This is a genomic window from Burkholderia metallica, from assembly GCF_001718555.1.
Taxonomy (GTDB): domain Bacteria; phylum Pseudomonadota; class Gammaproteobacteria; order Burkholderiales; family Burkholderiaceae; genus Burkholderia; species Burkholderia metallica.
In genome coordinates this window covers 2,621,680-2,845,738 of the sequence record NZ_CP013401.1, presented here as the reverse complement: position 1 = coordinate 2,845,738, position 224,059 = coordinate 2,621,680, and the positions used below count along the sequence as shown (strand labels likewise).

The 224,059-nt window shown below is 68.0% G+C and carries 213 protein-coding genes, 3 tRNA genes, 1 other RNA gene and 1 riboswitch (2 of these 218 running past the window's edge); of the genes, 104 read left to right on the top strand and 113 right to left on the bottom strand.

Annotated features, from left to right (window positions below):
* The 6 genes from WJ16_RS12850 to WJ16_RS12825 form a co-directional block, all read left to right on the top strand.
* Positions 1-74, top strand: the 3' end of a protein-coding gene (locus tag WJ16_RS12850; protein ID WP_208606986.1) for an amino acid-binding protein. 670 nt of this gene lie to the left of the window's left edge; only the last 74 of its 744 coding nucleotides appear in the window; its start codon lies off the left edge, out of view; its stop codon occupies positions 72-74.
* Positions 75-285: 211 nt separating this feature from the next.
* Positions 286-1,236: a branched-chain amino acid ABC transporter permease gene (locus WJ16_RS12845; protein ID WP_006488946.1), complete on the top strand. Its 951-nt coding sequence runs from the start codon at positions 286-288 to the stop codon at positions 1,234-1,236.
* 18 nt (positions 1,237-1,254) lie between these two features.
* Positions 1,255-2,424, top strand: a complete 1,170-nt coding sequence (locus WJ16_RS12840; RefSeq protein ID WP_069257375.1) for an ABC transporter permease subunit — start codon at positions 1,255-1,257, stop codon at positions 2,422-2,424.
* Between the two features lie 23 nt (positions 2,425-2,447).
* The gene (locus tag WJ16_RS12835; RefSeq protein ID WP_069257374.1) at positions 2,448-3,224 is read left to right on the top strand and encodes an ABC transporter ATP-binding protein; all 777 of its coding nucleotides are present in this window, start codon (positions 2,448-2,450) and stop codon (positions 3,222-3,224) included.
* A complete protein-coding gene (locus tag WJ16_RS12830; RefSeq protein ID WP_069257373.1) occupies positions 3,224-3,940 on the top strand; it encodes an ABC transporter ATP-binding protein in 717 nt (238 codons plus the stop codon). The genes WJ16_RS12835 and WJ16_RS12830 overlap by 1 nt, the downstream gene beginning before the upstream one ends.
* A gap of 273 nt (positions 3,941-4,213) precedes the next feature.
* The gene (locus WJ16_RS12825) at positions 4,214-4,885 is read left to right on the top strand and encodes a DUF2278 family protein (protein WP_069257372.1); all 672 of its coding nucleotides are present in this window, start codon (positions 4,214-4,216) and stop codon (positions 4,883-4,885) included.
* A gap of 24 nt (positions 4,886-4,909) precedes the next feature.
* On the opposite strand, the gene WJ16_RS12820 is transcribed toward WJ16_RS12825, so the two are convergent.
* From WJ16_RS12820 to WJ16_RS12810, 3 genes are all read right to left on the bottom strand, one after another.
* Positions 4,910-5,365 (bottom strand): GNAT family acetyltransferase, encoded by a 456-nt coding sequence (locus tag WJ16_RS12820; RefSeq protein ID WP_069257371.1) that lies wholly within the window; start codon positions 5,363-5,365, stop codon positions 4,910-4,912.
* A 13-nt stretch (positions 5,366-5,378) separates the two neighbouring features.
* Positions 5,379-6,563: an acetylornithine transaminase gene (locus WJ16_RS12815; protein ID WP_069257370.1), complete on the bottom strand. Its 1,185-nt coding sequence runs from the start codon at positions 6,561-6,563 to the stop codon at positions 5,379-5,381.
* 294 nt (positions 6,564-6,857) lie between these two features.
* Positions 6,858-7,889 carry a CDP-6-deoxy-delta-3,4-glucoseen reductase gene (locus WJ16_RS12810; RefSeq protein ID WP_069257369.1) on the bottom strand — a complete coding sequence of 344 codons (1,032 nt, stop codon included), beginning with the start codon at positions 7,887-7,889 and terminating at the stop codon, positions 6,858-6,860.
* 108 nt (positions 7,890-7,997) lie between these two features.
* Between WJ16_RS12810 and WJ16_RS12805 the strand changes: the two genes are divergently transcribed.
* Positions 7,998-9,035 (top strand): NAD-dependent epimerase/dehydratase family protein, encoded by a 1,038-nt coding sequence (locus WJ16_RS12805; RefSeq protein ID WP_069257368.1) that lies wholly within the window; start codon positions 7,998-8,000, stop codon positions 9,033-9,035.
* On the opposite strand, the gene WJ16_RS12800 is transcribed toward WJ16_RS12805, so the two are convergent.
* Positions 9,018-9,206 (bottom strand): hypothetical protein, encoded by a 189-nt coding sequence (locus tag WJ16_RS12800; protein WP_069257367.1) that lies wholly within the window; start codon positions 9,204-9,206, stop codon positions 9,018-9,020. The two genes, WJ16_RS12805 and WJ16_RS12800, sit on opposite strands and share 18 nt — an antisense overlap.
* Before the next feature lie 105 nt (positions 9,207-9,311).
* Positions 9,312-10,013, bottom strand: coding sequence for a pseudouridine synthase (locus WJ16_RS12795; RefSeq protein WP_069257366.1), 702 nt, complete (start codon positions 10,011-10,013; stop codon positions 9,312-9,314).
* 115 nt (positions 10,014-10,128) lie between these two features.
* On the opposite strand from WJ16_RS12795, the gene copC reads away from it, so the two are divergent.
* The 4 genes from copC to WJ16_RS12775 all read left to right on the top strand — a co-directional run bounded on the left by copC (position 10,129) and on the right by WJ16_RS12775 (position 13,113).
* Positions 10,129-10,503, top strand: coding sequence for a copper homeostasis periplasmic binding protein CopC (gene copC / locus WJ16_RS12790; protein WP_069257365.1), 375 nt, complete (start codon positions 10,129-10,131; stop codon positions 10,501-10,503).
* Positions 10,504-10,566: 63 nt separating this feature from the next.
* On the top strand, positions 10,567-11,067 hold the full coding sequence (locus WJ16_RS12785) for a DinB family protein (protein WP_069257364.1): 501 nt from the start codon (positions 10,567-10,569) through the stop codon (positions 11,065-11,067).
* Between the two features lie 183 nt (positions 11,068-11,250).
* Complete coding sequence (locus WJ16_RS12780) at positions 11,251-12,024, top strand: SDR family oxidoreductase (protein ID WP_069257363.1); 774 nt, start codon at positions 11,251-11,253, stop codon at positions 12,022-12,024.
* 168 nt (positions 12,025-12,192) lie between these two features.
* On the top strand, positions 12,193-13,113 hold the full coding sequence (locus tag WJ16_RS12775) for a LysR family transcriptional regulator (RefSeq protein ID WP_069257362.1): 921 nt from the start codon (positions 12,193-12,195) through the stop codon (positions 13,111-13,113).
* A 40-nt stretch (positions 13,114-13,153) separates the two neighbouring features.
* On the opposite strand, the gene WJ16_RS12770 is transcribed toward WJ16_RS12775, so the two are convergent.
* Positions 13,154-14,050: a LysR family transcriptional regulator gene (locus WJ16_RS12770; RefSeq protein WP_069257361.1), complete on the bottom strand. Its 897-nt coding sequence runs from the start codon at positions 14,048-14,050 to the stop codon at positions 13,154-13,156.
* Positions 14,051-14,155: 105 nt separating this feature from the next.
* Between WJ16_RS12770 and WJ16_RS12765 the strand changes: the two genes are divergently transcribed.
* Entirely contained in the window at positions 14,156-15,046 is an 891-nt protein-coding gene (locus WJ16_RS12765) for an alpha/beta fold hydrolase (protein WP_069258052.1), read from the top strand.
* 118 nt (positions 15,047-15,164) lie between these two features.
* On the opposite strand, the gene WJ16_RS12760 is transcribed toward WJ16_RS12765, so the two are convergent.
* Positions 15,165-15,902, bottom strand: a complete 738-nt coding sequence (locus WJ16_RS12760) for an SDR family oxidoreductase (RefSeq protein ID WP_069257360.1) — start codon at positions 15,900-15,902, stop codon at positions 15,165-15,167.
* Positions 15,903-16,019: 117 nt separating this feature from the next.
* Here WJ16_RS12760 and WJ16_RS12755 point away from each other — a divergent pair, with 117 nt between their 5' ends.
* Entirely contained in the window at positions 16,020-16,922 is a 903-nt protein-coding gene (locus WJ16_RS12755; RefSeq protein ID WP_069257359.1) for a LysR family transcriptional regulator, read from the top strand.
* Positions 16,923-16,949: 27 nt separating this feature from the next.
* Here WJ16_RS12755 and WJ16_RS35280 read toward each other — a convergent pair whose 3' ends face one another.
* The 4 genes from WJ16_RS35280 to WJ16_RS12740 form a co-directional block, all read right to left on the bottom strand.
* On the bottom strand, positions 16,950-17,120 hold the full coding sequence (locus WJ16_RS35280; RefSeq protein ID WP_167375371.1) for a hypothetical protein: 171 nt from the start codon (positions 17,118-17,120) through the stop codon (positions 16,950-16,952).
* Positions 17,121-17,265: 145 nt separating this feature from the next.
* Positions 17,266-17,350, bottom strand: a tRNA-Leu gene (locus WJ16_RS12750).
* Between the two features lie 95 nt (positions 17,351-17,445).
* Positions 17,446-18,603: an ABC transporter substrate-binding protein gene (locus WJ16_RS12745; protein WP_069257358.1), complete on the bottom strand. Its 1,158-nt coding sequence runs from the start codon at positions 18,601-18,603 to the stop codon at positions 17,446-17,448.
* A gap of 64 nt (positions 18,604-18,667) precedes the next feature.
* Entirely contained in the window at positions 18,668-19,609 is a 942-nt protein-coding gene (locus tag WJ16_RS12740; RefSeq protein ID WP_014896306.1) for a CysB family HTH-type transcriptional regulator, read from the bottom strand.
* Positions 19,610-19,825: 216 nt separating this feature from the next.
* Here WJ16_RS12740 and WJ16_RS12735 point away from each other — a divergent pair, with 216 nt between their 5' ends.
* The 6 genes from WJ16_RS12735 to cobA all read left to right on the top strand — a co-directional run bounded on the left by WJ16_RS12735 (position 19,826) and on the right by cobA (position 26,041).
* Positions 19,826-21,505, top strand: a complete 1,680-nt coding sequence (locus tag WJ16_RS12735) for a nitrite/sulfite reductase (RefSeq protein ID WP_069257357.1) — start codon at positions 19,826-19,828, stop codon at positions 21,503-21,505.
* Positions 21,506-21,530: 25 nt separating this feature from the next.
* Positions 21,531-22,088: a DUF934 domain-containing protein gene (locus WJ16_RS12730; protein WP_069257356.1), complete on the top strand. Its 558-nt coding sequence runs from the start codon at positions 21,531-21,533 to the stop codon at positions 22,086-22,088.
* On the top strand, positions 22,085-22,837 hold the full coding sequence (locus WJ16_RS12725) for a phosphoadenylyl-sulfate reductase (protein ID WP_069257355.1): 753 nt from the start codon (positions 22,085-22,087) through the stop codon (positions 22,835-22,837). The genes WJ16_RS12730 and WJ16_RS12725 overlap by 4 nt, the downstream gene beginning before the upstream one ends.
* Positions 22,838-22,912: 75 nt before the next feature.
* Positions 22,913-23,875 carry a sulfate adenylyltransferase subunit CysD gene (cysD, locus tag WJ16_RS12720; RefSeq protein ID WP_069257354.1) on the top strand — a complete coding sequence of 321 codons (963 nt, stop codon included), beginning with the start codon at positions 22,913-22,915 and terminating at the stop codon, positions 23,873-23,875.
* Between the two features lie 29 nt (positions 23,876-23,904).
* Complete coding sequence (locus WJ16_RS12715) at positions 23,905-25,221, top strand: sulfate adenylyltransferase subunit 1 (protein WP_069257353.1); 1,317 nt, start codon at positions 23,905-23,907, stop codon at positions 25,219-25,221.
* Between the two features lie 70 nt (positions 25,222-25,291).
* Positions 25,292-26,041 carry a uroporphyrinogen-III C-methyltransferase gene (gene cobA / locus WJ16_RS12710; protein ID WP_069257352.1) on the top strand — a complete coding sequence of 250 codons (750 nt, stop codon included), beginning with the start codon at positions 25,292-25,294 and terminating at the stop codon, positions 26,039-26,041.
* Between the two features lie 81 nt (positions 26,042-26,122).
* Here the strand turns inward: cobA and WJ16_RS12705 are convergent, their stop codons facing one another.
* The 3 genes from WJ16_RS12705 to lptF are packed head-to-tail and all read right to left on the bottom strand — an operon-like array spanning position 26,123 to position 28,777.
* A complete protein-coding gene (locus tag WJ16_RS12705; RefSeq protein ID WP_069257351.1) occupies positions 26,123-26,506 on the bottom strand; it encodes a sirohydrochlorin chelatase in 384 nt (127 codons plus the stop codon).
* 27 nt (positions 26,507-26,533) lie between these two features.
* Positions 26,534-27,682, bottom strand: a complete 1,149-nt coding sequence (gene lptG / locus WJ16_RS12700) for an LPS export ABC transporter permease LptG (protein WP_069257350.1) — start codon at positions 27,680-27,682, stop codon at positions 26,534-26,536.
* A 3-nt stretch (positions 27,683-27,685) separates the two neighbouring features.
* Positions 27,686-28,777: an LPS export ABC transporter permease LptF gene (gene lptF, locus WJ16_RS12695; RefSeq protein ID WP_069257349.1), complete on the bottom strand. Its 1,092-nt coding sequence runs from the start codon at positions 28,775-28,777 to the stop codon at positions 27,686-27,688.
* A 122-nt stretch (positions 28,778-28,899) separates the two neighbouring features.
* On the opposite strand from lptF, the gene WJ16_RS12690 reads away from it, so the two are divergent.
* The 3 genes from WJ16_RS12690 to WJ16_RS12680 are packed head-to-tail and all read left to right on the top strand — an operon-like array spanning position 28,900 to position 31,660.
* Complete coding sequence (locus WJ16_RS12690; protein ID WP_069257348.1) at positions 28,900-30,411, top strand: leucyl aminopeptidase; 1,512 nt, start codon at positions 28,900-28,902, stop codon at positions 30,409-30,411.
* Positions 30,412-30,445: 34 nt separating this feature from the next.
* Complete coding sequence (locus WJ16_RS12685) at positions 30,446-30,862, top strand: DNA polymerase III subunit chi (RefSeq protein WP_069257347.1); 417 nt, start codon at positions 30,446-30,448, stop codon at positions 30,860-30,862.
* Between the two features lie 30 nt (positions 30,863-30,892).
* On the top strand, positions 30,893-31,660 hold the full coding sequence (locus WJ16_RS12680) for a DUF2486 family protein (RefSeq protein WP_069257346.1): 768 nt from the start codon (positions 30,893-30,895) through the stop codon (positions 31,658-31,660).
* A gap of 141 nt (positions 31,661-31,801) precedes the next feature.
* Here the strand turns inward: WJ16_RS12680 and WJ16_RS12675 are convergent, their stop codons facing one another.
* Together WJ16_RS12675 and ilvD are read right to left on the bottom strand one after the other, a co-directional pair.
* Positions 31,802-32,128 carry a c-type cytochrome gene (locus WJ16_RS12675; protein WP_069257345.1) on the bottom strand — a complete coding sequence of 109 codons (327 nt, stop codon included), beginning with the start codon at positions 32,126-32,128 and terminating at the stop codon, positions 31,802-31,804.
* Positions 32,129-32,255: 127 nt separating this feature from the next.
* Positions 32,256-33,929: a dihydroxy-acid dehydratase gene (gene ilvD / locus WJ16_RS12670; protein ID WP_069257344.1), complete on the bottom strand. Its 1,674-nt coding sequence runs from the start codon at positions 33,927-33,929 to the stop codon at positions 32,256-32,258.
* Positions 33,930-34,063: 134 nt separating this feature from the next.
* Between ilvD and WJ16_RS12665 the strand changes: the two genes are divergently transcribed.
* Together WJ16_RS12665 and lgt are read left to right on the top strand one after the other, a co-directional pair.
* Positions 34,064-34,978, top strand: a complete 915-nt coding sequence (locus tag WJ16_RS12665; RefSeq protein WP_069257343.1) for a LysR family transcriptional regulator — start codon at positions 34,064-34,066, stop codon at positions 34,976-34,978.
* A gap of 89 nt (positions 34,979-35,067) precedes the next feature.
* Complete coding sequence (gene lgt, locus WJ16_RS12660; RefSeq protein WP_069257342.1) at positions 35,068-35,958, top strand: prolipoprotein diacylglyceryl transferase; 891 nt, start codon at positions 35,068-35,070, stop codon at positions 35,956-35,958.
* 110 nt (positions 35,959-36,068) lie between these two features.
* On the opposite strand, the gene WJ16_RS12655 is transcribed toward lgt, so the two are convergent.
* The 5 genes from WJ16_RS12655 to WJ16_RS12635 form a co-directional block, all read right to left on the bottom strand.
* Positions 36,069-36,809, bottom strand: a complete 741-nt coding sequence (locus WJ16_RS12655) for an SIMPL domain-containing protein (RefSeq protein ID WP_069257341.1) — start codon at positions 36,807-36,809, stop codon at positions 36,069-36,071.
* Between the two features lie 181 nt (positions 36,810-36,990).
* Positions 36,991-37,452 carry an EVE domain-containing protein gene (locus WJ16_RS12650; RefSeq protein WP_069257340.1) on the bottom strand — a complete coding sequence of 154 codons (462 nt, stop codon included), beginning with the start codon at positions 37,450-37,452 and terminating at the stop codon, positions 36,991-36,993.
* A gap of 70 nt (positions 37,453-37,522) precedes the next feature.
* A non-coding RNA gene (gene ssrS / locus WJ16_RS12645) (6S RNA) lies at positions 37,523-37,704 on the bottom strand.
* An 81-nt stretch (positions 37,705-37,785) separates the two neighbouring features.
* Positions 37,786-38,100, bottom strand: coding sequence for a cell division protein ZapA (locus WJ16_RS12640; RefSeq protein WP_011352906.1), 315 nt, complete (start codon positions 38,098-38,100; stop codon positions 37,786-37,788).
* On the bottom strand, positions 38,097-38,447 hold the full coding sequence (locus WJ16_RS12635) for an ATPase (RefSeq protein ID WP_069257339.1): 351 nt from the start codon (positions 38,445-38,447) through the stop codon (positions 38,097-38,099). The genes WJ16_RS12640 and WJ16_RS12635 overlap by 4 nt, the downstream gene beginning before the upstream one ends.
* A 154-nt stretch (positions 38,448-38,601) precedes the next feature.
* Positions 38,602-38,853, top strand: a riboswitch (cobalamin riboswitch).
* Positions 38,854-39,012: 159 nt separating this feature from the next.
* Between WJ16_RS12635 and WJ16_RS12630 the strand changes: the two genes are divergently transcribed.
* Genes WJ16_RS12630 through cobC form a run of 5 tightly spaced genes read left to right on the top strand, consistent with a single transcriptional unit; the run spans position 39,013 to position 43,269 of the window.
* Positions 39,013-40,011 (top strand): FecCD family ABC transporter permease, encoded by a 999-nt coding sequence (locus WJ16_RS12630; protein WP_069258051.1) that lies wholly within the window; start codon positions 39,013-39,015, stop codon positions 40,009-40,011.
* Positions 40,008-40,826 (top strand): ABC transporter ATP-binding protein, encoded by an 819-nt coding sequence (locus tag WJ16_RS12625; RefSeq protein WP_069257338.1) that lies wholly within the window; start codon positions 40,008-40,010, stop codon positions 40,824-40,826. Before WJ16_RS12630 ends, WJ16_RS12625 begins: the two co-directional genes overlap by 4 nt.
* 52 nt (positions 40,827-40,878) lie before the next feature.
* A complete protein-coding gene (cobT, locus tag WJ16_RS12620) occupies positions 40,879-41,934 on the top strand; it encodes a nicotinate-nucleotide--dimethylbenzimidazole phosphoribosyltransferase (protein WP_069258050.1) in 1,056 nt (351 codons plus the stop codon).
* The gene (locus WJ16_RS12615; RefSeq protein WP_069257337.1) at positions 41,924-42,700 is read left to right on the top strand and encodes an adenosylcobinamide-GDP ribazoletransferase; all 777 of its coding nucleotides are present in this window, start codon (positions 41,924-41,926) and stop codon (positions 42,698-42,700) included. The genes cobT and WJ16_RS12615 overlap by 11 nt, the downstream gene beginning before the upstream one ends.
* Entirely contained in the window at positions 42,685-43,269 is a 585-nt protein-coding gene (gene cobC / locus WJ16_RS12610; RefSeq protein ID WP_069257336.1) for an alpha-ribazole phosphatase, read from the top strand. Before WJ16_RS12615 ends, cobC begins: the two co-directional genes overlap by 16 nt.
* 105 nt (positions 43,270-43,374) lie before the next feature.
* On the opposite strand, the gene WJ16_RS12605 is transcribed toward cobC, so the two are convergent.
* From WJ16_RS12605 to cobU, 4 genes are read right to left on the bottom strand one after another with little or no spacing between them, the layout of a single operon-like run.
* A complete protein-coding gene (locus tag WJ16_RS12605) occupies positions 43,375-44,292 on the bottom strand; it encodes a cobalamin-binding protein (RefSeq protein WP_069257335.1) in 918 nt (305 codons plus the stop codon).
* A complete protein-coding gene (cobD, locus tag WJ16_RS12600) occupies positions 44,289-45,308 on the bottom strand; it encodes a threonine-phosphate decarboxylase CobD (protein WP_069257334.1) in 1,020 nt (339 codons plus the stop codon). The genes WJ16_RS12605 and cobD overlap by 4 nt, the downstream gene beginning before the upstream one ends.
* On the bottom strand, positions 45,301-46,245 hold the full coding sequence (gene cbiB, locus WJ16_RS12595; protein ID WP_069257333.1) for an adenosylcobinamide-phosphate synthase CbiB: 945 nt from the start codon (positions 46,243-46,245) through the stop codon (positions 45,301-45,303). Before cbiB ends, cobD begins: the two co-directional genes overlap by 8 nt.
* Positions 46,239-46,793: a bifunctional adenosylcobinamide kinase/adenosylcobinamide-phosphate guanylyltransferase gene (cobU, locus tag WJ16_RS12590; protein WP_069257332.1), complete on the bottom strand. Its 555-nt coding sequence runs from the start codon at positions 46,791-46,793 to the stop codon at positions 46,239-46,241. The genes cbiB and cobU overlap by 7 nt, the downstream gene beginning before the upstream one ends.
* Positions 46,794-46,867: 74 nt before the next feature.
* Here cobU and WJ16_RS12585 point away from each other — a divergent pair, with 74 nt between their 5' ends.
* From WJ16_RS12585 to WJ16_RS12575, 4 genes are all read left to right on the top strand, one after another.
* Positions 46,868-48,370 (top strand): cobyric acid synthase, encoded by a 1,503-nt coding sequence (locus WJ16_RS12585; protein WP_069257331.1) that lies wholly within the window; start codon positions 46,868-46,870, stop codon positions 48,368-48,370.
* An 82-nt stretch (positions 48,371-48,452) separates the two neighbouring features.
* Positions 48,453-48,593 carry a hypothetical protein gene (locus tag WJ16_RS35275; RefSeq protein WP_167375370.1) on the top strand — a complete coding sequence of 47 codons (141 nt, stop codon included), beginning with the start codon at positions 48,453-48,455 and terminating at the stop codon, positions 48,591-48,593.
* A gap of 148 nt (positions 48,594-48,741) precedes the next feature.
* Entirely contained in the window at positions 48,742-49,155 is a 414-nt protein-coding gene (locus WJ16_RS12580; protein WP_069257330.1) for a DoxX family protein, read from the top strand.
* Between the two features lie 135 nt (positions 49,156-49,290).
* Positions 49,291-49,959, top strand: a complete 669-nt coding sequence (locus WJ16_RS12575; RefSeq protein WP_069257329.1) for a ParA family protein — start codon at positions 49,291-49,293, stop codon at positions 49,957-49,959.
* Positions 49,960-50,086: 127 nt separating this feature from the next.
* Here WJ16_RS12575 and panD read toward each other — a convergent pair whose 3' ends face one another.
* The 4 genes from panD to WJ16_RS12555 all read right to left on the bottom strand — a co-directional run bounded on the left by panD (position 50,087) and on the right by WJ16_RS12555 (position 52,700).
* Positions 50,087-50,473 (bottom strand): aspartate 1-decarboxylase, encoded by a 387-nt coding sequence (panD, locus tag WJ16_RS12570; RefSeq protein WP_069257328.1) that lies wholly within the window; start codon positions 50,471-50,473, stop codon positions 50,087-50,089.
* Positions 50,474-50,517: 44 nt separating this feature from the next.
* Positions 50,518-51,357, bottom strand: coding sequence for a pantoate--beta-alanine ligase (gene panC, locus WJ16_RS12565; RefSeq protein ID WP_069257327.1), 840 nt, complete (start codon positions 51,355-51,357; stop codon positions 50,518-50,520).
* Between the two features lie 277 nt (positions 51,358-51,634).
* Entirely contained in the window at positions 51,635-52,507 is an 873-nt protein-coding gene (locus tag WJ16_RS12560; RefSeq protein ID WP_069257326.1) for a segregation and condensation protein A, read from the bottom strand.
* Positions 52,508-52,511: 4 nt separating this feature from the next.
* Complete coding sequence (locus tag WJ16_RS12555) at positions 52,512-52,700, bottom strand: DUF3460 family protein (protein WP_006478107.1); 189 nt, start codon at positions 52,698-52,700, stop codon at positions 52,512-52,514.
* A gap of 218 nt (positions 52,701-52,918) precedes the next feature.
* Between WJ16_RS12555 and WJ16_RS12550 the strand changes: the two genes are divergently transcribed.
* Positions 52,919-54,730 carry an autotransporter assembly complex protein TamA gene (locus WJ16_RS12550; protein ID WP_069257325.1) on the top strand — a complete coding sequence of 604 codons (1,812 nt, stop codon included), beginning with the start codon at positions 52,919-52,921 and terminating at the stop codon, positions 54,728-54,730.
* A 28-nt stretch (positions 54,731-54,758) separates the two neighbouring features.
* A complete protein-coding gene (locus WJ16_RS12545; protein WP_069257324.1) occupies positions 54,759-58,850 on the top strand; it encodes a translocation/assembly module TamB domain-containing protein in 4,092 nt (1,363 codons plus the stop codon).
* Between the two features lie 58 nt (positions 58,851-58,908).
* On the opposite strand, the gene metG is transcribed toward WJ16_RS12545, so the two are convergent.
* Entirely contained in the window at positions 58,909-61,065 is a 2,157-nt protein-coding gene (gene metG / locus WJ16_RS12540; RefSeq protein WP_069257323.1) for a methionine--tRNA ligase, read from the bottom strand.
* Between the two features lie 376 nt (positions 61,066-61,441).
* Positions 61,442-62,086 carry a YiaD family glycine zipper/OmpA-like lipoprotein gene (locus WJ16_RS12535; protein ID WP_069257322.1) on the bottom strand — a complete coding sequence of 215 codons (645 nt, stop codon included), beginning with the start codon at positions 62,084-62,086 and terminating at the stop codon, positions 61,442-61,444.
* Positions 62,087-62,437: 351 nt separating this feature from the next.
* Between WJ16_RS12535 and apbC the strand changes: the two genes are divergently transcribed.
* The 5 genes from apbC (at position 62,438) to WJ16_RS12510 (ending at position 68,148) form a co-directional block, all read left to right on the top strand.
* Positions 62,438-63,529, top strand: coding sequence for an iron-sulfur cluster carrier protein ApbC (apbC, locus tag WJ16_RS12530; protein WP_069257321.1), 1,092 nt, complete (start codon positions 62,438-62,440; stop codon positions 63,527-63,529).
* Positions 63,530-63,663: 134 nt separating this feature from the next.
* Complete coding sequence (gene sodC / locus WJ16_RS12525; RefSeq protein WP_069257320.1) at positions 63,664-64,200, top strand: superoxide dismutase [Cu-Zn]; 537 nt, start codon at positions 63,664-63,666, stop codon at positions 64,198-64,200.
* A 196-nt stretch (positions 64,201-64,396) separates the two neighbouring features.
* Positions 64,397-64,966, top strand: a complete 570-nt coding sequence (gene dcd / locus WJ16_RS12520; protein WP_006398615.1) for a dCTP deaminase — start codon at positions 64,397-64,399, stop codon at positions 64,964-64,966.
* A gap of 81 nt (positions 64,967-65,047) precedes the next feature.
* A complete protein-coding gene (locus WJ16_RS12515) occupies positions 65,048-67,327 on the top strand; it encodes an arginine/lysine/ornithine decarboxylase (RefSeq protein WP_069257319.1) in 2,280 nt (759 codons plus the stop codon).
* Positions 67,327-68,148 (top strand): lysozyme inhibitor LprI family protein, encoded by an 822-nt coding sequence (locus WJ16_RS12510; RefSeq protein ID WP_069257318.1) that lies wholly within the window; start codon positions 67,327-67,329, stop codon positions 68,146-68,148. Before WJ16_RS12515 ends, WJ16_RS12510 begins: the two co-directional genes overlap by 1 nt.
* A gap of 90 nt (positions 68,149-68,238) precedes the next feature.
* Here WJ16_RS12510 and WJ16_RS12505 read toward each other — a convergent pair whose 3' ends face one another.
* The 3 genes from WJ16_RS12505 to WJ16_RS12495 all read right to left on the bottom strand — a co-directional run bounded on the left by WJ16_RS12505 (position 68,239) and on the right by WJ16_RS12495 (position 71,355).
* On the bottom strand, positions 68,239-68,922 hold the full coding sequence (locus WJ16_RS12505; RefSeq protein WP_069258049.1) for an HAD family hydrolase: 684 nt from the start codon (positions 68,920-68,922) through the stop codon (positions 68,239-68,241).
* Positions 68,923-69,016: 94 nt separating this feature from the next.
* Entirely contained in the window at positions 69,017-70,426 is a 1,410-nt protein-coding gene (gene argH / locus WJ16_RS12500; protein WP_069257317.1) for an argininosuccinate lyase, read from the bottom strand.
* Positions 70,427-70,545: 119 nt separating this feature from the next.
* Entirely contained in the window at positions 70,546-71,355 is an 810-nt protein-coding gene (locus tag WJ16_RS12495; protein WP_069257316.1) for a helix-turn-helix transcriptional regulator, read from the bottom strand.
* Positions 71,356-71,584: 229 nt separating this feature from the next.
* Here WJ16_RS12495 and WJ16_RS12490 point away from each other — a divergent pair, with 229 nt between their 5' ends.
* Positions 71,585-72,337, top strand: a complete 753-nt coding sequence (locus tag WJ16_RS12490; protein WP_069257315.1) for a class I SAM-dependent methyltransferase — start codon at positions 71,585-71,587, stop codon at positions 72,335-72,337.
* Between the two features lie 127 nt (positions 72,338-72,464).
* On the opposite strand, the gene ppc is transcribed toward WJ16_RS12490, so the two are convergent.
* The gene (gene ppc / locus WJ16_RS12485; protein ID WP_069257314.1) at positions 72,465-75,470 is read right to left on the bottom strand and encodes a phosphoenolpyruvate carboxylase; all 3,006 of its coding nucleotides are present in this window, start codon (positions 75,468-75,470) and stop codon (positions 72,465-72,467) included.
* Between the two features lie 207 nt (positions 75,471-75,677).
* Between ppc and hemC the strand changes: the two genes are divergently transcribed.
* From hemC to WJ16_RS12470, 3 genes are read left to right on the top strand one after another with little or no spacing between them, the layout of a single operon-like run.
* Positions 75,678-76,682: a hydroxymethylbilane synthase gene (hemC, locus tag WJ16_RS12480; protein WP_069257313.1), complete on the top strand. Its 1,005-nt coding sequence runs from the start codon at positions 75,678-75,680 to the stop codon at positions 76,680-76,682.
* Complete coding sequence (hemDX, locus tag WJ16_RS12475) at positions 76,682-78,652, top strand: fused uroporphyrinogen-III synthase HemD/membrane protein HemX (RefSeq protein ID WP_069257312.1); 1,971 nt, start codon at positions 76,682-76,684, stop codon at positions 78,650-78,652. The genes hemC and hemDX overlap by 1 nt, the downstream gene beginning before the upstream one ends.
* A gap of 2 nt (positions 78,653-78,654) precedes the next feature.
* A complete protein-coding gene (locus WJ16_RS12470; protein WP_069257311.1) occupies positions 78,655-79,842 on the top strand; it encodes a heme biosynthesis protein HemY in 1,188 nt (395 codons plus the stop codon).
* A 260-nt stretch (positions 79,843-80,102) separates the two neighbouring features.
* Here WJ16_RS12470 and WJ16_RS12465 read toward each other — a convergent pair whose 3' ends face one another.
* From WJ16_RS12465 to WJ16_RS12455, 3 genes are all read right to left on the bottom strand, one after another.
* Positions 80,103-81,407, bottom strand: coding sequence for an MFS transporter (locus tag WJ16_RS12465; RefSeq protein WP_069257310.1), 1,305 nt, complete (start codon positions 81,405-81,407; stop codon positions 80,103-80,105).
* Positions 81,408-81,555: 148 nt separating this feature from the next.
* Positions 81,556-82,314 carry an SDR family oxidoreductase gene (locus WJ16_RS12460; protein ID WP_069257309.1) on the bottom strand — a complete coding sequence of 253 codons (759 nt, stop codon included), beginning with the start codon at positions 82,312-82,314 and terminating at the stop codon, positions 81,556-81,558.
* A gap of 92 nt (positions 82,315-82,406) precedes the next feature.
* Positions 82,407-83,846: an aldehyde dehydrogenase family protein gene (locus WJ16_RS12455; RefSeq protein ID WP_069257308.1), complete on the bottom strand. Its 1,440-nt coding sequence runs from the start codon at positions 83,844-83,846 to the stop codon at positions 82,407-82,409.
* A 226-nt stretch (positions 83,847-84,072) separates the two neighbouring features.
* Here WJ16_RS12455 and ppa point away from each other — a divergent pair, with 226 nt between their 5' ends.
* The gene (gene ppa, locus WJ16_RS12450; RefSeq protein WP_027786751.1) at positions 84,073-84,600 is read left to right on the top strand and encodes an inorganic diphosphatase; all 528 of its coding nucleotides are present in this window, start codon (positions 84,073-84,075) and stop codon (positions 84,598-84,600) included.
* Positions 84,601-84,654: 54 nt separating this feature from the next.
* Here ppa and WJ16_RS12445 read toward each other — a convergent pair whose 3' ends face one another.
* From WJ16_RS12445 to WJ16_RS12435, 3 genes are all read right to left on the bottom strand, one after another.
* Positions 84,655-85,488, bottom strand: a complete 834-nt coding sequence (locus tag WJ16_RS12445; protein ID WP_069257307.1) for a GIY-YIG nuclease family protein — start codon at positions 85,486-85,488, stop codon at positions 84,655-84,657.
* Between the two features lie 49 nt (positions 85,489-85,537).
* Positions 85,538-86,572: a helix-turn-helix transcriptional regulator gene (locus WJ16_RS12440; RefSeq protein WP_069257306.1), complete on the bottom strand. Its 1,035-nt coding sequence runs from the start codon at positions 86,570-86,572 to the stop codon at positions 85,538-85,540.
* A 166-nt stretch (positions 86,573-86,738) separates the two neighbouring features.
* The gene (locus tag WJ16_RS12435; protein ID WP_069257305.1) at positions 86,739-87,917 is read right to left on the bottom strand and encodes a GNAT family N-acetyltransferase; all 1,179 of its coding nucleotides are present in this window, start codon (positions 87,915-87,917) and stop codon (positions 86,739-86,741) included.
* Positions 87,918-88,026: 109 nt separating this feature from the next.
* Here WJ16_RS12435 and WJ16_RS12430 point away from each other — a divergent pair, with 109 nt between their 5' ends.
* Both WJ16_RS12430 and WJ16_RS12425 read left to right on the top strand, forming a co-directional pair.
* On the top strand, positions 88,027-89,727 hold the full coding sequence (locus WJ16_RS12430; protein WP_069257304.1) for an NAD+ synthase: 1,701 nt from the start codon (positions 88,027-88,029) through the stop codon (positions 89,725-89,727).
* An 83-nt stretch (positions 89,728-89,810) separates the two neighbouring features.
* Positions 89,811-90,149, top strand: coding sequence for a P-II family nitrogen regulator (locus WJ16_RS12425; protein ID WP_006398637.1), 339 nt, complete (start codon positions 89,811-89,813; stop codon positions 90,147-90,149).
* Positions 90,150-90,294: 145 nt separating this feature from the next.
* Here the strand turns inward: WJ16_RS12425 and WJ16_RS12420 are convergent, their stop codons facing one another.
* Complete coding sequence (locus WJ16_RS12420; protein ID WP_069258048.1) at positions 90,295-91,374, bottom strand: porin; 1,080 nt, start codon at positions 91,372-91,374, stop codon at positions 90,295-90,297.
* Between the two features lie 563 nt (positions 91,375-91,937).
* On the bottom strand, positions 91,938-92,864 hold the full coding sequence (locus WJ16_RS12415) for a LysR family transcriptional regulator (protein WP_069258047.1): 927 nt from the start codon (positions 92,862-92,864) through the stop codon (positions 91,938-91,940).
* Positions 92,865-92,997: 133 nt separating this feature from the next.
* On the opposite strand from WJ16_RS12415, the gene WJ16_RS12410 reads away from it, so the two are divergent.
* Entirely contained in the window at positions 92,998-93,495 is a 498-nt protein-coding gene (locus WJ16_RS12410; protein ID WP_069257303.1) for a GNAT family N-acetyltransferase, read from the top strand.
* Positions 93,496-93,549: 54 nt separating this feature from the next.
* On the opposite strand, the gene WJ16_RS12405 is transcribed toward WJ16_RS12410, so the two are convergent.
* From WJ16_RS12405 to WJ16_RS12390, 4 genes are all read right to left on the bottom strand, one after another.
* Positions 93,550-94,329 carry an ABC transporter ATP-binding protein gene (locus WJ16_RS12405; RefSeq protein ID WP_069257302.1) on the bottom strand — a complete coding sequence of 260 codons (780 nt, stop codon included), beginning with the start codon at positions 94,327-94,329 and terminating at the stop codon, positions 93,550-93,552.
* Between the two features lie 18 nt (positions 94,330-94,347).
* Positions 94,348-95,061 carry an ABC transporter permease gene (locus tag WJ16_RS12400; RefSeq protein ID WP_069257301.1) on the bottom strand — a complete coding sequence of 238 codons (714 nt, stop codon included), beginning with the start codon at positions 95,059-95,061 and terminating at the stop codon, positions 94,348-94,350.
* A complete protein-coding gene (locus WJ16_RS12395; protein WP_021158491.1) occupies positions 95,058-95,747 on the bottom strand; it encodes an ABC transporter permease in 690 nt (229 codons plus the stop codon). Before WJ16_RS12395 ends, WJ16_RS12400 begins: the two co-directional genes overlap by 4 nt.
* A 229-nt stretch (positions 95,748-95,976) precedes the next feature.
* The gene (locus tag WJ16_RS12390; protein WP_069258046.1) at positions 95,977-96,759 is read right to left on the bottom strand and encodes an ABC transporter substrate-binding protein; all 783 of its coding nucleotides are present in this window, start codon (positions 96,757-96,759) and stop codon (positions 95,977-95,979) included.
* Between the two features lie 369 nt (positions 96,760-97,128).
* Between WJ16_RS12390 and WJ16_RS12385 the strand changes: the two genes are divergently transcribed.
* A complete protein-coding gene (locus WJ16_RS12385) occupies positions 97,129-97,824 on the top strand; it encodes a pirin family protein (RefSeq protein WP_069257300.1) in 696 nt (231 codons plus the stop codon).
* 68 nt (positions 97,825-97,892) lie between these two features.
* On the opposite strand, the gene WJ16_RS12380 is transcribed toward WJ16_RS12385, so the two are convergent.
* A complete protein-coding gene (locus WJ16_RS12380) occupies positions 97,893-98,447 on the bottom strand; it encodes a Spy/CpxP family protein refolding chaperone (RefSeq protein WP_069257299.1) in 555 nt (184 codons plus the stop codon).
* A gap of 224 nt (positions 98,448-98,671) precedes the next feature.
* On the opposite strand from WJ16_RS12380, the gene WJ16_RS12375 reads away from it, so the two are divergent.
* Positions 98,672-99,397: a response regulator gene (locus WJ16_RS12375; RefSeq protein WP_009693256.1), complete on the top strand. Its 726-nt coding sequence runs from the start codon at positions 98,672-98,674 to the stop codon at positions 99,395-99,397.
* Positions 99,381-100,697, top strand: a complete 1,317-nt coding sequence (locus WJ16_RS12370; RefSeq protein WP_069257298.1) for an ATP-binding protein — start codon at positions 99,381-99,383, stop codon at positions 100,695-100,697. Before WJ16_RS12375 ends, WJ16_RS12370 begins: the two co-directional genes overlap by 17 nt.
* Positions 100,698-100,739: 42 nt before the next feature.
* Here WJ16_RS12370 and WJ16_RS12365 read toward each other — a convergent pair whose 3' ends face one another.
* On the bottom strand, positions 100,740-101,006 hold the full coding sequence (locus tag WJ16_RS12365; RefSeq protein ID WP_011545926.1) for a double-stranded DNA-specific endonuclease: 267 nt from the start codon (positions 101,004-101,006) through the stop codon (positions 100,740-100,742).
* Between the two features lie 485 nt (positions 101,007-101,491).
* Here WJ16_RS12365 and WJ16_RS12360 point away from each other — a divergent pair, with 485 nt between their 5' ends.
* On the top strand, positions 101,492-103,249 hold the full coding sequence (locus WJ16_RS12360) for an ABC transporter permease (RefSeq protein ID WP_069257297.1): 1,758 nt from the start codon (positions 101,492-101,494) through the stop codon (positions 103,247-103,249).
* A 22-nt stretch (positions 103,250-103,271) separates the two neighbouring features.
* Positions 103,272-104,609, top strand: a complete 1,338-nt coding sequence (locus WJ16_RS12355) for an ABC transporter ATP-binding protein (protein WP_069257296.1) — start codon at positions 103,272-103,274, stop codon at positions 104,607-104,609.
* A 170-nt stretch (positions 104,610-104,779) separates the two neighbouring features.
* Here the strand turns inward: WJ16_RS12355 and WJ16_RS12350 are convergent, their stop codons facing one another.
* Together WJ16_RS12350 and WJ16_RS12345 are read right to left on the bottom strand one after the other, a co-directional pair.
* Entirely contained in the window at positions 104,780-105,274 is a 495-nt protein-coding gene (locus WJ16_RS12350) for a hypothetical protein (protein ID WP_069258045.1), read from the bottom strand.
* Complete coding sequence (locus tag WJ16_RS12345) at positions 105,271-105,822, bottom strand: hypothetical protein (protein WP_069257295.1); 552 nt, start codon at positions 105,820-105,822, stop codon at positions 105,271-105,273. Before WJ16_RS12345 ends, WJ16_RS12350 begins: the two co-directional genes overlap by 4 nt.
* Positions 105,823-106,108: 286 nt before the next feature.
* Here WJ16_RS12345 and WJ16_RS12340 point away from each other — a divergent pair, with 286 nt between their 5' ends.
* The 3 genes from WJ16_RS12340 (at position 106,109) to WJ16_RS12330 (ending at position 108,443) form a co-directional block, all read left to right on the top strand.
* The gene (locus tag WJ16_RS12340) at positions 106,109-106,306 is read left to right on the top strand and encodes a hypothetical protein (RefSeq protein WP_069257294.1); all 198 of its coding nucleotides are present in this window, start codon (positions 106,109-106,111) and stop codon (positions 106,304-106,306) included.
* 141 nt (positions 106,307-106,447) lie between these two features.
* A complete protein-coding gene (gene otsA, locus WJ16_RS12335) occupies positions 106,448-107,869 on the top strand; it encodes an alpha,alpha-trehalose-phosphate synthase (UDP-forming) (RefSeq protein WP_069257293.1) in 1,422 nt (473 codons plus the stop codon).
* A complete protein-coding gene (locus WJ16_RS12330; protein ID WP_069257292.1) occupies positions 107,862-108,443 on the top strand; it encodes an AAA family ATPase in 582 nt (193 codons plus the stop codon). The genes otsA and WJ16_RS12330 overlap by 8 nt, the downstream gene beginning before the upstream one ends.
* 40 nt (positions 108,444-108,483) lie before the next feature.
* On the opposite strand, the gene WJ16_RS12325 is transcribed toward WJ16_RS12330, so the two are convergent.
* The gene (locus tag WJ16_RS12325; protein ID WP_069257291.1) at positions 108,484-109,851 is read right to left on the bottom strand and encodes an MFS transporter; all 1,368 of its coding nucleotides are present in this window, start codon (positions 109,849-109,851) and stop codon (positions 108,484-108,486) included.
* Positions 109,852-110,010: 159 nt separating this feature from the next.
* Positions 110,011-110,391, bottom strand: coding sequence for a DUF5594 family protein (locus WJ16_RS12320; RefSeq protein ID WP_069257290.1), 381 nt, complete (start codon positions 110,389-110,391; stop codon positions 110,011-110,013).
* Between the two features lie 117 nt (positions 110,392-110,508).
* Between WJ16_RS12320 and WJ16_RS12315 the strand changes: the two genes are divergently transcribed.
* Positions 110,509-110,910, top strand: coding sequence for a hypothetical protein (locus WJ16_RS12315; protein WP_069257289.1), 402 nt, complete (start codon positions 110,509-110,511; stop codon positions 110,908-110,910).
* Between the two features lie 184 nt (positions 110,911-111,094).
* Here the strand turns inward: WJ16_RS12315 and WJ16_RS12310 are convergent, their stop codons facing one another.
* Complete coding sequence (locus WJ16_RS12310) at positions 111,095-111,406, bottom strand: hypothetical protein (protein WP_069257288.1); 312 nt, start codon at positions 111,404-111,406, stop codon at positions 111,095-111,097.
* Between the two features lie 143 nt (positions 111,407-111,549).
* Between WJ16_RS12310 and eco the strand changes: the two genes are divergently transcribed.
* Positions 111,550-112,050 carry a serine protease inhibitor ecotin gene (gene eco, locus WJ16_RS12305; RefSeq protein ID WP_069257287.1) on the top strand — a complete coding sequence of 167 codons (501 nt, stop codon included), beginning with the start codon at positions 111,550-111,552 and terminating at the stop codon, positions 112,048-112,050.
* A gap of 64 nt (positions 112,051-112,114) precedes the next feature.
* Here eco and WJ16_RS12300 read toward each other — a convergent pair whose 3' ends face one another.
* Positions 112,115-112,729 carry a TetR/AcrR family transcriptional regulator gene (locus tag WJ16_RS12300; protein ID WP_069257286.1) on the bottom strand — a complete coding sequence of 205 codons (615 nt, stop codon included), beginning with the start codon at positions 112,727-112,729 and terminating at the stop codon, positions 112,115-112,117.
* A gap of 115 nt (positions 112,730-112,844) precedes the next feature.
* Here WJ16_RS12300 and WJ16_RS12295 point away from each other — a divergent pair, with 115 nt between their 5' ends.
* The gene (locus WJ16_RS12295) at positions 112,845-113,585 is read left to right on the top strand and encodes an SDR family NAD(P)-dependent oxidoreductase (protein WP_069257285.1); all 741 of its coding nucleotides are present in this window, start codon (positions 112,845-112,847) and stop codon (positions 113,583-113,585) included.
* Positions 113,586-113,630: 45 nt separating this feature from the next.
* Here WJ16_RS12295 and WJ16_RS12290 read toward each other — a convergent pair whose 3' ends face one another.
* From WJ16_RS12290 to WJ16_RS12275, 4 genes are all read right to left on the bottom strand, one after another.
* Positions 113,631-113,963 (bottom strand): hypothetical protein, encoded by a 333-nt coding sequence (locus tag WJ16_RS12290; protein ID WP_069257284.1) that lies wholly within the window; start codon positions 113,961-113,963, stop codon positions 113,631-113,633.
* Positions 113,964-114,179: 216 nt separating this feature from the next.
* Positions 114,180-114,256, bottom strand: a tRNA-Met gene (locus tag WJ16_RS12285).
* Between the two features lie 316 nt (positions 114,257-114,572).
* Positions 114,573-114,890 (bottom strand): hypothetical protein, encoded by a 318-nt coding sequence (locus tag WJ16_RS12280; protein WP_069257283.1) that lies wholly within the window; start codon positions 114,888-114,890, stop codon positions 114,573-114,575.
* A gap of 86 nt (positions 114,891-114,976) precedes the next feature.
* Positions 114,977-115,213, bottom strand: a complete 237-nt coding sequence (locus tag WJ16_RS12275; RefSeq protein WP_069257282.1) for a hypothetical protein — start codon at positions 115,211-115,213, stop codon at positions 114,977-114,979.
* A gap of 548 nt (positions 115,214-115,761) precedes the next feature.
* Here WJ16_RS12275 and WJ16_RS12270 point away from each other — a divergent pair.
* Entirely contained in the window at positions 115,762-116,109 is a 348-nt protein-coding gene (locus WJ16_RS12270; RefSeq protein WP_069257281.1) for a hypothetical protein, read from the top strand.
* 378 nt (positions 116,110-116,487) lie between these two features.
* Here the strand turns inward: WJ16_RS12270 and WJ16_RS12265 are convergent.
* Positions 116,488-116,562: transfer RNA gene (locus WJ16_RS12265), tRNA-Arg, on the bottom strand.
* A 165-nt stretch (positions 116,563-116,727) separates the two neighbouring features.
* Positions 116,728-116,910 carry a rubredoxin gene (locus WJ16_RS12260; RefSeq protein ID WP_006398668.1) on the bottom strand — a complete coding sequence of 61 codons (183 nt, stop codon included), beginning with the start codon at positions 116,908-116,910 and terminating at the stop codon, positions 116,728-116,730.
* Between the two features lie 208 nt (positions 116,911-117,118).
* Here WJ16_RS12260 and WJ16_RS12255 point away from each other — a divergent pair, with 208 nt between their 5' ends.
* From WJ16_RS12255 to WJ16_RS12235, 5 genes are all read left to right on the top strand, one after another.
* A complete protein-coding gene (locus WJ16_RS12255; protein WP_069258044.1) occupies positions 117,119-117,523 on the top strand; it encodes a DUF4399 domain-containing protein in 405 nt (134 codons plus the stop codon).
* Between the two features lie 312 nt (positions 117,524-117,835).
* Positions 117,836-119,785 (top strand): ATP-binding cassette domain-containing protein, encoded by a 1,950-nt coding sequence (locus WJ16_RS12250; protein ID WP_069257280.1) that lies wholly within the window; start codon positions 117,836-117,838, stop codon positions 119,783-119,785.
* 235 nt (positions 119,786-120,020) lie between these two features.
* The gene (locus WJ16_RS12245) at positions 120,021-122,003 is read left to right on the top strand and encodes a DNA topoisomerase IV subunit B (protein WP_069257279.1); all 1,983 of its coding nucleotides are present in this window, start codon (positions 120,021-120,023) and stop codon (positions 122,001-122,003) included.
* 69 nt (positions 122,004-122,072) lie between these two features.
* A complete protein-coding gene (parC, locus tag WJ16_RS12240; RefSeq protein WP_069257278.1) occupies positions 122,073-124,394 on the top strand; it encodes a DNA topoisomerase IV subunit A in 2,322 nt (773 codons plus the stop codon).
* 250 nt (positions 124,395-124,644) lie between these two features.
* Complete coding sequence (locus WJ16_RS12235; RefSeq protein WP_069257277.1) at positions 124,645-125,103, top strand: CopD family protein; 459 nt, start codon at positions 124,645-124,647, stop codon at positions 125,101-125,103.
* A gap of 49 nt (positions 125,104-125,152) precedes the next feature.
* On the opposite strand, the gene WJ16_RS12230 is transcribed toward WJ16_RS12235, so the two are convergent.
* A complete protein-coding gene (locus tag WJ16_RS12230; RefSeq protein ID WP_069257276.1) occupies positions 125,153-126,037 on the bottom strand; it encodes a LysR family transcriptional regulator in 885 nt (294 codons plus the stop codon).
* Between the two features lie 113 nt (positions 126,038-126,150).
* Between WJ16_RS12230 and WJ16_RS12225 the strand changes: the two genes are divergently transcribed.
* Positions 126,151-126,597 (top strand): multidrug/biocide efflux PACE transporter, encoded by a 447-nt coding sequence (locus WJ16_RS12225; protein ID WP_069258043.1) that lies wholly within the window; start codon positions 126,151-126,153, stop codon positions 126,595-126,597.
* A 66-nt stretch (positions 126,598-126,663) separates the two neighbouring features.
* Here WJ16_RS12225 and WJ16_RS12220 read toward each other — a convergent pair whose 3' ends face one another.
* The 7 genes from WJ16_RS12220 to WJ16_RS12190 form a co-directional block, all read right to left on the bottom strand.
* Positions 126,664-127,872: a chromate transporter gene (locus WJ16_RS12220; RefSeq protein WP_069257275.1), complete on the bottom strand. Its 1,209-nt coding sequence runs from the start codon at positions 127,870-127,872 to the stop codon at positions 126,664-126,666.
* Between the two features lie 190 nt (positions 127,873-128,062).
* A complete protein-coding gene (locus WJ16_RS12215) occupies positions 128,063-130,402 on the bottom strand; it encodes a bifunctional diguanylate cyclase/phosphodiesterase (protein WP_069257274.1) in 2,340 nt (779 codons plus the stop codon).
* A 219-nt stretch (positions 130,403-130,621) separates the two neighbouring features.
* Entirely contained in the window at positions 130,622-131,503 is an 882-nt protein-coding gene (locus WJ16_RS12210) for a PhzF family phenazine biosynthesis protein (protein ID WP_069257273.1), read from the bottom strand.
* Positions 131,504-131,516: 13 nt separating this feature from the next.
* Positions 131,517-131,975 carry a RidA family protein gene (locus WJ16_RS12205; protein WP_034208050.1) on the bottom strand — a complete coding sequence of 153 codons (459 nt, stop codon included), beginning with the start codon at positions 131,973-131,975 and terminating at the stop codon, positions 131,517-131,519.
* Between the two features lie 42 nt (positions 131,976-132,017).
* Positions 132,018-133,199, bottom strand: coding sequence for an aminotransferase-like domain-containing protein (locus tag WJ16_RS12200; protein WP_069257272.1), 1,182 nt, complete (start codon positions 133,197-133,199; stop codon positions 132,018-132,020).
* A 152-nt stretch (positions 133,200-133,351) separates the two neighbouring features.
* Positions 133,352-134,260 (bottom strand): DMT family transporter, encoded by a 909-nt coding sequence (locus WJ16_RS12195; RefSeq protein ID WP_069257271.1) that lies wholly within the window; start codon positions 134,258-134,260, stop codon positions 133,352-133,354.
* Between the two features lie 55 nt (positions 134,261-134,315).
* Positions 134,316-135,008, bottom strand: a complete 693-nt coding sequence (locus WJ16_RS12190; protein WP_069257270.1) for a VOC family protein — start codon at positions 135,006-135,008, stop codon at positions 134,316-134,318.
* Between the two features lie 241 nt (positions 135,009-135,249).
* Between WJ16_RS12190 and WJ16_RS12185 the strand changes: the two genes are divergently transcribed.
* The 4 genes from WJ16_RS12185 to WJ16_RS12170 all read left to right on the top strand — a co-directional run bounded on the left by WJ16_RS12185 (position 135,250) and on the right by WJ16_RS12170 (position 139,844).
* Positions 135,250-136,710, top strand: coding sequence for an aminotransferase-like domain-containing protein (locus tag WJ16_RS12185; protein ID WP_069257269.1), 1,461 nt, complete (start codon positions 135,250-135,252; stop codon positions 136,708-136,710).
* 154 nt (positions 136,711-136,864) lie between these two features.
* Positions 136,865-138,763 (top strand): molecular chaperone HtpG, encoded by a 1,899-nt coding sequence (gene htpG / locus WJ16_RS12180; protein ID WP_069257268.1) that lies wholly within the window; start codon positions 136,865-136,867, stop codon positions 138,761-138,763.
* A gap of 8 nt (positions 138,764-138,771) precedes the next feature.
* Complete coding sequence (locus WJ16_RS12175) at positions 138,772-139,368, top strand: chorismate--pyruvate lyase family protein (protein WP_069258042.1); 597 nt, start codon at positions 138,772-138,774, stop codon at positions 139,366-139,368.
* Positions 139,368-139,844 carry a DNA-deoxyinosine glycosylase gene (locus tag WJ16_RS12170; protein ID WP_069257267.1) on the top strand — a complete coding sequence of 159 codons (477 nt, stop codon included), beginning with the start codon at positions 139,368-139,370 and terminating at the stop codon, positions 139,842-139,844. The genes WJ16_RS12175 and WJ16_RS12170 overlap by 1 nt, the downstream gene beginning before the upstream one ends.
* A gap of 64 nt (positions 139,845-139,908) precedes the next feature.
* Here WJ16_RS12170 and WJ16_RS12165 read toward each other — a convergent pair whose 3' ends face one another.
* Complete coding sequence (locus tag WJ16_RS12165) at positions 139,909-140,232, bottom strand: helix-turn-helix domain-containing protein (protein ID WP_069257266.1); 324 nt, start codon at positions 140,230-140,232, stop codon at positions 139,909-139,911.
* Positions 140,229-140,609, bottom strand: a complete 381-nt coding sequence (locus tag WJ16_RS12160; RefSeq protein WP_069257265.1) for a type II toxin-antitoxin system RelE/ParE family toxin — start codon at positions 140,607-140,609, stop codon at positions 140,229-140,231. The genes WJ16_RS12165 and WJ16_RS12160 overlap by 4 nt, the downstream gene beginning before the upstream one ends.
* A 509-nt stretch (positions 140,610-141,118) precedes the next feature.
* Here WJ16_RS12160 and WJ16_RS12155 point away from each other — a divergent pair.
* From WJ16_RS12155 to mctP, 3 genes are all read left to right on the top strand, one after another.
* A complete protein-coding gene (locus tag WJ16_RS12155; RefSeq protein ID WP_069257264.1) occupies positions 141,119-142,036 on the top strand; it encodes a class I SAM-dependent methyltransferase in 918 nt (305 codons plus the stop codon).
* Positions 142,037-142,234: 198 nt separating this feature from the next.
* Positions 142,235-142,477: a DUF3311 domain-containing protein gene (locus WJ16_RS12150; protein ID WP_069257263.1), complete on the top strand. Its 243-nt coding sequence runs from the start codon at positions 142,235-142,237 to the stop codon at positions 142,475-142,477.
* A complete protein-coding gene (gene mctP / locus WJ16_RS12145) occupies positions 142,474-144,024 on the top strand; it encodes a monocarboxylate uptake permease MctP (RefSeq protein ID WP_069257262.1) in 1,551 nt (516 codons plus the stop codon). Before WJ16_RS12150 ends, mctP begins: the two co-directional genes overlap by 4 nt.
* 60 nt (positions 144,025-144,084) lie before the next feature.
* Here mctP and WJ16_RS12140 read toward each other — a convergent pair whose 3' ends face one another.
* The 5 genes from WJ16_RS12140 to WJ16_RS12120 all read right to left on the bottom strand — a co-directional run bounded on the left by WJ16_RS12140 (position 144,085) and on the right by WJ16_RS12120 (position 149,216).
* Positions 144,085-144,540 carry a VOC family protein gene (locus WJ16_RS12140; RefSeq protein WP_069257261.1) on the bottom strand — a complete coding sequence of 152 codons (456 nt, stop codon included), beginning with the start codon at positions 144,538-144,540 and terminating at the stop codon, positions 144,085-144,087.
* 241 nt (positions 144,541-144,781) lie between these two features.
* Positions 144,782-145,735 carry a transaldolase gene (gene tal / locus WJ16_RS12135; protein ID WP_069257260.1) on the bottom strand — a complete coding sequence of 318 codons (954 nt, stop codon included), beginning with the start codon at positions 145,733-145,735 and terminating at the stop codon, positions 144,782-144,784.
* 168 nt (positions 145,736-145,903) lie between these two features.
* On the bottom strand, positions 145,904-147,115 hold the full coding sequence (locus WJ16_RS12130; protein WP_069257259.1) for a benzoate/H(+) symporter BenE family transporter: 1,212 nt from the start codon (positions 147,113-147,115) through the stop codon (positions 145,904-145,906).
* Between the two features lie 55 nt (positions 147,116-147,170).
* Positions 147,171-148,346, bottom strand: coding sequence for a vWA domain-containing protein (locus WJ16_RS12125; protein ID WP_069257258.1), 1,176 nt, complete (start codon positions 148,344-148,346; stop codon positions 147,171-147,173).
* Between the two features lie 27 nt (positions 148,347-148,373).
* On the bottom strand, positions 148,374-149,216 hold the full coding sequence (locus WJ16_RS12120) for an AAA family ATPase (protein WP_069257257.1): 843 nt from the start codon (positions 149,214-149,216) through the stop codon (positions 148,374-148,376).
* Between the two features lie 236 nt (positions 149,217-149,452).
* Between WJ16_RS12120 and WJ16_RS12115 the strand changes: the two genes are divergently transcribed.
* Positions 149,453-149,812, top strand: a complete 360-nt coding sequence (locus tag WJ16_RS12115) for a c-type cytochrome (RefSeq protein ID WP_069257256.1) — start codon at positions 149,453-149,455, stop codon at positions 149,810-149,812.
* Between the two features lie 40 nt (positions 149,813-149,852).
* Positions 149,853-150,212, top strand: coding sequence for a c-type cytochrome (locus tag WJ16_RS12110; RefSeq protein ID WP_069257255.1), 360 nt, complete (start codon positions 149,853-149,855; stop codon positions 150,210-150,212).
* A 104-nt stretch (positions 150,213-150,316) separates the two neighbouring features.
* Here the strand turns inward: WJ16_RS12110 and WJ16_RS12105 are convergent, their stop codons facing one another.
* Positions 150,317-150,751, bottom strand: a complete 435-nt coding sequence (locus WJ16_RS12105; protein ID WP_069257254.1) for a DUF1841 family protein — start codon at positions 150,749-150,751, stop codon at positions 150,317-150,319.
* 262 nt (positions 150,752-151,013) lie between these two features.
* Between WJ16_RS12105 and WJ16_RS12100 the strand changes: the two genes are divergently transcribed.
* Positions 151,014-151,943: a DMT family transporter gene (locus tag WJ16_RS12100; RefSeq protein WP_069257253.1), complete on the top strand. Its 930-nt coding sequence runs from the start codon at positions 151,014-151,016 to the stop codon at positions 151,941-151,943.
* Positions 151,944-152,099: 156 nt separating this feature from the next.
* Here WJ16_RS12100 and nth read toward each other — a convergent pair whose 3' ends face one another.
* Positions 152,100-152,744 (bottom strand): endonuclease III, encoded by a 645-nt coding sequence (nth, locus tag WJ16_RS12095; protein ID WP_069257252.1) that lies wholly within the window; start codon positions 152,742-152,744, stop codon positions 152,100-152,102.
* A complete protein-coding gene (gene rsxB / locus WJ16_RS12090; protein WP_069257251.1) occupies positions 152,741-153,733 on the bottom strand; it encodes an electron transport complex subunit RsxB in 993 nt (330 codons plus the stop codon). The genes nth and rsxB overlap by 4 nt, the downstream gene beginning before the upstream one ends.
* Positions 153,734-153,889: 156 nt before the next feature.
* On the opposite strand from rsxB, the gene WJ16_RS12085 reads away from it, so the two are divergent.
* The gene (locus WJ16_RS12085) at positions 153,890-154,522 is read left to right on the top strand and encodes a TetR/AcrR family transcriptional regulator (RefSeq protein ID WP_069257250.1); all 633 of its coding nucleotides are present in this window, start codon (positions 153,890-153,892) and stop codon (positions 154,520-154,522) included.
* Positions 154,523-154,612: 90 nt separating this feature from the next.
* Here WJ16_RS12085 and WJ16_RS12080 read toward each other — a convergent pair whose 3' ends face one another.
* Both WJ16_RS12080 and WJ16_RS12075 read right to left on the bottom strand, forming a co-directional pair.
* Positions 154,613-156,091, bottom strand: a complete 1,479-nt coding sequence (locus WJ16_RS12080; protein ID WP_069257249.1) for a polyhydroxyalkanoate depolymerase — start codon at positions 156,089-156,091, stop codon at positions 154,613-154,615.
* Positions 156,092-156,302: 211 nt separating this feature from the next.
* Complete coding sequence (locus WJ16_RS12075; RefSeq protein ID WP_069257248.1) at positions 156,303-158,132, bottom strand: glycoside hydrolase family 15 protein; 1,830 nt, start codon at positions 158,130-158,132, stop codon at positions 156,303-156,305.
* A 165-nt stretch (positions 158,133-158,297) separates the two neighbouring features.
* On the opposite strand from WJ16_RS12075, the gene WJ16_RS12070 reads away from it, so the two are divergent.
* On the top strand, positions 158,298-159,542 hold the full coding sequence (locus WJ16_RS12070) for a lactonase family protein (protein ID WP_157126760.1): 1,245 nt from the start codon (positions 158,298-158,300) through the stop codon (positions 159,540-159,542).
* 102 nt (positions 159,543-159,644) lie between these two features.
* Here the strand turns inward: WJ16_RS12070 and WJ16_RS35530 are convergent, their stop codons facing one another.
* Together WJ16_RS35530 and WJ16_RS12060 are read right to left on the bottom strand one after the other, a co-directional pair.
* Positions 159,645-164,273: a DNA translocase FtsK gene (locus WJ16_RS35530; protein ID WP_069257246.1), complete on the bottom strand. Its 4,629-nt coding sequence runs from the start codon at positions 164,271-164,273 to the stop codon at positions 159,645-159,647.
* Positions 164,274-164,450: 177 nt separating this feature from the next.
* On the bottom strand, positions 164,451-164,996 hold the full coding sequence (locus tag WJ16_RS12060; protein WP_069257245.1) for an META domain-containing protein: 546 nt from the start codon (positions 164,994-164,996) through the stop codon (positions 164,451-164,453).
* A gap of 213 nt (positions 164,997-165,209) precedes the next feature.
* On the opposite strand from WJ16_RS12060, the gene purT reads away from it, so the two are divergent.
* The 4 genes from purT (at position 165,210) to WJ16_RS12040 (ending at position 169,091) form a co-directional block, all read left to right on the top strand.
* Positions 165,210-166,424: a formate-dependent phosphoribosylglycinamide formyltransferase gene (gene purT / locus WJ16_RS12055; RefSeq protein ID WP_069257244.1), complete on the top strand. Its 1,215-nt coding sequence runs from the start codon at positions 165,210-165,212 to the stop codon at positions 166,422-166,424.
* A gap of 24 nt (positions 166,425-166,448) precedes the next feature.
* Complete coding sequence (locus WJ16_RS12050) at positions 166,449-166,634, top strand: DUF6726 family protein (protein ID WP_069257243.1); 186 nt, start codon at positions 166,449-166,451, stop codon at positions 166,632-166,634.
* Positions 166,635-166,718: 84 nt separating this feature from the next.
* Positions 166,719-167,099, top strand: coding sequence for an MliC family protein (locus tag WJ16_RS12045; protein ID WP_069257242.1), 381 nt, complete (start codon positions 166,719-166,721; stop codon positions 167,097-167,099).
* Between the two features lie 501 nt (positions 167,100-167,600).
* Complete coding sequence (locus WJ16_RS12040; RefSeq protein ID WP_069257241.1) at positions 167,601-169,091, top strand: DEAD/DEAH box helicase; 1,491 nt, start codon at positions 167,601-167,603, stop codon at positions 169,089-169,091.
* Between the two features lie 184 nt (positions 169,092-169,275).
* Here WJ16_RS12040 and gluQRS read toward each other — a convergent pair whose 3' ends face one another.
* Both gluQRS and WJ16_RS12030 read right to left on the bottom strand, forming a co-directional pair.
* Positions 169,276-170,169, bottom strand: coding sequence for a tRNA glutamyl-Q(34) synthetase GluQRS (gene gluQRS, locus WJ16_RS12035; RefSeq protein ID WP_069257240.1), 894 nt, complete (start codon positions 170,167-170,169; stop codon positions 169,276-169,278).
* A 22-nt stretch (positions 170,170-170,191) separates the two neighbouring features.
* Positions 170,192-171,046, bottom strand: a complete 855-nt coding sequence (locus WJ16_RS12030) for a sulfurtransferase (RefSeq protein WP_069257239.1) — start codon at positions 171,044-171,046, stop codon at positions 170,192-170,194.
* A gap of 216 nt (positions 171,047-171,262) precedes the next feature.
* On the opposite strand from WJ16_RS12030, the gene dnaE reads away from it, so the two are divergent.
* From dnaE to WJ16_RS12015, 3 genes are all read left to right on the top strand, one after another.
* Positions 171,263-174,796, top strand: coding sequence for a DNA polymerase III subunit alpha (dnaE, locus tag WJ16_RS12025; RefSeq protein WP_069257238.1), 3,534 nt, complete (start codon positions 171,263-171,265; stop codon positions 174,794-174,796).
* Between the two features lie 307 nt (positions 174,797-175,103).
* Positions 175,104-176,189, top strand: coding sequence for a glycosyltransferase family 9 protein (locus WJ16_RS12020; RefSeq protein WP_069257237.1), 1,086 nt, complete (start codon positions 175,104-175,106; stop codon positions 176,187-176,189).
* A gap of 279 nt (positions 176,190-176,468) precedes the next feature.
* Positions 176,469-177,647, top strand: a complete 1,179-nt coding sequence (locus tag WJ16_RS12015; protein ID WP_069258041.1) for a glycosyltransferase family 9 protein — start codon at positions 176,469-176,471, stop codon at positions 177,645-177,647.
* 130 nt (positions 177,648-177,777) lie between these two features.
* Here the strand turns inward: WJ16_RS12015 and WJ16_RS12010 are convergent, their stop codons facing one another.
* The 3 genes from WJ16_RS12010 to WJ16_RS12000 form a co-directional block, all read right to left on the bottom strand.
* Positions 177,778-179,058 (bottom strand): O-antigen ligase family protein, encoded by a 1,281-nt coding sequence (locus WJ16_RS12010; protein ID WP_069257236.1) that lies wholly within the window; start codon positions 179,056-179,058, stop codon positions 177,778-177,780.
* A 135-nt stretch (positions 179,059-179,193) separates the two neighbouring features.
* Complete coding sequence (locus WJ16_RS12005; protein WP_069257235.1) at positions 179,194-180,036, bottom strand: glycosyltransferase family 2 protein; 843 nt, start codon at positions 180,034-180,036, stop codon at positions 179,194-179,196.
* Between the two features lie 93 nt (positions 180,037-180,129).
* The gene (locus WJ16_RS12000) at positions 180,130-180,882 is read right to left on the bottom strand and encodes a glycosyltransferase family 2 protein (RefSeq protein ID WP_069257234.1); all 753 of its coding nucleotides are present in this window, start codon (positions 180,880-180,882) and stop codon (positions 180,130-180,132) included.
* 224 nt (positions 180,883-181,106) lie between these two features.
* Here WJ16_RS12000 and msbA point away from each other — a divergent pair, with 224 nt between their 5' ends.
* Both msbA and WJ16_RS11990 read left to right on the top strand, forming a co-directional pair.
* Complete coding sequence (msbA, locus tag WJ16_RS11995) at positions 181,107-182,858, top strand: lipid A export permease/ATP-binding protein MsbA (RefSeq protein WP_069257233.1); 1,752 nt, start codon at positions 181,107-181,109, stop codon at positions 182,856-182,858.
* Positions 182,859-182,964: 106 nt separating this feature from the next.
* Entirely contained in the window at positions 182,965-183,345 is a 381-nt protein-coding gene (locus WJ16_RS11990) for an RcnB family protein (protein WP_069257232.1), read from the top strand.
* Positions 183,346-183,409: 64 nt separating this feature from the next.
* Here the strand turns inward: WJ16_RS11990 and WJ16_RS11985 are convergent, their stop codons facing one another.
* The 13 genes from WJ16_RS11985 to upp form a co-directional block, all read right to left on the bottom strand.
* Positions 183,410-183,976 (bottom strand): FUSC family protein, encoded by a 567-nt coding sequence (locus tag WJ16_RS11985; RefSeq protein ID WP_069257231.1) that lies wholly within the window; start codon positions 183,974-183,976, stop codon positions 183,410-183,412.
* A gap of 41 nt (positions 183,977-184,017) precedes the next feature.
* The gene (locus WJ16_RS11980) at positions 184,018-185,280 is read right to left on the bottom strand and encodes an MFS transporter (protein ID WP_069257230.1); all 1,263 of its coding nucleotides are present in this window, start codon (positions 185,278-185,280) and stop codon (positions 184,018-184,020) included.
* Positions 185,277-186,239 carry a PRC-barrel domain-containing protein gene (locus WJ16_RS11975; protein ID WP_069257229.1) on the bottom strand — a complete coding sequence of 321 codons (963 nt, stop codon included), beginning with the start codon at positions 186,237-186,239 and terminating at the stop codon, positions 185,277-185,279. Before WJ16_RS11975 ends, WJ16_RS11980 begins: the two co-directional genes overlap by 4 nt.
* Before the next feature lie 266 nt (positions 186,240-186,505).
* Positions 186,506-186,841 (bottom strand): YggL 50S ribosome-binding family protein, encoded by a 336-nt coding sequence (locus WJ16_RS11970; protein ID WP_069257228.1) that lies wholly within the window; start codon positions 186,839-186,841, stop codon positions 186,506-186,508.
* Positions 186,842-186,967: 126 nt separating this feature from the next.
* Positions 186,968-188,437 carry a ribonuclease G gene (gene rng, locus WJ16_RS11965; protein WP_069257227.1) on the bottom strand — a complete coding sequence of 490 codons (1,470 nt, stop codon included), beginning with the start codon at positions 188,435-188,437 and terminating at the stop codon, positions 186,968-186,970.
* Positions 188,438-188,444: 7 nt separating this feature from the next.
* Positions 188,445-189,077 (bottom strand): Maf family protein, encoded by a 633-nt coding sequence (locus WJ16_RS11960; RefSeq protein ID WP_069257226.1) that lies wholly within the window; start codon positions 189,075-189,077, stop codon positions 188,445-188,447.
* 51 nt (positions 189,078-189,128) lie between these two features.
* A complete protein-coding gene (rlmH, locus tag WJ16_RS11955) occupies positions 189,129-189,599 on the bottom strand; it encodes a 23S rRNA (pseudouridine(1915)-N(3))-methyltransferase RlmH (RefSeq protein WP_069257225.1) in 471 nt (156 codons plus the stop codon).
* Positions 189,600-189,624: 25 nt separating this feature from the next.
* The gene (gene rsfS / locus WJ16_RS11950; RefSeq protein ID WP_069257224.1) at positions 189,625-190,077 is read right to left on the bottom strand and encodes a ribosome silencing factor; all 453 of its coding nucleotides are present in this window, start codon (positions 190,075-190,077) and stop codon (positions 189,625-189,627) included.
* A 4-nt stretch (positions 190,078-190,081) separates the two neighbouring features.
* Entirely contained in the window at positions 190,082-190,807 is a 726-nt protein-coding gene (locus WJ16_RS11945) for a nicotinate-nucleotide adenylyltransferase (protein ID WP_404822516.1), read from the bottom strand.
* A gap of 2 nt (positions 190,808-190,809) precedes the next feature.
* Entirely contained in the window at positions 190,810-191,733 is a 924-nt protein-coding gene (gene hemF / locus WJ16_RS11940) for an oxygen-dependent coproporphyrinogen oxidase (protein ID WP_069257222.1), read from the bottom strand.
* Positions 191,734-191,851: 118 nt separating this feature from the next.
* A complete protein-coding gene (gene purD, locus WJ16_RS11935; protein ID WP_069257221.1) occupies positions 191,852-193,129 on the bottom strand; it encodes a phosphoribosylamine--glycine ligase in 1,278 nt (425 codons plus the stop codon).
* Between the two features lie 104 nt (positions 193,130-193,233).
* Positions 193,234-193,962, bottom strand: coding sequence for a YebC/PmpR family DNA-binding transcriptional regulator (locus WJ16_RS11930; protein ID WP_069257220.1), 729 nt, complete (start codon positions 193,960-193,962; stop codon positions 193,234-193,236).
* Positions 193,963-194,160: 198 nt separating this feature from the next.
* The gene (gene upp / locus WJ16_RS11925) at positions 194,161-194,811 is read right to left on the bottom strand and encodes a uracil phosphoribosyltransferase (RefSeq protein ID WP_006481871.1); all 651 of its coding nucleotides are present in this window, start codon (positions 194,809-194,811) and stop codon (positions 194,161-194,163) included.
* Positions 194,812-195,020: 209 nt separating this feature from the next.
* Between upp and WJ16_RS11920 the strand changes: the two genes are divergently transcribed.
* The 16 genes from WJ16_RS11920 (at position 195,021) to WJ16_RS11845 (ending at position 212,525) form a co-directional block, all read left to right on the top strand.
* Positions 195,021-195,800 carry an SDR family oxidoreductase gene (locus WJ16_RS11920; protein WP_069257219.1) on the top strand — a complete coding sequence of 260 codons (780 nt, stop codon included), beginning with the start codon at positions 195,021-195,023 and terminating at the stop codon, positions 195,798-195,800.
* Positions 195,801-195,863: 63 nt separating this feature from the next.
* Complete coding sequence (locus tag WJ16_RS11915; RefSeq protein WP_006478230.1) at positions 195,864-196,256, top strand: methylglyoxal synthase; 393 nt, start codon at positions 195,864-195,866, stop codon at positions 196,254-196,256.
* A 500-nt stretch (positions 196,257-196,756) separates the two neighbouring features.
* Entirely contained in the window at positions 196,757-197,731 is a 975-nt protein-coding gene (locus WJ16_RS11910) for a quinone oxidoreductase family protein (protein ID WP_069257218.1), read from the top strand.
* A 332-nt stretch (positions 197,732-198,063) separates the two neighbouring features.
* Positions 198,064-198,156: a K(+)-transporting ATPase subunit F gene (kdpF, locus tag WJ16_RS11905; RefSeq protein ID WP_006752209.1), complete on the top strand. Its 93-nt coding sequence runs from the start codon at positions 198,064-198,066 to the stop codon at positions 198,154-198,156.
* Positions 198,153-199,958, top strand: coding sequence for a potassium-transporting ATPase subunit KdpA (kdpA, locus tag WJ16_RS11900; RefSeq protein WP_069257217.1), 1,806 nt, complete (start codon positions 198,153-198,155; stop codon positions 199,956-199,958). Before kdpF ends, kdpA begins: the two co-directional genes overlap by 4 nt.
* A gap of 54 nt (positions 199,959-200,012) precedes the next feature.
* Positions 200,013-202,097: a potassium-transporting ATPase subunit KdpB gene (kdpB, locus tag WJ16_RS11895; protein ID WP_069257216.1), complete on the top strand. Its 2,085-nt coding sequence runs from the start codon at positions 200,013-200,015 to the stop codon at positions 202,095-202,097.
* Positions 202,098-202,122: 25 nt separating this feature from the next.
* Positions 202,123-202,704, top strand: coding sequence for a potassium-transporting ATPase subunit KdpC (kdpC, locus tag WJ16_RS11890; protein ID WP_069257215.1), 582 nt, complete (start codon positions 202,123-202,125; stop codon positions 202,702-202,704).
* Positions 202,705-202,855: 151 nt separating this feature from the next.
* Positions 202,856-205,699 (top strand): DUF4118 domain-containing protein, encoded by a 2,844-nt coding sequence (locus WJ16_RS11885; protein ID WP_069257214.1) that lies wholly within the window; start codon positions 202,856-202,858, stop codon positions 205,697-205,699.
* Positions 205,692-206,390 carry a two-component system response regulator KdpE gene (gene kdpE / locus WJ16_RS11880; RefSeq protein ID WP_011352732.1) on the top strand — a complete coding sequence of 233 codons (699 nt, stop codon included), beginning with the start codon at positions 205,692-205,694 and terminating at the stop codon, positions 206,388-206,390. The genes WJ16_RS11885 and kdpE overlap by 8 nt, the downstream gene beginning before the upstream one ends.
* Before the next feature lie 30 nt (positions 206,391-206,420).
* Entirely contained in the window at positions 206,421-206,684 is a 264-nt protein-coding gene (locus WJ16_RS11875; RefSeq protein WP_069257213.1) for a putative hemolysin, read from the top strand.
* 172 nt (positions 206,685-206,856) lie between these two features.
* On the top strand, positions 206,857-207,177 hold the full coding sequence (sugE, locus tag WJ16_RS11870; RefSeq protein ID WP_069257212.1) for a quaternary ammonium compound efflux SMR transporter SugE: 321 nt from the start codon (positions 206,857-206,859) through the stop codon (positions 207,175-207,177).
* A gap of 212 nt (positions 207,178-207,389) precedes the next feature.
* Complete coding sequence (locus WJ16_RS11865; protein ID WP_069257211.1) at positions 207,390-208,007, top strand: DUF4126 domain-containing protein; 618 nt, start codon at positions 207,390-207,392, stop codon at positions 208,005-208,007.
* Complete coding sequence (locus WJ16_RS11860) at positions 208,004-210,619, top strand: ABC transporter permease (protein ID WP_069257210.1); 2,616 nt, start codon at positions 208,004-208,006, stop codon at positions 210,617-210,619. The genes WJ16_RS11865 and WJ16_RS11860 overlap by 4 nt, the downstream gene beginning before the upstream one ends.
* A 43-nt stretch (positions 210,620-210,662) precedes the next feature.
* Positions 210,663-211,073 (top strand): group II truncated hemoglobin, encoded by a 411-nt coding sequence (locus WJ16_RS11855; protein ID WP_069257209.1) that lies wholly within the window; start codon positions 210,663-210,665, stop codon positions 211,071-211,073.
* Between the two features lie 106 nt (positions 211,074-211,179).
* Positions 211,180-211,911: an alanyl-tRNA editing protein gene (locus WJ16_RS11850; protein WP_069257208.1), complete on the top strand. Its 732-nt coding sequence runs from the start codon at positions 211,180-211,182 to the stop codon at positions 211,909-211,911.
* Positions 211,908-212,525 (top strand): DUF924 family protein, encoded by a 618-nt coding sequence (locus WJ16_RS11845; RefSeq protein ID WP_069257207.1) that lies wholly within the window; start codon positions 211,908-211,910, stop codon positions 212,523-212,525. The genes WJ16_RS11850 and WJ16_RS11845 overlap by 4 nt, the downstream gene beginning before the upstream one ends.
* 172 nt (positions 212,526-212,697) lie before the next feature.
* Here WJ16_RS11845 and WJ16_RS11840 read toward each other — a convergent pair whose 3' ends face one another.
* The 12 genes from WJ16_RS11840 to WJ16_RS34800 all read right to left on the bottom strand — a co-directional run bounded on the left by WJ16_RS11840 (position 212,698) and on the right by WJ16_RS34800 (position 222,631).
* Entirely contained in the window at positions 212,698-214,590 is a 1,893-nt protein-coding gene (locus WJ16_RS11840; RefSeq protein WP_069257206.1) for an ArnT family glycosyltransferase, read from the bottom strand.
* 229 nt (positions 214,591-214,819) lie between these two features.
* Complete coding sequence (locus WJ16_RS11835) at positions 214,820-215,581, bottom strand: SDR family oxidoreductase (protein WP_069257205.1); 762 nt, start codon at positions 215,579-215,581, stop codon at positions 214,820-214,822.
* A gap of 22 nt (positions 215,582-215,603) precedes the next feature.
* Complete coding sequence (locus WJ16_RS11830) at positions 215,604-216,185, bottom strand: LOG family protein (protein WP_069257204.1); 582 nt, start codon at positions 216,183-216,185, stop codon at positions 215,604-215,606.
* Positions 216,182-216,940: a TetR/AcrR family transcriptional regulator gene (locus WJ16_RS11825; RefSeq protein ID WP_069257203.1), complete on the bottom strand. Its 759-nt coding sequence runs from the start codon at positions 216,938-216,940 to the stop codon at positions 216,182-216,184. The genes WJ16_RS11830 and WJ16_RS11825 overlap by 4 nt, the downstream gene beginning before the upstream one ends.
* A 203-nt stretch (positions 216,941-217,143) precedes the next feature.
* Entirely contained in the window at positions 217,144-217,683 is a 540-nt protein-coding gene (locus tag WJ16_RS11820; protein WP_069257202.1) for a diacylglycerol kinase, read from the bottom strand.
* Positions 217,680-218,714 (bottom strand): glycosyltransferase family 4 protein, encoded by a 1,035-nt coding sequence (locus WJ16_RS11815; protein ID WP_069257201.1) that lies wholly within the window; start codon positions 218,712-218,714, stop codon positions 217,680-217,682. Before WJ16_RS11815 ends, WJ16_RS11820 begins: the two co-directional genes overlap by 4 nt.
* Positions 218,715-218,743: 29 nt before the next feature.
* A complete protein-coding gene (locus WJ16_RS11810) occupies positions 218,744-219,682 on the bottom strand; it encodes a UDP-2,3-diacylglucosamine diphosphatase (protein WP_069257200.1) in 939 nt (312 codons plus the stop codon).
* 225 nt (positions 219,683-219,907) lie between these two features.
* A complete protein-coding gene (locus tag WJ16_RS11805; protein ID WP_069257199.1) occupies positions 219,908-220,414 on the bottom strand; it encodes an RDD family protein in 507 nt (168 codons plus the stop codon).
* Positions 220,415-220,420: 6 nt separating this feature from the next.
* On the bottom strand, positions 220,421-221,182 hold the full coding sequence (locus WJ16_RS11800) for a DUF3106 domain-containing protein (RefSeq protein ID WP_069257198.1): 762 nt from the start codon (positions 221,180-221,182) through the stop codon (positions 220,421-220,423).
* Between the two features lie 26 nt (positions 221,183-221,208).
* Positions 221,209-221,634: a DUF3619 family protein gene (locus WJ16_RS11795; RefSeq protein ID WP_069257197.1), complete on the bottom strand. Its 426-nt coding sequence runs from the start codon at positions 221,632-221,634 to the stop codon at positions 221,209-221,211.
* A complete protein-coding gene (locus WJ16_RS11790; RefSeq protein ID WP_069257196.1) occupies positions 221,631-222,194 on the bottom strand; it encodes an RNA polymerase sigma factor in 564 nt (187 codons plus the stop codon). Before WJ16_RS11790 ends, WJ16_RS11795 begins: the two co-directional genes overlap by 4 nt.
* A 74-nt stretch (positions 222,195-222,268) precedes the next feature.
* Positions 222,269-222,631: a hypothetical protein gene (locus WJ16_RS34800; RefSeq protein WP_167375359.1), complete on the bottom strand. Its 363-nt coding sequence runs from the start codon at positions 222,629-222,631 to the stop codon at positions 222,269-222,271.
* On the opposite strand from WJ16_RS34800, the gene WJ16_RS11785 reads away from it, so the two are divergent.
* A protein-coding gene (locus WJ16_RS11785) for an acetolactate synthase 3 catalytic subunit (protein WP_069257195.1) crosses the window boundary here: on the top strand, positions 222,549-224,059 show its 5' portion. The gene runs 253 nt beyond the window's last position; 1,511 of the gene's 1,764 nt are visible here — the first part of the coding sequence; it begins with the start codon at positions 222,549-222,551; its stop codon lies beyond the right edge, outside the window. The genes WJ16_RS34800 and WJ16_RS11785 overlap by 83 nt on opposite strands.

The window sequence follows — 224,059 nt, the reverse complement described above, 5'->3', positions numbered from 1 at the left end:
ATGGCCGTCTCGGCATGCTGCTTCACGACTTCAAGGAGGCCACGAACACCGTCCTCGATGTCGTGACGATTTAGCGACGGGACTCATGACGGCACCGGAACAGTGCGGTGCCGTTTTTGTATCCGCTCCGGCGGCAGGTCCGGCCGTACAGGCCGGGCGGCGCGCGCCGGGACGATCCACCCTTACCGGTATCGACTAGTACCCGCAGTGTCGCCGAGAAGGCGCGATTCCTCGCTTACCCGCGGGGCGCAACGTCCTCCGGCAGCACGGGCCAAGGAGCTTTAAATGGATATTTTCGTCCAGCAGGTTCTCAACGGGCTGGTGCTCGGCAGTGTCTACGCCATCATCGCGTTGGGCTACACGATGGTGTACGGCATTCTCGGCATCATCAACTTCGCGCACGGCGACGTGCTGATGATCGGCGCGATGGTCGCGCTGTCGGCCATCACCGTGCTGCAGAACCATTTCCCCGGACTCGGCAACGTCGCGACGCTGACGATCGGCCTGGGCATCGCCGCGGTCGTCTGCGCGTTCGTCGGATTCACGATCGAACGGGTCGCGTACCGGCCGCTGCGTCGCGCCCCGCGCCTCGCGCCGCTGATCACCGCGATCGGCGTGTCCATCCTGCTGCAGACCGCTGCGATGATCATCTGGTCGCGCAACCCGCTGCCGTTCCCGCAACTGCTGCCGACCGATCCGATCAACGTGATCAAGGCGACCGACACGACGCCCGGCGCCGTGATCTCGGTCACTGAAATCGTCATCATCGCGGTGGCGTTCATCGTGATGGGCGGCCTGCTCCTGCTCGTGCACAAGACCAAGCTCGGCCGTGCGATGCGCGCGATCGCCGAAAGCCCGAACACCGCGAGCCTGATGGGCGTGAACCCGAACTTCGTGATCTCGGCGACGTTCATGATCGGCTCCGCGCTCGCCGCGCTGGCCGGCGTGATGATCGCATCCGAATACGGCAACGTGCACTTCTACATGGGCTTCATCCCCGGCATGAAGGCATTCACGGCCGCGGTGCTGGGCGGGATCGGCAACCTCGGCGGTGCGATGGTCGGCGGCGTGCTGCTCGGCCTGATCGAGCAGCTCGGGGCCGGCTACATCGGCAACCTCACGGGCGGCGTATTCGGCAGCAACTATCAGGACGTGTTCGCCTTCATCGTGCTGATCATCGTGCTGGTGTTCCGTCCGTCCGGCCTGCTGGGCGAACGTGTCGCGGATCGCGCGTAACGGAAGGGAGCAAACAACATGACATCCATTCAACCGATCGAATCCTCGACGTCGCTCGTCGAAGAGCGCAATACCGCCAAGACCGTCATCATCGGCATCCTGACCGCCGCCTTCGTGATCGCCGCGCCGATCATCATCGGCTCGGCCGGCGGCAACTACTGGGTCCGCGTGCTCGACTTCGCGATGCTGTACGTGATGCTCGCGCTGGGCCTGAACGTGGTGGTCGGCTTCGCCGGCCTGCTCGACCTCGGCTATATCGCGTTCTACGCGGTGGGCGCCTACACGGCGGCATTGCTGAGCTCGCCGCACCTGACGTCGCAGTTCGAGTGGATCGCGGCGCTCGCGCCGAACGGGCTGCACATCCCGTTCCTGATCATCGTGCCGATCGCGATGGCGCTGGCGGCGACCTTCGGGATCCTGCTCGGCGCGCCGACGCTGCGCCTGCGCGGCGACTACCTGGCGATCGTGACGCTCGGCTTCGGTGAAATCGTCCGGATCTTCATGAACAACCTCGACCGTCCGGTGAACATCACCAACGGCCCGAAGGGGATCACGGGCATCGATCCGGTGCACGTCGGCGGCTTCAACCTGTCGCAGACGCATTCGATCTTCGGCTTCCAGCTGCCGTCGGTCTACATGTACTACTACCTGTTCGTGCTGTGCGCGCTGCTGGTGATCTGGGTGTGTACACGCCTGCAGCACTCGCGTATCGGTCGCGCATGGGCGGCGATTCGCGAAGACGAAATCGCGGCGAAGGCGATGGGCATCAATACCCGCAACGTGAAGCTGCTCGCATTCGCGATGGGCGCGTCGTTCGGCGGCCTGTCGGGCGCGATGTTCGGTGCGTTCCAGGGCTTCGTGTCGCCCGAGTCGTTCACGTTCTGGGAATCGATCGTCGTGCTCGCGTGCGTGGTGCTCGGCGGGATGGGCCACATCCCGGGCGTGATCCTGGGCGCGGTGCTGCTCGCGGTCTTCCCGGAATTCCTGCGCTCGACGATGAGCCCGCTGCAGCACGCGCTGTTCGGTCATGACGTCGTCGATACGGAAGTGATCCGTCAGGCGCTGTACGGCCTCGCGATGGTGGTCATCATGCTGTACCGCTCGGAAGGCCTGTGGCCCGCGCCGAAGCATGAGGACAGGATCGCGAAGCTGGCGAAGCGCAACAGCAAGAAGCCGGTGCGCGCCTAACCGACGGACAAGGGGATATACACATGAGCGACAAGCAAATCCGACTGTCCGTGCAGGGCGTGAACAAGCGCTTCGGCGGGCTGCAGGCACTGTCCGACGTTGGTCTGCAGATCCGCGAAGGCGAGATCTACGGGCTGATCGGCCCGAACGGCGCCGGCAAGACGACGTTCTTCAACGTGATCACGGGCCTCTACACGCCGGACTCCGGCGACTTCAAGCTGGACGGCGAGAACTACACGCCGACGGCCGTGCACCAGGTGGCCAAGGCCGGCATCGCGCGCACGTTCCAGAACATCCGCCTGTTCGGCGGGATGACGGCGCTCGAGAACGTGATGGTGGGCCGCCACGTGCGCACCAAGCACGGGCTGCTCGGCGCGGTGTTCCAGACGCCGGCCGAACGCCAGGAAGAGCGCGAGATCAAGGAACGCGCGATCGAGCTGCTCGAGTACGTCGGCGTGTTGCAGTACGCCGATTACACGTCGCGCAACCTGTCGTACGGCCACCAGCGCCGGCTGGAAATCGCGCGGGCCCTCGCGACCGACCCGAAGCTGCTCGCGCTCGACGAGCCGGCGGCCGGGATGAACGCGACCGAGAAGGTCGAACTCACGCGCCTGCTCGACAAGATCCGCTCGGACGGCCGCACGATTCTCCTGATCGAGCACGACGTGAAGCTCGTGATGGGGCTGTGCAACCGGATGACGGTGCTCGATTACGGCAAGGTGATCGCCGAGGGTCTGCCGCAGGACGTGCAGAAGAATCCGAAGGTGATTGAGGCATATCTCGGCGCAGGGGTGCACTGATGGCAGCGGCAATGTTGAAAATCAAGGGCTTGCAGGTCAACTACGGCGGCATCCAGGCCGTCAAGGGCGTTGACATGGAAGTCCGTCAGGGCGAGCTCGTGACGCTGATCGGCGCGAACGGCGCAGGCAAGACCACGACGATGAAGGCGATCACGGGTCTCAAGGCTTATTCGGCGGGCGACATCGAGTACGACGGCAAGTCGATCAAGGGCGTGCCGTCGCACGAGCTGCTCAAGCGCGGCCTCGCGATGGTGCCGGAAGGCCGCGGGATCTTCGCGCGGATGTCGATCGTCGAGAACATGCAGATGGGCGCGTACCTGCGCAACGACAAAGAGCAGATCAAGAAGGACGTCGATCGCATGTTCGGCTTCTTCCCGCGCCTGAAGGAGCGGGCGACGCAGCTCGCGGGCACGCTGTCGGGCGGCGAGCAGCAGATGCTCGCGATGTCGCGCGCGATCCTGTCGAAGCCGAAGCTGCTGCTGCTCGACGAGCCGTCGATGGGCCTGTCGCCGATCATGGTCGAGAAGATCTTTGAAGTGGTGCGTGAAATCTCGAAGGAGGGCATCACGGTGCTGCTCGTCGAGCAGAACGCGCGCCTCGCGCTGCAGGCGGCCGACCGCGGCTACGTGATGGATTCGGGCATGGTCACGATGGAAGGCGATGCGAAGCAGATGCTCGACGATCCGAAGGTGCGTGCCGCGTATCTGGGCGAGTAATCGGGTGAACGATCAGGCCCGGTGACGCGTGGCGGCATGTGCCGCGCGCGTCGCACCGGGGCTTTCGAAAAGCTGTCACGGGATGCCGTGACAGCTTTTTTTTCGTGCCGTGCAATTCGGTGCGAACTTGTTCGGGTGGGTGCGACTCCATTGGACTGTTGCGGCGCGTACGCGGCGCGGGAATGCCGGGGGCGGTCGCCCGACGCCCGTCCCCCGCAAACCGACACACGGGCCGTGTAGCATCGACGGCCGATCGGCACACGGAGAGCACGCATGAGTCTGGACTACGGTTTCGTGAAGGCGAAGGTGACATCGGTGGCGAAGCTGAAGGGCTCGCAGCACGGCAGCGAGACCCAGTATCACGTCCATCTGACGCTCGCGTTGCCGGGCGGCGACTGGGACGTCGCGATCAACGTCGGCACCAACGACGCGGACGACCTGCTGAACTACAAGCTCGTCTACGATTTCCACCACCCGATCACGCAGACGCTCGCGGCCGCGGCCGAAGGCTATACGGACCTGACGGGGCAGACTGCATTGCCCGCGCTCGATTACCTGCGCAGCGACATCCTGAACGAAACCGGCGCGTGGCGCGCGAGCGCCGTGATGGACGGCACCGAGCACGCGGAGCCGATCCCGTCGCTATTGCGGCTCGTGAACGATGCGCAGTCGCAGGGGCTCGACGTCGTCGTGTTCGGCCGCTCGTATGCGGAAGGCAACGGCATCCACGATACGCACATGAACCAGGGTTCGATCGGCCCCAACTACCTGCACCGCGCGGGCGACGACCACAACGATCACAACGACATCTGGCAGGACGGCGCGTTGATCGTACGCGTGAGCGACACGCAGTGGGCCGCGTATTTCGCCGCATTCGAGCAGCAGGCCGTGCCGACCGACGCGCTCGGCAATCCGCTGCCGGGCGCGGGGCCGATCACGCGCTGAGGTGTGCGGCTGCCGGCCTTTGCTTCAAGCGGCCGGCAGCGTCTTGCCGAACGAGATGCGTTCCTCGACGCGGTAGCCGAGCGCCGCGTAGAAGCGGCACGCATCGTCGTTGCCGGGCAGCACCTGCAGGTTGATCTTCAGGCAGCCGCGCGCGGCGAGCGCGCGTTCCGCATGCGCGATCAGCGCGCGGCCGATGCCGAGCCGACGCGCGTCGTTCGATACGCCGAACGAGTAGAGCCAGCCGCGATGCCCGTCGAAACCTGCCATCAGCGTGCCGACCACGCGTGCGCCGCTGGTCGCGACGAAGAACAGTTCCGGCTGCGTCGCGAGCTTCAGCTCGATCGATCGCAGCGGATCGCGGTGCGGCGGCGCGTCCGCGTCTTCGTACTGCGGGAACGCGTCGCGCCAGACCGCGAGCACGGCCTCGGTGTCGGCGCGCTCGAACGGGCGGATTGCGGCGGCATCGGCGGCGGCATCCATCGGCGGGGTCTCCTTAGAGCGTATCGAGAATCGACCGCAGCATCGCCATCATCTGGTCGATTTCTTCGGTCGTCACGTTCAGTGCGGGCATGAAGCGCAGCAGGTTCGGCCGCGCGGCGTTCAGCAGCAGGCCGTCGGGCTGCATGTCGCGCGCCTTCTCGACGATCTGCGGGCCGATGTCCTTGCCGAGCAGCAGCGCGCGCAGCAGGCCCTCGCCGCGTTCGCCTTCGAAGCCGCGCTCCTCCGACAGCTCGAGCAGCTTGCGCTTCAGGTATTCGCTGCGCTCGCGCACGCTTTCGAGGAACCCGGGTGCGACGAGCTGCGAGATCACCGAATAACCGACCGCCGTCATCAGCGGGTTGCCGTTGTACGTGCCGCCCTGGTCGCCGGCCTCGAACACCGCGACGTCGGCCTTCGACAGCAGCGCGCCGAGCGGGGCGCCGCCGCCGATGCCTTTCGCGAGCGTCATCACGTCCGGCTCGATGCCGGACAGCTCGTACGCGAACAGCGTGCCCGCGCGGCCGCAGCCGCTTTGCACTTCGTCGACGATCAGCAGCAGGTTGTGCTGCTTCGTCAGCGCGCGCAGCGCCTGCATGAATTCACGCGTGGCCGGAATCACGCCGCCTTCGCCCTGGATCGGCTCGAGCATCACCGCGACGGTCTTGTCGGTGATCAGCTTCTCGACCGAGTTGATGTCGTTCAGCTCGGCCTTCGGGAAGCCCGGCACCTGCGGCGCGTAGATCGTGTCCCAGCCCGGCTTGCCGCTCGCCGACATCGTCGCGAGCGTGCGGCCGTGGAAGCTATGGTCGAACGTGATGATCTCGTACGCGCCGTTCTTGAACTTGCGGCCCCACTTGCGCGCGAGCTTGATCGCGCCTTCGTTCGCCTCCGCGCCGCTGTTCGTGAAGAACACCTTGTCGAACACGCTGTGCTGCGTGAGCAGGCCCGCGAGCTTCGCCATCGGCTCGTTGTAGAACGCCGGCGACGGGTTCAGCAGCTTTTCCGCCTGCGTCTTCAGCGCTTCGACGATGCCGTCGTTGCAGTGGCCGAGGCTGTTGACGGCCCAGCCCTGGATGAAGTCCAGATAGCGCTTGCCGGTGTGATCGTAGAGCCACGAGCCCTTGCCGTGCGTAAACACGATGTCGGGGCGGTTCGTGATGTACATCAGCGAGTCGATCGGATAATCGTTTAGGGGCATGGCAGCAGACTCCAGCGGACGTTGAAAGGGAAACGGGCAATAAAAAAGCCACGGAAGGCCGTGGCTGATGGGTTCGAACAGCTTGTGCGTAACCGGTGAAGCAGTGTGGAGGTTACGCGCGAGTCCGTGACGAGCCTGCGGCATCCGGGCGGAGCGGCGAGCGGCGACGTCGAAGGGCGGACAGGAAGCAGTTCATGTGCGCAAGCATAAGGCATCCCGCGCCCCACTGTAAACCGCCGCGATGCCACGGATGTGACACGGCGGCGCGCAGCGGGGCGCGCTCGCACCCGGCGCTCAGACCGGATGCGCGAGATCGGCGGCGCTCGTGAACGAGTCCGCGTAGAACTCGTCGGCCGGCAGCGCGTGGTGCTGCGTGAAGTCGCGCTGCGCGGACTCGACCATCACCGGCGCGCCGCACGCATACACCTGGTGGCCCGACAGGTCGGGCAGATCCTCGATCACCGCGCGATGGACGAAGCCCGTGCGGCCCGTCCACTGGTCGCCGGCGTCCGGCTCGGAGAGCACCGGCACGTACTTGAAATTCGGGATTTCGCGCGCCCACTGCTCGGCCAGCTCGCCGAGGTAGATGTCCTTCTTGCGGCGCGCGCCCCAGTAGAGCGTCATCGGGCGCGTGATGCCCATGTGCTTCACGTGCTCGATGATCGCCTTGATCGGCGCGAAGCCCGTGCCCGACGCGAGCAGCACGATCGGCTTGTCGGAATCTTCGCGCAGGAAGAATGTGCCGAGCGGGCCTTCGAAGCGCAGGATGTCGCGCTCCTTCATCGCGCCGAACACGTGGTCGGTGAACTTGCCGCCCGGCATGTGGCGGATGTGCAGCTCGATCGGGCCTTCCTCGTGCGGCGCGTTCGCCATCGAGTAGCTGCGGCGCGAGCCGTCCTTCAGGATGAACTCGACGTACTGGCCCGCGAGATACTGCAGGCGTTCGTTGGCGGGCAGTTGCAGCCGCACGACCATCACGTCGTCGGCCTTGCGCTCGAGCGCGGCGATCCGGCACGGCAGTTTCTTGACCTGCACGCCGTCGACGCCGGCGATTTCACGCACGTCGATCTCGAGGTCGCATTGCGCCTTCGAGCAGCACAGCAGCGCGAGGCCGCGCGTGCGCTCGTCGTTGGACAGCGCCGATGCGGCGTGCGGCCCCTGTTCGATCTGGCCCGACACGATCTGGCCCTTGCAGGAGCCGCACGCGCCGTTCTTGCAGCCGTACGGCAAGTGGACGTTCTGGCGCAGCGCGGCGGCCAGCACGGTTTCGTCCGACTCGACCTGGAATTGCCGGCCGCTTTGCTTGAGAGTGACGTTGAATGCCATAGAACCAAACTAGAACAAGATGTGGGGGACCGTGCATGTCGAGCACGGCAGCTACAATGCAAGCCCGTTGCGCGTCGCGCAACGGCGGCTACTGATTTCGCAACCAACATGATCGCGACTCGAATCCTGCGCCGGCCGCGCGCACTGATCGTCGGCTGCGGCGACGTCGGCATGCGCTGCGTCGCGCAATGGCGCGACACGCGCCGCAACCTGCGGATCTTCGCGCTGACGAGCCACCCGGCCCGCCGCGACGAACTGCGCGCCGCGGGCGCGACACCGATCGTCGGCGACCTCGATCGCCGGGCGACGCTCGACCGCGTCGCGGGCCTCGCCCGCACGATCCTGCATCTCGCGCCGCCGCAGGCCGACGGGCGCGACGACCGCCGGACGCGTGCGCTGATCGCCGCAACGTGCATGCCCGCGCGACGGCCGGCGGCACCGCCGGCGCCGGCGATCGGCCGGCTTCGAACGCTGCGCGTCGCGACCCGACAGGCCGGTGCGCCCGTTCGGGGAGCGCGTATTGTACCCGACGGCCTTCGCGCGCCGACGCTCGTCTACGCCAGTACGACGGGCGTATACGGCGATTGCGGCGGGGCCCGCATCGACGAAACGCACCCGCTGCGCCCCGCGAATCCGCGTGCGTTCCGGCGCGTGTCGGCCGAGCGGCAACTGCGGGCGGCGACGGTGCGCGGCGTGCTGTCCGCGCGCATCGTGCGCATTCCGGGCATCTACGCGGCGAACCGTCTGCCGGTCGCGCGGCTCGAGCGCGGCACGCCGGCGCTCGAGCCGGCCGACGACGTCTACACGAACCACATCCACGCGGACGATCTCGCGGCGATCCTGCGCCGTGCGGCCGAACGCGGCAGGCCGGCGCGTGCCGTGCACGCGTCGGACGACAGCGAACTGCGGATGGGGGAGTATTTCGACCGGGTCGCGCAGGCGCTCGGCCTGCCGAAGCCGCCGCGCATCAGCCGTGCGGACGCCGAGCGTCAGCTCGAACCGACGCTGCTGTCGTTCATGCGCGAGTCGCGACGCCTGTCCAACACACGGCTCAAGGCCGAATTGTGCGTGACGTTGCGCTATCCGACCGTAGACGATTTCCTTCAAACGCTCGCGCCGGGCAGCGCGTCAGGTGAGCGCCGGTAACGCCTCGATCAGCAGGAAGCACAGCAGCGCACCGATCAGCGCGCCAATCAGGTTCGGATGATATTTGTGCTTCATGTGCATCGCGGCCAGCAGCCCGCCGATCACGATCACACCGATGACCGCGAACGCGATCATCACCGACGACAGCTCGAAAGTATGGTTGGCGTTCATGATGTCTCCCCTGCATCGCTGCTCGTACAGCTTGTGATTTCAGTATAGCGGGGGAACCTGCGGTCGAGATGCGGTCGAACCTCGAACGGTCGTGCGGATTTTCCCTTACTTGCGCAGGGCAGCAAGGTCGGCGTCGTCGAGCCACCGCCAGGCGCCGGGTGCGAGGTCGTCAGGCAGCGCGAAGCCGCCGATGCTTTCGCGATGCAGCGCTTCGACGCGGTTGCTCGCCGCCGCGACCATGCGCTTGACCTGGTGGTACTTGCCTTCGAGAACGGTCAGCGCGAGCGTGTGCGTGTCGCGCGCGTCGGCGGCGAGCGCCGCGATCGGTTTCGGCTCGCCGTGGAGCTGCACGCCGGTGCGCAGCGCGGCGAGCTGCGTGTCGTCGAGCGGGTGGCGCACGGTCGCGACGTAGGTCTTCGGCACCTTGCGCTTCGGCGACGTGTACGCGTGCACGAACTGGCCGTCGTCGGACAGCAGCAGCAGGCCCGTGGTGTCCTGGTCGAGCCGGCCGACGCACTGCACGCCGCGCGCGACGAGCGGCGCGGGCAGCAGGCTGAACACGCTCGCGTGGTGTTGCGGATCGCGCGAACACTCGTAGCCGGCCGGCTTGTTGAGCGCGAGATACGCGCGCGCGTGGAACGGCCACGCGGTATCGTCGACCGAGAACACGAGGCCGTCGGTGTCGAACGCGGCGTCGGGGTCGGTCGCGCCGGCGCCCGCCACGGCGACGCGGCCCGCTTCGATCAGGCCGCGGCACTGGCGGCGCGAGCCGAAGCCCTGGGTGTAGAGAATGCTTTCGAGATCCATAGCGCGCGCATTCTATCAAGCGGCGGCGGAGGGTCGGCATGAACCCGCCTGCACTGGTAAGCTGCCGGTACGCCGCGCGGGGGCGCGGCGCCCGTTCATTTTTCACGGAAAGTCCATGCCTTTCGCTTCGTTCCCGTTCGGCCGCCAGGCCGCCGCCGTCATCGCCGCCGCGACCCTCTCGTCGGCCGCGTTCGCACACGCGCACCTCGCGAAGAGCGACCCGGCCGCGGGTGCGGTGGCGGCCGCCGCACCGGCCGCCGTCACGATCGACTTCACCGAGCCGCTGGAGCCGGCGTTCAGCTCGATCGTCGTCGTCGACGGCGGCGGCAAGACGGTGTCCGACGGCCGGGCACGCGTCGACGCGTCGAATCGCAAGCGGATGACGGTGCCGCTCACCGCGCTCGGCGCGGGCGCCTACACGGTGAAATGGGTGGCCGTCGCGACCGACGGGCATCGCACGCAGGGCGCGTACGGCTTCACCGTGAAGTGACGCAACGGCGCCGGCAGGCCCGTGCCAGGGCTGCCGCCGCCCCTATCCGACAGGGAGTCCCGCATGAATCCGACGACGCTCGACGCACTCGCCGATTTCCCCCGTCAGCTCGAAGCCCATTTCGCGGCCGTCCCCGACGGCTACGCGCGCTGGACGCCCGACGACTGGGCCGGGATCCCGAGCGAACACTTCTCGCCGCTCGGGCAGTTGTGCCACGTGCGCGACATCGAGATCGACGGCTATCACGTGCGGCTGCGGCGGATGCTCGACGAAGACGATCCGCTGCTCGTGTCGATCGACGGCGACGCGCTCGCGATCGAGCGCCGCTACAACGACGCGTATGCGTCCGACGTACTCGCGGCGATCCGCGACGCGCGGCGCGAGACGCTGGATCTCGTGTCGCGCCTCACGCCCGAACAGCTCGCGCGCACCGGCAGGTTCGACGGCTACGGTTCGCTGACCGTGCGCGGGCTCCTTCACTACCTGTGCAGCCACGACCAGCAGCATCTGGCCGGCATGCAGTGGCTGCTCGGCAAGATCGACGCTGCGCTGTACGCGCGCTGAGCCGGCCGGCATTCGCGCAGGCGACTCATCGCAGATTCGGGCGCGGTTGTCGGTGCGGCACGCTACTTTGCGCGGCTTCGATTGGGTCGTTTTTCTGGATAATCCATCCAGCCGCGACTGGCTGACCGGTGCGTCGCGCGTGCCTACACTCCTAGCTTCGTTCAACGAAAAAAGGAGTCAACCGTGGCCACTCATACGCTGGCAGACAAGGTCGTCCTGATCGCAGGCGGCGCAAAGAATCTCGGCGGCCTGATCGCCCGGGACCTGGCGAGCCACGGCGCGAAGGCGGTGGCGATCCACTACAACAGCGCCGCATCGCACGCGCAGGCCGAGGAGACGGCCGCCGCGGTGCGCGCGGCCGGCGCGGAAGCCGCGACGTTCCAGGGCGACCTGACGACGGCCGCCGCAGTCGAAAAGCTGTTCGACGATGCGAAGCAGCGCTTCGGCAAGATCGACATCGCGATCAACACGGTCGGCAAGGTGCTGAAGAAGCCGTTCACCGAGATCAGCGAGGCCGAGTACGACGAGATGTTCGCGGTCAACAGCAAGTCGGCGTTCTTCTTCATCAAGGAAGCGGGGCGGCACCTCGAGGATCACGGCAAGCTCGTCACGCTCGTGACGTCGCTGCTCGGCGCGTTCACGCCGTTCTATGCGGCCTACGAAGGATCGAAGGCGCCGGTCGAGCATTTCACGCGCGCGGCGTCGAAGGAATACGGTGCGCGCGGGATCTCGGTGACGGCCGTCGGCCCGGGCCCGATGGACACGCCGTTCTTCTATCCGGCCGAAGGCGCCGATGCGGTCGCGTATCACAAGACGGCCGCCGCGCTGTCGCCGTTCAGCAAGACGGGCCTGACCGACATCGAGGACGTCGTGCCGTTCATCCGCCATCTCGTCACCGACGGCTGGTGGATCACCGGCCAGACGATCCTGATCAACGGCGGCTACACGACCAAGTAACCGCCACACAACGGGCCGCGCGGCGTACCGTAATGGCGCGTTTGCGTGGACAATGGACGGGCGCCCGGCCTCGCGGCTGCGCGCCCGTTTTTCCTGTGCCGTCAGGCACCGCCGCGACGCGCGACGGCCGGCGGCGACGACGATCGTCCGAACCCCCGCTCCCCGCCGATGGACAAGCTGGATCAGGTCAGAATCTTCCTGCAGGTTGCCGAGATGGGCAGCTTCATCAAGGCCGCGCACGCGCTCGACGTGCCGCGCGCAACCGTGTCGGCGGCCGTCCAGCAGCTCGAGACGGCGCTTGGCACGCGGCTCCTGCATCGCACGACTCGCCAGGTGCAACTCACCGCCGACGGCGCGCTGCTGGTCGAACGCGGCCGGCGTCTGCTCGCGGAAGCCGACGACCTCGATCGCCTGTTCCGCCGCCGCGAGCGCGACGTGATCGGCCGGCTGAACGTCGACGTGCCGAGCCGGATTGCACGCCGCGTGGTGGCGCCCGCGCTGCCGTCGCTGTTTCGCCGCTACCCGAAGCTGCAACTGTCGCTCGGCTCGACCGACCGTTCGATCGATCTGGTGCAGGAGGGCGTCGACTGCGCGATCCGCGTCGGGCGGCTCGCGGACAGCAGCCTCGTCGTGCGGCCGCTCGGGCAGTTCACGCTGATCAACTGCGCGAGCCCCGACTACCTGCGCGAATGCGGCGTGCCCGACCATCCGGATGCGCTCGCGCACGGACACTGGGCGATCGGCTATGCGTCGCCGACGACGGGGCGCGAACTCGACTGGGAATACTGCACGGACGGCCAGCGGCAGACGCTCGCGCTGCCGAGCCGCGTGATCGTCAACAACGCCGAAACCTATATCGCCGCCTGTATCGCCGGGATGGGGTTGATCCAGATTCCGCGCTTCGACGTCGCGCATCTGCTCGACAGCGGCGTACTCGTCGACGTGATGCCCGGCCACCGCGCCGCGCCGATGGACGTGTCGGCCGTGTATCCGCACCGGCGCCATCGTTCGCGCCGGCTCAATGCGTTCGTCGAGTGGTTCGGGGAGCTGATGGCGAGCGCGTTGACGAAGGGCGGCGAGGGCGCCTGACCGGCACGGCCGGTTTGCGCCGCGTGTCGTCGCGCAAGGTTCAGCCGGGCAGCGTGCCGAACCGCCGGCTGCGCCCGGTTTCCCGCACCGCGTCGATCAATGCCGCGCCGGCGCCGTCCGGCTTTGCCGCGAATGCATAGAAGCGCGCGGCCGGCAGCGCCGGCAGACCGTCCTGCGGCCCGCATTCGCGCAGGCCGTCGCGCAGCTGGCTGCGCGCCAGCGCGGTGACCGCGAAGCCCGCGAGCGCGGCCGACACGCAGCCGGCCATGCTGCCGCTCTCGAACAGCACGCGAAACGGCCGCAGCGCGGCGGCGAGGGCCGCGACGGCGGCTTCGCGATAGACGCACGGTTGCGGAAACAGCGCGAGCGGCACGTCGCCGCCCGCATCGAGCGTGCGGTCCGATGCGAATGCCCACACGAGCGGCTCTTCCCACAGCAGTTCGCCCGGCGTATCGACCTGCCGGCACTGCTTGCCGAACACGACGTCGAGCCGGCCGAGCGTCTGCTCGCGCAGCAGCGACGCGGTGATCCCGACCTTCAGCTCGATCGACGTGCGCGGGTGGCGATCGCGAAACGTGCGCAGCACGTGCGGCAGCCACGCGCCGGCGAAATCCTCGGATGCGCCGACCCGCAGCGGCCCGTGCGCCGGCGCGCCGCGCAGCTTCGCGCGCACTTCGCGCTCCATGTCGACGATGTTGCGTGCGTATGCGTACAGCGTGTCGCCGGCCGGCGTCAGCGCGAGGCGGCGTGTCGTGCGCGCGAGCAGCACCGCGCCGGCCGCCTGTTCGAGCCGCTTGATGTGGCCGCTGACGGCGGACGGCGTCAGTGCGAGCCGCTCCGCGGCCGGCGCGAATCCGCGGCTGTCGACGACTTCGATAAAGGTGCGCAGCAGCGTGATGTCGAGCGCGGTCGACGCGGGATCGGTCAGCGGTTCCATGGATCAATTCAACGCAATACTCGAAGAATGAACCATAATACTCCGTGAATCGTGATGATAGGTCGGCCTACCATCGTGCACTCGGACGACCCGACGGAGTGCACGATGACGACCTATGCGCATGCGACGACTGCGTCGCTCGACATTGCCTATCTCGAATGGAACCCGCGCGGCGAGCGCGTGGCCGTGCTGCTGCACGGCTGGCCGGACAGCCCGATTGGCTGGAGCGCGGTGGCGGGGGCGCTCGCCGCGCGCGGCTACCGCGTGCTGGCGCCCGCGCTGCGCGGCTTTGCGCCGACCCGCTTTCGCGACGCATCGATCCCGCGCAGCGGTCAGCTTGCGGCGCTCGGACGCGACCTGCTCGACTTCGTCGCCGCGCTCGGCATCGAGCGGCCCGTGCTGGTCGGGCACGACTGGGGCGCGCGGGCGGCCGCGAACGCGTGCGGGTTGAGCGACGGCGCCGCGTCGCATCTCGTGATGCTGTCGGTCGGGTACGGCACCAACGATCCCGGGCAGCCGCTGTCGCTGCTGCAGGCGCGCAACTACTGGTATCACTGGTTCATGGCGACGCCGCGCGGCGAGCAGGCGTTGCGCGACGATCGCCGCGCGTTCGCCCGTCTGATGTGGGATACGTGGTCGCCGCCGGGCTGGTATCGCGACGGCGATTTCGACGCGGCCGCCGCGGCATTCGACGGGCCCGACTGGATCGACGTCGTGCTGCATTCGTACCGGCATCGGTGGGGATTCGCACCGGGCGCGCCGGCCTATGCCGACGACGATGCGCGGCTGAATCCCGCGCCGGTGCTCGCGCTGCCGACGCTCGTGCTGCACGGTGGCGCGGACACCTGCAATCATCCGGACGGTTCGGCCGGGCGCGAGCGGTTCTTTGCGGGGCGCTACGAGCGGCAGGTGCTGGACGGCGTCGGCCACTTTCCGCAGCGCGAGGCGCCGGCGGCGGTCGCCGACGCGATCCTCGGGTTCTGCGAGCACGGCTGATGCGCGCCGACGCGGCCGGCGCATCGCGGATCGGCCGCCGACGCGGGCCGCGAGCAGGTTGGCGAGGCCGATGCTCCTGCCCATCTCGCGGCGGAAGAGGGTCGTCGCAGGCGGTGGCTCAGCACATGCCGCCGTTGGCGCGCAGGATCTGGCCGTTGACCCATGCACCGTCGGGGCCGGCGAGGAACGCGACGACGCTGGCGATGTCCGCGGGCTGGCCGAGGCGCTCGAGCGGGTTCAGCTTCGCCATCCGGTCGACGAGTTCGGCGCTCTTGCCCTGCAGGAACAGCTCGGTGGCCACCGGCCCCGGTGCGACCGCGTTCACGCTGATGCCGCGGCCGCGCATTTCCTGCGCGAGCACCTGCGTCATGCCCTCGACCGCGGCCTTGGTCGCGATGTACACGCCGTAGGTCGGTAGCCGCATGCCGATCACGCTCGATGTCAGGTTGACGATGCGGCCGCCTTCGCGCACGCGCTTCGCCGCCTCGCGGCTGACGTTGAAGGCGCCCTTCAGGTTGATCGCGACGGTCTGGTCGAAGGCGGCGTCGTCGAATTCGGCGAGGGGCGCGAGCTTCATCACGCCCGCGCTGTTGACGACCACGTCGATACGGCCGAACGCCTGCTCGGCCGCATCGAACAGGGCGGCCACGGCCGCCGGCTCGGCGACGTCCGCCTGGATCGCGACGGCCGTGCCGCCGTCGGCGGCGATCGCGTCGACCACGGCCTTCGCCGGGCCGGCGCCGCCGGCATAGTTCACGACGACCTTGAATCCGTCGCGCGCCAGACGGCGGGCGATTTCCGCGCCGATGCCGCGCGACGAACCCGTGACGACGGCGACCCGTTCCGATGTGCTCATGTCCTGCTCCTTGATTCGTGAGTGCCGGGCGATCCGGCGACAGGACAAATGTAGGCTGTCTCGATCAATAAAAATAATGAATAATGATCAGATCAAGAATGACGAAAAGTATGTCTCATGGCATTCGACAGCAGGCTTTTGAGCGGTATCGGCGTGCTCTCCGCGGTGATCGAGGCCGGCACCTTCGCGCGTGCCGGCGAGGCGATGGGGTTGACGCAGCCGGCGGTGAGTCGGGCCGTCGCCCGGCTGGAGGAGCGCGTCGGCATCCGGATCTTCAACCGGACGGCGCGCGCGATCACGCTGACCGATGAAGGCCGGCGCTTCTATGAAGCGGTCGCGCCGCTGCTGGCCGGCATCGAGGACGCGGCGATCGATGCCGGCCAGTCGAAGGCGCGTGTCAGGGGGCGGCTGCGCGTCAACGTCGACGCGACCTTCGGCCACTACGTGCTGGCGCCGAGGATGGCGGAGTTTCTCGACCGCTTTCCCGAGCTGTCCGTCGAGGTGAGCGTGCGCGACCGGATGGGCGACCTCGTCGCCGACGGCTTCGACGTGGCCGTGCGGTTCGGCGTTCCGGAACCGTCGTCGTATCGTGCGCGGCTGCTGCTGCAAACGCGCGTGCTCACCTGCGCGTCGGCGGCCTATGTCGCGCGTCACGGCGAGCCGAGGCATCCGCGGGATCTCGCGGACGGGCATCGCTGCGTGCTGATCCGCGACCCGGTGACGGGGCGCCCGTTCGAATGGGAATTCCATCGCGGCAACGAGGTGGTGCCGTTCGACGCCGCCGGCCGGCTGATGGTCAACGATACGGGCATGCTGCTCGGTGCGTGCGTTGCCGGCGCGGGGATCGCGCAGCTGCTGGAACTCTATGCGCGCGACATCCTCGCCGACGGGCGGCTGGTGCTGCTGTTGCCGGAATGGACGGACGAGACGTTTCCGCTCTACGCGTATCACCACGCGTCCCAACTTGTTTCCGCGAAGGTGCGCGTGTTTCTCGATTTCGTGCGGGAGCTGACGGGCTGAGCCGGGGCGGCCGGCCGTGTCGGCGATTCACTCGGTGCGATGCGGGATGTTGTCCGGGAACGGATAGGGTGCGTGCGGGCCCGGCCAGTCGGGGACGGGCGGCGCGGTCAGGACGTCGCATCCGCCCAGCAAGAGCAGCGCCAGCGCCACGGCGAGTCCGCGGCGCCAGAGCCGGAATGAACGCATGCGGATGGACATCGCGTGCCTCCGAGCCGTGCCTTCTCATGACGGTTGGACTGCTGCGCCAGGGCACGCGTTGCAGTGCGGGCGGAAAAACAAAAACCCGCGAAGCGGCGAGCTTGCGCGGGTTTCGGAGGCGCAGCGCTTTACGCTGCGAGCATGCTGGTGCCCAGGGCCGGAATCGAACCGGCACGCCTTGCGGCGGGGGATTTTGAGTCCCCTGCGTCTACCAATTTCACCACCTGGGCTTGTTCGTGGCCGCGCATGCGACCGTGCGCGGCGAAACGCGGATTATGTCCGAAATCGCGGCGCCGGGCAAGCTGCCGGATGCCGGCCGCGCGCGTTACTGGCTCAGGTAGACGAACCGGCCCTGCTTGACGGCCCCCATTACGCTCGCGCGCTGGTCGAGCCCGACGTGATCCTTGTCGCTCGTATTGACGACGCCGTTCGGCACGACGAGTTCGTGCGCGCGTTCGAGCTCGCGGCGCAGCGCCGCACGGAACGCCGGCGTGCCGGGCTGCGCGGTCTTCAGCGCACGGCCGACCGCGTCGGCGAGGCGGGGGTAGACGCCCGCCGCATCGCCCGCGAACTGCGTGACCGTGCCGGCGCCGTACTTCGCCTCGTACGCGTCGACGAACGCGAGCGCCGCCTTGCGGGCCGGATGGTCGGCCGGCAGCGTGCGCGCCACGACCACCGGCTGCGTCGGGAACAGCGTCCCGTCGACGTCCTTGCCGCCGAGCTTGATGAATTCCGGCGTCGCGATCCCGTGCGTCTGGTAGACCGGGCCCTTGTAGCCGCGTTCGATCAGCGTGCGCTGCGGCAGCACGGCCGGCGTGCCCGAGCCGGCAATCAGGATCGCGTCGGGTTTCGCGGCGATCAGCTTCAGCGCCTGGCCCGTGACGCTCGCATCGGTGCGGTTGAAGCGCTCGGTCGCGACGACGCGGATCTTGCGCAGCTCCGCGAAGCGCGTGAACTCGTTCAGCCAGCTGTCGCCGTAGCTGTCCGCGAAACCGATGAAGCCGACCGTCTTCACGCCGTGGTTGGCCATGTAGCGCGTCATCACGTCGGCCATCGCGCGGTCGCTCTGCGCCATCTTGAACGCCCAGGTCCGCGCGCCTTCCTGCGGCTCGACGATCGCGCCGGAGCCGACCAGCGTGATCATCGGCGTTTGCCCGGCGGCCACCGCGTCGAGCGCCGCGAGCGCGGCCGGCGTGATGTTCGGCCCGACCACGACGTCGACGTGATCCTCGTCCACCAGCTTGCGGATGTTGCGCACCGCGGTGCCCGGGTCGGACGCATCGTCGAGCACCGTCACCTGCACGGGCTGCCCGGCGATCGTCTTCGGCCACATCAGGATCGCGTTCTTGCTCGTGATGCCGATCGCGGCGGCGGGGCCGGTCGACGACAGGTCGACGCCGACTTTCAGGTCGGCGTGCGCGGCCGCGCAGGCCAGCACGAGGGCGGCGCCGGCGGCGCGGCGCAACAGGGCGGGAAGCGTCATGCGGGAATCTCCGTCGGGCAGCAAAAAGGGGCGCGATATGCGCCCCTGTGTTTATACCTGCAGGTCAAAGCTCGTACGATTCGGATTCGCCCTTGAGCGCCTGTTCGATCAGCTTGCGGTTCAGCGTCGGCGACAGCAGTTCGACCAGCGTATACACATAGCTGCGCAGATAGGCGCCCTGCTTGAGCGCGACCCGCGTCACGTTGCTGCCGAACAGGTGGCCGACCGGGATCAGCCGCAGGTTGCGGTCGCGCTCCGGGTTGAACGCGATGTCGGCCATGATCCCGACGCCGAGGCCGAGTTCGACGTAGGTCTTGATCACGTCGGCGTCGATCGCCTCGAGCACGATGTCCGGCGACAGCCCGCGCAGCGCGAACGCGTGGTTGATCTTCTTGCGGCCTGCGAACGCGTCGTCGTACGTGATCAGCGGGTACTGCGCGAGATCGTCGAGCGTGACCGGCTTGCGTTCGAGCAGCGGGTGATCGGCCGGCACGACGGCTGCGTGGTGCCACTGGAAGCAGGGCAGCGACACGAGTTCCTTGTAGTCGGAGATCGCCTCGGTCGCGATCGCGAGATCGGCCTGGTCGTGGATCACCATCTCGGCCACCTGCGTCGGGCTGCCCTGCAGGATCGACAGATGCACCTTCGGGAAGCGCTTCTTGAATTCGGCGATCGCGGCGGGCAGCGAGTAGCGGGCCTGGGTGTGGGTCGCCGCGATGGTCAGGTTGCCCTGATCCTGCGCCGCGTAATCTTTCCCGACCCTTTTAAGGCTTTCAACCTCCTGAAGAATCCGCTCGACCGACGCGAGGATGATCCTGCCCGGCTCGGTGAGCGAGCGCACGCGCTTGCCGTGCCGCGTGAAGATCTCGACGCCCAGCTCGTCCTCGAGCTCGATGATCGCCTTCGACACCCCCGGTTGCGACGTGTAGAGCGCCTTGGCGGCTTCGGTGAGATTGAAATTCTGCCGGACGGCCTCGCGCACGAAGCGAAATTGGTGCAGGTTCATTTATAACCCTTCCGCATATCAACAGAATTTTTTAGTCGTTTGAAATATAAGGCGAGTTTATTACGATTCACCGGAGTTTTTCAAATATGGATATCTGTTTTCGTCATTAGCAATCCACCCGGCCGCGGATGGCGGGTGTGACGCGGCGGAACGGAGATTCGGGCGCGACGTGGCTAGGACGTCGCGCGGTCACCACGAAAACCCTGGGGTCCCCGAATGTATCAGTACGACCAATACGACCAGACGATCGTCGACGAGCGTGTCGCGCAGTACCGCGATCAGGTGCGCCGCCGGCTGTCGGGCGAGTTGAGCGAAGACGAGTTCCGCCCGCTGCGCCTGCAGAACGGCCTGTACATGCAGCGCCACGCGTACATGCACCGCATCGCGATTCCGTACGGCAACCTGCGCAGCGACCAGCTCCGGATGCTGGCGCGCATCGCCCGCGAACACGACCGCGGCTACGGCCACTTCTCGACCCGCTCGAACATCCAGTTCAACTGGATCAAGCTCGAAGAGACGCCCGAGATCCTCGCGAAGCTCGCGTCGGTGCAGATGCACGGCATCCAGACGTCGGGCAACTGCATCCGCAACATCACGGCCGACCAGTTCGCCGGCGTGGCCCAGGACGAAGAGATCGATCCGCGTCCGTGGTCGGAAATCCTGCGCCAGTGGTCGACGTTCCATCCCGAATTCGCATGGCTGCCGCGCAAGTTCAAGATCGCGGTGTCGGGCTCGAAGGACGACCGTGCGGCCGTGCAGATCCACGACCTCGGCGTGTACCTGAAGAAGAACGCGCAGGGCGAGGTGGTCGCGAGCATCCTCGCGGGCGGCGGCCTCGGCCGTACGCCGATCATCGGCGCGGTGATCAAGGAAGACCTGCCGTGGCAGCACCTGCTCACCTACTGCGAAGCCGTGCTGCGCGTGTACAACCGGTACGGCCGCCGCGACAACCTGTACAAGGCGCGCATCAAGATTCTCGTGAAGGCGCTGTCGCCCGCGAAGTTCGCGCAGCAGGTCGAGGAAGAGTGGCAGCACCTGAAGGACGGCCCGTCGACGCTCACGCAGGCGGAAGTCGATCGCGTGTCGCAGTACTTCCAGCCGCCCGTCTACGAAAAGCTGGCCGACACCGACGCATCGTTCGAACAGCACCTGCTCGAGAACAAGGCGTTCGCGCGCTGGGTCGAGCGCAACGTCGCGCCTCACAAGGTGGCCGGCTACGCGGCCGTCACGCTGTCGCTGAAGGATCACCGCGTCGCCCCGGGCGACGCGACCGACCAGCAGATGGACCTGGTGGCCGACTGGGCCGACGCGTATTCGTTCGGCGAGCTGCGCGTGTCGCACGAGCAGAACCTGATTCTCGCGAACGTGAAGAAGCGCGACCTGTACGCGTTGTGGGAAAAGGCGAAGGCGGCCGGTTTCGCGACGCCGAACATCGGCCTGCTGACCGACATCATCGCGTGCCCGGGCGGCGACTTCTGCTCGCTCGCGAACGCGAAGTCGATCCCGATCGCGCTGGCGATCCAGCAGCGTTTCGACGATCTCGACTATGTGTACGATCTCGGCGACCTGTCGCTGAACATTTCCGGTTGCATGAACTCGTGCGGTCACCACCACGTCGGCAACATCGGCATCCTCGGCGTCGACAAGGACGGCGCCGAGTGGTACCAGGTGTCGCTCGGCGGCGAGCAGGGCACGGGCCGCAACGGCGCGCGCCTCGGCCGCGTGATCGGGCCGTCGTTCTCGGCGGAAGAGGTGCCCGACGTGATCGCGAAGCTGATCGACACGTTCGTCGAATCGCGCGTCGACGGCGAGCGCTTCGTCGACACGTACGATCGCATCGGCATCGCGCCGTTCAAGGAGCGCGTGTATGCGGCGCGCCAGACGGTGAACGCGTAACCAACCGGGTAGAAGGAACTAGCAGATGGCTTCGATTATCAAGAACCGTGCAGTGATCGACGATGCATGGCAGGTCGTGCGCGCGGCGGAAGACGGCGCGCTGCCCGCGGTCGACGCGTTGCCGGCCGGCAAGGTGCTGGTGCCGTTCGCGTTGTGGCAGGCCGAGCGCGCGGCGCTCGTCGCCGCGAAGACGAAGGACGAGCTCGGCGTGTGGCTCGCGCCGGACAGCGAACCGGCCGATCTCGTGGCCGACTTCGGCGCGATCGCGCTGATCGCGGTCGACTTCCCGCGCTTCGCGGACGGCCGCGGCTACAGCATCGCGCGCCTGCTGCGCGAGCGCCACGGCTGGACGGGCGAGCTGCGCGCGATCGGCGACGTGCTGCGCGACCAGTTGCTGTACATGTCGCGTTGCGGTTTCGACGCGTTCGCGGTGCGCGCCGACAAGGACATCCACGACGCGCTGAACGCGTTCACGGAATTCACGCAGCGTTATCAGGGCGCGTTCGACCAGCCGGAACCGCTGTTCCGCCGCCGTGCCGCGTCGGCCGACGTAGCGACGTCCGAAGCAAAGGTGGGCGCATGAGCACCGCGACCGCCACCACGCTGACGCCGGAGCTCGCCGCGAAGGTCGAGCGCCTCGACGCGCTGCTCGCGCAGATCGGCGCCCGTCACGACAAGGTGAAGTTCGCAAGCAGCCTCGCGGCCGAAGACATGCTGCTGACGCACGCGATTCTGTCGAAGGGCGTGCGGATCGGCATCTTCTCGCTGAACACGGGCCGCCTGCACGCGGAAACGCTCGGCATGATCGACCGCGTGCGCGAACGCTACGGCTACGAGATCGAGCAGTTTCATCCGCAGCAGGACGCGGTCGACCGGTACGTCGCCGAGCACGGCCTGAACGCGTTCTACGAGAGCGTCGAGCTGCGCAAGTCGTGCTGCCACATCCGCAAGGTCGAGCCGCTGAACCGCGCGCTCGCCGACGTCGGCGCGTGGGTCACGGGCCAGCGCCGCGAGCAGTCGGTCACGCGTGCCGAGCTGCACGAGGAAGAGCAGGACGAAGCGCGTGGGATCGCGAAGTACAACCCGCTCGCCGACTGGACGGAAAGCGACGTGTGGGAGTACCTTGACGCGTTTGACGTGCCGGTGAATCCGCTGCATGCGCGCGGCTACCCGAGCATCGGCTGCGAGCCGTGCACGCGAGCGATCCGCCCCGGCGAGGACAGCCGCGCGGGCCGCTGGTGGTGGGAGTCGCGCGACACGAAGGAATGCGGGCTGCACATCACGACGATCACGCCGATTCCCGCGAATGCCGAAGCCGGCGCCGCGCACTGAAAGCCGACAAGAAACTGAATATTGCGCCGCCTGCGACAGCGGGCGGCACGAACCCAGAAGAGAAGGACTGAAATCATGAGCACGACGCTCGAGCAATCCGCCTTTGCCCCGCCCACCGGCGCCGACAGCCGCATGGGCCACCTCGACTGGCTCGAAGCCGAGTCGATCCACATCCTGCGTGAACTGGTCGCCGAATGCAGCAAGCCGGCGCTGTTGTTCTCGGGCGGCAAGGATTCGGTCGTCGTGCTGCATCTGGCGCTGAAGGCGTTCGGCCTCGGCGCGAACCGCAAGACGACGCTGCCGTTCCCGCTCGTGCACATCGACACGGGCCACAACTACGAAGAAGTGATCGACTTCCGCGATCGCCGTGCGAAAGAACTCGGCGCCGAGCTGGTGGTCGGCCACGTCGAGGATTCGATCAAGCGCGGCACGGTCGTGCTGCGCCGCGAAACCGATTCGCGCAATGCCGCGCAGGCCGTCACGCTGCTCGAGACGATCGAGCAGCACGGCTACACGGCGCTGATCGGCGGCGCGCGCCGCGACGAAGAGAAGGCGCGTGCGAAGGAGCGGATCTTCTCGTTCCGCGACGAATTCGGCCAGTGGGACCCGAAGGCGCAGCGCCCGGAACTGTGGAGCCTGTACAACGCGCGCCTGCACAAGGGCGAGCACCTGCGCGTGTTCCCGATCTCGAACTGGACCGAGCTCGACGTGTGGCAGTACATCGCGCGCGAGAACCTCGAACTGCCGTCGATCTACTACGCGCACCAGCGCGAGATCGTGCGCCGCAACGGGCTGCTGGTGCCCGTCACGCCGCTCACGCCGATGCGTGACGGCGAGACGAGCGAACTCGCGCAGGTGCGCTTCCGCACGGTCGGCGACATTTCCTGCACGTGCCCGGTCGAGAGCGACGCGGACGACGTCGAGAAGATCATCGCCGAGACGGCGGTGACCGAGATCACCGAGCGCGGCGCGACCCGGATGGACGACCAGGCATCCGAAGCCGCGATGGAACAGCGCAAGAAGCAAGGTTATTTCTGAAGCACACGAGTCACGAGGACATTCACATCATGAGCATCATCGAGAACACCGAAGACCTCGGCGTGTTGCGCTTCATCACCGCGGGCAGCGTCGACGACGGCAAGAGCACGCTGATCGGCCGCCTGCTGTACGACAGCAAGGCCGTGCTGTCCGACCAGCTGTCCGCGCTGTCGCGCGCGAAGAACAAGCGCACGGTCGGCGACGAGCTCGACCTCGCGCTGCTGACCGACGGCCTCGAAGCCGAGCGCGAGCAGGGCATCACGATCGACGTCGCGTACCGCTACTTCGCGACCGCGAAGCGCAAGTTCATCATCGCCGACACGCCGGGCCACGAGCAGTACACGCGCAACATGGTGACGGGCGCATCGACCGCGCACGCGGCGATCATCCTGATCGACGCGACGCGCGTGACGGTCGAGAACGGCATCGCCGACCTGCTGCCGCAGACCAAGCGCCACAGCGCGATCGTCAAGCTGCTCGCGCTGCAGCACGTGATCGTCGCGATCAACAAGATGGACCTCGTCGACTACAGCGAAGCGCGCTTCAACGAGATCCGCGATGCGTACGTCACGCTCGCGAAGCAGCTCGGCCTGACCGACGTGCGTTTCGTGCCGGTGTCGGCGCTGAAGGGCGACAACATCGTCGGCGCGAGCGAGCGCATGCCGTGGTATGCGGGCGAGCCGCTGCTCGACGTGCTCGAATCGCTGCCGGTCGAGACGCAGGCGCACGACGCGCTGCGCTTCCCGGTGCAGTGGGTCGCGCGCCAGGACGGCAGCTCGGCCGACGATTTCCGCGGCTACATGGGCCGGATCGAGTCGGGCGAAGTGAAGGTCGGCGACGCAATCGTCGTGCTGCCGTCGAACCGCACGGCGACGGTCGCCGAGATCATCGCGCCGGTACCGGGCGGCACCGCGTCGGTCGAGCACGCGTTCGCGGGCCAGACCGTGACGGTCCGTCTCGCGGAAGACGTCGACGTGTCGCGCGGCGACATGTTCGTCACGTCCGGCGAGCCGGTCGAGCCGGCGAAGAAGCTCGAAGCCGATCTGTGCTGGTTCGACGAGACGCCGCTGTCGCCGCAGCGCAAGTACCTGCTGAAGCAGACCACGAGCACGGTGTTCGCGAAGATCGGCGGCGTGAAGCAGGTGCTCGACGTGCACACGCTGTCGCACGCGACCGACCGCCAGGAACTGAAGATGAACGACATCGGCCGCGTCGCGCTGACGCTGCAGAAGCCGATCGTGTGCGACACGTACGACGCGCACCCGGGTACCGGTGCGTTCGTGCTGATCGACGAGGCGACGCATCATACGGTCGCCGCAGGGATGATCCGGGCGTTCTCGGCGTAACCGGGCAACCGCGCCGCTTCGCGGCGGCGCGGGCCGGAGCCGACGCCCGCTGGAAGGCGAAGCGACAAACATGGGCAAGGTGTATCTGATCGGAGCAGGGCCGGGCGCGGCCGACCTCATCACGGTGCGCGGCGCGCGGCTGCTCGAGCAGGCGGACGTCGTGCTGCACGACGCGCTCGTCGAGCCCGCGATGCTCGACTACGCGCCGAATGCGCGCCGGATCGCGGTCGGCAAGCGCTGCGGGCAGCGCTCGACCGCGCAGCACTTCATCAACAAGCAGATCGTCGATGCGGCGCGCGAGTACGCGTGCGTGGTGCGGTTGAAGGGCGGCGACCCGATGCTGTTCGGTCGCGCCGAAGAGGAAATGCGCGCGCTCGAAGCGGCCGGCATCGACTACGAGGTCGTGCCGGGCATCACCGCGGCGCTGGCCGGCGCCGCGACGCTGAAGCGTTCGCTGACGTTGCGCGGCGTGTCGCGCAGCGTCGCGTTCGCGACGCACAGCCGCGCACCCGGCAGCGACGAGATCCGCGAGGCCGCGCGCGCTGACTCGATCGTCTACTACATGGGCCGCGACAGCGCGCCCGGCATCGCGCAGGAACTGATCGACGCAGGCCGCGCGCCGGCCACCGCCGTGGCGATCGTCGAGGCGTGCAGCACCGCGCGCGAGCGCACGCTGACGCTGACGCTCGCGCAGATGGCGGCAGGCGATGCACAGGCGTGGCTCGATCCCGCGGAGCCGAGCCTGCTGATGATCGGCGACGCGTTCGCCGAGCGCGCCGGGCAGGCGAAAGCGGGCGATACGCTGCGGAATGCGGCCTGAGCGGGCGCCTGCCGGCGTCCGAAACGAAAAAAGCGCTGGCGGAAGCCGGCGCTTTTTCTTTGTGGGCCGCGATCGCGTGGCTTACGCGTCGTCGCCGAGCTGGTCGATGCAGTAGCGTGCAATCGCGTCGAGCACGCCGTCGTCTTCGCCGACGGCCGTCGCGCAGCGGATCTCGACGCCCGGATGCGCGGCGCGGCATGCGTCGACGAGTTGCGGCAGGTCGCGGCGGACATGGCCGCCCTGGCCGAAGAACACGGGCACCACGGTGATGCGCGCGCAGCCGGCCGCGACCTGCGCTGCGACGGCGTCAGCGAGCGACGGCGTCATCAGTTCGAGGAACGCGAGCGACACGTGGGCCGCAGGGGAGCCGGCGCCGCGCAGCCGCGCGGCGAGCCGCTCGAACGGCTCGGCCCAGCGCGGGTCGCGGGCGCCGTGGCCGAACAGGACGATGCCGTGCGAATGCATGTCGAAGCCTCCGTCGTGACGCGGCGCTCAGTGCCGGTCGACCCACTTGAGTGCAAACAGGCCGAGCGCGAGATAGATCAGGCCCGGGGTCGCCGCGGTGAGCGGCGCGGGCCACGTGTTCAGCGTACCGATGTGCGAGAACAGCGTATTGAGGAGCTGGAAGCTCATGCCGAGCATGATGCCGCCGAACACCTTCACGCCGACCACGCCCGCACGCGTATGCAGGTACGCGAACGGCAGCGACAGCACGAGCATCACGAACACCGCGAACGGATACAGCAGCTTGCGCCACAGCGCGATGTCGTAGCGCTGCGTGTCCTGCTGGTTCTCGCGCAAGTGCTGGATGTAGCGGAACAGGTTGATGATCGACATGCGTTCCGGCGACACGAGCAGCACCGACAGGATCTGCGGCGTCAGGTCCGAACGCAGCCGGTATTCGGGCAGCGACACCTGCTGCGACCGGTAGACGGGGTTCAGCGCGTCGGCCGGCTGGCCGCTGATCGGCTTGATCGGCGTCAGTTCGGTCTCGGTGACGCCCTTCAGCAGCCAGTGGCCGGGCGGCTCGTAGCGGCCCGTCTGCGCGATGCGCACGTTGCGCAGCTGGAATTTCGAATCGAATTCGTAGATGCGCACGTTGCTGATCGTCGAGTCGGGCGACAGGCTGCCGACGTTCACGAAACGCGTGACCTGCTCGCCGTTTTCGCGCGCCGCGAGCGTGTCCTTCACCCACACGCCCGACTGGAAGTTCGACGACACCGACGCGCCGAGCGCCTGCAGCCGCACGCGTTCGGACAGCTGGTCGGCGTACGGGCCGACAAATTCGCCGATCAGATAGGTGACGATCACGAGCGGCACGCCGATCTTCAGCAGCGAGCGCAGCGCCTGGTTGGTCGCGAGGCCCGATACGCGAAAGATCGTGAACTCCGAGTTCGCGGCCATTTGCGCGAACACGTAGATCGCGCTGATCAGCGCGGCGACCGGGATGATTTCGTAGAAGCGCGACGGCGTCTGCAGCGCCACGCGCAGTACCGCATAGCCGAACTTGTAGTTGCCGTGCCCGACCGAGTTCAGTTCGCTGATCAGGTCGAAGAAGAAGAACAGGCCCGAGAACGCGAACAGGATGAAGACGAACGTGACGTAGATCTGCCGCGCGAAGTATTTTTCATAGAGCCGCATCGATCATGCTCCCGAGCGGCCGAACAGCGCGCGTGTAAACAGCGGACGATTGCGCACGCGCAACCAGAAGATGAACGCGACGATCGCCGCGACGATCAGGTGCAGGCCCACGAGCCCGACGCCGAACGACATCTTGCCCTGCTCGATCTGCGACTGCACGACGTTCAGCAGGTTCGAGTACGTGAGGTAGATCAGCACGGCCATCACGAGGTTGATCGTGCGGCTGCGGCGCGGGTTCTGGTACGACAGCGGAATGCCGAGCACCATCAGGTTGATCGCGATCAGCGGCAGCCCCGCGCGCCACGCGAATTCCGCGAGGTTGTCCTTCGTCGGGTTGCGCAGCAGGTCGGGTGTCGGCGTGCTGTTGGTGGTCTGCACGTTGGTGACCGGCGTGCTCGTGATCTTCACGCCGTAGCGCTCGAACTCCATGATCTTGAAGTTCGGCTGGCCGGGCGTGCCGTCGTAGCGGCGGCCGTCCTCGAGCACGACAAAGCGGCTGCCGTCGCGCGTTTCGGTGTGCCCCGTCTGCGACACGACCACGTTGACCTTGCCGTTCTCGGTCGAGGTCACGAACACGTTCTGCACCTTGCTCTGGTCCGGCGTCATCTTCTCGATGAAGAACACGCGGTGGTTCGACGCCGACTCGCGGAACTGGCCCGGCGCGAGCAGCGAGATTTCGTCGCGCTGCTGGAAGCGCGCCTTGATCATCTTGCTTTGCTGGTTCGACCACGGCCAGCCGACGAACGCGAAGAACGCGATCAGCAGCACGATCGGCGTGGCGAACACGCCGATCGGCTTGATGAGGCGCGTGAGGCTCACGCCCGACGCGAGCCACACGACCATTTCGGAATCCCGGTACCACCGGGTCAGCACGAACAGGATCGACACGAACAGCGTGACGACGAGCATCACGGCGAGGTAGCCGATCACGGTGAGGCCGATCAGCACGAGGACGTCCCGCGGATCGATTTCACCGGACGCGGCATAGCCGACGATGCGGATCATCATCGTCGTGAGCATGATCGTGAGCAGCACCATGAACACGGCGCCAGCCGTATACGCAAGCTCGCGCTGGAGGGAGCGTTCGAAGATCATTCTTGATGAGAAGAGGGCGGGAGGCGGCGCACGCGTGGTGGAGCGCTCGCGCCGCCACGGGAAAAATAGCGGATAATTGCGGCTTTCATCCTTAGCCCAGATTTTATCCGAGGACAAGCGCGATGGACTTTAGCATAAAAGGCTGTGATTGGAGCAAAGGCGAGGCCAAGGGGTTCCTGACCGGGAAGTCCGACTGCATCGTGCTCGGCATTTTCGAGGCGCAAACCCTCTCGGGCGCGGCGCTCGACATCGACACGGCCACCAAGGGGCTGATTTCGCGCGTGGTGAAGGCCGGCGACATGGACGGCAAGCGCGGCAAGACGCTGTTCCTGCACGAAGTATCGGGCATCGGCGCGTCGCGCGTGCTGCTCGTCGGCCTCGGCAAGCAGGATGCTTTCAATCAGAAAGCCTACAACGATGCGGTGACGGCCGCCTGGCGCGCGCTGCTGGCGACCAAGGTCGTCCAGGTCACGTTCACGCTCGCGCAGCTGCCGGTCGACGAGCGCAGCTCCGACTGGGGCGTGCGCGCGGCGATTCTCGCGCTGCGCAACGAGACCTACCGCTTCACGCAGATGAAGAGCAAGCCGGAACCGGCGTCGCACACGCTCAAGCGCGTCGTGTTCAGCGTCGATCCGTCCGACGACAAGGCCGCGAAGGTCGCGGTCAAGCAGGCCGTCGCGCTTGCGAACGGGATGGATCTCACCCGCGACCTCGGCAACCTGCCGGGCAACGTCTGCACGCCGACCTACCTCGGCAACACCGCGAAGAAGATCGCGAAGGATTGGGGCCTGAAGGCGGAAGTGCTCGGGCTCAAGCAGATCCAGGCGCTGAAGATGGGCTCGTTCCTGTCGGTCGCGCGCGCGTCGGTCGAGCCGCCGCAGTTCATCGTGCTGCACTACCAGGGCGCCGCCGCGAAGGCCGCGCCGGTCGTGCTGGTCGGCAAGGGCATCACGTTCGACACCGGCGGCATCTCGCTGAAGCCGGGTGAAGGCATGGACGAGATGAAGTACGACATGTGCGGCGCCGGTTCCGTGCTCGGCACGATCCGGGCGGTCGCCGAAATGGGCCTGAAGATCAACGTCGTCGCGATCGTGCCGACCTGCGAGAACATGCCGGGCGGCAATGCGACGAAGCCGGGCGACATCGTCACCAGCATGAAGGGCCTGACGATCGAGGTGCTGAACACCGACGCCGAAGGCCGTCTGATCCTGTGCGACGCGCTCACGTACGCCGAGCGCTTCAAGCCGGCCGCGGTGATCGACGTGGCGACGCTGACGGGCGCGTGCGTGATCGCGCTGGGCGGCCACAACAGCGGCCTGTTCTCGACGAACGACGCGCTCGCGGGCGAACTGCTCGACGCGTCGCGCGAGGCGAACGACCCGGCCTGGCGCATGCCGCTCGACGACGAGTACCAGGATCAGCTGAAGTCGAATTTCGCGGATCTCGCGAACATCGGCGGGCGCCCGGCCGGCGCCGTGACGGCCGCGTGCTTCCTGTCGCGCTTCACCGACAGCTATCCGTGGGCCCACCTCGACATCGCGGGCACCGCATGGAAGGGTGGTGCCGCGAAGGGCGCGACGGGCCGTCCGGTGCCGCTGCTCGCGCAGTTCCTGATCGACCGCGCCGGCCAGTGATGGCGGTGTCGACGACGCTGCGGGTGCGCGGGCAATGACGCGGATCGATTTCCACTCGAACGTCGGCGATTCGCTCGCGTACGCGTGCCGGCTGCTGCGCAAGGCCTACCAGGCCGGGCAGCCGGTCGTCGTGCTCGCCGAGCCCGCGCGCCTGCGCGCGCTCGACGAGCGGCTCTGGACGTTCTCGCCGCTCGATTTCATCCCGCATTGCGGTGTCGACAGCGAGCATGCCGCCGACACGCCGATCGTGCTGGCCGCGGATCTCGATCGTGCACCGCATCATCACGTGCTGCTGAACCTCGGCGCGGCCGTGCCCGCGCAGTTCGCCCGCTTCGAGCGCCTGCTCGAAGTGGTCGGCAATGCGCCGGACGAGCTGGCCGCGGGCCGCGACCGCTACCGGTTCTACCGCGACCGCGGCTACGCGCTGAACAACTACAAGCAGGGCAGCTAGCCGCAACCGCCGGCGCAGTGGAGTGTTCCCGTGACAGAAGCCGATTCATCCTCGATCCCGACACTGACCGACGTGCTGGTGCCGGGCAAGCCGGTGCCGGCGCGCGCGCCTGCGCCCCACACGCCGCAGTCGCCGGCCGGCGCGGCGATTCCAGTGCTCACCGACGTGATCGCACCGCCGCATGCCGCGACCGCGGCGCCGGGCGATTCGATGCAAAGCGGGTTCGAACCCGATTCCGTCGTGGTCGAGCCCGTGCCGACGCCGTACGTGCCGGCCGTCGAAGTGCCGGGCGACGTCGCAACGGCTGCCGCGGCGTCGACGGGCGAGACCGATGCGCCGGCAGAACCGGGTGCAGCGGAGCATGTGGTCGCCGAAGATTCGGCGGCGATGCGTGCGCCGCTGCGCTCGTCGCTGGCCGGCGACGATGGGCGGCAGCACGCGTTCGCCGAGATCGCGCACGAGGCGGCCGCGCATCCGCATGAAGCGCACGTGTCGGCGGCCCTCGTTCCGGCAGCCGTGCCGCCGCAGCCGGACGCACCGGCGGCAGCCGGGCTGACGCCGGAAGATGCGCAGCACGTCGCCGAGCGTCTGCGCAATCGACTGACGAATTATCTGACCGGGGAAGGGCGCGACGCGATCGAGGCTCGCTGCCGCGACGCGCTGCACGAGCATTCGGCCTGGCTGGTCGGCCAGATCACGCGTGAGGTGGCGCTGGCGCTCGAAACCGAGGTCATGGATTGGGTTCGCGACGCGGTCGACGAAGAGATTGCACGCCGCCGAGCCGGTCATTCCGGTTGAGCGCGCGGTCGTTCCGATGAAAAACGGGGCGCGGTTCTAACAAGGACCGGCGAAGTGCCGGTTGGCCAGGGTCAAGGTTGCCTGTCGGCGGAAACCGGCACGGCGGTAGCGACTCTTTCCGTCCGCCCGGGGGCACTCGCCTCAGCGCACCGACAGCACCCATTGCGCGAGCGTGTGCGCTTCGGCGTTCGTCAATTGCGTATTGGCGGGCATCGGCACGCTGCCCCATACGCCGACGCTGCCTTTCACGATCGATTGGGCAAGGTAGTCGACGGCGTCGACGCGCGCCGCATACTTGCCGGCGATGTCGTGGAACGACGGGCCCATCAGCGGCTTGCCGATCGCGTGGCAGGCCATGCAGTTCTTGTGCTGCGCGAGCGCGAGCCCGTCGGCGTGGTCGGCGCGCGCCGCCGCCGCGCTGCCGATCAGCAGCGCGGCGAGCAGGACGCGCAATATCGTGTGTTTCATGCGGTTCTCCGCCGGCGGGGACGGCCGGCTTCATGGTCCGCGCATTATAAAAGCAAAGGGAACGCACGTTTTGCGCGTTCCCCCGGCGGCCATGTTTGCCGGTGGCGCATGATGCGGCGCGCCCGCGTCAACCCGTGACGGCGCCCTGGTTCGCGGGCCGCGCGAGCGCCGCGAATTTCGCGAGCACGCCGCGCGTGTAGCGCGGCGCCGGCGGTTGCCAGGCGGCGCGACGGCGCGCGAGTTCCGCGTCGTCGACGTTCAACTGCAGCAGCAGCCGGTGCGCGTCGATCGTGATCGAGTCGCCTTCCTGCACGAGTGCGATCGTGCCGCCGACGAACGCTTCGGGCGCGACGTGGCCGACCACCATGCCCCAGGTGCCGCCCGAGAAGCGGCCGTCCGTGATGAAGCCGACCGATTCGCCGAGTCCCTTGCCGATGATCGCGGACGTCGGCGCGAGCATTTCCGGCATGCCGGGGCCGCCCTTCGGGCCGAGATAGCGCAGCACGAGGATGTCGCCTGCGCGGATCCGGTCGCCGAGAATCGCGTCCATCGCGCTCTGCTCGTCGTCGAACACGCGTGCGGGGCCCGTGATCACCGGGTTCTTCAGGCCGGTGATCTTCGCGACCGCGCCGTCTTCCGCGAGATTGCCCTTCAGAATGGCCAGGTGGCCCTCCTTGTACAGCGCGCGGTCGATCGGGAAGATCACGTCCTGGTCCGCGCGCGGCACACCCGGCACGTCCTTCAGCTCGTCGGCGATCTTGCGGCCGGTGATCGTCATGCAGTCGCCGTGCAGCAGCCCGGCGTCGAGCAGGATCTTCATCACCTGCGGAATCCCGCCGGCCCGATGCAGGTCGGTCGCGACGTACTTCCCCGACGGCTTCAGGTCGCAGATCACCGGCACACGCCGGCGGATGCGCTCGAAATCGTCGATCGTCCAGTCGACCTCGGCCGCGTGCGCGATCGCGAGATAGTGCAGCACCGCGTTCGTGGAGCCGCCGGTCGCCATGATCACCGACACCGCGTTCTCGATCGATTCCTTCGTGATGATGTCGCGCGGCTTCAGGTCGCGTTTCACGGCTTCGACCAGCACGCGCGCCGATTCGGCGGCCGAATCGACCTTCTCCTGGTCGGGGTTCGCCATCGTCGACGAATACAGCAGCGACATGCCGAGCGCCTCGAACGACGAACTCATCGTGTTCGCGGTATACATCCCGCCGCACGAGCCCGACGTCGGGCAGGCGTTCTGCTCGATCCCTTCGAAATCCTCCTGCGACATCCGCCCCGCGGTGAATTCGCCGACCGCCTCGAACGACGACACGATCGTCAGATCCCGGCCTTTCCAGTTGCCGGGGCGGATCGTGCCGCCGTACACGTAGATGCCCGGCACGTTCAGGCGCGCGAGCGCGATCATGCCGCCGGGCATGTTCTTGTCGCAGCCGCCGACCACCACCACGCCGTCCATCCACTGCCCCTGCACGCAGGTCTCGATGCAGTCGGCGATCACTTCGCGCGACACCAGCGAATACTTCATCCCTTCCGTGCCCATCGACATGCCGTCCGAAATCGTCGGCGTGCCGAAGATCTGCGGGTTCGCACCGGCCGCCTTCACGGCCGCCACCGCCGCGTCGGACAGGCGCTGCAGGCCGGAATTGCACGGCGTGATCGTCGAATGGCCGTTCGCGATGCCGATCATCGGATTGTCGAAATCGTCCTTCCGGTAGCCCAGTGCGTAATACATCGAGCGGTTCGGCGAACGGGCCACGCCTTGCGTGATGTGCTGCGAGCGGCGGTTGTAAGCCATGGGGGACTCCATCGTTGTCTGGGCGACGCCGGGAACGGCGCGCCGGTTCGGATCGTTCAAGAATGGCGTTTCCGGATTGGGATGTCCAATATATTATTTGTCGCTTATTAAGTCGTTTTCCGAATGAGAACTGCATGGCCGATCCGACGCCCGACCTGCGTCAATGGCGCTATTTCACGACCGTCGCCGACGAGCGCCATTTCGGCCGCGCGGCCGAGCGCCTGTCGATGACGCAGCCGCCGCTGTCGCAGGCGATCCGCGCGCTCGAGGACACGCTCGGCGTCGCGCTGTTCGTGCGCACCAAGCGTTCGGTGGCGCTGACGGCGGTCGGCGCGGCGCTGTTGCCCGACGTGCGCCGGCTGCTCGAGCTGGCCGATGCGTTGCCGCCGCTCGCGGGACGGCTCGCGCGCGGCGAGGCCGGCTCGCTGTCGCTGTCGTTCGTGTCGACCGCCGATTACGGGCTGCTGCCTGCGCTGCTGCGGGCGTTTGGCGCGCGCTATCCGCAGGTGCGGCTGCGGCTCACCGAGGCGACTAGCGACGTGCAGATCGACGATATCGTCGCCGGCCGCAGCGACGCGGGGCTCGTCATTCCGCCGGTGCCGCCGCGCCACGCGGCCGCGCTGTCGTACCTGCCCGTCGTGCGCGAACCGCTGGTGGTGGCGATGCCGGCGGCGGCGAGCGACGCGCCCGACGACGAGCCCGTTCATCTCGCCGAGGTCGCCGCGTTGCCGCTCGTGATCTTTCCGCGTCGTTTGGCGCCCGGCTTTTATGACATCATTACGGGCTGCTACGGCGCGGCGGGGGAAACTCCGCGCATCGGCCAGGAGGCGATCCAGATGCAGACGATCGTCAGCCTCGTGTCGGCCGGCATGGGCGTCGCACTGGTGCCGCAATCGCTGCGTAACCTGCGGCGCACCGGCGTGGTCTACCGGCCGCTCGCGGGTCATGCGCCGGTCGTCGAGACGGGCCTCGTGTGGCGCACCGGCGACGTGAGCCCCGTGCTGGCCGGCTTCATCGACATCGTGCGCGAGCAGGCGCTCGGCACGTGACGTGAACGATGCCGCGCCGGTGCCGTCCAACGCGCGGTGCGGCGCGTGTGCGACGGCCGTACCGCATTCGAAAACTTCTTCGCTAACCCATGATCATTCACCCGAATTTCGACCCCGTTGCGATCCATCTCGGGCCGCTGGCCGTGCGCTGGTACGGGCTCATGTATCTCGTCGGCTTCATCGCGGCGATCGTCGTCGGCCGGATCCGCCTGAAGCTGCCGCATGTGGCCGCGCAGGGCTGGACCGCGAAGGACATCGACGACATGATGTTCTACGGCGTGCTCGGCACCGTGCTCGGCGGCCGGCTCGGCTACGTGCTGTTCTACAAGGCCGATTTCTACTTCTCGCATCCGCTCGACGTGTTCAAGGTGTGGGAAGGCGGCATGTCGTTCCACGGCGGCTTTCTCGGCGTGACGCTCGCGATGGTGCTGTTCGCATGGCAGCGCAAGCGCCACTGGCTGCAGGTCACCGATTTCGTCGCGCCAATGGTGCCGACGGGCCTCGCAGCCGGCCGACTCGGCAACTTCATCAACGGCGAGCTGTGGGGCCGCGTGACCGACCCGACGGCACCGTGGGCGATGCTGTTCCCGGGCGCGATGCGCGACGATGCGGCGTGGCTGCCGAAGCATCCGGAACTCGTCGAGAAGTGGCATCTCGCCGACGTGTTCATGCAATACCAGATGCTGCCGCGCCATCCTTCGCAGCTCTATGAAATCGCGCTCGAGGGCATCGTGCTGTTCTTCGCGCTGTTCTTCTTCGCGCGCAAGTCGCGGCCGATGGGCGCCGTGTCCGCGCTGTTCCTGATCGGCTACGGTCTCGCGCGCTTCACGGTCGAATTCGCGCGCGAGCCCGACGACTTCCTCGGCCTGCTCGCGCTCGGTCTGTCGATGGGGCAGTGGCTGTCGCTGCCGATGATCCTCGCGGGTGTCGCGCTGATGGTCTGGGCGTATCGCCGCCGCACGGCGAACGCCGCTGCATGATGCGATGCCGATGCACGCGCGATCGGCGCGTGCATCGGCAACCTGCAGTCGATAAAAAAACGCCGGCCCTCGGGCCGGCGTTTTCATTTCGGACTGCTGCGGGACGTGCGTTACTTCATCTGCACGGAGCCGTTGACGGTGACCGACACGGTGGCCTTGCCGCCTTCGACCGCGATCGGTGCGCTCATCTTGGCGCTGTCCATCGGCGCCGCGGCCATCGCCATCATGCGCGTGTACGGCTGCACGTTGCGGCCGCTGCCGACGTTCACGTCGCGGATCGTGTAGCTGCTGTAACCGAATGCCTTCGCGGCTTCGTCGGCGCGGGCGCGGAACGACTTGATCGCTTCGGTCGTGAGCTTCTGTTCGGCCGCACGCTGGGCTTCGGGCGACAGCGAGAACTCGACGTTCGCGACCTGCATCAGATTCGACAGCTGGCCTGCGAGCTTCGACGCCGCGGCGAAATCGCGCGATTCGAGCGCAACTTCGGTGCGGCCGCGCCATGCGGAGATCTTGCCGTCGCGATCGGTGCTCGGATAGACGGAGAACGCGCCCGTGTGCGCGGTGACGCCCGATACGCCCTTCGCCTGCGACAGCGCGGCATCGGCGCGCTGGTTCAGCTGTGCGGTGAGGCTGCCCGGATCCTTGGCTTGCTGTTCGTAGAACAGCGTGATGTGGATGATGTCCTGCGGCACGTCGGCGCTGGCTTGCGACGACAGCGACAGCACGCCCGCCGGCTCCGGAAAGTGCGGATTCGCGGCCTGCGCGTGCGCGGCGGGCGACGCGAGCGTCAGCGCGACGGGCACGGCGGCGGCAAGGGCGAGCGACAGCGCGAGTGCGGATTTCTTGGTCATTGTTGGACTCCTTGTGCGAGGGCGTGCACGCGGATCGCGCGTACACGACGCGGGCGACCCGCGCGACGAAAAGAACGACAGCCGGCCCGATCGGCCGACAGCGGTTGCTTAGGCCGCGCGAATGGGCCGCGAGTTCCACGGCGATGGGGCGTACTGACCAGATTTGACCTTTGGCGCGCGCCTACTTCATCAGCTTTTCGGTGATGAATCGCCATTCGGCGCGCGTGACCGGCGTGATCGACAGCCGGTTGCCGCGTGCGAGCACGCGCATGTCGGCGAGTTCGTCGTGTTCGCGCAGCGCGGCGAGCGGCACGAGCGGCGATTTTTTCACGTAGCGCACGTCGACGAGCAGCCAGCGCGGCGCTTCGTGGGTCGACTTCGGATCGTAATAGGGGCTTTTCGGATCGAACTGCGTGGGATCGGGGTAGGGCGTCGACGACACTTCGGCGAGGCCCGCGATGCCCGGCTCGGCGCAACTCGAGTGATAGAACAGCACGCCGTCGCCGATCTTCATCGTGTCGCGCATGAAATTGCGCGCCTGATAGTTGCGCACGCCGGTCCACGGCAGCGAGCGCTGCGGTGCGTTGGCGAGATCATCGATGCTTGCTTCGTCCGGTTCGGACTTCATCAGCCAGTATTGCATGGATCGTGATCGACGCAGAAAGGGCTGCTACAAAAGAAAACGGCACCGGGCTCCGCCCGATGCCGTTGGATAGGCCCCCGCCTTGGCCGCTAGGCCGGCATCCTGAACCTGAGGTTCAGAATTGGTCGCAGTTAGCAGCACTTCGGGTACATCAGACAGAGTGACGCGCGCGCCCGTGCTACAAATTTCCGCAACCGTGCACATGGCATTGGTTCAAGGAATATATGACCTTGGCGAACCAGGCAGGGAAGCTGACTGAACTGTGATTCGATGCGCCAATTTGACCACCGTTGATCGCCGAGATCAAGGGGAATCGACGCATCGACTGAAACGTTACTGGGTTTCGTGCTGTGCGAGCACCGCGCCGAGCTGTTCGTTCATCTGGTGCATTGTACGACGGATTTCCTCCGCCGGAAATGCTTCACCGTGCCGCACGCTCGTTTGCAGGCGCAGCAATTCGGACGCGAGCGACAGCGCCGCCATCACGGCGATGCGATCGGTGCCGCGCACCGAGCTGTTCGAGCGGATTTTCGACATTTCGGCGTCGACACGCGCGACCGCTTCGAGCAGCGCCGCTTCGGTCTCGGCCGAGCAGGCGAGCCGATAGGCCTGACCGAGAATCGAGACTTCGATCTGCTTGGTGCTCATGCATGTTCTCCGTGGCTGGCCGCGTCATCGCCATCCGCACCCGCCTGCGCATCCAGCAGGTCGAGCTGGTTGTCGGCCTGCTCCGCGCTTTTCGAGCGCGGCAGTTTTTCGAGGATCGCGTTCAGTTTCACCTGGGCGTCGTCGATCTTCGCCGACAGCGTGTCGCGCTCGGCCGCGAGCGCATTGCGCTCGTCGCGCAGTTGCTCGAGTTCCGCGCGGACGGCGTCCGCTTCCGCGCGCATTTGCGCGACCTGCTCCTCGAGCGCGAGCCGTTCCGAGTGATAGCGCTTGTTCAGCGAAATCAGACGGCCAATATTTTGAGATAGGGTTTCGAGTTCGTTGAGCATTTGCTGCGTCCTCTAAAGACCCAGCATTTTAGCGCGGAATAACGCGCAATCCGACATCTGTAACGTTTCCAGTCGTAACACCCCGGCTTCTTGCCGCGAATCGGCGCTTGCCGTGCGTGTCCGGACGCTTCCTTGACGCTCGCGCGACCCGCTCCTAAACTGGCGCCGCCTCGGTGCTCGCGCGTGCAACGCGCGGTTAAACGGGAAGCAGGGTGTGGGCGCCGGACGCCCGCCAACCTGCGCTGCCCCCGCAACGGTAAGCGGCCGCGTCCGGTGACGCAGGCCGGCTCGGGCGCGTTTCGCGTACAGGTGTCGTACGCGCGACGCGGGCCACTGCGCGTCATCGCGCGGGAAGGCGAGCCGGACCGCCGCCAGCCCGGATACCGGCCGAGACGGGGAGCCCGCACGGGCTTCATGACGCGCGGCCCGCGGGGAGGCGGGGCGCGCCACGCTTCACGGAATCTTCTTCGATGCTGACCCCAATCGTCCGCGCGACGTTCACGTCACGACCGGCCGCCCGTCGCAAGCGCGCGCGCCGCACGTCGTGGGCGGCGGCGTGCGCGGCATGAGCGCCGCACGCGCCGCCGCGATCTGGGGCGCGCTGGCCGCCGCGGTCGCGCTGCTGTTCGTCGCGTCGCTGTCGATCGGCAGCGTACCGATGTCGCCGTGGCAGGCGCTCGCGTCGCTCGTGCCGCATGGCGGCGACGCGCTGTTCGCCGACATCGTCCGCACGCTGCGCCTGCCGCGCGCGCTCGCGGGCTTTGCATGCGGCGCGTTGCTCGCGCTGGCCGGCGCGCTGCTGCAGGTGCTGTTGCGCAATCCGCTCGCGGAGCCGTACGTGCTCGGCGTGTCGGGCGGCGCGGCGGGCTTCGCGCTCGTCGCGATGATCGCGGGCGGCGCATGGTGGCTCGTCGACGCATCGGCGTTCGCCGGCTCGCTCGTGTCGGTCGCGCTCGTGCTCGGCCTCGCGCGCCGCGAGCTGGGGCGCGGCGACGCGCGCGACGCATCGCCGCGGCTGCTGCTCACGGGCGTCGTGATCGCGGCAGGGTGGGGCGCGCTCGTCACGCTGCTGCTGTCGCTCGCGCCCGATGCACGGCTGCGCGGAATCATCTTCTGGCTGACGGGCGACCTGAACGGCGTGAGCGCGCCGTGGTTCGCGTGGGGCGCGCTGTTGCTGGCCGCTTGCGTCGCGCTGCCGGCCGCGCCGCAACTGAACGTGCTGCTGCGCGGCGACGCGACCGCGCTCGCGCTCGGCGTGCCCGTTGCGCGGCTGCGCGTGCGGATCTATCTCGTCGCGTCGCTGGCCGCCGCGGCCGCGGTGACGACGGCCGGCACGATCGGCTTCGTCGGCCTCGTCGTGCCGCACGCGCTGCGGCTCGCGTTCGGCAACGACCAGCGGATGCTGCTGCCGGCTGCGATGCTCGCGGGCGGCGGCGGCGTGATGGCGGCCGACCTGCTCGCCCGCACCGCGATCGCGCCCGCGCAACTGCCGGTCGGCGTGATGACCGCGTTGATCGGCGTGCCGGTGTTCCTGTGGATGTTGTTGAGGAGACCGATGCGATGACGCGCGCCGCACTGCCTGCCGCTGCCGGCGGCCCGACGAGTTACGCGGCCGTCGACCTGACGCTGAAGGCCGGCGCGCGCACGCTGCTCGACGGCTTCAACGGGGCGTTTCGTCCCGGCGAGATCTGGTGCGTCGCGGGGCCGAACGGCGCGGGCAAGACGACGCTGCTTGCGACCCTGGCGGGGCTGCAGCCGCCGGCCGGCGGACAGGTCGAGATCGACGGCCGGCCGCTGGCCGCATGGCCGCCCGCGCAGCTTGCGCAGCGCCGCGCGCTGATGCCGCAGCAACTGCACGACGCCTTCAGCGCGACCGTGTTCGACACGGTGCTGCTCAACCGCTTTCCGTATCTCGGCGGCTGGGGCTGGGAGCGCGACGGCGACCGCGCGGCCGCCCGCGACGCGCTGGCGGCGTTCGACCTGAGCGCGCTCGCGTCGCGCGACGTGCTGTCGCTGTCCGGCGGCGAGCGGCAGCGCGTCGCGCTGGCTGCGACGCTGTGCCAGGACGCGCCGTTGATGCTGCTCGACGAGCCGCTCGCGCATCTCGACCTGCATCACCAGATCGGTTGCCTGAGCGCGCTGGCCGCGTGGCTCGACACGGGCCCGCGCACGGTGCTGTTCTCATGCCATGATCTGAATCTCGCGCGGCGCTTCGCGACGCATGCGTTGTTGCTCGACGGCCGCGGCCACGCGTGGGCCGGCCCGGTGCACGACGTGCTGACGCCCGAGCGCGCGAGCGATGCGTTCGGCTATCCGCTCGTGCTGATCCGCGAGAACGGCCGCGATGCGCTGCTGCCGGCGTGGCCCGAGCGACAATGACGTTTCCTTTTTCGATGCGCGGCGCCTGCCGCGCCAACGACCCGGCTTCTCGATGACGACCCCGACCCCTTTCCCGCCCGCGATCGCGCCGCTCGACGACGCGTTGCGCAAGCGCCTGCAGCACGTGATCGACCACAAGACCAAGCCGCCCGGCAGCCTCGGCCACCTCGAGGCGATCGCGCTGCAGATCGGCCTGATCCAGCACACCGAGCGGCCGGTCGTGCAGCGTCCGGTGATGATCGTGTTCGCGGGCGATCACGGGATTGCCGCCGAGGGCGTGAGTCCCTATCCGCAAGCGGTGACCGCGCAGATGGTCGCGAACTTCCTCGCGGGCGGCGCGGCGATCAACGCGTTCTCGGGTGTCGCGCAGTGCACGCTCGAGATCGTCGATGCGGGCGTTGCGTCGCCGTTGCCGCTGTCCGACCGGCTGGTGTCGCTGCCGGTCGCGCGCGGCACGCGCAACTTCGCGATGGAGCCGGCGATGACGCGCGACGACGCGATGACGGCGCTCGCCGCCGGCGCGGCGCGCGTGCGCCTGCATGCGTCGCTCGGCACGAACGTGATCGGCTTCGGCGAGATGGGGATCGCGAACACGTCGTCGGCCGCGTGCCTGATGAGCCGCCTGCTGAGCGTGCCGATCGACGCCTGCGTCGGGCGCGGCACGGGCCTCGACGATCAGGGCCTCGCGCACAAGCGCGCGGTGCTCGGCCGCGCGCTCGTCAAGCACTCGCACGCGATCGCGCCGCTCGACGTGCTCGCGACGTTCGGCGGCTTCGAGATCGCGATGATGACGGGCGCGTATCTCGCGGCCGCGAGCGCGCGGATGACGATCCTCGTCGACGGCTTCATCGCGACCGCCGCGCTGCTCGTCGCCGAGCGCATCGCGCCCGGCGTGCGCGATTACTGCGTGTTCTCGCATACGTCGCACGAGGCCGGCCACCGGCGCATGCTCGAACATTTCGGCGCGAAGCCGCTGCTCGCGCTCGACCTGCGGCTCGGCGAAGGCACCGGCGCAGCACTCGCGCTGCCGCTCGTGCGCGCGGCGGCCGCGTTCCTCACGGAAATGGCGAGCTTCGAATCCGCCGGCGTCGACAATCGTGACGCCTGATCGCGCGCGCGGTGTGAAGGCCGAACTGCGCTACTTCTTCGTCGCGCTCGGCTACTTCACGCGCGTGCCCGTGCCGCGCTCGATCGGCTATGCGGCAGGCGATCTCGACCAGGCCGCACGCTATTTCCCGCTCGTCGGCGCATGGGTCGGCGCATGGGGCGCGCTCGTCTATCTCGTCGCGCTGCGCGCGCTGCCGTCGTCGATCGCGGTCGGCTTGTCGATGGCCGCCACGCTGCTCGCAACGGGCGCCTTTCACGAGGACGGCCTGGCCGACAGTTGCGATGCGTTCGGCGGCGGCTATACGCGCGACGACGTGCTGCGCATCATGCACGACTCGCGGATCGGCACGTTCGGCGCGGTCGCGCTCGTGATCTCGCTTGGACTGAAGTGGCAGGCGCTTGCGTCGATGCTGCCGCTGCGCGCCGCATGGACGATGATCGCCGCGCACGCGGCGAGCCGCGCGGCGGCGGTGAGCCTGCTGATGACGCTCGACTACGTGCGGCCGGAAGGCAAGGCGAAACCGGTCGCGCAACGGCTGGGCGCACGCGCGGCGTGCGTCGCGGCGCTCTTCGGCTTGCCGTGGCTGTTCTGGCCCGACTGGCGCATGGGTGTCGTCGCATGTGTCGCGCTCGTGCTCGTGCGCGCGTGGGCCGCCCGCTATTTCGTGAAGCGGATCGGCGGTTATACGGGCGATTGTCTCGGCTTCGCGCAGCAACTGTGCGAACTGGCGATTTATCTCGTGGTGCTCGGATGGACGTCGTCCTGATCCGTCATCCGGCCGTCGGCGTCGAGCCGGGCATCTGCTATGGACGCAGCGACGTGCCGCTCGCCGCCTCGGCCGGCGCCGGCGCGCAGGCCGTGCGCGAGCGCCTGTCGGCCTGCCGCGCACCGCTGCCCGAACAGGTCTGGACGAGCCCGCTGACACGCTGCGCGTCGGTGGCCGAACGGCTCGCGCACGCATGCGACGTGCCGCTGCGGTGCGATGCGGGCTGGCAGGAGATGGATTTCGGCGCGTGGGAACTGCAACGCTGGGACGATATCGGCCGCGCGGCGCTCGACGCGTGGGCGGCCGACCTGATGCATGCGTGCGCGCATGGCGGCGAAAGCGTGGCGCGGTTCGCCGCGCGGATCGCGCGGCAGGCCGATGCGGTGGCGCGGTTCGGCCGCCCGCAATGGGCGGTCACGCACGCGGGCGTGATCCGCGCGTTTGCATCGCATGTCCTGCGCGTGCCGCTCGATACGCTGTTGTCGCGGCCCGTGCCGACCGGCGGTATCGTCTGGCTGCGCGCGGATGGCGACACGCGAACGTGGGACGTCGTGCACTGGGACGAATAGGCGCAACGGCGCGAGCATGCGAACGACGCTGCGTGTAGCAGCTCTCGCGTCGTGCACTGGGCGCAGCATGCACCGGCGCGCGACGAACGCGCAAGCAGCCGGACATCAGCGCGCCTGCCGCCGGGTCCGTGCGGTATCGAGGTCTTCGCACAGCGCGGCCGCGCCCTGTGCGATCCGCGGCGACGGCCGCGTCAGCAGATCGCCGTCGATCGCGAACAGGTTGTTGCGCGCGACGGCCGTCAGCGCGGGCCAAGCGCGCCAGCGCGCGAGGCTCGGCAGCGGTTCGTTCGAACGGGTCGCACCGGCGCTCGTCGTCACGATCGCTTCCGGATTCGCCGCGAGCACGGCCTCGTCGGTGACGGTCGGCACGAGCGGCTTGAGCGACGCGAAGACGTTGCGGCCGCCGCACAGCTCGATCACCTCGTTGATCAGGTGCGCGCCATTGAGCGTCATCAACGGCCGGTCCCATACCTGGAAGAACATCGTCACGGGCGCTTTCGCCGCGTAACGCGTGCGCAGCGCTGCGATGTCGCGCGCATAGGCGGCCGCGGCCGCATCGGCAGCCGCTTGCGTGCCGAGCAGCGTGCCCAGCCGGCGCAGCGATGACGACACGTCGTCGAGATGCTTCGGCTCGCTGAAGAACAGCGGGATGTGCAGCGCGCGCAGCGCGTCGGTCTGCCGCTCGGCGTTGCCGTGCCGCCAGACGACGATCAGGTCGGGCTTCAGCGCGGCGATCCGCTCGAGGTCGAGCGCCTTGTTGTCGCCGACGCGCGGTATGGCCTGCGCGGCGGGCGGATAGTCGCTGTACGTGACGGTGCCGACGAGCTTCGCGCCGCCGCCGGCCGCGTAGATCAGTTCGGTCGCGTGCGGAGCGAGGCTGATCACGCGTTGCGCGGGCGCCGCCAGCGTGACGGTATTGCCGGTGTCGTCGCGCGCCGCGACATCGGCGTGGGCGAGCGGTGCGTGAGCGAGAGCGGTCAGCATCGCGACCGGCGCGAGCCGGCGAATCATGCGCGCATTCATGCGGATTCCTGTCGCAGCAGCGGCACGCAGTGTGCGAGCGCGTCGCCCAGGCGCTGCCATTCGGCTTCGCTGCCCGGCAGGCCGACACGGACGCTCGACGGCGTCGGGAAGTGCCGCGTCCAGATGCCGCGTGCCGCGAGCGCCGCATGCAGCGCCGCGGCGCGCGGATCGTCGGTCCAGCTGAAGAGCGGTGTCGCGCGAACCGCGAAGCCGTGCGCGCGCAGCAGCGCGGCCAGCCGTTCGCCGTCGGCCGCGAGCCGTTCGCGCGCGGCGGCCTGCCATGCGCGATCGGCGAATGCGGCGGCGACCGCGTGGCGGGCGGGGCCGCCGACCGTCCACGCACCGAGCATGTCGCGCAGCGCGACGATCCGGTCGGGGCAGGCGAGCACGAAGCCGGCGCGGATGCCGGCGAGCCCGAAGAACTTGCCGACCGAACGCAGCACGACGAGGCCGGGGAGGTCGACCCGCGGTGCGAGCGATGGCGTCGCGCCCGTATCGGCGAACGCCTCGTCGACGATCAGCGTGCCGCCGCGCGCCGCCAGTTGCGCATGCCAGCCGAGCAGGCGCCCGGTCGGTACGCACTCGGCGGTCGGATTGTTCGGATTCCCGACGATGACGTGGCGCAACGCGGCAGGCAGCGTATCCATGCCGATGTCGAGCGCGACGACGCGATGGCCGTGGCGCGCGAAGGCCGGCGCGTATTCGCCGTACGCGAGCGCGGCGACGCCGGCGTCGCCGGGCGGCAGCAACGCGGGCAACGCGCGGATCGCGGCCTGGCTGCCGGCCACCGGCAGCACGTGCGCGGGGTCGGGTGCGTGGTAGTACTGCGCGGCGCCGGCTGCGAGGCCGTCGCCGTCGTCGGGCAGGCGGCGCCATGCGTCGGCCGGGACGGGCGGGACCGGGTAGCCGACCGGATTGATGCCGGTCGACAGGTCGAGCCACGCGTCGTACGGAATGCCGTGGCGGCGGGCGGCTTCGTGCAGGTTGCCGCCGTGCGCGATGCGGGTATCAGACATGATGGGTGGCCATGACGAGTGCGCCGCTCGCGACCAGCAGCGCGAGCCACAGGGCCAGCGTGCGCGTGACGAGCGACAGCGCGGCGACGATGTGGACGGCGCTTGCCGCCGCGCCGGTGCCGAGCGCCGGTCGATCCTCGATTTCGCCGTGATAGACGGCCGGGCCGCCGAGCTGCACGTTCAGGCTGCCGGCGCCGGCAGCCATCACCGGGCCTGCGTTCGGGCTGTCCCAGTGGCGTGCCTGCGTGCGCCAGCAGCGCCATGCGGCGGCCGTGTCGCCGAGCAGCGCGTAGCTCGCGGCCGTGAGGCGCGCGGGAATCCAGTTCAGCGCGTCGTCGAGGCGCGCGGCGGCCCAGCCGAAGGTCAGGAAGCGCGGCGTGCGGTAGCCCCACATCGCGTCGAGCGTGTTCGCGAGCCGGAACAGCAGCGCGCCGGGGCCGCCCGCGATGACGAACCAGAACAGCGCGCCGAAGATCGCGTCGTTGCCGTTCTCGAGTGCCGATTCGACAGCCGCGCGCGACAGCGCGCCTTCGTCCGCATCGCTCGTGTCGCGCGACACGATCCGCGCGGTCAGCGCGCGGGCGGCGCCGAGATCATGCCGCAGCAACGCGGCCGCGATCGGCGCGACGTGGTCGGCGAGGCTTTTCGCGCCGAGCGCGAACCACAGCAGCGCGATGTGCAGCGCGGCCGCGAGCGGCCACGGCAGCGCGGCCGCGAGCCATGCGGCGACGGCGACCGGCGGCACGACCGCCGCGATCCACGCGGCGACGCCGACCACGCGGCCGCGCCGGCCGGTGTTCAGTGCGCCTTCGATGCGTGCGGCCATGCGGCCGAACGCGACGAGCGGATGCCAGCCGGCAGGTTCGCCGATCGCGCGGTCGACGATCGCGGCCGCGACCGCGAACATCGCGACGACGGGCAGCGACAGCATCAGCATGACGGCGCTCCCGGCTTCAGGTCGAGCGGCAGCCCGGCGACGAGCAGCGTCACGTGCGTCGCGAGCGCGGCGACGCGCTGGTTCAGGCGCCCGAGTTCGTCGACGTAGCGGCGCGTGACCGACCCGAGCGGCACGACGCCGAGCCCGATCTCGTTGCTGACGACGATGACCTTCGCGCGCGCGCCGCGCAATGCGTGTTCGAGCCGGTCGGCCTGTGCGGCGTATTGCGCGTCGTCGAGCGGTTCGCCGTCGGCCGGGCACAGCAGGTTCGTGAGCCACAGCGTCAGGCAGTCGACGAGCAGGCACGCCTGCGGATCGTCGAGCCGTGCGAGCGTGCCGGCGAGGTCGACGGGGGCGTCGGCGAACCCCCAGTCGGCCGGCCGGCGCGCGCGATGGTGCGCGATGCGTCGCGCGAATTCGTCGTCGGCGGCGGTCGCGGTTGCGATGTAGGTGACGGGGCGGCCGCTGTCGGCGGCGAGCCGCTCGGCGTGCGCGCTCTTGCCCGAGCGCGCGCCGCCGAGGACGAAGGTGAGGTCGTGCGGAATCATCGCGTGATTGTAACGGCGCGGGCATCGCGGCGCGGGGGATAATGCGGCCTTTGCTTGGCGACGATCCTGACACGATGAATGCACCCGAACCGCGGCTTCGCGGCACGCTGATGATCCAGGGCACGACGTCCGATGCGGGCAAGAGCACGCTGGTCGCGGGCCTGTGCCGGCTCGCGCGCCGCGCCGGCGCGCGCGTTGCGCCGTTCAAGCCGCAGAACATGGCGCTCAACAGCGCGGTGACGGCCGACGGCGGCGAGATCGGCCGCGCGCAGGCACTGCAGGCGCTCGCAGCGGGCGTCGCGCCGCATACGGATTTCAACCCCGTGCTGCTGAAGCCGACGAGCGATCGCGGCGCGCAGGTGATCATTCACGGCAAGGCGCGCATGAACCTCGACGCGCGCGCATATCACGACTACAAGCCGGTCGCGTTCGACGCGGTGCTCGAGTCGTACGCGCGCCTGCGCGCCGGTTACGACACGGTGATCGTCGAGGGCGCCGGCAGCCCGGCCGAAATCAACCTGCGCGACGGCGACATCGCGAACATGGGTTTTGCCGAGCGCGTCGACTGCCCCGTCGTGCTGGTGGCCGACATCGACCGCGGCGGCGTGTTCGCGCACCTGGTCGGCACGCTCGCGTGCCTGTCGGACAGCGAGCGCGCGCGCGTGCGCGGCTTCGTGATCAACCGCTTCCGCGGCGACATCAGGCTGCTCGAACCGGGGCTCGACTGGCTGCGCGCGCAGACGGGCAAGCCGGTGTTCGGCGTGCTGCCGTACCTGCACGGCCTGCTGCTCGACGCCGAGGACATGCTGCCCGCGCAGGCGCGCAGCGCGGCCGCACGCGGCGACGCCGGCGTGCTGCGCGTCGTCGTGCCGGCGCTACCGCGCATCAGCAACCACACCGATTTCGATCCGCTGCGCGCGCATCCGCAGGTCGAATTCACGTACTGGAAGAGCGGCCCGGTGCCGGATGCCGACCTGCTGATCCTGCCCGGCTCGAAGAGCGTGCAGCGCGACCTCGCATGGCTGCGCGACGCGGGCTGGGACACGCTGATCCGTCGCCATCTGCGCTACGGCGGCAAGGTGATCGGCATCTGCGGCGGGATGCAGATGCTCGGCCGCACGCTCGACGACCCGCTCGGCCTCGAAGGGGCGCCCGGCAGCGTGCCGGCGCTCGGCCTGCTCGATTTCGACACGACGCTGCAGCCCGACAAGACGCTGAAGAACGTGACCGGGCAGCTCGCGCTGCCGGGCGGGGCCGCGGTGCGCGGCTACGAGATCCACATGGGCGACACGCGCGGGCCCGCGCTCGCGTCGCCCGCACTGACGTTGGCCGCCGATGCCGCGCAGGGCGGCACCCGCCGCGACGGCGCGGTGTCTGCCGATGACCAGATCCTCGCGACCTACGTGCATGGGCTGTTCGACGCGCCCGACGCGTGCACCGCACTGCTCGCATGGGCCGGCCTCGACGGCGCACAACGCATCGACTACCCGGCACTGCGCGAGGCATCGCTCGAACGGCTGGCCGACACGTTCGCGAGCCATCTCGACCTCGACGCGCTGTCCGCCGAGTTTCGTTGACCGGTTGCCGGGCCGTCCTCGCTTTTTCCGCCGAACCGCGTACAACACAGGAGGGCGGAGGTCCGTCCGGAGGAGTACGACGATGAAGGCTCGATGGTGGTGGACCGTGCTGCTCGCGGCGCTGCTGGGCGCGTCGGCGATCGCGCACGCGTGCGATTCGTACGCGCCGGGCGGCGGCCAGTCCGGTTCGGGCGACGCCGCGCAAGGCAAGAGCGGCTACTAACGATCGAGGGGCATGATCGGTCATGCCCCTTTTTACGCTCCGATTCATTCCTTTAAGGAATCAGTGAAAGCGAATCGACGCGTTTATCGACCGAATCGATTCGAATAGAGTGCAGTCCATTCACTCCACTCATTCGAAGGAATTCGCCATGAACCCCAATCGCTACAATGATTTCGCCGCCACGCTGCTGCGCGTCGCACTCGGCGTGCTGTACCTCGCGCACGTCGCGCAGAAGGTGTTCGTCTTCACGCTGCCCGGCACCGCGCAGTTCTTCGCGTCGATCGGCCTGCCGGGCTGGCTCGCGTACCTGACGACGTTCGTCGAGCTGGCCGGCGGGCTGGCGCTGCTCGCGGGCTTCCGGGTGCGCGTCGCCGCGCTCGTGCTGCTGCCGTTCATGCTTGGCGCGACCGCCACGCATCTGCCGAACGGCTGGAGCTTCGCGTCGCCGCACGGCGGTTGGGAATATCCGGCGTTCTGGGCCGTCACGCTCGCGGTGCAGGCGCTGCTGGGCGGCGGGGCGTTCGCGCTCGGCGCACGGGAGGCGGCGGTTCAGCGTGCCTGACCAACCGTCGAGCGCGTCGGCACGGCGCAACCCGTTCCGGTGACCCCCCGTTTGCCGATATCATCGCTCCCTGTATCCGCAATCGAGCGGCGCCTGCCATGCGGCGGGCGCCGCGCGGCTTTTTCGGGGGAATTCATGACGGTGATCGTGGTGGCGAATCCGAAGGGCGGCGTGGGGAAGAGCACGCTGTCCACCAATCTTGCCGGCTATTTCGCGGCGCAGGGCGCGTGGGTCGCGCTCGCCGACCTGGACCGGCAGCAGTCCGCGCATGCGTGGCTCGACCTGCGGCCGCACGGGTTGCCGGCGATCGAGGCATGGGCGCTCGATCCGGACGCGCCGACGAAGCCGCCGCGCGGCCTCGAATACGCGGTGATCGATACGCCTGCCGGCTTGCACGGCAACCGGCTCAACGTCGCGCTGCAACTGGCCGACAAGGTGATCGTGCCGCTGCAGCCGTCAATGTTCGATATTCTCGCCACGCAGCAGTTTCTGGAGCGCCTCGCCGGAGAGAAGGCCGTGCGCAAGGGCAGCGTCGAGGTCGGGATCGTCGGGATGCGGGTCGATGCGCGCACGCGCTCGTCGGACCAGCTGCACCGGTTCGTCGAAGGGCTCGGCCTGCCGGTGCTCGGCTACGTGCGCGACACGCAGAACTACGTGCAGATCGCCGCGCACGGCCTCACGCTGTGGGACGTCGCGAAGAGCCGGGTCGAGAAGGATCTCGAACAGTGGCGGCCGATCGTGGAATGGGCCGAACGCCGGGCGCCGAAGCCCGAGAAGACGGAGCGGGCCGCCAAGGCGCCGTGATCGCGCGGCCGCCGGGCCTGCGCAGGATAAAACGAGAAAGGGCCGGATCCCGTCGCGCGGAATCCGGCCCTTCGACCGTCGGCGGCACTGCCGCGCCCGCGCACCGGGGCGCGGGCGGGCGCTCGGGTCAGGTCCAGTTCTGCGTCGGCACGTGATCGCGATGGCCCTTGATCTTGTTGCCGTCGTCGATGAACACGAGCCTCGGTTTCCAGCCGGCCTGCAGTTCGGCTTCGTCGACCATCGCGAACGCCGCGATGATCACGAGGTCGCCGAGTTGCGCGCGACGCGCGGCCGAGCCGTTCAGCGAGATCATCCCGCTGCCGCGCTCGCCCTTGATCGCGTACGTCGAGAAGCGCTCGCCGTTGTTGATGTTCCAGATGTCGATCCGTTCGTTCTCGATGATGCCCGAGGCTTCGAGCAGGTCTTCGTCGATCGCGCACGAGCCTTCGTAGTGCAGCTCGCAGTGCGTGACGGCCGCGCGGTGGATCTTCGATTTGAGCATGTGGCGCTGCATGGTGTCTCCGTGATGCGTCGTGAGAGGCGCGGGCGGGCGGCCCGTCAGATTTCCAGGTTGTCGATGAGGCGCGTCGCGCCGAGCTTCGCGGCCGCGACGACGACGAGCGGTTCGCCTGCTTCGAGCTGGGCCGCGTTCGGCGCGATCAGGTTCGCGCGGCGGCGGATCGAGATGTAGTCGGGCGCCCAGCCGCGGCCGGACAGATGCGTGCGGGCCATGTCCTCGAGCTTGCCGAGGTCGCGCTCGCCGCCGAGCACGCTTTCGCGGATGCGCTGCAGCGTCTTCGCGAGTTCCGGCGCTTCGCTGCGCTCGTCGGCCGACAGGTAGCGATTGCGCGACGACAGCGCGAGGCCGTCCCCGTCGCGCACGGTTTCGGCGGCGATGATGTCGACCGGCAGCGCGAGCTGCTGGCACATGCGGCGCACGATCATCAGCTGCTGGTAGTCCTTCTTGCCGAACACGGCGACGCGCGGCTGCACGCAGGCCATCAGCTTCGTGACGACCGTGCACACGCCGGTGAAGAAGCCCGGCCGGAATTCACCTTCGAGGATCCCGCCCAGATCGTCCGGCGGCTGCACGCGGTACTCCTGCGGTTCCGGGTACATGTCGCGCTCGGTCGGCGCGAACAGCACGTACACGTTTTCCTTCTGCAGCTTCTCGATATCGTCCTGGAGCGTGCGCGGATACTTGTCGAAATCCTCGTTCGGGCCGAACTGAAGCCGGTTGACGAAGATGCTCGCCACGACCGGGTCGCCGTGCTGGCGCGCGAGGCGCATCAGCGACAGGTGCCCTTCGTGCAGGTTGCCCATCGTCGGCACGAACGCCGTGCGGTTCTGTCCACGCAACTGGTCGCGCAGTTCCTGGATCGAGCTGATGACTTTCATGATCGGGTAGCGGTTTCCTCGCGCATGCGCGCGTTGGCGCCGCAGCAGCGGCGTCGGGGTCGAAGCGGAGAACGCCGGCGCGCGGGCGGCGCATCGGGCGTCGGCGGATTGTAGAGGATTTGGCCGCCAAACGCATCGAAAAGAGAACGATCGTTCACTTTTTAGCCGGGCGTGCCGGCGACGACCCGCGCGGCTGCGCCGGCCCGTGGTGAAGCGGCGGGTATGCCGGGATGAGTCGGGAGAACGGGAAGGGGCGGGCGCGGGCGTTATGCGGCCGTTACGCGGGCAGGTACGCGAGACGCACGTAGATCGGCGCGAACGGCTCGGCCTGCGTGATCTCGAGGAGCGATTCGCGCGCGAGTTCGAGCATCGCGATGAAGTTCACGACGACGACCGGCACGCCGCGCGACGTGTCGAACAGCTCGGCGAACTCCATGAAGCGCGCGTTCTGCAGCCGGCGCAGGATCAGGCTCATGTGCTCGCGCACCGACAGCTCCTCGCGGGAGATCTTGTGATGCTGGACGAGCTTCGCGCGCTTGAGCACGTCGGCCCATGCGGCGCGCAGGTCGTCCGAATTCACGTCGGGGAAGCGCGGCGTGACGCTCTGCTCGATGTAGACTTCGGCGCGCAGGAAGTCGCGGCCGAGCTGCGGCAACTGGTCGAGCCGCTGAGCGGCGAGCTTCATCTGCTCGTATTCGAGCAGGCGGCGCACGAGTTCGGCGCGCGGATCCTCGGCTTCCTCGCCGGTGTCGGCCTTCTTCACCGGCAGCAGCATCCGCGACTTGATCTCGATCAGCATCGCGGCCATCAGCAGGTACTCGGCCGCAAGCTCCAGGTTCGTCGTGCGGATCTGGTCGACGTAGCCCAGATACTGCGCGGTGACCTGCGCCATCGGGATGTCGAGCACGTTGAAGTTCTGCTTGCGGATCAGGTAGAGCAGCAGGTCGAGCGGGCCTTCGAAGGTCTCGAGGAACACCTCGAGCGCATCGGGCGGGATGTAGAGATCCTGCGGCAGCTTGAAGAGCGGCTCGCCGTACAGGCGCGCGAACGCCGCGACACCGTCGACCGTGTCGGGCGTCGAATCGGCGCCCGCGGGCGCGGCGATCGCGTCGTCCTGCCGGGCGGCGCTGGCCTCGTCGGCGGCGCTCACGTCGTCAGAAGTTCTGGTAGTAGACGTACGACGTTTGCTTCACGCGCGATTCCTGCTGCTCGGCGCGCTCTTCGAGGTCGATCGGCTGCTTGTCCCACAGCAGGGAACGGCCTTTGCGCTGCTCTTCCTCGAGCGTCGGCTTCTGCTGCTTGAGCTGGTTCAGGAACTGCGTGACATCGGACTGGTACGGCATGGCTGGATTTTCCGTTTCGGGCGGCGCACGATGCGCCGGATTCACGATGGCGGGATTTTACCGCATCGCGGGAACGGCCGGCGTCAATCGCGCGTCGAATCCGCGGGCCGGTGCAGCACCGGTGCGGCGGTTTACAAACATTAAGCTTTGACGCCGGCACCCTGTGGTCAAATACAGGGTTTTCCACGAAACCGTGACAACCGAGGGCGAGGTCATATTTGGCGGGGCAGTCGAATCAGCAAGCACGCACGGCACATGACGCGGGTCCGCGCGTGGAACGCCATCGCGCCGCCGCGGCGCGCGCCGCGCGCGCGGCCCTCGCGGGTTGCCTTGCCGCGTGCTTCGCGCTGCCGGCCCATGCGAAATACGACGTCGACATCGACGCGCCGCGCGCGATTCGCAAGCTGCTCAAGGCCCATCTCGATATCGCGCGCTTCGCGAAGCGCGACGACATCAGCGACGACCAGTTCGACTTTCTCGTCACCGCCACGCCGCAGCAGGTGCGCGACCTGACCGCGACGGCCGGCTATTTCTCGCCGGTGGTGCGCACCGACGTGCGCACGCGCGACGGCAAGCGCGACGTGCGCATCGCGGTCGATCCGGGCAACCAGACCGTCGTGTCGACGGTCGACCTGACCTTCAAGGGGCCCGTCGACACCGAGGATCCGAAACAGGAAGCCGCGACCCGCTTCGCGTTTTCGCTGAAGCCGGGCGATCCGTTCACCCAGTCCGACTGGGACGACGCGAAGAGCGCCGCGCTCAGGCAACTGCAGGCGCGCCGCTATCTCGGCGCGAAGATCGCGTCGTCGGAGGCGCGCATCGACCCGGGCACGCAGCGTGCGATGCTCGCGGTCACGTTCGACAGCGGCCCGACGTTTACGATCGGCAAGGTCGATGTCGACGGCGTGCGGCGCTATCCGGAGAAGATCGTCACGAACGTCAATCCGCTGTCGGAAGGCGAGATCTACGACGTGCAGCGGATCACCGAATTGCAGCGCCAGTTGCAGAACACGCCTTACTACGCGAGCGTCGCGATCGACGTCGGCGACGATACGTCGAAGCCCGAGCTCACGCCCGTGCACGTGAAGGTCAGCGAGTTCCCGTACAACAACATCCGCGGCGGCGTGGGCTTCGCCACCGATACCGGCCCGCACGTGCAGGGCTCCTATACGTATCTCGACACGTTCGGCGCCGCGTGGCCGCTCACCGTATCGGGCCGGCTCGACCAGATCCAGCAATACGGGCAGGTCCAGTTGTCGATGCCGCCGGGCGAGAAGGGCTGGACCAACAGCGTGCTCGCGTCGTACACGAACACCAACGTGTCGGACACGCGCATCTACAGCGCGCGGGTCGGCGTGCAGCGCACGCGCACCGGGCAGTTCATCGACTATTCGTATTCGCTGATGTACTACCAGGACCGGCTCGACCAGAACGGCGCGGGGCCGACCACGAGCCGTGCGCTGGTGCCGCAATGGGCATGGACGCGCCGCAACGTCGACGATCCGCTGTTCCCGCGCTCGGGCAACCTGATCCACGCCGAGGCCGGCTTCGCGGTCAAGGGCGTGCTGACCGACCAGAGCTTCATCCGCGGCTATGCGCGCGGCCAGCAGTACCTGCCGGTCGGCAAGCGCGACCTGTTCGTGTTCCGCGCGGAGCTCGGCGGCGTATTCACGGGCGGCAGCTCGACCGGCGTGCCGGCGTCGCTGCTGTTCCGCGCGGGCGGCTCGAACTCGGTGCGCGGCTACGGCTACCAGAGCATCGGCAACAGCGTCGACGGCTCCGTGCTGCCGACCAAGTACCTGATGACGGGCACCGCCGAATACCAGCACTGGTTCAACCGCGACTGGGGCGCCGCGACGTTCTTCGACATCGGCACCGCCACCGATGCGTGGGGCGAACGCGTGTTCTACCCGGGTGTCGGCGTCGGCGCGCGCTGGCGCAGCCCCGTCGGCCCGATCAACGTCGACGTCGCGTACGGGCTGCGCAACCATAGCGTGCGCCCGTACCTGACGCTCGGCATCGCTTTCTGACCGTACCGCTTCACCGACGACGAACCGCATGACGAAGGACCCGAACGACACGCCGCCGCCTCCCGATCCGGACTTGCCCGACGGCGCGCCCGACGCGCCGCCGCGTGCGCCGCGCCGCGGGCCGGTCGCGCGCATCGGGCGCTTCGTCGCGTGGACGTTCGCGACGGTCGTGCTGCTCGTCGTGGTGGCGGCCGCGCTCGTGCTGGGCGCGGCGACGACCGAGCGCGGCACGCGGCTCGCATGGCAGGCGGCCGAGCGCGTGCTCGGCGCGCGGCTCGCGGGCACGCTCGAAGGCGGATCGCTTGCGACCGGCGTGCGGTTGCGCGGGTTTGCGTGGACGAGCCCCGACGGCACCGGCACCGAAGTCCGCATCGACCGGCTCGACGGCCGCTGGGCGCTGACCCGCGCGCCGTGGCGTCTGTCCATCGTGTATCTTCGCGCCGGCACGATCGATGTGCGGATCGCGCCGGGGCCGTCGACACCGGCTACGACGCCGCAGGACCTGAGCCTGCCGCTGCAGTTGCGGATCGACGACCTGCGCGTCGATCGTCTCGCGATCCACGACGGCGGCTCGACGACGCAGCTCGACCACATCGCACTGAACGGGCGCAGCGACGGCCGCCACCACGAGCTCGTGCTCGACGGTGTCGACACGCCGTACGGTGCGCTGACCGCGCGCGCGAAGCTCGACGGCGTGAAGCCGTTCGCGCTGACGGGCGAAGCCACTTATGCGGGCAAGCTGTCCGACGAGCCGGTCGATGCGCGGGCGCGCGTGTCGGGCTCGCTCGAAGCGCTCGTCGCCGAAGTCGACGCGAGCGGGATGAAGCTGAACGGGCGCGCGCACGTCGAGGCCGCGCCGTTCGGCGCGGTGCCGCTCACGCGCGCGTCGCTCGCGTTCGATCACGTGAACCCGCAGGCGCTCGCGCCCGGTGCGCCGGCCGCCGACCTCGCGGTGCGCGCGGAACTCGCACCGGTGAGCGCGCCGGCCGGCGCCGCGCGCGCGACGGGTTTCGCGGTGACGGGCCCGGTGTCGATCGTCAATGCGAAGCCCGGCACGCTCGGCGAGCACCTGCTGCCGGTGATCGATGCGCACGCGAACGTGCATCTCGACGCGCACGCGCAGCGGATCGACGATCTGGCGCTGAAGCTGATCCGCGACGGCAGCGTGACGGGCAACGGCACGCTGGCGGGCGGCAAGGGCCGCTTCGACCTGAAGGTCGCGAATCTCGACCTGAACGCGTTCGTCGCCGAGCTGCGGCCGATGCGTCTCGCCGGCCCGCTCGGCGTGACGCTCGCGGGCGACGTGACGACCGTCGATTTCAACCTGAACGATCCGAAGCTCGCGCTCGGCGCACGCGCGAAGGTTGCGCTGACGCCGCAGCAGACCGTGCTGAGCGACGCGCGCGTGACAGCGGGCAAGGGCCGCATCGACCTGACGGGCGTGTTCCGTCACGATGCGCATTCGAGCTACGACGCGAAGGCGACGCTGACGGCGTTCGATCCGTTGTTGCTCGCCGCGATGAATGCGCCGCAGGCGAGCGGCGGCAAGGCGGCCGCCAATGCGGTCAAGGGTGCCAAGGCGCCGGCCAGACGCGGCGAGACGCGCGTGTCGGGCACGCTGACGGCATCGGGCGCGTTCGCGCCGCAGGTGTCGACGAAGGCGACCTTCAAGCTCGGGGACAGCCTGTACGACGGCGTGCCGCTGACCGGCGCCGGCGTCGTGCAGCTCGCCGGCTCGCGCATCCTGCCGAGCAACGCGAACCTGTCGATCGCGGGCAATCACGTCGACCTGCGCGGCAGCTTCGGCGCGCCCGGCGACCGGCTGCGCTTCGTCGTCGACGCGCCGCAGCTCGACCGGCTCGGCTTCGGCGTACAAGGGCTCGTGCAGGCGCAGGGCGACCTGACCGGCAGCTTCGCGCACCCGAACGTGACGGCCACCTACAAGGCCGAGCACGTGGTCGTCGGCTCGAACCGGATCGGCGCCGCACAGGGTCGCGCGGACATCCGCGACGGCGCACACGGCGCGCTCGTGTTCACGGCCGACGCGTCCGACATCGCGCTCGGTTCGCTGCAGCTGAAATCGCTGCGCGCGAACCTCGACGGCACGCGCGCGAAGCACACGCTCGACGCGTCGGCGCTCGGGATCGCGGGCGGCCGCGTGGTCGACCTGACGCTCGCGGCGAACGGCGGCGTGGTCGAGAACCGCGACGGGATGCGCTGGGACGGCACGGTGACGCGCCTGGCGAACCGCGGCACGCCGGCCGTCGCGCTGCAGTCGCCGCTGACCGTGTCGGCCGGCGCCGGTCGCGTGACGCTCGGCGCGACGCGGCTCACGCTCGAAGGCGCGGCGATCGACCTGAAGTCGTTCGTATTCGATCACGGCCAGATGCGCTCGGCGGGTTCCGTCAGCGGCGCGTCGGTCGCGCGATTCTTCGAAGTTCGACAGGAGCTGACCGGTCAGCGGCCGCCGGTGCGGACCGACGTCGTGCTCGATGCGGACTGGGATTTCTCGCTCGGCGCGAACGCGACGGGCTACGTGCAGGTGAAGCGCCGCGGCGGCGACGTGACGATCGAGAGCGGGCGCGGCATCGCGTCGCTCGGGCTGACCGACCTCACCGCGCGCGCGAACTTCACGCCCGGCAACCGGCTCAACGTGACGGCGCTCGCGAAGGCGAGCCGGATCGGCACCCTGGACGCGAACGTCACGGTGCCGTTCGCGCTGCGCGACGGCGTGTTCGGCGTGGTCGACGACGGCCCGCTGTCGGGCCGCATCGACGCCGACATCCCGGCGCTGAAGACGACCGGCAACCTGTTCGGGCCGAGCTACCTGCTCGGCGGGCGCGCGGCGCTCAAGCTGACGGTTGCGGGCACGCCGGTGAAGCCGAACCTGTCGGGGATGCTGACGGGCGACGATTTGTCCGCGACGCTGATCGACCAGGGTGTGCAGTTGAAGGACGGCATCGTGCGCGTGAAGCTGTCGGACAACCTCGTCGAATTCCAGCAGGTCGAATTCCACGGCGGCGACGGTACGCTGCGCGCGCTCGGCCGCGTGCGCCTCGACGGCGAAGCGCCCGACCTGACCGCGAGCATCGTCGCGGACAAGCTCGAACTGTTCGCGGCGCCGGATCGCAAGCTGTCGCTGTCGGGCAAGGCGACCGTCGCGAACGACGGGCCGCGCGGCGCGCTGTCGATCGACGGCAAGTTCGTCGTCGACCGTGCGCTGTTCGACTTGCCGGAGGAGTCGGCGCCGCACCTGTCGGACGACGTGGTGATCCTGCAGCCGGGCGGCACGGTGCGCGGCGACACGCCGACCGGCACCGCGGCCGCGAAGCCGAAGCCGGTCGCGGACAAGCCGGCGTCGTCGCTCGCGCCGCGCGCGAACATCGACATCGGCCTCGGCAACAACTTCCGCTTCAAGGGCCACGGCGCGGATCTCGGGCTGCGCGGCACAATCACCGTGATGAGCGCGCCGGGCGTGCCGCTGCGCGCGGTCGGCAACGTGCGCGTGACCGAAGGCTCGACGTACACGTCGTTCGGCCGCAAGCTCGCGATCGAGAACGGCTTCTTCACGTTCAACGGCCCCGTGTCGAACCCGGGCGTCAACATTCTCGCGATGCGGCGCAACCAGGAGGTCGAGGCCGGCGTGCAGGTGACGGGCACGATCCAGTCGCTGACGGTCAAGCTCGTGTCGGAGCCGAACGTCACGGACAACGAAAAGCTGTCGTGGCTGCTGTTCGGGCACGGCACCGACCAGGGCAACAACGTCGGCCAGCAGGGCGCGATGACGGCCGCGCTCGGGCTGCTCGGCAGCGTGACCGGCAAGCGCGTCGCGCAGACGTTCGGTCTCGACGAGGTGTCGGTCGGCCGCAGCGAAGTCGGCCTGACCGATCCGCAGGTCGTACTCGTGTCGAAGGCGATCAACGAGCGGTTCGTGCTCGGCTTCGAGCAGGGCCTGCAGTCGGCGAGCAACGCGTTCAAGGCGACGATCAACCTCACGCGTTTCTGGTCGGTGTCCGCGTACGGCGGCACGTTCCAGGGCGTCGATCTGAACTACACGCGGCGCTTCGATCGCTGGTTCGGCAGCGACGGCGCGCGCGGGCGGCGCGCCGAGCAGCCATAAAAAATCCCCGCACGAAACGTGCGGGGATTTTTTTCGTGCAGGCGGTCGCGCGTTCGGCTTACTTCACGCGCATCCCGGGCTTCGCGCCGCTGTGCGGCTCGAGGATGTAGAGGCCCGGCTCGGCCTTCTCGTCGGTAGCCGACGCGGCCAGCACCATCCCTTCGGACAGGCCGAACTTCATCTTGCGCGGCGCGAGGTTCGCGACCATCACGGTCAGCTTGCCGACGAGCTGCTCGGGCTGGTACGCGGACTTGATGCCCGAGAACACGTTGCGGGTCTTTTCCTCGCCGACGTCGAGCGTGAGCTGCAGCAGCTTGTCCGACCCTTCGACCGCCTGGCACGCGACGATCTTCGCGATGCGCAGGTCGATCTTCGCGAAATCGTCGATCGAGATGGGGGCGTCGTCGGCGCCGTTCACGACGGCCGGCTTCGCGTTCGCCTTGGCTTTGTTCTTCGCATCCTTCGCGGCATTCGCGCTCGCGGCGGCCGCACCGGTGGCCTCGGCCTGCAGCGAATCGCGGTTCGCGGCGAGCAGCGCGTCGATCTGCTTCGCATCGACGCGCGTCATCAGGTGCTGGTACGCCTTGATCGGCTGCGCCGACGACAGCGGCTTCGCGGCATCGGCCCACGCGAGCGGCGCGATCCCGAAGAACGCCTCGACCGCTTCGGCCACGCGCGGCATCACCGGCTTCAGCGCGAGCGACAGCAGGCGGAACGACTCGAGGCTCACGCTGCAGGTTTCGTGCAGCGCGACCGCATTGGCCGGATCCTTCGCGAGATCCCACGGCTTCGCGCCGTCGACGTACGCGTTCACTTCGTCCGCGAGCTCCATCGTATGGCGCAGCGCGCGGCCGTACTCGCGCGCTTCGTAGTGCGCGGCGATCTGCGGAATCGCATCGCGCAGCTTCGCGACGAGCGGATGGTTCATCGCGCTATCTTGTACGCGGCCGTCGAAGCGCTTGATCAGGAAGCCCGCCGCGCGGCTCGCGATGTTCACGTACTTGCCGACGAGATCGCTGTTCACGCGTGCCTGGAAGTCGTCGAGGTTCAGGTCGATGTCTTCCATCGTCGCGTTCAGTTTCGCGGCGAAGTAGTAGCGCAGCCATTCCGGGTTCAGGCCCGTGTCGATGTAGCTCTGCGCGGTGATGAATGTCCCGCGCGACTTCGACATCTTCGCGCCGTCGACGGTCAGAAAGCCGTGCGCGAACACGTTGGTCGGCGTGCGGTGGCCCGAGAACTCGAGCATCGCGGGCCAGAACAGCGTGTGGAAGTACAGGATGTCCTTGCCGATGAAGTGATACTGCTCGGTGTTCGAACCCGGGCGGACCCACGCGTCGAAATCGATGCCGTTGCGGTCGCACAGGTTCTTGAAGCTCGCGTAGTAGCCGACCGGCGCGTCGAGCCACACGTAGAAATACTTGCCGGGCGCGCCCGGGATCTCGAAGCCGAAGTACGGCGCGTCACGCGAGATGTCCCAGTCGGCGAGCTTGGCTTCGCCGGCGTCGCCGAGCCATTCGCGCATCTTGTTGGTCGCTTCGGGCTGCGCGAGGCCGCTCACCCATTCGCGCAGGAACGCTTCGCAGCGCGGATCGGACAGGCGGAAGAAGTAGTGCTTCGACGTCTTGCGCACCGGCGTCGCGCCCGACACGACCGAATACGGGTTCAGCAGTTCGGTCGGCAGGTAGGTCGAGCCGCACACTTCGCAGTTGTCGCCGTATTGATCCTTCGCGTGGCACTTCGGGCACTCGCCCTTGATGAAGCGGTCCGGCAGGAACATTTCCTTGACGGGATCGTACGCCTGCTCGATCTCGCGCTCGGCGATGAAGCCCGCTTCCCGCAGCGCGACGTAGATCTTCTCGCTCAGCACGCGGTTCTCGTCCGAATCGGTCGAGTAGAAGTTGTCGAACGACACGCCGAAGCTGTCGAAGTCGCGCTTGTGTTCGGTCCACACGCGCTCGATCAGTTGCTTCGGGGTCAGGCCTTCCTTCTCCGCGCGCAGCATGATCGGCGTGCCGTGCGTATCGTCGGCGCCGATGTAATAGACCTCGTGGCCGTGCATTCGCAGCGTCCGCACCCAGATGTCGGTCTGGATGTACTCGACCAGGTGGCCGATGTGGATCTGCCCGTTGGCATAGGGCAGTGCGGACGTAACAAGGATCTGGCGGCCGCCTTGCGGCGCCGCAGCCTGCACGGAAGTGAAGTCGGATGCGGACATAGGGTCTGTAGAGGAACGGCGGAAAAACGACGGGAAACCGCGATTCTAGCAGGGGCGCGTGCCGGCGCGGCGGGCGGGCGCCGCGGACCGGACGCCGGAAGGGACGGGGCCGCACGGAGGGCATGCCCGGCGGCGGTGTGCTGCGATGCAGCACGAAAATTGCGGGCAAAAAAAACCGGGGCGGATACGGCCCCGGAGCAACAACGACAAGAGGAGAATGGTGACGCGCCGGCAACACCAGCCGCGTACCGTAAATACTGACCACGGCCTGCGACAGAAGTTCGAAAATTTTTTCGATTTGTTACCGGCCCCGCCGAAAGCCTTGCCCGGCGGGGCTGCGCGGGCACGAGACCCGCGCCTTCCCCTCGTCGTGCGCTTACTGCGCCTGCGCGGCGCGCAGGTAGATTTCGACGCGGCGGTTCTGTGCGCGGCCGGCTTCGGTCGCGTTGTCCGCGATCGGATTCGATGCACCCATGCCTTGCGCCGACAGGCGGGCGCCGTTCACGCCGCGCTGCGCGAGTGCGTTCACGACGCTTTGCGCGCGGTTCTGCGACAGCGTCTGGTTCAGCTGCGCCGAGCCCGTGCTGTCCGTGTAGCCGACGATCGATGCCGTCACCTGCGGGTTCTGGTTCAGCGTCGTCGCCAGGTCGTTCAGCAGCGGCGTGAAGGCCGGCGTGATCGCGTACTGGTTCGTCGCGAACGTCACCGAGCTCGGGACGTTCAGCTTCAGCGAGCCGTCCGGCTGCTCGGTCACTTGCGTACCCGTCTGCGCTGCCGACGGCGCGAGCTTGTTCTTGATCGCCTGCCAGTTGTAACCCGTCACGCCGCCGACCAGCGCGCCGACGCCTGCGCCGATCGCCGCGCCCTTGCCGCCGCCCGCCAGTGCGCCGATGCCTGCGCCCAGCGCCGCGCCCGTGCCGGTACCGACGGCCGTGTTCGAGCCTTGCTGCGTGGCGCAACCTGCCAGCAGTGCGCCGGCCAGTGCAAAGACGGAAAGGCGAGTCGCGATTTTCATGTTCATCTTGGATTCCTCTCTTGGTTGAACGAGTCGACAACGACGACAACAACAGTTACGGCTTCCGGCGCGGGCCACCCGAAAAAGGAGGGTGGGCCCGCATGCGCGGCAGCCGCCGAGGCGGCCGCATGTCCTGTCCGTCAGCGTAGCTGTTGGGACAGTGCGACGCGTCAGCCTCTACAATATAGGCGGTTAGCGGCCGATTTGGCCCCATAGCATGCCGCACGCGAAGAGTGCGCCGGGTCGCGCGTTCGCGCAATGGCGTGCAACAGATTCTTTCACTTTTCCCGATTTTCGCAGCGTAATTTGATATTTTTTGACGTTTGCGTGGGAGAAAAACGTTTTCATGGAGTTTCGATGAGCATTGACCGGGCACAAGTCGACGCCGCATTGGCGGCTGTCGTCGACCCCAATACGGGCCGTCCGTATGCGGCGAACAAGGGCGTGCGCAACGTCGCGATCGACGGCGACGTCGTCACGCTCGACGTGGTGCTCGGCTATCCCGCGCGCAGCCAGCACGACGACGTGCGCGCACGCGTCACCGCCGCGCTGCAGGCCGTGGCCGGCGTGCGCGACGCGCGTGTCGCCGTATCGCAGGAGATCGTCGCGCATACGGTGCAGCGGGGCGTGAAACTGCTGCCGAACGTGAAGAACATCGTGGCGGTCGCATCGGGCAAGGGCGGCGTCGGCAAGAGCACGACCGCCGTCAACCTCGCGCTGGCGCTGGCCGCGGAAGGCGCGTCGGTCGGCATTCTCGATGCCGACATCTACGGCCCGTCGCTGCCGACGATGCTCGGCATCCACGGCCAGCGGCCGGAGTCGCCCGACAACCAGTCGATGAACCCGCTCGTCGGACACGGGCTGCAGGCGAACTCGATCGGCTTCCTGATCGACGAAGACAATCCGATGGTGTGGCGCGGCCCGATGGCGACCTCCGCGCTCGAGCAGCTGCTGCGTCAGACCAACTGGCGCGAGCTCGACTACCTGATCGTCGACATGCCGCCCGGCACCGGCGACATCCAGCTCACGCTCGCGCAGCGCGTGCCCGTCACCGGCGCGGTGATCGTCACGACGCCGCAGGACATCGCACTGCTCGATGCGAAAAAGGGCCTGAAGATGTTCGAGAAGGTCGGGATTCCGATCCTCGGCATCGTCGAGAACATGAGCATCCACGTCTGCTCGAACTGCGGCCACGAGGAGCACATCTTCGGCGCCGGCGGGGCCGAGCGGATGGCGAAGGACTACGGCGTGAACGTGCTCGGCAGCCTGCCGCTCGACATCGCGATCCGCGAGCGCGCCGACAGCGGCACGCCGACGGTCGTGGCCGATGCCGGGGGCGCGCTGGCGCGCCGCTACCGCGACATCGCGCGCGGCGTGGCGCTCGCGATTGCCGAGCGCGCGCGCGACATGACGTCGAAGTTCCCGTCGATCGTTGTTCAAAATACGTAAAACCCTTGCGGGGCGGGGCCTCAACGCTGTTTACGGCGCCGCGAGGCGCGGTATCATGGCGACTTTTCCCGGGTCCCTTTACCTGCCCGGCGCGGCCGCCGTGTCAAACGGCCGTCAGCCGGCATGAGGATCGAATGAAACAACGACATCACGGCGTGCGCGCCGGCCGCGTGCGGTACGCGCTGCTGGCCGCCGCCGCGCTGGGCCTGCTGGCCGGCTGCACCTCCTTTTCCTCGTCGCACGAAAAACGGGCCGACGCGCAACTGCAGCCGACGGTCGGCTCGCAGGCGCGCGGCGCGGTCACGTTCGTCGAGCGTCCGGACGGCGTGCAGGTCACCTACAACCTGGCCGGCCTGCCGCCGAACACCGATCACGCGTTGCAGGTGCACGAACGCGGCGACTGCAACGCGGGCGACGGCTCGAGCGCCGGCCAGGTGTTCGCGCCGGCCGCCGACCGGCTGCGCGCCGGTGCGCGCGTCGCCGGCGATCTCGGCAACATCCATGCGGACGCGAACGGCGTCGCGGCCGGCTTCATCGTCGCGCCCGATCTGGCCCTCGATGGCGTGCGCTCGGCGATGAACCGCGCGGTGCTGGTGCACCGCGACGCGAGCGACCCCGCGTTTGCGCAGCACGGCGCGGGGCCGGCGCTGGCCTGCGGCGTGATCCGTTGACGGCCGCCGCGTGCGCAGGCCGATGATCGCGTAAAATGTGCGCCTTTCCCGGCCGCTGCCTCGCGCGAGCGGCCCTTCCCGACTGTCACGCAGCGTTTCCTGGCGCCCCGAATATGCAACGACCCCAACGCTCACTTCGTTCGCTGTCCCCCGAAGGGACGGCCAGCTTCCTTGGGACGGCCCGGCGGAGGCTCGCATGAGCATCAAGTCCGACAAATGGATTCGGCGCATGGCCGAAGAACACAAGATGATCGAGCCGTTCGTGCCCGATCAGGTTCGCGCGTCCGAGGACGGCCGCCGGATCGTCAGCTACGGCACGTCGAGCTACGGCTACGATATCCGCTGCGCGGACGAATTCAAGATCTTCACGAACATCAACTCGACGATCGTCGATCCGAAGAACTTCGACGAGGGTTCGTTTGTCGATTTCAAGGGCGACGTGTGCATCATCCCGCCGAACTCGTTCGCGCTGGCCCGCACCGTCGAATATTTCCGCATCCCGCGCACCGTGCTGACCGTCTGCCTCGGCAAGTCGACCTATGCGCGCTGCGGGATCATCGTCAACGTGACGCCGTTCGAACCCGAGTGGGAAGGCTACGTCACGCTGGAATTCTCGAACACCACGCCGCTGCCCGCGAAGATCTACGCGAACGAAGGCGTCGCGCAGGTGCTCTTCTTCGAAAGCGACGAAGTGTGCGACGTGTCGTACGCGGATCGCGGCGGCAAGTATCAGGGGCAGCGCGGTGTCACGCTGCCGAAAACCTGATCTGGTTGCATAACGTCTCACCAGTTTCCGGGTGACCGCTGCGCGTGACGCGCCGCGGTCGTTCTTTTTGGAGAATCGCCCATGAAGTTTCGTTTCCCCGTCGTCATCATCGACGAAGATTTCCGCTCCGAGAACATCTCGGGCTCCGGCATCCGGGCGTTGGCCGAAGCGATCGAGAAGGAGGGCGTCGAAGTCCTCGGCCTCACGAGCTACGGCGATCTGACGTCGTTCGCGCAGCAGTCGAGCCGCGCGTCGTGCTTCATCCTGTCGATCGACGACGACGAACTCATGCTCGGCGAAACCGGCCCGGACGGCGAACTGCCCGAGCTCGCGACCGCGATCATCGAGCTGCGCGCGTTCGTCACCGAAGTGCGCCGCCGCAACGCGGACATCCCGATCTTCCTGTACGGCGAGACGCGCACGTCGCGCCATTTGCCGAACGACATCCTGCGCGAACTGCACGGCTTCATCCACATGTTCGAGGACACGCCGGAGTTCGTCGCGCGCCACATCATCCGCGAAGCGAAGGTCTATCTCGACTCGCTCGCGCCGCCGTTCTTCAAGGAACTCGTGAAGTACGCGGACGAAGGCTCGTACTCGTGGCACTGCCCGGGCCACTCGGGCGGCGTCGCGTTCCTGAAGAACCCGCTCGGCCAGATGTTCCACCAGTTCTTCGGCGAGAACATGCTGCGCGCGGACGTCTGCAACGCGGTGGACGAACTCGGCCAGCTGCTCGACCACACGGGCCCGGTCGCGGCGTCCGAGCGCAACGCGGCGCGCATCTTCAGCGCGGACCACCTGTTCTTCGTGACCAACGGCACGTCGACGTCGAACAAGATCGTCTGGCATGCGACGGTCGCACCGGGCGACATCGTGCTGGTCGACCGCAACTGCCACAAGTCGATCCTGCACGCGATCACGATGACGGGCGCGATTCCGGTGTTCCTCACGCCGACGCGCAACCATTTCGGCATCATCGGGCCGATCCCGCGCGACGAATTCAAGCCGGAGAACATCCGCAGGAAGATCGAGGCGAACCCGTTCGCGCGCGAGGCGCTGCGCGCGAACCCGGACATGAAGCCGCGCATCCTGACGATCACGCAGAGCACGTACGACGGCGTCGTCTACAACGTCGAGATGATCAAGGACCTGCTCGGCGACCTGCTCGACACGCTGCACTTCGACGAAGCGTGGCTGCCGCACGCGACGTTCCACCCGTTCTACCGCGACATGCACGCGATCGGCGACGGCCGGCCGCGCACGGGGGCGCTCGTGTTCGCGACGCACTCGACGCACAAGCTGCTCGCGGGCATCTCGCAGGCGTCGCAGATCGTCGTGCAGGATTCGGAGAACCGCACGTTCGACAAGCACCGCTTCAACGAGGCGTACCTGATGCACACGTCGACGAGCCCGCAGTACGCGATCATCGCGTCGTGCGACGTCGCGGCCGCGATGATGGAGCCGCCGGGCGGTACCGCGCTCGTCGAGGAATCGATTGCCGAGGCGATCGATTTCCGCCGCGCGATGCGCAAGGTCGACGCCGAGTACGGCGACGACTGGTTCTTCAGCGTGTGGGGCCCGGACAACCTGTCCGCAGAAGGCATCGGCTCGCGCGAGGACTGGATGCTGAAGCCGAACGACCACTGGCACGGCTTCGGCCCGCTGGCGGAAGGCTTCAACATGCTCGACCCGATCAAGGCGACGATCATCACGCCGGGGCTCGACGTCGACGGCGAATTCGGCGAGACCGGCATTCCGGCCGCGATCGTCACGAAGTACCTGGCCGAGCACGGGATCATCGTCGAGAAGACCGGCCTGTACTCGTTCTTCATCATGTTCACGATCGGCATCACGAAGGGCCGCTGGAACTCGATGGTGACCGAGCTGCAGCAGTTCAAGGACGACTACGACAACAACCAGCCGCTGTGGCGCGTGCTGCCGGAATTCGTCGCGCAGCATCCGCGCTACGAGCGCGTCGGCCTGCGCGACCTGTGCACGCAGATCCACGACGTGTACCGTGCGAACGACATCGCGCGCCTGACGACGGAGATGTACCTGTCGGACATGGAACCGGCGATGAAGCCGTCGGACGCGTTCGCGAAGCTCGCGCACCGCAAGATCGACCGCGTGCCGCTCGACGAGCTCGAAGGTCGCGTGACGAGCATCCTGCTCACGCCGTACCCGCCGGGCATTCCGCTGCTGATTCCGGGCGAGCGCTTCAACAAGACGATCGTGAACTACCTGCGGTTCGCGCGCGACTTCAACGAACGCTTCCCGGGCTTCCACACCGACATCCACGGCCTCGTCGCGGAAGACGTGAACGGCCGCGTCGAGTACTTCGTCGACTGCGTGCGCGACTGATGGCGGCGCATGGACGAATCCGGGCGATGCGCGCGGCGCTGGCCGCGCTCGTCGTCTGGGCGGCAGGGGCGGCGGGGCTGGCGGGCGCAGGGGCCGCGCACGCGGAAGTCGCCGCGGCCGACCCGATCGACGTCGCGATGCGGCAATGCCTCGCGCGGCGCGACCGGTCGTCGCCGGCCGGCCAGATCCAGTGCATGGGCGAAGCGCAGCAGCAGTGGCAGGCCGTGATGGACGGCGCGTACCAGCGCCTGCTGAAAGATGCGCCGGCCGACGCGAAGCGCGGCTGGCAGGACAGCCAGCGCCGCTGGCTGACGTGGCGCAAGGACGAAGTGCAGTTGCTGAAGGCGGTGTACGACACGACGCGCGGCACCGCGTACGCGATGTCGAGTGCCGATCTGCAGTTGCAGCCGGTGCGCGATCGCGCGCTGGCGCTGCGCAGTGCAGCGGATCGCTATGCGCCGCCGCCTGCCGCCGTGCCGGTCGCGGCCACGAGCGGCGCGCAGGGCGGCCCGGGCGCGGCCCGGGGCGCGACCCTGCCGACCGGCAAGCCGGCGCCGCACGATCCGGCCGTGCGTCGCGTGCGGCCGTGCGAACAGGATGCCGCGTGCGAGCACGCGCTGTTCGACCTGAACCGCTATTACCAGAAGCTGCGCCGCAAGATGCCGGCGCATTCGGCTGCGACGCTCGTGCGCGCGCAGCGTGCGTGGATCGGGTTCCGCGATGCGACGGCGCCGCTCGTCGGCGAGGACGGCCGCGTCGACCTGATCGGCGCGCGCATCGCGACGATGAAACGGCTGTCGGAGACGGCCGGCAACAAGTAAGCGCCGGGCCGCGACGGTCGCGATCACGGCGTCACGCAAAACGGGCACCCTGTCGGGTGCCCGTTTGCATTCGGGAGCGGCGCGACGCGCTTACGCGGGCTGCTGCGTATCGAGGCGGCCGAACCACGACGGCACGAGCGCAACCGCATCGTCGAGCGACGCGAGCACGTGCAGGCTCAGCGCGACGATTTCGGGCGTCGGCGCCTTCAGGTCGGGCACGGTGACGACCGATGCGCCGGCCCCCGCGGCCGACAGCGCGCCGAAGTCGCTATCTTCGAACGCGACGCATGCGCGGGCCGGCACGCCGAGGCGTTCGGCCGCGAGCCGGTAGACGGCCGGATCGGGCTTGCCGCGCGCGACTTCGTCGCCGCCCGCGATCGCGCGGAAGAACGGCAGCACGCCGACCGCGTCGAGCCGTGCGCGAATCACGTCGCACGCGGACGACGAGGCGACCGCGCACGGAATCCCGGCCTGCGCGAGCGCGTCGAGCAGCGCGAACGCGCCGGGCTTCAGCGGAAACTTCGGATGCGGTTCGGGCGACGCGAGTTGCTCGCGCACGCGGGTGCGCACCGCGTCGAACGTGTCGGGGTGGCCGATCAGCCGCGCCAGGATGACCTGGCCTTCGGCGAACGAGCGCCCGACGATCTGCAGGTAATCGGCGACGGTCAGCGTGACGCCGTGCGCGTTCGACACGTCGATCCACGTGTTCATGATGGTCCGCTCGGAATCGACGAGCAGGCCGTCCATGTCGAAGAGCGCGGCGGAAAAGGTCATCGGCGGCATGCGGGAAGCGGGGCAGGCGACGGGCGGCACGATGGCCGCCCGAATGAAAAACGGACGCCGAAGGCGTCCGTCCGGGACAGCGGGCTTACTGGCCGAGCGCGGCGCGGGCCGCGTTGACGGCCGCACGCACCTGGTCGGGCGCGGTGCCGCCCGGATGGTTGCGGCTTGCGACCGAACCCTCGAGCGTCAGGTAGCCGAACACGTCTTCGCCGATCAGGTGCGCGACGTTCGGCAGCTCCTGCTTCATTTCGTCGAGCGTCAGGTCGGCCAGATCGATGCCGCGGTCGTCGCAGATCTTCACGGCGTGCGCGACGGCTTCGTGCGCATCGCGGAACGGCAGCCCGCGCTTCACCAGGTAGTCGGCGAGGTCGGTGGCGGTCGAGAAGCCCTGCAGTGCGGCCGCGCGCATCGCGACCGGCTTCACGGTGATGCCGGCAACCATCTCGGCGAAGATCCGCAGCGTGTCGGCGACGGTGTCGACCGTGTCGAACAGCGGTTCCTTGTCTTCCTGGTTGTCCTTGTTGTACGCGAGCGGCTGGCCCTTCATCAGCGTCAGCAACGCCATCAGGTGGCCGTTCACGCGGCCCGTCTTGCCGCGCGCGAGCTCGGGCACGTCGGGGTTCTTCTTCTGCGGCATGATCGAGCTGCCGGTGCAGAAGCGGTCGGCGATGTCGATGAAGCCGACGCGCGGGCTCATCCACAGCACGAGTTCTTCGGAGAAGCGCGACACGTGCGTCATCACGAGCGCGGACGCCGCGGTGAATTCGATCGCGAAGTCGCGATCCGACACCGCATCGAGCGAGTTCGCGCAGATGCCGTCGAAGCCGAGCGTCTTCGCGACCGCGTGACGGTCGATCGGGTAGCTCGTGCCCGCGAGCGCGGCCGCGCCGAGCGGCAGGCGGTTCACGCGGGTGCGGCAGTCGCGCATGCGCTCGGCGTCGCGCGAGAACATCTCGACGTACGCGAGCAGGTGGTGGCCGAATGTGACGGGTTGCGCGACCTGCAGGTGCGTGAAGCCCGGCATGATCGTGTCGGCGTTCTGCTCCGCGAGGTCGAGCAGTGCGCCGCGCAGGTCGTTCAGCAGACCGCCGATGCGGTCGATCTCGCCGCGCAGCCACAGGCGGATGTCGGTCGCGACCTGGTCGTTGCGCGAGCGGCCCGTGTGCAGGCGCTTGCCGGCGTCGCCGATCAGCGCGGTCAGGCGCGCCTCGATGTTCAGGTGGACGTCTTCGAGGTCGAGCTGCCATTCGAATTCGCCGCGCTCGATTTCACCCTTGATCTGCGCCATCCCGCGTTCGATCGCGGCCAGGTCGTCGGCGCTGACGATCTTCTGCGCAGCGAGCATGTTCGCGTGCGCGAGCGAGCCGGCGATGTCGACGAGCGCGAGACGCTTGTCGAAAAACACCGACGACGTGTAGCGCTTGACCAGCTCCGACATCGGTTCCGAGAAGCGGGCCGACCAGGCCTCGCCCTTTTTGTGCAGTTGGGACGTCATGGCGATTCTTCGAAGGGGGATGTTGGGCGGCGTGCGCCGCCGAGGGAATCCCGCGATTCTAACATTCGCGGGCCTGCCCGCCGCGGCGCGCGGCCGTTCGCGGCGGCCCGCCGGCCCGCTCAGTCGCGTACGAGCACGACCAGCTTCAGGTCTTCGCGGTGCGCGGGCTTCAGCGTGATCTGCTGGTACACGAGGCGGCCGTCGGCCGGATGGTCGAATTCGCGCAGGCCGCCTTCGCGCTCGAACACGTCCTGCGACGCCCAGTACTGCGCGAACGCGTCGCTGCCGGCGCTCAGCGCGTCGATCAGCGCACGCGTGGGCGCATCGCCCAGGTGGCGGATCGAATCGGCGCGAAATTCGGCCGCGAGCCGCCGCGCGCGGGTTTCCCAGTCGACGATCAGCGTGCGCGCGGCTGGCGACATGAACGTGAAGCGCAGCAGGTTGCGGTCGTGCTCGCCGTCGAGCCAGCCGGAAAAGAGTGCGGCGGCCGGTGCGTTCCATGCGAGCGCGTTCCATTGCCGGTCGAGCACGTAGGCCGGCGTCGCGATGGCCGCGACGGTCGCGGCGAGCGTCGGCGGCAGGTCGCCGCCCGCGACGTCGGGTTCGGCCGGGTCGCGCTGCGCGGCCAGCTCGAACAGGTACGCGCGCTCGGCCTTCGACAGTTGCAGCGCGACGGCGATCCGCGCGAGCGCGTCGGCGGATGCCGACACGGGGCGGCCCTGTTCGATCCACGTGTACCAGGTCGGGCTGACGCCGCACAGTTGCGCGACTTCCTCGCGCCGCAGCCCCGGCGTGCGGCGGCGCGGGCCGGGCGGCAGGCCGACGGCCTGCGGCGACAGCCGCTCGCGGTGGGCGCGGATGAAGTCGCCGAGCGCACGGGCGGGCGTGGCGTCGAGCGGCGGGACGGGGGCGGAGGACGGCTGGTTCATGCGGAAACGGCGAAAGGGAAGCGGGGACGCGGCAACGATCAGACAGGTGTATCGAATACCAGAATAACTGCTTAACTTGTACTGGTACAGATGCGGGCCTATTGTAGCGTCTCGCGCGCTGGCAGGGGCAGCGGGCGTCCCACAAAACGCGTTGCAGCGGGCCGGAACGCGCGCCGAGGTGCCCACACCGGCCCACTTCGGCACGCTGCAGCCACGAAAGGAGCGAACGATGAAACACCACGAGCAGGTCGCCGACGCATTCGGCACGACGGCCGCCGCCTATCTGACGAGCACGGTCCACGCGACGGGCGCCGATCTGCAGACGCTCGCCGACGCGGTGCGCGCGACGCCCGATGCCGCGGTGCTGGATCTCGGCTGCGGCGCCGGCCATGCGAGCTTCGCGGTCGCGCCGCACGTGCGCGACGTGGTCGCCTACGATCTCGCCGGGCAGATGCTCGCGACCGTCGACGCCGCCGCGCGCGAGCGCGGGCTCGCCAACATCCGTACGCAGCAAGGCCCGGCCGAGCATCTGCCGTTCGACACGGCGACCTTCGACTGGGTCGTGAGCCGGATGAGCGCGCACCACTGGCACGACATGCGCGCGGCGCTCGCCGAGGTGCGCCGCGTGCTGAAACCGGGCGGCCGCGTGATGATGATCGACATCGCCGGGAACGACCATCCGCTCCTCGATACCTACCTGCAGGCCGCCGAAGTGCTGCGCGACGCATCGCACGTGCGCGACTACCGCGCGGACGAATGGCTCGCGATGTTCCGCGCAGCCGGTTTCGACGCGCACGTGCACAGCCGCTGGCGCCTGCCGATCGATTTCGACACCTGGGTCGCGCGCATCCGCACGCCGGCCGACAGCGTGACCGGCATTCGCGCGCTGTGGGCGCATGCGCCCGACGAGGTGCGCGGCTACTACGCGGTGCAGCCCGACGGTTCGTTCGAACACGACGCGTTGCTGATCGACGCGCACTGAGTGTGCGATGCGCGGGCACGGTGCCGCCCGCGCATGAAAAAAGCCGCGATACACACCATGGGAACGGTGGCGTATCGCGGCTTTCACGATGCGGCGGGGCGCGGTATCGCACCGCGCCGCCCGCGGATCAGCCCGTATTGCGCAGGCCGGCAGCGATTCCGTTGATCGTCAGGTGAATTCCGCGGCGCAGCCGCGCGTTCGTATCGCCCGCGCGGTGGCGCTTGATCAGCTCGACCTGCAGGTGGTTCAGCGGATCGAGATACGGGAAGCGGTTCTTGATCGAGCGCGCGAGCAGCGGGTTGGTCGCGAGGCGGCCTTCGTGCCCGGTGATTTCCGCGAGCGCCTGCGACGTGCGCTCCCATTCCGCGACGATCCGCTCGAACACGTGCTTGCGCAGCTTGCGGTCTGACACGAGCTGCGCATAGCGCGACGCGACCGCGAGATCGGTCTTCGCGAGCACCATGTCCATGTTCGACATCAGGTTCGAGAAGAACGGCCAGGTTTTGTTCATCTTCCTCAGCAGCGCGACGCGCTTCGTGCGTTCGGCGTCGTCCTGCGCGCCGTCGAGATACGCACTCACCGCGCTGCCGAAGCCGTACCAGCCCGTGAGCAGCAGCCGGCACTGCCCCCACGAGAAGCCCCACGGAATCGCGCGCAGGTCTTCGATCCTGCGTTGCTTCGGGTCCTGCAGCTTGCGCGACGCGGGGCGGCTGCCGATGTTCAGCTCGGCGATCTCGGTGATCGGCGTCGACGAGAAGAAGTAGTCGGTGAAGCCCGGGGTTTCATAGACGAGCGCGCGGTACGCGGCCATCGCCGAATCGGACAGCGTCTGCATCGCGGCCTCGAACGCCGGCAGCTGCGCGGGTGCGTTGTTCTGCGGCAGCAGCGTCGCCTCGAGCGTCGCGGCGACGACCGTCTCGAGGTTGCGGCGGCCGATTTCCGGGTTCGCGAACTTGCTCGCGATCACCTCGCCCTGTTCGGTCAGGCGGATCTGGCCGTTCACGGTGCCCGGCGGCTGCGACAGGATCGCCTGGTAGGTCGGGCCGCCGCCGCGGCCGACCGTGCCGCCGCGGCCGTGGAACAGCCGCAGCGTGATCTTGCGGTCGCGGAACAGGTCGACCAGTGCGAGCTCCGCGCGATACAGCTCCCAGTTCGACGTGAGGAAGCCGCCGTCCTTGTTGCTGTCCGAGTAGCCGAGCATCACTTCCTGTTCGGCGCCCTGGTGCGCGATCAGCGCGTCGATGCCCGGCAGTGCGAAGTATTCGCGCATGATGCGCGCGGCGTCGCGCAGGTCGGGAATCGTCTCGAACAGCGGGATCACCATCAGGCTGTTCTTCGCATCGCCGCCCGGCACGCCGAGCGCGCCTTCGAGCAGGCCCGTCTCCTTCTGCAGCAGCAGCACTTCGACGAGGTCGCTGACGGTTTCCGTATGCGAAATGATGTAGTTGCGTACCGCGCGTTCGCCGAATTGCGCGCGCACTTCACGTGCCTTCTCGAACACGCCGAGCTCGCTCTGCGCGAGCGCCGAGTATTCGATGTATGGCGAGCGCAGCGGGCGCGGGTCGGCGAGCGCGGCGAGCAGCACGCGCAGCTTGTCTTCCTCGGCGAGCGCCGCGTAGTCGGCTTCGACGCCCGCGCGCGAGAACAGCTCGGCGACCACCGCTTCGTGGATGTCGGAGCTCTGGCGCAGGTCGATGCTCGCGAGATGGAAGCCGAACACTTCGGCCGCGCGCACAAGCGGCGCGAGGCGCGGCGCGGCGAGCGACGTGCCGTGGTGCTCGTCGAGCGACGCGGTCAGCACTTTCAGATCGGCGACGAACGCTTCGGAATCCGCATACGGGACCGCGCGCACGGGCGGCGCGCCGCGGCCCGCGCTGCGCACCGGCACCGTGCCTTCGCCGAGACGCACGCGCGCGCTGGCGGCGAGCCGCGTGTAGATGCCGATCAGCGCGCGGCGATACGGCTCGTCGACGCGGTGCGGCGACTGGTCGGGGGACGCTGCCGCGAGCGCCTTCACGGCATCGCTCGCGCCGACGAGCAGGTTCGACACCGACAGCTCGGCGCCGAGCTTGTGCACCTGTTCCAGATAGTGCTCGAGGATCACCGCGGCCTGGCGGTTGATCGCCTCGTCGAGCGTCGTCGCGGTCACGTTCGGGTTGCCGTCGCGGTCGCCGCCGATCCAGCTGCCCATCTGGAAGAACGCAGGTACGCGTGCGGACAGGCCGTGCTCGGCAAGCGCGGCCTCGATGTCGCCGTACAGCGCGGGCAGCTCGTCGAGGAACGTCGCGCGGTAGTACGACAGCGCGTTCTCGATCTCGTCGCCGACCGTCAGGCGCGCGTCGCGCAGCATGCGCGTCTGCCACAGCGCGGTCACGCGCGCGCGCAGCATCGCTTCGTTGTACTGGCGCTCGCGGCTCGTCAGTTCCTGGTCGCGCTCGGCGAGCAGGCGCGCGATGTCGTGCTGCGCGTCGAGAATGCTCTTGCGCTGCACTTCGGTCGGGTGCGCGGTCAGCACCGGCACGATCAGCGCATCGTCGAAGAAGCGCTGCAGCAGGCGCTTGGACGCGTTTCCGGTCGTCTTCAACTGTTCGAGCGCGTACGCGACCGTGCCGGGCTGCGACGCGGAGCCGGCCAGCGCGTGGATGCGGCGGCGGCGGTTGTGATGGCGGTCTTCCGCGATGTTCGCGAGATGCGAGAAATAGCTGAACGCGCGCACGACGCTCACCGTCTGTTCGGGCGTCAGCTTGCGCAGCTTCTTCTCGAGCGTCTGCGCGGCTTCGTTGTCGTCTTCGCGGCGGAACTTGACCGCGGTCTGGCGGATCGTCTCGACGACGTCGAATACCGTATCGCCTTCCTGCTCGCGCACGACGTCGCCGAGCAGGCGGCCGAGGAAGCGGATGTCCTCGAACAGCGGGCCGTCCTTGTCTTCACGCGTGCGCGTGCCGGGCTTCGCGGTGCGGGCTGCCGGGCCGGCGGTTTTCGTCGCGCGTTTTGTCTGACGTATCGGGTCTTTCGGTTTCGTTGCCGTTTTCGCACGGCCGTTCGCGGCGGTGGCGACGGTGTCCGTCGAGGCGTCGGAGGAGGACAGGGCAGCATTGCGGCGCGCCGTACGCGCCGATCCGGAAGACTTCACGATGGGTTTCCTTGGGAAAGCTCGAGTCAAAAGGAACTGCGGAAACTGCGAAACTGCGGTCAAGCAACCAGCTACGTGCGGCACATCCGCACATCGGCGCCGCGACCCGCTCGGCGGCAGGCCGGGCGCAGGCTCCGGGCCCGGGCGGGCAGGGGCGTGCGTGCTACCATTGTTCGATCTTCAATCCCGTCCTTCGATGTTCCAGCAATGAATTCCGAGACCCCTGCGGCCGGGCCGCAACAGGCACGGCTGCCCGCGACGTTGACGATTGCTTCGCGCGAGAGCCGCCTGGCGATGTGGCAAGCCGAACATGTGCGTGATGCGCTGCGCAAATTATATCCAGCTTGTGACGTGAAAATCCTCGGGATGACGACGCGCGGCGACCAGATTCTCGATCGCACGCTGTCGAAGGTCGGCGGCAAGGGCCTGTTCGTGAAGGAACTGGAGGCCGCGCTGGCCGACGGCCGCGCCGATCTCGCCGTGCATTCGCTGAAGGACGTGCCGATGGCGCTGCCCGACGGCTTCTCGCTCGCCGCGATCATGGAGCGCGAGGACCCGCGCGATGCCTTCGTGTCGAACGACTACGCGTCGCTCGACGCGCTGCCGGCCGGCGCCGTGGTCGGCACGTCGAGCCTGCGCCGTGAAGCGATGCTGCGCTCGCGCTATCCGCATCTGGAAGTATTGCCGCTGCGCGGCAACCTCGATACGCGCCTGTCGAAGCTCGATCGCGGCGACTACGCGGCGATCATCCTCGCGGCCGCCGGCCTGAAGCGCCTCGGCCTCGAAACGCGCATCCGCGCGCTGCTCGACGTCGAGGCGAGCCCGCCTGCGGCGGGGCAGGGCGCGCTCGGCATCGAGGTCGCATCGCACCGCAGCGACGTCGCCGCGTGGCTCGCGCCGTTGCACGATTCGCAGACCGCGCTCGCGGTCGAGGCCGAGCGGATGGTGTCGCGCGCGCTCGGCGGCAGCTGCGAGGTGCCGCTCGCCGCGCATGCGGTGTGGCGTGCGGGCGAACTGTACCTGACGGGCCGCGTGTCGACGACCGACGGCAAGCGCGTGCTGACGGCCGAAGCGTGCGCAGCCGTCATGACCGTCGCCGATGCGCTCGCGCTCGGCCGCGCGGTGTCCGACGAGCTCGAAGCGCAAGGCGCGCTCGACATCGTCCACGCGCTGCTCGCCGGCTCGTCGGCCGCCGGCAAGGGCGACGCCTGATGGCGGGCGGCGCGCGCGCGTTCACCGCTGTCCTGACGCGCCCGGACGGCCAGTCCGGCGCACTCGCGTCGCAACTGGCCGAGGCCGGCTGCGACGTGCTCGAATTCCCGCTGATCGACATTGCGCCGGTCGACGATCCGGCGCCGCTCGATGCGGCGTTCGCGGCGCTCGCCGACTACGCGCTGGTGATTTTCGTGTCGCCGAACGCGATCGACCGCGCGCTCGCGCAGTACGGCGCGATCTGGCCGAATGCGCTGCCGGTCGGCGTGGTCGGGCCCGGCAGCGTCGCGGCGCTCGCGCGTCACGGTATCGCGGCGCCCGCGCATCGCGTGATCGCGCCGCAGGCGCCGGCCGACGGCGGCGTCCCCCATTACGATTCGGAAAGCCTCCTCGCGTGCATCGAGGCCGCGTTCGGCGACGCGCAGGCGCTCGCGGGCAAGCGCGTGCTGATCGTGCGCGGCGACGGCGGCCGTGAATGGCTCGCGGAGCGGCTGCGCGAAGCCGGCGCGGAGGTCACGCTCGTGGCCGCGTACCGGCGCGTCGTGCCGGAGCCGCGCGTCGGCGCATGGGAGCGCGTCCATGCGCTGCTCGCCGGCGCGCCGCACGCATGGCTCGTCACGAGCTCGGAGGGCGTGCGCAACCTTCACGAGCTCGCGCGGACCCACCTGAACGATATCGAGATCGACGCGTTGAAGCACGCGCGGCTCGTCACGCCGCATCCGCGGATCGAGCAGACCGCGCGTGCATTGGGTTTTGATAGGATTACGCTGACCGGCGCGGGCGATGAGCGCATCGTCCGCGCGTTTCGAACGATGGCCGACGAGGCCGTCCAACCGGCGACAGCCGCACCGGTGACTAAACGCATGACAGATACCAACGATTCCAAAAGCGTCGCTTCCCAGCCGGCCGCTGCATCCGCGCCGCCGTCCCGTCCCGCCTACATGGGCGCCGAACCGCCCGCGCGCCGCGGCGGCAGCGCGGTGCTGTGGTTCGTCGTCGTCGTGCTCGGCTGCGCGGCGGGCGTCGGCGGCTATGCGCTGAACCGCAAGATCGACCGGCTCGACGGCACGTTCGTCGCGCGCCAGAAGGCGCTCGATGCGCAAACGGCCGAAACGCGCATGAAGACCGAGCAGGCGCTCGCAAGCACGCATCAGGTCGACACGCAGCTCGCGCAGCTCGACGGCAAGCTCGCCGACGCGCAGAGCGCGCAGCAGGCGCTGCAGCAGCAATACCAGGACCTGTCGCGCAACCGCGATGCGTGGATGCTCGAGGAAGTCGACCAGATGCTGTCGAGCGCGAGCCAGCAGCTTCAACTGACCGGCAACACGCAGCTCGCGCTGATCGCGCTGCAGAACGCGGACGCACGCCTCGCGACGTCGCAGAGCGCGCAGGCCGTCACGGTGCGCAAGGCGCTCGCGCAGGACATCGAGAAGCTGAAGGCCGCGCCGGCGGCCGACCTCACGGGGCTTGCGATCAAGCTCGACGACGCGATCGGCAAGATCGACGCGCTGCCGCTGTCCGGCGAGGCGATCGTTCCGCACGCGGCGCCGAAGGCCGCGCCGGCCGATGCCGCGTCGTCGGCCGTGGGCGGCGAGCCGCGCTGGAAGGTGTGGTGGCACGACTTCTCGGCCGGCCTCGGCCAGCAGTTGAAGGGGCTCGTGCAGGTGCGCCGGATCGACAACGCGGATGCGATGCTCGCGTCGCCCGACCAGGGCTACTTCGTGCGCGAGAACGTGAAGCTGCGCCTGCTGAGCGCACGCCTGTCGCTGCTCGCGCGCAACGACGGCGCGATGAAGGCTGACCTGCACGCCGCGCAGGCGTCGCTCGGCAAGTATTTCGACCAGGCTTCGAAGGACACGCAGACCGTCGAGGATCTGCTCAAGCAGGTTGACGGTGCATCGCTGACGGTCGCGGTGCCGAACCTGAACACGAGCCTGAACGCGGTTCAGCAGTTCAAGAGCCGGGGGTAACGATGACGCTTCGAGGAATCATCTGGCTCGCGGTCCTGTTCGCGATCGCCGCTGCGCTCGCCACCGTCGGCCGCTTCGACGCGGGGCAGGTGTTGCTCGTCTATCCGCCGTACCGGGTCGACGTGTCGCTGAACCTGTTCGTGATCGCCATTGTCGTGCTGTTCATCGTCCTGTATGCGCTGCTGCGCATCGTGCGCAACATCTGGCGCATGCCGCAGCGGGTCGCCGCGTACCGGGCGCGTTCGCGCAACGAGAAGGCGCAGGCGTCGCTGCGCGACGCGATCGCGAACCTGTACGCGGGCCGCTTCTCGCGTGCGGAGAAGGCTGCGCGTGAAGCGCTGGCGGTCGATGCGAACCAGGGCGCGGCGAGCCTCGTCGCGGCCACCGCCGCGCACCGGATGCACGAGTACACGCGTCGCGACGACTGGCTGTCGAAGGTCGATGCGCCCGAATGGCAGGATGCACGGCTGCTCGCCGCGGCCGACATGCGCGCGGACGCGCGCGACGCCGACGGCGCGCTCGCCGCGCTGGCCGACCTGCAGGCGGGCGGCAAGCGCATCCATGCGCAGCAGGTCGCGCTGCGTGCGCAGCAGCAGCTGAAGAACTGGGCCGAGGTGCTGAAGCTCGCGAAGGCGCTCGAAAAGCGCGAGGCGCTGCATCCGGCGGCGGCCGTGCGGCTGCGCCAGCAGGCGGCGGAAAACCTGCTGCGCGAACGCCGGCACGACCCGGATGCGCTGCTCGAGGTGTGGCAGTCGCTGTCGCCGGTCGAGCGTCAGTCGCCGCGTCTCGCCGATCTCGCGGCCGAGCTGCTCGTGCCGCTCGAGCGCCGCAACGAAGCGCGCCGCATCGTCGAGGACGCGCTCGCGCACAACTGGGATGCGCGCCTGCTGCGCCGTTACCCGGATACGGCCGGCGCCGATGCGCTGCCGCTGATCCAGAAGGCCGAAGGGTGGAAGAAGGATCACCCGGAGGATGCCGACCTGCTGTTCGCGCTCGGCCGCCTGTGCCAGCAGCAGCAGCTGTGGGGCAAGGCGCAGTCGTTCCTCGAATCGGCACTGAAGCTGGCCGACAACGACGCGCTGAAGGTGCGTGCGCATCGCGCGCTTGCGCGCCTGTTCGAGCATCTCGGCGAAACCGACAAGGCTGCGAAGCATTACCGCGAAAGCGCGCTCGCGATTACGGTGGTCTGACGCGGTTCGACGCCTCCGGTAGCGGCGTCCGCCGCGGCGCCGCGCAAGCTGCCCCGAACGCCAATCGGCCTTCGGGGCATTTTTTTGTTCGCTGCGAGCCGCCGCACCGCACGGTGCGCTGCGTGCCGAGCTTGTGCGGCATGCCGTCGTCGAACACGGGAATCGCTTCGACGTGCGGCCGAACCCCGCGATCCACGGCGCGCATTCACGCGAAGGCGTCGCGCGCGGTCGGCGTCGACGGGGGCGCTATGCGCCCCGCCTTACTTGTCGACCAGCCGCTTCGGCACCGACAGTGCGAGCAGCCCGCCGAGCAGGAGGAACCCGGCGAGCATGTACATGCCCGAATCGTTGGCGCCCGTCGCTTGCTTGAGCCAGCCCATCATGTACGGGCTCAGGAAGCCGGCGAGGTTGCCGATCGAGTTGATCATCGCGATGCCGGCCGCGGCCGCGGTGCCGCCGAGGAACGCGGTCGGCAGGCTCCAGAACAGCGGCAGGGTGGTCAGGATGCCGATCGTCGCGAGCGTGAGGCCGAGCATCGCGAGCGCGGTCTGGTGCGCCCAGATCACCGACAGCACGAGCCCGATCGCGCCGATCGCGGCCGGAATCGCGACGTGCCAGCGGCGTTCGCGGTGCTTGTCCGCGCTGCGTGCGATCAGGATCATCGCGACCACCGCGGCCGCATACGGAATCGCCGACAGCAGGCCGATCGTGAACGTGTCGGTCACGCCCGTTGCCTTGATGATCGTCGGCAGCCAGAAGCCGACGCCGTAGAGCCCCATCACGAACGAGAAGTAGATCAGCGCCATCAGCCACACGCGCGGGCTCGCCATCACGGCGCCGAGCGGCGGGTCTTCCTTCGTTGCTTCCTCGGCCTCGACGTTGCGCGAGAGCAGCGCCTTTTCGTCGTCGGTCAGCCAGTTCGCCTTCGCGATCCGCTCGTCCAGCTTGAGGAACACGACCACCCCGACCAGCACCGACGGGATGCCTTCGAGCAGGAACAGCCATTGCCAGCCGTGCCAGCCGCTCACGCCGTCGAACGCCTTCAGGATGAAGCCCGAGATCGGCCCGCCGATCACGCCGGACAGCGCGACGGCCGTCATGAAGAACGTCGTCATCCGGCCGCGCCGGTGGGCGGGATACCAGTAGGTGAGGTAGAGGATCACGCCGGGGAAGAAGCCCGCTTCGGCGACGCCGAGCAGGAAGCGCATCACGTAGAACATCGCGGGCGTCGTGACGAACATCGTCAGGATCGAGATCACGCCCCAGGTGGCCATGATGCGCGCGATCCACACGCGCGCGCCGACTTTGTGCAGGATGATGTTGCTCGGCACTTCGAAGAGAAAATAGCCGAAGAAGAAGATCCCGGCGCCGAGCCCGTAGACGGTGTCGCTGAGGTTCAGGTCGCTCGCCATCTGCAGCTTCGCGAATCCGACGTTGACGCGGTCGAGATACGCGACCACGTAGCACAGCAGCAGGAGCGGCACGAGCCGCCACGACACCTTGCGGTAGGTTGCTTCCTCGAATGCGCCGGACGAGCCCGGCAGCGACTGCGTCGATGTTGCCATGTTGTCTCCTGTCGATCGAAGTGGGCGCGTTAGCGGTTACCTGGATCTCGTGCGCCGCTGACCTTGTTGTAGGCCGGACCGGAGGCAGCGGCGCCCCGGTCCGGTTTCGTGCGAAGCAATGCGTGGTTGTCGTGTCTGCCCGATGCGACTAGATGCAGCGCCCGCCGTCGACTTCGAGACACACGCCGGTGATGAATTCGGCCTCGTCGGACGCGAGGTAAAGCGCCGCGTTCGCGATGTCCTGTGGTGTGGAGAAACGGCCGAGCGGGATCGTCGCCAGGAAGCGGCGGCGGTTCTCGGGGGTATCCTCGCAGCCCATGAATTCGGTCATCAACGCCGTTTCGCCGAGCACGGGGTTGATGCAGTTCACGCGGATGCGGTCGGCGCCGAGTTCGGCCGCGAGCGACTTGCTCGCGGTGATCATCGCGCCCTTCGTGCTGTTGTACCAGACGAGGCCCGGGCGCGGGCGCACGCCAGCCGTCGACGCGACGTTCACGAACACGCCGCCGCCCTGCGCGCGGAAGTACGGCACGAAGGTCTGCACGCACCAGAACAGGCTCTTCATGTTGACCGCGTACACACGGTCGAATTCGGCCTCCGTCACGTCGAGCACCGGCTTGTTGCGGTGCGTGGTGCCCGCGTTGTTCACGACGATCTGCACCGCGTGGAAATCGTCGAGCGCGGCCTGCAGCAGCGCATGCCAGTCGTGCTCTTTCGACACGTCGCCGGCCACCGCGATCGCCTTGCCGCCCGCGAGCGCGATCTCGCTCGCGACCCGCTCGGCTGCCGCGCCGTTCAGGTCGTTGACGACGACGTTCGCGCCTTCGCGCGCATACGTCTTCGCGATGCCTTCGCCGAACCCCGAGCCGCCGCCCGTGACGATCGCCGTCTTGCCGCTCAACCGCATGGTGTGTCTCCTGTGCTGGACTGGATAGGAATGTCGTCGTGGTTCGGCATACACGGCCGGGCGCTGCCGGCCGCGTGTTGCCGGCCGCGCGCTCAGCCGTGCCGGATCGCGATCGTCTTCAGCGCGGTGAAGCCGTACAGTGCCTCGAAGCCTTTCTCGCGGCCGTGCCCCGAGTGGCCGACGCCGCCGAACGGCAGCTCGACGCCGCCGCCCGCGCCATAGTTGTTGATGAATACCTGGCCGGCCCGCAGGCGCCGTGCGACACGCATCTGGCGGGCGCCGTCGCGCGTCCAGATGCCCGCGACGAGGCCGTACGGCGTGCCGTTGGCCAGCGCAACCGCTTCGTCCTCGTCGACGAAGCGCATCGCGGCGAGCACGGGGCCGAACACTTCCTCCTGCGCGAGCCGGTGCGACGGCGGCACGTCGCGCAGCAGCGCGGGCGCCTGGTAGAAGCCGCTTTCGGGCGCGTCGGCGACGACCTGCCCGTGCGCGGCCATCGGAATGCCGTCGTGCTGCGCGTCGGACAGGAAATCCCACACGCGCTGCTGCTGCTTCGCGTTGATCAGCGGGCCGCAGTCGAGATCGGCGCGGCTCGGGCCGACCCGCAGCCCGTTGAACGCGGTGGCGAGCCGCTCGACGAGCGGCTCGTACACCGCGCGCTCGATCAGCACGCGGCTGCCGGCCGAGCAGGTCTGGCCGCCGTTCTGCACGATCGCCGCGACGAGCACGGGCAGCGCCGCGTCGAGATCGGCGTCGGCGAACACGATCTGCGGCGACTTGCCGCCGAGTTCGAGCGTGACGGGCACGTGGTTCTCGGCCGCCATCTGCGTGACCAGCTTGCCGGTGGCCGGCGAACCGGTGAACGAGATGTGGTCGATGCCGGGATGGCGTGCGAGCGCGGCCCCGGCTTCATGGCCGTAGCCGGTGACGATGTTGAGCGCGCCGGCCGGCAGCCCGGCCTGCGCGGCCAGCTCGGCGACGCGCAGCAGCGACAGGCACGCATCCTCGGCCGGCTTGACGACGCATGCGTTGCCGGCCGCGAGCGCGGCGCCCACGCTGCGCCCGAAGATCTGCATCGGGTAGTTCCACGGCACGATGTGGCCGGTGACGCCGTGCGGCTCGCGCACCGTCAGCACCGTGTAGCCGGCCTGATAGGGGAGGGTTTCGCCGTGGAGTTTGTCGGCGGCGCCCGCGTAGAACTCGAAGTAGCGCGCGAGCGCGGCGGCGTCGGCGCGTGCCTGCTTCAGCGGCTTGCCGGTGTCGCGCGCCTCGATCTCGGCGAGTGCGTCGATCGAATCGGCCACGCGCGCCGACAGCCGCATCAGCACGCGGCCGCGCTCGGCGGCGCTCGCGGCGCCCCACGGGCCGGCGAAGGCGTCGCGGGCCGCGGCGACCGCGCGCTCGATGTCGGGCGCCGTGCCGCGGGCAATCGACGCGAACGGCTGGCCGTCGGATGGATCGACGACCGCGATGGTTTCCAGTTGCGCGGGCAACGTCCATTCGCCCGCGATGAAGTGCTTCGCCTCTTCCATGCCTGCTCCTGTCTTCGCGTCACGCGCCATCGCGCTGGCGCGCCGATGCGGGGGAACGCTGCGTCGTGTTCGGTGGCCGGACATCCGGAACGATTATCGCGCCGATCGTCATCCGGACGCCACCGGTCGATTGGCTATAATGGCGCATTCCTTTGGGGGATGCGTGCGGCGATGTATCGGCCGCGGCGCCCTGTCCCGAATTCCCATCGACCTACAGAGAGTGCTCATGAGCTTCAATCATGTTCCGGCCGGCAAGGACCTGCCGCAAGATTTCAACGTGATCATCGAGATTCCCGCGCAAAGCGATCCGGTGAAGTACGAGGCGGACAAGGAACTGGGCCTTCTCGTCGTCGACCGCTTCATCGGCACGGGCATGCGCTATCCGGTGAACTACGGCTACATCCCGCAGACGCTGTCGGGCGACGGCGATCCGGTCGACGTGCTGGTGATCACGCCGTTCCCGCTGCTGGCCGGCTCGATCGTGCGTTCGCGCGTGCTCGGCATGCTGCAGATGACCGACGAGTCGGGCGTCGACGCGAAGCTGGTTGCGGTGCCGCACGACAAGGTCTGCCCGATGACGGCGAACCTGAAGTCGATCGACGACGTGCCCGAGTACCTGAAGGACCAGATCAAGCACTTCTTCGAGCAGTACAAGGCGCTCGAGAAGGGCAAGTGGGTGAAGGTCGAAGGCTGGGCCGGCATCGAAGCCGCGCACAAGGAAATCGCCGACGGCGCAGCGAACTACAAGAAGTAAGCGCCACGCCGGCCGACGGCCGGTTCGTGCGAAACGCAAACCGCGCGTGTCTCGTCAGGAGGCCGCGCGGTTTTGTTTTGTGCGCGGCGTTTGTTTACGCGCGGCGGCGCGCGCGGGCACCGGTGCCGATACCGATGCGGGCGGTGCGGCGGTGTGCGGCGCGTCCTTCGAGCGCTTCGCGCGACGCGGCGGGGCGACGGCGGCCTCGGTGGCGTCGGCGGCTCGAGCGGCAGGCGGGCGTCGGCGGGTTGCGGGCGCCGCGGCTTCGCGTTTGTTCGGGACGGGTTTGCCGCCGGCTACCGGCGCTTTTCTTTTCGACGAAGCGGGTGCGGCCGGCTTGGTCTTTCTTGCCGGCGTATCGCGCGAAGAAGTTTGGGTTGCGGCCGCATCGCCGGTGGCCTTCGTGCGCTTCGCGGCCGGCGCCGCTTTTGTCGCGCCGGGCGGCGTGGCGCCCTTTGCGGACTTGCCGACCTTCTCGGCTTGCCCGGCCTTCTGCGTGCGTTTGCGGGTCTCAACGGCTTTCACCGCGCCGTCGACATGGTCGTTTTTCGCGTTCTTCCGCCCGCGCGCACCGGCCTTCGGTTCGACCGCATCTTCGCTCTCGACGACGATCGGCACCACCGGCAGCACCGATTCGAGCGTGCGCAACCCGGCCGCCAGTTCACGCTTTTGTGCAGGCGTGAGCCGTTTCACCCAGTATTCGGCGCGCGATGCGCTCGACCGGTCGGGCAGCGGAAACGACGCGAGCACCGCACGCGGTTTGCGCGAGCGCGTGTAGCGCGCGCCCTTGCCGGATGCGTGCTCGTCGAAGCGCGCGGCAACGTCGGTCGTGATGCCCGTGTAGACGCTGTCGTCGGCGCATTCGATCAGATACAGAAACCAGGACATGGCAGGGCGGCGGGATGCGAAGCCGCCAGTGTCTCAGAAAAAGCGCCCTTCAACGCCACCGCTCGCCGTGCCCGTCGCGAAAGCGGCTCGGCGCCGCGCCGAGTTCGCGCGTGAAGAAGCGCGTAAACGCGCTCGTCGAACGGAAGCCGACCCGCACGCCGATCTCGCCGATCGGCAACTGCGTGTTCAGCAGCAGGTCGCGCGCTTCGCCGAGCCGTGCCTGGGCGACAAGCGCATGAAACCCGACCGCCTCGCGATGCAGCCGCCGGCGCAGCGTCCAGCGCGACATCGCGAAGTGCGTGCACACGTGCTCCATCAGCGTGTCGGACGGCACGTCGGCGTCGTCGGCGTGGCGCAGCCAGTCGCGCACGCATTGCTCGACCGACGAACCGAACGACGAGCGGGCGCGCACGCGCTCGCGCGCGGCGTCGGCCGCATGGCGCTGGATGTCCGCGAGCGGCGCGTTGTAGCGCTCGAACGGCGTGTCGAGGCGCGTGGAGCGCAGCACGATGCGGTTGTGTGCGGCATCGAACGATACTGCCGCGCCGAGGAGGTCGCGCAGTGCGGCGCTCGGTGCGAACGCGCGGCCGGCGAACGCGGCTTCGTCGACCTGCACGTGCGGATCGTACAGGCGCGCGAGCGCGGCGAGGATCGCGAAATTCGCGAACGCGCTGCTGGCGGGCCGGCCGTCGCCCTCGTTCACGTACTCGAGCGCGATCGCGTCGCCGGTTTCCTGCGCGAACACCCAGTCGACGTTGCCGATCAGCTCGCGGTAGCGCAGGTAGCCTTGCAGCGCGTCGCGCAGCGTCGCGGCGTTGCAGGTGATGCCGGCGAGCTCCGGGAACGGCGCGAGCCACGACGCGACCTGCGGCGGCGGCCGGTGCCAGGACATCGGCCAATGGCTCGCCAGCCGCATCGCGGCGACGTGCCGGTCGCCGGGGATGCGGCGCGCGTCGTCGGCGAGATCGGCCGCGCCGATGCCGAGCGTCGCATACAGCGGCGCGACGTCGACGCCGTTGCGGCGCATGTCGTCGAGTACCTGCCGGTAGATCCGGACGGATACCGATTTCTGTCGTAACTCCATGTCTGTCTCCATGACCTTCGGGTTTGCACCCGCTGCGAGAGGTCAAGTGCTGCTTCTGCCGGTCAGGCGTGGTGACCGGTCGATTTTTGGACTGGGACGCTGGAGGGTAACAAGTACAACAGATCGATTCGGGAGGATCAACGAAAACTTCGCCGTTCCGGCGTCGTTATTCGGTGCCGCGCCGGAACGGATCGTGTTCGCGCAATTCGTCGACGTACGCGTGGATGTGCTCGGTCTCGCGTTCGAGGAAGCGCGCGACCGCATCGGAAAATGCCGGATGCGCGAGCCAGTGCGCGGAGTGCGTGACGGTCGGCAGGAAACCGCGCGCGAGCTTGTGTTCGCCCTGCGCGCCGCCTTCGAACGTGTCGAGCCCGGCCTCGATGCAGAATTCGAGCAACTGGTAGTAGGCCGTTTCGAAATGCAGGCAGGGCACGTGCTCGAGCGCGCCCCAGTAGCGGCCGTACAGCGTGCCGCCGCCGTGCTCGCCGCGCCGGTAGACGGCGAGCGCGCTCGCGATCGGCTGGCCGTTCGCTTCCGCGATCACGAGCAGCAGGTTCTCGGGCATCGTCGCGCCGATCGCGCGGAAGAAGTCGAGGTTCAGGTACGGGCTCGAAAAGTGTTCGCGATAGGTCTGCCGGTAGCAGCGCGAGAAGAAGCGCCAGTCGGCGTCGGTAATCCGGTCGCCGGTCAGCCGCCGGAACGTCACGCCCGCGTCGTGCACCTTGCGCCGCTCCGCGCGGATGTTCTTGCGCTTCTTCTGCTCGAGCGTGCCGAGGAAGTCGTCGAAGTGGCGGTAGCCGTCGTTGATCCAATGGAACTGCACGCCTTCGCGCAGCATCATCCCCATCGATTCGAGCAGCCGCGCCTCGTCGCCGGTCGGGAACAGCACGTGCAGCGACGACACGTCGCTTTGCTCGGCGAACGCGAGCAGCGTGGCCGCGAGCCGCCGGCGCGCGTCGTCGTCGGCCGCGAGCAGGCGCGTGCCCTGCACGGGCGTGAACGGCACCGCGCACAGCAGCTTCGGGTAGTACGGCAGGTCGTTGCGCTGGTACGCGTCGGCCCACGCCCAGTCGAACACGTATTCGCCGTACGAATGCTGCTTCGCATAGACGGGCGCGGCGGCCGCGAGGCGGCCGGTGCGCGGGTCGGTCAGCGTGACGAAGTGCGGCGACCAGCCGGTATCGTCGACCGCGCAGCGCGCGACGTGCAGCGCGTCGAGGAATTCGTGGCGCAGGAACGGCGTCGGCTGCGCGTCGCGCGCCAGCAGCGCGTTCCATTCGTCGGCCGGCACTTCCGCGGGGGACGACAGGATGCCCGTGCGATAATCGATGCGTTCGTGTTTCAAGCGTGAATCCGTACCGTTCTGTGTCGCCGGATGCGCGAGCCTGCGCGGCCGCACCGGGACGATTTCGTCAGCCGTTCAGGGCGCGCCGCCGGGCTGCGCCGATCCCGCCATGAAGACCCGACTCGCTCTTGCCCAGATCAACGTCACCGTCGGCGACTTCGCCGGTAACGTCGCGCGGATCGTCGCGGCCGCCCGCGCCGCGCACAACGATGGTGCGCAGCTGATGGTCGCGCCCGAACTCGCGCTGTCCGGCTATCCGCCGGAAGACCTGCTGCTGCGGCCCGCGTTCTACGCCGCGGCCGCCGCCGCACTCGACACGCTCGCCGAGGCATTGAAGGCGTTCGACGGGCTCGCGGTGCTGGTCGGCCATCCGCTACGCGGCGCGGGCGCGCACGCGCCAGCCGTCGATGGTAATGCAAACCGCCCGATCGAGCGCGGCGTGCCGCCCACCGATACCTACAACGCGGTGTCGCTGATCGTCGGCGGCGAGATCGTCGGCACCTACCGCAAGCAGGATCTGCCGAACGCCGAGGTGTTCGACGAGAAGCGCTACTTCGCGACGGATGCCGAGCCGCTCGTGTTCGAGCTGAACGGCGTCAAATACGGCGTGATCGTCTGCGAGGACGCGTGGCATGCGTCGGCCGCGCAGATCGCGAAGGCGGCCGGCGCGCAGGTGCTGCTGATTCCGAACGGTTCGCCGTACCACATGAACAAGGAAGCGGTGCGCATCGACATCCTGCGTGCACGCATTCGTGAAACCGGGCTGCCGATGGTGTACGTGAACCTCGTCGGCGGCCAGGACGAACTCGTGTTCGACGGCGGGTCGTTCGTGCTCGACGCGCAGGGCGCGCTCGTCGCGAAGATGCCGCAGTTCGACGAAGGGCACGCGATCGTCGAATTCGACGGCGCGCGGCCGCTGCCGGGCGCGATCGCGCCCGAGCTGTCGACGGAGGCGCAGGTGTACCGCGCGCTCGTGACCGGCGTGCGCGACTACATCGGCAAGAACGGCTTTCCGGGCGCGCTGATCGGGCTGTCGGGCGGCGTCGATTCGGCGCTGGTGCTGGCCGTCGCGTGCGATGCGCTCGGGCCCGCGCGCGTGCGCGCGGTGATGATGCCGTCGCGTTTCACGGCCGACATCTCGACCACCGACGCGGCGGAAATGGCGCGACGCGTCGGCGTACGCTACGACGAGATCGCGATCGCGCCGATGTTCGACGCGTTCCGCGCGTCGCTTGCCGACGAGTTCGCGGGCCGCGCGGAAGACGCGACGGAGGAGAACATCCAGGCGCGCATCCGCGGCACGCTGCTGATGGCGCTGTCGAACAAGTTCGGCTCGATCGTGCTGACGACCGGCAACAAGAGCGAGATGGCGGTCGGCTACTGCACGCTGTACGGGGACATGGCCGGCGGGTTCGCGGTGATCAAGGACATCGCGAAGACGCTCGTGTACCGGCTCTGCCGCTATCGCAACGAAACGGCCGACTACGGGCTGCGCGACGTGATCCCCGAGCGGATCCTCACCCGCGCGCCGTCGGCCGAGCTGCGCGAGAACCAGACCGACCAGGACAGCCTGCCGCCGTACGACGTGCTCGACGCGATCATGCGGATGTACATGGAAGAAGACCGGCCGCTCGCCGAGATCGTCGCGGCCGGCTATGCGGGCGCCGACGTCGAACGCGTGACGCGGCTCATCAAGATCAACGAATACAAGCGCCGCCAGGCGCCGATCGGCATCCGCGTCACGCATCGCGCATTCGGGCGCGACTGGCGCTACCCGATCACGTCACGTTTCACCGAACGGCTCGATTGAGCGGTGCTGGGCCGCATGCGGCGCGCAGGCTTACAATCGGGGTCGCGATTTTTCATCCAAACGAGCATTGGGGGACAACCACCATGAAACGCATCACCGCCATCATCAAGCCGTTCAAGCTGGACGAAGTCCGCGAAGCGCTCGCCGAAGTGGGTCTCACGGGCCTGACCGTGACGGAAGTGAAGGGCTTCGGCCGCCAGAAGGGGCATACCGAGCTGTATCGCGGCGCCGAATATGTCGTCGACTTCCTGCCGAAGATGAAGATCGAGGTGGTCGTCGCGGAAGCGCAGGTCGACCAGGTGATCGACGCGGTGATCGGCGCGGCGCGCACCGGCAAGATCGGCGACGGCAAGATCTTCGTGTCGGACGTCGAGCGCGTGATCCGCATCCGCACCGGCGAAGAGAACGAAGCGGCCGTCTGAGCGCCGCATTCGCCAACGGGTCGCGCGCAAAGCCGGCCCGCCAAGAAAAAACGGTGCGGATACCCGGTTGGGTACCGCACCGATACGCGCCTCTCGCAGCAGCGTGGAAAGTGTTGTCGAATCGTTCTTTGGACGGAGCGCCTGATCAGAACAGGTGCTGGATGCCGGCATAGACGCCGGTCTGGCTGCCGCCCGGATTCGGGTTGCCCGTCGACACGGCCGTGCCGGCACCGTTTGCGTTCAGGCCGAAGTTCGCGGTCTTGCTGTTGCGCACCGTCGCGACCTGCAGGTCGAACAGCGTGCGCTTCGAGATGTTGTACGAGCCGCCGACCGTGTAGATGTTCGCGTTGCCGCCGCCGTGGTTCGCGTTCACGTGATACGCGGCTGCGATCAGCGCCGCTGCCGGCGTCGCTTGCCACGTCACGCCGCCCCAGACCTGCTGCGTGCCCGTGACGCCGGCGTTGACTGCCGGGCCGCCGCTGCCGTCCGCACGCGATGCCTGATAGGCCGCCTGAACCTTGAACTGGCCGAGGAACACGTTCACGCCCGCGAAATATTCACGCGAGTAGTTGAACACGTCCGAGAAGCGGCCGTTGCTGTCGCGCGTTTCGTCGTAGATGCCGCGCAACTGGAACAGCGAATTCGTATAGGTGATCTGTGCGCCGGCTGCACGGCCCGGTTGGCCGGCCGTCGTGTTGCCGTTGAAGCTGGTCGAGTTCGAGAACGAGAACTGGCCGTAGAAGTCGAGGCCGTAGAACTGCGGCGACTGGTACGACACGTTGTTGCTGGTCTTGTTCCAGTTGCGGCCGCGCACGAGCGAGGCCGTCGACCAGGCCGACTGGCCGAACGGGTCGAAGTCCCACACGCCGTTGGCGATCGCGAGTTCACGACCCAGCAGCAGCGTACCGTAGCGATCGTTCGAGATACCGACGGTCGCGTAACGATCCCAGATCGAGCCGCTGAAGCCGCCCGTCATCGTGTTGAACGCGCCTTCGAGGTGGAACAGGATCTTGTTGCCGCCGCCGATGTCCTCGGTGCCTTTCAAGCCCCAGAGGCTCGTGCCCCAGTCGCCGCTTTCCGCGCGCACTTGGTGGCCGTTTTGCAGGCCGTTCATGTACTCGATGCCGGCATCCAGGCGGCCATACAGCGTGACGCTGCTCTGCGCGTGCGCCGTCACCACCCCAGCAGCCATCAGCGCGGCCGCGACCAAAGCTTTCTTCATCATCTCCTCCATACCCTGTCAAAAAGTCAACCCAGACTGCACGAGATGCCCGGAGCGCGAGCGCCGGGCAAAAGCGGGATAACCAGGGAGACCTCGTGCAGGGCCGGTAAGCGCAGCACGCGGGCAAGCGGACGGAAAACCGTTGAGCGGTCCCGCGCAGCCGGGTCGGCCTGCGGGGTCTCCTTGTAGTGTCGTGAAGCTAAACTACATTTCACGAACTTCGTTTTGCTACTTTGGTTACTAATTTAGCAAAAATACAATTTTGTGGCGATGGAAATCGTTGTTTGACTAACACCTGTCGCCAAATTGCCATGCAACACGGTGCACAACCGGTGCGCCGAGGGTTTGCAATTAACGGAAAACCCTTGTCCCGCAAGGAAGACACGAATTTCGCAAACGGGGGTCAAGGATTGCCACTATTGACGTTGCCGGGGCGCCGGCGTAAGCGCGAGACGGGTGAAATTGGTAAGTAATTCGTAATGATTCTGCGGTTGCCGGCGGGTGTTCGCGGGGGCCTGTCGCGCCTGCCGCCGACGCACACGATGCGGCGTGCGGGCGGCCGTCGGTCAGGCTGGCCGGGGCCTCGCGTCGAGCAACTGCGCGCGAATCCAGCGATGCGCATCGGTGCGCGCATGCTTCGCGTGCGAGTAGACCTTCACGGTGTAGCGCGGAATCTCGAACGGCGCGGGAAAGATGCGGATCGGCGCCGCGTGCCGCAGCACCTGCGCGGCGCGGTTCGGCACGGTCATCAGCAGCGCGGATTCCGCGATCACGAACGGCGCGGCCAGCACGCTCGGCAACTGCACGGCGACCTGCCGCGCGAGGCCGAGGCGGTCGAGCACGTGGTCGACCACGCCGCGCGACTCGTTCCACGGCGTGACGACCACGTGGCGTGCCGCCAGGTACCGGTCGAGCGTCAGTCGCCGGCGGATGTCCGGATGCGCGGTGCTCGCGATCACGACGTAGTCGTCGGAGAACCAGTCGAAGTCTTCGATGCCGGGCGTGTCGGCCGCCGATTCCTCGTGGTAGCCGAGCGCGAAATCGATGCGGCCGGCCGCGAGTTCGTCGACGGAGATCTTCCGGTCGGAATGCACGACGCGAATCCGCAATTGCGGCGCGACGTGCTGGATGCGCGCGAGAAACGCCGGCAGCACCGCGAATGCCGTGTAGTCGGTCGCCGCGAAGACGAACGTGCGGTCGCTTTGCGCGGGATCGAAGCGGCGCGCGCGGGCGAGCCCCTTCGACATCGCATCGAGCGCGTCGCCCGCCCAGGTGGCGATGTCGTCGGCGCGCACGGTCGGCTGCATCTCGTTGCCGAGGCGCACGAACAGCGCGTCGCCGATCGCGTCGCGCAGCCGTGCGAGCGCGTGGCTCAGCGCGGACGGGCTCAGCGCGAGCTCGTGCGCGGCCGCGGCGACGGACCGGTGGCGGTACAGCGCGTCGAACACGAGCAGCAGGTTCAGGTCGAGTCGGCGCAGATCGGGATGCATCATGTTCAGGTCTGGATGAAGAAACTGCACTTCCTGCAGGTGCGGCATGAACGTAGCATGACGATCTGATGGGCGCCAGCACGACCGCGCGGCGCCGTGTTCCGTTTCAAGTCCGGGCCGGAGGAGGGCTCACACCGTGCAAATCGACATTCGTTCCGCCACCGTCGCCGACGTGCCGCAGATCCTGAGTTTCATCACCGAGCTGGCCATCTACGAGAAGGCGGAACACGAAGTGATTGCGACACCCGCGTCGCTCGAGCGCAGCCTGTTCGGCGACGGCTCGCCGGCGCGCGCGCTGATGTGCGAGGTCGACGGCGAGCCGGCCGGCTTCGCCGTGTATTTCTTCTCGTATTCGACGTGGCTCGCCCGGCAGGGGCTGTATCTCGAGGATCTGTACGTGTCGCCGCGCTTTCGGGGCGCGGGCGCCGGGCTGCGGCTGTTGAAGTCGCTCGCGCGGATCGCGGTCGAGTCGGGCTGCGGGCGTTTCGAGTGGAGCGTGCTCGACTGGAACGAGCCGGCGATCCGTTTCTACGAGCGCGTTGGCGCGGCGCCGCAGAGCGAATGGGTGCGTTACCGGCTCGCGGGCGACGAGTTGCGCGCGTTCGCCGACAGCGCGCCGGTGAGCGCCGCGTAAACGCAAGACGGGCGCCGCGCGGCGAACCGCGGGCGCCCGTCCGTGCGGCGTGCGTTACTTGAGGCTGCCCGACAGGAACCCGCGCAGGCGTTCGCTCTTCGGATGAGCGAACACCTCGGACGGCACGCCTTCTTCCTCGACGCGGCCCTGGTGCAGGAACATCACGTGGTTCGACACGTTGCGCGCGAAACCCATCTCGTGCGTGACGACGATCATCGTGCGGCCTTCCTCGGCCAGCTTCTGCATCACCTTCAGCACTTCGCCCACCAGCTCCGGGTCGAGCGCCGACGTCGGCTCGTCGAACAGCATCACGTCCGGGTGCATCGCCAGCGCGCGCGCAATCGCCACGCGCTGCTGCTGGCCGCCCGACAGGTGCGACGGATACTGCTTCTCGACGCGCGGCGCGAGGCCGACTTTCTCCAGGTATTGGCGCGCGCGCTCCTCGGCCTCCTTCTTCGGAATGCCGAGCACGTTCACGGGCGCTTCCATCACGTTCTCGATCACGTTCATGTGCGACCAGAGATTGAAGTGCTGGAACACCATCGACAGCTTGGTGCGTACGCGCTGCAGCTGCTTCGTATCGGCCGCGCGCAGCGCGCCGGTCTTGTCGAGCGCGGTGCGCACTTCCTCGCGGTCGACGAAGATGCGGCCCGCATTCGGCTGCTCGAGGAAGTTGATGCAGCGGAGCATCGTGCTCTTGCCGGAGCCGGACGAGCCGATCACGCTGATCACGTCGCCCGAGTTCGCCTTCAGCGATACGCCCTTGAGCACCTCGTTGTCGCCGTACCGCTTGTGCAGATCGTCGACGAAAAGCTTCTGAGTCTGGGAATTCATCAATAGTCCTGCGAAAACTTACTTGCCTTGCGGGCGCAGATACGCGAGCCAGCGGCGCTCGGCCTGGCGGAACAGCCACACGAGCGTGAACGAGATCACCAGATAGAGCAGGGCGGCGATGCCGAACGCATGGAACGACATGTAGGTTGCCGAGTTCACGTCGCGGGCGATCTTCAGGATGTCCGGCACGGTCGCGGTGAACGCGACGGTGGTCGCGTGCAGCATCAGGATCACTTCGTTGCTGTACAGCGGCAGCGCGCGGCGCAGCGCCGACGGCAGGATCACGCGGCGATACATCGTGAACGTGGACATCCCGTACGCGCGCGCGGCTTCGATCTCGCCGTACGACGTCGCCTTGATCGCGCCCGCGAAGATCTCGGTGGTGTACGCGCAGGTGTTCAGCGTGAACGCGAGCAGCGTGCAGTGCATCCCGTCGCGGAAGAACGCGTCGAGCATCGGCGTGCCGCGCACGGCCTGCAGGCTGTAGAGGCCCGTGTAGCAGAGCAGCAGCTGCACGTAGAGCGGCGTGCCGCGAAACACGTACGTGTAGAGCCACACGGCGCCCGACAGCCACTTCTTCTTCGACACGCGCGCGACCGCGAGCGGCACCGACAGGCAGAAGCCGAGGCCGATCGACACCACCAGCAGCCACAGCGTGATCGCCACGCCGGTGATGCGATAGCCGTCGGTGTACAGATAGTTGCGCCAGTATTCTTGGATGAGTTCGATCATAGGTCAGCCTTGCGGACGCCGGTCGAGTAGCGCTTTTCGAGCCACATCAGCACGAAGTTCGAGATCGTCGTGATCGCGAGGTAGACGGCGCCCGCGATCAGCGTGAAGAAGAAGAACCGCAGCGTGCCCTTGCCGGCGTCCTGCGATGCCTTCACGACGTCGGCGAGGCCGATGATCGACACGAGCGCGGTCGACTTCACGAGCACCTGCCAGTTGTTGCCGATGCCGGGCAGCGCGAAGCGCATCATCTGCGGGAACATGATCCGCGTGAACACCTGCCAGTTCGTCATCCCGTACGCGCTGCCGGCCTCGAGCTGGCCGCGCGGCACCGACAGGAACGCGCCGCGGAACGTCTCGGTGAAGTACGCGCCGTAGATGAAGCCGAGCACGAGCACGCCGGCGAGGAACGGGTCGATGTCGATCTGGTCCCAGCCGAGCGCGTCGGTCGCCATGTTCAGCCAGATCTGCAGGCTGTAGAACAGCAGCAGCATCAGCACGAGATCGGGCACGCCGCGGATCAGCGTCGTGTAGACGGTGCCGACGCCGTTCGTGAAGCGGTTGCGCGACAGCTTCGCGCCCGCGCCGAGCAGGCCCAGCAGGAACGACAGCGCAAGCGAAAGCACCGCCAGTTTGACGGTTTGCCAGGTGCCAGCGAGGATCAGCGGGCCGTAGCCTTGTAGAAACATATGTGGTCCCTGGTGTGGTCCCTTGGGGCGCACGCGGTGCGCCGCGAAAGTCGCGCCCGCCAAGCTGCGCGGAACGCCCCGTGCGTATCATGACCGTCCGCCCCGGCATCGGTGCCGGGCGAGCCCGCCGCGCGAACGGCGGGCAAGGGGGCGGGCGGCGCGTGGTCGACTGCCTGTACTGCGCGGACACGGGGCCGCCCCCGCGTCCGTTGCTGCTTCGTTTCGGCGCTTACCGGGCCGAAGCCGAATAGACGCTGAACGAGAAGTACTTGTGCGACAGCCGGTCGTACGTGCCGTCCTTGTGCATGTCGGCCAGTGCCTTGTTGATCTTGAGCTTCAGGTCCGTATCGTCCTTGCGCAGCCCGATCGCGGTGCCGTCGCCGATCGTCTTCGGATCCTTCACTTCCGGCCCGGCGAACGCGAAGCCCTTGCCGCGCGGCGTGCGCAGGAAGCCGTAGTCGGCCTGCAGTTCGTCCTGCAGCGTCGCGTCGAGGCGGCCCGAGCCGAGATCGGTATAGACCTGGTCCTGGTTCTGGTAAGGAATGACCGTCACGCCCTGCGGCTCCCAGTACGCCTTCGCGTAGGTTTCCTGCGTCGAGCCCTGCTCGACGCCCACGCGCTTGCCCTTCAGCGACGCGACCGTCGGCAGCAGCGGCGAGCCGGCCTTTGCGATCATCCGCGCCGGTGCGTCGTAGACCTTGTCGGAGAAGTCGATCTGCTCGCGGCGCTTGTCGGTGACGGTCAGCGACGACACGATGATGTCGTACTTCTTCGCCTTCAGCGCCGGGATGATGCCGTCGAGATCCTGCGCGACCCATACGCATTTCACGTTGATCCGCTTGCAGATTTCCTTCGTGAGATCGACGTCGAAACCGACGATCTCGCCGCTCGGCGCGGTCGACTCGAACGGCGGGTAGCTGGCGTCGACGCCGATCCGCACGGTCTTCCACTCCTTCGCGAAGGCGCTGCCCGCCACGAGGGCGACGGCGGCGCACAGGGCGGCCTTCTTCATTTCCATCCTTCTGTTGCTGACTTTCCGGGAGCGCTCGCGGCCGGTCGGACCGGGCGCCGCGGCGTATTCTAGACGGCCAAAAATCGCCGAACGGCGCTCTGGCGATGGCGGCCGCCGGAACGGCGAACGCCAAAAGGGCGGTATTTTACCCGAACGCGATACCCGGAAACCGGCAATCCGGGCCGACCGACGGATTCTTCGACGTATTGACCCGGCCGTTGCGATAATCGGTGTATTTGCAATGGACATTGCATGGATTGCATGCACACGTGCAACGATGCGGTGCGCAGACGGCGGATTGTGGCGCGATTGGCACACCCATACAGTGACGGCAGACCAGAACAACGCACGTCACGGAGTGTCCGTCCCATGTTCCAGATCCGCCGCGCCGCCGATCGCGACCAGCGCAGCCACGGCTGGCACGAATTCCTTCACAGCTTTCCCTTGGGGTCCGGCCGGAGCGGGCCGTCGGCGTTCGGCGCGTTGCGCGAACTGAACGAGGAATGCATCGCGCCGACCCGCGGCTACGGGATGCGGCCGTACCGCGACGCGGAAATCGTCACCTACGTGCTCGACGGTGCGCTGGGACATCGCGACAGCCTCGGCAACGGCGCGATCGTCCGCGCGGGCGGCGTGCAGCGCATGAGCGCGGGCACCGGCGTCATGCTGAGCGAAACCAACGCGTCGCATGACGCGCCGTTGCGCCTGCTGCGGATCTGGCTCGCGCCGGCCGGGGCGGGCGGCCGGCCCGGCTACGCGCAGACGCGCTTCGCCGACCACGAGAAGCGCGGGCGGCTGCGGCTCGTCGCGGCGCCGGACGGCGGCGACGGTGCATTGCCGGTGCGTGCGGACGCACGCATCTTCGCGGGGCTGATCGACGGCGACGAAGCGACGGCGTTCGACCTGCCGGCCGGGCGCCGCGCATACGTGCACGTGGTACGCGGCGACGTCGAGGTGAACGGCCGCGCGCTGGCCGCGGGCGACGGCGTACGGATCGGCGGCGTGGACGCGGTGGCGTTCGCGCGCGGCCGGGCGGCCGAGGTGCTGCTGCTCGACGTCGCCTGACACGAAAAAGGGGACGCGGGCCGATGCCCGCGTCCCCTTCGACGCCGCTCCGGGAGCGGCCTGCCGGCTTACTGCGCCGGTGCCGACGCGCCCTTGGCGGCCGCGCGGTGCTGCTCCCAGCGCGCCTTCATCTTCTCGTGGCGCTGCTCCATCTTCGCGAACTGCTGCTTGAGCGCCGTGCTGACCGTGGTCTTCTGCTGGTCGTTCAGCCCGTTGTAGAACGTGAGCCATGCGGCGGACGTCTGCTCGCGCAGCTGCGCGTTCTGCGCTTCGGCCTGCTGGCGGGCCGAGTGCAGCGCGTTCAGGTCGAGGATCGGCTGGTTCTGCTGCGCCTTGAGCTGCTCGCGCATCTGCTCGCGGCTCTTGCGCATCGTGTCGCGGTTCTGCTTCATCGTGTTGACGGCCGTCTGCCATTGCTGTTCCTGCGACGCGTTCAGCTTCAGCTGGTCGTGCAGTTTCATGATCACGCCGAACGGGCCGCCGTCGTGGCCGCCGTGCATGTGGTGGGCGCCGGGGCCGCCCGGAGGCGGCATGTCGTCTGGCTGCGCCGCATGCGCGGTGCCGAATGCGAGAGCGAGCACGGTGGCGGCCGCGATGGCCACGCGGGAAGTCTTCTTATACATTTCAGAAACTCCTTGTATCCAAAGGGTCCGGCGATGCGGTGCCGGGAAAGCCGTGTACCGCATCCGGTAAGACGCAGATTAGCGATGCAGGCTCCGGCCGGTGTTACGCGGGGCGGTGGCTGGGTTACCGTGCATTACAGTTCCCTTGCGCGGTAACCCGCAGTAACCCTTTCGTCCCTTTGTTTCGTTCTTCGACTCCGCCCTCGCGCGGTAAACTTCGAGCCATGACTACCCAGATCCTCATCGTCGACGACGACCAAGAACTCCGAGACCTGCTGCGCGACTATCTCGTGCGCCAGGGGATGGAAGTGTCCGTGCTGCACGACGCGGCGACGCTCGAGAAGCGCCTCGAGCGCGAGCGGCCCGACCTGATCGTGCTGGACCTGATGATGCCGGGCGTCGACGGCCTCACCGCGCTGCGCCAGTTGCGCGCGGCAGGCGACGACATCCCCGTGATCATGCTGACCGCGCGCGCGGACGACGTCGACCGCATCGTCGGCCTCGAACTCGGCGCGGACGACTACCTCGGCAAGCCGTTCAACCCGCGCGAACTGCTCGCGCGCGTGCAGGCCGTGCTGCGCCGGCGTCGGGCGACGCCGTCGGCGGCGGCGCCCGAACAGCGCGAGCCGTTCGCGTTCGGCCGCTTCGTGCTCGACTTCCAGGCGCGTACGCTGTCCGTCGACGGCAAGCCGGCCACGCTGTCGAGCAGCGAGTTCGCGCTGCTGAAGATCTTCGTGAACCATGCGCTGCGCACGCTCACGCGCGAGCGGCTGCTCGAGCTGCTGCACGGCCCCGAGTACGACGGCACCGATCGCGGCATCGACGTCCAGGTGTGGCGCCTGCGCCGCATTCTCGAAACGGATCCGTCGACGCCGCGCTTCATCCAGACGGTCCGCGGGCGCGGCTACGTGTTCGTGCCCGACGGCGAGGCCCATGCGCAAACCCATTGATTCACTGTTCGGGCGGCTCGCGCTGCTCGTCATCGGTGTCCTGCTCCTGTCGCACTTCGCGTGGTTCTTCGCGATGCGGCTCGAGCGCAGCCAGATGCAGACGCGTTACGCGGTCGAAGAGGCCGCGTTCCTGGTCGACGCGGTGCGCCAGCACGTCGAGCGCACGCCCGACCAGCCGCTGCCGTCGCGGGTGAGGCTCGTGGCGCCGGACAGCGCCGACGTGCCGAACGGCGATCCGTCGAACCTGCCGGCGCCGCTCAAGCGGTTCCGCGACGACGTGAGCGAGCGGATGCCGCCCGGCACGCGCGTCGAGATCGGCGCGCCCGGCCGGCCGCCGGTGCTGTGGGTGAAGGAGCCGACCGATCGCAACTGGATCGTGGTGCCCGTGCAGCCGCTGCGGCCGCCGCGCTCGCTCGACCGGATGCTGCTGTGGCTCGGCACGATCTTCTCGGCCGGCGTGATCGCCGCGTTGTTCGCGGCCTGGCAGCTGCAGCAGCCGCTGCGTTCGCTCGCGCGCGCGGTTGCGCGCTTCGGCCGCGGCCAGCCGGTGCCGCCGCTGCGCGAGCGCGGCCCGCGTGAGCTGCGCCAGCTCACGCACGGCTTCAACCAGATGGTCGAGCAGGTATCGCAGGCCGAGAGCGACCGGGCGGTGATGCTGGCGGGCGTCGCGCACGACCTGCGCACGCCGCTTGCGCGGATGCGGCTGCGGGCGGAAATGATGGACGACGTCCGGTTGCGCGACGGCGTCGTGCGCGACGTCGATTCGATGTCGCACATCGTCGACCAGTTTCTGGCGTTTGCGCACGGCGGGTCCGACCGCAGCGAGCCGGTGCCGGTCGACCAGGCATGCGAGCGGATCGCCCGCAGCTATCGCGCGGTCGCGCCGAATGCGCCGACCGTCCAGACCCGGCTCGACGCCGATCCGGGCTTCCGCCTGCCGACGGCCACGCTCGACCGGATCCTGTCGAACCTGCTGGACAACGCGCATGCGTACGGTGCGCCGCCCGTGCTCGTCGAGACGTCGCGTACGCCGACCGGCTACGTGCTGTCGGTCAGCGACAGCGGCGGCGGGATTGCGCCGCGCGACCTCGCGGCTGCGACGCGGCCGTTCGTGCGGCTCGATCCCGCGCGCGGCGGCAACGGCCACAGCGGGCTCGGGCTCGCGATCGTCGAACGGCTCGTCCTCAGGCTGGGCGGTACGTGCGACATCGGCAACCGTCCCGAAGGCGGCCTGCGCGTCGCGATGACGTTCCCGTTCGAGGTCGTGCCGAAGGACGAGCCCCACGCCCAGGCTGCATGAGCGGATGCGGCGCCGGCCCGGCCGGGCCGGCGCCGCACGGCATCATTCGCCGAACAGCGTGCCGAGCGTCTCGGCCGCGTTGCTGTCGATGGTGTTGTAGGTCACGGTGGTGGCCTCGAAGATGTAGACGGTCGTATACCGGCCGAGGCGCTCCAGGATTTCCTCCTGCAGCGATTCCGGCACGACGTTCATATTCAGGTACCATGCCGTCGACGACAGCCGCGTCTGGAACGACCCGTACTCCTGCATCAATTCGTAGAACGCGTCGGCATCCTGATCGCGGCAGACGATCACCAAGTTTCCTGCCATTCCCTTTCCTCCCGCTCGTCGATCGATCCCGAGGGCCCGTTGCCATCGGAACGCGCGCAACAGGCCCCAAGGGCCAGCCCTGATCATACCCGCTTAGTCGTATCCGGCTGGTGACGTCCGACAGGGTTTGCGCGCGCTTGCGGCTGGCGGGTTCCCGGCCGGGCCGGATCACGGCATAATTCGGGCCTGCTGCCGGCCGAAGGACCGCGGCCGGGTTGCTCGACCCACGCCTCCGACGCCCGCTTGCGCGCCAGGCACGATCCGTGCGCCGCCGGCGCCGGTCCCGGACGGTTGTACCTGAAATACAGGTTGGTGTAGTGTCGTGCCGTCGCAGGCCGGCTCGTCCGGGGCGCGGCAGCGCATGCACGCACGGCGCATCGCGCTCGCGCGCGATCGTCAGTCAATCGAATTACCGCACCCGTGCGCTTTGCCATGAATCAACATCGACTGCCGGCTTCGTTCGGCCTTACCGGGGAGGGCGCCTGATGGACGTCGGATTCTTCAATCCGAACCGGACCGCCAACGCGTCCGCGTGGCGCGTCCTGCCGAATCGGTGGGATTTCATCGCGTTTCCGCTGATCATCTGCCTGATCGCGATGGCGGTCGTCGGTTTCCACGAAACGATGGCGCCGATCGGCACGCTGCAGACGCAGAAGATCTCGCTCGATCCTTCGAACCTGCCCGAATACGCGCTGCGCACCACGCTGCGGATGCTCGCCGCGATGGTCGCGTCGCTTGCGTTCACGCTGATCTACGGCACGCTCGCCGCGAAAAGCCGCCGCGCGGGCATGGTGCTGATCCCGATCCTCGACATCCTGCAGTCGGTGCCGGTGCTCGGCTTCATTTCGTTCACCGTCACGTTCTTCCTCGCGCTGTTCCCGAGCCGCGTGCTCGGCGCCGAGCTCGCGGCGATCTTCGCGATCTTCACGAGCCAGGCGTGGAATATGACATTCAGCTTCTACCAGTCGCTGCGCACGGTGCCGCGCGATCTGGACGAAGTGTCGCGCGGCTTCCACCTGACGTCGTGGCAGCGCTTCTGGAAGCTCGAGGTGCCGTTCTCGATGCCGGGGCTGATCTGGAACATGATGATGTCGATGTCGGGCGGCTGGTTCTTCGTCGTCGCGTCGGAAGCCATTACCGTCGGCAACCACACCATCACGCTGCCGGGCATCGGCGCGTATCTCGCACAGGCGATCTCGGACCAGAACTTCGGTGCGATCGGCTGGGTGATCCTCACGATGACCGTCGTGATCCTCGCATATGACCAGTTCCTGTTCCGCCCGCTCATCGCGTGGGCCGACAAGTTCCGGATGGAAAACACCGCGTCGGGCGACGCGCCGCAATCGTGGCTGCTCGACCTCGTGCGCCGCACGCGCCTGATTCATCAGTTGCTCGTGCCGGCCGGATGGTTTTTCGCGAAGGCCGCGCGGATTCCGCTGCGCCTGCCGCTGTCGGGCGCGATGCGCTTCACGCTGCCGAAGGTCGAGAAGAAGGCGTCGCGCACGGTCGACATCACATGGGCGGTGCTCGTGCTGCTCGGCACGGCCTATATCGTGTGGCGCGTCGTGAGCTTCGTCGCGACCGGCGTGACGATGGCCGAGGTCGGCCACGTGCTCGTGCTCGGGCTCATCACGCTGCTGCGCGTGGTCGTGCTGATCACGATCGCATCGGTGATCTGGGTGCCGATCGGCGTGTGGGTCGGGCTGCGCCCGAAGCTCGCCGAGAAACTGCAGCCGCTCGCGCAGTTCCTCGCCGCGTTCCCTGCGAACCTGCTGTTCCCGGTGTTCGTGATCGTGATCGCGCGCTTCCACCTGAACCCGGACATCTGGCTGTCGCCGCTGATCGTGCTCGGCACGCAGTGGTATATCCTGTTCAACGTGATCGCCGGCGCGACGTCCTACCCGAACGACTATCGCGAAGCGGCGACGAATTTCCGCATCCGCGGCTGGCAGTGGTGGCGCCAGGCGATCCTGCCGGGCATCTTCCCGTACTACGTGACCGGCGCGATCACCGCGTCGGGCGGCGCGTGGAACGCGAGCATCGTGTCGGAAGCGGTGCAGTGGGGCAATACGCGGATCGAGGCGCACGGCCTCGGCGCGTATATCGCGCAGACCACCGCCGCCGGCGATTTTCCGAAGATCATCCTGGGCATCGCCGTGATGTCCCTGTTCGTCACCCTGTTCAACCGCCTGTTGTGGCGCCCGCTGTACGCCTTCGCCGAAGCGAAGCTGCGACTCGACTGAGACTGATTGAGAGCGAAACGCGATGCACAATCCGAATGCTGTAAACGCCCCCGTTCAGACGAACCAGCCGCCGCGCCTCGGTGAAGAAATCCTGCGCGTCGATCACGTCTGTCGCGGCTTCAACAAGACGCAGGGCGAACTGCTCGTGCTCGACGATGCGAACCTGTCGCTGCGCGAAGGCGAGATCGTCGGGCTGCTCGGCCGGTCCGGCTCGGGCAAATCGACGCTGCTGCGGATCATCGCCGGGCTGATCGAGCCGACCGGCGGCGAAGTGACTTACCTCGGCAAGCCGCTGCGCGGCCCGGCTGAAGGCGTCGCGATGGTGTTCCAGACCTTCGCGCTGTTCCCGTGGCTCACCGTGCTGCAGAACGTGGAAGCCGGCCTCGAGGCGCTCGGCGTCGGCGCGCGCGAGCGGCGCGAGCGCGCGCTGGCCGCGATCGACCTGATCGGTCTCGACGGCTTCGAGAACGCGTACCCGCGCGAGCTGTCGGGCGGGATGCGCCAGCGTGTGGGCTTTGCGCGCGCGCTCGTCGTCGACCCGACGATCCTGCTGATGGACGAGCCGTTCTCCGCGCTCGACGTGCTGACGGCCGAGACGCTGCGTACCGACTTGCTTGATCTGTGGACGCAGGGCCGGATGCCGATCAAGTCGGTGCTGATCGTCACGCACAACATCGAGGAAGCGGTGTTCATGTGCGACCGGATTCTCGTGCTGTCGTCGAATCCGGGCCGCGTGATCGCCGAGATCAAGGTGCCGTTCAAGCATCCTCGCAACCGGCTCGACCCGGCGTTTCGCAAGCTCGTCGACGACATCTACGCGAAGATGACCGCGCGCCAGACCAACGAGGCGACGAAGAAGGGGCTCGAACTCGGCAGCTGGCTGCCGCAGGTGTCGACCAACCTGATGGCCGGCCTGATCGAGACGCTCGCGATGGCGCCGTATCACGGCCGCGCCGACATGCCGGAAATCGCGCGTACGCTGCATCTGGAGGTCGACGATCTGTTCCCGATCGCCGAAGTGCTGCAGTACCTCGGCTTCGCGGACGTGCGGGAAGGGGACGTGTTCCTCACGCCGCCGGGGCGCGTATTCGCGGAATTCGGCACGCAGGAGCGCAAGCTGATGTTCGCGGATCACCTGCTGAAGCACGTGCCGCTCGCCGCGCGGATCAAGAAGGTGCTGAACGAGCGGCCGGGCCATCGCGCGCCACGCGTGCGCTTCGAGCAGGAGCTGGAGGATTTCCTGTCGGACGGTGCCGCCGAGGAGACGCTCGACGCGGTGATCGACTGGGGCCGTTACGGCGAGATCTTCTCGTACAACGACCAGACCGAGATTTTCAGTCTCGAGGACGTCGAGTCCTGATCCCGGCGGGACATTCGGGCGCGGAAGGCCCGAATGTCCGATCCGCGGTTTCATGCGACCGCATCTAGTCGATGTGATCGCGGCGCATCCGTGGCGTCGGCAACGGGTGCCGGGTGCGTCGGCGAAGCGAACGCAAAAAAGTCCGGGGCAACGTGATGCCTACCGCCCCCTTACTGCAGATTCCCCCACCGGTCGACCGCCGGTTCCGCCGATGCCCACTTCCAGTGCGTGCCTTGCTGGCACGCATTCGCGAAAAACCAGTCGGCCTTGTCGCCGTCTTTCACCGAGAACGCGAATTCCTTGCACAGCGCGAGCGCCGACGAATACGCGCGCGTGACGCGCACTTCGCCTTCGCCGTTTTCCAGCGGCAGCGTGTTCTTCACCTTCCACGGCTTCACTTCGCCGACGGCGAGGCTGCCGGCCGTCTTCGCGATCGCGTCCTGCTGGTTCTGGTGAAGCTGCTTCATCGTGCGGTTGACGGCTTCGTCGGTCGCCGCCTGGACGGCAATGCCGACGCCGACGCCGACCGCCGGATTCGCGGTGACGAGGCCCGTCGCCGCACCGGCGAGGGCGCCGCTCGCCGCGCCGACCGATCCGCAGCCCGACAGCGTCGCCGCCGCCGCGCAGAGCGCGCCGACGGCCGCGATACGGATCACGACGCTCATTGCAGCGCGCCCCAGCGTTCGGTCGCCGGTTCGGCCGATGCCCATTTCCACACGGGGCCGTCGCGGCAGATCGTGGCGACGTAGAACGCCGATTGCGCGGCCTTGTCGTTTTTCGCGGGCGTATCGACCGCGAACACGATTTCCTTGCAGTCGAGCGGGCCGACGCTGATCATCCGGCTGACCGTCACGCGGCCCTGCTCGTCGTCCTCGATCGGGAACGAGTGGTGCGTCGACCACGGGGCGACGCCGCCCACGTCGAGCGGGCCGGCGGCTTTCGCGATCTGTTCCTGCGTGTAGCGGTGGGCGACGCGCTGCGTGTACTGGACGCCTGCCCGCGCGCCGGCGACGGCGCCGAGGCCGATGCCCGTCGCGACGGCGGCGTTGTTGGTGACCTTGGAGGCGATCGCAGCGCCCGCGATACCGGCGCCGGCCGTCGCGCCTTCGCTGTACAGCGAGTTACAGCCCGACAGCAGTGCGGTCGTGGCGATCACGGCCAGCACGATGCGCACCGGCGTGGCCCGGCGCGGCGATTCGAAACGAATGTTCATCCCTGAGTGCAAGTCCTGTCTGGGTGAGCGGCGTCGCATGCACGCCGTCATGTCGCGTCATTGTTTCGCAATTGTCAGGGGAAAAATGCAAAGCTTTGACAAATCGCCGGACGGGATGCCGCGCGTGCGCGCGGCGTTATTGTCGAATAGATGAACGGAGAAGGGTCGAAACGTTACAAATTGAAGGTAATTGTTACCTCGGCGTGCAAGGAAGCGACCTAGACTCCTTAGCTATGGAATGTTTCTACGACGGCCTCGGGCCGCGCCGCACATGAGACACCCTGCCATGCGCCGTTCGAAACGGATTTCGCCTCGCCCGGCTGACGCCAGGGCCGACCGCACGCGTCCGCAGCCCGACGCGCCCGCATCCCCGCTCGCCGATGCGCCCGGCGAAACACCGTCCGACGGCGATCACAACCAGGGCGGCGCCCGCCCGGAAGGGCTCGACTATCAGCGGGATCTCGGCCAGGAGCAGGACGCCTGATGCCGTTGCCGCCGTATTGCGCCGCTGCCTTTCACACCTGCATCGCTCACGTCTGAATCGCCGCACGGCCGCCTTCGGGCAGCCGTGCCCGCCTTGGCGCGCGCCGCGCGCCAGCCAATCGAATCGAGGAGGAAACGCCGCATGAGCAGATTGATCGTGGTATCGAACCGTGTCGCCGCCGGCGAGGACACGCGCCCGAGCGCGGGCGGCCTGGCCGTCGGCGTGATGGACGCGCTGAAGGAGACGGGCGGCGTCTGGTTCGGCTGGAACGGCGAGATCGTCGGCGCGCAGGACGCCGAGCCCGCGATCCAGCGCGACGGTAACGTCACCTATGCGACGGTCGGGCTGACCCGGCGCGATTACGACCAGTACTATCGCGGCTTTTCGAACGCGACGCTGTGGCCGGTGTTCCATTACCGCGGCGATCTCGCGCGCTTCGATCGCCAGGAGTATGCGGGTTACCTGCGCGTGAACGCGATGCTCGCGAAGCAGCTCGCCGCATTGCTGCGCCCCGACGACCTGATCTGGGTGCACGACTACCACCTGTTGCCGTTCGCGCATTACCTGCGCGAGCTCGGCGTGACGAACCCGATCGGCTTCTTCCTGCACATTCCGTTTCCGTCGCCCGACATGCTGCGCCTCGTGCCGCCGCACGAGGAACTCGTGAAGTTCATGTGCGCGTACGACGTCGCGGGTTTCCAGACCGAGGCCGACAAGCAGGCGTTCACCGACTACATCGAGCGGCGCGGGATCGGTGCGGCGAGCGACGACGGGATGCTGCACGCGCACGGTCGCGTCGTGAAGGTCGCCGCCTATCCGATCGGCGTGCATCCCGATGCGATCGCGCAGGCGGCCGTCCAGTACGGCACACGCAAGCCGGTGAAGATGCTGCGAGAGGCACTCGACGGCCGCAAGCTGGTGATGAGTGTCGACCGCCTCGACTATTCGAAGGGGCTCGTCGAGCGCTTCCAGTCGTTCGAGCGGATGCTCGCGAACGCGCCGGGCTGGCAGGGACGTGTGTCGCTGCTGCAGATCGCGCCGCCGACGCGTTCCGACGTGAAGACCTATCAGGACATTCGCGAAACGCTCGAAGGCGAGGCCGGCCGCATCAACGGCCGCTTCTCGCAGCTCGACTGGACGCCGATCCAGTACCTGAACCGCAAGTACGAGCGCAACCTGCTGATGGCGTTCTTCCGGATGTCGCAGGTCGGCTACGTGACGCCGTTGCGCGACGGAATGAACCTCGTCGCGAAGGAGTACGTCGCGTCGCAGGACCCGGCCGATCCGGGCGTGCTCGTGCTGTCGGAGTTCGCGGGCGCGGCGGCCGAGCTGACCGGCGCGCTCCTCGTCAATCCGTACGACCTGTCGCAGATGGCCGACGCGCTCGAGCGCGCGCTGTCGATGCCGCTCGCGGAGCGGCAGGCGCGCCACGAGGAGAACCTCGCGCGGCTGCGCGAAAACGACCTGTCGGTCTGGCGCGATACGTTCGTCGCCGACCTGCGCAGTGTCGCGGCGGCCGCGTCGGTCACGCGGCGCGCCGGCCGGCGGATTGCGCATGCGTGAATTCGGGCAGGCGCCCGGCACGGACGACGATGCCGCGCGCCGCTTCTTCGTCGTGACCGGCGGCCCTGGCTCGGGCAAGAGCACGTTGCTCGATGCGCTCGAGCAGGCCGGCTTCGCGCGCTCGCAGGAGGCCGGGCGCGGCGTGATCCGCGACCAGATGGCGATCGACGGGCGGGCGCTGCCGTGGCGCGACCCGGCAGCGTTCGCCGAGCTGATGCTGAGCTGGGAGATGCGCTCGTACGAGCTCGCGCGGCATGCGGGCGGGCCGGTGTTCTTCGATCGCGGCGTGCCGGACGTGATCGGCTACCTGCGGCTGACGGGGCTGCCGGTGCCCGCGCATGCGCAAGCCGCGGCCCGCCGTTTCCGCTATCACCCGCGCGTGTTCATCGCGCCGCCGTGGCCCGACATCTATACGCAGGACACCGAGCGCAGGCAGGATTTCGCCGAAGCCCTGCGTACCTACGACGCGATGGTCGAGTGCTACACGACCTATGGCTACCGGCTGGTCGAACTGCCCCGCGACAGCGTGCAGGCGCGCGTGCGTTTCGTGACGGACGCGCTCGACGCCGAATGACGCGCGGGCGTCCGCCAGCGGCGCGCGACGCGCGGCGCCGTCAGGTTGCCGCGTCCGGCCGCGGCGAAGCGATGCGCAGCATGCTGACGGCCGCGGCCACCGCCGCGAATACCGCGGCGACATAGAGCGCAATCGTCGGCCCGCGATCGGGCGCGAGCCCGAAGATCAATGCGACGAGTGCGGCGCCGAGCGTCTGCCCGGTGAGCCGCGCGGTGCTCAGCATCCCGCCCGCGCCGCCGCTGCGTTCGCGCGGCGCCGACGACAGCATCGCGCGGTTGTTCGGCGACTGGAACAGCCCGAAGCCCGCGCCGCACAGCGCCATCCGCCACACGATGTCGACGGTGCCCGGGTGCGCGCCGATCGTCGCGAGCGACAGCAGCCCGGCCGCGAACAGCGCAAGCCCGATTCCGCCGAGGATGCCGGCCGAATAGCGATCCGACAGCACGCCCGCGAGCGGCGCCGCGAACACGATCACGAGCGGCCACGGCGTCATGTAGAGGCCCGTCTCGACCTGCGAGAAGCCGAGCGAGTGCTGCAGCCAGAACGGCAGCGCGACGAACGCGAGCATCTGCGATGTGAACGACGCCATCGACGTATAGATCGACAGCGCGAACATCGGGATGCGCATCAGGTCGACGGGCAGGAGCGGCGCCGGCTGCGACAACTGGCGCTTCACGAAGAAGTAGCCGACGACGAACGCGACGGCCAGCTCGGCCGCGACGTACGCGTGGCCTTCGCCGTGGCCGAGCCCGTCGACGGCCGTGATCAGCAGCCCGAACACGCACGCGTTCATCAGCGCGCTCGGGAAATCGTACGGCGCATCGTGCAGCGGGTTGGACGGCAGCGCGCGCACGCTGCCGAGCACCGCGGCGATGCCGATCGGCACGTTGACCGCGAACAGCCACGGCCACGACGCAACCGACAGGATCGCGGATGCGACCGTCGGCCCGATCGCCGACGACAGCGCCACCACCATCGCGTTGATCGACAGCCCGCGCCCGAGCATCGACGACGGGTAGATCATCCGCACGAGCGCCGCGTTGACGCTCATGATGCCGGCCGCACCGAACCCCTGGATCACGCGCATCACGGCGAGCATCGGCAGCGAGCCCGCGAGCGCGCAGCCGAGCGACGCCGCGGTGAACAGCGCGAGGCCGGCGATGTAGATGCGGCGATAGCCGATGCGCTCGCCGAGCGACGCGAGCGGCAGCAGCGTGATCGTGACCGCGAGCTGGTAAGCGTTGACGATCCAGATCGACGCGGCGTCGGACGCGTGCAGGTCGCGCGCAATGGTCGGCAGCGCGACGTTCGCGATCGCGCCGTCGAGCACGGCGAGCGTGATGCCCAGTGCGACACAGACGATCGCCCAGTAGCGTTGCGGAAGCGGCAGGCCGGTATCGGCATTCATGACGGGAGCAGATGCAGGGTTGTCCGCGCGCCCGGTTGCCGGTTGCATGCGCAACCATGCGAAAGGGTGGAGGCGGCGATCGGCGGCCCGGCCGGCGCGACTGCACCGGAGCGGGGCCGGTCGAGTGTATCACCGGGCCGCATTGCGCGACGCCGGCACTCAGCCTTCGAAGTCGAGGCCGCCGAGCCGCACGAGCGGATCGGCCTGCGTGCGCGACAGGAGATCGATGTCGCGGGCGCTTTGCCATGCGCCGAGTTTTTTCGGCAGCGCGGCCAGGTAGTGCTCGAAGCGCTGCGGGCCGTCCGGCTCCATCAGCCGCTCGATTTCGTCGGTATCCCAGGTCAGTTCGAGGTTCAGCGGATGCGCGAAGCCGCTGACGTGCTCGTGCGGCGCGCTGCGGATCTGCACGCGCGTCGGATGTCCGTGGCCGCCGTACGGGACGACGTCGGTCAGTACGTGATCGGCGAAGAAGGCGGCGATCGCCTGCGCGATGCGCGGCGCGAATTCGGTATCGAAACGGCGGGCGGTTTCGGGCTGCATGACGGCGTCTCCTATGTGCCGAAAATCGTAGCATGGCGGCGCCGCGTTTCGTTGGGCGTGATCGCGGTAATCGCGCGTTACCACTTGCTGCATCTATTACGGCCGCATGCCGCCACAATGCATCGCATCCAGTACCACTACGCGTGGGAGTGCATCATGAAAAAAATTGCCGCAGTGTGTGTCCTCGCCGGTTCGCTTGCCGTGGCGGGCCCCGCGTCCGCGCATGGCCGCGACGGCGGTGCCGTCATCGGCGCATTGATCGGCGGGGCGGTGCTGGGCGCGATCGTGACGTCCGCGATGAATCCGCCCGTCGCGTATCAGGCGCCCGCGTACCAGGCACCCGCCTATCAGCCGCCGACGTATTACCAGGCGCCCGCGTATCAGCAGCCTGCGTATCCGACCTACCAGCAGGCGCAGTACCAGGACGCGGGCCCGAACTACTGCTACGACCGCTACCAGCGTGCGTACGTGTGCGGCGCGCCCGTGTCCGGTGGCTACGCGCAGCCGGCCGGCTGGTAAGCGCGCGGGCGAACGGCGTGTGAACGGTCGGCGTCCCGCCGACGTTCGCATTGCCGCACCGGACGACAAAAGGCCCTCGCTTCATGCGAGGGCCTTTGTCTTGTGCGCGGCGGTCCGCACTTCCGCATGCCGGGTGCGCCACCGGCGGGCCGTGCGCGGATACAAACGGTTGCAATTGCGTGCGTCAGTGGCGATGGCCGCCGCCTCCGCTGCCCCCGTCGCCTCCGTTCCAGTCGCCGCGATGTCCGCCGCCGCGACCCCAGCCGTTGCCGCGGTTGCCGCGGTCGCCGTCCCAGTGGTGGTCGCGCCGACCGCGATCCCAGTCGCGTCCGCCGCCTCCGCCCCAGATATTGACCGTGCCGTACACGGGCGACGGGCTGTACGCGTAACCCGGCGACGAATAGTACGGCTGCCCGTAGCCGTATCCGGCGTCCGGGGCGACGACGCAGCCGGCCAGCAGGGTGGCGACGCCGGCGACAGCAATGAGCTTCAGCATGATGTTCTCCGTTGATTCCCCTATAAGTACCGCGCAAGCGGATTGCCAGCTGTTTGCAATTGTGTCGTCAAATTACAGTGCAGTAAGGTCATGAGACGAAAGTGTTAGCATCCGGGGCTCATTTGTTTTTGGGGAGTACATCGATGAAATTCGCGATCCGGGCCGTGCTGGCCGCTTTCTGCGTGACGACTGCCGCCGCCTGCGTGGCCGCGCCTGCGTCGGCGCCCGCCGTGCCGGCCGAGTCGATCAAGATGTTTCCGCAGGCAGCGGCCGGCCAGCAGCGCGTCGTGATCGCGCTGCCTGCGCTCGAGAACGAAGGCGATGCGCGCGTCGAGCTGATGATCGGCAAGACGCTGCAGACCGACTGCAACCAGCAGTGGTTCGGCGGCGAGCTGACCGCGGAGGACGTGAAGGGCTGGGGCTATACGTACTACCAGCTCACCGACGTGAAGGGGCCGGCATCGACGCTGATGGCATGCCCGGGCCAGGCGCCGCAGCAACGGTTCGTGCAGGTGCGCGCCGATGGCCAGCTGCTGCGCTACAACAGCCGCCTGCCGCTCGTCGTCTATGTGCCGGACGGCTTCGAGGTGCGCTATCGCGTGTGGCATGCGTCGAAGGACGTGCAGCACGCGGTAAAGCAGTAACGTGCGGAAGCGGAAGCGGAAGCGGAAGCGGCGGCGCGCGGCGCGCGGCGGCGGTGTGCTGCCGCTATGCGCTGCCCTTGCCGACGAGCGCGGGCCATGCGGCCAGCGCGGCTTGCGCGACGGCCTCGAGATCGCGACGGCTGGCCCCGTCGCGCGCCTGGATCGACATGCCCTGCTGGACCGTGACGTAATACCGCGCGATCGCGTCGAGGTCCGCTTGCGCGGCGATTTCGCCGGTCGCCACGCCTTGCTCGAGGCGCTCGCGCAGATTCTCCACCGTGCGCTCACGCATCGCGATCAGCGTTTGCCGAACCGTATCGGAACGCTCGGCCGGATGCAGTGCCGACAGCACGATCAGGCAGCCGGCCGGCTTCGAGCGCCGCGTGAACACGCGCGCGGTATCCATCAGGTAGTTCCGCACGGCGTCGTGCGCGCTGCCTGCCTGCTCGACGCCGCCCCAGATCTCCCGTCCCTCCGTTGCGCGGTAGTGCTCGAGCGCCTGCCGGAACAACGCTTCCTTGCTGCCGAATGCCGCATACAGGCTCGGCGACGCGATCCCCATCGCGCTCGTGAGGTCCGTCATCGACGCGCCTTCGTAGCCGAGACGCCAGAACACCTCCATCGCGCGATCCAGCGCCGCTTCCTTGTCGAAGCTTCTCGGTCGGCCCCGCTCAGCCATTGCGTCCGTTCCTTCGTTGATATCTGTATCGATCGATAAAATAAATCAATTGACTGTGCCGCGCAACTTGCCACATTCTGTGTCGGTCGTTACATAAATGAGGAAAGGAATCGACATGAACCGACTTCAGGGCAAGCGTGCACTCGTCACGGGCGGCAGCCGCGGCATTGGCGCGGCGATCGCGAAACGGCTGGCAGCCGATGGCGCGGACGTCGCGATTACCTACGAGAAATCGGCCGAGCGGGCGCAGGCCGTCGTCGCCGGCATCGAGGCGCTGGGCCGCCGTGCCGTTGCGATCCAGGCCGACAGCGCCGATCCGGTGGCCGTGCGCGACGCGGTCGATCGTGCGGCGGACGCGTTCGGCGGCCTCGACATCCTCGTCAACAACGCGGGGATTTTCCGGGCCGGCGCGCTGGACGACCTCACGCTCGACGATATCGACGCGACGCTGAACGTGAACGTGCGCGCGGTGATCGTCGCGTCGCAGGCGGCGGCGCGGCATCTCGGGGAGGGCGGGCGCATCGTGTCGACCGGCAGTTGCCTTGCCACGCGCGTGCCCGATGCGGGGATGAGCCTCTATGCGGCGAGCAAGGCCGCGCTGATCGGCTGGACGCAGGGGCTCGCGCGCGATCTCGGCCCGCGCGGCATCACGGTCAATATCGTGCATCCGGGGTCGACGGATACCGACATGAATCCGGCCGATGGCGACCATGCGAATGCGCAGCGTTCGCGCATGGCGATTCCGCAGTACGGTAAGGCCGATGACGTCGCGGGGCTCGTCGCGTTCGTGGTCGGGCCGGAAGGGCGGTCGATCAACGGGACCGGGTTGACGATCGACGGTGGTGCGAACGCGTGAACGCGCGGCCACCCGGCGTGATTCGACCGGGCGGCGTTGCGTTCGTTATCGGCAGCCGAGCCGGTGATGCTCGGTTTCCAGGTCGGCCCGCTTGTCGTAGGCGCGCAGTTCGCTGCGCGGCTTGCCGTCCGGGCCCATCCCGCGCACGACCTTCTGGCCGCGGTCAGGGGCGTGCGTGACGGCGTCGATGCCGGCGGCCAGTTCACGGCAGCGTGAGTCGGCGGAGGGGGCTTCCGTGCGCGGTGCGGCTGCGGTCGTGATGTTGGCGATGCCGGGGCTGACGTAGCGCTGTGTCGCGGGCGCGGTGACGATATCGGCGGCGATAGCCGTGCCGGTCAGCGCTGACAGCGCGGCGAGCGCCGCGATTGTTCGAATCATGGCGAGAGTCCGGATGCTGAAGAAGGTTCGGAATTCTACGCAATGTGTGGCGCGTGGCCGTGGCGATCGGGCGGGATGCGATCGTGTGTCGCAGGGCAGACCGGCGCTGAAGGTTCTGCGATGCGTGTGCGCTGTCGGCAGGCGGTGCGCATGTCGGTCGCAGCGCATCCGGAAAGTAGAAAGCCCGCTTGCTTTCGCAAAGCGGGCTTCGGGTATTGGTTGCGGGGGTAGGATTTGAACCTACGACCTTCGGGTTATGAGCCCGACGAGCTGCCAGACTGCTCCACCCCGCGGCGCGAAGTGTACTTGGGCTGAGGTGGAGAGTCAATCGATCTGTTGAGTTGTTTCGAACGGAACCAGCGGATCACCATTAACAAGCGCGATGGTCTGGTTCGTGGGGCGACTGCCGACGTTTCCCGATCTGCTTCGACGTGAGTCGTTTTTTGCGGCCGTCGTTGCGGTATTTGATCGTGGGAACGTGGATGAGACCATGAGGAGGGCGGGTCCCCGAACAGGCGACCGATGCGCACTTCTTTTACCGGTATCCACGATGGAGCGTCGCTAGCGACAGTCAAGTCGCGGACAGGGCACATGGACGTCGGCAATGCCCTATCGTCGAGGGTGCTTCATTTCCTCGGTTTCCATCGATGCGAGTCGTTCTTCACTGGCCGATACGGATTCCATGGCTTCGTTGACGGAAGCCAGTGCATATTCGCAGGCCAGTTTCGTTTCCTCGACAGTCGGCTCCGGCTCTTCGTCGTCGGTGAGCGGAGGGGAGAGCATGTCTTCGAGCATCATCGTCAGCTCGGGCGTGTCCCACGGTTCGCCCCTTTGCTCCTTCTTCTTGATGTAGTGCCGGATTTCCGCGTCTTGCTCGGGCGAGAGGGGGAGGTGCCGAAACGTATTGCTAGGGTTGGCGTCAATCATGATGTTTCTCCGAATCTTGGAAACGGCGCATTCGGACGGTTCCCTGGAATGCGAGTGCAACCGGAAAGCGTTGAAGGAGCCGTTGCCTACTTGCGGCAGTGCGGATCCTGGATCAGTGCGAGGCGGGCTAGAAGCTCGTCCACCTGGAGTTCGAGGATCCTGTTTCGCACGGATTGCGTGCGGAGCTTGTTGAGCTTGACTCTCCAGTACGCGGGATCGTTTACCGACGACTTGTTGACGAACGCATGCTGCGCTTGCTCAAGTAGCCCGATCGCTCGCCTGATATGCAGTATTTCGCGTTCCGCTTCGCAGTACCAGCTCATGTTTGCCGCCTTCTGATGATTTTTATCGTGACTTGCTGCTCCTCGAGCGCCCTTGCGTTCATTCGACGACGCGCGAGCCGATCTCGAACCGTGCTGCTGCACGGCGCGACGGGTGGGGTGTAAGGGGCAAATGTGGCGCGCCGGCAGGGCGCCACGCAGACTTGGGGAGAGGCCGAGCGGTCAATCTACAATTGGGTGCTCTGGTCAACCCATCATACGCGCATCGCTGTCAGGCAACTGCTTTATTTCGTCTGCGGAGGGAGGGGGCCGTGGTCCTTCGGCCCGACGACGGGGGCGGTTGGGTGTCGAACGTCGAGGTAGTACGGGAGATGCCGTAGCTGTGCGCATTTGAACTCGCCACCGCTTGCGCAGGGCATAGCCATGTCGCATTGACAGAGCGCCGCCTGTTCGCTGCCGTGACGGAATCTCGATATCATCCCGCTACAGGAATCGGACTCAATTTCCGGAGAATCCGCGAGCCGCCGAGGCTATGGCCACCTATCTCCGCGAGAATCCGCGCAGGGCTCACTGAGCGAGCTAACGACCCTATGAACGAATCACAAGATATCGAGCGCGCTGAATCTGGGCCTTCATCGGGTGCGATAACGCTCGCTATTGCGACCTTCATCGGACTGTGGCTTCCGTGGATCGGCTTTGCGTACTGGTATGTCGAGGCAGGCGGATTTCACAGCGGAATTTTTGCACCCGGCACGGCGGGCTTCCTTTTGTTTACCGCTGCCACGTGGGTCGTGACCCCCCTCTTTACCTTGATCTACGTCGTTTATGCGATGCGCTCAGCGCTTCGCAATACATACGACCAAATAATGTTCGCCATTGAGTGTCTGATTCTTCTTGGAATGTGGGCGGTTGCGGCATCTCCGTTCGTCGGCCGCTAGGTTGAAGCGTGCGGCACCGCGGCTAACGCTAGAACGAGAGAAGCCCGCCTCCAGTGTTGCAGGATTGCGTTCGGCGTGTGCCATCTGGCGCGCTACAAGCGGTACTACTTCGCAGTGTTCGGTTGGACGAGCAAGAACATCCCGTTGTTGTCCGTGAGTGTGTACGGGGCCGCGCCGGCCTTTGCGTTCCATACCTGCACGTCAGTGAGCCGGAGTGTTGGTATCCGTGTTGTTGGTATCGGCTGATACCAACAAAAACACCGACACTTTCTCCGGCTGTCACTGAGCAACGTTGGGTAATGAAGGGAGCTAGATGTCCGCCAGACGGACCTGAGCGGGCGATTTCTTGTGAATCTTGGGGATGGTTTGGAACTCGACTGGTCCCCCCGACAGGAATCGAACCTGTATCTAGCGCTTAGGAGGCGCTTGTTCTATCCATTGAACTACGGGGAGAGCCCTATCCGGGCAATCGCGCAAAAAACGCGAACCGGACGGCGGTGTGGACAGCGCGCAGAGTATAGCAAACGCGCGGCGCAACGGCGGGGCGGAATGCACGCCGACGCGCGTGATCGCGTACTCAGCCGCGATCGGAAATCAGCCAATCAGCCAATCGGCGAATCAGAAATCGACGACGACGAAATCTTCCTTGCCCACGTCGCACAGCGGGCAGCGCCAGTCGGCGGGAATGTCGGCGAAACGGGTGCCGGGCGCGATGCCTTCGTCGGGCAGCCCTTCCGCTTCGTTGTACACCCACCCGCAAATCAGGCAGACCCAGCTCTGGTATTCGGTTACTTCGCTCATAACGCTCAGGAAAAAATAAAAATCCGGTCATGCCGTCCGCGGCTCGGCCGGCGGACGAAAGGCGCAATGGTACCGGAATTTCTTCGAACGACTGCGCAACGTCGTTTTAAACCGACTAAACGTACGCATCGCGAACAACGCAACCGAAATACCGATGCCGTCCGTGCGGTGTATGCTTCCGGGGCTGTTCAATCATGAGGAGAACGCGATGCTGAACAAAAAGTGGATCGCAGGCGCGGTGTGCGTGGCGGCGATGGCCGTGTCGACGCTCGCGCGGGCCGAGGCGCGTGTGTATTTCGAAGCGCCGAGCGAGGGCGCGACGGTGTCGAACCCGGTGCACGTGAAGTTCGGGGTCGAAGGGATGGACCTGCGGCCCGCCGGCGACATGACGCCGAACACCGGTCATCATCACTTGCTGATCGACGGACAGCCGGTCCCGAAGGGTGACGTGATCCCCGCGACCGAACGCTCGCTGCACTTCGGCAAGGCGCAGACCGAAACCGACCTCAAGCTGCCGCCCGGCCCGCACACGCTGACGCTGCAGTTCGGCGACGGCGCGCACCGTTCGTACGGCCCGGAAATGAGCTCGACGATCAAGATCAACGTGAAGTAATCACATGTTGGCGCGTGCCGGCGCCCGACGCGTCCGGCGCGCAATGGTCGATCGGCCGGCCGCGGCATCCGGCCGGCGCGAGCCCTTTGCCCGGAACCTGCGCCCGGCGTCCGCTACCGGAAGCCGGGCGCACGCGGTGCACGAATCGCATCGCGCCGAGGTGCTTCGACGGACGCCCCAGGATTGCCGCCAAAAGCGCGTTCCAACTGGCATCTCGTTCCCTTTGCCGGCTCCGTCCATCCAGCCATGCCGGTGCCTGCCTCCGCGCCCGGTACAATGGGCGCTTCCGATTTCTCTCTTCGCCGTCTCCCCATGTCGCTCTATTCCATTACCGGCGCGCAGCTCGCGTTCGGTCACGTCGCGTTGCTCGATCACGCGGACTTCTCGCTGGAAGCCGGCGAGCGCGTCGGCCTGATCGGCCGCAACGGCGCGGGCAAGTCGTCGCTGCTGAAGATCGTCGCCGGCCTCGCGAAGCCCGACGACGGGCTGGTCACGCGCCAGCAGGAGCTCGTGACCGTCTATGTGCCGCAGGAGCCCGAATTCGAGCCGGGCGCGACGGTGTTCGACGCGGTTGCGTCCGGGCTCGCCCACACGCGCGAACTGCTCGAAGAATACGATTCGATCGCGCACCGCCTCGCGGATATCCCGGAAGGCGCCGAACACGATGCGCTGCTCGCACGGATGAACGCGCTGCAGTCGTCGCTCGATGCGCACGACGCGTGGAACTGGCGCACGCGCGTGTCGATGACGCTCGCGCAGATCGGCCTGGCGGACGTCGACGCGCCCGTAGACGCGCTGTCGGGCGGCATGCAGAAGCGTGTCGCGCTGGCGCGCGCGCTGGTGCTGCAGCCCGACGTGCTGCTGCTCGACGAGCCGACCAACCACCTCGACTTCGACGGCATCCGCTGGCTGGAAGAGCTGCTCGTCGCGCAGCGCGCGGGCCTGCTGTTCATCACGCACGATCGCGCGTTCCTCGACCGCGTCGCGACGCGCATCGTCGATCTCGATCGCGGCCGGCTGCTGTCGTACCCGGGCAATTTCTCCGCGTACCAGACGCGCAAGGCGCAGCAGCTCGAAGTCGAACGCGTGGAAAACGAGAAGTTCGACAAGCTGCTCGCGCAGGAAGAAGTGTGGATCCGCAAGGGCGTCGAAGCGCGCCGCACGCGCAGCGTCGGCCGCATCGCGCGGCTCGTGCAGATGCGCAACGAGCGCGCGGAGCGCCGCAACGCGCAGGGCAACGTGAAGCTCGACGTCGCGCAGGGCGAGAAGTCCGGCAAGATCGTCGCGGAGCTGACCGACGTGACGAAGCGCTACGGCGGCCGCACGGTGGTCGATCGCTTCTCGACGACGGTGATGCGCGGCGACAAGATCGGCTTCATCGGCCCGAACGGCGCGGGCAAGACCACGCTGCTCAAGCTGATCCTCGGCGAACTCAAGCCCGACGAAGGCACGGTGCGCACCGGCACGAACCTGCAGGTGGCGTACTTCGACCAGATGCGTGCGCAGCTCGACCAGGAAAAGAGCCTCGCGGATACGATCAGCCCCGGCAGCGAATGGGTCGAGATCGGCGGCGTGCGCAAGCACGTGATGAGCTATCTCGGCGATTTCCTGTTCGCGCCGGAGCGCGCGCGTTCGCCGGTGAAGTCGCTGTCGGGCGGCGAGCGCAACCGGCTGCTGCTCGCGCGCCTGTTCGCGCGTCCTGCCAACGTGCTGGTGCTCGACGAACCGACCAACGACCTCGACATCCCGACGCTCGAACTGCTCGAGGAACTGCTGGCCGACTACGACGGCACGGTGCTGCTCGTCAGCCACGATCGCGCGTTCCTCGACAACGTCGTGACGTCGGTGATCGCGGCCGAGGGCGACGGCAAGTGGCGTGAATACGTCGGCGGCTTCACCGACTGGCAGATCCAGAGCGAGCGCTCGGAGCAGCTCGCGCAGCAGGAAGCCGCGAAGCGCGCGGTCAAGGAAGCGGCGCCGGTGAAGGACGAGCCGGCGAAGAGCGCCGCGGGCCGCAACGCGCAGCGCACGGTGAAGCTGTCGTTCAACGAGCAGCGCGAACTCGATTCGCTGCCGGAGAAGATCGCCGCGCTCGAAGCGGAGCAGAAGACGATCAATGCGCAGCTCGAGGACGGTGCGATTTTCGCGAAGGATCCGCAGGAAGGCACGCGCCTGACCGAGCGCTTCGCGGCGATCGACGACGAGTTGCTGGCCGCGCTCGAACGGTGGGAAACGCTCGAGGCGAAGCGCAAGCCCGCATAATTCGCGTGACGCGGGGTGCGGCCGTCGCGCGCGATTGCGCAACTGGCGCGCCACGCGGAACCAGTAAAATACCGCGCGTCCCGGGCAGCGCAGCGCACGCCGCGCGCCCGCTTTCGGAGCAGTCCAAGCACACCGTTGTTTCGATTCGCTTTTTTACGGAACTCAACGTTTTGTCCACGACGTTATCCACACGAGGTGTGGACAACGTCCCGATGAATGACGAAATTCAGCGCCTATGTCAACGAAGAAACCCAGCGCGGCCTATAGCGAAGCATCGATCAAGGTGCTCAAGGGTCTCGAGCCGGTCAAGCAGCGCCCCGGCATGTACACCCGTACCGAGAATCCGCTGCACATCATCCAGGAAGTCATCGACAACGCGTCCGACGAGGCGCTCGGCGGCCACGGCAAGCAGATCACGGTCACGCTGCATACCGACCAGTCGGTCTCGGTCGAGGACGACGGCCGCGGCATCCCGTTCGGCATGCACCCCGAAGAGGGCGTGCCGGTCGTCGAGATCGTGTTCACGCGCCTGCATGCGGGCGGCAAGTTCGACAAGGCCGCGGGCGGCGCCTATACGTTCTCGGGCGGCCTGCACGGCGTCGGCGTGTCGGTGACGAATGCGCTGGCGACTCGCCTCGACGTGACGGTCTGGCGCGACGGCAAGATTGCGGAGCTCGGCTTCGCCGACGGCGACGTCGTGAAGCCGCTCACGACGCAAGGCGCGGGCCGCGGCGAGAAGAAGTCGGGCACGCGCGTGCAGGTGTGGCCGAATCCGAAGTATTTCGATTCGCCGAACCTGCCGCTCGGCGAGCTGCAGCGCCTGCTGCGCTCGAAGGCGGTGCTGCTGCCGGGCGTCGAGGTCGTGCTCGTCAACGAGAAGACCGGCGAGCGCCAGACGTGGAAATATGAAGACGGCCTGCGCGGCTACCTGCTCGACGAGATGAACGGCAGCGAGCTGCTGATCCCGTTGTTCGAAGGCGAGCGCTTCGCCGATGCGCGCTCGACCGACGAAACCTTCGCCGAGGGCGAGGGCGCGTCATGGGTCGTCGCCTGGAGCGAGGAAGGTTCGCTCGTGCGCGAGTCGTACGTGAACCTGATCCCGACGCCGGCCGGCGGCACGCACGAATCCGGCCTGCGCGACGGTCTCTACCAGGCGGTGAAAAGCTTCGTCGAACTGCACAACCTGCAGCCGAAGGGCGTGAAGCTGCTCGCGGAAGACGTGTTCGCGCGCGTGTCGTTCGTGCTGTCCGCGAAGGTGCTCGATCCGCAGTTCCAGGGGCAGATCAAAGAGCGCCTGAACAGCCGCGACGCGGTGAAGCTCGTGTCGTCGTTCTCGCGCCCGGCGCTCGAACTGTGGCTGAACCAGCACGTCGAGCACGGCAAGAAGCTCGCCGAGCTCGTGATCAAGCAGGCGCAGGCGCGCACGCGTGCGGGCCAGAAGGTCGAGAAGCGCAAGAGCTCGGGCGTCGCGGTGCTGCCCGGCAAGCTGACCGACTGCGAGACCGAAGATATCGCGCGCAACGAGCTGTTCCTCGTCGAAGGCGATTCGGCGGGCGGCTCCGCGAAGATGGGCCGCGACAAGGAATACCAGGCGATCCTGCCGCTGCGCGGCAAGGTGCTGAACACGTGGGAAACCGAGCGCGACCGCCTGTTCGCGAACAATGAAGTGCACGACATCTCGGTCGCGATCGGCGTCGATCCGCACAGCCCGGACGACACCGTCGACCTGTCGAACCTGCGCTACGGCAAGATCTGCATCCTGTCGGACGCGGACGTCGACGGCTCGCACATCCAGGTGCTGCTGCTCACGCTGTTCTTCAAGCATTTCCCGCAACTGATCGAACGCGGCAACGTGTACGTCGCGCGTCCGCCGCTGTTCCGCGTCGACGCGCCGGCACGCGGCAAGAAGCCCGCGCAGAAACTGTACGCACTCGACGAAGGCGAACTCGAAGCGATCCTCGACAAGCTGCGCAAGGACGGCGTGCGCGAGACGCAATGGAGCATCAGCCGCTTCAAGGGTCTCGGTGAAATGAGCGCCGAGCAGCTGTGGGACACGACGATGAACCCCGACACGCGCCGGCTGATGCCGGTGAAGCTCGGCGAGCTCGACTACGAGGCGACCGTCGCGCGCATGACGATGCTGATGGGCAAGGGCGAGGCAGCCGCGCGGCGCGGCTGGCTCGAGGAAAAGGGCAACGACGTCGAAGCAGACATCTAAGCGGAGCACCTGCGCGGCCGGGCATGACGCCCGGCCCGGCCTCACGCCACTTACGAATACGGAATTCAGATGGACGACAATACTTCCGATCTCTTCGCCGGGTCCGACGCACCGGATGCCGAAGCGCTGACGCTCGGCAACTACGCGGAGCAGGCGTACCTCAGCTACGCGGTCAGCGTCGTGAAGAGCCGCGCGCTGCCCGACGTGTGCGACGGCCAGAAGCCGGTGCAGCGCCGGATTCTCTACGCGATGAACGAAATGGGCCTTGGCCCGGACGCGAAGCCGGTGAAGTCGGCGCGCGTGGTCGGCGACGTGCTCGGTAAATATCACCCGCACGGCGACCAGTCGGCGTACGACGCGCTCGTGCGTCTCGCGCAGGACTTCTCGCTGCGCTACCCGCTGATCGACGGGCAGGGCAACTTCGGCTCGCGCGACGGCGACGGCGCGGCGGCGATGCGATACACCGAAGCACGCCTCACGCCGATCGCGAAGCTGCTGCTCGACGAGATCGACCAGGGCACGGTCGACTTCATGCCGAACTACGACGGCTCGTTCGAGGAGCCGAAGACGCTGCCGAGCCGCATGCCGTTCGTGCTGCTGAACGGCGCATCGGGCATCGCGGTCGGCCTGGCCACCGAAATTCCGTCGCACAACCTGCGCGAAGTCGCGGCGGCGGCGGTCGCATTGATCCGCAATCCGAAGCTCTCGCACGCGGAGCTGATGAACCTGATTCCCGGCCCGGATTTCCCGGGCGGCGGCCAGATCATCTCGAGCGACGCTGAAATCGCGGCGGCGTACGAAACCGGCCGCGGCAGCCTGAAGGTGCGCGCGCGCTGGAAGATCGAGGATCTCGCGCGCGGCCAGTGGCAACTGGTCGTCACCGAGCTGCCGCCGAGCACGTCGGGCCAGAAGGTGCTCGAGGAAATCGAGGAGCTGACGAACCCGAAGCTCAAGCTCGGCAAGAAGACGCTGACGCCCGAGCAGCTCAACACGAAGAAGGCGATGCTCGACCTGCTCGACGCGGTGCGCGACGAGTCGGGCAAGGAAGCGGCGGTGCGGCTCGTGTTCGAGCCGAAGTCGCGCACGATCGACCAGACGGAATTCGTGAACACGCTGCTCGCGTACACGAGCCTCGAATCGAACGCGACGCTGAACCTCGTGATGATCGGCGCCGACGGCCGGCCGGGCCAGAAGGGGCTGCTGACGATCCTTGACGAGTGGGTGAAGTTCCGCCAGCTGACGATGACGCGCCGTTGCCGCCATCGTCTCGCGAAGGTCGACGACCGCATCCACATCCTCGAAGGGCGGATGATCGTCTTCCTGAACATCGACGAGGTGATCCGGATCATCCGCGAGGCGGACGAACCGAAGGCCGCGCTGATGAGCGCGTTCGGCCTCACCGATCGCCAGGCGGAAGACATTCTCGAAATCCGGCTGCGCCAGCTCGCGCGGCTCGAGAAGATCAAGATCGAGAAGGAACTCGAAACGCTGCGCGACGAGAAGGCGAAGCTCGAGGAACTGCTCGCGAACGAAAGCGCGATGAAGCGGCTGATGATCAAGGAGATCGAGGCCGACGCGAAGCAGTACGGCGACGATCGCCGCACGCTGATCCAGCAGGAAAAGCGCGCGACGTTCGAGGCGAAGGTGGTCGACGAGCCGGTGACGGTGGTCGTCTCGCAGAAGGGCTGGGTGCGTGCGCTGAAGGGCCACGGGCTCGACCCGGCGGCCTTCTCGTTCAAGGCCGGCGACAGCCTGTACGCGGCGTTCCAGTGCCGCACGCCCGATCGCCTGATCGCATGGGGCAGCAGCGGCCGCGTGTACTCGGTCGACGTGTCGGTGCTACCGGGCGGGCGCGGCGACGGCGTGCCGGTCACGTCGCTGATCGAGCTCGAATCGGGCTCGCATCTGATGCACTACTACGCGGCGCCGGCCGATCAGCAACTGCTGCTCGCGTCGAGCAACGGCTTCGGCTTCCTCGCGAAAGTGGGCGACATGGTGAGCCGCGTGAAGGCCGGCAAGTCGTTCATGACGATCGACGCGGGCGCGGTGCCGCTCGCGCCGATGCCGGTGCTGCCGAACGCGACGCAGGTCGCGTGCCTGTCGAGCGGCGGCCGTCTGCTGGTGTTCGGGATGGACGAGATGAAGACGCTGTCCGGCGGCGGTCGCGGCGTGATCCTGATGGCGCTCGACGACAAGGAAACGCTCGTGCAGGCGCTGGCGATCGATCCGGCGGGCGTCGTGCTGATCGGCACCGGCCGCGGCGGCAAGACGATGGACGAGACGTTGTCGTATGCGGGGCTTGCGCCGCACATTGGCAAGCGCGCCCGCAAGGGTCGCACGCCGGAGACGAAGCTCAAGGTCGTCAGCGAGCTGCGTCCGCTGCTCGGCTGACGCCGCGCACGATCGACCGTCCGGCTCGGACGCCATCGAAGGCCGCACTTCCGCTTCGGCGGACGTGCGGCCTTTGCTTTTGGGAGGGGCATTCGGGTAAGCAAGCGTGGCGCTGTCATGCGGAACTTGCAAAATAGTGTGAAATCGCGCCTGGGGTCTGAACCGCGCGGCGACAATCCGGTCGAACACGCCTCGATGCCGCGTGCGACGCGGTCGCTCGCCGCACCCCACTCCTCACAGGATTGCCGTCATGTCCCATGCTGTCGCCGTCGCGCTGTTTCTTCATCTGCTGGCCGTCGCCGTGTGGGTGGGCGGGATGGTCTTCGCCAACTTCTGCCTGCGTCCGGCGCTGTCCGACCTGGCGCCGCAGCTCCGGCTGCCGCTGATCGAAGGCGTGTTCGGCCGTTTCTTCAACTGGGTGTCGGGCGCCGTGATCGTGATCCTGCTGTCCGGCGGTTTCCTGCTCGTGGAATTCGGTGGCGCGCACGCGACGTGGTCGCTGCATGCGATGGCCGGGCTCGGCGTCGTGATGATGCTGATCTTCGGACATATCCGCTTCGCGCTGTTCCCGCGCATCCGCCGGGCGGTGCAGGCGCAGAAGTGGCCGGACGGCGCGCGCGCGGTGAATACGGTGCGCCTGCTCGTTCTCGTGAACCTCGTGCTCGGCGTCGTCACGATCGGCGCGGCGGTGTTGTCGCGCGGGTTCTGACCGGTCGGCGCCGGCCGGCCCGCAGCCGCCGGCGCATCGGTACGTGCCGCTACGCGGCCAGCATCGCATCGAGCAGCCATGCGCCGACCGGGCCGAGCGGCCGGTTGCGCGACCAGACCGCATCGACCCGCACGCGGCGCGGCCAGCCGCGCGCACGCAGCTCGCACAGGCGATCGCGCGCGAAGTGGTCGACCATCCAGCGCGGCAGCTCGGCCCAGCCGAACCCCAGCACGGCCATCTCCAGCAGCATCAGGTAGCTCGGCGCCAGCCAGTGCTGCGTGCCGACGACGATTCGATCGTCGCCGCCGCGGCCTTCCGTTTTCACATAGGTATTGAGGCGCAGTTCGCGCGCATCGCGCAGCGCGGCGTGCGGCACGTCGGCGTCCCCGTATTCGGCGAGCGCGTGCGTGCGCCCGACGAACAGGCCGATCTCCGACTCCTCCGCGATCGTCGCCGCGCCGATATCGGCCGGGTAGGCCGCCCGCGCGGCCATCAGCCCGAGCTGCGCGCGCCCCTGCTGGATCAGGTCGAGCACGTCTTCGTGCTCCGCGATCTGGCATTCGAGCTCGAGCGCAGGAAAGCGTTGTTCGAGCGCCATCAACGTTTCTTCGTAGCGCTTCGACTGGTACGTATCGGAGACGACGAGCGTCAGACGCGCTTCCTCGCCGCGTGCAAGCCGCGCGGCCGTGCGGTCGATCGCCGCGCCGGCTTCGAGCGCACGCTGGACCTGCGGCAGCAGCGCGCGCCCGGCGTCGGTCAGCGTCGGCGCGCGGGTCGAGCGGTCGAACAATTGCACGCCGAGATCGATCTCGAGGTTCGCGATCGCCTCCGACACGGTCGACTGGCGCTTGCCGAGCTTGCGCGCGGCAGCCGTAAACGAGCCGAGCAACGCGGCTTCGGCGAATGCGAGCAGGGCTTCGGGGGCATGGCGCATGCGGCGCTCCGGGCGGCGATATATCGGTAAAACCGATGATATTAAACTGGATTAATACGGTCGTGCCGATCAAAATGGCCGTCATGAACGAAGTACACGAATCGGAGGGCATCATGAAACAGGTCAATAAAACGGTGACGGAACGGCTGCTGCATGCGCTGACGTTCGAACTGGTCGCGATCGCGCTGTGCGCGCCGATCGGCGCGTGGCTGCTCGACATGCCGGTGTCGCACGTCGGCGTACTGACGGTGATGGTGTCGCTGATCGCGATGGCCTGGAACATGGCGTTCAACACGCTGTTCGACCGCGTCGAGCGCCGTGCGGGGCGCACGCGCACGCTCGGCATGCGGATCGCACATGCGGTCCTGTTCGAGCTCGGCCTCGTCGCGATGGTGGTGCCGGTTGCGGCGTGGTGGCTGAACGTGAGTCTCGTCGAGGCGCTGCTGCTCGACCTCGGCATCGTGCTGTTCTTCCTGCCTTACACGTTCTGCTTCAATCTCGCGTACGACGCGCTGCGCGCGCGCTGGATCGCGCGCCGGGTCGCGGTGCACGCAGGGTGAGGGCGGGCGAGACGGGCGAGACGGGCGAATGCCGGCCGCGCCCGGCGGGGCGGCGGCCGTCGTCCGTCAGTGCGCGGCGGCCCACAGCCACACGCCGCACGCAACCGCGACCGTGCCGTACACCGCATAGACGGGCACCTTGAAGCGGGCGAAGCACAGCGTCGCGAACGCGCCCGTCAGCCAGTAAACGGGGTCGACCGGCTCGCGGTGCAGGATCCTCACCACGGCGACGACGAGAAACCCCGTGGTCGCCGCACGCAGCAGGCGCATCCCGTGCTCGAAGCGCGAATGGCGCTTGAGCCGGAACAGGTGCTTCTGCGCGAACACGACGAGGCACCCCGACGGGATGAACAGCGCGGCCGTCGCGAGCAGCGCGCCGACCCAGCCGTCGGTGAGGTAGCCGAGAAACGGCACGACGTTCAGCAGCGGCCCCGGCGCGACGGGCGACAGCGCGAACGCCAGCGTGAAGTCGTGATCGGAGATGCCGGTGGCCGGCGTGACGAACAGCGTCTTGAGTACCGGCAGCGCGGAAAAGCCGCCGCCGAACAGCGTCATGCCGGCGCCGGCGAGACGCGGCCACAGCAGCGTCGCCTGGTAATCGCCGGGCAGCGGGACCGCGAACAGCGTGACGAGCACGCCGAGCAGCACGAGCAGGTTGCGGTCGCGGGTGGACAGCGTGACGTCGACCGCGTCGCGTTGCGGCGGCCCCGTCAGCCAGCCGGCCGCGAATGCCGCGAACAGAATGCCGACGAAAGCGGCCGGATTATGGGCGAAACCGAGCAGAATCGTCGACAGCGCGGCGATCAGCTGTTCGCGCCGCGTGCGCGCGAGCGAGCGCAACTGCTTGACCCACGTGACGCCGATCAGTGCGGCGAGCACCATCCCGAAGTGATTGATCAGCATCGGCACGGCCAGCGAGCGCACGAACGGCGTGCGATAGAAGATCGCGAACAGCGTCATCAGCAGGGAGAACGGCAGCACGCTCGCGATGCCGGCGACCCAGGCGCCGATGCGGCCGTGCAGCAACTGGCCGACCTGGATGGCCACGTTGCAGCCGACCGGGCCCGGCACGAGCCACGCAAGCGCGACGAGGTCGCCGAATACGTGAGGCTCGATGCGCCGCAGCCGTTCCACGTAGTGGCGCTCGAGCTGCGCCATCATCGACAGCCCGCCCCACGAGACCGCCGAAATGCTGGCGACGACCTTGAACAGCTGCCACAGGGAAGCCCGCGCCCGTTCGACGTCGGCGGGCGCTTCGAATTCGACGGTTGTCATATTAGTGGTGGGGGCACGGGGCCCGATCTCTCGCGTGTGGCCACGCCGGCGGCCCGCCGGCACGTTGGCCCTCCCGATTGTCCGCCGCGCATCGTGACACTGCCATGCGCGAAAACGCTAGTTCATGAACTAAACAATCGGATCGGAAAACGAAACGATGCACGCCGCGCCAGCCACGGCCGCGTTGCGCTCACGCGCCGGTGCTGCCGGTCGCGCGGTGCGCGATCACGTTCGGCGCGTCGCCGCGCACGCCGAAGCGCGCGATCAGTGCGGGAATCGCGTCGGCCGGCACCGGGCGCGAGAACAGGAAGCCCTGCGCCTCGACGTCGCCGAGCGCGGACAGCCACGTGATCTGCTCCTCGGTTTCCGTGCCTTCGACGACGACGGTCAGGCCGAGCGAGCGGGCGAGATGCACGATCGACGACACCATCACGCAGACGCTGCGATCGTTCGGGATCGCCTGCACGAACGAGCGGTCGACCTTCAGCGTGTCGACGGAGAAGCGGTGCAGGTACGACAGCGACGAATAGCCGGTGCCGAAATCGTCGAGGGCGATCCGGATGCCGAGCTTCTTCAGCGCGACGATCTTCTCGGACACCAGCTCCGGATATTCCATCATCGCGGTTTCGGTGATCTCGATCTCGAGCCGGTTCGCGTCGATGCCGGTTTCCTGCAGCGTGCGCGAGATCGTCTCGATCAGGTCGCCGCGCCAGAACTGCACCGGAGAGATGTTGACCGCGAGCGTCAGCGTGTCGTGGCCCTCGTCGCGCCAGCGCGCGATCTGCTCGCATGCGGTGCGGATCACGAAGTCGCCGATCGGCACGATCAGGCCGGTCGATTCGGCGATCGAAATGAATTCGTTCGCGGAGATGATCCCGTGCTCGGGGTGATCCCAGCGCGCGAGCGCCTCGAAGCCGGTGATGTGGCGATGCGTGAGGTCGATCTTCGGCTGGTACGCGAGGAACAGCTGCCCCTCGGCGAGCGCGACGCGCAGTTGCTGTTCCCAGCGCATCAGGTGGTCGGCGCGGTGCGACAGGTGCGGCGCATAGAACTGATAGCAGTTCTTGCCGGCGTCCTTCGCGCTGTACATCGCGAGATCGGCCTTCTTCAGCAGGTCGATTTCGCTTTCGTTCGCGACGGTGTGCAGCGCGATGCCGATGCTCGCGTGCAGCACGAACGAGCTGCCGCGCACGTCGAACGGTTCGCCGAACATCCGGATGATCGCTTCGGCGAGCCGCACCGCGCGCCGCTCGACGTCATCGCCCTTCATCACGACGACGAACTCGTCGCCGCCAATGCGCGCGAGCGAGCCTTCGTCGCCGACCGCATCGGACAGGCGCGACGCGGTCATCTGCAGCACGATGTCGCCGGCGTTGTGGCCGAGCGTGTCGTTGACGGTCTTGAAGTTGTCGAGATCGATGAACAGTAGCCCGAGCCGCGACAGGCTGGCCGGCATCGACACGTCGTTGCGCAGCCCGCGCAGCGTCGCATAGCGGTTCGCGAGGCCGGTGAGCAGGTCGTATTCGGCGAGCTGCGTCATTTCGCGCTCGCGGCCGAGCAGCTTGCCGATCAGGCCCGTCGCGACGCCGAAGAACGCGAGCATCGCGAGCGTGATGAAGCTCGTCATCAGCAGGTAGACGTTGCGCGTGTGGTAGTAGTCCGCGAATTCTTCCGTCTGCGATAGCCCGACCATCACCGCGAGCGGGTAGCCGTCGAGGTGGCGGTACGACACGATGCGCGTCACGCCGTCGATCGGATCGATGATCGTGCCCGTCACGCGCTCGGCGATCGGGTAGACGCCCGATGCCGAAAACGCGCCGGGCGCGTTGCTGACCGAACCCGTGCGCCGCGCGAGCACGCCGCCCGTATCGGACACGACCGCGATCACGCCTTCCTTGCCGATCGCCGCGTTGTTGTAGAAATCGTTCGTGAAGTAGCTCGGGTCTTCCGACACGACGACGATGCCCGCGAAGCTGCCGTCCGGGTTGTTCAGGCGTCGCGTCATCTGCAGCGTCCAGTGGCTCGACACGCGGCCGAGCACCGGCTTGCTGATGAACAGGCGATCGTCGTTGTGCGCGAGGTGGACCTTGAAGTGCTCGCGGTCGGACAGGTTGATCGGCTGCGGGTGCAGCTCGGCCGTGTTCGCGAACAGGATGCCCTTCGCGTTGACGAGCGACACCTGGATCAGCGTGTCGCTCGGCACGACACCTTTCTCGACGGCGCTCGCGAGATTGAAGCGGGCGGGCGACTTCTCGAATTCGAATTTGACGAAGCGGGTGATCTGGTCGACCTGGTGGATCGCCTTGACCGTATGCTGCTCGAGCGCGGACGACAGGATCGCAGCGGAAGCCGCCGCCTCCTTGTACGCGCTGTCCTTTTCCACCGACAGACGCGCGATGATCACGGCCCACAGCAGCGCAAGCGCCAGCATCCCGAGCAGCGGGATCGCAAATAGCGCACGCCGGCGCGATTTGCGCGGCGCGCGCAGCGGCCGGTTCGGCGGCGTGTGGTTGGACCGGGCGGAGCTCATCGAAGAGGGTGGCGTCCTGCTCGCGTGCGCCATCCGTCGGGATGGCCGGCTATGGTTGGGGTTGTCCCGACGTCTGTTCGTTCGCGGGACACGCAACCATGGACAGACCTCCGAAACAACGGATTAGGCCCGATATTACTGGCTGGAACGTTTTTGCGATAGCTGGGCGAAGCGTAGGGGGCGCCGGACGGGCCGGCGCCGTCGCCCATCGCGAAAATGTCACGCGGGTGACAGGAAGGTGCCGTCGACGACCGTGACGACCTGGCCGCCGATCCACGTGGTGCCGTCTTCGTCATAGTTCACGAAGATGCGGCCGTCGCGGCCGATCGCGGTGCCCTGGCGGCCCGTATACGACGGGCCGGGGCGGCGCGACTGCCGCGTCAGCAGCCCGGCCAGCGCGGCGTTTGCGCTGCCGGTGACGGGATCCTCGCCGGCGCCGAAGGTGCCGCCCGTCATCAGGCAGCGGATTTCGAACGTCGCGGGGCCGCCTTCGGCGTGCGGCGCGTAGACCGCGAGGCCGTCCACGCCGTAGCGGCGCGTGAGCGCTTCCAGCGCGACCGGATCGGGCGACAGGCCGATGCAGGCGTCCGCCGACGTCAGCCGCACGACCAGCCACGGCGCGCCGTTGTCGACCGCGCAGGGCTCGGCGCCCAGGTCGATCGCATCGCTGCGCAACGCCGCAGCCAGCGCCGGGTAGTCCGACCGGTCGAGCGGCGTGACGCGTGCCGGCGGTGCGGCGAACGCCCAGCCGTCGGCCTGCTCGCGCAGCGCGACCTGGCCGACGCCGCACTGCTGGACCAGCCGGCCCGGCGTGCGCGGCCGCGCACCGCTTTCGAGGAACGCATGCGCGGTGCCCAGCGTCGGATGGCCGGCGAACGGCAGTTCGCCCTCCGTCGTGAAGATCCGGACGCGGTAGTCGGCTTCCGGATCGGTGGGCGTGCAGACGAACGTCGTTTCCGACAGGTTCGTCCAGCGGGCGATCGCGAGCATCGCGTCGTCGTCGAGCGAATCGGCGTCGAACACCACCGCGAGCGCGTTGCCCTTGAACGGCACCGACGTGAACACGTCGACCTGCTTGAAGCGCACGAGCCGGCCGGGCATTTCGGTGCCCGTGTTACGCAACTTCGGCGATCAGTTCGATCTCGACGCACGCGCCGAGCGGGATCTGCGCGACGCCGAACGCCGAGCGCGCGTGCTTGCCGGCGTCGCCGAACACTTCCGCGATCAGCTCCGACGCGCCGTTCGTCACGATGTGCTGTTCGGTGAAGTCGAGCGTCGAGTTGACGAGGCTCATCAGCTTGACGATGCGCGTGACCTTGTTCAGATCGCCGGTGTGCGCGTGCAGCGTCGCGAGCAGGTCGATCGCGATCGAGCGGGCGGCCGCCTTGCCGTCTTCCGTCTGCAGATCCGCGCCGAGCTTGCCGGCCCAGACCTTGCCGTCCTTCTTCGCGATGTGGCCCGACAGGTAGACGGTGTTGCCGCTCTGCGCGCTCATCACGTAGGCGGCGGCCGGTGCGCCGGCGGTCGGGAGTTCGATGCCGAGCGACTTCAGTTTGTCGTAGACGTTAGCCATGTATTCGATTCCTCGTAGAGAGTCGTGACAGGAAAAAGGGGATCAGAGGCGCTCGCGCAGCAGCTTGCCGAGGCGCGCGACGCCTTCCTCGATCTTCTCGGGCGGCACCGTGACGAACGACAGGCGCAGCGTGTTCTGCTGCGCGTTGTCCGCGAAGAACGGCGCGCCCGGCACGAACGCGACGTGCTGGTCGACGGCCGCGGCGAGCAGCTTCATGCTGTCGATCTGCGCGGGCAGGTCGACCCAGATGAACATCCCGCCTTCCGGGCGATTCCACGTGACGCCTTCCGGCATGTGGCGCGCGAGCGCGGCGAGCATCGCGTCGCACTGCGCGCTGTACAGCTCGCGGATCGTCGGGATGTGCTCGTCGAGGAAACCGTCCTTGATCACTTCGTGCGCGATGCGCTGCGTGAGCGTCGGCGTGTGCAGGTCGGTGGCCTGCTTGGCCTGCACGAGCTTGAAGTGGAGCTCCTCGGGCGCAATGATGTAGCCGATCCGCAGGCCCGGTGCGAGCACCTTCGAGAACGTGCCGAGGTGCACGATGTGATCGGGCGCCATCGACAGCATCGTCGGCAGCGGTTCGCCGCGGTAGTTCAGCGCGCCGTACGGATCGTCTTCCAGCACCGGGAACGGGCTCGACTGCGCGAACGCGGCGAGCGCGCGGCGGCGCTCGACGGGCAGGCGGCGGCCCGTCGGGTTCTGGAAGTTCGGCTGCGCGTACAGCAGGCGCGCGCCTTGCGTGAGTTCGGGGGTGAGGCCTTCCGGCAGCAGGCCCTGCTCGTCGGTCGGCACCTGCACGTAGCGCGGCTCGTACAGCGAGAACGACTGCAGCGCGCCGAGATAGGTCGGGGTTTCCACGAGGATCGGGCTGCCCGGATCGACGAGCGCCTTGCCGAGCAGGTCGAGCGCCTGCTGCGAGCCGGTCGTGATCAGCACCTGCGACACGCGCACGCCGTAGCGTTCGGCGATCCATTCGCGCAGCGGCAGGTAGCCTTCGGTCGCGCTGTACTGGAGCGCGGCGGCCGGCGCGTCGCGCAGCACGCGGTCGGCGGCGGCGCGCATGCGTTCGGCCGGGAACGTCGCGGGGGCGGGCAGGCCGCCGGCGAACGAGATGACCTCGGGGCGTTCCGTGACCTTCAGGATTTCGCGGATCGCAGAGCTCGTCAGCTTGCGGGCGCGTTCGGAAAGCTGCCAGTGCGGCGGATGCAGGTCGCTCGGATTCATAGTCTCCTCGTTCGGATATCGTGGTCAGTCAAGAAAGGTCGTTCGGGCAAATCGCCTCGATGCTGCCGGGTAGACAGGCACGAGCGCGATCGGGCCTTCGCGGCCGGGTGGGCAAAACCGATCAGGCAAAACGTCCATTATGGCGCACCTGTTCAGCCGGCGCGAGCCGGTTGCGCGGCCGTAGCGACCGCCGAGCGGCGCCCGAGCACCACGGTGGCGATCACCGCGGCCGCGAACAGCCACGTCGACGACGTGACGGTTTCGCCGAACAGCAGCGCGGAAAAGGCGATCGTGAAGAAAATCTGCAGCAACTGCACCTGGCCGACGCGCGCGATGCCGCCCATCGCGAGCCCCGCGTACCACGCGAAAAAGCCGATGAATTGCGAAAAGAGGGTCACGTAGCCGAACGCGAGCCACGTGCGCAGCGCGAGCGGGCCCGGATGCGCGGCATGCTGCATCCACGCGAGCCAGCCGACCGGCAGCACGAGGAACGGCGCGGACACGACGAGCGCCCAGCAGATCACCTGCCAGCCGCCGATCTGGCGCGCGAGGCGCGCGCCTTCCGCATAGCCGAGCGCGCCGATGCCGACCGCGACGAGCATCAGCGCGTCGCCGGTCTGCACGGTGCCGCCGCCGTCGCGCAGCGCGAACGCGATCACGAGCGCGCTGCCGGCCACCGCGCTGGCCCAGAACGCCTTCGACGGCCGCTCGTGCGACAGCCACGCCGCGTACAGCGCGACGAACAGCGGCTGGAGGCCGTTGACCACCGCGCCGTGCGAGGCCGGTACCGATTTCATCGCCCACGCGGAAAACACCGGATACGCGATGATTACGCCGGCCGACGTGATCGCGAGGCTTTTCAGTTGCGCACGGGTCGGCAGCGGCTCGCGGCGCCACCACAGCAGCAGGCCCGCCGGCACCGCGGCGGCGAGTGCGCGGCCGAGCCCGTTGAGCAGCGGATTGAGTTCGGAGACGACGATACGCGTCATCGGCAGCGTGAGGCTGAAAATCATCACGCCGATGAGGCCGAGCAGCATGCCCCGGGTTTCGCGCGAATTCATGTCGTGGGTGTCTCCGTATTGCGGGATGGTTGAAAGCGGTAAGGCGGCGGGGCGTTCAGCGCAGCGTGCGGGCACCGTGCGCCGTGTCGAATTCGGCGACCAGTGCCGGCGGGCCGTCGGTGGCTTCGAGGTCGAGCAGATGGGCGGCGCCGAGCCAGTCGAGCTGCTCGCGGATCGCATCCGCGCGCGGATGGGCGCCTTTGAGCGCCTTCAGCGCGACGCCGTCGCCCGGCAGCGATTCGGCCGGGTGGCGTGCGCTGTCCCACTGGATCAGCGACGGCAGGAGGCCGTCGCCGGCACCCTGCCACGCGGGGAACGCGCCGTCGTCGGGCACCGTGAGGCCCCAGCCGAAATCGCCGCGCCGCATCGCGACGACCGGCGGAATGCGGGCCGGGTACTGGCGCTGCCACAGCGCGAGCTGGCGCGGGCGGTCGACCCGCGCGACCCAGTGCGCGAGAAACGGCCCTTGGGCGAGCCGCGCGTGCATGGCCGGATCGTCGAGCGCGAACAGCCGCGCGCGCGGCGGCTCGGCGCCATCGTTCGGCGCCGGTGCGTCGGGATCGATCGCGATCACTTCGAGGTACAGCCCGCCCCATGCGCCGAACAGCGCATTGTGGGTGCGCATCAGCGGGTGGCGGCCGCCGCCGGCCGGTTCGATGCCGAGTGCGTCGGCGACATGGCGGACGCCTTCGTCGAGCGTGCGCGCGGCGATCACGAGATGGTCGAGTGTCAGGGAACGGGCTGGCATGAACGTCGGTCGGGAAGCGAAAGTGTCACGGTGGGCAGGCGCGGCGCCGGGCGGCGGCCGGACCGGCCGGCGTACCGCCCACGAAGCAGGCTGCGATGCAGGCCGGCAGGCGCGGCGCCACGTGCGGCGGGGCCGAACGGCGGCCGCACGCTCGCCATTTCGGTCAACTGTAATCGTCGCTACCGGCACAGTAACGGTACAATCGGCGCGATAGCCTTCGGTACAGTTGGAGCCCCCGCCCATGTCCACCGTCCCACTCGCCCAGATTCCCGCGCCGCACGACACGGCCACGCTCACGCTCGTCGACCAGCTCGTCCAGTGGGCGCGGCGACGCATCGACGAACGCGTGTTCCGGCCCGGCATGCGGATGCCGTCGATCCGCAAGCTCGCGCTCGACAAGAGCGTATCGCGCTTCACCGTCGTCGAGGCGTACGAGCGGCTCGTCGCGCAGGGCTATCTCGATTCGCGGCGCGGCTCGGGCTTCTACGTACGCGAGCGCACGGCCGCCGGCCCGCAGCCGGCCGACGGCATCGCGCGCGTGGCCGAGGCCGCGCCGGTGCACAACACGATCGACGTCGTCTGGCTGCTGCGCAACATGCTGCACACGGTCAGCCCGGAAAAGGGGCCGGGTCTCGGTTATCTGCCGGGCCGCTGGCTCGACGGCGAACTGATCACCGGCGCGCTGCGTGCGCTCGGGCGCCAGTCCGGCGCGCAGATGCTCGGCTTCGGCACCGCGCAGGGCTTCCTGCCGCTGCGCCAGCAACTGCAGACGCGCCTCGCCGAAGTCGAGATCGGCGCGAAGCCCGAACAGGTCGTGATGGTGTCGGGGATCACGCAGGCGATCGACCTGATCGCGCGGATCTACGTGAAGCCGGGCGATGCGGTGATCGTCGGCGATCCGGCCTGGTTCCAGATGTTCGGCCGCTTCGCGGCGCAGGGCGCGCAACTCGTCGGGATGCCGTACACGCCGGACGGCCCCGATCTCGATGCACTCGAGACGCTCGTGCAGATGTGGCGGCCGAAGATGCTCGTGATCAATTCGGTGCTGCAGAACCCGACCGGCACGTCGCTGTCGGCCGCGCAGGCGTTCCGGATCCTGAAGCTCGCGGAGGCGTACGACTTCCTCGTCGTCGAGGACGACGTGTACGGCGACCTGTGCCCGCCGAGCTACCCGGCCACGCGCCTCGCGAGCCTCGACCAGTTGAAGCGCGTGATCTATCTCGGCAGCTATTCGAAGACGCTCGCGGCGAACCTGAGGGTCGGCTACGTCGCGTGCGCGCCGGAGATCGCGAAGGCCCTCACCGACCAGAAGATGCTGGTCGGGATGACGACGCCCGAGCTCAACGAGCGCGTGCTTTACAAGATCCTGACCGAAGGGCACTACCGGCGCCACGTGGAGCGGCTGCGCGCGCGCCTCGACGGCGTGCGCGACAAGACCGCGCGGATGCTCGAGCGCACGGGGCTTCGGCTCTTCACGATGCCGGCGGCCGGGATGTTCCTGTGGGCCGACACGGGCGTCGATTCGGACGCGCTCGCGGCCGCCGCGCACGAGGCGGGTTTTCTGCTGACGCCGGGCAGCCTGTTTTCGCCGCAGCAGTCGCCGTCGACGTGGACTCGCTTCAACGTCGCGAACTGTGGTGATCCGGCGCTGCAGGGGTTTCTCGCACGCTATATCGACTCGGCCGTGCGGCGCGCGTCGTGACGCGGCGCGCCGGCTCTTGAAATCGCACGCGCCACCCCCAGATAGGCGCGCGAACCGCCGGCACCGGGCGGTCGGCCGTTCGCGGGCCTCGCGGCATCGCGCGCCGACCGTCTGCGCCACAACATCCAAGTTCAAGTAAGAGGAAACAGCATCCATGGCACATGAAACGATGAGCTTTCAGGCAGAGGTCAAGCAACTCCTCCACCTGATGATCCATTCGCTCTACAGCAACAAGGAAATTTTCCTGCGCGAACTGGTGTCGAACGCGTCCGACGCGGCCGACAAGCTGCGTTTCGAAGGGCTCGCGGACAACGCGCTGTACGAGAACGATCCGAACCTGCGCATCCGCATCGGCTACGACAAGGCCGCGCGCACGATCACGATCGACGACAACGGCATCGGCATGAGCCGCGACGAAGCGATCGCGAACCTCGGCACGATCGCGCGTTCGGGCACCAAGGAATTCTTCACGAAGCTGTCCGGCGACCAGCAGAAGGATGCGGCACTGATCGGCCAGTTCGGCGTCGGCTTCTACTCGGGCTTCATCGTCGCGGACAAGATCACCGTCGAGACGCGCCGCGCGGGCCTGCCGGCGAGCGAAGCCGTGCGCTGGGAAAGCGCGGGCGAGGGCGATTTCACGATCGACGCGATCGAGCGCGCACAGCGCGGCACGACGATCACGCTGCACCTGCGCGAAGGCGAGGACGAGCTGCTGTCGTCGCACCGCCTGAAGTCGATCATCCAGAAGTATTCCGACCACATCGCGCTGCCGATCCTGATGCAGAAGGAAGAATGGGATCAGGAAAAGGGCGAGATGGTCCTGAAGGACGAGGACGAGACCGTCAACCAGGCGAGCGCGCTGTGGACGCGTTCGAAGGGCGACATCACCGACGAGCAGTACACGCAGTTCTACCAGCACATCGCGCACGACCACCAGGATCCGCTCACGTGGACGCACAACCGCGTCGAGGGCCGCAGCGAGTACACGCAACTGCTGTACGTGCCGTCGCACGCGCCGTTCGACCTGTGGAACCGCGACTACCGCGGCGGCCTGAAGCTGTACGTGAAGCGCGTGTTCATCATGGACGACGCCGAGCAACTGCTGCCGCAATACCTGCGTTTCGTGAAGGGCGTCGTCGATTCGGCGGATCTGCCGTTGAACGTGTCGCGCGAGATCCTGCAGGAGAGCCGCGACGTGAAGGCGATCCGCGAAGGCGTGACCAAGCGCGCGCTGTCGATGCTCGAAGAGCTCGCGAACGCGGAAGACGATGCAGGCAAGGAGAAGTACAAGACGTTCTGGAGCGCGTTCGGCCAGGTGCTGAAGGAAGGCGTCGGTGAAGATCACGCGAACCGCGAGCGCATCGCGAAGCTGCTGCGCTTCGCGTCGACGCACGGCGACACCGACGCGCAGGAGGTGTCGCTCGCCGACTACGTGTCGCGCATGAAGCCCGAGCAGAGCAAGATCTACTACGTGACGGCCGACACGTGGCAGGCCGCGAAGAACAGCCCGCATCTCGAAGTGTTCCGCAAGAAGGGCGTCGAGGTGCTGCTGCTGACCGATCGCGTCGACGAATGGATGCTGTCGTTCCTCCACGAATTCGACGGCAAGCCGCTCGCGAGCGTGGCCCGCGGCGACCTCGATCTCGGCGAGCTGAACGACGAGGAGAAGAAGGCGCAGGAGCAGGCGGGCGAGGCGATCAAGCCGGTCGTCGAGAAGATGAAGGAAGCGCTCGGCGACAAGGTGAAGGAAGTGCGCGTCACGTTCCGCCTGACCGATTCGCCGTCGTGCCTCGTCGCGGACGACAACGACATGAGCGGCTACCTGCAGCGGATGCTGAAGGCGGCCGGCCAGAACGCGCCGGCGATGCAGCCGATCCTCGAGATCAACCCCGAGCATGCGCTCGTGAAGCAGTTGAACGCCGACAGCGCCGATTTCGGCGACTGGTGCCATCTGCTGTTCGATCAGGCGCTCTTGGCCGAAGGCGGCATGCTCGACGATCCGGCGAGCTTCGTGAAGCGGACCAACGCGCTGCTGCTGTCGCGCGCCGCGTGAACGCACGCATGCGATTCGACGGCGCTCGGGCCGGCTGGCGCGAGACGCCGCGGCCTGGCTGCACGCTCGACCAGCGCGACTGGCTGACGCGCGGCGGATCGCTGACCGCGCACCTCGCACGGCTCGGCCGCGTGAACGTGCGCGTGACGCGCGAGGCCGTCGACTCCCCGTGGTTCGACGAGCCGGACGCGCTCGCCAGTTCGCCGCGCGCGCCGATGTGGGTGCGCGAGGTGATCCTGTCGGTCGACGGTACGCCGTACGTCGCCGCGCACAGCATCGCGCCGCTCGCGGCCAGCAAGGGCGTGTGGCAGGCGATGCGGCGGCTGCGCACGCGGCCGCTGGCGGAGCTGCTGTACAGCGATCCGCAGGTCGAGCGTTCGGCGCTCGTCAGCCGGCGCGTGATCGCCGGCCATCCGTTGTATGCGCTTGCGTCGCATGCGCTTGGCGGGGCGCGCGCACCGCACGCGTTCGTCGCGCGGCGTTCGGTGTTCCAGCGTCACGGCAAGCCGTTGATGGTCACCGAGTGCATGCTGCCGGCGCTGTGGCGTCATCTCGATGCGCATGGCGACGGGCCGCGCTCAGGCGGGCCGAGCGAGGGCAACTGATGCTGCAGGGCTTTCCGCCGGTCGTCGGGCCGAATACGCACACGATGATCCTCGGCAGCTTTCCGGGCGAAGCGTCGCTCGACGCCGCGCAGTATTACGCGCATCCGCGCAACCAGTTCTGGCGGTTGCTGGGGGCGGTGCTGGGCGAGCCCGGGCTGCACGAGCTGGCTTATGACGCGCGTCTCGAGCGCGTGTTGACGCACGGCATCGGCATCTGGGACGTACTTGATGCGTGCCATCGCCAGGGCAGCCTCGATTCTGCGATCCGCAATGCGAAGCCGAACGATTTCGACTCGCTGCGCGAGCATGCGCCATTGCTCAGGCGCGTGTGTTTCAACGGCAAGACGGCGGGGCGCTTTGCCGACGTGATCGGCCAAGCCGGGTACGAGACGCTCGTGCTGCCTTCGTCGAGCCCGGCGAATGCGATGCTGTCGTTCGAGCAGAAGCTCGAGCAGTGGCGTCGAATCGTCCTTTGAGCCGTCACGCACTGCCGGCGGCATGGCCGGCAGTCGCTCCCGCGCTAGGGGCGGGAGGTGAACGTCACGCGGCGAATACGACTTCGATGTGCCCCGCGATTTCCGAATGACGGTCCGGCCCGACGACGATCCGCACATCGCGCCCGAGCTTCGCCAGACATTCGAGCATCTTCGTTTCGCTCACGCCGCGAAACTGCCCGCGCAGCATGTTCGACAGCTTCGGCTGCGTCATGCCGAGCAACCGGGCCGCATGCTGCTGCGTCCACCGTCGTGACTTGATGATCTCCGCGATCTTGGCGGCGAGCTGGGCTTTCACCCGCATTTCGTCCGCATCGCGCATGCCCAGATCAGCGTAGACGTTTCCGCTGCCCGGTTCGATTTCGGTCATCGCCTTGCTCCTTTTGCGTGTGCTTCGGCGGCTTTCAGCCGTTCGCGCACCAGATCGCGGTCCGGTTTCGGTGTCGCGATGCCGCTCGCCGATTTCTTCTGAAAACAGTGCAGCACGTACACGCTGTTGCCGAGCTTTACCGTGTAGACGGCGCGGTACGTACCGTGGTCTTCCGATTCCACGATCTCGAGCACGCCTGCCGATCCGAATCCGCTCAACGGCTTGGCCTGGTCGTGCTTTCGCCCCGTCTGGGCCAGATACAGCGTATAGCCGAACGTGTCCTGCACGGCTTCGGGCATCGCTTTCAGGTCTTTGCGCGCCGAGCCCAGCCAGTAGAGCGGTTTGGTGTACGGATCCATCGACGAATTTATTCCCATTTGGGTATATTTTCAAGGGGCACAAAGCAACCCGCCATGCCGTTCGTACACGGTCGTTCCGTCAGTGGGCGATTCGCGGCGTCAGGCGTGACACGGGCGGTGAATGCTGGCGGCAGACGTGGGTTGAGCACCGAGGCCCCGGACCGAGGTGTTGAAGGCAAACGCAGGTGCGACGGCCCGGCTTGCGGCCGTTGCTTCGCATTTTTGCGTCGCGGGGGACTCGGGACAATTCAGCCGTTCGATAGAGGCTGTCGTAATGGATCAATGCCGGAGGGGGCGGTTGTCGGGCGCGTGAACGACGAACCGGTACTGCATCGGCAGCATACGCTGCGTAGCGGTGTGGCCTGTTCACGCAGGAGGCGGCGGTTCAATTAACGGCGGGAGGATGCGCGTGTCGCACGTCGCGCGGAGCGCGCGGCGGCGTGCGCGTATCCGCTTTCCCGCTGCCGCGACGCGCGAATGCTATCCTCTCGTCCGCGAAAACCAGCCTCACCCAGCGAGATTCAATCATGACCCGACTGATCAAGCGCGCGTCCGCCGAAGCGCGCGCGTCCAAGCGCAGCAAGCCGTCCGCGTACAACGGCTCCGAAAAGCTCCAGCCGCCGCGCGTGAAGCGCCGCCCGGACATCGACGAACACGACGACGTGCCGGTGCTCGAAGCGCCGCGCAAGCCGCGCTTTGCGCCCGTCACGTTCTCGGAAGAGGGCGGCGTGCGCTTCCTGCACTTCGGTACCGAATGGGTGCAGGGCGCGATGCGGATCTCGAAGCCGCTGCATATCGAACTCGAATACGCGCAGCAGATGATGGCGTGGCTCCTGTTCCTCGAAACGCCCGAGCGGATCGTCCAGCTCGGGCTCGGCACCGGCGCACTGACCAAGTTCTCGCACCGCTTCCTGCCGCACGCGAAGGTCGAGGCGGTCGAGCTGAACCCGGCCGTGATCGTCGCCGCGCGCACGATGTTCGCACTGCCGCCCGACGACGCGCGCCTCGCCGTGCACGAAGCCGACGCATGGGACTTCGTCAACGACCCGGCCAATCGCGGCACGACGGGCGCGATCCAGATCGACCTGTACGACGCGACCGCGCGCGGTCCGGTGCTCGACAGCGTGTCGTTCTACCGCGCGGTGCGCGGCTGCCTCGCCGACGCGGGCATCGCGACGATCAACCTGTTCGGCGATCACCCGAGCTTCGTGCGCAACATGAAGCACCTGAACGCCGCGTTCGATCACCGTGTGATCGCGCTGCCGGAAGTGCACGACGGCAACCGGATCGCGATCGCCTTCTCGGGCCCCGCGCTCGACGTGCCGTTCGCGCAGCTCGACGCCCGCGCGAAGCTGATCGAGGACACGCTGAAGCTGCCCGCGCGCAAGTGGGTGAAAGCATTGAAAGAAACGACCGGCGCACGCGACACCGCGTTCGCGATCTGACGCCGCATGCACCGGCGACAGGCCGGTGCAACCACGCGACAGGGGGCGGATCACCTCGGGTTCGCCCCTGCTTGACCGCGTGCTCGCGGCTCCTATACTGGCGCGAAGCCAGGGGAGCCGCAGCCTACCCGTTTTGCGCTCCTCTCGGCGCCGTACCCGCTCAACAAGATCGATAACCGGGAAAGAAGAGGAGACGTCATGGCTCACGATGCCGACGCCAACCGGGCCGCCAAGCGCTGGCTCTGGCTGCTGGTACTGCCGCTGATCGCGATGGTCTGGGTACCGTCGTACAGCAAGATCGAACCGCAATTGTTCGGTTTTCCGTTTTTCTACTGGTACCAGCTGCTTTGGGTCTTCATCAGCGCGGTGATTACCGCGTTCGTGTACTTCAAGACCAAGAACGCGTGGAAGGCGAGCGGCCCGCACGGAGGTGCGCAATGAATCTCGGCGCTACTTTCGTCTTCGTCCTGCTGTTCATCGGCGTCACGATCATCGGTTTCCTGGCCGCGAACTGGCGGCGCGGCGATCTCGCCCATCTCGACGAATGGGGCCTCGGCGGACGCCGCTTCGGCACGATCGTCACGTGGTTCCTGCTCGGCGGCGACCTCTACACGGCCTACACGTTCGTCGCGGTGCCCGCGCTCGTGTTCGGCGCCGGTGCGATGGGCTTCTTCGCGCTGCCTTATACGATCCTGATCTATCCGTTCGCGTTCGTCGTGTTCCCGAAGCTGTGGAGCATCGCGAAGCGGCACGGCTACGTGACGGCCGCCGACTTCGTCAACGCGCGCTACGGCAGCCGGATGCTGGCGCTCGCGATCGCGGTCACGGGCATCGTCGCGACGATGCCGTACATCGCGCTGCAGCTCGTCGGCATCGAAGTGGTGATCGGCGCGCTCGGCTTCGACACGACCGGCTTCGTCGGCGACCTGCCGCTGATCATCGCGTTCGCGATCCTCGCCGCGTACACGTACACGTCGGGGCTGCGCGCACCGGCGATGATCGCGATCGTGAAGGACGTGCTGATCTACATCACGATCGCCGCGGCGGTCGTCGTGATTCCCGCGAAGCTCGGCGGCTTCGGGCATATCTTCGCGAGCGTGCCGCCCGCGAAACTGCTGCTGAAGGCGCCCGACGCGATGAGCCTGAACGGCTACAGCGCATACGCGACGCTCGCGATCGGCTCGGCGCTCGCGCTGTTCCTGTATCCGCACTCGGTCACGGCGATCCTGTCGTCGTCGTCGGGCAACTCGATCCGTCGCAACATGGCGATGCTGCCCGCGTATTCGTTCGTGCTCGGCCTGCTCGCGCTGCTCGGCTACATGGCGCTCGCGTCGGGCGTGAAGGACATGCCGCAGTACGCGCCGTACTTCAAGGCGTTCGGCCCGAACTTCGCGGTGCCCGCGCTGTTCCTCGAATACTTCCCGTCGTGGTTCGTCGGCGTCGCGTTCGCGGCGATCGGCATCGGTGCGCTGGTGCCGGCGGCGATCATGTCGATCGCCGCCGCGAACCTGTACACGCGCAACATCCACCGCGAGTTCGTGAACCGCAACATGTCGCACGACCAGGAGACGCACGTCGCGAAGCTCGTGTCGCTGATCGTGAAGGTCGGCGCGGTCGCGTTCATCCTCGGACTGCCGCTGACCTACGCAATCCAGCTGCAACTGCTCGGCGGGATCTGGATCATCCAGACGCTGCCCGCGATCGTGCTCGGCCTCTATACGCGCGTGCTCGACCATCGCGGCCTGCTGGCCGGCTGGGCGGCAGGCATCGTGTGCGGCACGTGGATGGCGATTTCGCTGAAGCTCGCCAGCTCGATCTTCACGATCCACCTGTTCGGTGTCGCGATTCCCGGCTACGCAGCCGTATGGTCGCTGGTCGTGAACCTGGTGGTGGCGGTGGTGGTGAGCGTGCTGGTGCGCGTGATGGGCATGGCGCATGCGGAGGATCGCACGCGGCCGGAGGACTATCTCGACGTGGTCGAGAGCTGAGACGGACGGCTTGCGACGGAGAAACGCCCGCCACCTCGCGGTGGCGGGCGTTTTCTTGCGTCAGCCCTTCGCGCGCTGCGCGAGGTCCTCGCGCTGAGACAGGTCCTCGACGTTGACCATCCAGTGCACGCCGAAGCGATCCTTCACCATCCCGAAGCCGAGCGCCCAGAACGTCTTGCCGAACGGCATCGTCACTTCGCCGCCGTCGGCGAGCGCATTGAACAGCTTCTGGCCTTCGTCGACCGTCGCCGGGTTCAGCGACAGCGAATAGCCGGCGTGCACGCCGCCGCCGGGCTGGCTGCAGTCGCCGTCCGAGCACATGATCATCGAGTCGCCGATCGTGAAGCTCGCATGCATCACCTTGTCGGCCATCTCCGGCGTCATCGGGTAGTCGGGATTCGGCGGCGCGTCCTTGAAGTGCATCTTGAACATCGTCTTCGCACCGAGCGCCTTTTCGTAGAACTGAAGGGCTTCATCGGCGCGACCGTAGAACGTCAGGTACGGTTGAACTTGCATCGTTGTCTCCTGTAGTGGGGGAACCGGCCAGCGCTTCCGCGGGCTCGGCGTCGTGCAAGACTGACTGGGAAAGCGGGCCTCGGGAGGCGGCCGACGCACCCGTGACGTGGATTGTAGTGCGCGTGCTTGACGATGGAATGAAAAATAAAAACGGCCGCGAACAGGACGTTCGCGGCCGTATGCGGCGTGCGTGCTGACGGCTGTTGCCAGTGTTGCTGACAGCCGCTGACGCGTGCGCGGCTCAGCGCAGCGAGTCGATCAGCTTCTCGAGCTTCACCGCATCCGCAGCGAATACGCGGATGCCTTCGGCGAGCTTTTCGGTCGCCATCGCGTCGTCGTTCAGCTGGAAGCGGAACGCGGCCTCGTCGATCGCGACGCGCGCGGCGGGCTTGTCCTGCAGCGCTTCCGGCGACAGTTTGCGCGTGACGGTCTCGTTGCTGTCCTGCAGCTTCTGCAGCAAATCGGGACTGATCGTCAGCAGGTCGCAGCCGGCGAGTTCGGTGATCTGGCTCGTCGTGCGGAAGCTCGCGCCCATCACTTCGGTCTTGTAGCCGAACGTCTTGTAGTACGTGTAGATGCGGCGCACCGACTGCACGCCGGGATCGTTCGCACCGCCGTCCTTCTCTTCATTCCACTCCGCACCGGCCTGCTTCTTGTACCAGTCGTAGATGCGGCCGACGAACGGCGAGATCAGCTGCGCCCCGGCTTCCGCGCAGGCGGCGGCCTGCACGAGCGAGAAAAGCAGGGTCATGTTGCACTTGATCCCTTCCTTCTGCAGCACTTCGGCCGCGCGGATGCCTTCCCACGTCGACGCGAGCTTGATCAGGATGCGTTCGCGCCCGATACCGGCTGCTTCGTACAGCTTGATGAGCTCGCGGCCCTTGTCGATCGAGCGCTGCGTATCGAACGACAGGCGCGCGTCGACCTCGGTCGACACACGGCCCGGGATCAGCTTCAGGATCTCGGTGCCGAATGCGATCAGCAGGCGGTCGATGATGAAATCGGTGCTTTCGTTGCGATGATCGCGGACGGTCTTCTCGAGGATCGGCTTGTACGCGTCCTTCTGGACCGCCTTCAGGATCAGCGACGGGTTCGTGGTCGCGTCCTGCGGCTGGTATTGCGCAAGCTGCTGGAAATCGCCCGTGTCGGCGACGACGGTCGTGTACTGCTTCAGCTGGTCGAGTGCGGTAGTCATGGCGATTCGGAAGAAGGGCGCAAGGCGCCGGGTTCTCACGGGCCGCGCGAGCGCGGCGGCGAAGCGAAGCGGCGCCGGGCGCCGCCTCCGATCCATCATTTTAGGCCCGATTCGTGTCGAGCACGTTTTGGTGTGCGGCACGCCCGCCGCGACGGGCGCGGCGCCGCGTCACGCAGGGCGGCGCGCGTTCAGGATCACCTGCGTGACGATGCCCGCGACGAGCCCCCAGAACGCCGAACCGATCGACAGGAGCGTGAGGCCCGACGCGGTGACCATGAACGTGACGAGCGCGGCTTCGCGCTGCTTCACGTCCTGCATCGCGTTCGCGAGGCCGCTCATGATCGAGCCGAACAGCGCGAGCGCGGCGACCGACACGACGAGCGCCTTCGGCAGCGCCGCGAACAGCGCGGCGATCGTCGCGCCGAAGATGCCGGCGATCAGATAGAACGTGCCGCACCACACGGCGGCCGTATAGCGCTTCGCGCGATCCTCGTGCGCTTCCGGGCCCGTGCAGATCGCGGCCGTGATCGCCGCGAGATTGACGCCGTGCGAGCCGAACGGCGCGAGCAGCAGCGACGCGAGGCCGGTCGTCGCGATCAGCGGCGACGACGGCGTCTGATAGCCGTCCGCGCGCAGCACCGCGATGCCCGGCACGTTCTGCGACGCCATCGCGACGACGAACAGCGGAATGCCGATGCTGACGATCGACGCGATCGAGAACGCGGGCATCGTGAACACGGGCTTCGCGAACGCGACGTGAAAGCCGCTGAAGTCGAGCAGGCCGAGCCCGCCTGCCACGGCCGTGCCGACGATCAGCGTCGTGACGATCGCGTAGCGCGGCGCGAACCGCTTGACGATCAGGTAAGTGAAGAACATCGCGAGCACGAGCGCGGTCTGGAACTGCGCGGCGCGGAAGATCTCGATGCCGATTTCGAACAGGATGCCCGCGAGCAGCGCGGCGGCGATGCCGGCCGGAATCTTGCGCATCAGCGTGTCGAACAGCCCGCTCACGCCGACGGCCGTCAGCAGTACCGCGCAGACGACGAACGCACCGATCGCCTCGGGGTAGGGCACGCCGGGCAGCGACGCGATCAGCAGCGCGGCGCCGGGCGTCGACCATGCGACCACGACCGGCGCGCGAAAGCGCAGCGACAGGCCGATCGTCGTCAGCGCCATGCCGATCGACAGCGCCCAGATCCACGACGAGATCTGCGCATCGGTGAGGTGGGCGGCGCGGCCGGCCTGGAACATCAGCACGAGCGAGCTCGTGTAGCCGGTCATCATCGCGACGAAGCCGGCGACGAGTGCCGAGACGGACGTATCGGCGAAAAAGCGGCGGCCGCCGACGCGGCTGGCGCTCGCGGTGGGCGAGGGGTTCATGCTATCTCCGGGGGAAGCCGCTCGGACGCGGCCTTTGAGTCTTGGGGGGCTGTGGTTACTTGCTGAGTGCGCGCATCGCGGTTTCGAGGCCCGCGAGCGTGAGCGGATACATGCGATGGCCGAGCAGGTCGCGGATCACCGCGACCGACTGCCGGTATTCCCATAGCCGCTCGGGCTCCGGGTTCAGCCATGCATGGTGGGGGAACTGGTCGGCGAGGCGGCGCAGCCACACGGCGCCGGCTTCCGGGTTGTTGTACTCGACCGAGCCGCCGGGCTGCAGCACTTCGTACGGGCTCATCGTGGCATCGCCGACGAAGATCAGCTTGTAGTCGGGCGTGAACTTGTGCAGCACGTCCCACGTCGCGGTGCGTTCCGAGTGGCGGCGGCGGTTGTTCTTCCACAGATGGTCGTACACGCAGTTGTGGAAGTAGTAGAACTCGAGGTGCTTGAATTCGGCCTTCGCGGCCGAGAACAGCTCTTCGGTGCGCTTGATGTGATCGTCCATCGAGCCGCCGACGTCGAGCAGCATCAGCACCTTCACGTTGTTGTGGCGCTCGGGCACCATCCGCAGGTCGAGCCAGCCCGCGTTCGCGGCGGTGCTGCGGATCGTGCCGGGCAGGTCGAGCTCCTCGGCCGCGCCTTCACGCGCGAAGCGGCGCAGCCGCCGCAGTGCAACCTTGATGTTGCGCGTGCCGATCTCGACGGAATCGTCGTAGTCGCGATACGCGCGTGCTTCCCACACCTTCACCGCAGTGCGGTTGCCGTTCGACGGGCCGCCGATGCGTACGCCTTCCGGGTTGTAGCCGCCGTGCCCGAACGGCGACGTGCCGCCGGTGCCGATCCACTTGTTGCCGCCTTCGTGGCGCTCCTTCTGCTCGTCGAGCAGTTCCTTCAAGCGCTCCATCAGCTTGTCGAGCCCGCCCATCGCCTCGATCTGCGCCTTTTCCTCCGGCGACAGCTCGCGCTCGAGGCGCTTTTCGAGCCAGTCGAGCGGAATGTCGAACGCTTCGGACGGCAGCGCGGATACGCCGTGGAAATACGCGCCGAACGCCTGGTCGAACTTGTCGAAATACTGCTCGTCCTTGACGAGCGTCATTCGCGCGAGGAAATAGAACGCGTCGATCGACGGCGAGATCAGCCCGGCCTTCAGCGATTCGAGCAGCGTCAGGTATTCCTTCACCGAGACGGGCAGCTTGGCTGCGCGCAGCGCGTAGAAGAAATTGAGCAGCATGGCCGGGCCTTCGCGGGTGAGGAGGAGTTACCGGTTGTGCCGGTTCATGTAGACGAGCCGTTCGAGCAGGCTCAGGTCCTGCTCGTTCTTCAGCAGCGCACCGGCGAGCGGCGGCACGATCTGCTTCGCGTCCACGCCGCGCAACTGGTCGGCCGGGATGTTCTCGGCGAGCAGCAGCTTCAGCCAGTCGAGCAGTTCGGACGTCGACGGCTTCTTCTTCAGGCCCGCCACGCCGCGCAATTCGAAGAAACTCTCGAGCGCCGCGCGCAACAGCTCTTCGCGGATGTCGGGGAAGTGCACGGCGACGATCTTCTGCATCGTCGCCGGGTCGGGAAACTGGATGTAGTGGAAGAAGCAGCGGCGCAGGAACGCGTCGGGCAGCTCCTTCTCGTTGTTCGACGTGATGATGACGAGCGGGCGGTGCTTCGCGCGGACCGTCTCGCGCGTCTCGTACACGTGGAATTCCATCCGGTCGAGTTCGCGCAGCAGGTCGTTCGGGAATTCGATGTCGGCCTTGTCGATCTCGTCGATCAGCAGCACGCTCGGGTGCTCGGCGTCGAACGCCTGCCACAGCACGCCCTTGACGATGTAGTTCGAGATGTCCTTCACGCGCGCGTCGCCGAGCTGCGAATCGCGCAGCCGCGACACGGCGTCGTATTCGTACAGGCCCTGCTGCGCCTTGGTGGTCGACTTGATGTGCCACTGCAGCAGCGGCATGTCGAGCGCGGCGGCCACTTCCTCGGCGAGCATGGTCTTGCCGGTGCCGGGCTCGCCCTTGATCAGCAGCGGGCGTTGCAGCGTCAGCGCGGCATTGACCGCGAGCTTCAGATCGTCGGTGGCGACGTAGTGCGAGGACCCTTCGAAACGCATGGCGGCGCTCTTCTCAATCGGGGAAAAAAACCCAGTATAAGTCAGAAGGGCTGTCGGGTTGGACCGCGCCCGCGTATCGTTGCGGGATTGTGGCGGGGCGCCTTATGGACGCATTCCCCGCCGACGCGGTACAATCTGGCCGTTTTTTTTGGCCTGCGTGGCGATCCGATAAGCAAAACGGCGCGGGCCGTTGCCGCTTCGGCGCCAGTTTCCCCTCAAGCTAGGTTACAAGAGCTATGAACAAATTCGTCGGCAAACACGTCGTTGTCGCAGCGCTCGTGGCGCTCGCGGGCAGCGCGCAGGCGGCCGGTGTGGTCGGCAACCCGAAGGACGGGGCGAGCAAGGTCGCCATGTGCATCGGCTGCCACGGCATCCAGGACTACCGCGCGGCGTACCCGGAGGTCTACCGGGTGCCTGTCCTCGGCGGCCAGAACCAGCAATATCTCGAGAACGCGCTGAAGGCCTATCGCAAGAAGGATCGTCACTTCCCGTCGATGAATGCGATCGCCGGCTCGCTGACGGACCAGGACATCGCGGATCTGGCGGCGTACTACGCGTCCCAGAAGGCCGACTCGAAGGACAACCCCTACAAGTAAAGCGCGCGCCGCCGATCTCTGCGGCGGGACAGGAGCATTCATGAACAACGCATTCAAGACGGCGGCGGTTGCACTGGCGGCCGGCCTCGCGATCGGTACCGCACACGCCGCGGACACCGTGAAGGGCAAGGAACTGGTCGAGTCGCACAACTGCGCCGCCTGCCACGGCGCGCAGATGAACAAGCCGATCAACGCCGAATATCCGCGCCTCGCCGGCCAGCACGCCGACTACCTCGTATGGGCGATGCGCCAGTACCAGATGGGCCTGACGAATCCGCTGCTCGGTCGCAACAACGCGATCATGCAGGCGCAGGTGCAGAACCTGTCGGTCAACGACATGAAGGACATCGCGGCCTACATCGAGTCGCTGAAAGAGACCGATCTCGTGTTCAAGAAGTAAGCGCGACGCGTCCGACGGACGCCCTGCGCAGCAAAAATACCCCGCCGCGGCGGGGTATTTTTTTGTCCGCGCGGCGCCGTCGGACCGGGCGAGCGCCGCGGCGCTCAGTCGCGCGATGCGCGGCGCAGGATGCGCTGCAGGTACGCGTCGGTATCGGGCGGCGTGTTCGTGCGCTGGGCTTCCCAGATCGTCTCGCCGAGGCATTCCATGATCACGTGCTGCGCGTCGTGGGTCGAGTCGAGCTTGGCCGCGAGCTTGTCGTGCGCGGCGCGGATGCCGGGCGGCTGGTCGATCGACAGCTGTTCGCTGATCGCGAGGTGCATCGACAGGTGCAGGAACGGGTTCGTGCGGCCTTCCTCGGGCGTGTACTCGCGCGCGGCGGCGCCGTCGGCGTCGGCGAGCTCGTCGTGATATTCGGGGTGCTCGACGATCCAGTCGGCCGCGATCGCTTCCAGCGGCGTCAGGATCTCGCCCGCGCGCTGCTTGCGCCAGGTCTCGGTGAAAAAGCGACGCACTTCGTCGCGGCTTGGATTGAACATGGTGGGGAAACGTCGTGATTCGGACGGCGTGATGCCGCGTCGCGCATTGTACGCCGGGTCGGCGGACGGCGCTGACGGTGGGGCGGAGCCGGCGGTGCGGCGGCAGGAGGCGCAATGCAGCCGGCGTACGTGCGCCGCGCCGGCCGGTCGCCCCGCTCCGCTGCCGGCGTCGGGGAACGGGTAAGCGCGGGCTAGGCTCGCCGCCGCCGCGCCGTTACACTCCGACGATTTCCGTCGCCACGCCTTTCGCACCCGTTCCGTCATGACCGCCACTTCCCGCCCGTCGTCCGCCGCCCTGCAGGGCACGCTCTACGTCGCGCTGTCCGCCGCCGCGTTCGGCGCGATGGCGATTTTCGGCCGCTATGCGTATGCGGGCGGCGTCGACGTGCTCGGATTGCTGATCGTGCGCTTCGCGATCGGCGGCGCGGTGCTCGCCGCGATTGCCCGGCATCGCCGGGTCGCATGGCCGCGCGCTCGCGCGCTTGCGCCGCTGGTGGCGATGGGTGCGCTCGGCTACGTCGGGCAGTCGTTCTGCTATTTCAGCGCGCTGCAGCACGCGCAGGCGAGCCTCGTCGCGCTGCTGCTGTACCTGTACCCGGCCTTCGTCACGCTGCTGGCCGCATGGTGGCTCGGCGAGCGCCTCACGCGCGCGAAGGCCGTCGCGCTCGTGCTGTGCGTCGCCGGGTCGGCGCTGATGGTCGGCGGCGGCCACGGCGAGCCGCTCGGGATCGCGCTCGCGCTGGCCGCTGCGGTGATCTATTCGCTGTACATCGTCGGGGGCGCGAAGGCGACGCGGGGCGTCGATCCGCTCGCGACCACCGCGATCATCTGTCTGTCGGCGACCGCGACGCTCGTGGCGATCGCCCTGGTGCGGACCGCGATGTTCGGCGCGCCGCCGCGCTGGCCCGCGACGGCCGGCGGCTGGGCGTCGATGCTCGCGATCGCGCTCGTGTCGACGGTGGCCGCGATGCTCGCGTTCTTTGCCGGGCTCGAGCGGCTCGGGGCCGCGCGCACGTCGATGTTGTCGACGCTCGAACCGGTCGTGACGGTCGCGCTCGCGGCGCTGCTGTTCGGCGAAGCGCTGTCGCCGCTGCAGTGGGCGGGCGGCGTGGCGATTCTGGTGGCCGTGCTGGCGCTGGTGCGCGCGGGCGGCGCGGCCGCCGACGACGCGACGGCGACGTCGAACGCGTAGCCCGGAACGGGAAAGCGGGGGCGTGGCGCGGCGGACTCCGCGTCGCGTTGTGGCAGCCGCGACTGACGGGCCGAATGGCAGCCGACGGCGCGTGCATCGCGCGTCCGAACAACGGGTACGGGGCCGTCCCCGCGGCAGGTCGGCCGCGGCTGCGCGTCACTCGTTCGGCGGCGGTGTCTTCGGCCTGAATTCGCACAGCGGCTCGATTGCGCAATGCCAGCATTCGGGCTTGCGGGCCTTGCACACGTAGCGCCCGTGCAGGATCAGCCAGTGGTGCGCGTCCTGCAGGAATTCCTTCGGCGTGAACTTCTCGAGCGCGGCCTCGACGGCCCGCACGTCCTTGCCCGGTGCGAGCCCCGTGCGGTTCGCGACGCGGAAGATATGCGTGTCGACCGCGATCGTCGGCTGGCCGAACGCGGTGTTCAGCACGACGTTCGCGGTCTTGCGGCCGACGCCCGGCAGCCCTTCGAGCGCTTCGCGATCGGCCGGCACCTCGCCGTCGTAGCGGTCGAGCAGGATCCGGCTCGTCGCGACCACGTTCTTCGCCTTGGTCCGGTACAGCCCGATCGTCTTGATGTACTCGGTGACGCCTTCCTCGCCGAGTGCGATGATTTGTCGCGGGGTATTCGCGACCGGAAACATCTTCCGCATCGCCTTGTTGACCGACACGTCGGTCGCCTGGGCAGACAGCATCACCGCGATCAGCAGCTCGAACGGCGTCGAGTATTCGAGTTCGGTGGTCGGATGCGGATTGAGGCTCTGCAGCGTTTCGTAGATCGCGCGTCGTTTGCTGGCGTTCATGGAGCGTTCTGGTCGGGCGGGGCGGACGGGCCGCCCGGGCCGTCGTTGCCTGCGTCGTTCTCTTCGTCGGTGCGAGCCGCGTCCGCCGCGTCGGCGTCGCGCTGCGCCTGCTGTTCGGCGAGCCGTTTGCGGCGCGCTTCCGCCGCATCGATCTGTGCCTGGACGGCTGCGCTCACGCCTTCGGTGTTCTTCGGCCCGGCGCCTTGCCCGGACAGTTCTTCCTTCTTCTTGCGCGCCCGTTCGAGCGCGGCGGCGATGATCGCGCGCTTCTTCGCTTCGGCGTCGTCCGCGGCCGGCGCGCCGGACGGTGCTTCCGCTTGCGCGGCAGCCGGCTTCGCGGCGCTGGCCGCGCGACGTGCCGCGGCGCGCGCCTCGGCGGCCTCGCGTTCGCGGCGCTGGCGCGCGAGCCGCAGGTCATGATGCTCGCGCGCGGCATCGGCCTGCACCTGCGACCATGCGTCCCAGCCGGTGCGATCGCCGGTCACCGGCAGCATCGCGATGCAGTCGACCGGGCAGGGCGGCACGCACAGGTCGCAGCCGGTGCACTGCGACGCGATGATCGTGTGCATCTGCTTCGGTGCGCCGACGATCGCATCGACCGGGCACGCCTGGATGCACAGCGTGCAGCCGATGCACAGGTTTTCGTCGATGAAGGCGACCGCGCGCGGATGCTCGCTGCCGTTCACGGGGTTCAGCGGGATCACCGGTTTGCCGAGCAGGCTCGCGAGGCGCGCGATGCCTTCGGCGCCCCCGGGCGGGCACTGGTTGTAGTTCGCGTCGCCGGAGGCGATCGCCTCGGCGTACGGACGGCAGCCGTTATAGCCGCACTTCGTGCATTGCGTCTGGGGAAGCAGATCTTCGATGCGATCTGCGAGTGTTCTGGAATCGGTCACGGTGACTACGGGCGCTGCGGCGCCGAATGGCTCTCGGCCGCGTCGGGCGCGGCCGGAAAGGTTTGCCAAAGCTCGATTATCGCCGATTTCCCGCATTGCGCTGGACGCCGTCTGTGCGCATAATCGAACCGCTTTTTTGCAGGGGCTCAGCAGGAGGGCGGCCGTCCGCGGCGCGCCCGTTCCAGGGCGGCCGGCGCCAAGGCGGTGGGGGTGTCGGTCCGGATCACGCGGCTCACATAGCAAAACGCCACCATGAATCAGCCAAAAATCAAAAGAGATCCTGAAGGTACTCGCCGTCGAATCCTGATGGCGGCGGCCGAAGAGTTCGCGAGTGGAGGGCTGTTCGGCGCACGCGTCGACCAGATCGCGCGCCGGGCCGAAACCAACGAGCGCATGCTCTATTACTACTTCGGCAGCAAGGAGCAGCTGTTCACCGCCGTGCTCGAACACGCGTTCTCCGCGCTGACGGAGGCCGAGCGCGTGCTCGATCTCGACGGCGTCGCGCCGGTCGAAGCCGTCACGCGGCTCGCGCATTTCGTTTGGGACTACTACCGCGACCATCCGGAGCTGCTCAGGCTCATCAACAACGAGAACCTGCACGAAGCGCGCTACCTGCACAAGTCGACGCGGATCCGCGAGATGATGTCGCCGATCGTCGCGAAGCTCGGCAACGTGCTGACGCGCGGCCAGAAGGCCGGGCTGTTCCGTGCCGACGTCGATCCGCTGCGCTTCTACGTGACGCTGTCGGGGCTCGGCTACTACATCGTGTCGAACCGCTTCACGCTCGCCGCGACGCTCGGCCGCGATTTCACCGATACCGACGAGCGCGCCGAGATGGTCCGGATGAACACCGAGGTGCTGCTCGCGTATTTGCTGCGGCGCTGACGCGCGGGCCGCGCTGAAGCGGTCGCCGGATGCAAAAACGCCGCCGTGCGCAGGCAACGGCGGCGTTTTTGCGTCGGAGCGCGACGCGCGTCAGGCGGCCTTGCGCGTGCGCAAGGCTTTTGCGCGCGGGCCGGCGGCGGCCCGCTTGGCGGCCGGTGCGGGCTTGGCGGGCGCCGCTGCGGCGGCCTTGGCAGGCGCCTTCGCGCGGGTGCGCTTCGCCGCGGCGACGCGCGTCGTTTCGGCCTGCGGGCTGGCGCTCGGCACGGCAGCGATCGTCGTTGCCGCCGGTGCGTCCGGGACGTCCTTCGTCGCGCCGTGCTTCTGCTCGGGCGCATGCTCGCGGATGAAGTCGCGCAGCTGCGGATAGATGATCGTGCGCCAGCGGCGGCCCGAGAAAATCCCGTAGTGACCGCATTTTTCGGCGGTCAGGCTGCGGCGATCGTCTTGCGGGATGCCCGTGCACAGCTCGTGCGCGACGTGCGTCTGGCCGCTGCCCGAGATGTCGTCGAGTTCGCCCTCGATCGTCATCAGCGCGGTGTGCTTGATGTCCTGCGGCCGCACGCGCTCGCCTTCGACATCCCACGTGCCTTCCGCGAGCCGGAATTCCTGGAACACGACGCGGATCGTCTCGAGGTAATACTCGGCGGCCATGTCGAGCACCGCGTTGTATTCGTCGTAGAAGCGGCGGTGCGCTTCGGCATCGTCCTCGTCGCCGCGCAGCAGGCTCTGGTAGAAATCCCAGTGCGATTGCGCGTGCCGCTCCGGGTTCATCGCGACGAAGCCCGTGTGCTGCAGGAAGCCCGGATACACCTGGCGGCCTTCGCCCGGATAGTTCGCGGGCACCGTGTGAATCACGTTGTTCTCGAACCACGCGGTCGAGTGCTGGGTGGCGAGCGAATTCACCGACGTCGGGCTGCGACGCGCATCGATCGGGCCGCCCATCATCGTCATCGTGAGCGGCGTGTCCTCGCCGCGGCTCGCCATCAGCGAAATCGCCGCGAGCACCGGCACCGTCGGCTGGCACACCGAGATCACGTGCAGGTTGCGCGCGCCGATGTGACGGATGAACTCCTGGATATACGCGATGTAGTCGTGCAGGTGGAACGGGCCGGTTTCGACCGGCACCATCCGCGCGTCGATCCAGTCGGTGATGTAGACCTTGTGATCCTGCAGCAGCGTGCGCACGGTGTCGCGCAGCAGCGTCGAGTGGTGGCCCGACAGCGGGGCGCAGACCAGCACGACCGGCTCGTCCTTCAACTGCGTGACGGCGTCGGCGTCGTCCGAATAGCGCTTGAAGCGCAACAGCCGGCAGAACGGCTTCTCGATGATCGTCTGCTCGACGATCGGGATGTTGTGGCCGTCCTTGACGATCTGGTGAATGTTGAACTCGGGCTTCTCGTAATCCTTGCCGAGCCGGTACATCAGTTCGTAGGCGGCGGCCATCCGCGGCGCACCCGGCATCAACGAGAACGGGCTGGACGGATTGGCGAACGATTTGGACGCGGCCTGGGCCCAGGCCGTCAGCGGGCTCAACATGGCGCGCTGGAATTCGTGCAGTTGGTAAAGCATGCAGACTACTCCCGCGTGGGGGACGGTGCGCAAGGGCGGCGTGGGGCGTCGCGGCGTGCCGTGTGGGTCAGCGACCGGCCATGATGCACTGCAGCCGGACAATCGCGTCGATCATATCGGACAACGATCGGTGGTGCAATGCAACATTTCCCCGATTTTTCATCAAAGTTTTGCGATTTGACGATCTCTGACCATACCGCTCGCGCCCCGCTCAGCGGCCTGTCGCGACGGCCGGCGCGGGCTGGCCGGCTGCGCGCGCCATCGCGTCTTCGTGGTGCATCAGGTTCATCGCGGTATGCACCAGCGCCACGTGGGAGAACGCCTGCGGGAAGTTGCCGACGAGCCGCCCGGCTACCGGGTCGTACTCTTCCGCGAGCAATCCGAGGTCGTTCGACAGTGCTAGCAGCCGGCTGAACAGGCGGTGCGCGTCGTCGATCCGGCCCAGCAGCGCGTAGTTGTCGACCAGCCAGAAGCTGCACGCGAGAAACGTGCCTTCGCCGGGCGGCAGGCCGTCGTCGTACTCGGTCGTGCGGTAGCGCATCACGAGCCCGTCGTGCAGCAATTCCCGCTCGATCGCGTCGACCGTGCCGACGATGCGCGGGTCTTCCGGCGGCAGGAAGCCGAGCAGCGGCATCAGCAGCACGCTCGCGTCGAGCTCGTCGCTGCCGTAGCTCTGCGCGAACGCCTGCTTGCCTTCGTGCCACGCGTTGCTGCAGACGTCGGCGTGGATCCGGTCGCGCAGCGCGCGCCAGCGGTCGAGCGAGCCGGGCAGCCGGAACATTTCCGCCGACTTGATCGCGCGGTCGAACGCGACCCACGCCATCACCTTCGAGAACGTGAAATGGCGGCGGCCGCCGCGCGTTTCCCAGATGCCTTCGTCGGGTTCCTGCCAGATCTTCTCGAGATGGTCGAGCAGCGCGCACTGCACCGACCAGACCGTGTCGTCCGCCTGCAGGCCGCCCACGCGCGCGAGGTGCAGCGCGGCCATCACCTCGCCGAACACGTCGAGCTGAAGCTGGTTCGCGGCGCCGTTGCCGACCCGCACCGGCTTCGAATCCTGGTAGCCGGGCAGCCAGTCGAGCTCCATTTCCGGCAGCCGGCGTTCGCCGGCGATCCCGTACATGATCTGGATCTGTTCGGGCGAGCCTGCCATCACGCGGCCGAGCCACGTGCGCCACGCGCGCGCCTCGTCGTAATAGCCGCCGCGCATCAGCGCGAGCAGCGTGATCGTCGCGTCGCGCAGCCAGCAGTAGCGGTAGTCCCAGTTGCGGTTCCCGCCGATCTTCTCGGGCAGCGACGTGGTCGGCGCCGCGACGATGCCGCCGGTCGGCTCGTAAGCGAGCGCCTTCAGCGTGATCAGCGAACGGCGCACCGCGGCCGCGTAGCGGCCCTGCACCTGACAGCGGCCCGACCATTCGAGCCAGTAGTTCTCGGTGCGCGCGAGCATCGACAGCGGATCGCGCGCGGGCGGCAGCCGCAGGTGCGACGCCGCATAGCCGAGCGAGAACGGCACGCGCTCGTCGGCGCTCACCGTGAATTCCGCGAGCGTATGGAGGTTCTTGCCGGTGAGCGGCACCGGTGTGCGCAGCACGACGGTGTCGGGGCCCGCAATCGCCTTCATGCCGTCCTCGCGGCTCAGCTGCGTGACCCACGGGATCGAGAAGCCGTAGTCGAAGCGCAACACGAGCTCCATGCGCATCTTCATCGTGCCGTGGCGGCCGACGACGATCCGGACCAGTTCGGACCAGCCATTGCCGGGCGGCATGAAGTCGATCACGGTGACGGCGCCGTCGGCGCTTTCGTAGTCGGTTTCGAGAATCAGCGTGTCGCCGCGATAGCGGCGGGTCGTGTGCGTGATCGCGGCGTCGGCGGCCGGTGCGAGCAGCCAGCGGCCGTGCTCGGGGGTGCCGAGAAGCGCCGCGAAGCAGGCGCCCGAATCGAAGCGGGGCCAGCACAGCCAGTCGACGGAGCCGTCTTTTGCAATCAGCGCGGCAGTGTGGCCGTCGCCGACGAGGGCGTAGTCTTCGATCAGGGCAGGCATGGGCAGGCGATCCTTGGGTATTCGAGTTCACAATGCGGACGGCGGTGTCCAGGCTTCACGCGCTGGCGTCGCGCCCCGTATACTCGGCCGGGCGGCGGAGCGCATGAACAGCCGGCGTTTCGTCCTATCTCAACACTTGAAGCGACTCGACGCAAGGAGGATTCAATGCCCAACCGTTTACGCGAGCGTGACGCACGCGCTTCGACACGAGGGTTCCCGCTTAGGCTCGCTCACTGGATGAAAGGTTTCGCGATCGTGCTTTCGTTGTCCGCGACCCATGCATTTGCGCAGCAATCGTCCGCGCCGGCCGACGGCGTCTACAACCTGCTCGTCGGCACCTATACGGGCGGAGGCAGCGACGGCATCTATGTTTACCGCTTCGATACTAAAACCGGCAGCGTCGCATCGGTGTCGTCGGCGAAGACGGTCAATCCGTCCTACCTGTTGCCGAGCCGCGACGGTCGCACCGTCTACGCGGTCAACGAACTGCCCGGCGACGACGGGCCGGCGACGCAGCGCGGCGGCATCAGCGCGTTTAGCTTCGACGCGAAGACGGGCGCGCTGAGCTTCATCGACCGCGTGTCGTCGGAAGGGAACGATCCTTGCTATCTCGCGCTGTCGCCGGACGGCAAGTACCTCGTGACGGCCAACTACTCGGTCGCGAAGGATCCGGGCGGCAGTTTCGCGGTGTTTCCGCTGCGCGAGGACGGCGCGGTCGGCCAGGCCGTGCTGAGCGTGCACCACGAAGGCACGGGGCCCGTGAAGGGCCGCCAGGACGGCGCGCACGTGCATTCGACGGTGTTTTCGCCGGACGGCCATTACCTGTTCGTGCAGGATCTCGGCGCGGACAAGATCTACGGCTACCGCTACACGGTGGACGGCAGCCGCGGGCTGATCGGCCCGACCGACACGCGCTACACGCCGGTGAAGGCCGGCTCGGGCCCGCGCCACCTGGTGTTCAGCGCCGACGGCCGGTACGCGTACGTGACGAGCGAGCTCAACGCGTCGGTCGAGGTGTTCGGCTACCACGACGGCAAGCTGACGCCGATCGAGACGCTGCCGATGAGCGCGCCGGGCTTCAAGGGCAAGGTCGGCGGCGGCGCGATCCATTTGTCGCCGGACGGCCGCTTCCTGTACGTGAGCAACCGCGGTGACGCGAACGACCTCGTGATCTATGCGGTGAACCAGGCCGACGGCCGGTTGAAGCAGGTCGGCCGCCAGTCGAGCCTGGGCAAGACGCCGCGCGAGTTCCTGATCGACCCGACGGGCAAATGGCTGATCGTCGGCAACCAGGACAGCGATACGTTCTACGTGTTCAGCCGCAATGTCGAAACCGGGCAGCTCGGCCCGAATCCGCAGAAGGTGGCGGTCGGCAAGCCGGTCGATTTCAAGCTGGTGCCGGTGCAGTAAACGAAAAAGGGTGCTGCCGATGCAGCACCCCGTTGTTTTACGCGGCGGCCGGTTTCCCGGTGCGCCCGTGCCGGTTGACGGCGGCCGCCCGGGCCGCCGCACTCAGTCGGCCGCGGCCGGCACGAGCACCTCGCGGCTGCCGTTGATGCCCATCGACGACACGAGCCCGGCCGCTTCCATCTGCTCGACGAGGCGCGCGGCGCGGTTGTAGCCGATGCGCAACTGCCGCTGCACCGACGAGATCGATGCGCGCCGCGTGCGCACGACGAACGCGACCGCTTCGTCGTACAGCGGATCGGCCTCCGCGTCCGGCGCATCGCCGAACAGGTCCTGCGTCGCGCCGTCGGCGGCCGGGCCGTCGAGAATCCCTTCCTCGTACTGCGGCTCGCCGAACTGCTTCAGGTACTCGACGATCCGGTGCACTTCCTCGTCGGCGACGAACGCGCCGTGCACGCGCTGCGGATAACCGGTGCCCGGCGGCAGGAACAGCATGTCGCCCATCCCGAGCAGCGATTCGGCGCCCATTTGATCGAGAATCGTGCGCGAGTCGATCTTCGACGACACCTGGAACGCGACGCGCGTCGGGATGTTCGCCTTGATCAGACCGGTGATCACGTCGACGGACGGACGCTGCGTCGCGAGGATCAGGTGGATGCCGGCCGCGCGCGCCTTCTGCGCGAGGCGCGCGATCAGCTCTTCGATCTTCTTGCCGGCGACCATCATCAGGTCGGCCAGCTCGTCGATCACGACGACGATCAGCGGCAGCGTCGACAGCGGTTCGGGGTCCTCTGGCGTCAGCGAGAACGGGTTGCCGATCTTCTTTTCCTTCGCCTGCGCATCGCGGATCTTCTGGTTGAAGCCCGCGAGATTGCGCACGCCGACGGCCGACATCAGCCGGTAGCGCTTCTCCATTTCTCCGACGCACCAGTTCAGTGCGTTCGCCGCGAGCTTCATGTCGGTGACGACCGGCGCGAGCAGGTGCGGGATGCCTTCGTAGACCGACAGCTCCAGCATCTTCGGGTCGATCATGATGAGCCGCACGTCCTCGGGCGTCGCCTTGTACAGCAGCGACAGGATCATCGCGTTGATCGCGACCGACTTGCCCGAGCCGGTGGTGCCCGCGACGAGCATGTGCGGCGCCTTCGCGAGATCGGTGACGACCGGATGGCCGGTGATGTCCTTGCCCATCGCGATCGTCAGCTGGGAGGCCGAGTGCTGGTACTGGCGCGACTCGATGATTTCCGACAGGCGGATCATCTGGCGCTTCGCGTTCGGCAGTTCGAGGCCCATGCAGGTCTTGCCGGGAATCGTCTCGACGACGCGGATCGACGTGAGGCCGAGGCCGCGCGACAGGTCCTTCATCAGCCCGACGATCTGGCTGCCGCGCACGCCGAGCGCGGGCTCGATCTCGAAGCGCGTGATGACCGGGCCGGCCGATGCGCCGACCACCGTCACCGGCACCTTGAATTCCTGCAGCCGCTGTTCGATTACCTGCGCGGTCTGCGCGAGGTGTTCGTCGGTGATCATTTCGATGTCGTCGGACGCGGGCTCGAGCAGGTCGAGCGTCGGCAGTTCGACGTTGAACGACGCGGGCGCGTGGAATTCGAACGCGTTCGGACGCGGCTGGATCGCGGGCGTGGCGGGGGCCGCAGCGGCGGTTGCGTCCGGGATGGACGTCGCGGTGGCCGGTGCTGCGTCCGGCAGCGCAACCGGGGTCGTCGGTGCGGACGTGACCGCGGTCGAGGCCGACAGGTTCGCGCCGGGGATCGATGCCGCTGGTTGCAGCGGGGCGACGGTCGACGGAGCTGCCGATGCCGTGGAGAAGTTCGGTACGAACCCGCTTGCCGGCGACGCGGCCGTGGCGGCCGAGGACGCGAACGTCGTGGCCGCGAGTGCCGCAGGGGCGGATGCGATCGACGGGGGCTGTGTCGCTGCGGTTGCGCCGAAGGATGTCAGCGAGCCGGCTGGAGTGACGGGCGACGCTGCGACCGGTTGTGCCGGAGTCGCCGCGGCCGTGGTTGTGGCGGTCGGTGCGATTGCGCCGGAGTACGTTGCCGTCGAGTCGGACGCGGCCGGCTGCGATGCAGCGGCGTCGGTGGCGCCGAATGTGCGAAACGTGCCGAATGCGGTACCTGTCGATGAGGTTGCCGGATTGACTTGAAGCATCGAGGCGGGCGCGGAAGACGGTGCGGTGATCGCGCCCGGTACGACATGCACGGGCGTCGCCGCGGCGGTTGCCGACGCGGTCGAAGCGGAGGGCGAAGCCGATGTGCCGGCCGTCGACGGCGTCACGGCGAGTGTAACGGACGGGGCGGACGGGGCCGACGTCGAGGTGCGGGGGAGCGAGCCATAAGTCGTGCTCGCAACGTTCACCGGCGCGACAGATGCAGCGATCGGTGTCGAAGCCGCCGGTTGCGAAAGCGAAGCCGACGCACCGCCGGATACGCCGATGGGGGATGCCGGCGCGACGGATGCGACGGTCGATATCGATGCGTTCGGTCGCGAAAGCGAAGCGGATACAGCGCCGGTCACATCATCCGAAGAAGACGTAGCGGTGACAGGCGCCATGCTCGATGCGGATGCAGGTGCTTGCGCGGTCGAATCTTGGGCGGCGCCTGCAAGCGGCGAAGCACCGGCAGCCGAAGCCGTTTGCACGGCGGCGAACGGTTGAGCCGTGACCGGCGATTTCGGCAGTTCCGCTGCGACGGCGGTATTCGTCGTGGCAGGTTGCGCGGTCGATGGCGTCCACGTCGATCCCGCTGGCGCGGCGTCCTGAGCGATTGCCGGCCGTTCCACCGTATCCGGCGTGGCGGCGCCCGATGCCGAGCCCGACGAAGCCGCTACCGGGGCTGCCGCAAACGGCCTGGTTTCGGCATGCGTGCGCGATGTCCTGTCGGCGCCCGCCGAAGAGGGGAGGGCTGCGAACGGCACGGTGTTTCCTATCGGTTTCACGTCGGCGTGCGCTTCGGCGATGCCGTGCCGCTCACGGTCCAATATCGCGCGATCGATTGCGGGAGCCGGTTGCGCGTTGGACTGGTCGTCGTTATCGAGCGATGCAGGCGGGCGACTCACGACGCTGTCGTGAATCGCGTCGGGTTGCGCAGCGGCTGCATTGGCCGGTTCCGGTCCCGTCACGTCGATCGATGACCCGGCGACGGGGTTCCACGCGGATGCGTCGAATGCGGAAACCGGCTGGCTGGCGAGGTCGTCCCACGGCGCGAGGTCGACGGGCGCGTCGAACGACGGTGCGGACGTGAGATCCGATGCCGGCGCGGCAGCGGCATCGTCGATGTGCCGCATCTCGTCGTCGGCGCGATGCGGGAAAGCGGCATCGTCGACGACGGTATTCGACAGCGCATGCGGCGTGACGTCGTCGGACGCCACGGTGCCCGCATCGCCAACCGGTGCCGGGGCAACGGACGCTGCCGGCATGAACGTGTCGAGCACGATCGGTGCATTGTCGCCAACCGCCGGCGCTGCATCTTGCGCGGGCGGAACACGCGCGTCATGCGCCGCGAGGCCGTGGGTCGCGGACGCGATCCCGGTCGACACGGCCGCCGATACCGGCGCGGCACTGCCGGCTGCCGCCGCGGCCACACCGGCCGCGGTTGCGGCAGCGGCCGTTGCGTGTGCTGCGTCGGCCGACTGCGCACCGCCCAGCGTCGCCCATTGCGCGGTGCTGGCTTCGATCGAGCGCAGTGTGTCGTGCACGCTCGGCGCTGGCGTGATCGGTGCGGCGGGCTTTTCATTCCACGCATAGAGCGGCGCGCGCGCCGGCGTTTGCGGCGCCGGACGACGACGTGCGGCATCCGGCGGCAGGCTGGTCGAACCGGCACTCACGGCGGGGCGCACCGGCGCGCGTGGCGGCTGCGCGGCGGCCGGTCGCGGCGCGACGGTGGTGCGGGGCGGGGTCGGCTTCAACGCGGCGGTGGTCGGCCGCACGGCGGTCGGCCGCGGGCGGACGGGTTCGAATCCGGCGGGAAGCGGGGCCGGATCGGGGCGCGGGACTTGCGCGTTCGCTGCCGCGCGCGCGAGGCTGGCGGTGCTGCCGGTCGTCGGCGGTGGCATCGCGCTGGCCGGGGGGATCGGTGCGGGGGGCGTCGGCATGCGCTGGGGCGCGGTCGGCTTCAACCAGCCCGACGGCGCGACGGGTTCCACGTGGGGGCGCGGCGGCGTGCTGCTACGCGGCTTCGGCCGCGGCTGCGGGTCGGGTTTCCACAGGGTCGGACGCGAGTACCGGCCGTTCCGGCGCGGCGCCATCGAGTTGACGGTATGTGCGGTGGTCGGCTGGACGATGTCGTCGTCGCGATGCAGCGCGCTGCGCGGCAGGTCGGCGATGCCGCGCGCATCGTCGTCACCGCCGTCGCGCGACAGCTTGACGCCGAACGACGTGTCGACCCACGCGGCGAACTGCCGCCAGCCGATGCCGGTCAGCCAGGGCAGGCCGGCGAAGAACAGCACGACCATGGCGACCGGCGTGCCGATCGGGCCGAGCACGCGGGCGAAGCCTGCCGAGAACGCATGGCCGAGCGCGTTCGTGTCGGGGCCCGACAGCGGGCTCGTGAGCGTGCAACTCGCGACGAACACGGCGGCGAAGCCGAGCCACAGGCGGATCGAGCCGCGGCCGGCGAGCCCGCCGCCGCCGGGCAGCATCGCCTGCACGAGACGCCAGAAGAGAAGGAGGAACCAGACGGCGGAGATGCCGAACCAGCCGAAGACAACCGTGTGCATGCTTTGAAACAGGAGTGGGGAGGGGCGCGCGGGGCGCGACCCGCCGAGTTTAACCGGCCGGCGAACAAGACTCTAACGCGGCGTGCATCCGATTCACGCCGCGCGACGCGTGTGCGCGGTACACGCGCGTGGCGCGCTGCGCGAAGGCGGTCGGTCGGCCTTCGCGCGCGCGTTGCATCAGGGGCTCCGGTGCGTGAAGGTCAGCGTCGCGCCGGAAGCGGTCACGATCTGCAACTGCTTCGGCTCGCGCATCTGCACGCCGGTCTTGTCGATGTGGGCGAGTGCGTCGAGGTAAGCGGCTTCGAGCTGGCCGCCGAGCGTATTCGGGCAGGCCATCCGCGTGCCGGCGAGCGGCCCGAAGCTCAGCAGGCCGTTCTTGATCGCGTAGGTGCCCATGTAGCGGTTGCAGCCCGAGAACCCGCTGGCGCGCCGGACGCCCGAATCGGTCGACAGCGCGAGCTTGATCGGCTCGCCGTTGTCGCCGTGCGGGATTGCGCGCTGCGTGCCGTCGGCGTTCAGCCAGCTGGTGAGTTCCCAGCTCGTGTCGTCGAGCAGCTGGACGGCGGCCGGGTTGTACGGGTCGGGCGCGGGGGCGGCGGAATCGGGGTGGGTCGGCATCGCGCAGGCGGCGAGAAGCGTGGCAAGCGTCAGCGCGCTGAGCGGCGCGCGCAACGGGCGAAGCAGGCCGGTGCGTGCGCGTGCGGCCGCGAACAGGTGGGACATGAGCCTCGTTCCTCATCGGATTCTGATCAAGGCGTAAGAGTAACGCACCCGCCCCGCGGCAGGCGAGCCGACACTTCGCGCGTGAAAACGTTCGCAGGCCGCTCGCGGGCGGCCCGCGGCCGCGCGCCGGCGCGGGCAAACGCGTCAAACCGGGGTCGTCGCGCGTGTTAACATCGAAGCCGTTTTCGTCCTCCACCAGAAGCGGGTAATCACATGCAGATCGGTCAGCGGCTCGGTACGCCGCTCTCACCTTCGGCCACGCGCGTCATGCTGCTCGGCGCCGGCGAACTCGGCAAGGAAGTCATCATTGCGTTGCAGCGGCTCGGCGTCGAAGTCGTCGCGGTCGACCGCTATCCGGACGCACCGGGCCATCAGGTCGCGCACCGCGCGCACGTGATCGACATGACGGACGCCGCCGCGCTGCGCGCGCTCGTCGAGGCCGAACGGCCGCACCTGATCGTGCCCGAGATCGAGGCGATCGCGACCGACGCGCTCGCGGCGATCGAGGCGGCCGGTCTTGCCGAGGTGATCCCGACCGCACGCGCGACGCAGCTCACGATGAACCGCGAAGGGATTCGCCGGCTGGCAGCCGAGGAGCTCGGCTTGCCGACGTCGCCGTATGCGTTCGCGGATTCGTTCGACGCGTTTAGCGCGGCCGTCGCGAAGATCGGCATGCCGTGCGTCGTGAAGCCCGTGATGTCGTCGTCGGGCAAGGGGCAGTCGGTCGTGAAGACCGAAGCCGACGTTAAGCCGGCGTGGGACTACGCGATGGCGGGCGGCCGTGTGAACCACGGCCGCGTGATCGTCGAAGGCTTCGTCGATTTCGACTACGAGATCACGCAGCTCACCGTGCGTGCGATCGATCCGGCGACGAATGCCACGCGCACCTATTTCTGCGAGCCGGTCGGCCACGTGCAGGTCGCGGGCGACTACGTCGAGTCGTGGCAGCCGCAGCCGATGAGTGCGGCGGCGCTCGAGAAGTCGCGCGAAATCGCGCACAAGGTTACCGAGGCGCTCGGCGGGCGCGGGCTGTTCGGCGTCGAGCTGTTCGTGCGCGGCGACGACGTGTGGTTTTCCGAGGTGAGCCCGCGGCCGCACGATACGGGGCTCGTCACGCTCGCGTCGCAGCGCCAGTCGGAATTCGAGCTGCACGCCCGCGCGATTCTCGGGCTGCCGGTCGATCCGGCGCTCGGTACGCCGGCCGCGTCGGCCGTGATCTACGGCGGGCTCGACGAGCGCGGGATCGCGTTCGAAGGCGTGCGCGACGCGCTCGCGGTGCCGGGCGCCGACCTGCGCCTGTTCGGCAAGCCGGAAAGTTTCGCGAAGCGGCGCATGGGCGTCGCACTGGCGACCGGCGCGACCGTCGACGAAGCCCGTGAACGCGCGCGGCGCGCCGCGGCGGCCGTCCGGCCCGTGTCGGCGCGCTGACCTCACCAGGATCTGGAGAAAACGATGGCGCCGATCTGGCTGCGTATCGGAAAGCTGGGCGCCGCGCTGGCGCTCGTCGCGAGTCTCGCGGGTTGCGGTCTCGCGGCCGCACCGTGCCGGGTGGCCTCGGCCGGGCTCAAGATCGTGCCGCTCGTCGGCCATGTCGCGGCCGCGCCGACGGACGCGTGTGCCGACGTCATCGATCCGTGAGCGCGACACCCGCGCGATTGCCAACAATAACGAATTGCGCGCCCCGCGAGGGCGCGTTTCCACCCGTCTCGTGAGAGGACCTGCATGATTCGCCAAACCCTTGCCGCGCTCGCGCTTGCCGGCACCGCCGTTTCCGTCGCGCATGCCGCGCAACTGACCGTCGAAGAGATCGACGCCGATTCGCGCCAGTTCACCGTCTACCAGTGCGCGAACCAGAAGCAGCCCGTGCGGGTGTCGTACTGGCTCGCGGGCAATGGCCAGAGCTTCGCGCTCGTGCCGGTCAACGGGAAGCAGATGCTGTTCGTCGATACGGTGTCGGCGTCGGGCGCGCGCTACCAGGCCGGCCGCTATACGTGGTGGACGAAGGGCAAGGAGGCGACGCTGCGCGACGAGATCGCCGACCAGAATTCGCCGCCGCTGCTGGGCGATTGCGTCCAGGTCGAGAAGAAAAAGAAGAAGGGCTGAGCGTCTGGCTCAGGCTGTCGCTCGGCTGCGAGTTCGCCGACACTGTCGTCCAGCTGTCGCAGAACGCGCGGGGGCGTGCCTGCCGGGGGCGGTGAACGGCTCCCGGCCCTGTCCGCGGGACGCGCGGGCGGCAGCAAGCGGGCAGTCCCGGGATCGAACCCCTGAAATTTCCCACCAGCCGATCGGCATAGTCCAACCGGGCCGTCCGCCGGTCGCGCGGGCCTGCCCGGACCCGCCGCGCGAACCGCCGTTGCGTCCGTTCGCGGCGTTGTCACGGACACATGGCCGCGCAGTGCTACAATACGGCCCTTTCCGCCGGCATTCGCGCCGAACGGAGTCCGCACGGCCTGGCGTCCAGCGTTCGCATTGAACCGGTCCCAAGCGCCAGAGCGGCGCCGCGCGGCGCGCCGCGGCTCCGTCTATTTCCGAATTGTGATGAGCGCAGGCCCGGCCGGCCTGACGCACGATGTCCCCGCCGCGCCTTTTGAGCGAAACGCCACCATGTCCGATTCTGTCGCCCAGCCCGTCGACGCAACCTTCGATCAATTCGGCCTTGCCGCCGATATCCTGAAAGCCATTGCGGAGCAGGGTTATACGACGCCGACGCCGATCCAGGCGCAGGCCATTCCGGTCGTGCTCGCCGGCCGCGACGTCATGGGCGCCGCGCAAACGGGCACCGGCAAGACCGCGAGCTTCTCGCTGCCGATCATCCAGCGCCTGCTGCCGCAGGCCAACACGAGCGCGTCACCGGCGCGCCACCCGGTGCGTGCGCTGATTCTCACGCCGACCCGCGAACTCGCCGACCAGGTCGCCGCGAATGTGCACGCGTATGCGAAGCACACGCCGCTGCGCAGCGCGGTCGTGTTCGGCGGCGTCGACATGAACCCGCAGATGGCCGAACTGCGCCGCGGCGTCGAGATCCTGATCGCGACGCCCGGCCGCCTGCTCGACCACGTGCAGCAGAAGACCGCGAATCTCGGCCAGGTCCAGATCCTCGTGCTCGACGAAGCCGACCGGATGCTCGACATGGGCTTCCTGCCCGATCTGCAGCGCATCCTGAACCTGCTGCCGAAGGAGCGTCAGACGCTGCTGTTCTCGGCCACTTTCTCCGGCGAAATCAAGAAGCTCGCGTCGACGTACCTGCGCAACCCGCAGACGATCGAAGTCGCACGCAGCAACTCGACGAACGCGAACGTCACGCAGATCGTCTACGACGTCGCCGAAGGCGACAAGCACGCAGCCGTCGTGCAGTTGCTGCGCGATCGCGGGCTCAAGCAGGTGATCGTGTTCTGCAACAGCAAGATCGGCGCAAGCCGGCTGGCGCGCAATCTCGAGCGCGACGGTGTGGTCGCGTCGGCGATTCACGGCGACAAGACGCAGCTCGAGCGGATGCAGGCGCTCGACGCGTTCAAGCGCGGCGAGATCGAGGCGCTGGTCGCGACCGACGTGGCCGCGCGCGGCCTCGACATCGCCGAGCTGCCGGCCGTGATCAACTTCGATCTGCCGTTCAGCGCGGAAGACTACGTGCACCGGATCGGCCGTACCGGCCGCGCGGGGGCGACGGGCGACGCGCTGTCGCTGTGCAGCCCGAACGAGCGCAAGCAGCTCGCCGATATCGAGAAGCTGATCAAGCGTCCGCTCGAAATGCAGACGCTCACGCTCGACAAGCCGGCGCGCGCCCGTCACGACGAGCGCGGCGGCGATCGCAACGGCGAGCGCGGTAGTGAACGAAGTGGCGAACGCGGCGGCCGCCGCGATCGCGACGAACATCGCGGTGCGTCGGGGCGCCGGTCGGGCGGCTCCGAGCGCGGTCATCACCGTCGCCACGAAGCGCCGGTCGACGATTTCTTCCTGAAGCCGTACGAGCCGTCGGCGCCGGCGAAGCAGCAGGACGACGCGCAGCCTGCGCAGCAGCCCGAGAAGAAGGGGCCGAAGCGTCAGGTCGCCGCGCTGCTCGGCGGGTTCGGGATGCCGCGCAAGCCGTCGGCATAAGCCCGGCGGACGTGACGGTGCGGCGCGCGAGCGCTGCAGGAAAAACGGGTGCATGCGACGAGCGTGCGCCCGTTTTTCATTGGGGGCGCGACGGGATGGGGAATAGGGTCGTGAGCGACGCAGGCGGCACTCGGCCGCTGCCCGCCCGCCGGCCGATCGCCGCACAATCCGCTCGCTGCGGGCGTTAGCCGGCCTGAGGGCCGAAACGCGCTGCCCACGCGGCCGTTGCGGCTGCGTAGAACGCATCGAGCGTCGTGGCGGCGGGTGCGCCGTCAGGCGCGAGGCCCAGATGTGCGGCAGCGGCGTGCAGCGCCGGCAGCGGATCGTCGCGTTCGAGCGCGGTCGCGCCCGTCTGCTTGCTGAGCTTTTCGCCGTTTTCGTCGACGACGACGGGCACATGCAGGTATTGCGGCGTCGGCACGCCGAGGCAGTGCTGCAGGTGGATCTGGCGCGCGGTGGAGTCGAGCAGGTCGGCGCCGCGCACGACATGCGTGACGCGTGTGTCGGCATCGTCGACGACGACCGCGAGCTGATATGCCCATTGCCCGTCCGCACGTTTGAGCACGAAATCGCCGACTTCGGTCGCGAGATTCTGCGATTGCGTGTGCTGCCAACGGTCGTCGAACGTGACGATCGCGTCGTCGCCGTCCGGCACGCGCAGCCGCCACGCGCGCGCGGGCTTGCCGTGCAGGCCGGTGCGGCAGGTGCCCGGGTACGCGAGCGTCGTGTGGCGCTCGTGCGCGGCGCGCAGCGAATCGGCGATTTCCTTGCGCGTGCAGCCGCACGGATAGACGAGCCCGGTCGCGACGAGCCGATCCAGCGCGCACGTATAGGCCGCATCGCGCGTGCTTTGCCAGACGGGCGGCTCGTCGGGCGTCATGCCGAAATGGGCGAGCGTCGCGAGGATGTCGTCGGCCGCGCCGGGTACCGTGCGCGGACCGTCGAGATCCTCGATGCGCACGAGCCATGTGCCGCCGTGCGCACGCGCATCGAGCCAGCTCGCGAGCGCGCCGACCAGCGAGCCGAAATGCAGCGGGCCGGTGGGCGACGGCGCGAAGCGGCCGCGGTAGGCGGTCATCGGGGCGCGGGGCAACGCGCGCTTACGCGGCGCTGGCTGCCGGTACGCAGGCCGGGCACGACTTGCCGGGCACGTAGCTCGGCGACTGTTGCGCTTCCGGCGTGACGACCGCGCGGCACGCGAAACACGTGACGTTTTCGGTGGGCTGGAGTTGCGGGTTCAGCGCGGTGCGGTAGTCGAACACGAAGCAGTCGCCGTGATAGTGCGCGCCGCCGACTTCCTCGAAATACTTCAGGATCCCGCCTTCGAGCTGGTACACGTTCTCGATGCCGATTTCCTTCATGTGGATCGCGGCTTTCTCGCAGCGGATGCCGCCCGTGCAGAACGACACGACCGTCTTGCCTTCGAGGTCGGCGCGGTTCGCGTCGATCACGTCCGGGAATTCGCTGAACTTGTCGATCCGGTAGTCGAGCGCGTCGTCGAACGTGCCGACGTCCACCTCGAACGCGTTGCGCGTGTCGAGCATCACGACCGGGCGGCCCGCGTCGTCGTGGCCGCGGTCGAGCCACGTCTTCAGCGTGCGTGCGTCGACGAACGGCGCGCGGCCGAGCTCCGGCTTGATCGCCGGCTTCTTCATCGTGATGATCTCGCGCTTCAGGCGCACGAGCATGCGGCGGAACGGCTGCGAGTCGGACAGGCTTTCCTTGAACTGCAGCGACGCGAACTTGCCTTCGAACAGCGGATCGTGGCGGATGTACGCGATGAACGCGTCGGCAGCGTCGCGCGTGCCCGCGACGAACAGGTTGATGCCTTCCGGCGCGAGCAGGATCGTGCCGCGCAGGCCGAGTTCGTTGCAGCGGGCGGTGACGAGCGGGCGCCATTGCTCGATCGCGTCGAGCGACACGAAGTGGTAGGCGGCGAGGTTGACGATGGTCATGATGGTCCGACGGGAAAACGACCGCACGGCGGCCCGCAAAAAAGGGTGCGAAGCCGGGGCGTTGATTCGAAAAACCGTATTATCCCGCAAACGGCGCCCAAGCCGGCACCCGGCCATTCGGCCGGTCGCGCGACGTGCGGTCGCGCCCATCGGCCGAATGGCCAGCGCGGGGATTTTTTGGGCAGCCTGCGCGGCGGGGCGGCTACAATAGCGCCCATGTCAGATCCTCGCTTCGTCCATCTTCGCGTTCACTCCGAATTCTCGATTGCCGACGGCATCGTGCGCATTGACGACATCGTCAAGGCAGCGGCCGCAGACGGTCAGGGTGCGCTCGCGCTCACCGATCTCGGCAACGCATTCGGCCTCGTCCGTTTCTACCAGGAAGCCCGCGGCAAGGGCGTCAAGCCGATCGCCGGCTGCGACGTCTGGATCGCCAATCCCGACGACCGCGACAAGCCGTCGCGGCTGCTGCTGCTTGTCAAGGACAAGGTCGGCTACCTGAATCTCTGCGAGCTGCTGTCGAAGGCGTGGCTCACGAACCAGTACCGCGGCCGTGCGGAACTCGATGCGAGCTGGCTCGAAGGCGAGCTTGCGCAGGGGCTGCTCGCGCTGTCGGGCGCACAACAGGGCGACATCGGGCTTGCGCTGGCCGCGGGCAACGAAGAAGCCGCGCGCCGGCACGCCGAGCGCTGGGCGAAGGTGTTCCCGGGCGGTTTCTACATCGAGCTGCAGCGTTATGGCCAGCCGGGCGCCGAGGCGTACATCCAGCAGGCCGCGACGCTCGCCGCGGCGCTGAAGCTGCCGGTCGTCGCGACGCATCCGACGCAGTTCATGACTGGCGACGATTTCACCGCGCACGAGGCGCGCGTGTGTATCTCGGAAGGCGACATCCTCGCGAACCCGCGGCGCCAGAAGCGCTTCACGACCGATCAGTATTTCCGCACGCAGGACGACATGGTCGCGCTGTTCGCCGACCTGCCGTCGGCGATCGCGAACACGGTCGAAATCGCGAAACGCTGCAACCTGAAGCTCGAGCTCGGCAAGCCGAAACTGCCGCTGTTCCCGACGCCGGACGGCATGTCGCTCGACGACTACCTGGTCCAGCTGTCGAAGGAAGGGCTCGAGACCCGGCTCGTGCAGCTGTATCCGGTCGAGGCGGAGCGCGACGCGCAGCGCGAAACGTACTACAAGCGCCTCGAATTCGAGTGCGGGACCATCACGAAGATGGGTTTCCCGGGCTACTTCCTGATCGTCGCGGACTTCATCAACTGGGCGAAGAACAACGGCGTGCCGGTCGGCCCGGGCCGCGGTTCGGGCGCCGGTTCGCTGGTCGCATACGCGCTCGGCATCACCGATCTGGATCCGCTGCGCTACAACCTGCTGTTCGAGCGCTTCCTGAACCCGGAACGCGTGTCGATGCCCGACTTCGACATCGACTTCTGCCAGCACGGCCGCGACCGCGTGATCCAGTACGTGAAGGAGAAGTACGGCGCGGACGCCGTGTCGCAGATCGCGACGTTCGGCACGATGGCCGCGAAGGCGGCCGTGCGCGACATCGGCCGCGTGCTCGACCTCGGCTACATGTTCACCGACGGCGTCGCGAAGCTGATCCCGTTCAAGCCGGGCAAGCACGTGACGATCGCCGACGCGATGAAGGAGGAGCCGCAGCTTCAGGAGCGCTACGACCACGAGGACGAAGTGCATCAGTTGCTCGACCTCGCGCAGCGCGTCGAGGGCCTCACGCGTAACGTCGGGATGCACGCGGGCGGCGTGCTGATCGCGCCGGGCAAGCTGACCGATTTCTGCCCGCTGTACACGCAGGGCGACGACGGCGGCGTGGTCAGCCAGTACGACAAGGACGACGTCGAAGCCGTCGGCCTCGTGAAGTTCGACTTTCTGGGTCTGACGACGCTGACGATCCTCGACTGGGCCGAGCGCTTCATCCGCCGCCTCGATCCGTCGAAGGCCGACTGGTCGCTCGCGCAGGTGCCGCTCGACGATCCCGCGTCGTTCCAGATTCTGAAGAAGGCCAACACGGTCGCGGTGTTCCAGCTGGAAAGCCGCGGGATGCAGGGCATGCTGAAGGATGCGCAGCCCGACCGCTTCGAGGACATCATCGCGCTCGTGTCGTTGTATCGTCCGGGCCCGATGGATCTGATTCCGAGCTTCTGCGCGCGGAAGCACGGCCGCGAGAAGGTCGAGTATCCGGATCCGCGCGTCGAACCCGTCCTGAAAGAGACCTACGGCATCATGGTCTATCAGGAGCAGGTGATGCAGATGGCGCAGATCATCGGCGGCTACTCGCTCGGCGGCGCGGACTTGCTGCGTCGCGCGATGGGCAAGAAGAAGCCCGAGGAGATGGTCAAGCACCGCGAGATCTTCGCCGAGGGTGCGGCGAAGAACGGCCTCACGCGCGAGAAGTCGGACGAGATCTTCGACCTGATGGAGAAGTTCGCGGGCTACGGCTTCAACAAGTCGCACGCGGCCGCCTATGCGCTGCTCGCGTATTACACCGCGTGGCTGAAGGCGCATCATCCGGCCGAATTCATGGCGGCCAACATGACGCTCGCGATGGACGACACCGACAAGGTGAAAATCCTGTTCGACGATTGCGTCATGAACAATCTCACCGTGCTGCCGCCGGACATCAACCAGTCGCATTACCGCTTCGAGCCGGTTGCCGAAGCCGACGGCAAGCGCTCGCGCACGATCCGCTACGGCCTCGGCGCGGTGAAGGGCAGCGGCCAGAATGCGATCGAGGAAATCCTGCGTGCGCGCGAGGAGAAGGCGTTCACCGACCTGTTCGACTTCTGTGAGCGGATCGACCGGCGCGTCGTCAACCGCCGCACGGTCGAGGCGCTGATCCGCGCCGGCGCATTCGATTCGCTGAATCCGAACCGCGCGCAGTTGATCGCGTCGGTGCCGCTGGCGATGGAAGCGGCCGACCAGGCCGAGGCGAACGCGATGCAGGCCGGCCTGTTCGACATGGGCGCCGAGTCGCCGCACGCGCATGCGCTCGTCGACGAGCCCGCGTGGGACGACAAGCGCCGCCTGCAGGAAGAAAAGGGCGCGCTCGGCTTCTACCTGTCCGGCCACCTGTTCGACGCGTATCGCGACGAAGTGCGCCGCTTCGTGCGGCAGAAGCTCGGCGACCTGAAGGAAGGGCGCGACAAGCTCGTGGCCGGCATCATCGCGTCGCTGCGTACGCAGATGACCCAGCGCGGCAAGATGCTGATCGCGCTGCTCGACGATGGCACGGGCCAGTGTGAAATCACGATCTTCAACGAGCAGTTCGAGGCCAACAAGGCGCTGTTCAAGGAAGACGAGTTGCTGATCGTGCAGGGGCAGGCACGCAACGATGCGTTCACGGGCGGCATCCGCTTCACAGCCGATACCGTGATGGATCTCGAACGCGCGCGCAGCCGCTATGCGCAGGCGGTGCGGCTGACGATGAACGGCAACGCCGACGCGGCCGTGTTGCGCCGCGTGCTCGAGTCGCACGTGTCGAAGGACGATCCGGCGGCTGCGAACATGGTCGAAGCACCCGCGCCGCGCGGCGGCGGGCGCGACGGCGGTCGCCGCCCGCAGGCGCCTCTGCCGAACGGGCTCGCGGTCCAGGTGCACTACAGCAACGCGCGGGCACAAGGTGAAATGCGTCTCGGCGACGCGTGGCGCGTGAAGCCGAGCGACGTGCTGCTCGCGGAGCTGCGCGCGGCGTTCGACGGCAGCGTCGTCGAAATCACGTACTGAGCGCGCCCGCACCGGACGGCTGTCGCGCCATGCGGCCCGTCGCATCGCCATCGTGCGGTGCGACGGGCCTTTTTTCATCTTCTCGCCAAGCGGGTCTTGGGCGGGTCATCGGGACGCTATACAATCCGGCGCTGGCCGCACGCACGCGGTGTCGATCGTCTTTTCCGGGCGGGCGGCGCCCGGATCGCGCACATGAACGGGGGCGTATCCGTGCGGCGAGCGGCGACATGCGACAGGGCCGGCCCGGAACCGGATAGCGGGGAATGGCCCGTCGCGACGATAAAAAACTGACAGTCACCACACGACCATGGCCAATGGGAACCCGACGCAGCGGATCCTCGTGATCCGGATTGATTTTCTGGGCGACATGCTTTGCACGACGGCGTTTCTCGGCGCGCTGAAGGCGCGCTGGCCCGACGCGGAGCTGCATGTGGTCGCGAACCGCTACAACGCGGCCGCGCTGGCCGGAAACCCCGACGTGGACGTGATCCACACCTACGTGTACAGCCGCCAATGCGAGCGCAACGACCGTCCCGGGCGGATGCGCGCATTTTTCGACCGGGCGCGGCTCGTGCGCCGCCTGCGTCGCCTGCGGTTCGACCTCGTGGTCGTGCCGAACGGCGGCATGCATCGCAGCAGCATACAGTTCGCGCGTCAGATCGGCGCGAAGGACTGCCGCTGGCACGATGCCGAGACCGAATTCGACGATCGCAAGCCCGAGCACGTCGCGCGGCGACCGATGTGCCACGAGGCGCTGTCAGGTTTCCGGCTCGTGCCCGAACTCGGCCGCGCCGATCTCGACCGCCTCGCGTTGTCGGTTCATCCGGACCGTTCGCTGCAGGACGCGTGGTATCGGCTGCTCGGCGCGCGCACGAAGCCGCGCGTCGGCTTGTTCGTGACGAACAAGGCGGCCGAGCGACGCTGGCCGATGGACCGCTGGCGCGACCTCGCCGAGCGGCTTGTGCCGCGCGCCGACGTCATCGTGTTCCGCGATCCGGCCATCGGCCATGCCCCCGAGGACGACGCGTGGCGCGACGTGAGCGCGCGTCATGTGGCGCCGTCGTCGGTCGCCGAGCTGGTCGCTGCCGCGAGCCTGCTCGATGCGATCGTCTCGGCCGACAGCGCCCCCGTGCATCTCGCGTCGGCGCTCGGCGTGCCGGTCGCCGCGCTGTTCGAGGACCGTCCCGAGAAATACCTGCGCTGGCATCCGATCGGTGTGCCGCACGTGATCCTGCGCGCCGGCGCGACCGTCGACGCGATCGGCGTCGATGCGGTCGAGCGGGCGGTGCGTCACCTGCTGCCGCAGGCCATCCGTCGCGACGAGCCGCTGACCGACGCGGCGCGTACGCGGCCGGCTGTCGCTGCGCCCGCGGTCATGACAGTCGCTTCCTAATTTCACGGGCGTCGCAGGCATTGCGTACCGCACCGGCTGGGCACCTGCACCTGCATCTGCACTGGTGGCGACCGGTGATCGGTAATTTGTGAGCGGCGCACGGCGCATCGTGCACGGGGGGAGAGGAAGGGGGGACGGCGACGGAAAACCGGAAACCGATGCCCCCGCGCCCAGGGCCACATCAGTCCACCCGCACGGCCGACTCGCGATGCCGCGCCGGTTGCTGCAAAATCCTGTAAATTGCCAGCCTTGTTCAGCCAGCCGGATACCCCCATCGTCGTGGCCCTGTTTTCTTCCGCCCGCCCGCCCAAAACCATTCTCGTCGCCGCGCCGCGCCGTATCGGCGACGTGCTGCTGACGACACCGCTCGTCCGTTCGCTGAAGGCCCGCTGGCCGGATGCACAGATCGACATGCTGGTGTTTCGCGGCACCGAGGGCGTGCTCGAGCACAATCCGGACGTGCGGCGCGTGATCGTCGTCGCGCAACGTGCGGGATTCCGCGAGCGGCTGCGCGACGCGCTGTCGATGTGGCGCCGCTATGATCTCGCGTGCGCGGCGCTGAGCTCCGACCGGCCGCGTTTCTACAGCTGGTTTGCGGGCCGCAAGCGGGTCGGCCTCGTCGATCCGAACCGCGTGACATGGCTCACGCGAATGATGCTCAACGGCATCGCGATCAATCACCACGAATCCGCGCATACGGTCGTCAGCACGCTCGCGCTCGCTCCCGTGATCGGCATCGAGCCGGTGTCCGAGGTCGTCGCGCCCGGCATCGGCGACGATCCGGCGCGGCGCGCGCGCTTCGATGCGTGGCTCGCCGAGTCGCCGGCGATCCGCGACGGCAGGCCGCTGGTCGTCCTGCATCCGTATCCGATGTTCCGTTACAAGCAATGGCGGCTCGACGGCTGGGTCGAAATGATCGGCTGGCTGCGCGGGCACGGCTTCGCGGTCGCGCTGTCGGGCGGGCCGGCCGACAGCGAGCGCGAGTATGCGGAGCAGATCGCGGCCGAAGCGGGCGGCGACGTGCTGAACCTGGTCGGTCGCCTGACGTTCGGCGAAAGTGCGGAACTCGTGCGGCGCGCGCGCCTCTTCATCGGGCCCGACACCGGCGCGACACACGTCGCGGCCGCGACCGGCACCGACACGATCGCGCTGTTCGGGCCGTCCGATCCCGTGCGCTGGGGGCCGTGGCCGCAGCACTGGCCGGCCACCGAGAATCCGTGGCCGCTGCGCGGCTCGGGGCGTCACGGGAACGTCTGGTTGTTGCAGGGGGAGGGCGATTGCGTGCCGTGCCGGCACGAAGGCTGCGAGCGCAAGGTCGACAGCCGCAGCGACTGCCTCGTCAATCTCGGTGCGCAGCGCGTGAAAGCCGCGGCGGCCGAGATGCTCGGACTGAATCCGCAGGGGCCGGCCGAAGCCGTCGTCGATACGTCGCGACTGCATCGCACCGGCTCGGCCTGACGCGCGGCAACCGCGCGTTTTCGGCAGGTGGGGCGCGGCGGGCGCCGCGACGAGCCACCCGTTTCCGTCGAAGCGCGTGCGGTCCGCAGCGGCTGAAGGCGACCGCCGGCGGAGCACAGACCCTGGCGTGTTACGCGCTGCGGCGGATCGCAGACGTCTCGCGCGGCAGTGCTTCGGAGCGTGCGCCGCAGCCGAGCAGGATGCCGGCCAGCAGCACGATCAGGTGCCCTTCGGCGAAATCGAGCAGCAGGGAGTTCGCGAGACTGCCGATCGCAAAGATCGCGAGCCAGCCGAGCAGCAGGTGCCGCGAGCGCGGATCGAGCGCGCGGCTGCCGCGCGCGATCTGCACGATCAGATTGACGAACAGCGCGAGGCCCAGCGTGCCGAGTTGCACGGCCATCAGCAGATATTCGTTGTGCGGGTTCGACGTGAGCTGGCCTTCGGCTGCCGTCTTGCCGGCCGTCAGCTTCTCGAACTCCGACTCGAGGCCGCCCGCACCGTAACCGATCAGCGGGCGCTGGCGATACAGCTCGAGCCCCTTCTTGTACCACTCGAGGCGCAGGCCGGTGGACGTGACCGCATCGCTCTGCCGATATTGCTGCACTTCCGATACGACCTTCACGAGCCGGCCGTTGTGGACCGTGCATGCGGCGACCACGAGTGCGATGCCGGCCAGCGCGAATGCGCCGGCGGCGAGCCCCGCGCGCAGGGCCGACTGGCGGCGCAGCAGCAGCACGAAACGCACCGCGACGACGAGGATCAGCAGCAGCGCGATGACCTGCCCGGTGCGTCCCTGCAGCATCACGAACACGTTGACGAGCGACCACGCGGCGACGCCCGCATACGCGGCGCGCGACAGCGCCGTGCGGGCCGCGAGCGCAAGGTCGGCCGCCTGGTAGAACAGCAGCGCGCCGAACATGCCGGCGGCGATGTGGTTCTTGAACACCCAGGCGCGCGACAGCGGCAGCTCGGTGGCGTGCGCGGGCCCGATCGCGGTCAGGCCGAGATAATTGGTGGTCGACAGCAGCAGGATCACGCACAGCGTGCCGAACCAGCAACGCCGCACGATCGGCGCCCAGTTCGAATGACGGAACGCGAGCACGGCGAACGGCAGCAGCAGCAGCTTGTCGTACTTGGCGACCCAGTTCCACGCCTTGTTGTGCGGCGCGACCGTATAGGCGACGCTCGCGGCCAGCGCGGCCAGGATCAGCAGCGCCGCGAGCGAAGCCGGGTCGGTGACGAACGAGCGCAGGTCGCGCCAGAATTCGGGGGAAATCACGAGCGCGGCGGCGAACAGCCCGCAGAACACGTTGGTCAGCGCGGTCGAGACGGGCACCATGCAGAGTGCGGCGACGGCAAAGGCACGGGCGGCGGTCAGGCGCCGCGAGGCGGGAGCGGAAAACGAAAGCATCGGAACCTGTCGAATGAACGAATGCGGCTTGCGGACAGCGTGCTGCGCGCCGCGCGCCCCGGCGGGAGATCCGGGACGAACGGCGCAGAGTATACGCGAAGCAGGGGGCGTTTCCGTGCGGTTTTCGGGGTCCGATCAGCTGAATGCGCGCTTGATCCGCGAGCGCAACAGGGCACGCTTGAGACGACCTTCTACAACCGGCGTGTCGAGCGCGATCTGCGTACCGACCGGCTCGCCGCGATGCAGGTAGTAGCGGTCGAACGTCGCCTGGGTCATGCCCCATTTGTTCAGGAACTGGCGGCGGCCGTCGTTCTTGACGATCTTGCCCGTGCTCTTCTGCTGGAAGTGGTAGACGAGGCTATCGCCGACGCCGACGAAGATCCGGCAGCCGGCATCCCAGAATTTCATCGAGAAGTCGTTGTCGCTGCTCATGCCGGGCGACAGTTCGCTGCTGTAGCCGCCGATCCGGTTCCACCAGTCGCGGTGCACGAGCGTCGGCGGCCAGGTCGAGCCGAGCCAGTCCGCGCGCACGAGCTTCGGGGCCGCCGCGACGAGGCCAGCCGCGTCGAACTGCTCGGCGTCGCGGCCGAAATTGCTAACCACGACGCACGGGTTACGCGTGTCGACCGGCTCGACCATCGTGCCCGACAGCATGAAGAGGTTGGTCGGCATCTGTTCGATGCGGCGTACGAGCGCCGTGTCCCAGCCGGGGCAGCAGAACATGTCGTCGTTCATGTAGACGACGTAGTCGCGCGTGGCGCGCGCGGCGGCCCAATTCACCGCGTGGCAGATGCCGATGTTGGTCGGCGACGCGGTGTGTTCGATGCCTTCGCTGCGCACCCAGTCAAGCGTGCCGTCCGAGCCGTCGTTCACGTGCACGATGATCTGGTGGTCGTACGCGGAGTGGCGGCGCAGGCTGTCGACGACGAGCTTGAGGTACGGCAGGTTGTTCCAGGTCGGAATGATGATGGAGAACATGGCGGTCGGATTCGGTGGTCGTCGTGGCGGGCGGCGCGCGGCGCGGGCAGCCCGGCATTGTAACGCCGGGCCGGCCGCGTGCCGTGGGCTCGCTCAGCGCGCCCGTTCGTGGCCGAGCTTCAGGAAACGGTAGTACACGGTTTCCGCGTTGAACACGGCGATCATGAAGCCCGCGCGACCGTCGAGGAAGCCGCGCCGCAGCAGGTAGGTGCGCACGAACGCCCACGCGCCGCGCACGAGCGCCTTGCCGAAGCCGCCGCGCTGGCCGGCTGCGCGCCGCTGGCGCGCGCCGGCCGTCGAATACGCGTCGAGCTTGCGCACGACCGTTTCGAAATCCTCGTACGAATAGTGCATCAGCTTGCCGGACAGGCGCTGCGCGGCGCCGTCGAACACGAGGCGCTCGTGCACGAGGTCGTCCGAGAAGCGCGCGGCGCCGCGCCGGAACAGGCGCGGGATCCAGTCCGGATACCAGCCGCTGTGATGAATCCATTGGCCGCAGAAGCTGGACAGCCGGTCGACCGCATAAACCTGCGCGGCCGGCGTGCGGATCGTGTCGCGGATCGACTGCGCGAGTTCCGCGGTAACGACTTCGTCGGTATCGACGGACAGGATCCAGTCGGTGTCGAGTGCGTCGAGCGCGCGGTTCTTCTGCGGGCCGAAGCCCGGCCAGTCGTGCTCGACGATCACGCGCGCGCCGTGCGCCTGCGCGATCGCGACGGTATCGTCGGTGCTGCCGCCGTCGATGACGACGACGTCGTCGGCGAACGACAGCGCGTCAAGGCACTGCGCGAGCCGCGCGGACGCGTTGAGGGCGATGAGGGCGACGCCGAGGGTGGGTTCAGCCATGAAATCGTCGGAAAGGCGGAGAAAACGGTGAGCGGCAGTATACCCGTGGCCCGGCCGCCGCCTGCACCGGTCATGACCGTGCCGGCGGGGGCGGTGCGGCTATAATGTTGAGCCCTTTTCGGCACCCGCCCGACAAGGGCGCAATCCCGGGCGGCCATGCCCGGGCGCCGCTTCGCGGCTCAAGAAGGATCGCCTTGGAAACCCAGAACACTCTTCGCAAACCGATGGACGGCACGGGCACCTCGCCGGTCACGGTCCTCAAGCGCCTGTGGCCGTACATCCGGCCGTTGATCGGCATCGTCGTGCTCGCCGTGATGACGATGGGCGTCGTCGCGGCCACCGAGGCCGGTATCCCGGCGCTGCTCAAGCCGCTTCTCGATCACGGCTTCGGCGCGCACGGCAGCGACCGCGCGAAATGGTACGTGCCGATCGCGGTGATCGGCCTCGCGCTCGTGCGCGGCGTGTCGCAGTACGCATCCAATTACCTGCTCAACTACGTGTCGAACCGCATCCTGCTGCAACTGCGGCTCGAGATGTTCCAGCGGATGATCCATACGGGCGCGTCGTTCTTTCAGCGCGAAACCGCGAGCACGGTGATCAACGCGATCGTGTTCGAGGTCAACCAGATCCTGTCGGTGCTGACGGGCGTGATGGTCACGCTCGTGCGCGATTCGCTGACGGTGATCTTCCTGCTCGGCTACCTGTTCTACCTGAACTGGCGGCTCACGCTGATCGTCGCGGTGATCCTGCCGGGCATCGGCTGGCTCGTCAGCAAGATCAACCGCCGCCTGCGCCGCCTGAACCGCGAACACCAGACGCTGACCAACGAGCTGTCGTACATCGTCGAGGAGACGGTCGGCGGCTACAAGGTCGTCAAGGTGCACAACGGCGAAGCGTACGAGACCGACCGCTTCACGCAGATGAGCAAGCGCCTGCGCGGCTATGCGATGCGCATGACGATTTCCGGCGGCCTCGCGCAGCCGCTCACGCAGTTCCTCGCGTCGATCGCGCTTGCGGTCGTGATCACGATCGCGGTCGTGCAGTCGTCGAACGACCAGACGACGGTCGGCGGCTTCGTCGCGTTCGTCACGTCGATGCTGCTGGTGATCTCGCCGCTCAAGCACCTGATCGACGTCAACCAGCCGCTGCAGCGCGGGATGACGGCCGCCGAGCTGATCTTCGGGCTGATCGACGAGCCGGCCGAGCCGCAGGGCGGCGGCCGGCTGCTGCCGCATGCGCGCGGCGAGATCGAGTTCCGCAACGTGTCGTTCGACTACGGCGCGGCCGAACGGCCGACGCTCGACCGGATCTCGTTCAAGGTCGCGCCCGGTGAAATGATCGCGCTCGCGGGCCCGTCCGGCAGCGGCAAGACGACGCTCGTGAACCTGCTGCCGCGCTTTTTCGACCCGACGGGCGGCGCGATCCTGGTCGACGGCGTGCCGGTTGCCGACTACGATCTCCATGCGCTGCGCAGCCAGATGGCGATGGTCAGCCAGGACGTCGTGCTGTTCAACGACACGATCGCCGCGAACGTCGCGTACGGCCAGACGCCCGACCGCGCACGCGTGCAGGCCGCGCTCGAGGCCGCGAACCTCGCCGATGCGGTTGCCGCGATGCCCGACGGGCTCGACACACTCGTCGGCGGCAACGGGATGCGGTTGTCCGGCGGCCAGCGCCAGCGGCTCGCGATCGCGCGCGCGATCTACAAGGACGCGCCGATCCTGATCCTCGACGAAGCGACGTCGGCGCTCGATTCGGAATCGGAACGCCACGTGCAGGCCGCGCTCGAACGGCTGATGGAAGGCCGCACGACGCTTGTGATCGCGCACCGGCTGTCGACGATCGAGCGTGCGGACCGCATCCTCGTGCTCGAGGCCGGCAAGATCGTCGAAGAGGGCAGTCACGACGAATTGCTGCGCCACGGCGGCCTCTACGCGCACCTGCACCGGATCCAGTACCAGCAGCAGGCGGCGTAACGAGGGGGCATCTGCGCGGTGATGCGGCCGCGCGATGCCGTGTGCTAGTCTTCATCGGGTAGTTCAGGTGGTTTCGTTCGACGTGACAACACGGAGGGAAGGCACGATGAAGAAGATGCACGGGATGATGCTGGCCGCGCTGATCGCGGCGGGTTTCGCCGCGCCGGCCGCGATGGCGCAGGACCACGACAACCACGATGACCACGGCGGCCGCGGCATGCAGCACGGCCACGGCCCGAAACGCATGCCGCCCGGCCAGATGCATCATGAGGACGACGTACCCCCGCGCTGGGCCGACCAGCCGCGCCGCGAGTGGCACAGAGGCGACCGGCTTCCGCCCGAGTTCCGCGATCGCCAGTACGTGATCGACGACTGGCGCGGCTATCACCTGAGCCCGCCGCCGCGCGGCTATCAATGGGTCGGCGTCGGCGGCGATCACCTGCTGGTGCAGATCGGTTCCGGCATCGTGCTGCGGATCGGCGACTGACCCGCCCGATCGCCCGACGCGCATCGCGAGGTCGCGATGCGCGTCGCGCAGCCGGTTCGTCGCGTTATTTTGCCGCTGCGTGACGGAACCAGCGGCGTTCGATTTTCGACATCACCCAGCACACGCCCAGCGCGCACACGGTGCCGAGCGTCACCTCGCCGAGCCGTATCAGCGGAATGTCCCACAGCGGGCCGTTGCCCGGAAACAGCAGCACGATCGTCGCGGTCACGCCGCCGAGCCGGGCCGCGCTGCCGACGTTCAGACACCAGCAGCAGACGATCACGACCGCGACGGTAATCGCGTACGCGACGAGGCGGTCGCCGCCGAGCGCCGCGCCGGCGAAGCCGAGCAACCCGCCGACCATCGCGCCGACGAACTGGTCGCGCGACAGCGACATCGTGTCCGAGTAGTTGTGCTGCGTCACGGCGATTGCGGTGATCGACGCCCACACGGCCTGCTCGGAATGCATCGCGCGGCCGATTGCATACGCGAGGCACGCGCCGCACACGGCCTGCAGCGCCATCAGTGCGCCTTGCGCGAGCCGTTCGCCGAACGACAGTCCCTTGAAGAGATCGAAGATCGACTGCTGGATCTGCTGGCGGGCTTCGTTGAGTGTCCTGATCGTATCCATCATGCGTTGGCCAAGGAGCGCGTAACGGCGGCGCGCGGGCGTCAGTGTGCCTGCTCGGGCGATGCGGCGGCCGGCTCGTTCGCGGCCGCGTCGCCGTTCTCGACACGCGTCTCAGGCATCACGAGCCAGACCAGCAGCACCGCGAGCGCACCGGCGCCCGCGAGCCCGAAGAAGCTGACGGCATTGCCGAAGTGATCGGCGACGTAGCCGGCCGCGGCCGTGCTGAGCGTCGCGCCGATCCCGGCGGCGAGGCCGAACAGCCCGATGCACAGGTTGTAGCGGCCTTTGCCGCCCGCGACGTCGGCCGCGATCAGCGGCAGCATCACGCCGAACACGGCCGCGCTGATGCCGTCGAGCATCTGCACGGGCACCAGCAGGTACGGGCTGCTCACGCCCGCGAACAGCAGCGCGCGCACCGGCAGCGCGGAGAAGCCGAGCAGCAGGATCGGCCGGCGGCCCCAGCGCTGCGCGGAGCGCCCGACCCACGGCGACAGCATCGCGACGATCGCCTGCGGCACGATGATGCACGCGGCAATCACGAGCTGCACGTTCTCGCCCATGCCGGCCGTGACTTCGCCGGCCGCGAGGTTCAGCATCGCCGCGTTCGACAGGTGGAACAGCACGACGCACGCCGCGAAGATCAGCATCCGGCGGTCGCGCAGCAGTTCGAGCAGCGTTTCGCGCTCGCCGGCTTCGTCGGCGTGATCGTCGGGTTTCGACGACTGCGGGATCACCTCGTGCGTCGGCTGGATCATCGCGAGCGCGAACAGCGCGGGCAGCGCCAGCACGGCGGTCAGCCAGAACACCGCGCGCGCCGAGAAGTATTCGCCGGTGAGCCCCATCAGGCCCGCCGCGACTGCGCTGCCGATCGACGCCCAGCGCGCGTTGCGGCCGAGCCGGTCGCCGAGGTCGGCACGGCCGACGAGCGAGAACGAGATCGCGGCCATCGCCGGCACGAGCATGCAGCTCGCGAAGCCGTGGAACACCTCGGCGGCGATCACCGGCACGATCGTCGGGCTCGACGCGAGCAGCACCGCGGACAGAATGATGGCCGCGATCGCCCATGCGGCCGCGCCTTTCTTGTTCTTCAGCGCATCGACGGCCGCGCCGCCCGGCACCTGGCTGACCATCGCGCTGATCGTGCCGATCGACAGCACCATGCCGATCTCGCCCTGCGTCCACTTGTGCGACGCGAGGTAGGACGCGATGAACGGACCGAACCCGGTTTGAACGTTTGCAACGAAGAAGTTGAGCCAGTCGAGGGACCGCAGACTGCGTACGCTGACGGAATGCTTGATCGTCATCGGGTCGCACTCGCAGACGAAGCCGGTGCCGGAGCAACGGGCGGGTAGACCGCGACGATCGGCTTGTCGGCCGTGTAGGGCGGCGATGCCTTGATCTGTGCGTCGTTCAGGTCGAGTTGCGGGCGCAGCGCCTTGTCGCGCGTGACGAAGCGCAGCGCGCCCCAACTCGCGGCGATCGACCGGCGGTCGGTATTGACGAGGCCGCCGAGGTCGAGCACGACGGCCTGCGGCTGCGCGGCGCGGTCGATCAGCACGTCGACGATGCGGCCGATCTTCGTGCCGTTCGGGCGTTCGACGTCGCTGTCGAGCATCTGCAGCCGCGTCGCGGGCGAGGCCGCGGCCGTGCCGGACAGCGGCACGGCCTTGGGGCGCGCGGCCGGCGGCAGGTCGCCCGACGGCACGTCGAGCACGATCGGCTCCTGTTTGCCTCCCGGCGTGAAGCGGAACACGTTCCACGGGAAGATGACCTTGCGGTCGCCCACGCCCATGAAGCCCTGCAGATTGACGATCATCTCGCGCGGCTTGCCGCTCGCGTCGGTCACCATGTCGACCGCGCGGCCGATCACCTTGCCGTTGCGACGCGCGACTTCGCTGTCGAGCAGCGCATGGATCTGGGTGCGGTCAAGCGGGCGCGTCGCGACGATCGGCGGCGGTGGCGGGGGCGGCGGTGTCGGCGATTCGGGGCGCTGCACGGGCTTCGGCCGCGTGACTTCGCGATGCGGCTTCTTCGGCGCTTCCGGTTCCTCCGGGTGCGTCGGCGCCGGCATCGGCGGTATCGTCAGCGGTTCGCCGGCGGTCTCCTCGACGGGCTCGACGAGCGCCTCGCTGATCGGCGCGGGCGGGTTCTGGACCGGCAGCAGCCCGCAGCCGGACAGCAGCGCGGCGGCGGCGAGGATCAGGAAGACCGTCGAGGACGGCAACGACTTGCGGGATGCGGGAAACGGAGGTCCGCCGCTCATTGACACTCACTCCATGGGTCGGGGGCGGCCCGAGGGCACGCGGCTGGCGATGGATGGCGGGTGCGGGCGGCGCACCACGCGAGGTGGGATTTTAACGTGTCTTGCTTTCAGGTCCGATTTCAGTGGCGTGCTGAAGGCGGACTGTCGGGAAAAAGGAAGGGATGGCGGGGTGGGGCGGCGGGGTGACGGGAGCCATGCGCCGGGTGCCCGGCACGCCGCGAGTGCGTCCGGCGCGTGCGCCGGACGAAGCAGGAGAAACCGGAAACTCAGGCGTCCGGGTACCACGCATCGGTGAATTCGCTGACCTTGACGTCGGTCAGTTCCGGCCGTGCGGCCAGCCAGCCGCGCACGAGTTCGCGGTCGGCGTCGGTCGTCGTGCCGCGCGGCGCGCCGGAAATCACGTACGCGCCGATGCCTTCGTCCGCCGACGCGACGGTCAGCAGCCCGTTCGCTTCGACGAAGTCGATGAACGCGTCGATCAGCTGGCCGCGTTCGAGATCGGACAGTTCGTTGCGGTAGTGGGCGGTGGCGTTGAACGCGAGCTCCTGGAATTCGGCAATGTGGAGTTTCTTGCGCTGCCGGCGGTTGTGGCGTTGGCTCATGGTGTGCAGTAAATGCGAAAAGGGTCGGTAGAAAGGGCGGCGGCGCGTGCCGGCGCGATATGCGCGGGCGGCCCGGGCACCGCATCGAAGCGCCGCGCGCCGTTGCCTGCGGCGGATGGCGGAACATTACATCAGCACGATATCGTACTGCTCCTGGCTCAGATTCGACTCCACCTGCAGCGACACCGGCTTGCCGATGAAGTCGATCAGCATCGCGAGATGCTGCGACTCTTCGTCGAGGAACAGGTCGATCACCTGTTGCGCGGCGATCACGCGGAATTCGCGCGGGTTGAACTGGCGCGATTCGCGCAGGATCTCGCGCAGGATGTCGTAGCACACGGTGCGCGAGGTCTTCACCTGGCCCTTGCCCTGACAGGTCGGGCACGGCTCGCACAGCACGTGCGCGAGCGATTCGCGCGTGCGCTTGCGCGTCATCTCGACGAGCCCGAGCTGCGAGAAGCCGTTGACCGTCACGCGCGTGCGGTCGCGCGACAGCGCCTTCTTCAGTTCGGACAGCACCGCGTCGCGATGCTCGGCATTCTCCATGTCGATGAAGTCGATGATGATGATCCCGCCGAGGTTGCGCAGCCGCAGCTGCCGCGCGATCGTGTGCGCGGCCTCGAGGTTGGTCTTGAAGATCGTGTCGTCGAAGTTGCGTGCGCCGACGTAGCCGCCGGTGTTCACGTCGATCGTCGTCATCGCCTCGGTCTGGTCGATCATCAGGTAGCCGCCCGACTTCAGGTCGACGCGGCGCGACAGCGCGCGCTGGATCTCTGTCTCGATGTTGTACAGGTCGAACAGCGGCCGCTCGCCCGTGTAGTGGTGCAGCTTCGGGCTCACGGCCGGCGTGAACTCGCCCGCGAATTCCGCGAGGCGCTGGTACGTCTCGCGCGAATCGACCTGGATGCGCGTCGTGTCGTCGTTCGCGAAATCGCGCAGCACGCGCTGCGCGAGATCGAGATCCTGGTACAGCAGGCTCGTCGCCGGCAGCCGCTGCGCCTGGCTGACGATGGTCGCCCACGTCTTGCGCAGGTACGTGACGTCGCCGGCGAGTTCGTCGGAGGTCGCATCCTCGGCGATCGTGCGCACGATGTAGCCGCCTTTCTCGTCCGCCGGGATCACGGCGGTCAGGCGCGCGCGCACGGCCTCGCGTTCGGCCTCGCTCTCGATCTTCTGCGAGATGCCGATATGCGGCTCCTGCGGCAGATAGACGAGCGTGCGGCCCGCGATGCTGACCTGCGTCGACAGCCGCGCGCCTTTCGTGCCGATCGGATCCTTGATGACCTGGACCATCAGCGTCTGGCCCTCGAACACGATCTTCTCGATCGGCTGGTGCGGCGCGCCCGACTGCGGCTCGCCCGCAAGCCGCGGATGCCAGATGTCGGCGACGTGCAGGAACGCCGCGCGTTCGAGGCCGATGTCGATGAACGCCGATTGCATGCCGGGCAGCACGCGCACGACCTTGCCGAGATAGATGTTGCCGACCCGCCCGCGCGACAGCGTGCGCTCGACGTGAAGCTCCTGCACCGCGCCTTGCTGCACGAGTGCGACCCGCGTTTCCTGCGGCGTGAGGTTGATCAGGATTTCTTCGTTCATGGTGGGTTCAGAAGGCGACGCGCGCGGTGCGGAGCAGCGCGGCAGTCTCAAAAAGGGGCAGACCCATGATACCTGAATGGGAACCGTCGATTCGCTCGATGAATTCGGCGGCGCGCCCCTGGATCGCGTATGCGCCGGCCTTGCCGAACGGCTCGCCCGATTCGACGTAGCGTGCGTATGCGTCGCGCGACGCTGCCGCGAAGCGCACCGACGAGCGCGACAGCGCGGGCGGCAGCAGCTTGCCGTCGGCATCGATCACGGCGACGGCGGTCAGCACCGCGTGTTCGCGGCCCGCGAGGCGCGTGAGCATCGCGAGCGCGTCGTCGGCGTCGGCCGGCTTGCCGAGGATCGCGCCGTCGATCGTGACGGTGGTATCGGCGACCAGCACCGGCGAGGCCGGCTTGCCGCTCGCAACGAGGCGCGCACGCGCGGCCTCGGCCTTCGCGATGGTCACGCGCCGCACGTAGGCATCGGCGGCTTCGCCGGGCAGCTCGGCCTCGAGCGCCTCGGCGTCTTCGTCGGGGCGCGGCAGCAGCAGCTCGAAACGCACGCCGATCTGCTGCAGCAGCTCCTGGCGGCGCGGGCTTTGCGAAGCGAGGTAAAGGGTCGGGAAAAGCGCGGGGGGCGTGCTGGACGGCATGGTGTCGTTATCTCGGTGTGCGCGCGCGGCGCGCGTCTCGAGGACGACACGTCATGCGCGGTGGTAGGGGTGATTCTGCGTGATGCTCCACGCCCGGTAAAGCTGTTCGGCGAGCAGCACGCGCACCATTCCGTGCGGCAGCGTCATGCTCGAGATGCGCAGCAGCGTATCGGCCCGCGCTTTCAGTTCCGGATCGAGGCCGTCGGCGCCGCCGATCACGAACGCGACGTCGCGGCCGTCCTGCTGCCAGCCGGGCAGCGCCTGCGCGAGCTGCATCGTGGTCCAGTCGCGGCCGCGCTCGTCGAGCGCGACGACGCGCGCGCCCTTCGGCAACGCGGCCTCGATCTTCTGCCGCTCGGCCGCCATCACGCTTTCGGCGCTGCGGCCGCCCGAACGCAGTTCAGGCTTGATCTCGCGCAACTCGATGCGCAGCTCGGGCGGCATCCGCTTCGTGTATTCGTCGAAGCCGGATGCGATCCAGCCCGGCATCTTGTGGCCGACCGCAAGGATGAAAAGCTTCATCGGGACACGTGTAACGACCCAGCGCTCAACGGCGGCGGGCGGCCGTCTTGCGTGCCGGACGGGCGGGCGCGGCTTCTTCTTCGTCCTCGTCGCCGTCGCTTTCGCTGGCCGTCGCGAAGCCGTTGCCCTTGCCGCCGCCGAGCTTCATCCGCACGGGCTTGTCGCCCCAGATTTCCTCGAGGTTGTAGTACTGGCGCAGGGCCGGTTGCAGGATGTGCACGATCGCGTCGCCGCAGTCGACGAGCACCCATTCGCCGGTGTCTTCGCCCTCGGAGCTGACGATGTCCCCGCCGGCTTCCTTGACCTTGTCGCGCACACTCGACGCGAGGGCCTTGGTCTGGCGGTTGGAGGTGCCCGAGGCGACGACCACGCGGTCGAACAGTTCGGTCAGGTGGCTGGTGTTGAACACCTTGATGTCTTGCGCCTTGACGTCTTCGAGGGCGTCGACGATCACGCGCTGCAGTTTGCGAATATCCATGGAATCAGGAATGGTAGAGGCGATGTTGAAGAATATAGGCCCATACGGCGGCCGGCACATGTTCGGCCGATGCGTCGGGCATTTGCGCATGGCGTGCGATGCATTCGCGCAGGTGCGCGCGGATGTCGGTCGCGGCGATGTCGAACGAAAGGGTCGTATCGATCAGCAGGCAGCCGGCCGGCGTGGCCTTCAGCACGTCGGAGCCGGCCTGCCGCGCGGCGATTTCCTGCGCGACGTCCGGCGGCGCCGCGCCCAGGTCGAAACCCGGGCGCGTCGACACGCAGATGTGCGCGTAATCGAACAGCTTGCGCCAGTCGCGCCACGTGTCGAGGCGCACGAGCTGGTCGGCGCCGATCAGCAGCGACAGCGACGTGTGCGGGCCGATCCGTTCGCGCCAGCGCGCGAGCGTCTCGACCGTGTAGGTCGGGCCGGTATGCTCGATCTCGTCGGTGGCGACGGTCACGGTCACGCCCGGCACGGACAGCGAGCCGGCGGCCGCGCGCGTCATCGCGAGCCGGTGCTCGGCGGCCGACACGTCGCGCTTCTGGTACGGCTGTCCGGCGGGCAGCAGCACGAGTTCGGTCAGGTCGAGCAGCGCGGCGAACCGGCGCGCGAGCGCGAGATGGCCGTCGTGGATCGGGTCGAAAGTGCCGCCCAGCAGGCCGATACGACGCGGCAGCGGGGCGGGGCGGGCGGTGGTGTTCAGAAACGCGTCCTTGTGTTGAGGCAGGGTCAGACCCAGTCGCGCGGCACGATGAAGTCGCTGTACAGGCGCGCTTCAGGCGAACCCGGCTCGGGTTGCCAGTTGTAGCGCCAGTTCGCGACCGGCGGCATCGACATCAGGATCGACTCGGTGCGGCCGCCGCTTTGCAGGCCGAACAGCGTGCCGCGGTCGAACACGAGGTTGAATTCGACGTAGCGGCCGCGGCGGTACGCCTGGAAGTCGCGCTCGCGCTCGCCGTACGGCAGCGTCGCGCGGCGCTCGACGATCGGCAGGTACGCTTGCAGGAACGCGTCGCCGACGCTTTGCATCATGTCAAACGAGCGTTCGAAACCGGGCTCCGAGAAATCGTCGAAGAAGATCCCGCCGATGCCGCGCATCTCGTTGCGGTGCTTCAGGAAGAAATACTCGTCGCACCATTTCTTGAAGCGCGGGTAGAGCTCGACGCCGAACGGGTCGAGCGCATCCTTGCAGGTCTGGTGGAAATGCCGCGCGTCGTCCTCGAAACCGTAAACGGGTGTCAGATCCATGCCGCCGCCGAACCAGAACACGGGCGCTTCGCCCGGTTTCGTCGCGATCAGCATCCGCACGTTCATGTGCACGGTCGGGCAGTACGGGTTGCGCGGGTGCAGCACCAGCGACACGCCGAGCGCCTCGAAGCCGCGGCCCGCGAGCTGCGGGCGTGCCGCGCTCGCCGACGGCGGCAGCGCATCGCCCGCGACGTCGGAAAAGCCGATCCCCGCGCGTTCGAATACGCGGCTGCCTTCGAGAATGCGCGTGCAGCCGCCGCCGCGCAGGCGCTCGCCCGGCTCGCGCTGCCACGTGTCGGTGGCGAGCGGCGTGCCGTCGAGCGCGCCGAGCGCGTCGGCGATGCGTGTTTGCAGGCCCTGAAGGTACGTGCGCACACGCGCCACGTCGTAGGTCGAATCGGTCATGTCTGGACTGGGTGCTCCCGCCCGAAGCGGGGGCCGTAAAAAAAGCCTCTGCCGGGCATTCTATCGAACCCCGGCAGAGTGGCCGCCGCCGCGCAGCGGCTAAGCGGCGATGGCGGCGTCAAGCGCTCTTGCGGTTGAGCGCGCGAAAGCCGATGTCGCGGCGGTACTGCATGCCTTCGAAATTGATCTGGTTGATCGTGTCGTACGCATGCTGCTGCGCTTCGCGCACCGAATCGGCGAGGCCGACCACGCACAGCACGCGGCCGCCGGACGTCGTCAGCTTGTCGCCGTCGAGCGTCGTGCCCGCATGGAACGTGACCGCCTGTTCGGTCTCGGCCGGGATCCCGTTGATGCGGTCGCCCTTGCGCGGCGCGTCCGGATAGCCGTGCGCGGCCAGCACGACGCCGAGTGCGGTACGGCGGTCCCAGTCGAGCTCGACCGTATCGAGCGTGCCTGCGATCGCCTGCTCGACGACCTTCGAGAAATCGCTCTTCAGGCGCGCCATGATCGGCTGCGTTTCCGGATCGCCCATCCGGCAGTTGAACTCGAGCGTGCGCGGATTGCCTTCCTTGTCGATCATCAGGCCCGCATACAGGAAGCCCGTGAAGCGGATGCCGTCCTTCTCCATCCCGCGCACCGTCGGCATGATGATCTCGCGCATCACGCGTGCGTGCATCTGCGGCGTGACGATCGGCGCGGGCGAATACGCGCCCATGCCGCCCGTGTTCGGGCCGCGATCCTCGTCGAGCAGGCGCTTGTGATCCTGGCTGGAAGCCAGCGCGAGCGCGTGCTTGCCGTCGACCATCACGATGAAGCTCGCTTCCTCGCCGTCGAGGAATTCCTCGATCACGACACGCGCGCCGGCGTCGCCGAGCTTGTTGCCCGACAGCATCATGTCGACGGCCGCATGCGCTTCTTCCAGCGTCATCGCGACGACGACGCCCTTGCCGGCCGCGAGGCCGTCGGCCTTCACGACGATCGGCGCGCCCTTCGCGTCGATGTACGCGTGGGCGGCGGCCACGTCGGAGAACGTTTCGTACTCGGCGGTCGGGATGCCGTGGCGCTTCATGAACGCCTTCGCGAAATCCTTCGAGCTTTCGAGCTGCGCGGCTTCGCGGGTCGGGCCGAACACCTTCAGGCCGCGTGCGCGGAACAGGTTGACGATGCCGGCCGCAAGCGGCGCTTCCGGCCCGACGAGCGTGAACGCGACGCCTTCGCGTTCCGCGAAATCGGCGAGTTCGTCGAGCGCCGTGATGTCGACGTTCTTCAGGCGCTCGTCCTGCGCCGTGCCGCCATTGCCGGGCGCGACGTAGACCATCTGGACGCGCGGCGACTGCGCGAGCTTCCACGCCAGCGCATGTTCGCGGCCGCCGGAACCGACGACGAGTAGTTTCATGGGATTCCCCGCAGACTAGAAAACAGGGCGGCCGGCACGCTCAGGCGCGCCGGCCGCGGATTCGGTCGGGCCGCCGCCGCGACAGGAGCACGGCGGCCGGCACATCATTCCTCGACGATGACGGCGTTCGTATACACGTCCTGCACGTCGTCGAGGTTCTCGAGCGCGTCCAGGAGCTTCTGCATCTTCGCCGCGTCGTCGCCGGTGAACTCGACTTCGTTCTGCGGCTTCATCGTCACTTCGGCGAGTTCGGCCTTGAAGCCGCCGGCTTCGAGCGCGTCCTTCACCTTCGAGAATTCCTGCCAGTCGCACAGCACTTCGATCGAGCCGTCGTCGTTCGTGTTCACGTCGTTCGCGCCGGCTTCGAGCGCGGCTTCCATCAGCGCGTCTTCCGACGTGCCCGGAGCGAACAGGAACTGGCCGACGTGATCGAACATGAACGCGACCGAGCCGTCGGTGCCCATGTTGCCGCCGAACTTCGAGAACGCGTGGCGGACTTCCGCGACCGTGCGGGTGCGGTTGTCGGTCAGCGTGTCGACGATGATCGCCGCGCCGCTGATGCCGTAGCCTTCGTAACGGATCTCTTCGTAGTTCGCGCCGTCCGCGCCGCCGACGCCGCGATCGATCGCGCGCTTGACGTTGTCCTTCGGCATGTTCGCGTCGGCCGCCTTGTCGACCGCGAGACGCAGGCGCGGGTTCGAGGTGACGTCGCCGCCGCCGAGGCGCGCCGCCACCTGGATTTCCTTGATCAGACGGGTCCAGATCTTGCCGCGCTTCGCGTCGGCCGCTGCCTTCTTATGCTTGATGTTGGCCCATTTCGAATGACCAGCCATACCTTTCTCCGTGCCCGGGCGCGCAGCGCGGGCGATTGTTTCAGTGTGTCGTTGAATCGGCGGCCGTGTCGGCGGGCATGAAGCCGCGGGGCCGCGCGTGTCGAGTGGATCGAGATTTTATCACGCGGCGACCGCCGGATCGGGGCCGCCGCACATGGCCGAACGGCCAGGCCGCGCGTCGCGCGGCCGTGCAGGTGCTCAGTTCTTGGTGCCGAACAGGCGGTCGCCCGCGTCGCCGAGGCCCGGCACGATGTACGCGTGCTCGTTCAGGTGCGAGTCGAGCGACGCGACGAACAGCTTCACGTCCGGGTGCGCGTCCTGGAACACCTGCACGCCCTCGGGCGCGGCGACCAGCGCGACGAACATGATGTTCGCGGCCGGCACGTTGCGGCGCTTGAGCACGTCGACCGCGTGCACGGCCGAGTAGCCGGTCGCGACCATCGGGTCGCACAGGATGAAGATGCGGTCTTCCAGGTCCGGCAGGCGCACCAGGTATTCGACCGGGCGGTGGTCGTCGGCGCGGTACACGCCGATGTGGCCGACGCGCGCGGACGGCACCAGGTCGAGCAGGCCGTCCGACATCCCGATGCCCGCGCGCAGCACGGGCACGATCGCGAGCTTCTTGCCCGCGATCACCGGCGCGTCGACCGCCACCAGCGGGGTTTCGACCCGCTTGGTCGTGATCGGCAGGTTGCGGGTGATCTCATAGCCCATCAGCAGCGTGATCTCGCGCAGCAGCTCGCGGAACGTGCGCGTGGACGTGTCCTTGTCGCGCATGTGCGTGAGCTTGTGCTGGATCAGCGGATGATCGGTGATGAAGAGGTTCGGGAAACGGCTGTCCTGTTTCATGACGGGGTGCCTTGGCGGCAAAAGGGGATCGGGGGCGGCGGCGGGCACGGGCCGGCCATCGCTTATGGCCGCAATTTTACCAAGGCGCGCCGCGCGATCCGGATATTATCGACGTCTCACGACAATCCGCGTGCCGCGCACGCCCGTTCGCCCGCCCGCCGGCGGTCACGCGGGGCTGCGCCGGTACGCGCGCCACCAGGAAAGCGACGATGGATCTCGGCATTGAAGGAAAGACCGCGCTCGTGTGCGCGGCAAGCAAGGGGCTCGGGCGCGGCTGCGCGGAAGCGTTGGCCGCCGAGGGCGTGAACCTCGTGATCGTCGCGCGCACGCGCGACACGCTGGAGGAAACCGCGGAAGAGATCCGCGCCGGCGCGAACGTGTCGGTCACGGCGGTCGCGTGCGACATCACGACGCCGGACGGCCGCGCGGCCGCGCTCGCCGCGTGCCCGCAGCCGGACATTCTCGTGACGAATGCCGGCGGCCCGCCGCCCGGCGACTTTCGCGACTTCTCGCACGACGACTGGATCCGCGCGCTCGAATCGAACATGCTGACGCCGATCGAGCTGATTCGCGCGACCGTCGACGGGATGATCGCGCGCGGCTTCGGCCGGATCGTCAACATCACGAGCTCGGCCGTGAAGGCGCCGATCGACGTGCTCGCGCTGTCGAACGGCGCGCGCTCGGGGCTGACCGGCTTCGTCGCGGGGCTGTCGCGCAAGGTCGCGGGGCAGGGCGTGACGATCAACAACCTGCTGCCGGGGCTGTTCGACACCGACCGGATCGCGACGACGCTCGCCGCGTCGGCGAAGGCGCAGGGCGTGTCGGTCGACGAGATGCGCGCACGTCGTACGAAGGACATCCCGGCCGGGCGCCTCGGCACGCGCGCCGAATTCGGCGCGGCCTGCGCGTTTCTGTGCAGCGTGCACGCCGGGTACATCACCGGGCAGAACTGGCTGCTCGACGGCGGCGCGTATCCGGGCACGTTCTGACGCCGCTACGCGCACCGCGCCATTCACGATGACGACAACCACTGAACGACGAAGGAACCGGAGATGAGCAAACCCCGCATCGCATTGATTGCGCACGACGCGAAGAAGGACGAGATCGTCGCGCTCGCGGGCCAGTATCGCGAGACGCTCGCGCAGTGCCGGCTGGTCGCGACCGGCACGACGGGCGGCCGGATCGCCGCTGCCCACGGGCTCGAAGTCGAGCGCAAGCTGTCGGGGCCGCTCGGCGGCGACCTGCAGATCGGCGCGGAACTGGCCGACGGCCGCGTCGACATCGTCGTGTTCCTGCGCGATCCGATGACCGCGCAGCCGCACGACCCCGACATCACCGCGCTGGTGCGTGCGTGCGACGTGCACGACGTGCCGGTCGCGACCAACGTCGCGACCGCGCGGATGCTGCTCGACGATCTGGCGCGCAACATGCAGGACGTGTGCTAACGACACGGGTATTTTTGTCGCAAGACAGGGGCGACCAAGGCTGCCGCACTGGCCTTCAGCGCATCTCGTGGCCGTTTCCTGAGATCGCCGAGCACTTCCGAATCGATTTCTCCGGATTTGACTTGTCGCCTGCCGGCTGCCAGGCGCAGACCCAGGGTGGCAGTCAGGTCCGGTCATCGCGGACAGAACGAGAATTCGTCTGACTCGAAAGGCGACGATTTAAACGTGTGGAAGTGTGACGACCATCATTGGGCGCGATTTCGATCAAATCGCTGCGAGTGGTTCGACGCCGCGAGCCTCGCCCGCGTACTTGGTTCGGCAATTCCGTTTCCCGCGAAAACCCTACCACTGTGAAGGGATTGCGACGACGCGCTGCACGACCGCGCACGACGCGCGAGAATCGTCCGCTGCGACCCGCGCTCGCACGCATCGCGCAGTGGCGACGTCGATGCATTCGCCGGACCGGATTTCCAGATTCCAGACAAATGAGGAGCGAAACGATGCCGAAAGCAATCCGATACGACCAGCCGGGCGGCCCGGACGTGATGAAGTGGGTCGACGTCGAGGTCGGCGAACCGAAAGCCGGAGAGGTGCGCGTGAAGCAGCACGCGGTCGGCCTCAACTACATCGACGTATATTTCCGCACGGGCCTGTATCCGCAGCCGCTGCCCGGCGGCCTCGGGATGGAGGCGGCGGGCGAGGTGACGGCCGTCGGCGAAGGCGTGACCGCGCTCAAGGCGGGCGACCGCGTCGCGTACGTCGGGCAGCCGCCGGGCGCATACGCGCAGGAGCGCGTGATGCCGGCCGAGCGGCTCGTGAAGCTGCCCGACGGGATCAGCTACGACGACGCGGCATCGGTGATGCTGCAGGGCCTGACCGCGCACTACCTGCTGCGCCGCACTTATCCGGTGAAGGCCGGCGACACGATCCTGATCCATGCGGCGGCCGGCGGCGTCGGTCTGCTCGTGTGCCAGTGGGCGAAGGCGCTCGGCGTGACGGTGATCGGCACGGTCGGCTCCGACGAGAAGGCCGAACTCGCGAAGGCGCACGGTTGCGATCATCCGATCGTCTATACGCGCGAAAACTTCACGCAGCGCGTGAAGGAGATCACGAACGGCGCGGGCGTGCCGGTCGTCTACGATTCGATCGGCAAGGACACCTACATCGGCTCGCTCGACTGCCTCGCGCCGCTCGGCTACTTCGTCAGCTTCGGCAGCGCGTCGGGCCCGCTGCCGCCGATCGATTCGAAGGAATTCTCGTCGCGCGGCTCGCTGTTCTTCACGCGGCCCACGTTGTTCTCGTACATCGCGAAGCGCGCCGATCTCGAAGCCGCGGCCGCCGAGCTGTTCGATGTGATCCTGTCGGGGAAGGTGAAGACGAGTATCAACCAGCGTTATCCGCTCGCCGAAGTCGGTCGCGCGCATGCCGATCTCGAGGCGCGCAAGACCACCGGCTCGACGATTCTGATTCCCTGATCTGCCTGCTGCGCGCCGGCGCCATGCCGGCACGCGCTTTTTCCGGACGGCGCCTTCGCGCCGTCCGTCCCGCCTTCCGCTTTCCGCCTCCCGCCTCCGATTCCCGCCGCAGCACCCGATTCCCGCGTTTACACGTTTTTTATATCCGCCCCGATACCTTTGACCCGCCCTTTACGTGCGTTCCCATAAGGTTCTAGTCGTCTCACTTCGACGACGGAGAACATAAAAATGGATGCGGTATTTATCGGCGCCCTGGTGCTTTTCACCGCGCTGATCCTGGGTTTGGTCGCAGGTTGCGACAAGCTCGTGCAATACGGTCGCGGGGGGCGAGCATGACCTGGATGCTTTGGCTGGCGGGCGCATCGACGGCCCTGCTGTTCGCGTATCTCGTCTTTGCGCTGCTGCGCGCGGAGGACATCGAATGAACGCGAACAACCTGTTGCAGACGCTGCTGTTCATCGCCGTGCTGCTGGCGGCGGCCGTGCCGGTCGCGCGCTACCTGAGCGCGGTGATGGACGGCAGCTCGCGCGTCGTGCGCGTGTTCGGCCCGCTCGAGCGCGTGCTGTACCGCATCGCCGGCGTCGACGCCGGCAGCGAGATGAACTGGAAGCAGTACGCGATCGCGACGATCGCGTTCAATGCGCTCGGCGCGCTGTTCCTCTACGGGCTGCTGCGCCTGCAGGGCTTCCTGCCCGGCAACCCGCAGCAATTCGGCGCGATGACGGTCGACGGCGCGTTCAACACGGCCGTGAGCTTCGTCACCAACACGAACTGGCAGGACTACACGCCCGAGCAGACGGTCAGCTATCTGGCGCAGATGCTCGGCCTGACCGTGCAGAACTTCCTGTCGGCCGCGACCGGCATCGTCGTCGTGATCGCGCTGATCCGCGGCTTCGCGCGCCACACCGCTCAGACGATCGGCAACTTCTGGGTCGACCTCACGCGCGTGACGCTGTACGTGCTCGTGCCGATGGCCGCGCTCGTCGCCGCGCTGCTGATGAGCCAGGGCGTGATCCAGAACATGAAGGCGTATCAGGACGTGCCGGTGCTGCAGGCGAGCACCTACGCGGCGCCGAAGCTCGACGCGCAGGGCAACCCGGTCAAGGACGACAAGGGCAACCCGGTGACGGTGCCGACCCCGCTCACGAAGCAGACGCTCGCGATGGGTCCGGTTGCGTCGCAGGAAGCGATCAAGATGCTCGGCACCAACGGCGGCGGCTTCTTCAACGCGAATTCCGCGCACCCGTACGAGAACCCGACGCCGTTCGCGAACTTCCTGCAGATCTTCTCGATCCTGATCATCCCGGCCGCGCTGTGCCTCGTGTTCGGCCGCGTGATCGGCGACCGCCGCCAGGGCATCGCGGTGCTCGCGGCGATGACGGTCGCGTTCACGATCGCGGTCGGCGTGGAGGTGAGCGCCGAGCAGGGCGGCAACCCGACGTTCGCCGCGCTGCACGTCGACCAGTCGGCGAACACGCTGCAGCCGGGCGGCAACATGGAAGGCAAGGAAACCCGCTTCGGGATCGCGCAGACCGGCATCTTCACGGTCGCGACCACGGCCGCGTCGTGCGGCGCGGTCGATACGATGCACGACTCGCTGACGCCGCTCGGCGGCCTCGTGCCGATGCTGCTGATGCAGCTTGGCGAAGTGATCTACGGCGGGGTCGGCTCGGGCCTCTACGGGATGCTCGTGTTCGCGCTGCTCGCGGTGTTCGTCGCCGGCCTGATGATCGGCCGCACGCCGGAATACGTCGGCAAGAAGATCGAGTCGTACGAGATGAAAATGGTGTCGATCGTCGTGCTGCTCACGCCGCTGCTCGTGCTGGTCGGCACGTCGATCGCCGTGCTCGCCGATGCGGGCAAGGCCGGCATCGCGAACCCGGGCCCGCACGGCTTCTCGGAAATCCTCTATGCGTTCAGTTCGGCCGCGAACAACAACGGCAGCGCGTTCGCGGGCCTGACGGTCGGCACGCCGTTCTACAACTGGATGACCGCGATCGCGATGTGGTTCGGCCGCTTCGGCACGATCGTGCCGGTGCTGGCGATCGCCGGCTCGCTCGCCGCGAAGAAACGCATCGCGGTGACGAGCGGCACGCTGCCGACCCACGGCCCGCTGTTCGTCGTGCTGCTGCTCGGCACCGTGCTGCTGGTGGGCGCGCTGACTTACGTGCCGGCGCTTGCGCTCGGCCCGGGCGTCGAGCACCTGATGATGTGGCTGGGCGCGTGATGCGCGTCCGCATGGCGACACATTGAAAAGACTGAAGAGCTTGAAGAGATCGCAATGACTCAACATTCCGCAACACGGTCCATGTTCGATCCGGCGCTGCTGCGCCCGGCGATCGTGGACTCGTTCAAGAAACTCACGCCGCGCACGCAGTTCCGCAACCCGGTGATGTTCTGCGTGTACGTCGGCAGCATCCTGACCACGATCCTGTGGATCGCGGCGCTCGCCGGCCAGGCCGAGGCACCGGCTGGCTTCATCCTCGCGATCGCGCTGTGGCTGTGGTTCACGGTGCTGTTCGCGAACTTCGCCGAAGCGCTCGCCGAGGGGCGCTCGAAGGCGCAGGCTGCATCGCTGCGCAGCGCGAAGAAGGACGTGATGGCGAAGAAGCTCAACGAGCCGCATCCGAAGTCGCCGATCCGCATCACCACCGCGTCCGACCTGCGTCGTGGCGACGTCGTGCTGGTCGAGGCCGGCGACGTGATCCCGGCCGACGGCGAGGTCGTCGACGGCGTCGCATCGGTCGACGAATCGGCGATCACCGGCGAATCCGCGCCGGTGATCCGCGAATCGGGCGGCGACTTCTCGTCGGTGACGGGCGGCACGCGCGTGCTGTCCGACTGGATCGTCGTGAAGGTCACCGCGAACCCCGGCGAGGCGTTCCTCGACCGGATGATCGCGATGGTCGAAGGCGCGAAGCGCAAGAAAACGCCGAACGAGATCGCGCTGACGATCCTGCTGGTCGCGCTGACGATCGTGATGCTGCTCGCGACCGCGACGCTGCTGCCGTTCTCGATGTTCTCGGTCGAAGCGATGAAGGCCGGCCACGTGGTGACGATCACTGCGCTCGTCGCGCTGCTCGTGTGCCTGATCCCGACGACGATCGGCGGGCTGCTGTCCGCGATCGGCGTGGCCGGGATGAGCCGGATGATGCAGGCGAACGTGATCGCGACGTCGGGCCGCGCGGTGGAAGCGGCCGGCGACGTCGACGTGCTGCTGCTCGACAAGACCGGCACGATCACGCTCGGCAACCGCCAGGCGTCGACGTTCGTGCCGGCGCCGGGCGTGACCGAGGAAGCGCTGGCCGATGCCGCGCAACTGTCGTCGCTCGCCGACGAAACGCCGGAAGGCCGCAGCATCGTCGTGCTCGCGAAGGAGCGCTTCAACATTCGCCAGCGCGACATGGGGCAGCTCCACGCGACGTTCCTCGGCTTTTCCGCGCAGACGCGGATGAGCGGCGTCGATCTTCCGGGGCGCGAGATCCGCAAGGGCGCGGCCGACGCGATCCGCCACTACGTCGAAACGCGCGGCAGCCGCTTCCCCGAGGAAGTGCGCCGCGCGGTGGACGACGTCGCGCGCCGCGGCAGCACGCCGCTCGTCGTGGCCGACCTGCATGAAGGCGCGGCGCGCGTGCTCGGCGTGATCGAGCTGAAGGACATCGTGAAGGGCGGCATCAAGGAGCGCTTCGCGGAGTTGCGCAAGATGGGCATCAAGACCGTGATGGTGACGGGCGACAACCGGCTGACGGCTGCCGCGATCGCGGCGGAGGCGGGCGTCGACGATTTCCTCGCGGAAGCGACGCCGGAAACCAAGCTCGCGACGATCCGCGAGCACCAGGCGGCGGGGCGTCTCGTCGCGATGACGGGCGACGGCACCAACGACGCGCCGGCGCTCGCGCAGGCCGACGTCGCGGTGGCGATGAACACCGGCACGCAGGCGGCGAAGGAAGCCGGCAACATGGTCGACCTCGACTCGAACCCGACGAAGCTGATCGAGATCGTCGAGATCGGCAAGCAGATGCTGATGACGCGCGGCTCGCTGACGACGTTCTCGATCGCGAACGACATCGCGAAGTATTTCGCGATCATCCCGGCCGCATTCGTGACGACCTACCCGCAACTGCGCGTGCTCGACATCATGCACCTGACGTCGCCGGCGTCGGCGATCCTGTCGGCGGTGATCTTCAACGCGCTGATCATCGTCGCGCTGATTCCGCTCGCACTGAAGGGCGTCACGTACCGGCCGCTCGGCGCCGCGTCGCTGCTGCGCCGCAACCTGCTGGTCTACGGCCTCGGCGGCGTGCTGCTGCCGTTCCCGTTCATCAAGCTGATCGACATGACGCTCGCCGCGCTCGGCTGGGCGTGAGCCGGCCGTATTTGAAGGAAACCTCATGAAAACGTTGATTCGTCCGCTCGTCGTGATCTTTGCCGTCCTGACCGCCGTGACGGGCCTTGCCTACCCGGCCGTGATGACCGTGTTCGGCCAGGCGGTGTTCCCGTCGCAGGCGAACGGCAGCCTGATCGAGAAGGATGGCAAGCCGGTCGGCTCCGCACTGATCGGCCAGCCGTTCGACGCGCCGAAGTACTTCTGGGGCCGGCTGTCGGCCACGTCGCCGATGCCGTACAACGCAAGCGGCTCCGGCGGCTCGAACCTCGGCCCGCTGAACCCGTCGCTCGCCGACCAGGTGAAGGGGCGCATCGCCGCGCTGCGCGACGCGGGCACCGACCTGTCGAAGCCGGTGCCGGTCGACCTCGTGACGGCCTCGGCGAGCGGCCTCGATCCGGAGATCACGCCGGCCGCCGCCGCATACCAGGTCGAGCGCGTCGCGAAGGCGCGCAACCTGGCGCCCGACGCGGTCGCGCAGCTCGTCGCCGCGAACACGACGGGCCGCCAGTTCGGCGTGCTCGGCGAGCCGCGCGTGAACGTGCTGAAGCTGAACCTTGCGCTCGACGCGGCGCAGGCCGCGCACTGATCGGGCGCGCGCTGACCGGCGTCCGGCGCGGCCCGCTTCGCGCCGGACGCTCCTTTTCCCGACGGCGCATGCGCCGTCTTTGCCTTTTGCGGCGATTTGGCACAACAATGCTCGTACACGCGCGCATCCGTGCGCTCCGCCTTTCCGACGCATGAATCGTCCCGATCCAGACCAACTCCTCGACAAGCTGCAGCGCGACGAAGAAAAGCAGCGGCGCGGCCAGCTCAAGATCTTCTTCGGCGCTTCGGCCGGCGTCGGCAAGACCTACGCCATGCTGCAGGCCGCGCGCCAGCGCCTGCAGGAAGGCGTCGACGTCGTCGTCGGCATCGTCGAGACCCACGGGCGGGGCGAAACCGCTGCGCTGCTCGACGGCCTCGACGTCCTGCCGCTCGCGCGCATCGACTATCGCGGCCGCACGCTCGCCGAATTCGATCTCGACGGCGCGCTCGCACGCCGGCCGCAACTGATCCTCGTCGACGAACTCGCGCACTCGAACGTGCAGGGCGCGCGACATCTGAAGCGCTGGCAGGACGTGTACGAACTGCTCGACGCGGGCATCGACGTGTATACGACCGTCAACGTCCAGCACCTCGAAAGCCTGAACGACGTGGTCGGCGCGATCACCGGCATCCGCGTGTGGGAGACCGTGCCTGACCGCGTGTTCGATGCGGCCGACGAAGTCACGCTCGTCGACCTGCCGGCCGAGGAGCTGCTCGAGCGGATGCGCGACGGCAAGGTCTATCTCGCGCAGCAGGCCGAGCGCGCGGTGCGCAACTTCTTCCGCAAGGGCAACTTGATCGCGCTGCGCGAACTGGCGCTGCGGCGCACGGCCGATCGCGTCGACGCGCAGATGCGCGAATACCGCGCGGACCGCTCGATCCAGCGCATCTGGCAGGCGCGCGAACGGCTGCTCGTGTGCGTCGGGCCGGGCCCGGAGGCGCCGACGCTCGTGCGCGCGGCCGCCCGGCTCGCCGCGAGCCTGAAGGCCGACTGGATCGCCGTGTACGTCGAGACGCCGCGCCTGCAGCGGCTGCCCGACGCGCAGCGGCAGCGCACGCTCGACGCGCTGAAGCTCGCGGCCGAGCTGGGCGCTGAGACGGCCACGCTCGCCGGCGCCGACGCGGTCGCCGCGCTGATCGGCTATGCGAAGGTCCGCAACGTGTCGAAGCTCGTCGCGGGCGGCTCGCCGAAGGTCGGGCTCATGCGCCGCTTCGCGCGGCCGTTCGGCGAACAGCTCGCCGAACGCGCGGGCGACGTCGACCTGATGCTGATCCGTGCGACCGCGAGCGACGAGGCGCGCGCCGCGCCGCTCGATGCGCGGGCGCGCGACTGGCGCAATGCGTTCGCGCAGTTCGGCACGCACCGCTCGCCGCCGCGCCACTACGTGTATGCGGCCGCGATCTGCGCGGCGATCACCGTTCTCGCGAGCCTCGTGTCCGAGCGGCTCGACCTGACGAACCTCGTGATGCTGTACCTGCTCGGCGTCGTGTTCTCGGCCGTGAGGCTGGGGCGCGGCCCGGGTGTGCTGCAGTCGTTCCTGTCGGTGGCCGCGTTCGATTACTTCTTCGTGCCGCCGCGCATGTCGTTCTCGGTGAGCGACACGCAATACCTGCTGACTTTCTTCGGGATGCTGCTGACGTCGCTCGTGATCAGCCACCTGACGTCGACCCTGACGCGGCAGGCGAGCGTCGCGCAGCGCCGCGAGCGCCGCACCGGCGCGATCTACGCGATGGCGCGCGAGCTCGGCGCGGCGCTGACGACCGAGCAGATCGTCGAGATCGGCAGCCGGCACGTGGGCGAGGTGTTCCGCGCGCGCGTCGCGTTCCTGCTGCCCGACAGCGCGGACAAGGTGCGGCAGAAGATCGAGGAGCCCGACGCGGCCGTCACGCTGACGGGCGCCGATCTCGACAGCGACGTCGGCCAGTGGGTGTACGACCAGCAGAAGCCGGCCGGGCGCGGCACCGACACGCTGCCCGCGACGGCCGCGCTGTACCTGCCGCTGAAGGCGCCGATGCGCACGCGCGGCGTGCTCGCGGTCGCATCGCGCGAGCCGCGCGAACTCGAGGTGCCCGAACAACAGCGGATGCTCGACGCGTTCGCCGCGCAGATCGCGCTCGCGCTCGAACGCGTTCACTACGTGGAGATCGCGCGCGATGCGCTCGTCAACATGGAGTCCGAGCGGCTGCGCAACTCGCTGCTGTCGGCGATCTCGCACGACCTGCGCACGCCGCTCACGACGATCGTCGGCTTCTCGTCGATGCTCGCGAACGGGCGTGCGACCGCGCAGGGCGGCGACGCTGCGGCGGCCGAACGCGTCGCGCAGCGCGAGGGCGAACTCGTCGACGCGATCCACGACGAGGCGCTGCGCATGACGGGCATCGTCACGAACCTGCTCGACATGGCGCGGCTGCAGGCCGGCAGCCTGCAGCTCAAGCGCCAGTGGTCGCTGCTCGAGGAAACCGTCGGCGCCGCGCTCGCCGCATGCAAGCGCGTGCTCGCGCGCCATCCCGCGCGCGTCGCGCTGCCCGCCGACCTGCCGCTGCTGCAGATGGACGCGGTGCTGATGGAACGGCTGTTCACCAATCTGTTCGAGAACGCGGCGAAGTACACGCCGCCCGATACGCCGCTCGACATCGGCGCCGAACGCGTGTCCGACGACGGGCAGCCGTTCGTGCGCGTGCATGTCGACGATCACGGCCCGGGCCTGCCGGCCGGGATGGAAACGCGCATCTTCGACAAGTTCACGCGCGGCGAGAAGGAATCGGCGACGCCGGGCATAGGCCTCGGCCTTGCGATCTGCCGCGCGATCGTCGAGGCGCACGGCGGTAAAATCGGCGCGCTCAATCGCACCGCGCCCGACGGCCACGTGACGGGCGCGCGCTTCTGGTTCACGCTGCCGGTCGAGACGCCGCCGGCCGCGCCCGCCGTACCCGACGACGAACCCGATGTGCCGGGTGCATCGTCACCATCCGAATCATTGCCAGACCATGAGTGAACCCAGCCTGACCGTCGTCCTGATCGAGGACGAAAAGCAGATCCGCCGTTTCGTGCGCGCCGCGCTCGAGGAGGAGGACATCGCGGTGTTCGAGGCCGAGACGGGCAAGCAGGGGCTGATCGACGCGGCGACGCGCAAGCCCGATCTCGTGATCGTCGACCTCGGCCTGCCCGACACCGACGGCCTCGACGTGATCCGCGAACTGCGCGGCTGGTCCGAAGTGCCGGTGATCGTGCTGTCCGCGCGCACGCAGGAGGAGGAGAAGGTCGCCGCGCTCGACGCGGGCGCCGACGATTACCTGACCAAGCCGTTCGGCGTATCCGAACTGCGCGCGCGGATTCGCGCGCAACTGCGCCGGCGCAACCAGGGCGGTGCGAACGAGTCGCCGAAGGTAACTTTCGGCACCGTGATCGTCGATCTCGCGCTGCGCCAGGTGTGGCGCGATAATGAGATCGTGCACCTGACGCCGCTCGAGTACCGGCTGCTCGCGACGCTCGTGCGCCATGCGGGGCGCGTGCTCACGCACCGCCAGCTGCTGCGCGACGTGTGGGGGCCGTCGCACGTCGAAAGCCATCACTACCTGCGCATCTACATGGCGCACCTGCGCCAGAAGCTCGAACGCGACCCGGCGCAGCCCGAGTACATCGTCACCGAGACGGGCGTCGGCTACCGGCTCGTCGGCGCGGCGTGACGCGCGTCGCTGTGCCGCTGCGGCGCACGGTTGCGCCGGCGCGACAGTCTCGCGTCCGGCGCGTTCGCCCAACCGCTGCCGCCCGGGCAGCAACCGTCGTCGTCCCAGCAGGCGATGGCCAATCCCGCGTCGGTCAATTGCGCGAAGCTCGGCGGCCGCCACACGATCCGCAACCTGCCGAGCGGGCAGGCCGGCATGTGCGTGTTCAAGGACGGCCGCGTGTGCGAGGAGTGGGCGCTGTACCGCGACGACCGCTGCGTCGGCGGCGCCACGCCGAAGCGCGTATCGAACTGACCGGTCCGGCCGATTGCGCCCCTGATTGCGCGCCGGATCGCCCCCGGCCGTCTCCTGGCCGGCCGCCGGCGCCGCGTTCGTAAGCATCTTGTTATACTCGGCGCCGCCCGGGGACGACCCCGGGTCATTCGCTTCAACGGGGACGGCCCCATCCGATACGGAGTACGTCGAGATGGCGTGGGTATGGTTGTTGATTGCCGGTTTGCTGGAAGTGGCCTGGGCGGCCGGCTTGAAATCGTCGGACGGGTTCACGAAGCTCGGCCCGTCGGTGTTTACGGTCGTGACCGCGCTGGCCAGCTTCGGGCTGCTCGCGATCGCGATGCGCCAGTTGCCGCTCGGCACCGCATACGCGGTGTGGACGGGCATCGGCGCGGTCGGTGCGTTCGTGTTCGGCATCGTGATGCTGGGCGAGGCGTTGACCGTCGCACGCATCGCAAGCGCGGCGCTGATCGTCGCGGGGCTGATCGGCCTCAAGCTGTCGTCGGCTGCCTGACGAACGCACCCGGGCGCGCATGCGCCCGGGGTGCCGCACCGCGTAATTGCGCCGGCCGCCCGCCGAGCCTGTCTATAATGGAACGTATTCGGGCCTGAATACCGCCGTGCTTCTCGCGGCACGCGGTGCCGGTCGCCACGCGCCGCGCGGCCTGTCTGTCCGACCCGATCCGGTCAATCGGCAAAGCGCACGGAAAGTGCAAGGAGAGGGCCATGATCGAAGCCATTTCGCTCGGCGCGGGGCTCGCGTGGGCGAGCGGCCTGCGCCTGTACCTGACGGTGCTGATCGCCGGTGTGCTGGCGCGGTTCGGCTGGCTCCATCTGCCCGACACGCTGGCCGTGCTGATGTCGCCTTGGGTCATCGGCGCCGCGGCCGTGCTCGCCGTGACCGAATTCCTTGCCGACAAGATCCCCGCGTTCGACTCGCTGTGGGATGCCGTGCACACCTTCATCCGCATTCCGGCCGGCGCCGTGCTCGCAGCCGGCGCGCTCGGCCATGCCGATCCGACCATGCTCGCGGTCGCAGGGCTCGCCGGCGGCTCGCTTGCCGGCGCCGCGCACGTGGCGAAGGCCGGCACGCGCGCGATGATCAACCTGTCTCCCGAACCGATTTCGAACTGGATCGCCTCGTCGACCGAGGACGGCCTCGTGGTCGGCGGGCTCGTGCTCGCGTTCTTCGTTCCGCTCGCGTTCCTCGTGCTGCTCGCCGCGTTCATCGCCGCTTCCGCGTGGGCGCTCCCGCGCCTGTGGCGCGGCGTTTCGGGCGGTTTTCGCGGCATGGCGAACCACATGGTCTCGCGGCTGAACTCGATCGGGGGGAAGCGCGATTGAAGGAGGCGCAACACGCGGCGCCGCCGCCGGCCGGGCAATCCGGTCATGAAGCCCGTGCGCATGCCGGCCGCTTCGGCCTGCGCGACCTGATCCGCCAGGCAGCGCGCATGACCGCGCGCGACTGGCGCGCGGGCGAACTGACGCTGCTCGTGCTCGCGCTGGTGCTTGCGGTCGCGGCGCTGACGAGCGTCGGCTTCCTCGCCGACCGGCTGCGCCAGGGGCTCGAGCGCGATGCGCGCCAGATGCTCGGCGCCGATTTCGTCGTGCGGGCCGATCGCCCCGTCGATCCGTCGTTCGATCGGCAGGCGCGCGCGCTCGGCCTGCGTACCGCGACGACCGCGATCTTCCCGAGCATGATCGCGTCCGCCACCGGCGGGCAGGCAACCGACGCGGCGCCGTCGCGCCTCGCAGCCGTGAAGGCCGTGTCGCCCGGATATCCGTTGCGCGGCGCGGTGGACATCGTGCCGGCCGGCGCCGCCACCGCGCAGAAGGCCGCGGAGATTCCCGCGCCCGGCACCGTGTGGGCCGACCCGGCGCTGCTCGATGCGCTGCACCTGAAGGCGGGCGATACGGTGCGCGTCGGGCTGCGCACGTTCAAGGTCGCCGCATCGATTTCCCGCGAGCTCGATCGCGGCTTTTCGTTCGTCAATTTTTCGCCGCGGCTGATGATGCGCGCGGACGAACTCGCCGCGACGGGGCTCACCGGCTACGGCAGCCGCGTCACGTACCGGCTGCTGGTGGCCGGCGCCGCACCGGCCGTCGCGCGTTTCGAAGCGTATGCGCATGCGCGCGTCGACGGCGGCAAACTGCGCGGCGTCGGCCTCGAGTCGTTGCAGGAAGGCCAGCCGCAGGTACGGCAGACGCTCGATCGCGCACGTCACTTCCTGACGCTCGTCGCGCTGCTGACCGCGCTGCTCGCGGCGGTCGCGATCGCGATGGCCGCGCAGCGCTACATGCGGCGCCACCTCGACGGCTGCGCGACGATGCGCTGCCTCGGCGTGAGCCGGCGCACGCTCGGCGCGCTGTTCGCGTTCGAATTCGCCGGCATCGGCATCGTGTCGGGCGCAGCCGGCGCGGTGCTCGGCTATGGCGGCCACTGGGCATTGCTGGCCGCGCTCGGCGGACTGATCGACGTGGTGCTGCCGCCGCCCACGCTGTGGCCGGCACTGATCGGCATGGGCGCCGCGCTCGTGCTGCTGCTCGGTTTCGCGCTGCCGCCGCTCGTGCCGCTCACGCGTGTGCCGCCGGTGCGCGTGCTGCGGCGCGAGTGGGGCGACGCGTCGCGCACCGCGTGGGCCGCGTATGCGATCGGCGTCGTGCTGTTCGCGGGGCTGCTGATCGCGGCTGCCGGCAACCTGAAGCTCGGGCTGATCGTCGCGGGCGGTTTCGCCGGCGCGCTGGTCGGTTTCGCGCTGATCGCGCGGCTCGTGCTGTTCGCCGCCGCGCGCGCGGTGCGCAACGCACGCGTGGCCGCGGGCGTCGGCTGGCGCTACGCGCTCGCGTCGCTGCACCGGCGCGGTACGGCCAGCGCGCTGCAAATCACCGCGCTCGCGCTCGGCCTGATGTGCCTGCTGCTGATCGCGATCACGCGCAACGACCTCGTCGCGGGCTGGCGGCAATCGACGCCGCCCGATGCACCGAACCAGTTCCTGATCGACATCCAGCCCGACCAGCGCGACGACGTCGCCGCCTATCTGGCCGCGCACGGCGTGCGCGACGCGGTGCCGGCACCGATGGTGCGCGGCCGCCTCGTCGCGATCAACGGCAAGCCGGTGAATCCGGACGCGTACCCGTCCGAAGAGGCGCGCCGGCTCGTCGACCGCGAATTCAACCTGTCCTATACGACCGAGCTGCCGTCCGACAACCGGATCGTCGACGGCAACTGGTTCGGCACCGCGGCCACGCCGCAGATCTCGATCGAGGCCGGCCTCGCGAAGACACTGAACGTGAAGCCGGGCGACGTGCTGCGCTTCGACGTGACGGGGCTCACGGTCGACGCGCCCGTCACGAGCGTGCGCAAGCTCGACTGGGGCTCGTTCCGCGTCAATTTCTTCGTGCTGATGCCGCCGCCGGTGCTGAAGGATTTCCCGGCCGTGTACCTGACGAGCTTCCATTTGCCCGCATCGAACGCCGCGCTGCTCGATCCGTTGATCGCGCGCTACCCGAACCTGACCGCGATCGACGTCGCGCCGATCCTCGCGCATTTGCAGCGGATGATGCTGCAGGTGGTCGGGGCCGTGCAGTTCCTGTTCGCGTTCACGCTGGCGGCCGGCGTGCTCGTGCTGTACACCGCGCTGGCCGGCACGCGCGACGAACGCGTGCGCGAGGCCGCGCTGCTGCGCGCGCTCGGCGCGTCGCGCGCGCAGGTGAATGCGGTGCAGCGCGCGGAATTCATCGTGGTCGGCACGCTGGCCGGTGCGCTGGCGTCCGCGGGCGCGATCGCGGTCGGTTGGGTGCTCGCGTCGCGCGTATTCGACTTCCAACTGGCCGTCGATCCGTGGCTCGTGCCGGCCGGCATCGCGGCCGGCGTCGCGTGCGCCGGTGCGGCCGGCTGGCTGAGCCTGCATAATGTGTTGCGGCGCCCCGCGCTGCAGTCGCTGCGCGACGCATGAGCGTCGCCGGCGGCCCTGACGATTCCGTTTTCCGACTATCCGTATGACCGATGTGAATGACGATGCGCCGTCGCAGCCGACGGCGTTCGAACTCGTGGGCGGCGAAGCCCGCGTGCGCGACATGGTGGACCGCTTTTACGACCTGATGGACCTCGAGCCCGAGTTTGCGCAGATTCGCGCGCTGCACCCGGCGTCGCTCGACGGTTCGCGCGACAAGCTGTTCTGGTTTCTGTGCGGGTGGCTCGGCGGCCCCGATCACTACATCAGCCGCTTCGGCCATCCGCGGCTGCGCGCGCGGCACCTGCCGTTCCCGATCGCGTCGGTCGAGCGCGACCAGTGGCTGCGCTGCATGGCGTGGGCGATGGAAGACATCGGGCTGCCCGAGCCGCTGCGCGAGCGGCTCATGCATTCGTTCTACGACACGGCCGACTGGATGCGCAACCGGCCCGGTTGATCGACCGGTACGCCGCTGCCCGCGCGCGGGACGATCTGCGTCTGGGCGCGCTTACCACGCGGCGCGACACTAGCCGCTTCCCCTCCATCGATACGAGGCTCGCCCGATGACGACCCAAGCGCTGTTTCGCGAAGACGCGTACCTCAAGCAATGCGATGCGGTCGTTCTGGCCGTCGGCGACGACGGCATCCGGCTCGACCGCACCGTGTTCTATCCGCTCGGCGGCGGCCAGGCCGGCGATGCCGGCACGTTGACGCTGCCCGACGGCAGCACGATTGCGATTGCCGATACGCGCAAGGCGAAATTCGACGGCGCGACGCCCGACGACGCCGTGCACGTGCCCGCACCGGAGCAGGAGGCGAGCGTCGCGGCGCTCGCGCCCGGCACGCGCGTGGTCGCGCAGATCGACTGGCTGCGCCGCTACCGGCACATGCGCCTGCATACGGCCGCGCACCTGATGTGTGCGGTGCTGCCGTACGCGGTCGACGGCTGCAGCGTGACGGCAGACTACGTGCGGCTCGATTTCGCGACGTCCGACGCGATCGATCGCGACGACGTCGAGCGGCGCCTCGCCGGCCTCGTGGCCGGCGCGCACGCGGTCACGACCGAATGGATCACCGACGACGAGATGGCCGAGCGGCCGGAGCTCGTGCGCACGATGAGCGTGAAGCCGCCGATGGGCCTCGGCCGCGTGCGGCTGCTGCGCATCGACGAGGTCGACCTGCAGCCGTGCGGCGGCACGCATGTGCGCAACACGTCCGAAATCGGCGAACTGCGGGTCGCGAAACTGGAAAAGAAGAGCGCGCGTACCCGGCGCCTCGTACTGGAGTTTGCATGACGATCGACCTCAGCCCCGCGGGCGCGCCGACGCTCGATCCGCAAGCGCGGGAGATCCTGGATTTCTGGTTCGGCGAGCCGGGCTCGGCCGAATTCGGACAGAACCGCAAGGTCTGGTTCAACGGCGGCGACGCGTTCGACGACGTGCTGCGCACGCGCTACCGCGCACTGCTCGACGCCGCGTGCGACGGCGCATGCGATCACTGGGCCGACTCGCCGCTGGGGGCGCTGGCGTTGATCGTCGTGCTCGACCAGTTTTCGCGCAACATCCATCGCGGCACGCCGCGCGCGTTCGCCGCCGATCCGAAGGCGCTCGCGCTCGCGCGCCGCGTCGTCGCGGCCGGCTGGGACGCGCAGTTGCCGAGCGGGCATCACCGTGCGTTCGCGTATCTGCCGTTCGAGCACGACGAGTCGGTCGACAGCCAGCGCGAGGCCGTGCGCCTGTGCGCGGGCATTCGCGATGAGGCAGGATGCGAGAGCTATCACCGTTTCGCGGTGCTGCACGCGGCCGTCGTCGAGCGCTTCGGCCGCTTTCCGCACCGGAACGCGATCCTCGGTCGTGCATCGAGCGACGAGGAGACGGCGTTTCTTCGCGAGCCCGGTTCGTCGTTCTGACGATGCGCGCAGCGGCGTGACGAGGGGAGGGGGCGGCCCGCGATGTCGTGCGGGCAACCTTGGCGAGCGGGAGCGCCTCTATGCCGGCGGCGGTCGGCGCTTCAGGCGGTGGTGCTGACCGCTCCACGCCCGGGATGAAGGCAGGCACGACAGCGCGTCGTGCCGCGCCGTATTACTGCAGGTGCTGTTCGGGCGTGCGCACGTACACGCGCAGCATTTCCTCGTTGTCGCCCGGGCGTGCGCCCGTCCAGAACAGTTTCCAATCGCTGCCGGGCGCCGGATCGACGGCCCGTACGCCCTGGACGATCATCCACGTGCAGCGCGTCGTCCTGGCGTCGTCGATCGGCGTGTGCTGGATGCCGGAGAAGTAGTACAGCATCGGCGCTTCCGATTCGCCGAGCCCGTGCAGACTCGCCATGCAGTCGCCGTCGTTCCATTCGAGCGCGAGATGCGCGTTCAGGTCGTCGAACACCGAGCGGTAGCTCTTCGCGACGTCGAGCCATGGCAGCAGCAGCGTGTACACGAGCCCCCACGCGACGAGTGCGCCCGCGCCCCACGACAGCGCGCCGCGCCAGAGGCCCGTCGCGCGCAGCTTCGGCAGCAGCGTCAGCCAGCCGACCGTCAGCGCGAGCGCGGCGGACACGAGCGCGGGCTCGATCGGCATGGTCCAGTCGAGCGGCAGCCAGCGGCCGAGCGGCGCGAGATCCGCGCGCGATGCGGCCGGATTGGCCATCACGGCCCAGATTGCCCACGCGAGTGCGGCGGTCGCGCCGAACAGGATGCGGCTCAGGTAATCCCACGCGAGATGCAGCCGGCGCGGCAGGCGTTCGATGGCCAGCGCGGCGACCAGCGCGAGCGGGGCGAAGAACGGCAGGATGTAGAGCTGGCGCGACGTCGCGGACACGTGCAGCACGACGAGCCCGATGCCGGCGAACATCACCGGCAGCGCGACGCGCGGCGTGCGCCAGTCGCGCCACGCACCGCGCAGGAGCGCCACGATCGCAAGCGGCGCGACCGGGAAGCCCACGAGCAGGAAGGCACGCAGGATGAAGAAGGGCTTGTCGTTTTCCGCGCCCAGCTCGGGGACGGAGAAACCGAAGAAGCGGCCGACGTTGTTATCCCAGAACCACGTCATGAACAGCGTCTCGGAGCGCAGGAACAGCGCGGTCGGCCACACGAGCGCGAACGGCGCGAACACGAGCGCGGCGACGCCGAGCGAACGCGCGAACGCGCGGGTGCGGCAGGCCGGATAAACCACCAGCGTACCGACCAGCGTGGCCGCGAACACGAGCGGCACGAACAGCCCCTTCGTCATCAGCGCGATGCCGACGCCCGCACCGAAGAGCGGGGCGGCCCAGCGGCCCGACGGCCGGACCGGCAGCCCATGCCGCATCTGCTGCGCGCGCGCGACGTGCTGCGTGACGAGTTCGAGCAGCCCGCAGAAGCCCATCGACGTACCGGCGAACAGCGCGACGTCGGTCAACATGTCGTGCGTGTGCTTGATGACGACGAGCGTGCCCGCGCTCAACACGACGGGGCCGATCACGCGCAGGTCGAACCAGGTGTCCGCGCGGCTGGCGACGCGTGCCGCGCGCGCGATGAAGCCGAATGCGAGCGCCGCGAACAGCGCGCTCGCGAGCCGCGCCGCGTCGTGCAGCGGCATCACGCGCTGCAGCAGCCATGCGAGGCTGGTCGCGACCCACGCGTAAAGCGGCGGCTTTTCCATGAACGGCTGGCCGGCATTGGTCGGCACGACGAAATCGCCAGTCTCGAGCATGTGCTGGATGATGCCGAACGTGTAGGTTTCGTCCTGCTTCCACGGATCGTGGCCGAGCACGCCCGGCAGCGTATATGCGCAGATCAGCGCGGCGACGAACAGCCATGCGCGCCAGCCGAGCAGGATCGAGCGTTCGCGCGGGGCGCCGGCTGCGGGGCTCGGGGCGGCGACAGGCGTGCCGCTGGCGTCGAGCGTTGCAATGACGTCGGCATCGGCGGTCGAGCGGGTGAGCTGGGCCGGAGCGGGCACAGACGTGCGTCGCCGGCTGGGCGCTGCGGTTCCAGGCATGAAAGGAGTCTCGGGTCGAGTCGAGCCGGTCCGGCGACATGGGCAGGACCGATTGGGGTCATATCAAGACGAAACGGACAGGTATTCAGGCCACCTGTCTGAATGCCCGCTAGTAGACCATGGATTTGTTACGGCGGATTACCGTTTGTGTCACGAAATTGTGGAGATTTGTGGTGTCGTGACGACGGATGCCTTCGGGCTGCGTTTTTTGACGCGCTGCCGTGCGGAATTACCGGCCGCCGCCGACGTCGAGCAGCGCGCCCGTCGTGTAGGAGGCGGCATCGCCGAGCAGCCAGACGATCGCTTCGGCGATCTCCTGCGCTTCGCCCGCGCGGCCGAGCGGCGTCGTGGCGCCGAGGCGGGCGGCCCGGCCCGGCTGGCCGCCGCTCGCGTGAATTTCGGTCTCGATCAGGCCGGGGCGCACCGCGTTGACGCGCACGCCGTGCGGGCCGAGTTCCTTCGCCAGACCGATCGTCAGCGAGTCGACCGCGCCTTTCGAGCCCGCGTAGTCGACGTATTCGTTCGGCGAGCCGAGCCGGGACGCGATCGACGAGACGTTGACGATCGCGCCGCCGCGCCCGCCGCGGTCGGTGGACAGCCGGCGCGCGGCTTCGCGCGCGCACAGGTACGCGCCGAGTACGTTGGTGTCGAACATCCGCCGCAGCCGGTCGGCCGGCATGTCGGCGAGCGGCATTGACGGCGCGACGATGCCCGCATTGTTGACGAGTGCGTCGAAGCGGCCGAATGCGTCCGCGACGGTGTCGAACATCGCGACGACGTCGGCTTCGTTCGCGACGTCGCCCGCGACGACGCACGCGCGGCCGCCCGCGTCGCGGACCGCCCGAGCGGTGAGTTCGGCCGCCGCCGCGTCGCGCGCGTAGTTGATGCCGACGTCCCAGCCGCGACTGGCCGCGAGCACGGCGGTCGCACGGCCGATGCCGCGGCTCGCGCCGGTGATGAGGACGGCCTTGCGGTCGGAGGGGGCGGTCATCGCGCGCGGGTTCCGGTGACGGTTACTTGGCTGCGTCGGGCGCCCACTTGTCGCGGGCGGGCGGCTGGTAGCGACGCAGTCGCTCGATCAGTTCGACGGGTTCCGATTCGACGCACAGCGCGTCGAAATAGGCCGGACGCATGAAGCCTTCGTCGACCGTGTGGCGCAGCAGCGCGATCAGCGGATCGTAGAACGAATCGATGTTGTAGACCGCGACGGGCTTGCGGTGATAGCCGAGCTGCGCCCACGTGTAAACCTCGAAAAGCTCTTCGAGCGTGCCGGCGCCGCCGGGCATCGCGACGAACGCGTCCGACAGGTCGGCCATCATTTTCTTGCGATGGTGCATGTCGGGCACGACGTGCAATTCCGACAGCCCCGTGTGGCCAACTTCCTTGTCGACCAGCAGTTCGGGGATCACGCCGACCGCACGGCCGCCGGCCGCCATCACCTCGTCGGCGATCACGCCCATCAGGCCGACCCGGCCACCGCCGTAGACGAGCGTGAGGCCCGCGTCGACGAGTGCGCGGCCGAACGCGCGCGCGGCGTCGGCATAGACCGGCCGCACGCCGGGCGACGAGCCGCAGTAAACACAGACTGCCTTCATTGCTTGGAATCCTTGGCGGGGGCTTGCCCACCGGCGACCGGGCTGCCGGCGGGGCGCGGCGAACCGTCGCGCGGCGGCAGGTAGTCGGTGAACTGGCGCTTCGGCAGCTTGCCGGAGACCAGGTCGTCGAACAGCTGGCGCGAACGGCCGCGCAGGTACGGCGCCATCACCGAGATCACGTGCATGCTGACCTGGTGCAGTTCCTCGCGGATCGCGTCCTGGTCGTTGTACTTGCGCGGATGCATCACGTACTGGTACGACAGCCAGTACGTCGAAATGACGGCCATGTTGGTCGCGATGACCTCGATCTCGGCAGGCGTCGCGACCATCTCGGCGTCGGACACGAGCAGCTCGCACATCTCGCGCGCGAAGCGCACCTTGTGGCTGATGATCTGCTTGAAGTGCGTCTCGAGGGTGCGGTTGCGGGCGAGCAGGTCGTTGAGGTCGCGATACAGGAACCGGTAGGTCCACATGAAATCGGCCATGTACTGCAGGTACGACCAGGTTTCGTCGATCGTCGGACGATGATCTTCGGGAAAGCGCAGCCGCCGTTCGATCTGCTGCTCGAACTGCGCGAAGATGCTGTTGATGATGTCGTCCTTGTTGCGGAAATGGTAGTACAGGTTGCCTGGACTGATTTCCATTTCCTCGGCGATCGTCGTGGTCGTGACGTTTGGCTCGCCGATCTCGTTGAAGAGTTTCAACGACAACTCGAGAATCCGTTCGCGGGTGCGGCGGGGAGGTTTCGCTTCCATGTCGTCCGGCCCTGTGTGTGCCGGACTGGCGGGCGCTGCAATCGATGCTGCGTGATTCGTCCGGCGCGGGTTGCTGTTCTATGTCTAGCGGACGATTATAAACCGGGGTTTCGCCGCATCGGGGCATTTCGTGTTCCCGGCCCCGCGCGGCGCATGGTGCAGCGCCGCACGCGGGTGCGGTGCCGGGGGCCCGGGAGGGCCGTCTAGAAGCCGAGCCAGCGTGCGACGACCGGCCCGAGCACGAAGCCCCACGTCGTCACGCAGGCGAACAGCGCGACCGTCACGGCTGCGCTGCCGAGATCCTTCGCGCGCTTGGAGAGTTCGTGGCGTTCGAGCGAAATGCGGTCGATCGCGGCCTCGACGCTCGAGTTCAGCAGTTCGACGATCAGCACCAGCAGCACCGACGCGATCAGCAGTGCGCGCGATGCGGCCGGTACCGGCGCGAACGCGCCGATCGGCAGCATCAGCGCGGCGAGCGTGAGCTCCTGGCGAAACGCGCTCTCTTCGCGGATTGCGACACGAAAGCCGTTCAGCGAATGCTTGAGCGCATACCACGCGCGCGTGATGCCGCGGTGGCGTTTGTACGGGTTCGGCGGCAGCGGCGTCAACTGATCGTCGGGGCCGAGCGGTTCGTGCGCGTGCACGTCCGCGGCGTCGGCGTGCGGCTCTTCCTCGTCGAACGGGGCGTACCGTTGCGGCGTGGCGTCGGGGGGCGGGGTCTTGTCGTTCAGGTCTCGTTTCAAACGGCGGCACCTTCGGCTGGCGAGTACGCAGTCTTCGGCAGCGGCTTCAGATGCGACGCGAACTGCTCGGACGCCGCGCGCCACGAGAAGCGTTCGGCCCACGCGCGCGCGGTCGTGCGTTCGATCTTCAGCGCCTCCAGGCAGGCTTCCTGCAGGTCTTCGTGCATCGCGCCGGCGCCGCCTTCTCCGAGCACGTCGATCGGGCCCGTCACGGGGTACGCGGCCACCGGCGTGCCGCAGGCGAGCGCCTCGAGCAGCACGAGGCCGAACGTGTCGGTGCGACTCGGGAACACGAACACGTCGGCCGCAGCATACACCTTGGCGAGCTCGGTCTGTGACAGGACGCCGAGATAGTTCGCTTCCGGATAGCGCGACTTCAGTTCCGCGAGCGCGGGGCCTTCGCCCGCGACCCACTTCGAGCCGGGCAGGTCCAGGCGCAGGAACGCCTCGACGTTCTTCTCGATCGCGACGCGGCCCACGTACAGGAAGATCGGCCGCGCGGTATTGAGCACCTTCGATTCCATCGGCCGGAACACGTCGAGGTCGACGCCGCGGGTCCACAGCACGACGTTCGTGAAGCCGAATTTCTCGAGATCGTGCTTGACGACCGGCGTCGGCGCCATCACCGCGAGCGACGGGCCGTGGAACCAGTGCAGGAAGCGGTAGGTCGCGGCGAGCGGGATGCCGAAGCGCGCCTGCACGTATTCCGGAAAGCGCGTGTGGTACGCGGTCGTGTACGGCAACTTGCGCGCGCGCGCATAGCGTCGCGCGGCGAGGCCGAGCGGGCCTTCGGTCGCGATGTGCAGCGCGTCGGGTGCGAACGCATCGATGCGTGCGCGCAGCTTGCGGTACGGCAGGATCGACAGGCGGATCTCGGGGTAGGTCGGGCACGGCACCGTGCGGAATTCCAGCGGCGTCAGCAGTTCGACGCGATGGCCGAGTGCGGTGAGTTCGCGCGCCGTGCTCTTCAGCGTGCGCACGACGCCGTTGACCTGCGGTTCCCACGCATCGGTGACGATCATGATCTTCATCGCGGCTTTGTCCTGTAAGTAAGGGGATGTCAGGCAGTGGCCTTGGCCTTGCGCGACGTGGTCTCCGACGGTGCGGTGCGCATCACCGTCCAGTAGACGATCTTCAGTTCGCCTTCCATCGTTTCGACGAGTGCGGACAGGCTTTCGACCCAGTCGCCGTCGTTGCAGTACAGCACGCCGTCGATGTCGCGGATCTCGGCCTTGTGGATGTGGCCGCACACGACGCCGTCGCAGCCGCGGCGGCGCGCCTCGTCGGTCATCACGGTCTCGAACTGCGAGATGAAATTGACGGCGTTCTTGACCTGGTGCTTCAGGTACTGCGACAGCGACCAGTACTGGAAGCCGAGCCGGCTGCGGATCCGGTTGAACCAGCGGTTCAGCACGAGGATCAGCGTGTAGAGCGTGTCGCCGAGGTACGCGAGCCATTTCGCGTGCTGGATCACGCCATCGAACAGGTCGCCGTGCACGATCCACAAACGTTTGCCTGCGAGCGTCGTGTGGAACGCTTCGCCGCGCACCTGGATGTCGCCGAACGCGAGGTCGCAGAACTGACGCGCCCCTTCGTCGTGGTTGCCGGGGATGTAGACGACCTGCGTGCCCTTGCGCGCCTTGCGCAGAATCTTCTGGACCACGTCGTTGTGCGCCTGCGGCCAGTACCAGCCCTTCTTGAGCTGCCAGCCGTCGATGATGTCGCCGACGAGGTACAGGTACTCCGAATCGTTGTGGCGCAAGAAGTCGAGCAGGTATGACGCCTGGCAGCCGCTGGAGCCGAGGTGGATGTCGGACAGCCAGATGGTGCGGTAGCGATGGGCGGACGAATCGGGGTCCTCATGCTGCGTGGCATGCCCGACCGGCGGTTCTTGCGATACCAGCCCGTCGGTGGCGGCGGAGCCGGACAGGAAGGCGGTTGCGGCGCGGGCGCCGAGCGGGTGACGGAACAGGGAGGTCGCAGACGTTTTCTGGCCCATGCATGACTCGCGCCGGTTGACATTACCGGCATTGCGCCATGCGGGCGTGACTGTGCCGTGACAGTCACGAGACGTTCTTATTACGACCGCTGCAGGGTGTTTAGCAGTGAATGAAAGGGCGTTGTGTAATCTGCCGCAGTGAACGGCCGATCGTTGTCCGGAACGGCTTTCGGGCCGGGCAGGGGGCGCCGCGGCGAGCGGTTTTCGTCAGGAGAATGCGGTGCGTCAGCGTGGCATCGCGACGACGCGCGTGCGTGCGATCCGGTCGTGCGGAAACTGGCGGCCGGCATGCAGCCGGGCGGCGCCGGCCCACACGACGATCCACACGGCGGCAAGCGCGAGCGTGACGGGCACCGACAGGCCGAGCAGCGGATGCAGCGCGAGCGGCGGCAGGAACCACAGCCAGCCGAGCGCATAGCGCACGAGCGCATGGCCCGCGCTCAGCGGCCGGCCGCTCGACGATTCGAGCCGCAGCCGCCAGGTTTTCATCGGCAGCGTCTGGCCGCCGTGCGTCCAGAACCACACGAAGTACGTGCCGACCACGAGCGCGATCCACGCGGCGAGCAGGTTGTGATGGACGAGGCCGTTGCGCTGCTGCGTCGCGAGGCTGAACGCGAGCCCGGCGAAGAACACCACGCCGAACAGCAGCACGCCTTCGTAGAGCAGCGCGGCGAGACGCCGCCGCACGGACGGCGCGACGGCCGGGGTGTCGGGTGCGCGGGCGTTCGCCACGGCCGCTCAGGAACCCTTGAACAGCGAAGGTGCGTCGGCGGGCGACACCGGCGCGACGGCGGCCGGCGCGGATGCGGTGCCGGCCGTCGCCGACGCGGGCACCGGCAGCGCGACGGCGGCCGACGCGGGTGCCGGTGCGGCGGCGCTGCTCGCCGGATGCTCGTGCGAATTGACGAGGCGGCGCACGTCGCGGTCGGCGGCGGTCGGCGGTGCGCTGACGACGCTCGGCCGACGGCGGCGTTCCGCGGCCGCAAGACGTTGCTTCTGCTCTTCGGGGAGTTGCTGGTAGGCCTTCCAGGCGCGCTCGCGCGCCTGCGCGGAAAGCTCCTTCGCGCTCTGGTAGTTCTCGCGCGCGACGCGGCGCTGCTCGGGCGTCATCCTGGCCCATTCGGCCATCCGGTCCTGCAGGCGTTTCTGGTCATCGGGCGTCAACTTCGCGAAACGTGACGCGATCTTCAGCCATTTGCGCTTGCGGGCATCGCTGAAGCCGTCCCACTGGTCGGCGAACGGTGCGAGTGCCGCATGCTGGGCCGGCGTGAGGCGCGCCCACGACAGCGGGCCGGTGGCCGCTGGCAGGGGCAGCGGCAGGGGTAGCGGCGGGAGTTCGGTGGTCAGCCCGGTCGCGGCCGGTGCGGACGCGGCCGGGCTGGTAGCCGCGACGGTGGTCGTCGCGGGGGCCGGATGGAATCGTGGGTACGTGGCGACGTAGCAAACGGCGATCGCGATGACGCATCCGAAAAATACGGCCAGGCCGCGCTTCTGACTCACCCGTGCGATCCCCTCGTTATTGTCTGTTAGTGAGCGCGCGACAGATACGCGTTGAACCCGTGATCGAGATACGCGTTGAGCGGCAGGTCGTCGCTGAGCATCGCCGCGTCGATGTCGGCGAGTTCGGCGGTGCGCTGCATGTCTTCCCAGTACGCGATGCCGACCAGCCCCGCGAGCAGCAGCGCCAGCGGCCACGCGCGCAGCAGGCGGCGCGCGAACGACGCCTGCGGGCGGCCCGCGGGCGTCGTTCCGTACGCACCGGCCGCGCCGGCGAAGGCCGGCACGAACACCGGCGCGGTCGCGGCTTCGGGCTTCTTGCGCGCGAGCGCGGCCCGGCGTGCGACGGCCAGACGGTCGGTGGTCGCGGGGGGCAGGGCGGCCGCGCGCTCGTCCAGCGCGCGGCGCACCTTCAGCGCGAATTCGTGTTCTCGATTTGCGGGAGCGGAGCTCATAGCGTGATTCCTTTGGCCTTGAGCGCGTGCGCCAGCGCGTGGGTGGCACGTGAGCAGTGCGTCTTGACGCTCCCTTCGGAGCACCCCATTGCGGCGGCAGTCTCGGCGACATCCATATCTTCCCAATAACGCATCAGGAACGCTTCCCGTTGACGCGCCGGAAGTTTCTGGATTTCTTCGTCGATCAGGGCCAGAACCTGCTCTCGTTCGAGGCGGTGCTCGCTGCTTTCGACGCCCGCGTTGTCGTCCGCGGATTCGAGTGTTTCGAGCGGATCGAAGTCGTCGTCGTCGGTGCTGTTCAGCGACGAGAAGAGCGTGACCCACGTGTTGCGGACTTTCTGCCGGCGAAACCAGTCGTGGATCGCGTTCTGCAGGATCCGCTGAAAAAGCAGCGGCAGCTCGGCCGCCGGCCGGTCGCCGTATTTCTCCGCGAGCTTGATCATCGCGTCCTGCACGATGTCGAGCGACGCATCGTCGTCACGCACGGCGTACGCAGCCTGCTTGAACGCGCGCCTTTCGACGCCCGCCAGAAAGTCGGCGAGTTCCTTGTCTGATGCCATTCCGTGAAGGTATGCGCTGCGGACCGCTGCGTGGTGTAAAAGGGCGAAAAATTTCGTAAAACCCGCGGATGCTATCAAATTTTCGCGCCGCTTGGCACCGGGTCGGGCGCCGCACGTTGCGCGCGAGCCGCGGCGGCGGGGTGCCGGGCGGCGCCCATGATGCGCTGCGGGATATTTTGCTTGACGACCCATTCGCGACCCGCTATCGTCAACGATTCGCAACATGAAGTGATGGTCTCATTTGAGGCTGGCCCAAGAAGCCTGCCCTTCAACTGGACGCGCCGCTTGAACCCGAGCCACAAGCCCGGCAGAGAGCACCCGATCAATTTTTTGCCGAAAATTCGAAAGGTCAAAATGAACATGCCCAGCGCGGAATTCTCCACGTCGGAACCCCTTTCCCCTCCCGATAGCGACTCCATCGGCGGCACCGTGCTCATGAAGGCACTGGCCGATGAAAACGTCGAATTCATCTGGGGCTACCCCGGCGGCTCGGTACTCTACATCTACGACGAGCTTTACAAGCAGGACAAGATTCAGCACGTGCTGGTGCGCCACGAACAGGCGGCCGTGCACGCAGCCGATGCGTATGCGCGTTCCACCGGCAATGTCGGCGTCTGTCTCGTGACGTCCGGCCCCGGTGTCACCAACGCGGTGACCGGCATCGCAACGGCGTACATGGATTCGATCCCGATGGTCGTGATCAGCGGCCAGGTGCCCACCGCCGCGATCGGCCAGGACGCATTCCAGGAGTGCGACACCGTCGGCATCACGCGTCCGTGCGTGAAGCACAACTTCCTCGTGAAAGACGTGCGCGACCTCGCGGAAACCGTCAAGAAGGCGTTCTACATCGCCCGCACCGGCCGTCCGGGCCCGGTGCTGATCGACATCCCGAAGGACATCTCGAAGACGCCGTGCCAGTACGAGCCCGTCAAGAACGTGTCGCTGCGTTCGTACAACCCGGTCACGAAGGGCCATTCGGGCCAGATCCGCAAGGCCGTGTCGCTGCTGCTCACGGCGAAGCGTCCGTACATCTACACGGGTGGCGGCATCATCCTCGCCGACGCGTCGCGTGAGCTGAACCAGTTCGCGGACCTGCTCGGCTATCCGGTCACGAACACGCTGATGGGTCTCGGCGGCTATCGCGCGTCGGACAAGAAATTCCTCGGCATGCTCGGCATGCACGGCACGTACGAAGCGAACATGGCGATGCAGCACTGCGACGTGCTGATCGCAATCGGCGCCCGCTTCGACGACCGCGTGATCGGCGATCCGGCGCACTTCGCGTCGCGTCCGCGCAAGATCATCCACATCGACATCGACCCGTCGTCGATCTCGAAGCGTGTGAAGGTCGACATCCCGATCGTCGGCGACGTGAAGGAAGTGCTGAAGGAACTGATCGAGCAGTTGCAGACGGCCGAGCACGGCCCCGACACCGACGCGCTCGCGCAATGGTGGAAGGACATCGAGGGCTGGCGCGCCAAGGACTGCCTGAAGTACGACCGCGAAAGCGAGATCATCAAGCCGCAGTACGTGGTGGAGAAGGCATGGGAGCTGACGGACGGCAATGCGTTCGTGTGCTCGGACGTCGGCCAGCACCAGATGTGGGCGGCGCAGTTCTACCGTTTCAACAAGCCGCGTCGCTGGATCAATTCCGGCGGCCTCGGCACGATGGGCTTCGGCCTGCCGGCAGCGATGGGCGTCAAGATGGCGCACCCGGACGACGACGTGCTGTGCATCACGGGCGAAGGCTCGATCCAGATGTGCATCCAGGAACTGTCGACCTGCCTGCAGTACGACACGCCCGTGAAGATCATTTCGCTGAACAACCGCTATCTCGGCATGGTTCGCCAGTGGCAGCAGATCGA

Bases quoted from the DNA above. Each gene is read 5' to 3' on its own strand.
- WJ16_RS11930 (WP_069257220.1), bottom strand. From the start codon at position 193,962: ATGGCTGGTCATTCGAAATGGGCCAACATCAAGCATAAGAAGGCAGCG.
- WJ16_RS12345 (WP_069257295.1), bottom strand. From the start codon at position 105,822: ATGAACATTCGTTTCGAATCGCCGCGCCGGGCCACGCCGGTGCGCATC.
- WJ16_RS12230 (WP_069257276.1), bottom strand. From the start codon at position 126,037: ATGCGCCATGCCCCCGAAGCCCTGCTCGCATTCGCCGAAGCCGCGTTG.
- WJ16_RS12715 (WP_069257353.1), top strand. From the start codon at position 23,905: ATGAGCATCATCGAGAACACCGAAGACCTCGGCGTGTTGCGCTTCATC.
- cysD (WP_069257354.1), top strand. From the start codon at position 22,913: ATGAGCACGACGCTCGAGCAATCCGCCTTTGCCCCGCCCACCGGCGCC.
- dnaE (WP_069257238.1), top strand. From the start codon at position 171,263: ATGTCAGATCCTCGCTTCGTCCATCTTCGCGTTCACTCCGAATTCTCG.
- WJ16_RS12760 (WP_069257360.1), bottom strand. From the start codon at position 15,902: ATGAGCACATCGGAACGGGTCGCCGTCGTCACGGGTTCGTCGCGCGGC.
- WJ16_RS12360 (WP_069257297.1), top strand. From the start codon at position 101,492: ATGGACGTCGGATTCTTCAATCCGAACCGGACCGCCAACGCGTCCGCG.
- WJ16_RS11790 (WP_069257196.1), bottom strand. From the start codon at position 222,194: ATGGCATCAGACAAGGAACTCGCCGACTTTCTGGCGGGCGTCGAAAGG.
- nth (WP_069257252.1), bottom strand. From the start codon at position 152,744: ATGAACGCCAGCAAACGACGCGCGATCTACGAAACGCTGCAGAGCCTC.
- copC (WP_069257365.1), top strand. From the start codon at position 10,129: ATGCCTTTCGCTTCGTTCCCGTTCGGCCGCCAGGCCGCCGCCGTCATC.
- msbA (WP_069257233.1), top strand. From the start codon at position 181,107: ATGGACGGCACGGGCACCTCGCCGGTCACGGTCCTCAAGCGCCTGTGG.
- lptF (WP_069257349.1), bottom strand. From the start codon at position 28,777: ATGATCTTCGAACGCTCCCTCCAGCGCGAGCTTGCGTATACGGCTGGC.
- WJ16_RS12795 (WP_069257366.1), bottom strand. From the start codon at position 10,013: ATGGATCTCGAAAGCATTCTCTACACCCAGGGCTTCGGCTCGCGCCGC.
- kdpE (WP_011352732.1), top strand. From the start codon at position 205,692: ATGAGTGAACCCAGCCTGACCGTCGTCCTGATCGAGGACGAAAAGCAG.
- WJ16_RS11855 (WP_069257209.1), top strand. From the start codon at position 210,663: ATGACCGATGTGAATGACGATGCGCCGTCGCAGCCGACGGCGTTCGAA.
- WJ16_RS12655 (WP_069257341.1), bottom strand. From the start codon at position 36,809: ATGACCAAGAAATCCGCACTCGCGCTGTCGCTCGCCCTTGCCGCCGCC.
- WJ16_RS12730 (WP_069257356.1), top strand. From the start codon at position 21,531: ATGGCTTCGATTATCAAGAACCGTGCAGTGATCGACGATGCATGGCAG.
- WJ16_RS12315 (WP_069257289.1), top strand. From the start codon at position 110,509: ATGCATCGCATCCAGTACCACTACGCGTGGGAGTGCATCATGAAAAAA.
- rlmH (WP_069257225.1), bottom strand. From the start codon at position 189,599: ATGAAGCTTTTCATCCTTGCGGTCGGCCACAAGATGCCGGGCTGGATC.
- ilvD (WP_069257344.1), bottom strand. From the start codon at position 33,929: ATGGCTTACAACCGCCGCTCGCAGCACATCACGCAAGGCGTGGCCCGT.
- WJ16_RS12585 (WP_069257331.1), top strand. From the start codon at position 46,868: ATGAATGCACCCGAACCGCGGCTTCGCGGCACGCTGATGATCCAGGGC.
- WJ16_RS12545 (WP_069257324.1), top strand. From the start codon at position 54,759: ATGACGAAGGACCCGAACGACACGCCGCCGCCTCCCGATCCGGACTTG.
- WJ16_RS12040 (WP_069257241.1), top strand. From the start codon at position 167,601: ATGTCCGATTCTGTCGCCCAGCCCGTCGACGCAACCTTCGATCAATTC.
- WJ16_RS12155 (WP_069257264.1), top strand. From the start codon at position 141,119: ATGACCCGACTGATCAAGCGCGCGTCCGCCGAAGCGCGCGCGTCCAAG.
- WJ16_RS12825 (WP_069257372.1), top strand. From the start codon at position 4,214: ATGAGTCTGGACTACGGTTTCGTGAAGGCGAAGGTGACATCGGTGGCG.
- kdpF (WP_006752209.1), top strand. From the start codon at position 198,064: ATGACCTGGATGCTTTGGCTGGCGGGCGCATCGACGGCCCTGCTGTTC.
- WJ16_RS12310 (WP_069257288.1), bottom strand. From the start codon at position 111,406: ATGCTGAAGCTCATTGCTGTCGCCGGCGTCGCCACCCTGCTGGCCGGC.
- lgt (WP_069257342.1), top strand. From the start codon at position 35,068: ATGATCATTCACCCGAATTTCGACCCCGTTGCGATCCATCTCGGGCCG.
- hemC (WP_069257313.1), top strand. From the start codon at position 75,678: ATGAATTCCGAGACCCCTGCGGCCGGGCCGCAACAGGCACGGCTGCCC.
- eco (WP_069257287.1), top strand. From the start codon at position 111,550: ATGAAATTCGCGATCCGGGCCGTGCTGGCCGCTTTCTGCGTGACGACT.
- tal (WP_069257260.1), bottom strand. From the start codon at position 145,735: ATGACTACCGCACTCGACCAGCTGAAGCAGTACACGACCGTCGTCGCC.
- WJ16_RS11795 (WP_069257197.1), bottom strand. From the start codon at position 221,634: ATGAGCTCCGCTCCCGCAAATCGAGAACACGAATTCGCGCTGAAGGTG.
- WJ16_RS12300 (WP_069257286.1), bottom strand. From the start codon at position 112,729: ATGGCTGAGCGGGGCCGACCGAGAAGCTTCGACAAGGAAGCGGCGCTG.
- WJ16_RS12000 (WP_069257234.1), bottom strand. From the start codon at position 180,882: ATGGCTGAACCCACCCTCGGCGTCGCCCTCATCGCCCTCAACGCGTCC.
- WJ16_RS12490 (WP_069257315.1), top strand. From the start codon at position 71,585: ATGAAACACCACGAGCAGGTCGCCGACGCATTCGGCACGACGGCCGCC.
- purD (WP_069257221.1), bottom strand. From the start codon at position 193,129: ATGAAACTACTCGTCGTCGGTTCCGGCGGCCGCGAACATGCGCTGGCG.
- rsxB (WP_069257251.1), bottom strand. From the start codon at position 153,733: ATGCGGGAAATCGGCGATAATCGAGCTTTGGCAAACCTTTCCGGCCGC.
- WJ16_RS12370 (WP_069257298.1), top strand. From the start codon at position 99,381: ATGCGCAAACCCATTGATTCACTGTTCGGGCGGCTCGCGCTGCTCGTC.
- WJ16_RS12815 (WP_069257370.1), bottom strand. From the start codon at position 6,563: ATGCCCCTAAACGATTATCCGATCGACTCGCTGATGTACATCACGAAC.
- WJ16_RS12350 (WP_069258045.1), bottom strand. From the start codon at position 105,274: ATGAGCGTCGTGATCCGTATCGCGGCCGTCGGCGCGCTCTGCGCGGCG.
- WJ16_RS12785 (WP_069257364.1), top strand. From the start codon at position 10,567: ATGAATCCGACGACGCTCGACGCACTCGCCGATTTCCCCCGTCAGCTC.
- WJ16_RS12505 (WP_069258049.1), bottom strand. From the start codon at position 68,922: ATGACCTTTTCCGCCGCGCTCTTCGACATGGACGGCCTGCTCGTCGAT.
- upp (WP_006481871.1), bottom strand. From the start codon at position 194,811: ATGAAACAGGACAGCCGTTTCCCGAACCTCTTCATCACCGATCATCCG.
- WJ16_RS12225 (WP_069258043.1), top strand. From the start codon at position 126,151: ATGAAACAGGTCAATAAAACGGTGACGGAACGGCTGCTGCATGCGCTG.
- sugE (WP_069257212.1), top strand. From the start codon at position 206,857: ATGGCGTGGGTATGGTTGTTGATTGCCGGTTTGCTGGAAGTGGCCTGG.
- WJ16_RS12340 (WP_069257294.1), top strand. From the start codon at position 106,109: ATGCGCCGTTCGAAACGGATTTCGCCTCGCCCGGCTGACGCCAGGGCC.
- WJ16_RS11980 (WP_069257230.1), bottom strand. From the start codon at position 185,280: ATGACGATCAAGCATTCCGTCAGCGTACGCAGTCTGCGGTCCCTCGAC.
- WJ16_RS11885 (WP_069257214.1), top strand. From the start codon at position 202,856: ATGAATCGTCCCGATCCAGACCAACTCCTCGACAAGCTGCAGCGCGAC.
- WJ16_RS12125 (WP_069257258.1), bottom strand. From the start codon at position 148,346: ATGCTGCTCAATTTCTTCTACGCGCTGCGCGCAGCCAAGCTGCCCGTC.
- WJ16_RS12020 (WP_069257237.1), top strand. From the start codon at position 175,104: ATGGCCAATGGGAACCCGACGCAGCGGATCCTCGTGATCCGGATTGAT.
- WJ16_RS12175 (WP_069258042.1), top strand. From the start codon at position 138,772: ATGCGATTCGACGGCGCTCGGGCCGGCTGGCGCGAGACGCCGCGGCCT.
- WJ16_RS12280 (WP_069257283.1), bottom strand. From the start codon at position 114,890: ATGATTGACGCCAACCCTAGCAATACGTTTCGGCACCTCCCCCTCTCG.
- WJ16_RS12120 (WP_069257257.1), bottom strand. From the start codon at position 149,216: ATGCGTTTCGAAGGGTCCTCGCACTACGTCGCCACCGACGATCTGAAG.
- WJ16_RS12085 (WP_069257250.1), top strand. From the start codon at position 153,890: ATGAATCAGCCAAAAATCAAAAGAGATCCTGAAGGTACTCGCCGTCGA.
- WJ16_RS11970 (WP_069257228.1), bottom strand. From the start codon at position 186,841: ATGAGCCAACGCCACAACCGCCGGCAGCGCAAGAAACTCCACATTGCC.
- WJ16_RS12080 (WP_069257249.1), bottom strand. From the start codon at position 156,091: ATGCTTTACCAACTGCACGAATTCCAGCGCGCCATGTTGAGCCCGCTG.
- metG (WP_069257323.1), bottom strand. From the start codon at position 61,065: ATGTCCGCATCCGACTTCACTTCCGTGCAGGCTGCGGCGCCGCAAGGC.
- WJ16_RS12395 (WP_021158491.1), bottom strand. From the start codon at position 95,747: ATGTTTCTACAAGGCTACGGCCCGCTGATCCTCGCTGGCACCTGGCAA.
- WJ16_RS12130 (WP_069257259.1), bottom strand. From the start codon at position 147,115: ATGAACCCCTCGCCCACCGCGAGCGCCAGCCGCGTCGGCGGCCGCCGC.
- WJ16_RS11990 (WP_069257232.1), top strand. From the start codon at position 182,965: ATGAAGAAGATGCACGGGATGATGCTGGCCGCGCTGATCGCGGCGGGT.
- WJ16_RS12470 (WP_069257311.1), top strand. From the start codon at position 78,655: ATGACGCTTCGAGGAATCATCTGGCTCGCGGTCCTGTTCGCGATCGCC.
- WJ16_RS12495 (WP_069257316.1), bottom strand. From the start codon at position 71,355: ATGAACCAGCCGTCCTCCGCCCCCGTCCCGCCGCTCGACGCCACGCCC.
- WJ16_RS12205 (WP_034208050.1), bottom strand. From the start codon at position 131,975: ATGGCTAACGTCTACGACAAACTGAAGTCGCTCGGCATCGAACTCCCG.
- lptG (WP_069257350.1), bottom strand. From the start codon at position 27,682: ATGCGGCTCTATGAAAAATACTTCGCGCGGCAGATCTACGTCACGTTC.
- WJ16_RS12650 (WP_069257340.1), bottom strand. From the start codon at position 37,452: ATGCAATACTGGCTGATGAAGTCCGAACCGGACGAAGCAAGCATCGAT.
- cobA (WP_069257352.1), top strand. From the start codon at position 25,292: ATGGGCAAGGTGTATCTGATCGGAGCAGGGCCGGGCGCGGCCGACCTC.
- WJ16_RS12195 (WP_069257271.1), bottom strand. From the start codon at position 134,260: ATGAATTCGCGCGAAACCCGGGGCATGCTGCTCGGCCTCATCGGCGTG.
- WJ16_RS12190 (WP_069257270.1), bottom strand. From the start codon at position 135,008: ATGCCAGCCCGTTCCCTGACACTCGACCATCTCGTGATCGCCGCGCGC.
- gluQRS (WP_069257240.1), bottom strand. From the start codon at position 170,169: ATGACCGCCTACCGCGGCCGCTTCGCGCCGTCGCCCACCGGCCCGCTG.
- WJ16_RS11850 (WP_069257208.1), top strand. From the start codon at position 211,180: ATGACGACCCAAGCGCTGTTTCGCGAAGACGCGTACCTCAAGCAATGC.
- WJ16_RS12665 (WP_069257343.1), top strand. From the start codon at position 34,064: ATGGCCGATCCGACGCCCGACCTGCGTCAATGGCGCTATTTCACGACC.
- WJ16_RS12185 (WP_069257269.1), top strand. From the start codon at position 135,250: ATGTCCACCGTCCCACTCGCCCAGATTCCCGCGCCGCACGACACGGCC.
- WJ16_RS12635 (WP_069257339.1), bottom strand. From the start codon at position 38,447: ATGCTCAACGAACTCGAAACCCTATCTCAAAATATTGGCCGTCTGATT.
- WJ16_RS12440 (WP_069257306.1), bottom strand. From the start codon at position 86,572: ATGGAGTTACGACAGAAATCGGTATCCGTCCGGATCTACCGGCAGGTA.
- cobT (WP_069258050.1), top strand. From the start codon at position 40,879: ATGACGACCCCGACCCCTTTCCCGCCCGCGATCGCGCCGCTCGACGAC.
- cobD (WP_069257334.1), bottom strand. From the start codon at position 45,308: ATGTCTGATACCCGCATCGCGCACGGCGGCAACCTGCACGAAGCCGCC.
- panD (WP_069257328.1), bottom strand. From the start codon at position 50,473: ATGCAGCGCCACATGCTCAAATCGAAGATCCACCGCGCGGCCGTCACG.
- WJ16_RS12330 (WP_069257292.1), top strand. From the start codon at position 107,862: ATGCGTGAATTCGGGCAGGCGCCCGGCACGGACGACGATGCCGCGCGC.
- WJ16_RS12400 (WP_069257301.1), bottom strand. From the start codon at position 95,061: ATGATCGAACTCATCCAAGAATACTGGCGCAACTATCTGTACACCGAC.
- WJ16_RS12215 (WP_069257274.1), bottom strand. From the start codon at position 130,402: ATGAGCTCCGCCCGGTCCAACCACACGCCGCCGAACCGGCCGCTGCGC.
- WJ16_RS12755 (WP_069257359.1), top strand. From the start codon at position 16,020: ATGGCATTCGACAGCAGGCTTTTGAGCGGTATCGGCGTGCTCTCCGCG.
- parC (WP_069257278.1), top strand. From the start codon at position 122,073: ATGGACGACAATACTTCCGATCTCTTCGCCGGGTCCGACGCACCGGAT.
- WJ16_RS12150 (WP_069257263.1), top strand. From the start codon at position 142,235: ATGGCTCACGATGCCGACGCCAACCGGGCCGCCAAGCGCTGGCTCTGG.
- WJ16_RS11865 (WP_069257211.1), top strand. From the start codon at position 207,390: ATGATCGAAGCCATTTCGCTCGGCGCGGGGCTCGCGTGGGCGAGCGGC.
- WJ16_RS12555 (WP_006478107.1), bottom strand. From the start codon at position 52,700: ATGCCGTACCAGTCCGATGTCACGCAGTTCCTGAACCAGCTCAAGCAG.
- WJ16_RS12685 (WP_069257347.1), top strand. From the start codon at position 30,446: ATGACGCGGATCGATTTCCACTCGAACGTCGGCGATTCGCTCGCGTAC.
- WJ16_RS11825 (WP_069257203.1), bottom strand. From the start codon at position 216,940: ATGGAAGCGAAACCTCCCCGCCGCACCCGCGAACGGATTCTCGAGTTG.
- WJ16_RS12140 (WP_069257261.1), bottom strand. From the start codon at position 144,540: ATGCAAGTTCAACCGTACCTGACGTTCTACGGTCGCGCCGATGAAGCC.
- WJ16_RS12005 (WP_069257235.1), bottom strand. From the start codon at position 180,036: ATGTTCTCCATCATCATTCCGACCTGGAACAACCTGCCGTACCTCAAG.
- WJ16_RS12210 (WP_069257273.1), bottom strand. From the start codon at position 131,503: ATGCCCGGCCGGCTCGTGCGCTTCAAGCAGGTCGACGTGTTCACGTCG.
- rsfS (WP_069257224.1), bottom strand. From the start codon at position 190,077: ATGGATATTCGCAAACTGCAGCGCGTGATCGTCGACGCCCTCGAAGAC.
- WJ16_RS11840 (WP_069257206.1), bottom strand. From the start codon at position 214,590: ATGCCTGGAACCGCAGCGCCCAGCCGGCGACGCACGTCTGTGCCCGCT.
- WJ16_RS12775 (WP_069257362.1), top strand. From the start codon at position 12,193: ATGGACAAGCTGGATCAGGTCAGAATCTTCCTGCAGGTTGCCGAGATG.
- WJ16_RS12100 (WP_069257253.1), top strand. From the start codon at position 151,014: ATGACCGCCACTTCCCGCCCGTCGTCCGCCGCCCTGCAGGGCACGCTC.
- WJ16_RS12810 (WP_069257369.1), bottom strand. From the start codon at position 7,889: ATGGCATTCAACGTCACTCTCAAGCAAAGCGGCCGGCAATTCCAGGTC.
- WJ16_RS12455 (WP_069257308.1), bottom strand. From the start codon at position 83,846: ATGGAAGAGGCGAAGCACTTCATCGCGGGCGAATGGACGTTGCCCGCG.
- kdpA (WP_069257217.1), top strand. From the start codon at position 198,153: ATGAACGCGAACAACCTGTTGCAGACGCTGCTGTTCATCGCCGTGCTG.
- WJ16_RS12535 (WP_069257322.1), bottom strand. From the start codon at position 62,086: ATGAACATGAAAATCGCGACTCGCCTTTCCGTCTTTGCACTGGCCGGC.
- WJ16_RS12380 (WP_069257299.1), bottom strand. From the start codon at position 98,447: ATGTATAAGAAGACTTCCCGCGTGGCCATCGCGGCCGCCACCGTGCTC.
- WJ16_RS12445 (WP_069257307.1), bottom strand. From the start codon at position 85,488: ATGTCCTGGTTTCTGTATCTGATCGAATGCGCCGACGACAGCGTCTAC.
- WJ16_RS12245 (WP_069257279.1), top strand. From the start codon at position 120,021: ATGTCAACGAAGAAACCCAGCGCGGCCTATAGCGAAGCATCGATCAAG.
- WJ16_RS12365 (WP_011545926.1), bottom strand. From the start codon at position 101,006: ATGGCAGGAAACTTGGTGATCGTCTGCCGCGATCAGGATGCCGACGCG.
- kdpB (WP_069257216.1), top strand. From the start codon at position 200,013: ATGACTCAACATTCCGCAACACGGTCCATGTTCGATCCGGCGCTGCTG.
- WJ16_RS12820 (WP_069257371.1), bottom strand. From the start codon at position 5,365: ATGGATGCCGCCGCCGATGCCGCCGCAATCCGCCCGTTCGAGCGCGCC.
- WJ16_RS11835 (WP_069257205.1), bottom strand. From the start codon at position 215,581: ATGACCGCCCCCTCCGACCGCAAGGCCGTCCTCATCACCGGCGCGAGC.
- hemDX (WP_069257312.1), top strand. From the start codon at position 76,682: ATGGCGGGCGGCGCGCGCGCGTTCACCGCTGTCCTGACGCGCCCGGAC.
- WJ16_RS12200 (WP_069257272.1), bottom strand. From the start codon at position 133,199: ATGAATCCGAGCGACCTGCATCCGCCGCACTGGCAGCTTTCCGAACGC.
- WJ16_RS12320 (WP_069257290.1), bottom strand. From the start codon at position 110,391: ATGCAGCCCGAAACCGCCCGCCGTTTCGATACCGAATTCGCGCCGCGC.
- WJ16_RS12605 (WP_069257335.1), bottom strand. From the start codon at position 44,292: ATGAATGCGCGCATGATTCGCCGGCTCGCGCCGGTCGCGATGCTGACC.
- WJ16_RS11975 (WP_069257229.1), bottom strand. From the start codon at position 186,239: ATGAGCGGCGGACCTCCGTTTCCCGCATCCCGCAAGTCGTTGCCGTCC.
- htpG (WP_069257268.1), top strand. From the start codon at position 136,865: ATGGCACATGAAACGATGAGCTTTCAGGCAGAGGTCAAGCAACTCCTC.
- argH (WP_069257317.1), bottom strand. From the start codon at position 70,426: ATGACGTCCCAACTGCACAAAAAGGGCGAGGCCTGGTCGGCCCGCTTC.
- WJ16_RS12275 (WP_069257282.1), bottom strand. From the start codon at position 115,213: ATGAGCTGGTACTGCGAAGCGGAACGCGAAATACTGCATATCAGGCGA.
- WJ16_RS12030 (WP_069257239.1), bottom strand. From the start codon at position 171,046: ATGACCATCGTCAACCTCGCCGCCTACCACTTCGTGTCGCTCGACGCG.
- WJ16_RS12045 (WP_069257242.1), top strand. From the start codon at position 166,719: ATGATTCGCCAAACCCTTGCCGCGCTCGCGCTTGCCGGCACCGCCGTT.
- WJ16_RS12745 (WP_069257358.1), bottom strand. From the start codon at position 18,603: ATGACGCTTCCCGCCCTGTTGCGCCGCGCCGCCGGCGCCGCCCTCGTG.
- WJ16_RS12830 (WP_069257373.1), top strand. From the start codon at position 3,224: ATGGCAGCGGCAATGTTGAAAATCAAGGGCTTGCAGGTCAACTACGGC.
- WJ16_RS12105 (WP_069257254.1), bottom strand. From the start codon at position 150,751: ATGTTCAATCCAAGCCGCGACGAAGTGCGTCGCTTTTTCACCGAGACC.
- dcd (WP_006398615.1), top strand. From the start codon at position 64,397: ATGAGCATCAAGTCCGACAAATGGATTCGGCGCATGGCCGAAGAACAC.
- panC (WP_069257327.1), bottom strand. From the start codon at position 51,357: ATGAAAGTCATCAGCTCGATCCAGGAACTGCGCGACCAGTTGCGTGGA.
- WJ16_RS11915 (WP_006478230.1), top strand. From the start codon at position 195,864: ATGAGCAAACCCCGCATCGCATTGATTGCGCACGACGCGAAGAAGGAC.
- WJ16_RS12110 (WP_069257255.1), top strand. From the start codon at position 149,853: ATGAACAACGCATTCAAGACGGCGGCGGTTGCACTGGCGGCCGGCCTC.
- WJ16_RS35530 (WP_069257246.1), bottom strand. From the start codon at position 164,273: ATGCACACGGTTGTCTTCGGCTGGTTCGGCATCTCCGCCGTCTGGTTC.
- WJ16_RS12675 (WP_069257345.1), bottom strand. From the start codon at position 32,128: ATGAAACACACGATATTGCGCGTCCTGCTCGCCGCGCTGCTGATCGGC.
- WJ16_RS12460 (WP_069257309.1), bottom strand. From the start codon at position 82,314: ATGCGGTTGAGCGGCAAGACGGCGATCGTCACGGGCGGCGGCTCGGGG.
- WJ16_RS35280 (WP_167375371.1), bottom strand. From the start codon at position 17,120: ATGTCCATCCGCATGCGTTCATTCCGGCTCTGGCGCCGCGGACTCGCC.
- WJ16_RS12805 (WP_069257368.1), top strand. From the start codon at position 7,998: ATGATCGCGACTCGAATCCTGCGCCGGCCGCGCGCACTGATCGTCGGC.
- WJ16_RS12390 (WP_069258046.1), bottom strand. From the start codon at position 96,759: ATGAAGAAGGCCGCCCTGTGCGCCGCCGTCGCCCTCGTGGCGGGCAGC.
- WJ16_RS12270 (WP_069257281.1), top strand. From the start codon at position 115,762: ATGAACGAATCACAAGATATCGAGCGCGCTGAATCTGGGCCTTCATCG.
- WJ16_RS12465 (WP_069257310.1), bottom strand. From the start codon at position 81,407: ATGGCAACATCGACGCAGTCGCTGCCGGGCTCGTCCGGCGCATTCGAG.
- WJ16_RS12625 (WP_069257338.1), top strand. From the start codon at position 40,008: ATGACGCGCGCCGCACTGCCTGCCGCTGCCGGCGGCCCGACGAGTTAC.
- WJ16_RS12690 (WP_069257348.1), top strand. From the start codon at position 28,900: ATGGACTTTAGCATAAAAGGCTGTGATTGGAGCAAAGGCGAGGCCAAG.
- WJ16_RS11845 (WP_069257207.1), top strand. From the start codon at position 211,908: ATGACGATCGACCTCAGCCCCGCGGGCGCGCCGACGCTCGATCCGCAA.
- WJ16_RS12840 (WP_069257375.1), top strand. From the start codon at position 1,255: ATGACATCCATTCAACCGATCGAATCCTCGACGTCGCTCGTCGAAGAG.
- sodC (WP_069257320.1), top strand. From the start codon at position 63,664: ATGAAACAACGACATCACGGCGTGCGCGCCGGCCGCGTGCGGTACGCG.
- WJ16_RS12705 (WP_069257351.1), bottom strand. From the start codon at position 26,506: ATGCATTCGCACGGCATCGTCCTGTTCGGCCACGGCGCCCGCGACCCG.
- ppa (WP_027786751.1), top strand. From the start codon at position 84,073: ATGAGCTTCAATCATGTTCCGGCCGGCAAGGACCTGCCGCAAGATTTC.
- WJ16_RS12375 (WP_009693256.1), top strand. From the start codon at position 98,672: ATGACTACCCAGATCCTCATCGTCGACGACGACCAAGAACTCCGAGAC.
- WJ16_RS12425 (WP_006398637.1), top strand. From the start codon at position 89,811: ATGAAACGCATCACCGCCATCATCAAGCCGTTCAAGCTGGACGAAGTC.
- WJ16_RS11985 (WP_069257231.1), bottom strand. From the start codon at position 183,976: ATGGATACGATCAGGACACTCAACGAAGCCCGCCAGCAGATCCAGCAG.
- WJ16_RS12630 (WP_069258051.1), top strand. From the start codon at position 39,013: ATGAGCGCCGCACGCGCCGCCGCGATCTGGGGCGCGCTGGCCGCCGCG.
- apbC (WP_069257321.1), top strand. From the start codon at position 62,438: ATGAGCATTGACCGGGCACAAGTCGACGCCGCATTGGCGGCTGTCGTC.
- WJ16_RS12770 (WP_069257361.1), bottom strand. From the start codon at position 14,050: ATGGAACCGCTGACCGATCCCGCGTCGACCGCGCTCGACATCACGCTG.
- WJ16_RS12385 (WP_069257300.1), top strand. From the start codon at position 97,129: ATGTTCCAGATCCGCCGCGCCGCCGATCGCGACCAGCGCAGCCACGGC.
- cobU (WP_069257332.1), bottom strand. From the start codon at position 46,793: ATGATTCCGCACGACCTCACCTTCGTCCTCGGCGGCGCGCGCTCGGGC.
- WJ16_RS12735 (WP_069257357.1), top strand. From the start codon at position 19,826: ATGTATCAGTACGACCAATACGACCAGACGATCGTCGACGAGCGTGTC.
- WJ16_RS12580 (WP_069257330.1), top strand. From the start codon at position 48,742: ATGAACCCCAATCGCTACAATGATTTCGCCGCCACGCTGCTGCGCGTC.
- WJ16_RS12800 (WP_069257367.1), bottom strand. From the start codon at position 9,206: ATGAACGCCAACCATACTTTCGAGCTGTCGTCGGTGATGATCGCGTTC.
- otsA (WP_069257293.1), top strand. From the start codon at position 106,448: ATGAGCAGATTGATCGTGGTATCGAACCGTGTCGCCGCCGGCGAGGAC.
- WJ16_RS12835 (WP_069257374.1), top strand. From the start codon at position 2,448: ATGAGCGACAAGCAAATCCGACTGTCCGTGCAGGGCGTGAACAAGCGC.
- purT (WP_069257244.1), top strand. From the start codon at position 165,210: ATGCAGATCGGTCAGCGGCTCGGTACGCCGCTCTCACCTTCGGCCACG.
- WJ16_RS34800 (WP_167375359.1), bottom strand. From the start codon at position 222,631: ATGAGCACGGTGCCGCCGATGGAGTCGCTATCGGGAGGGGAAAGGGGT.
- WJ16_RS11815 (WP_069257201.1), bottom strand. From the start codon at position 218,714: ATGAAGATCATGATCGTCACCGATGCGTGGGAACCGCAGGTCAACGGC.
- WJ16_RS12260 (WP_006398668.1), bottom strand. From the start codon at position 116,910: ATGAGCGAAGTAACCGAATACCAGAGCTGGGTCTGCCTGATTTGCGGG.
- WJ16_RS12325 (WP_069257291.1), bottom strand. From the start codon at position 109,851: ATGAATGCCGATACCGGCCTGCCGCTTCCGCAACGCTACTGGGCGATC.
- WJ16_RS12515 (WP_069257319.1), top strand. From the start codon at position 65,048: ATGAAGTTTCGTTTCCCCGTCGTCATCATCGACGAAGATTTCCGCTCC.
- WJ16_RS12050 (WP_069257243.1), top strand. From the start codon at position 166,449: ATGGCGCCGATCTGGCTGCGTATCGGAAAGCTGGGCGCCGCGCTGGCG.
- cobC (WP_069257336.1), top strand. From the start codon at position 42,685: ATGGACGTCGTCCTGATCCGTCATCCGGCCGTCGGCGTCGAGCCGGGC.
- WJ16_RS12115 (WP_069257256.1), top strand. From the start codon at position 149,453: ATGAACAAATTCGTCGGCAAACACGTCGTTGTCGCAGCGCTCGTGGCG.
- WJ16_RS12255 (WP_069258044.1), top strand. From the start codon at position 117,119: ATGCTGAACAAAAAGTGGATCGCAGGCGCGGTGTGCGTGGCGGCGATG.
- WJ16_RS12010 (WP_069257236.1), bottom strand. From the start codon at position 179,058: ATGCTTTCGTTTTCCGCTCCCGCCTCGCGGCGCCTGACCGCCGCCCGT.
- WJ16_RS12060 (WP_069257245.1), bottom strand. From the start codon at position 164,996: ATGTCCCACCTGTTCGCGGCCGCACGCGCACGCACCGGCCTGCTTCGC.
- WJ16_RS12765 (WP_069258052.1), top strand. From the start codon at position 14,156: ATGACGACCTATGCGCATGCGACGACTGCGTCGCTCGACATTGCCTAT.
- WJ16_RS12510 (WP_069257318.1), top strand. From the start codon at position 67,327: ATGGCGGCGCATGGACGAATCCGGGCGATGCGCGCGGCGCTGGCCGCG.
- WJ16_RS12170 (WP_069257267.1), top strand. From the start codon at position 139,368: ATGCTGCAGGGCTTTCCGCCGGTCGTCGGGCCGAATACGCACACGATG.
- WJ16_RS12640 (WP_011352906.1), bottom strand. From the start codon at position 38,100: ATGAGCACCAAGCAGATCGAAGTCTCGATTCTCGGTCAGGCCTATCGG.
- WJ16_RS12405 (WP_069257302.1), bottom strand. From the start codon at position 94,329: ATGAATTCCCAGACTCAGAAGCTTTTCGTCGACGATCTGCACAAGCGG.
- WJ16_RS11960 (WP_069257226.1), bottom strand. From the start codon at position 189,077: ATGCCGTCCAGCACGCCCCCCGCGCTTTTCCCGACCCTTTACCTCGCT.
- WJ16_RS12415 (WP_069258047.1), bottom strand. From the start codon at position 92,864: ATGATGCATCCCGATCTGCGCCGACTCGACCTGAACCTGCTGCTCGTG.
- WJ16_RS12160 (WP_069257265.1), bottom strand. From the start codon at position 140,609: ATGGGAATAAATTCGTCGATGGATCCGTACACCAAACCGCTCTACTGG.
- WJ16_RS11830 (WP_069257204.1), bottom strand. From the start codon at position 216,185: ATGAAGGCAGTCTGTGTTTACTGCGGCTCGTCGCCCGGCGTGCGGCCG.
- WJ16_RS12355 (WP_069257296.1), top strand. From the start codon at position 103,272: ATGCACAATCCGAATGCTGTAAACGCCCCCGTTCAGACGAACCAGCCG.
- WJ16_RS12725 (WP_069257355.1), top strand. From the start codon at position 22,085: ATGAGCACCGCGACCGCCACCACGCTGACGCCGGAGCTCGCCGCGAAG.
- WJ16_RS12740 (WP_014896306.1), bottom strand. From the start codon at position 19,609: ATGAACCTGCACCAATTTCGCTTCGTGCGCGAGGCCGTCCGGCAGAAT.
- hemF (WP_069257222.1), bottom strand. From the start codon at position 191,733: ATGACCGATTCGACCTACGACGTGGCGCGTGTGCGCACGTACCTTCAG.
- WJ16_RS12165 (WP_069257266.1), bottom strand. From the start codon at position 140,232: ATGACCGAAATCGAACCGGGCAGCGGAAACGTCTACGCTGATCTGGGC.
- rng (WP_069257227.1), bottom strand. From the start codon at position 188,437: ATGAACGAAGAAATCCTGATCAACCTCACGCCGCAGGAAACGCGGGTC.
- WJ16_RS12430 (WP_069257304.1), top strand. From the start codon at position 88,027: ATGAAGACCCGACTCGCTCTTGCCCAGATCAACGTCACCGTCGGCGAC.
- cbiB (WP_069257333.1), bottom strand. From the start codon at position 46,245: ATGCTGATGCTGTCGCTGCCCGTCGTCGCGATGTTCGCGGTCGCGGCC.
- WJ16_RS11910 (WP_069257218.1), top strand. From the start codon at position 196,757: ATGCCGAAAGCAATCCGATACGACCAGCCGGGCGGCCCGGACGTGATG.
- kdpC (WP_069257215.1), top strand. From the start codon at position 202,123: ATGAAAACGTTGATTCGTCCGCTCGTCGTGATCTTTGCCGTCCTGACC.
- WJ16_RS12845 (WP_006488946.1), top strand. From the start codon at position 286: ATGGATATTTTCGTCCAGCAGGTTCTCAACGGGCTGGTGCTCGGCAGT.
- WJ16_RS12295 (WP_069257285.1), top strand. From the start codon at position 112,845: ATGAACCGACTTCAGGGCAAGCGTGCACTCGTCACGGGCGGCAGCCGC.
- WJ16_RS12220 (WP_069257275.1), bottom strand. From the start codon at position 127,872: ATGACAACCGTCGAATTCGAAGCGCCCGCCGACGTCGAACGGGCGCGG.
- mctP (WP_069257262.1), top strand. From the start codon at position 142,474: ATGAATCTCGGCGCTACTTTCGTCTTCGTCCTGCTGTTCATCGGCGTC.
- WJ16_RS12290 (WP_069257284.1), bottom strand. From the start codon at position 113,963: ATGATTCGAACAATCGCGGCGCTCGCCGCGCTGTCAGCGCTGACCGGC.
- WJ16_RS11810 (WP_069257200.1), bottom strand. From the start codon at position 219,682: ATGGGCCAGAAAACGTCTGCGACCTCCCTGTTCCGTCACCCGCTCGGC.
- WJ16_RS12235 (WP_069257277.1), top strand. From the start codon at position 124,645: ATGTCCCATGCTGTCGCCGTCGCGCTGTTTCTTCATCTGCTGGCCGTC.
- WJ16_RS12075 (WP_069257248.1), bottom strand. From the start codon at position 158,132: ATGCCTGCCCTGATCGAAGACTACGCCCTCGTCGGCGACGGCCACACT.
- WJ16_RS12575 (WP_069257329.1), top strand. From the start codon at position 49,291: ATGACGGTGATCGTGGTGGCGAATCCGAAGGGCGGCGTGGGGAAGAGC.
- WJ16_RS12070 (WP_157126760.1), top strand. From the start codon at position 158,298: ATGCCCAACCGTTTACGCGAGCGTGACGCACGCGCTTCGACACGAGGG.
- WJ16_RS35275 (WP_167375370.1), top strand. From the start codon at position 48,453: ATGAAGGCTCGATGGTGGTGGACCGTGCTGCTCGCGGCGCTGCTGGGC.
- WJ16_RS11920 (WP_069257219.1), top strand. From the start codon at position 195,021: ATGGATCTCGGCATTGAAGGAAAGACCGCGCTCGTGTGCGCGGCAAGC.
- WJ16_RS12420 (WP_069258048.1), bottom strand. From the start codon at position 91,374: ATGATGAAGAAAGCTTTGGTCGCGGCCGCGCTGATGGCTGCTGGGGTG.
- WJ16_RS12250 (WP_069257280.1), top strand. From the start codon at position 117,836: ATGTCGCTCTATTCCATTACCGGCGCGCAGCTCGCGTTCGGTCACGTC.